Origin of the sequence: Bifidobacterium merycicum DSM 6492 (genome assembly GCF_900129045.1) — a bacterium.
Lineage (GTDB): Bacteria > Actinomycetota > Actinomycetes > Actinomycetales > Bifidobacteriaceae > Bifidobacterium > Bifidobacterium merycicum.
The window spans coordinates 1-175476 of record NZ_FQTX01000005.1; the positions used below are offsets into that span (position 1 = coordinate 1).

The window sequence follows — 175476 nt, forward strand, 5'->3', positions numbered from 1 at the left end:
ACACGCCGAAAGCGCGCGGGCCGTGGACGGACTGGCAATCATTTGACTATAAAGAAGTAGTACAAAACACGCTCTTGAGTTCTCAAACCACCACCGCACCGACCCGGAACCATCCACCCTCAAGGAGGGGAACCGTGCCGCGCCGAGCAGCAAGAGAAAAACCTACACCAAAACCCGAACCCACGCAAACCCACCCCCACACGAACACCCCAAAACCCCTGCAAACAAACACATCCACCGGCGTGTCGAAAACAAGCCCGAAACCCCGGGAACCGGGACGAAACACACGGACAGCACCACGAACAAACGGAAAACAAACCCGAAAAACACGGCGTGTCACACGGCCACCTTTCGTAATCGCACACATCACACACATCAATGAGGCGTAGGGTGAGAGCCATGACGAAGAAAATCGCAGTATTAACAGGCGCTGGCATCTCCACCTCAGCCGGCATTCCGGATTTCCGCGGCCCGGACGGCGTCTGGACCAAACACCCCGAACAAATGAACGTCTATGACATCGACGCCTTCATGGCCAATGAGGAAGATCGCGAATATTCCTGGCGTTGGCAGAAAGAGTCGCCGGTATGGAACGCGCAACCCGGCACGGCCCATAAGGCGCTGGTCAAGCTCGAACAGGCAGGCATGCTGACATTGCTGGCCACGCAGAACTTCGACGCACTGCATGAGAAAGCCGGCAACAGCCCCAGCATCATCGTGAATCTGCACGGCACCATCGGCACCTCGCATTGCATGAAATGCCATCAGAAATACGACACGAGCGACATCATGGACCGGCTGGACGAGGAACCGGATCCGCATTGCCACCGCAAACTGCCGTACAGCGGCGATATGCCATGCAACGGTCTGATCAAAACCGACGTGGTGTATTTCGGTGAAGCGCTGCCGGATGGCGCGATGGAGAAGTCGTACCGTCTGGCCACGCAGGCGGACGAACTGTGGGTCATCGGGTCGACGCTGGAAGTGATGCCGGCGGCGAGCATCGTGCCGGTCGCGGCACAAGCCGGCGTGCCGATCACCATCATGAATATGGGACGCACACAATACGACCGTCTGGCAACAAGGCTGATCCACGACGACATCGCCGTCGCATTGCCCGAGCTGGTGGACGAGACCATCGCCGCGAACGCCTGAACCGTCGTCTCGGGGATACGACACAACGCATAACCTATGGCAAGGGCCACGATTCGCGAATACGAATCGTGGCCCTTGTTGATGCTTCGGAAATCGGCAATCAGTAAATGCGCTTGGGCTGGAAACCTTCAGCCTTCAGCGCGGCAAGAATGCGCTCGATATGATCTGGACCATTGGTCTCCACGGTCACGCCAAGCGACACCGCGTTGGTGTAGTGGCCGGAAGCCTTGAACTGGTCGTGATCCAGCGCGATGACATTGGCGCGTTCGCGTGCGAGCAGCGAAGCGACCTTCACCAGCTGGCCCGGAGTATCCGGCAGTTCGACCTCGAAATTCATGATGCGACCGCGGGCGATCATACCCTTCTGGATCACGGCACCGATGGTGACGGTGTCGATATTGCCGCCGGACATGATCGGAACCACCACATGCGGGCCGGGCGCGGAAGCGAACTTGTGGGAGCGCAGATTGAGATGCTCCAAAGCGGCCAGGGATACGGCGCCCGCGGCTTCGACCACGAGCTTGTGCTTTTCGAGCATCAGCAGGATCATCTCGTTGATGTCGCGTTCGCTGACGGTCACCAGATCGTCGAGGAATTCGTTGAGCAGGGCGAAGGTGAGATCGCCGGGATGCTTGACGGCGACGCCTTCGGCCGACGTGACCACCTGATCGGCGGGAACGACATGGCCGGCCGCGAACGAGTTCTTGAATGCGGGGGAGCCCTCCGGAATGGCGCCGATCACGCGCACTTCCGGCTTGAAGGTCTTGATGGCCAGAGCGACGCCGGCGCCAAGGCCACCGCCACCCAGCGGAACGACGACATCGGTGACGTTGGGGACATCCTCAAGGATTTCCAGACCGATGGTTCCCTGACCGCACAGCACCTCGTAATCGTCGAACGGCGGAACGTAGATCATGCCGTCTCTTTCGGCGAGTTCGGCCGCGTGTGCCGCGGATTCATCGAACACGTCGCCATACAGCACGACGTCGGCACCGTACGCCTTGGTGGCATCCACCTTCAGCGGGGGAGTGATGGTCGGCATGCAAATCGTGGCCTTCGCACCGCGTTCACGGGCCGCGTACGCCACGCCCTGCGCGTGATTGCCCGCAGATGCGGTGACGATGCCGTGGGAAAGCTCCTCTTCGCTCAGAGAGGCGATCTTGTTGTATGCGCCACGAATCTTGAACGAGCCGGTAACCTGCAGGTTCTCAGGCTTCAGAAGAATCTCATGCCCCGTCATTTCACTCAGTACGGGGGAGGGGATGATTGTGGTATGGCGTGCGGTGCCTTCCAAACGCTTCGCTGCGAGTTTCAGCTCGGCTGCATGGTCACGCTGCAGCGCTTTCAGTACGTCCTTTTGTTCCATAACCGGCATTGTAGGAGTCGCTCCTGTCATTGGGCAAACCGCTTCTCACCCGACGAAGGAAACGAAACGCCCGGAACGAGGGGGATACGATGGGACGTATTCCCTCATTCCGGGCGCATACAGGCTGGTACAGCCATTCCCGCAGGCAATCCTCAGGGAGAGCTCCTGCGGGCCCGTCACAACGACGTCACAGCTCGACGACGACGCCTTCCCACGCACTCAGCTCGCCGTTCGCCAGAGAGACGACCGCATGGCTCGCGCCACGGGTGGAAATGACGATCTGAGGCTCGGAGACGCCAGAAGCCACCAATGCGGCACTTTCGGCAGGCACAGCCACACGATCGCCCGACAGGTTGACCATGGTGAGCAACGTGGTGCCGTTCAGTTCACGAGTGAACGCGTACACATGCTCATCGCCGGCATCCACCGGCTTCCACGTACCCGCCGCAACAACAGGATTGTTGTGACGCAACGCGATCAGACGCTGATAGAAAGCGAACACGGACTCCGGATCGTCGACCTGACGGGCGGCGTTCACCTCGGTATGATTCGGATTCACGCTGACCCACGGCTCGGTGGGGGCATCCTCGGCGGTGAAACCGGCGAACGTAGAATCATCCCACTGCATGGGGGTTCGCGCGTTGTCACGGCCGATAAGCGCAAGAGCGTCCATCATGGATTCGGGGGACTGGACCTTGGCTTCCTCGACGCGCTGACGGTACGCATTCAGCGCCTCCAGGTCACGATACTGATCCAGCTTGGTGAAATGGGCGTTGGTCATGCCCAGTTCCTCACCCTGATACACGTACGGCGTGCCGCGATGCATGTGCAGCAGCAAGGCGAACGCCTTCGCCGAGGCTGCGCGGGATTCTTCCGTGGAGTCGTCGCCCCAACGGGACACGACACGAGGCTGATCATGGTTGCAGAAGAAGAGGCTGGCCCAGCCCACATTGGCCACGGCCTCCTGCTGTTCGGCCAGTTCACGGCGCAGGTTCGTCACCTTGAACGGCACGGTGTCCCACTTCGAACCGGACTGGTCGATGCCGACATGGTTGAACTGGAACATCATGTCCAGCTCGCCATTGGCCGGATCGGTGATGTGCTCGTTGCGTTCGGGCGTGACGCCGGGCGCCTCGCCCACATTCATGAAGCCTTCGCGGCCTTCGAAAACCTCACGACGCATTTCCGCAAGGAACTCGTCGACGCGCGGGCCGTCGGAACAGAAGGGGAACGGGCTCGAATAGCCTTCCGGACCGACCGGATCATCGGCGATCAGGCTGCCGTCCTCGCCGGGCAGCTTGCCATTGGCGTCCACGACCTTGGAGATCTGGGTGATCACATCCATGCGGAAACCGTCGATACCGCGATCCATCCACCAGTTCATCATCTTGTACACGGCCTTGCGCACCTCGGGATTCTCCCAGTTGAGGTCAGGCTGCTTCTTGGAATACTGGTGGAAGAAGTATTCGCCGCGCTTCGGATCGTATTCCCAAGCAGAGCCACCGAAATAGGAACCCCACTGGTTCGGTTCCGCACCCGGCGTGCCCGGCTCGTGGCCCGGCTTGGCGGGACGCCACCAATACCAGTCCGCATGCGGATCATCCTTGTCGCGGGACGCCTGGAACCAGGCATGCTCGTCGGAAGTGTGGTTGACGACCAGATCCATCACGACCTTGAGGCCACGCTTATGCGCTTCGGCAAGCAGCTCATCCATATCCTCAAGCGTGCCGAACAGCGGATCGATGCTCTGATAATCGGAAATATCATAACCGTTATCGTCCTGCGGGGACTTGTACACGGGGGACAGCCACAGCACGTCCACGCCAAGATCGGCAAGATAGTCAAGTCTGCTGGTGATACCCTTCAAATCGCCGATGCCGTCGCCATTGGTGTCCTGGAACGAACGCGGATAAATCTGATAGACCACGGCGTTCGACCACCACGGGTTGGGAGTGGCACCGTTGGTACGCACAGTATCCGGCAATTGCGGACAATTGAACGATGTCATCGTTAAGCTCCTTTGCTTGTCATTTTCATGTCTGTTGTTACCGTTCCCATCGTAGACAGGACCCCCACCATTAACCGTGTGACGTGGCCATCTCAGCGGCGAAAACGGTCGGCGGAATCCGACAAGTGGATTCCGCCGACCGAGGGTTGGGGGTGGGGTGCGAAACGGTTGATTCGCTCGGCTACCGCCTCGCTCAGGCGGAGCCTATGAACAGTCCACTGGACTGTTCACTTAACGGCTCCGCGCATGACCCCTCCGACGACCCATTTTTGGGCGAAGACGTAGACGATGAGGACCGGAGCCATGGCCATCAGGTAGGAGGCGAAGGCCATCGGATAGTTCGAGGTGAACTGGCTCTGGAACACGTACTGCGCCAACGGAATGGTCTGATTGCTCTGATCGGTCAGGGTGATCAACGGCAGCAGGAAGTCATTCCACGCCCACAGCGCGGTCAGGATGGCAATCGTGGCGTTGATGGGTCCCATCAGCGGGAAGATCACCGTCCAGAAGATGCGCCAGGTCGAAGCGCCATCAATACGTGCGGCCTCTTCCAGCGACACCGGTATCGAACGGATGAAACCGATGGCGATGAACAGGTTGGAACCGATGCCGAGAATCGTGTACAGGATGATCAGACCAAGCTGGTTGTCGAGATGCAGCGATCCCATCTCCTTGGCGATCGGCAGCATGATCACGGTGAACGGCACGAACATCATGGCGAGGAAGAAGTAATACAGGAAGCGGAAGAACCGCTTATCCATATTCCTTGCGACGGCGTAGGCCACGAAGGTGTTCGTCAGCAGGGTGAGCACCACGGCGCACACGGTGATGATGGCGGAGTTGAGCGCGGCCTTCGGATAGTTGACCTTGTTCCACGCATCGACGAAATTATGCCATTCCCACGTGGTGGGCAGGGTGAAGGTGCCCGCCTCGCCGGGGGTTTTCAGCGCGGTGACGACGGTGAAATACAACGGCACCAGCACGGTGAGGCTGAGCACCGCCACGGCCGCGGTAAGCCACCAGTTGATGTTGCGATCCTTGCGGTACTTGGTGGTGTTCGTGGAACCCTTGGTTGCAATCGAAGCATTTGCGGAAGTCATGATAATCGCCTCTTCCTTTCAGACCTTTTCCTTGCCGCTGAAGAACTTCAGCTGCACGAACGCAAGAACCGCCAGCACGATGAAGAACGTGACCGCATTCGCCATCTGGTAGGAGTACTCGCCGTTGCCCAGACCGTTCTGGAAAATCAGGTAGGACACGGTTTCGGTCTTGGAATCCGGGCCACCCTTGGTCAATGCCATGACCTGATCGAACGCACCGAGGGAGTTCTTCAGGCTGAGCACCATGTTGATCGTCACGAAGGGTCCGATCAGCGGGAAGGTGATCTGCCAGAAGTTCTGCCAGGGGCTCACGCCGTCGATGGCCGCGGCCTCGTAGATCTCGTTATCGATGGTCTGCAGGCCGGCCAGATACAGCAGCGTGGAGTACGCCACGCCCTGCCAGATGGACAGGAACACAATCGGGAACCAGGCGAGATTCGGATCGGAGATCATCGACGTGGACAGCCAGTCGATATGCAACGCCTGACCGAGCGCGGGCAACGGCGTCATGAAGATGTACTTGAACACATAGCCGATGACCAGCACGGACAGGGTGTACGGGATGAAGAAGATCGCGCGGAACCCGTTCTTGAAGGCGATCTTGGAGTTCAGCAGCACCGCGAGGAACATGCCGATGAGGTTCGTGCCGAGCGTGATCAGGATCGCGATGAAGATGGTGAACACGTAGGCATGCCCCACGCGTGCATCCTGGAACATGGCGATGTAGTTCTTGAAGCCGATGAACTTGAAATCACCATAGCCTTGGGAATTGGTGAACGAGTATGCGGCACCCTGAAGGAACGGCCAGTACAGGAACGCCGCCACCAGAATCGCCGCGGGAACCGTCATCCAATAGAAGGCCGGATCCACCTTGCGCTTTGAGAACTTGGACACTTTCTTCGGCTTCGCTGCCGATGTCGCTTTGCCAGTCATATCATTCCCTCCCCTCATCTGAAGTTCCTGGCTTCGATCTTGTCGTATTCGCTCTGCATGCTGTTCAGGAACTTGGTCTTATTGCCCGTCTGGATCAGCGTCTGCAGGAATCCGGCGATGTTGATGCTGGCCGGAACGTAATGGTCGCAGAAATCGGTGAGCTTGCCCGCCTTGTAGAACGACAGCACGCCGTTGAGCGCCTCGTCGCCGACATACGTGTTCTTATACGGGGAGAATGCTGACTGCTGCTTGGAGTAATCCTTGACGTTCTCATCGCTCATCAGGAAGTCGACGAATTCACGCGCTTCCTTCTCGTGCTTGGTGTGCGCACCCATGGTCAGCATCACGTCATCGCCAGCGGTGAGCTGCTGCTCCTTGGCGTTGTTCGTGGCCGGCATTTGCGCGAACCGCAGGTTGGCGTTCTTGTTGATGAGACGAATCTGCGGGATGGCGTAGGTGCCCAGCGGCAGAATGGCGGCCTTGCCCGCGGCGATGTCCTGGGTCGCCTGCTGATAGGTGACCGCGGGATTTTTCTGCGTGTAGTTCTGGTAGATTTCGACCAACTTGTCGCTGACCGGATCCCACAGGTCGCTGAACGTCTTCGTGCCATCCTTGAGATACGAGTATTCGCTTTCAGGAACCAGCGTGGAGTTCAGCGACGACAGCGGCGCCTGGATAGTCCACGGGTCGCCGGTGCTGGCCTCGATCGGCACGACGCCCTTGGCCTTGAACCGCTTGAGCAGCGAGATGAACTCATCCCAGGTCTTCGGCGGATTGTTCGGATCTTCACCGGCCGCCTTCCACACGTCGGCGTTGATGATGTAACCGCTCGCGTTGCCCGCGTAGGGAATCGTGTACAGCCGCTTCTTCGACTGATCGGTGGTCTGCACCAGGCTCTTGGCGATCTTCACCATGCCCGGATTAAGCTCATCCACGATCTTGTCGTCGGTGAAGTCATGGAATACGCCCGCTTCGGCCAGCATGCCGAAATTAATGTCACCGTTGATCGTGATGATGTCAGGTTCACGGCTTTTCACCAGACGGGTCCGCAGATCGGTGGTCGCATCGGATGAATTGTTGACATTGATCTTGATGTTGGGATGTGTTTTCTCGAATTCACGGGCCTTTGCCGTGAACCAATCAGCGGCTTCGGCTTTGTACTGGAAGAAATCCAACGTCACCGTGCCCGCATTGGATGTGCCGCAACCGGCCATCCCCAATCCCATCGCCGTCACGCAGACGGCCGTCGCCGTGCGACGAATCACACGACGCCAATTTCCATGGTTTATACGAGATTTCACTCTCATAATCAACCCTTTCCCTTCCTTGGGTACGGCCTCTCTGCCGCAACCGATGGTTTCAGATTAACCGAGTTCATTTTTTATTCCCAGTCTTTGTTTGTCGGCTCGTGTCGCAACAAAATAACGACGTTTTTCTTATTCCGAGAAAGAAAATGGTGCCCGCCGACGCGCACACCGTCGACGGGCACCCGCAGGCCAGCGGGTCGAAAACCTACAAAACCGACTACCGCTTGACCATGGACCGTTCGATTTCCTCCAAGGACTTGCCCTTGGTCTCCGGCACGAAATATGCCACGAACGGGATGGACAGGACCGCGAACACCGCGAACACCGCGAACGGACCGCCTACGTTGTTATGGAACATCGACAGCAGCGCCAGGAAGAACTGGGAAACGATGAAGTTGCCCAGCCAGTTGGCCGCGGAACCGAAGGACGTGCCGATGCCGCGCACGGACAGCGGGAAGATCTCGCCGATCATGACCCAGGCGATCGGTCTCCAGGATGTGGCGAAACCGAGGATATAGACGCCGATCAGCACCATGGTGGGCACGGCGAGCTTCGAGACATCGCCCATGTAGTTCAGCGCGGTCATCGCGGCCAACGATACGGCCATCACCACCGAGCCGAACGTCAGAAGCTTCTTGCGCGGGAACTTGTCCATGATGAGCGTGGCGACGATGGTCGCGCCGAAATTCACGACGCCGATGCCCACGGACACCCAGATGGCATTGCTTTCGGGGAAGTGGAAGCCCTTGATGAACACCTGCGGCAGGAAGTAGATCACCGAATTGATACCAACCAGCTGCTGAAAAAGCATCAGACCGACCGCGGCGATCAGCGCCGGACGCGCGATGCGGAACAATTCGCCCACACCACCCTTGGAACCATGCGAAGCGACTTCCTTGATCTCGTCGAGCTCGAGCTTCACCTGCGCCTGATCGACATCCTTGCGGATCAGCGTGAGCACCTTAAGCGCGTTGCGATCATCACCCTTGCTGATCAGGTAACGCGGGGATTCGGGAAGCAACAGACCGCCGATCAACAGCAGCGCCGAAGGAATCAGCGCCGAGCCGAGCATCCATCGCCAATCGCGGATGCCGGCGATGTTATGACCGAGGAAACCGAGGTTGGACGCGTAGGCCAGCAGGATACCGAAGGTGATCATGAGCTGGAACAATGTGGACAGTGATCCTCGACGTTCCTTCGGCGCGAGTTCCGCAAGATACGCCGGGGTCAGCGCGGACGCGGCACCGACCGCCAGGCCGAGGATGATGCGGGCGATAACCATCATCGTGAAGCCCGTGGCGGCCGCGCACAGGCCGGATCCCAGCAGGAACAGGATCGCGGAGACGATGAGCAGCTTCTTACGTCCAAACCGGTCGGAAAGCGAACCGATCGACAACGCGCCGATGCAGGAGCCGCTGAGCACCGATGATGTGATGAAGCCCGTTTGGGCGACGTTCAGCCGGAATTCCTCCTCGACCAGCGGGAGACACATCGGAGATGATGCCGGTGTCGAAACCGAACAGCATACCTCCCAATGCGCCGAACACGAAAACGAAGGCGTTGTTCAACGGGGAACGTGCGGGGTGCCCCCACCGACGTCATTCCCGCCGACATCACGCGATGGCCGTCGCGCCGCCGTAGTGGCCCTTGCCGATGAAGAGCCGCTTTTCGTAGCCATATCCAATCCTTTCTCTCATGGCGTCTTTGCCGAAATATGAAAAAGACCCGGGCCGGCGCGACAAACGACGACCCAGATCTTGCCTATAGAGTTGCAACCCTGTTGTGTTCAACATTATACAAGGTTTGCCTAAAAAACGATTCTCGAACGCAACGGGGGATGGTACGGGGGTGCGCGATGCGAGGACCCGTCAGAGCGCGACGCCAGTAGGGTTCCGACGATGCGGCGCGGCCAAACGGGAGCCTCCGAAACCCGGTTTCGAGCATGCCGGCGCATCCCGTCAACTCTGATTGTCAACTCTGATGCCAATAATTAGTTACCCGAGGATAGAAATAGGAAAGAGTAGTCTATGGCGACACATCCCATCCCTCAATGGTTCGAGGGATCCGAATACACGCATCAGGTGGCGGCCTGCATCACGAAGTACGGGCCGATATCACGCATCGCGATATCGCAGGCCCTCGGCCTGTCCCAAGGCGCGGTATCGCGCATCACCAGCGACCTCATCCATGCAGGTGTGATCATCGAAGCGGATCCGAACGACGCAACACCCAAACGCCTTGGAACTAAACGCCTCGGAACACCCGCCGGCAAAACCGCCACGGAACGACGTGGCAGACCACAGACCGGACTCAAACTGAACGCCAGAGCGAAAACCTTCATAGGCATCAAAATCAACAGCACCTTGGCCACTGCCGTCGTCACCGACGCGGAAAACCACATCGTCACCGGATGCCACGAGCAACCGATCGAAGACACCTCGCCGGAATCGGTGGTCAGCGTACTCACCGAACTGATCCGAGACTGTTCGCTCGAAGCCGTGACGAACGGACTGCCCAACCCATGCGCCGTCGGCATTTCCATCGGCGGGCACGTGGAACACGACACCACGGTCACGTTCGCGCCGTTCCTCATGTGGGAGAACGACGTGGACCTCTCGCATATGGTCGAAATCGCCACCGGACTGCCCACCGGCATCTACAACGACATCGATTCGCTACTGGTGGATGCGTGCTGGTTCGGCCCCGGCGTGGGTCTGGACAGCTTCGCCGCACTGACCATAGGCGCAGGCGTGGGTTATTCGCTGGCGACGCACGGCAGGCTCGTCGAATGCGCGGATAAAAGCTATGGTCTGGTGGGACACATCCCACTGGATCCGAACGGGCCCGTCTGCGCATCCGGTCACCGGGGATGCTCGCAATGCCTGACCAACGACTCCATCGCGGACGAATACTCCCAGATGATCGGTCGTGCGGTCTCGTTCGACGATTTCGAACGGGACGCATACGACGGCGTACCGCAGGCGACGAAACTCGTGGATCGCACCTGCTTCAGGTTGGGGACGCTCATCGCGGTCATCTCCAACATCGCGATGCCCGCGAAGATCATGATCGCGGGGGAGTCGGCGTTCATCGCGCAACGTGGCATCAGCGCACTACGCGACGGCATCAAGATGTACCGGCACAACCAGGCCTCGCCGGTGCGATTCGAGATCCTCGACCACGATTGGTCGCTGTGGGCGAAAGCGGCGGCGGCACGTGCGATCGTGAACCATATCGGATAACGATTCGAGGCATTGCAACAACTGCAACAACGAAGCGGGCGTGCGCACGATGGATGTGCACACGCCCGCTATTCACCGATGCCGGTCAGTCCCGCATCAGGCACCACCGGCCGAACGATGCGGACCACGTGACGCGAGTCAGATCGCGACCACCTTGAACAGGACGGCCTGAGCCGGATGCAATGCCGGCGGGCGGATGCCGTACGTGGCAAGCGCACGACCGGTCATCTTCACGCCTTCGGCGGTCCACCAACCCAACGGGCTCTGACCGTTGCCGATATCCTGGCCAGCCAGGTCGAGGCTCACATCAAGCGGCGACACCTCATACACCTTGTCCGGATCAAGGCCGGGCAGACGTACCGGGGACACGGGATAGGTCTGCGAGGTGGTCAGCTGAGTGAAACGGTAGATGGCGGCGGCCTTGTCGGGCATGACGCAACCGTCCACACGTACCGAGGGATCCGCGGCGTCGGAATGCACCACCGTGTCGACGGCGAACCATTCGCGATGCTTCTTGAACTCGGTCACCCACTCGTGCAGCTTGTCGATATCCTCCTGCGGCTGCTTCAGCAGATTCCATTCGATGCCCATATGGCCGAAGAACGTCATGGCCATGCGCATCTCCTGCGAAGTGGCGCGATGGGTGGAATGCGCCGGGCTGTCGCCGACATGCTCGCCCATCATCTCGGGCGGGACCAGCAGCGACGTGTACCGCTGGATGTCGGCACGTTCGACCGGATCGACGCAATCGGACACCCACACGCGATCGGCAAGCTCAAGAATGCCTACGTCGATACGGCCGCCGCCGGAGGAGCAGCTTTCGATTTCCAGACCGGGATGCGCGGCCTTGAGATCATGGAAGATCCGGTACACGGCAAGGGTCTGCGCGTGCGCCGCGGGACGACCGGTAAGAGGGGAGACCTCTTCGGTGACGAGCTTGTTGTGATCCCACTTGATGTAGTCGATGCCGAGATCGCCGACAAGCTTGTCCATGGCGCCGTAGACGTATTCGAAGGCATCCGGATTGGCCAGGTCCACGACCTGCTGGGTGCGTCCCTGCATCGGCAAGCGGTTCGCGGTGGGCTTCATGACCCAATCGGGATGCTTGCGGAACATGTCGGAATCAGGATTGACCATTTCAGGTTCGAACCACAGACCGAATTCCATACCCTTGCCGTGCACGTACTCGGCAAGCGCCTTGAGCGACTTCGGGCCGTCGGGCCACACTTCCTGGGAGACCTCCCAATCGCCCAGACCGGAGGTGTCGTCGCGGCGGGAACCGAACCAGCCGTCATCCACCACGAAACGCTCCACACCGCTTTCCGCGGCCTTGTCCGCAAGCGCGGTGAGGGTGTCGTAGTCATGGTTGAAGTAGACGGCCTCCCACGTGTTCAGGATCACCGGACGCGGCTTCGCGGCGATGTTATGCTCCGCACGCCAATCGCGATGCGCGTTGCGGATATAGGCGTGGAATCGGGATGCGACCTCGTTGAGGCCTTCGCCATAGGAGCCATACAGCCACGGGGTGGTGTAGCCTTCGCCCTTGCCGAGGCAGATTTCGCCGCCGAACAGCACTTCGCCGCCGCCGAGCACGCCTGCGGTGTAGGGCAGTCGTTCCGCGGAGAGCACGCTGTTGCCGCTCCAGCCGACATGTGCGGAGTAGACATCGCCACGGGTGAAACCGAATCCGGTCTCGCCGACGGACAGCAGCAGTGTGGCGTCGAAGTCCGGGCGGCCGGCCATGGCGACCTTCTCGAACCTGCCGACGGTGAGCGGCTGACGCTGCGGGGAACGTTCATGCAGATGATGGCCGGTGGTGGTGAGGATTTCCGTGGCATCGGCGGGGATGGTGTAGGCGAGTTCCACCTTGCCTACCTCAAGCCGCCCCTCGGCGAGGTTGACGACCTTGGCGCGCTGTCTGATCAGACCGCTGACATCCAGCTCGCAGGTCCAGACGATGCCGACGCCCTGTTCGGCGTCCTCGGCCGTGACCACGACGGTGGGCGTCGTCTTGGTGCCGTTGACGGACCACTGAGGATAGCCGTCCTTCACGCCCATCTCGTAGGCGTTGCCGGCCTGTACGTCCTCGACTTTGATATCGCTGACCACGAACTTGCAGAACAACGTTCTGCCGTCGCGGCGCACGTCGAAGCGCTCGGCACCCAGCCAGGATTCCGACTGGGTCGGCAGCACGCTCGGATACGGGGTGTAGTCGAGGGCGCCGGACACGCGCTGCGGGCGCTGGGCGTCATACATGCCCAGCACGGTTTCGGGTGCGCTGAGCGGACGACCCCAATGGACGAAGCGCGGCAGATCATTCGCCGGGAAGACGAGCGCGAACGCCACATCAGCGCCCGGCTGTTCGGCGTATACGCCGGTGAGTGCGGTGCCATCGGCGGCATTACCTTGGAATTTGCGAATGTGCGACATTGCATCACCCTTCTTTTGGAACGACGGGATTTCGTGTCACCAATCCTACGCCGGAATGCTTTCCTTGCCATCTTTCCGCGTGTTTCTTGTTTTGGGAAAGTAATTCACTTGCCGTCTTTGCCGTTTATTTGACGAGTAACCAGATTCCGCGCGCGCAAAACGTAGGAATCGTTGGAATTCCAACGATTTTTTATTTGACGGTTATTTGACGCGTATTTGACGCGTATTTGACGATTCAGCTCGTTCCGCGCGTACACTGGAGGCATTATCATCGATGAATCCATCACAGCGGAAGGATCGCCATGCCCGAAGACCTGCTTCAACTGGTGAACCAGCTCGTCGCTCGCGCCACGGAATCACAAACCGTGGAGTTCAAGGAATCGAATGATGACGCTTTCATGATCGGCAAGGACATCTCCGCGTTGTCCAACGCCGCCGCCATGGAAGGTCAGGATTATGCATACATGTTGTGGGGCGTGGATGATGCCACGCATGACATCATCGGCACGACGTTCAATCCATTGGCCGCCAAGCATAAGGGCCAGGAGTTGGAACTATGGCTGAGGCTCAAACTTTCCCAAAACGCGGAATTCCGTTTCATCCCCATCGATATGCACGGCAAGCACGTGGTTATCCTGCGCATCTGGCCCGCATCCGGCTATCCCGTATCCTTCGACGGTGACGAATACATCCGTTCCGGCACATCGACGCAACGGCTGGAGAAGAATTCCCAACGCGAACGCCGGCTGTGGGAAGTAACCAAATCCGAATCCTTCGAGGAACAGATCGCCATGCAGTGGCTCACCATCGACGAAACGCTGTCCCTGCTCGATTGGCCAGCCTATTTCGCCCAGACCGGCACACCTCAGCCATCCGACCCGAACGCCATCGTGCATTATCTCGAGCTGGAAGGCCTCGTCAAGACATTGGACAGCGGCCAGTATGCCATCACCAATCTGGGAGCCCTACTGTTCGCTAGGAACATGCAGCAGTTCCCCACCATCCAACGCAAGGCGCTACGTGTCATCAAATACGAGGGGACGCGCAAATCCTCACCGTCCCGCACGCAGACATACCAGCGCGGCTATGCCGACATGGATGCCATCGTCGATTTTCTGCAGCCTTGGCTGCCGGAAACCGAAACCATCGGACGTGCACTGCGCGTCACACATCTGGCATACCCGCAGATAGCGGTACGCGAACTGCTGGCGAATATGCTCATCCACCAGGATTTGACCGCACGTGGCAGCGGACCACTCATCGAGGTCTTCGACAACCGCATCGAATTCTCCAACCCCGGAAATTCACTGATTCGCCTCGAACGACTCGTGAACGATCCACCCGAAGCCAGGAATCCCAAACTGGCCGACGTTTCTCGCAGACTGCATATGTGCGAGGAAGCGGGATCGGGCTGGGATAAAATCATCGACGCCTGCGAATCCGCGCATCTGCCATCACCTGTTATTCAGGAATCCAAGGCAACGGAAAGCCCCAGCATGATGGTCAGGCTTTCCCAATACTGCCCTTACGCCGAGCTCAGCCCCAGCGAACGGAAGGATGCGTGCTACTGGCATGCCTGCATCCAGTTCGCGGACGGTATGAATCTCACCAATGCCTCGCTGCGCGAACGCTTCGGTCTGAGTGAGTCGTATTCCTCGCAGATCTCCCGCTTGATCCGCGACTGCGTTGCCGCCAACCTCATCAAGGCCGTGGATCCGGATGCGCCACGCAAGAAAATGGCGTACATTCCCGCCTGGGTGTAATCCGATCCCTTGTTACCTTCCCTTATCTACCGGCCGCGCGTATACGCCGTTTATTTGACGAGTAACCCGATTCCGCGCGCGCAAAACGTAGGAATCGTTGGAATTCCAACGATTTTTTATTTGACGGTTCAGCAATGCGGCACGACGACCGCATTGCGCAGCGAGGCGGATGTAGCATAAGCGACAAAGACGGGACGCATCGCGACAAAGCGTTCGCGCACATCCCAGGAAGAAGGATCGAGAGACATCAATGACCGATCGTGACCAAAGAGCGATTCATGGCAGCGCACGCAAACAACTGACGATCATGGTGATCGTCGGACTGGTATCCGGACTGTTCTCCGGCATGTTCGGCATCGGCGGCGGCACCGTCATCGTCCCCGCACTGGTGTGGATCGGCCTGTCGCAGCGGCAGGCCGCGGCGACGTCCATTTGCGCGATCATCATCACGTCGGTTTCGGGGGTGATCTCCTACGCGCAGGGAGGCGACGTCGATTGGGCGGCGGCGCTGCTCATGGCGATCGGCATGATGTGCGGATCGCAGATCGGCAGCTGGCTGCTGTCCCGGCTTTCCGAACTGTTCCTGCGCTGGTTCTATGCGGTGTTCCTGATATTCGTGATCGCTTCGCAGATATGGTTCACACCATCACGTGATTCGACGATCCACCTGACTGCGATCACCGGATGCGCGATCGTGCTGGCCGGCGTCTTCATCGGCACATTGGCCGGATTGCTCGGCATCGGCGGCGGCTCCATCGCGGTCCCCGCGCTGTCACTGATCTTCGGCGCATCCGACCTCATCGCCCGAGGCACGTCGCTGCTCGCTATGTTCCCCAGTTCGATCACCGCCACGGTGGCGAATCGGAAACGCCATCTGGTCATCGTCAAGGACGGCCTGATCATCGGTATCGTCTCCGCGATATCCGCGCCATTGGGCACCCTGATCGCCAGTACGATCAGCCCGCGCATGGGAACGAACCTGTTCATCGTCTATCTGACGGTCATCGGCATCCGGTGCCTCTGGACCGCGCTGAATATCACGCCTGCCGCCGCCGAGCTGGTTGCACGCATCAACCGCATCACACATACGGTGCGCGGCAACCACGGCAAGTGATCCGATAAGGCAACCGGTCGAAAGCCGATCACACAACAGGCAGATCACACAACAGACAGAGCCGGAGCCTATCGCCTCTTCGAGAAGAACTCGTGCAGCACCTCGGCGCATTGCTCCTCGAGTACGCCGCCATACACCTCCGGCATATGGCCGATATGTGGGTCGCGGGGAATGTCCCACACCGAACCACATGCGCCGAGCTTGGCATCCCAAGCTCCGAACACGATACGTCCGATATGCGTCTGTATGCAGGCTCCGGCGCACATCGGACACGGTTCCAGCGTGACCACCAGCGTGCAGTCGGCGAGATTCCAGCCATGGGCCGCGGCCTCACGCATGGCGGCGATCTCCGCATGGGCCAACGGATCGCCATCGACCTCGCGCGTATTCCATCCTTCGCCTGCGATATGGCCACGGGAATCAAGCACCACGGCCCCCACCGGCACATCCCCATGCCCCGCCGCATACAAGGCCAATTCCAATGCGCGGCGCATCGCCTCATCATCGTTCATGCCTGACAGTCTACCCGGGCTCAGCGCCCGGCGCCCCTCTTCCATACCGCCCATCGCGAAGACGGAACGGCGCTAGAGCGCAGAGCGTGTAACGTTTTTCTTACGCCCCTTCGGTACTGTTGAAAACGTCCCTCCAAGGTAAGGAAACTTGTGGCCGTCATCGAACTTATTCTCTGTATCATCGCCATCGTCGTGGCATCGTCGTTCCTCAGCCGGTTCATACCCAAAGTCTCCACGCCGCTCGTGCAGATCGCGCTGGGCGCTCTCGCCAGCCAGTTGCCGTTCTTCCAGGATGTGCAGCTGAACCCGGAACTGTTCATGGTGCTGTTCATCGCACCGCTGCTGTATCTCGAAGCCCATGACATCGACAAATCGGAACTGTTGAGAACAGTGAAGCTCAGCTTGTCGCTCGCAATCGGACTGGCCATTGCCACCATGGCTGCGGTCGGTTTCGCATTGCATTCCATCTGGCCCGCCATGCCGTTGGCCGCAGGTCTGGCCTTGGGCGCGGCACTTGGCCCGACCGATGCCGTCGCGGTGACGTCCTTGGGCAAGGAAGCCTCGCTGACCACCCGCCAACGCAGCGTGCTCAAAGGCGAGTCACTGTTCAATGACGCTTCCGGCATCGTCGGCTTCCAGTTCGCCATCTCCGCCGCGATAACCGGCCAGTTCGCCGTAGGCGAGGCCACAGGTAGGTTCATCGTCTCGTTCATCGGCGGCGCGGCATTCGGTTTCATCGTCGGACTGATTATCAACTGGGTGTTCGAAACCGTCCGTTCGCTGGGTTGGGAGACCACCACCACGCGCATCCTGATGGAGCTTTTCCTCCCTGTTCTGCTGTACATCGGCGCCGAGGAATGCCATGTGTCCGGCATTCTTTCCGTAGTCGCCGCCGGTCTGCTAGTCAGGTTCGACCGTACCGGCATCGGCCCGAACGTGGCGCGCACGAACATCGTTTCATCCAGCGTGTGGGGCGTGCTGTCGTTCACGCTGAACGGCGCGGTGTTCATTCTGCTGGGCATGTTGCTGCCTCGGGCGATGACGGCCAGCTGGTCGGATCCGAGCGTCAGCAACAAGTTGCTGTTGAGCGTGATTCTGCTGGTGACCGTGGTGGTCATCGCGCTGCGATTCCTGTGGGTGGCGTTCATGCTGCGCATCGCACGCGACACGAAGACCGGCAAGCGACGCAAGATGTCGCCAGACCGTTGGCGTTCCGCCGCGGTGATGACGTTCGGCGGCCCCAAGGGAACCATCACCCTGTCGCTGATGTTCACCATCCCCTACACCATCGCCGCCGGCGCCGAATTCCCCATGCGTGACGAACTGATCTTCATCGCGTCCGGCGTGATCGTCATGACCCTTCTGCTGGCCAATTTCGCGCTGCCGCTGCTGGCTCCGAACCGTGCCGAGAACACGTCGTCCGAAATGTGCGAAGTCACCATCGAAGTGCTGAGACGCACGGTGGAGGAACTCACCACGCGCATCACCCCGGAGAACCGACGCGCAGTGCTCATGGTCATCGACTCGTACACGAAGCGCATCAGCCGTTTGAAGCAGCTCGCCGGCATCGTCGATCTTCGCGGCTACGAACAGCTTAAACTCCAGGCCCTGTATTGGGAGAAGGAGTTCGTGCGCAACAGGCAGGCCGAAGTCAAAGCCCATCCGAATCCCAATAAGGCTGTGCAGGAACTGAATCTTGAAGCGTGCGAACGCATGCTCGACCAGATCATGAATTCGCTGCGTCACGCCGAAGCCGATCCGGAATCAGGCCATACCGTATCGCAGATCCGCGGACGCATCCGCCGCTTCCAACATCAGACGGGTAACGTTCTCAAGCGCGTGGATAACCGCATTCGCCGAACCACGCCGTTGGTGAGCGAGGATCAGATCTTCGCGCACATGCAGGTACTGCAGATCGAGGCGATCGATCATGTCATCGACCGGCTCAGCGAGGAGATGGGCAAGAATACGTATGACACGGAATTCTGTTCCGCGCTGATCCTTGACTACCGACGCGCCGAGGCTTCGCTGAAGTCGCGCCCGAATATGGAAGGCAGTACGGCGGCGGCCAGTCAGGCGGCCGATCTCAAGCGCGACAGCTATGGCATCGAGCTCGGCGTCGTGCAGGACATGCTTGAGGCCGGCGACATCACCAGAACGCAGGCCAGGACGCTGCGCCGCAATATCTACGTGATGCAGGTGGACGCGGATTCCGGCATCTGATCGACCGGCCGCATAACAAGGAAACCCCGGTGGGGAGGAGCCCACCGGGGTAACAGAGAAAGGAGAGAAGAAGAAGATTCAATTGTCCGGAACCTGAGTTGCCGGGTCGATTGCTGTCGACATCTTTCAGATAACACCCTGTTCCTGTGCTTATCTCTATGGTTTTCTGATAGATTCCTGAAAGTCGTGGCGGATTGGGGTGGATTGAGGTGGATTGAGGCCTATAGGGCGCAGGCACTAGACTGACGGTCAGTATCGTTTCCATTTGCGAGGAGCTCTCATGCTGTTGTCCGACCACGACATTCTGGCCGCACAGGCCGAAGGACATATTTCATTGGATCCGTGGACGCCGGAAATGGTGCAGCCGGCATCGATCGACGTCAGGCTCGACCGTTTCTTCCGGCTGTTCAACAATCACGCCTACACTTACGTCGACCCCGCCGAGAATCAGGGCGAACTCACCGAGCAGTTCGAGGTCAAGGCCGATGAACCGTGGATTCTGCATCCCGGCGAATTCGCGCTCGGTTCCACTTGGGAATACGTGAAGCTTGACGCCAGCATCGCGGCGCGCTTGGAAGGCAAGAGCTCGCTGGGCAGACTCGGCATTCTTACGCATTCCACCGCCGGATTCATCGATCCCGGCTTCGAAGGGCATATCACGCTGGAACTGTCGAATGTCTCCACACTGCCGGTGAAGCTGTGGCCCGGCATGAAAATCGGCCAGATGTGCTTCTTCCAGCTGAGTTCACCCGCCGAACACCCGTATGGTTCCGCCGGGACGGGCTCGCATTATCAGGGCCAGCGCGGGCCGACCCCGAGCCGTTCCTACGAGAATTTCTATCGCGCGCAGATCACCGACTGATCGCAGGCGACGTCCACCATCCACGTTTGGCGGCCTTCAACGGCCGCCTTCGCATATTAAGGAGCATTCATCATGACAGATCCGAACGGCGAATTCCGGTTCGACTTCCAGAACGGCCAGCATCCTGAACGTCCCGCGGATCGTTCCGCCGGCAATCAAGCCGGGCAGCCGGCACAACCGGCACAACCGGCATCGCCCGTACAGCCGACGCAACCTTCTGCATTCGGGGCGACGCAGGCGTTCCCCGCAGCAGGTCAGGACTATGATGCGCTGGGTGCCACCCAGGCGATGCCGCCCGTATGGGAGGGGATGCCGACGGAAGCCATGCCGCAACAGGCAATGCCCGCACCGGCCATGCCCACTCAGGCCATGCCTGCGCCAACCATGCCCACCAAAGCGATGCCGATGCAATCCATGCCGCAGCAGCCTGTATCGCAACAGCCCACTGAAGTGTTCGGCACGACGCCGATGCCCCGATCGGCCGCTTCCTCGCAGCAGCCGCGCATGGCCCAATCCACCGAAGCATTCCAGCCCTTGCAGCCCGCACAGCCCACCATGGCCATGCAGCCCGGCGATCAGGCCACACAGGCATTCGATTTCCAATCGCTTCAGGCCACGCAGGCATTCACCCCCGCGGATTTCCAGCAGCCCCGAGTCGCAGGTCAAACCGCTCAGGCAGCGCAGGCAGCCCAGCCGCGCACCATCAGCACACCCGCGCGGCCCACGATCCTGCCGCCCACCATTCCGCCGGACGATGAGGACGGGAACGGCGATGATGAGGACAACGGCAAGGATTCCGGTGGGAAAAAGCCCATCAACGGCAAGATTGTGGGCATCGTCGTCGCCGTCATCGTGGTGATCGCCCTGATTGTGGGCGGCGTGATGTTCTTCCGGTCGAACAGCGGAAAAATCGCCTACGCGTCGTGCACCAAGGCGCAGTCCTCTTATAATGACGCGATCAAGGATCTCAATGCGGAAGCCACCCAGGCGAAGCAGAACGCCCCGACCGCCGACGCCGTGGACAACCAAAGCACGCTCGACAATCTGAACAAGGCCATTGCGAACGCACAATCCATCAACACGACCGCCACCTGTTCGGCGGATATGAAAACGAACGAGCTGAAGACGAACACCACCTCGTTCAAGGACGCCGCGAAAGAGGCGAAGGACGCGAAGAAATCCATCGAACAGGCGCTGGATGCCGCGACCAACAGCAAGGATTCCAAGAACACCAACGCGTTGAAGGCCGATTTGAACGCCAACATCAGCACCGCGCAGACCACGCTGAACGATTCCGCCGGCAAGGTCGCGGACGAGAGCACGCGCACGGCGCTGCAGGATGCGATCAGCAACGCGAACAACGTCGCCGGGCAATCCTCGCCGTCGCAATCCGACGTGAGCAACGCGAACAACGTCGCCGGGCAATCCTCGCCGTCGCAATCCGACGTGAGCAACGCGAAGTCCCGGCTGCAGAAGGCGGTCTCCGACGTCAACGCATCAATCAGCGCCAAGCAGCAGGCCGATGCGGAGGCGCAACGCAAACAGCAGGAGCAGCAGGAAGCCGAGAAGCGCGCGCAGGAGAGCCAGAACCAGAACCAAGGCAACAGCAGTCAGGGGGATTCCGGCCAGACCGGCCAGTGCGACGGCACGGACGCCTCCTGCCAGACCTCCGATAACGGGAACTGATCGCAGCCCGCATCATTCCACATCGCAACTCCGATTGCATCATGAAGACGACGCCCTTCGCGGGCGCCGTCTTTTTCATACCGTGCGCACCCGAATACGTTTGGCCCCGTATCCAGGCCAGCCCCAAGCCGAGGGAAAAGAACCCGCGATGCCAGCTATGACGCGGGGTGCTGGGACAATGGGACGCATGGCACTTAAGAAAGGACCGACCAAGGGGTCGGGTGGAAAGCATAGAAACGCACTTCGTGGCAAGGGGCCGACCCCCAAAGCCGAAGATCGCGTGTATCACAAGGCATACGCGGCCAAGAAGGCCGCCGACCGTCGCAAGATGTCCGATCCGCGTTTGGCGGCTCGTCGTCACGCCGACAAGTTCTCGACGAATAACACCACCGATCTGGTGTTCGGACGCAATGCCGTCCTCGAAGCGCTTCGCGTGGGCGTGCCGTCGAGCACGCTGTACGTGATGTCTCGCATCGAGCATGACGACCGTACGCGTGAGATCGTCAAGATCGCCGGTACGCACAGCCTGCGCATGATGGAAGCGGATCGTCTGGAGATGGATCGCATCGCTAGGTCCGGCAACCATCAGGGTGTGATCCTCAAGGTCGAACCGTACCAGTATTCCTCGCTGGCCGAGCTTGCCGACCGCGCGGACAAGAAGGCCCGCGCCATGGAAGCGGCGAACTCCGCAGCCGCACGCATCAGCGCTCGTCCGTTGTTCATCGCGCTGGACGGCGTGACCGATCCGCAGAACCTCGGCGCGGTGATTCGTTCCGCGGCGGCGTTCGGCGCCAACGGCGTGATCCTGCCGGAACGTCGTTCCGCTTCGGTGACGGCGGCGGCATGGAAGGTTTCCGCGGGAGCGGCGGCACACCTGCCCGTCTGCCGTGTCGTGAACCTCACCAAGGCCATCGAAGCGCTGAAGGCGCGCGGCTACTACGCGGTCGGTCTTGATGGCGGCGGCGACAAGCTGGTCGGCGAAACCGGTTTCGAAACCGATCCGCTGGTCGTGGTGCTCGGTTCGGAAGGCAAGGGTCTGAGCCGTCTGGTGCGCGAGGCGTGCGACGCCATCGCCGGTATTCCGATCTCCAGCCAGGTGGAATCCCTGAACGCATCCGTCGCGGCGGGCATCAGCCTGTACGCGGTGGCACGCGAACGGCGCAGGGCTGCGGAAGCCTGATTCTCAGGACCACAACCAAGCAACCCGGCAAACCGGTAGTATCCCGACGATCCGGGACATGATTCGAGGCACCGCCCCACGGCATACGTTCCGTGGGGCGGTGCTTTACATATTCTCCCAATAACAGGCAGGGAATTCTCAGGGAACCACATCGTTAGGCACAGAAACGGCTGGTTATATAAGAATTACCGAAGCGATTCGGATGGAGCTCCAACAAGCTCCAGATAATTGAAACCTCTTCTTCTTTCTCTCTCCTTTCTCTTTCCCCGGTGCCAATCACACCGGGGTTTTCTTTTGTGCAGCCGTTCCTCGCTTTGAACACATGCAGGAGTGACCGCAAACAGCCAAGGCACACATCGGATAAACGACGAAGGCCCTGCCCGGTATCAGTGCCGGACAGGACCTTGCTGTCTTGCGGTTTTACAGCCTTGCGGTGGTTTGGCGGATTTCACACGTTTCACACGACGGCGAAACCCGCATAGACGCGACGGATGACGGGAGCGCCGTCAGTGCGCCCACACCGCGGCATCGGGATCGTAATCGGGATCGTACCCGTCGTCATCGCCGTCACCGTAGGTGCTTTCATCATCGATGACGCCCGAATCGGCTTCCTCAAGCAGCGCGTTGATGGCCTTGTCGTCGAGCTTGTAGTTCGGCAGCACATTGTCGATATAGCTCTTCACGGCTTCGGCCATCGGCACGTCATGCCCGGCCTTCTCCGCGAGGAACCAACGGTGGGTCAGGATCTCGTGGAAGAACTGGGCGGGCTGAATCTGCGAACGATATTCGCGCGGAATCATGCGGACCGTCGGCTCGAACACCTCGCGCATCCAATCGGTCGCCACGATTTCGAGATCCTCGCCTTCACGCCACGTGGAGGCACGGTAGGCGTCAAGATCGTTGAGCAGTCGTCGGGCCTGATTCTCCTGCACGTCGAGGCCGGTAAGCCGCAGAAGCTTGCGGGAAGCGTAGCCGGCGTCCACCACACGCGGACGGACGAGCACGCGCTTGCCATCCTCCGTGGTCTTCATTTCCAGCTCGTCGACGTCAAAACCGAGCTCGTTCAGCTTGTTGACGCGCTTCTCGATCTTCCACATCTCGTCCGGCTTGAACTTGTCGGTGTCGGTGAGTGCGCTCCACAGCGAATGATAACGATCCACCAGACGGTTGCCGATTTCGATCTCGTCCACGTCACCGGGCAGCAGCTTGCCGTAGCTCAGATCCATCAGTTCGCCGATGATGTTGGTACGGGCCAGATCGATATCGTATTCGCGCTGGCCTTCGGTCAGATTGATCTGCAGATCACCGGTTTCGGCATCCACCAGGAACGCGGTGAACGCATCGGCATCACGCAGGAACAGCACGTTGGACAGCGACACATCGCCCCAGTAGAAACCAGCCAGATGCAGGCGCACCATCAGCACGGCCAAGGCGTCGATGAGACGTTCGGCGGTATCGGGGCGCAGATTGCGGGCGAACAGCGCACGGTACGGCAGGGAGAACTTCAGATGCTTGGTGACCAGAATGGCCTCCAGTGGTTCGCCATTGCGGTCATGCCGGCCGGTGACCACGGCGATCGGCGTGACGGCGGGCAGTTCCAGCTTCTGCAGACGGCGAAGGTTCTCGTATTCGCGTTCGGCCATCTGCTTGGTGATTTCCTTCATGGCGTAGACTTCGTCGCCTACGTGCACGAAACGCACAACGTGCCTCGAAATGCCTCGCGGGAGATTGGCGAGCAGATCCTGAGGCCAGGAGGCCAGAGGCTCGTGCCACGGCAGGGTGAACATCTTCGGGTTGGAACTCGCCGCGGTGATCTTCAGCGCCTGCGGTTCCGCCGCGTTATCCGGTTCGCTTTCCGCGTTCACGGATGTTGCCATGGCGACACGGGGGTCCAGTTGGGACACATCAATTGGATTAGGGGTCATGAGTAACGATTTTACGCATGCCACCTCCCCAGGGAATATGAATGAACTATGTGATGGCTCAACGGCTTGGCACGGGGGCATGGGGATAAAAAGAAGCCCCGCATCGTAGCGGGGCTTCTTCAACGAGACGGTTAGAGAGGAAGAGAAAACGCCTCGTTTAATGGTTGGCCGGTTCCGCGCGGAACCGGTCAAGTCTATTGCGACCGGCCTTGCGGCCCGTCACTCGACTCAGTTCAGACGCAGCTCGGTCGACGGAGCGAACAGGTGCATCTTGGCCGGATCGATCTTGATCTTGACGGTGTCGCCGACCTTCGGCAGCGCACGCGGGTTCACACGAACCGTGGTGAGCTTGTTCTGGTCGGACATGACCTGGGTGGCCTCGGCGGCGGAGCCGTCGGTGATGATGTTGCCGTAGATGTAGCCGTCGGAACCGAGATCCTCGATGTTGACGACCTTCAGGGAGAAGGCGTTCGGATCATCGGAGGTAGCCAGGGAGGCGTCTTCCGGACGGAAGCCGACGACGATCTGGCCCTTGTCTTCGGCGGTCAGCTTGTTGACGGCCTCGGCCGGCAGATCCACGGTGTCCTCGCCGATCTTCGCCTTGCCGTTCACCACCGGGTGGGTGTTGATGTTCATCGACGGGGAGCCGATGAAGCCGGCGACGAAGACGTTGGCCGGGTGATCGTACAGCTCGGTCGGAGCGCCGACCTGCTGCAGGACGCCGAGCTTGATGACGGCGATACGATCGCCCATCGTCAGAGCCTCGGTCTGATCGTGGGTCACGTACAGGGTGGTGACACCCAGCTGACGCTGCAGAGCGGCAATCTGGGTACGAGTCTGCACACGGAGCTTGGCGTCGAGGTTCGACAGCGGCTCATCCATCAGGAAGACCTTCGGCTTACGAACGATTGCACGACCCATGGCGACGCGCTGACGCTGACCACCGGACAGTGCCTTCGGCTTGCGGTCGAGGTACTCGGTGAGGTCGAGGATCTTGGCGGCTTCCTCGACGCGCTTGCGGATCTCATCCTTCGGGGTGCCGGCGATCTTCAGGGCGAAGCCCATGTTGTCGGCGACGGTCATGTGCGGGTACAGCGCGTAGTTCTGGAACACCATTGCGATGTCGCGGTCCTTCGGCTGCATGGTGGTGACATCCTTATCACCAATGCGGATGCTGCCCTTGTTCACTTCTTCGAGGCCGGCGAGCATGCGCAGGGTGGTGGACTTGCCGCAGCCGGACGGGCCGACGAGCACAAGGAACTCACCATCCTTGATATCAAGATTCAGATTATCCACAGAGGGCTTGTCGTTGCCCGGGTAGATACGAGTGACGTGGTCGAATACGACTTCTGCCATGAGTTCAATCCTTTCAGAGGCAGGTACGTGCCTCACGATCCGTTGTAAAGGGATTTTCGGCGCTTCGATCTGTGAATCACCTGTCGCCCGCATCGCTGCGAACATTCAGGCAAACCGCAAACTTCTGCGTTTACTTGTTTGTTTTGGGTTCAACGAGCTTCTCCTCGTTGAGCCTTCTGCCCACTATACACGCCAATTCGGATTCGTCAATCGGCATGTTCCGCCGCCCGCACGCTTTTGTGACGCAAATCACATCCGCGAAATCGCCTGTTTTCCGCCGTCTTTGCCGGCCGGAACGTGTGGCGAAGCACCCGGGATCAGATCCCATGGCATGCGGCGCGTCACGGCTCCGAACACGAACAGGATCACAGCCGCCCACATGCAATACGACCGCAGCGCCGTCGCTTCGACGCCGAATTCCACAACGTCCACCAGGAACAGCAGGCCGAGCACCAGGGAGCGGATCGCATAGAACGCCGCGCGCGCCGCACCATGCCGGGTTTTGGTTTCGATGGTCATATGTGTGAACATGCCGGCGAGCGTCTGGCCGTGATGGGTCAGCGGAATCAGCAGTTCGAAAATCAGGAATGCCGCCGCCGCGCTGATCGGGGCGATCATGTCCAGCCAGCCGATGCCGACCGTGATCAAGCCGAACAGGCGGAACGTGCCATCATTCAGCGGGGCGGCGATCGCGTGGAATCCGAAGACGATGGCGAGGGTGAGCGGGAAGTAGACGAGCGCCACGAAGATCATGTCGATGATAAACGTCACGGTGCGATGGATCACGCCGGGCCTCGTATTGACGGCATCCGGATTCGGCATCACCGATTGCGGGACCAGCAATCCGAACAGTTTGGCCACGCCGATGCCGGCCACCGCGCCCAACGTGTTGGTCAGCAGATCATCCACGTCGAACTGGCGGTAGGCGCATGGGTACAGTCCCCAGAATCCGGTGAGCTGCGATGTCTCGATGCATAGCGAGACAAAGAACCCGACCGGCACGACGATCCACCAACGCCAGCGCAGCCAACGCGTCAACATGAATCCCAGCGGCACGAAGAACACGATGTTGAAAACCAATTGCAAAGCGCCGGACAGACCGCCGTAGCGCAAGTCGCTGACGAAGCGCCAGACGTCGAGCTGTGGCGCATAGTCGCCGACATGCGCGGCGCAGAAGGCCTGCGGATCGTCGGGCATGGGGTAGAGGGTGAATGCGATCAGACCGAGCACATACAGCACCGAAAGGTACGCGGCGGCGACGGCCATGAACCGCAGCCGATGGTACCGGTGGTACAGCCCCGCGAGAATGGGCAGGGTGAACAGCGCGGAAGCGAATGGCCACACCAGCACCGCGATGATGAACGACGTCGAGAAATACCCCAGATAGCTCAGCATGGCTCACCACTGTACCGGACGGGATATGCCACGAACTATGCCCCGAACGAAAAACGGGCGGTGGGAAACCCACCGTCCGTTTGCTTTCTTCTCGATATGCGTCGAATCGTTTGCGAATCAGTCGTCGCCGAGCGTGATGTGCACGCCGCCGACCAGCGAGCTCACGACGTTGTAGATCAAAGCCACAACGGATGCGAGCAGGGTGAACAGCACAATCTCGATGATGGAGAAAATCGTAACCGCAGATAGCACCGAGCTCAGCGAGAACACGTCGGTCAAGTTCAGTCCGCCTGCATCAAGACCGGTGGATGCGACGATCTGCGTCAGCTGGTCGAATACACCGACGACGTTGAGCAGCATCCACACCAAGGCGGCGGCGATGATCTGGATAATGCCTCCCGCGAACGACATAAGGAAGGATACCTTGGCAACGCTCCACGCGCTCAGTCTGGTGAGCGACAGGTTCATGCGGCGAGCACGCGGGGTGCTGCGCTTGCCCTTGTTCACGGGAGCCGGACGTACCGGAACACCCGTAGGCGTGGACGAGGAGGAGAAGGCACGTGGCTTCTCATGCATCGGAGCCTGACTGGACACGGAACGCGCCTCGCGCGGAGCGTCGACCGTTTCCTTGGGCTCATGTCCGATCGCCTCGGTCGCGTTGATTTCCGCAGGCACGCCAGCAGTTTCGATGGTCGCGTTCTCTTCAGGCTTGTCGCTCATGTTGCTCCTTCATGATTCGCTATCTCTAGCCGAGACTAGCAATCTTCGCAGACGATTATTCGCCGTCCACCTCGGTATTCACATTCTGTTCGTCAGCGGGCTGTTCGGCAGACTGTTCGACCGGCTGCTGCTCGGTGTTTCCGGACTCCGCGTTCACTCCAAGATCGTCGTCCTCATCCTCGTCGCGTTCGGCGTTCAAGGCGATGGAGATGATCTCGTCGTTCTTGTCCGGCTTGGCCAGGGTGACACCCTGCGTGTTACGGCCGGTGCGCTTGACCTCGGCCACGTCGGAACGGATCACCTTGCCGGACTTCATGATGGCCATCACCTGATCGTCTTCGGAAACAATCAGCGCGCCGACCAGAGAACCACGGCCTTCGGCCAGCTGCAGCGCCTTGACGCCGTAGCCGTTGCGGCCCTGCAGACGGTATTCGCTCACCGCGGAGCGCTTGGCGAAGCCCTCGTTGGTGACCACGAGCAGATCCTTGTCGGTATCACCCCACACCACATCCATGGCCAGCAGTTCGTCGCCGTCACGGAACTTCATGCCCTGCACGCCGGCGGTCTGACGTCCCATCGGACGCAGCTGCTCGTCGTCCGCGGTGAACTTGAGGCTCATGCCGTTTCTGGACACCAGCATAATGTCGTCATCAGCGTTGCACAGTGCGGCGCCGATAAGCTCGTCGGCGTTCTCGCCGTTCTCGTCGACCATCAGACGGACCGCGATCAGGCCGCCCTGACGTGGGGAATCGTATTCCGCCAACGCGGTCTTCTTGACCTTGCCGGAACGGGTGGCGAGCACCAAATACTTGGCGACCTCGTAGTTCGGGATCGACAGCACGGTCTGGATGGACTCATCCGGGGCGAACTGCAGCAGATTCGCCACATGCTGGCCCTTGGAATCTCTCGAACCTTCCGGCAACTCGTACGCCTTCAAGCGGTAGACGCGGCCCTTGTTCGTGAAGAACAGCAGCCAATTGTGCGTGCTGGTGAGGAAGAAGTGGTCGACCACATCGTCCTCGCGCAGCTTCGCACCCTTGATGCCCTTGCCGCCGCGATGCTGGGCGCGGTATTCGTCGGCCTTGGTGCGCTTGATGAAACCGGAATGGGTGACGGTGACCACCACGTTCTCTTCGGGGATGAGATCCTCGACGTTCATTTCACCGCTGAACGGCAGGATCTTGGTGCGACGTTCATCGCCGTACTTGGCGACGATCTCGTCGAGTTCCTCGCCGACGATGGTGCGCTGGCGTTCCGGCCTGGCGAGAATGTCGTTGTAGTCGGCGATCCTGCGCATCAGCTCGTTGTGCTCGTCGACGATCTTCTGCGCTTCCATGTTGGCCAGACGCACCAGCTGCATGGACAGGATAGCGTCAGCCTGCACCTGGTCGATGTCGAGGAATTCCATGAGCTTCGGACGTGCGTCCTCACGCCCTTGGCTGCTGCGGATCAGCTTGATGACCTCTTCGATGGCGTCGAGCGCCTTGAGCAGACCCTGCAGGATGTGGTCGCGTTCCTCGGCCTCACGCTTGAGGTAGGCGGTACGGCGGGCGACGACTTCGATCTGGTGGTTGATCCAATGGCGGATGAACGCGTCCAGGCTCAGCGTGCGCGGCACGCCGTCGACCAGCGCCAGCATGTTGGCGCCGAACGTCTGCTGCAGCTGGGAATGCTTGTACAGGTTGTTGAGCACGACCTTCGGGACCGCGTCGCGCTTGAGCACGAGCACCAGTCGCTGGCCAGTACGGCCGGAGGTCTCATCGCGCATATCGGCGATGCCCTGGATTTTGCCGTCACGCACGGCCTCGCGGATGGAGGCGACGAGTCGATCGGGGTTGACCTGGTACGGCAGCTCGGTGACGACCAGGCACATGCGGCCCTTGATCTCCTCGGTGTTGACGACGGCACGCATGGTGATCAGGCCACGGCCGGTACGGTAGGCCTGTTCGATGCCCTTGTGGCCGAGGATGGTGGCGCCGGTCGGGAAATCCGGTCCCTTGATGATGCGGATCAGGTTGCCAAGCAGTTCCTCACGGCTCACGTCGGGGTGTTCCAGCGCCCAATGCACGCCTTCGGCCACTTCGCGCATGTTGTGCGGCGGAATGTTGGTGGCCATGCCGACGGCGATGCCGGAGGAGCCGTTGCACAGCAGGTTCGGGAAGCGGGCCGGCAGCACGGTCGGTTCCTGGGTTTTGCCGTCGTAGTTCGGCAGGAAGTCGACGGTGTCCTTGTCGATGTCGCGCACCATTTCCATGGCGAGCGGCGCCATACGGCATTCGGTGTAACGCATTGCGGCGGCGGGATCGTCGCCGGGGGAGCCGAAGTTGCCCTGACCGTCGACGAGCATGTAGCGCATCGACCAGGACTGGGCCATACGCACCAAGGTGTCGTAGATGGCGGAATCGCCGTGCGGATGGTACTTACCCATGACCTCGCCGACCACGCGGGCGCACTTGGAGTAGCCGCGATCGGGGCGATAGCCGCCGTCGTACATGGCGTATACCACGCGGCGATGCACCGGCTTCATGCCGTCGCGCACGTCGGGCAACGCACGGTCGACGATCACGCTCATGGCGTATGCGAGGTAGGACTCGCGCATTTCCGTCTGCAGATCGCGCACACGGATGCGTTCGCCGACCATCAGGCCGTAATCGGTGTTGTCCGCTTCCTGCGGGCTCAACGGTTCCATCGAGCCGTCAGGCACGAACTGACCATCTTCATTGTTGTTTTCGTCTGCCACTTTTCCTCCGTAGCTACGCTCCCGCGATGGGGAGCCGCCGACCGTGGGGCCGGCTGGGGGAGGGGCTTTCGGCACCCTCTCCCATTACGTTCCTTCACCTCGTGCGGTTTTCCGGTTCGCGCACCGGAACAGCGCGGGAATCTGCCTTATGCCGTCACGCGTCGATCCAGCTGACGTTGCGCGCGTTGCGCTGGATGAACAGTCGACGCGGTTCGACCTCATCGCCCATCAGCATGGAGAAGGTCTCGTCGGCGGCTTCCGCGTCCTCGATCTGCACCTGCTTGAGGATGCGGTGATCGGGATCCATGGTGGTTTCCCACAGCTCCTGGTAGCTCATCTCGCCCAGACCCTTGTAACGCTGGATGCCTTCGCCCTTCGGCAGCTGGCGTCCCTTCGCCTTGCCTTCGGCGAGCACGCGGTCGCGTTCGGCATCGGTGTAGACGAAATCGTGCGCGCCCTTGGTCCACTTGAGTCGGTACAGCGGCGGCATGGCCACGTACACGTACCCGGCGGTGATCATCGGACGCATGTAGCGGAAGAACAGCGTCAGGTTCAGGGTCGCGATGTGCGCGCCGTCGACATCGGCATCGGCCATGATGATGACCTTGTGGTAACGCACCTTGCTCAGGTCGAAGTCCTCGCCGTAGCCGCCGCCGACCGCGGTGATCAGCGATTCGATGGTTTCGGACTTCATCATACGGTCAAGGCTTGCGCGCTCGGTGTTCAGGATCTTGCCTCGCAGCGGCAGGATCGCCTGGGTGATCGGGTTGCGGCCCTGGATGGCGGAACCACCTGCGGAATCACCCTCCACGATGAACAGCTCGCATTCCTCCGGATTGTTGGACTGGCAGTCCTTGAGCTTGTCGGGCATGCCGGCGGATTCGAAGATCGACTTGCGGCGGGTGTTCTCACGGGCCTTCTTGGCGGCCAGACGTGCGCGGGAGGCTTCGATGGCCTTCTGGATGACGTTCTTCGCCTCGCTGGGATGTGCGTCGAACCAATCGCCGAGCTTGTCGGTCATCACGCGCTGCACGAAGGTCTTGGCTTCGGAATTGCCGAGCTTGGTCTTCGTCTGGCCTTCGAACTGCGGGTTGGTGAGCTTGACGGACACCACTGCGGTCAGGCCTTCACGCACGTCGTCGCCGGACAGGTTCTCGTCCTTGTCCTTGAGGATGTTCTTCTCGCGGGCGTAACGGTTCACGAGCGAGGTCAGCGCGGCGCGGAAGCCCTCCTCGTGGGTGCCGCCTTCGGTGGTCGAGATGGTGTTCGCGAAGGTGTGCACGGATTCGGAGTATGCGGTGGTCCACTGCATGGCGATTTCGGCGGAGATGCCGAGCTTCAGGTCCTCCGCGTCGAAGTTGATGACCTCGTTCTCGACGGGTACGGCCTTGCGGGACTTCACCAAGTAGTCCACGTAATCCTTGATGCCGTTGGCGTACTGGTAGGTCGCGCTCTGGTGCAGTTCCTCGGTGACGTTGTCGCCGTCGCCCGCGACCTCGTCACCGGCCTCGTCCACCTGACGCAGGTCGGTGAGGCTGAGCTTCAGGCCCTTATTGAGGAACGCCATCTGCTGGAAGCGGCTCCGCAGTGTTTCGAAGTCGTAGGACGTGGTTTCGAAGATGGCGGGATCGGCCCAGAACGTGACGGAAGTGCCGGTGGACTCGCCTTCGGCCATCGGCTCGCCCTTCGCGAGCGGCGCGGTGGGGTGCTGATCCTTGTAGGTCTGGGTCCAATGGAAGCCCTGACGGCGCACTTCGACGTCCACTCTGGTGGACAGCGCATTCACCACGGAGATGCCCACGCCGTGCAGACCGCCGGAGACGGCGTAGCCGCCGCCACCGAACTTGCCGCCGGCGTGCAGCTTGGTCATTACGGTTTCCACGCCGGAGATGCCTTCGCCGGGCACGATGTCGACCGGGATGCCACGGCCGTCGTCGACGACGCGGATGCCGTTGTCGGGCAGAATCGTGACTTCGATATGGCTGGCGTAGCCGGCCAGCGCCTCGTCCACGGAATTATCGACGATCTCGTACACCAGATGATGCAGGCCTCGGGGACCGGTGGAGCCGATATACATGCCCGGACGGATACGCACCGCTTCAAGTCCTTCGAGGACCTTCAGGTCGGAGGCGTCGTAATGCTCGGGGGTCATCGACTCGTCGAGCTCGCCTTCCTGCAATTCGGCATTATTGATATGTTCATCTGCGGCCTTGAGCTGTTCTTCTTTGCTCGTGGCCGTCTCCAGCGAATCCGCCAAGGAGCTTCCTTCCTGCGTCACTGGCTCGCGAAAGGGTTATTTCGCGGTCCATTGCCTCAAAAAACGCCTTCTAAGGCCCCCTGAGGCGTCTTGACTATACTGCAGGTGATTCTACTCATGCACCACGACTACAGCTATATATGCCCATTAGTGGCGTTTGCCCCATTTTCTGCTGTATCCGACGGATGGGCCGATGACTTTGATGTCGGCGACGTCCAATCCTTCCAGTTTCTTCGCGATTGTGGCGGAAAGCTGGGGGATGAGGAAGGTAAGCTGGGTCGCCCACACCTGCGATTCGGCGCGGATGACGAGCACGCCGTCACGGAAGCTCACCACGCGCGAATGCTGCGCGATGCCAGGCCCGACCACCTGATCCCAATGGTTATTCAGTTGCGAGATCTTCATATGAGGCATCCAATTGCCGTTTTTTGCGATGGCCGCCGCGACGCCGTCCAGTTTGGCGGGGTCGCGCCCCGGTTTGCCGAAACTCTCCCAGGCGAGTTCTGCCCTCGCCGCGCGTATTTTTCGGGAATCCTCGCGCCGCGCGTACCGTTCGAACACCTGGGCCGGCAGGGTGCGCTGGTCGAGGTGCAACGTCACCGCCACTGGAGGCTTCATGATCGGCCTTCGTTCTCGCTCGGCGGAATCGAGGCGACGGAATCGGACAATTCAGAAGAGTCGGAGGATTCAGAAGAACCGGATGCACCAGCCAGAACCGCGATCATATCCGCGAACGGATCGGCATGCGCCTTCAACGCCGCGACATCGATGATGTTCGCGCGGGCGTCCTGGGGGATGTCGCCTTCCGCGGCGGCGGTGATGATCACCTGATCCTGATTCCTGGCGAAATCGAGGATCTGTGCCCTGCGGGACTCATCCAACTGTGCGAACACATCATCGAGGATCACGATGGGCTTCACACCGCGCGAACGCGCGATCACCTCGAACAGCGCCATTTTCAACGCCAACGCCATGGTCCACATCTCGCCGTTCGACGCGAATTCCTTGGCGGGCACGCCGTCGAGCAGTATCGCGAAATCGTCGCGTTGCGGGCCGATGAGGTTCACGCCGCGAGCCACCTCACCCTGGTATAGACGCTGGAAATGCTCGGAAATGGCGAGTTCCGGGGAATCTGATGTAAACACCTCATCCAATGAAGGACGGTAGGAGATCGCCGCCTTGCCCTGACCGGACGCCAGACGATCGTAAATCGTGGAGAAGGGGTCGGCGAGGGACCGCATCAGCTCATCGCGCATGCGGGTCAATGCCACGCCAGCTTCGATGAACTGGCCGGTCCACACCTCCAAGCCGCTGAGTGCCGCGTCCACGGAACCCTCATGTTGGTCGAGCTGTTTGAGCAGCGCCGCACGCTGGCGTGCGATCTGGGTGAACCGTTGCAGGCATTCGGCATACCGGGGAATCAACTGGCTGCCGCTGCGGTCGATGAAACCACGCCTTGCAGCTGGTTCGGCGTTCACCAGACGCTGATCGTCCGGCGTGAACGACACCGACGGCACCAATCCGACGATGTCGCGCAGATATTGGGAGGTTCCGGAGTTGATGCGAGCCCGGTTCGCGCCTCGGGCCGCAATCGTCACCTCATAGGTGGTGGGATCGGCGTCAGCCTCGCCGGGGGAGACGTTGGCTCGGATCGTTGCCTTGCCTTCGCCGCGTTCCACCAGCGGCAACGAGGACGACACCCTGTGGCTGCCGCCGGTGGAAAGCACTTCGATCGCTTCGACCAGATTGGTTTTGCCCAATCCGTTCGGACCGTGCAGCACGTTTACACCGGGGATGAAATCGACCACGACCTGGCTCCACGAGCGGAAGTGATCGAGTGCGAGACGCGAAATGTACATGGCTGCCGGATTCCGAGGGGATGTTCTGGTTCGGGTATTTTCGGTTATCAGGTTTAGTTGTTGAAACGCATCGGGACGAGCAGGTAGCGGTAGTCCATCGATTCGTCGGAATCCGCTTCCTGCTGGCCGTTGAATTCCACGGGCTTGACCGCGGTGGTGAGCTTCATGCGAACGTACGGTTCGCTGATGGCGCTCAGGCCTTCAATGAGGTAGGAGGGGTTGAACGCGACGGTGATGTCATCGCCATCCATGTCGATGTCGATGATTTCCTTCGCTTGGGCTTCGTCCACGGCGCCGGCGCTCAAGGTGAGCTCGTTGCCGGAGAAGACCATGCGGATCGGGGCGTTACGTTCCGCGACCAGGGCGACGCGCTTGATGGCGCCGATCAGGGACTGCTTGTCGATGACGGCCTGAATCGGGTATTCGTCGGCGAATAGGCGATCGACCGCCGGGAATTCACCGTCGATCAGCTGCGAGGTGGAGGCGCGGCCGGCATTCTCGAAACCGAGCAGGGAAGGGCTTTCCGTATCGAAATCGAGCGTAAGGTTCTGACGCTCGTCGAGGGAGCGGGAGATGTCACGCAGCAGGGAGCCGCGTACCAGCGTGGTGGTGTTCACCGCGGGATCCTGCGGGCTCCAGGAGAAGGTGGCGCGGGCCAGACGGAAGCGATCGGTGGAGGTCAGCACGACCTTGTCGCCTTCGAATTGCATACGCACGCCGGTGAGCACCGGGCGGTTCTCTTCGCGGGAGACGGCGACGCAGGCCTGGGAAACCGCCTGAACGAAAGTCGGGGCATCGACTTGGCCGAGCTGCTGCGGCATCTGCGGGAGATCCGGGTATTCGGCGTTCGGCATGAGCTGCATGGTGAAGGTTGACTTGCCGGAGGTGATCGTCAGCGTGGTGTCGTTCGCGACGAGGTAGGTGCGTTCGGCGGGAAGCGATTTGGTGATATCGGCGAGCAGCTTGCCGAGCACCAGGATGGTGCCGGGTTCGTCCACACCGGCCTCGATGTGGTGGCGAGCCGAGATTTCGTAATTGAACGCGGAAAGCTGCAGCATGCCATCTGCCGCTTCGAGCCTGATACCCGCGAGAATCGGGTTCGACGGACGGCTGTCGATGACCCTGGTAGTCCAAGCCACGGCATCGGCGAGGGCGGCGGAATCGATTTCAACCTTCATAAAGCCTGCTTTCCTTCGGAAGAACCCGCTATGTGCGGGTGTTTCTTGAGCTAGGCATCATTCTAGCGACTTGACGCTTGGTTCCGTTCGGGGCCAACCGGCTGCGTTATTACTACGACGGTTATAACAGGTACAAACGTAAGTAATACTCGTAATAAGGCTTGTGGATAATGTGGATAACTGGCGAAAACCGTTCTCGCATCCACAATTGTGGATAACTTGAACGATGTGGATAACTCGAAGATTCATGTGGATAAACAGGCGAATTATCCACAGCGGTTTCGGCGCCTCTGAGTTATCCACATTCGATGCCTCGTTATCCACGAGTTATCCACAGCGAAAATGCCAGTAGTCCACGAGTTATCCGCAGGGTTTACCCACATTTGTGTATAAGCATGTGGATAACTTTTTTTAAAATTTCCGGCTTCGCCGGAGTGTTGCGGCTGGGAGAATCGCGCTCAGAGACCAAAATCGACGGTTTCGGCAAGCGTCCGCGAAAACATGCAAAAACCGTCTCTCAGAACGATCCTAAGAGACGGCCGGGTGAATATGGAAAATCAGTTGGAACCCTGCTTCAACCGTACGGTGAGTTCCATCACGTAGTTGTAGATATCCTGACGCTGCTGCATCTCGTTGGTGATGCGGTCGCAGGCATGCATGACCGTGGTGTGGTCCTTGCCGCCGAACACCTTGCCGATATCCACAAGGCTCATACTCGTCATCTCACGGGTGAGATACATGGCGATCTGCCGGGCGAGGGCGATGTTCTTCATACGGGAACGCCCCACGATATCGTCGAAGGTGAGATGGAAGTACTTCGCCGCCTGGCTGATGATGTCGGTGGGTTTGATCTCCACATCCGTGGTGAAGAAATCCTGCAGGGTCTGTTCGGCCATGGCTCTGGTGACGGGCTGATTGCTGAGGGACGCGACTGCGGTCACTCTCGTCAACGCGCCTTCCAGCTCGCGGATGTTCTCGGTGAACCGTTCGGCGATCAGGTCGAGCACATCGTTCGGGATGTTGCTGTGGTTCATCGTCGCCATCATGCGCAGAATGGCGATACGGGTCTCAAGGTCCGGCGGCTTGACATCCACGGTCAGACCGGAATCGAAACGCGAAATCAGACGGGCCTCGAAGCCCTTCAGATTCTTCGGCGCCACATCGGATGCGATCACGATGCGCTTGTTCGCCTGATGAAGCGCGTTGAACGTATGGAAGAACTGTTCGAGGGTCGCTTCCTTACCGCCCAGGAACTGGATATCGTCGATAAGCAGCACGTCCACGCTGCGGTATCGACGATTGAACTCGGCGATACGCCCCTGGCTTTGCGACGGAATCTGCAACGCCTCGATGAATTCGTTCAGGAACTCCTCGCTGTTGACGTACCGCACCTTAAGCGTCGGATCCTTGACCAGCGCGTAGTTGCCGATGGCGTTGAGCAGATGCGTTTTGCCCAGGCCGGATCCGCCGTAAATACACAACGGGTTGAAGTCCTTGCCGGAACCTTCGGCCACGGCAAGCGCCACGGTACGGGCGAAACGGTTGGAATCACCGGGAACGAAGGTGTCGAACGTCGCGTTCTTGTTGAGATGGGTCTCCGGATCGCGCTGAACCTTGTTGCGATCGACCACATACTGGCCTTCGACCTCGGAATTGACCTGCGGCTGCAATGCCGAAGGAACCGTCGGAACCGGGCCGGCCGAACCGAACGGCTCCTTGCCGAGATCCTCAAGGGACGGCGTGCCGCCGGATAATGGCAGTTCGGGCTGCTCCTCCACGGCGACGGGCCGTGCTTCCGGCTTCGCTTTGGGCTTGGGCTGAGGCTTGGGTTCCGGCTTCGCCTTGGCTGCGGAACGTTGCGGCACGATTTTGAACGCCGGGAACATATCCTGGCCGGTGACCATATTCAGCGCTTCGAGCAACGGCTGCATAAGCTCGTTCTCAAGGGCCTGACGTGTGCCGGCATTGTCGACGCACAATACGATGGTCGTCCCGTATACGGCTTCGGGGGTCACACCCTCCAACCAGCCTTTGTCACGGGGGGAGAGGGATTTCTTATGCTTCAGCAGTGTCAGGGCATCAGACCAGATTTGCTCGGCCTGCACCGCAGGGTTATCGGCGCTTGTGGTCATGACACTCCTTCCTCTTCCGCCATGTAGGGACACTCAGCTACCTATTTTTACTCGTACCGCATGAGTTATCCACCGCCTAGCGTGTTGCAATTACTGAATTGTGAATAACATAAATGTAATTTGTGGATAACTTTCGGCCCTTTTCCCTTGCAGTTGCAACGGTTTACGGCATGCGTGCGGGGGTGCTCGACGGCATGTCGACGGGATTTCCGCGCGTGCGGATATGACCGCTGAGTTGACGTTAGGGCAGGGGTGAGAGTAGTTTTATAGAGCTTGACTCACGTGAGAGCCGCGCGCAAGCGTGGCCGAAGAAACCTAGGAGCTAATTATGAAGAGGACCTTCCAGCCCAACAACCGTCGTCGTCACATGAAGCACGGCTTCCGTCTGCGCATGCGCACCCGTTCCGGCCGCGCCGTGATCAACCGTCGTCGCGCCAAGGGCCGCAAGAACCTGTCTGCCTGATTTGTCGCTGACGGCATCGTTACCGTGGAACGGTTGAAGAGCCACAGTGATTTCGTCGCCGTGCTGAAACGCCGCCGCAAGGTCTCGCGCCATGATTTCATCGTGCATTACGCTATGCGCGATGATGCCAAGGCGCATGGTGTTGTGACGCCGGGTGCGCGACGGATGGGGCTTGCCGTATCCAAAGCGGTCGGCAATGCCGTCACGCGTAATTCAGTTAAGCGTCGTTTTCGCGTTTTGGCTTCGCGATACGAGCATGCTTTGCCTGAGGGCATAGATGTGGTATTGCGTGCGAAGCCATCCGCAGCCAATGCCTCCTTCCAGTCATTGGAAGAACAGATGGCCACCGGATTCGAGATGGTGGCGTCGAAACTCGCCCGGGATTGACGATGAGCGTTGCCGGCGATGCGATTGTACGCATGATTCGTTGGTATCAGCGTCATTTTTCGGCGAAGCGCGCCGTTCCATGCTGTAAGTTCTATCCGAGTTGCTCCAACTATGCGATTCAGGCCGTACGGCGATTCGGTGCGTGCCGTGGGGGATTGTTGGCTGTTCTGCGTCTTTTGCGATGCCGACCGTGGAGTTATGGCGGCATCGATGATGTCCCGCAACGTTTTTCCGTTTTCTATCGTTTTCGGTGGTCAAAAGCCCACGAAGAACCTCGACTGACGCCGTTGTCGGCTGACGAGTAAGGATTCGAACGATGATTTATAATCAAGACCAGTTTTTACTGGACAGCGGCTTCTGGGGGTGGCTGTATAAGCTGCTGACCCCGGTCGAATGGCTGATGACCCAGATCATGGCCATTTTCCACAAGCTGCTGGTTTTGGTGGGCATGCACCCTGTTGGTATCTCATGGGTTTTGTCCATTATTTTCCTGGTGCTGGTGGTTCACGCCATTATCTTCCCGATGTACTACAAGCAGATGAAGTCGATGCGCAAACTTCAGGCATTGGCTCCGAAGATGCAGCGCATCAACAACAAGTACAAGGGCAAGAACGACCCGGCCAGCAAGGAAGCCATGAGCCGTGAGATGCAGAAGCTGTATCAGGATAATAAGGTGAATCCCGCCGGTTCCTGCCTGCCTATGCTGATTCAGGGCCCGGTGTTCATGTGCATGTTCTACACGCTGTCGGCCATTCCCTATATCGCACGTGGCAAGCGTGCCACTTTGGGTGCGTTCGACCAGGCCACGGCCGCCGAATTTACCAAGACCAAGGTCTTCGAGCTTGTCGGCGTCTCCGATACCTTCGGTACCGCGGATAACAGCGGCAAGATCGTCATCGGCGTCTTCGTGCTGCTGATGTGCGCCTGCCTGTTCTTCATGCAGCGTTTCCAGATGAAGCGCAACATGAACCACGACGCCGTCAACCAGCAGACCATGACCATGCAGAAGGTCATGATGTGGGGCTTCCCCGTCATGTACATCTTCTCCGGCATCGCCATGCCGTTCGCCGTGCTGGTGTACTGGCTGACCAACAACGTGTGCAACCTGCTGCGTACCTTGTGGCAGATCCGCAACTTCCCGACTCCGGGTTCCCCGGCCGCGAAGGAGAAGGAGGTGCGTGACCACAAACGCGAGAACGCGCGACGTGAACGTGCCGGCGAGCCTTCCCTTGAAGAGGAGGAGCTGCAGCGAGCCAAGGAGGAAGAGGAACGAAAGCTCACGCAAGGCTTCCAACGAGAGCAACCACAGCGCAAACGTAAAAAGAAGAAGTGATGATAAGGTCTGATGTTTCACATGAAACATCAGACCTTATTCTCACTCAGGGCTGTCGTTGAGCAATTCCGGCAGCTGGTTTAGACTGATATCTATACGCGCCGAAAAGGAGTATATATGGCACAGGATGACGAGAAGACCGTGGATCAGCTCAACGAGGAAGCTGACATCGCCGCCGATTATCTTGAAGAGCTTCTGGATATCGCCGACTACGAGGGCGATATCGAAATGGGTATCCGCAACGGCCGCCCGACGGTTCAGATCGTCGCCGATGACGATACCGACATCAAGCATCTCATCGGACGCAACGGCGAAGTGGTCGACGCCCTGCAGCAGCTGGCCAGGCTTGCGGTCCAGCAGAAGACCGGCGAGCGTTCCCGTCTCATCGTCGATGTCGACGGCTTCCTGAAGCGCAAGCGCCAGCGTCTGCACGATATCGCATTGGATGCGGTCGATGAGGTCAGGGAGACCGGCGAGCCGGTCGACCTGAAGCCGATGAATTCGTTCGAACGTAAGGTGGTTCACGATGTCGTCCGTGAGGAGGGACTGAAGTCCCGCTCCCACGGCGAGGAACCGAACCGCCATGTGACCATTTATCTCAAGGCCGCAGCGAACGAGGATGAAGAGTAAGTTTCACGTGGAACAGGGAGTCCATAGCGATATGGGCTCCCTGTTTTGTATGAGTAGGAAAGAGTGACAGAGCCGATGGCCGACGAACTGAACGGTTCCCCGATCCTCGCTGAGGTGTTGGGGGACGCATTACCCAAGCTGGAGATCTTCCATACGAAGTTGGAGCAGGAAGGCGAACCGCGTGGCCTGATCGGCCCGAGGGACGTTGATATCATCTGGGAACGCCATATCCTCAATTCCGCAGCCATCGTGCCGTTCATCCGTGAGGTGACGGACGGCAAGCAGTTCAAGACCGTTGCCGACGTCGGCAGCGGCGGCGGATTCCCCGGCATCGTCGCGGCGGCATGTTTGCCGGATCATGAGTTCACGCTGATCGAGCCGATGGAGCGCCGTGTCGAGTGGCTGGGCGAGTGCGTCGAGGAAATGGGTTTGGAAAACGTGACGATTATGCGTGCGCGTTCCGAAGAGGTGATTACGGCGTTGCGTCAGGATCGTAGCATGCATCCGTATGCTGCGGTCACGTGCAGGGCCGTGGCGCCGATGACGAAGCTTGCCGGATGGACGTTGCCGCTATTGAAGCCGCAGGGCCGTCTGGTGGCGTTGAAGGGGCGTTCCGCGCAGGCTGAGATCGACAAGGCCTCCAAGATGATCGCCAAGTTCAAGGGTGTGCGTCCGCGCGTTGTCGAGGCACCGGTCGGGCCGGGGCTGGAATCCACCCATGTGGTGCTGGTGGATAAGAAGTAGACCGACTTGCGTTCTTTTCTTGGCTAGGTGAACGGCGTTCCCGCGCATGTGTGCGGGAACGCCGTTTTTGTTTTGCTCGTTGGAGGTGCGGGCGGGCTGGGGGTTGGCAGGGGCGTTTGGGCTGGTGCTGATGCTTAGGGCGGATCGGCGCGGATTGGTGTGGGGCAGCATGGATCAGCGTGATGCTTGTCGCGGGATGAGTGAACTGTGCTGTGGATTCCTATGAAGTGATGAATGAAAGATTGTGGGGGTGCTTGAGGGAGAGCTTCGGATCGGGAGTGTGATGGTGGGTTGCTCGAAGGTGAGGGCGCATGCATGCACACGAATCGGGGGAGTGGAGGGAACCGTGAAACAGGGGATCGGGCATCGATATGGAGAGCGTTGATCCTACGGCGTGATCGGGATGTGGACGGATGGGTTGGTTGTGTTTCAGGTATCCACATATATGGGGGATTGACGAGTCATGACATGCACATGTAGTGCCCAACCGCATCATGCGTTTAGGAACCGATGAAAACGAGTTATCCACATTTTGGAGTACCCCCAAAAAGTTATCCACAGGTTTTTCCTAGGGTGTTGATAAACGCGAGAGGGCTTGATTTCCAAGGGTTTTACGCCCATACACCGGCAGGTTATCCACAGCAACCGCCTGATTTATCCACACTTATCCACAATTTGCCTCTTTTATCCACATTTCTTAATTCTGTGCACGCGATTAGGTCGAATAGAACGAGCCGTGATCCCTTTGCATGACTCAAAGGAACCACGGCTCAAGCTATGGATAGCGCTAACAGCCTAATCAATCCGTCAGATTCGCAAGATACGCCTGCGCATCGAGTGCGGCACGGCAACCCATGCCGGCAGCTGAAATTGCCTGGCGATACACACTGTCAACGCAATCGCCTGCGGCGAATACGCCGGGGACATTCGTTCGGGTGCTTGCCCCATCGACCGTGATGTACCCGGCCTCATCACGTGACACCAGCCCGTCGACGAATGCTGTGGCCGGCGTATGCCCGATGGCCACGAACACACCGTTCGCCTCGACCTGGCGAACCGCACCGGTATTCACGTCGCGCACGGACAGGGACTGCACGCCCTGATCGTCGCCGTGGATCTCGTCCACCACGGCGTTCGTCAGGAAGTTGATCTTCTCGTTGCCTTTCGCACGATCGACCATGATCTTGGATGCACGGAACTCATCGCGGCGGTGGATAATCGTGACCGAGGAACCGAAACGAGATAGGAATCCGGCCTCCTCGAAGGCGCTGTCCCCGCCGCCGACCACCACAATCGGCTTACCGCGGAAGAAGAAGCCGTCGCATGTCGCACAATACGACACACCACGGCCGGAGAACTCCGCTTCGCCAGGGATGCCGAGCTTTCTGTAGCTTGACCCGGTGGCGATGATGACCGTCTTTGCTTCAAACGTTTGACCCTGATTCGTGGTGACGGTGAAAAGTGAATCCTGCTGTTCCACAGTGGCAACGTCATCCTGCAGGAATTCCGCACCGAAACGTTCCGCCTGACGTTTCATGTTGTCCATGAGGTCGGGGCCGAGAACGCCGTCCGGGAAGCCGGGGAAGTTCTCCACCTCGGTGGTGTTGATGAGCTGGCCGCCTGGAGTCAGTGCTCCTGCGATGACCAAGGGGGAGTGTCCGGCGCGGCCGAGATAGATGGCCGCGGTGTACCCGGCGGGACCGGATCCGATGATGATTGCGTCTCGTAATTGTGCCATGGTTCAACGATACGGGGATTGCCGCGTAAGCCATGCCGTATCGGCTCTGAGCGAAGCGTTTTCGTTATAGGAAGTTGCGATAAAGCGTCTTTACTTGCATTGATAGGGGGTTGCGCAGGGCCTCTTGTTTCATGTGAAACATGCAGATTGTGGAGCGGGGGGAGTATGTTTCATGTGAAACAATGTTGTGAAATAGGGGGTTGCGCAGGGCCAGGCGAGCCTATAACCGGACTACTGATTTTGGCGGTAATCCACAATTGTGCGGATAACTTATCCACAGTTATCCACATTCTTGAAATCGTGTGGAAAGCGCGAAAAAACAAGGGCTAATCACGGATCGTCATTTTGGGTTATCCACAAAAATCCACGAGTTTTCCACAGTTTCCCACATTGTTATCCACAGAACGGGAAAACAGTGGTTTCTGTCCATACAAACGGCAAAACTAGATACAGATTCAAGCATCAAGGAGTTAGTTTTTCATGGCAGATCAGGATATGCCGATTGAATCCGCCGAAGATACCATCAAGCGTATCTTCTCGACAGGCGATTCGACAGTAGGTGCGGAAATCACGCATGAATTCAATCGCTATTCCCGGTTGCAGGAAGTGACATTCCCCAAGCCCGCCCGTACGCGCCTCATCGCCGTGGCCAACCAGAAGGGAGGGGTCGGCAAGACTACTTCCACGGTCAATATCGCCGCGGCCCTCGCTAAGAACGGTGCTCGGGTATTGGTTATCGACATGGATCCTCAGGGAAACTGTTCGACGGCCCTTGGCGTCCGTCACGAATCCGGCGAACCGTCCGTATACGACGTCCTCGAAGGACGTATGTCCATCGCTGAAGTGAAGCGCCCGTGCCCCGATTTCGAGACCCTCGACGTCGTCCCCGCTTCCATCGACCTGAGCGGCGCCGAACTTGAGGTCGCGCAGTTCGAGAACCGCAACAACCTGCTGAACGAAGCCGTGCAGCAGTTCCTGCGGGGAAGCAACGAGCACTTCGACTACGTGTTCATCGACTGCCCGCCGAGCCTCGGCCTGTTGGTCATCAACGCCATGTGCGCCGCACGCGAGATGCTCATCCCGATTCAGGCTGAGTATTACGCGCTTGAAGGTCTCGGCCAGCTCATCAACACTATCGGCCTCGTCCAGGAGCATTTCAACCCGATCCTCACGGTGTCGACCATGATGGTGACCATGTTCGACAAGCGCACCCTGCTGAGCCGCGAGGTGTACAACGAGGTCAAGAGCCACTACCCGTCGATTGTGCTGGATACCACTATTCCGAGGACGGTGAAGATTTCCGAAGCTCCGAGCTTCAACAAGAGCGTCATCTCCTACGATCCGCGAGGCATGGGTGCCATCGCGTATTGCGAAGCCGCGTTGGAGATCGCGCGTCGTTCCCCTGTTGTGTTGGACGCCATCGCGTCGAGAATGAAGGAGGCCTGATATGGCATCGAAATCCCGTCTCGGGAAGGGCCTCGGCGCGTTGTTCCCCGCGCTTCCAGGTGAAGACCACGAACAACATACCGATTCTCATGAAACCAAAGAGAAGAAGTCCGTTGTTGAGACGAATGTAAAGGTAAAGACCGCTGGTAACACGGCGTCCGTTGCTGTCACGTCTGCAGCGAAGCCTGCTGCCGAGCCGAAGGCAAGGCGTGAAGAGGCGGCCTCGGTGAAACTGGCTGCCGGCGCGACCGCCGAAGCCAAGCCGTCCTCGCAGCAGAAAGGCAAGGGGGCCGCGCATGCCGGCATCTCGAAGACGCGCATCGCCATGCCCGGCATCGACGACATCGCACACCCCAGCGATATGTTCTTCGACGACACCGTTTCCCTGCAACCCAAGCGTGCTGTTTCACGTGAAACACAGCAGGAACAGCAGAAGAATGACAAGGAAGCCAAGGAGAAGACCAACCAGTCTAGGTTGAAGCCGGTGGAAGGTGGCTATCTTGCCGATCTTAACCTTGATGAGATCGGCCCGAACGCGCATCAGCCGCGTACCATCTTCGACGAGAACGATCTGAACGAACTCGCCCTGTCCATCAAGGAAGTCGGCATCCTGCAGCCCATCGTGGTGCGCAAGCGCCCTGCCGAACAGATCGAGGCGGCGCGTAAGGCCCAGGCCGGCACCAAGCCGACGAACCGTTTCGACGGCCGCATGGACAGCCCGTACGAGCTCATCATGGGCGAACGCCGTTGGCGCGCCTCGCAGCTTGCCGGACTGACCACCATCTCCGCCATCGTCAAGACGACCGCCGACGATGACATGCTGCGTGACGCCCTGCTGGAGAACCTCCACCGCGTCGCCCTGAACCCGCTGGAAGAGGCCGCCGCCTACCAGCAGATGGTCGACGAATTCGGCCTGACCCAGGCGCAGCTGTCCAAGTCGGTGTCGAAGTCCCGTCCGCAGATCGCGAACACGCTTCGCCTGCTGAACCTGCCGACTTCGGTGCAGAAGAAGGTCGCCGCGGGTATCCTTTCGGCCGGTCACGCGCGTGCGCTGCTCGGCCTGAGCGATGAGGATGAGATGGATAAGCTCGCGAACCGCATCATCTCCGAAGGGCTTTCGGTGCGCAGCACCGAGGAGATTGTCGCGATGGCGAACCTCAATTCCACGAAGCCAAAGAAGACGCGAGCACGCAGGGGAGACCCGTGGGCGAATTCCCCCATCCGTTCCAACCTCGAGCACCGCTTCGACACCAAGGTTGCCATCAAGGGCACACCCAAGCATGGCCATATCGAGATCGTGTTCTCCTCGCCGGAGGACATGGATCGCATCCTCAACCTGCTGATGCCCGGTCAGGGGCAGCAGGGCGAGCAGACCCCGCAAGGCGGCCAGAATAAGCCGGCCAAGCAGGATGAGCAGGAGAAGAAGGCCGACGATAAGGCGTGACGGCCGCTGATCCGCAAGAGAATCCTTGCGGGCCGCGCTGACGGCGCTGAGACGCCGTTCTTGCGACGTCAGGCCGATTTGAGGGGCATGGCCCGGTATTGTTCCGGGCCACGCCCCTCGCGCCGTATAAGGGGCGGAAGATGCCCTCAGTCATCCTCCACGTCGGCAGGCAGCACCATCCCGTGCGGGCCATGCGTCAACGTGCCGTCATCCAGCAGTTGCCGTATCGCGGCGCGGATGACGGCGCCGCTCGTATCAGGCAGCGACCCATACCCAGCAACCGCATCCAAACCACAATCCGTCACCGCGGCGCTGTGCGACCCGTGCAGCGCGTTGACGATCCTGGCCGCGCTGTACCCGGTGCTTTGCGCATCATGGATATTGCGGATGAACGCCAGCGCCGCGTCGACGGTGGCCTTGTCGGCGGTATCGGAGATGTCTGCGGTATCGGAGATGTTGGCGGTATTCCAATCATCCGCATACCCATAGGTGGATACCGCACCAAACGACGAAATACCTTTACTTTTCCTATAGGCACGCTTCGCGCCTGCCCCACGATGCAGTGAGGAACGCCCGGTGCAGGAATCACACGTCCCGCAACGCTTCTCCAACGGCTCCTCACCGAAATAACGAAGCATATACGCCCTCAGACAGCCCGAAGTCGTGCAATACCCCTCCATGGCACTGCACCGCTCCAACGCGGCTTTACGGGCCTTTTCGCGGTCTTGTTGAGCATCCAGCGCAGACCCGGCGGACTCCTCTATGCATTGCCTGCGAAACTCGAACTCATGCCGTCCCCACAGCAGAAGGCAGCTGGCCGGTTTGCCGTCGCGTCCGGCACGCCCAGCCTCCTGGTAGTACTCCTCAAGACTGCTCGGCAGCCCATCGTTGATCACCCAACGCACGTCCGGCTTATCCACGCCCATGCCGAAGGCCGTGGTCGCCACGATTACGTCAAGCGAGCCGTCGAGAAACGCGTTCTGCACGTCGATTTTGAGCCGTTCATCCATCCTGGCGTGGAAATGTTCCGCATTGATGCCCGCGGTTTTCAGCACTTCGGCCAATTCCTCGGTGCGGGCGCGGGACGTGCAGTAGACGATACCGCTTTCACCGCGATGCGAGAGGGCATAGGTGGTGATGATATCGTCGCGCTCGGTTTTGGAATGAACCTCCCTGCGCCCGAAATACAGGTTCGGACGGTCGAAACTCGTCATGACCCGAAGCGGGTCATGCAACCGCAGATTACGCACGATGCCGTCGCGTACGTCGGGCGTGGCCGATGCGGTGAACGCGGCGACGACCGGGCGTTCGGGAAGTCGATCCACGAACGAGGCGATGCCGAGATAATCCGGGCGGAAATCCTGCCCCCACTGGAATACGCAATGCGCCTCATCCACAGCCAGCAGACGGATCCTGACCGATTGCGCGAAGCGGAGAAAACCCTGCGTGGACAGGCGTTCCGGAGCGACATACAGCAGGCGGATACGCCCTTCACGCGCCGCCGTGTAGATTTCTCGACGCCCATCCTCCGTGGTTTCCGAGTAGATGAACGCGGCGGGAATACCATGCCCGGTCAAATGGGCCACCTGATCGCGCATCAACGCACGCAACGGCGTGATGACCAGCACCAGCGCGGGAACGCCGTTCCTGCCCGGTGCACAGGCCGGAATCTGATAGCACAGCGATTTGCCCGCACCCGTCGGCATCACGGCAAGCACATCACGATGCCCCAGAATCGCCGTGATGACATCCAACTGCCTGCCACGGAACGAATCGTACCCATAACGCTGCTTCAACGTGCGTAACGCCCATGCGGTGATGTCTGCCATACGCATGTGTCTACCGCAGACGGTGGTCAGCGTACCGCCGTTCCTCGGATCGAACAACGGTGTTGGAAATACGAGAAGCGCGGGATCGGTGTTCCGAATCCCGCGCTTCCTTAACTTCTTACAGGCTTACCTGTCGACCTCACTTGAAGAACAGGTCGGTGACGTCGATGTAATCGTATTCGGCTTCACCCGAGGCCTTATTCGACGACTGCGACGACGAATCACCGTTTCCGGAGTTCCCGTTCTCGTCACCGAACGGCACGTTGTCGATATTGCTGTCCGACCATTCGTTCGACGTGTCCGGATTATTCGATTTGCTATTGAGATGCACGGCGCCCAACGCGATGCCGAGCGCGACCAGCACGACCACCGCCGCGGCCACGACCACCACGGTGGCGGTCGTGTACTTGCCGAACAGACGGGTATCGGCGAGATCGTCGTTCGCTTCCTCCACATCCTCATTCGTCTGGCCCTGAGGGGCGAAGCTCGGCGGCTGCTGCATGGGCATGCCCGACGCGGGCCGCGCGGGGATGGACGCAGGATACGAGGCTGGGGCAGGTGCGGCGGCGGGCGTGAACGCCGGAGCCGCGGCGGCCTGCGCGGGCCGGTCGATATCGTTGCGCACGTCGTTGACGCGAATCGTCTGTGTCGGATAGTTGGCATCGTCGAGCACCGGGATCTGGGTTGTCATATCGAAGCCGTTGGTGCCGACGGAAGTCATGGAATCAGAGGAGAACGCGAACCCTTCGAACAGGTCGGCATCGCTATATTCCTTGGCGTCCCGCTTGATGGAACGGTTCAGACGGTTCTTGATCGCCTCTTCGCTTTCCTGCCCCTTGTGCAGGACTGTGGAAAGCGTCTTCTCGGTGGAATTGGCGAGCTTGGAAAGATTCGCCTCGCCCTTCCTCAGCAGCTCCTGCTCACTGGACGTGGAACTCGCCACGCGAGGCTGAGGCATATGCTCGATGGTTAGCTCGCGAAGCTTCTCCGTGGTGATGACGGAGGAAGGAATTTCAACCAGTTCCTGATCGTCGATGGGGCACAGCTCGGCGGTGACGATGGAACCCTCACCGGCGGTGCTCGGCAGGACAATATCCTGCGTGGGCAGCTTCTCCAACGGTGTCCAGTCGCCAAGCAACGCGGTCAGCTCGCTCAACGACACCATCGGCACCGTGCGATGCGAACCGTCATCGATCGCAAGGCCACGAATGATGATCATGCGGAATTCGCTGGGGACGCTATCGTCCAGCTTCCTCAGGTCGTAAACCATGTCCTTGGAGGACGGTGTCTTGGTGATCAGGGCGTACAGAAGAGCCGCCAGCTGACGGATGACCAGCTGATCGCCTTGCATGCCGGTCCGGGCCTGGGTGGGCTCCTCAAGCATGGATGCGATGGCCGTATCGGCGATTTCCAGTCCGTTGGTGGAAATGCGCAGCGTGGATGTGGTGAGTCGGGGATTCGTCAGTCGGCTGGCAAGGTTCGCCGCGCTGCCGATGATGGAACGGATCGCCTCGGTGCCCAACACGTTTTTCGACTGGCCTTGCAGATAATCGGTGAGCGACAGGCCTGATTCGATATCGGTGATCAGTACGGCGGCTTCGCCGGCCCTGCGGAACTGCACGACGGGGGTGAACCCCTTCACGCGTCCCAACGTGGATGCGGCGACGGCCACGTTGCCCAAATGCTGGGCCGCGGTGAGGATGAACACCTGGCAGTCGCGTGCCAGGACGCGGTCGTTGGCTTTCCAAGCCTGAACGCCTGGTTCGTCGCGCAACAATGCAATCAGCGTATAGCGATTGAACAGGGTGTCTCCCAGCTGAGGCTTGGTCATGTTCTCGACTCCGATTTGCGCAGATGATTGCAACGCCGAATGCGTTGACGCTGGTGTCATTCTAGCTGTGGGACTGGTCGAAACCGCAGCGGTCTCAACAGCGGTTTGTGATGTTTTCGTAGGAGAAAGCGCGGACTGGTTTCCGCCGTCGCCGGCGGATGCGGTGATGGGCGGTTCCGCAGGCGCTTCGGCAGGTGCCGCGCCCGCAGTGTTCTCCGCTTCGCCACTCGGCAGGGAGTCCCCCTCCATACCCTTGTTAAGGGCATCCTGGGATTCGTCCGCTGCCGGGGCCTTGTGCGTGAGCCGGTTCTTCACATTGTTGACGATGACGACGAATTCCTGGCAGCGCATCGCGATCAGCATACCGGCATACGTCACCGCCATCAGCACGGCCATGATTGCGCAGAACGCGACCGCCTGGAACCAGTTCATGCCGACGTTGTAGTTGGTCAGGCTGGCGTGCAGCAAGGACAGGATCGGCACCGTGAACAGCAGTCCGACGAAGATGGCGACGAGTGCCGCGGCAAAGGCCTTGCCATAGGTGACGGCGATGCGATGACCATCCAGATTCCCCTCGAACCGGTGCCGCAGCATGATCACCAGCATGGGGAAACTGAAGGCATAGCCCACGGTGACGGCGAGACCGACGCATGTGGTCCAATACTGCGGGGGGAGCACATGCATGCAGGTGATGGAGAAGGCGACCTGGATCGCGTTCATGACGACTTGGAACAGGAACGGCCTCATGCCGTCCTCGAACGCGTAGAACGTGCGTTGTATCAGCAGATACGCGCTGACCAGAGGCAATCCGATGGCGAGCATTATCATGGGGCCTGCGATAAGCCGAGCCTCATGCAGGCCCACGCTCGGCAGCAGCGCGATGATGATCGTCGTGGGCATGACCACATACACCGCGGTGAAGAACATCATCAGGATGCCGATATTGCGCAGCGTCTCGCTTAGGGCATTGCGTGCCTTGCCGAGATCGTCGGCGGCCACGGCCCGCGAGATCTTCGGGAAAATCGCGGTGGAGATGGATACCGCGATGAGCGAATACGGCAGGATATACAGCGTGAAGGCGTTCTGATACGAGCCGTTGCCCGCGATGCCATACAGGTCGTTGCCGGCGAACGGGGCGCCGTTGGTGATGCGCGTGTTGATGATATTGGCCAATTCCTGCACGCCTGTGACGCCAAGACTCCACGCGGCCACAGGTCCCATGGACCTCAGTCCGATGCCGCGCAGACCCCACTGCGGCTTGTATTTGAAGCCCATGCGGATCAGCGGGATGAACAGCACCAACGCTTGGAAGGCCACGCCCAGCGTCCATGTGCCCGCGGAAAGCATGACCTTGTCGGTGGTCCAGAACTCCATCGGTTCATGGCTGGCACGGCCGAACAGCACAAGGAACGTGACGAAACCCGTGCAGCTGATGAGATTCGCGCCGACCGAACTCCACGCGTAGGCGCCGAAATTATCCTTGGCCGCAAGCAGCTGGCCCAGCACGGTATACAGGCCGTAGAAGAAGATCTGCGGCATGCACCACAGGGTGAAGGAATTCACCAGTGCACGCTGCGCGGGACCCCAACTGGAATCCAGGTACAGCATGGTGAGCAGCGGCGTGGCCGCCATCATCAGCAGCGTCATGGCCAGCAGCAGCGTGATGGACACCGTGATGAGCTTGTTGAGTCGTTCCTGCGCGTCCTTCGCCTTCAAGGTGCGGACGATCTGCGGCACCAGCACGGCGTTGAAGATGCCGCCGGAGATGACGGTGAACAGCACCTGCGGGATCATCGCGCCGGTCTGGTAGGCGTTCGCCGCGACGCCGGTGGTGCCCAGGCAGGCGGCGAGCAGAATGGTGCGGACTTGGCCCGTGACGCGCGAGACCAGCGTCCCGGAAGCCATGATGAGTGAATTACGGCCTACATTCGAACTCATTCGTCAGGATCCTTCTTCCGGTGGAACTGCCGCCAGAGGCCCAGAAGTCCAAGGGCCACCGCCGCGCCGATGATGATGAAGCCAGTCATGTCGCTGATTTTCAGAATGCAGGAGATCGCCGTCTGCTGAGGCTGCCCGAAGGCGATGCCGGATCGATCCTCCAAGGTGATGGTCGCGGTCGCCGAACTTGACGTCGCGGCACGCAGCCGGAAGGTCGCCTGTGCCTCGGAATGGGCCGGAACCGTGATCGAGGTGCGTCTTGACGTGGCGATTTCGGACGAATCGGTGATCGAGGAGATGTTCACCTTGACGGAGAACGGCGTGCCGTTGCTCACGGTCACCGGCATGGTGGCCGTTTCCGACACCATGGTGATGGTTTCGGACGGGGCGAGGGAAATGCTGTTGAGCAGATTGTTCGAAAGCTGTTGCGAGGCGGAAACCATGGCGGCGGATGATGCTGTGTCGGAACCGTCCGAAGAGAAGGCGTGCAACGCCATGGTGCTTTGCGCGGTGAGGATGCGGTCGATCCACGCCTGCCGTGCTTCGTCGGAACCGCCGGTCATGATGCCGTCACGGAACCGTACGATGGCGGACCTGCTCGCCGTAAGCGTGGTGATGGTGGCGTCCAAAGCCGCGGTTTTGCTCTTGCTGATGCCACTTTCGGTCGGCGCATGGCTGGTTGTCTCATCGTCCGAGGTTTGCGGAGTCGCTTTGGCCAGCGTCGCCAGATCGGTGGTTTCCAGCCAGTTGGAGGATTCGACCGCACTCATGAAGGAATCCAAGGTGGAGGCGCTGGCGTTGAACCCGAAATTGACGAGCAGATTGCGTTCCGTATACGGCTGTTCCATCTGGTAGAACGCGCTTTGCGCGACGAATCGGGCCAGTCGGCCGGCCTCGCTGGATTCGGCGCGCGCCTTGCGGCTGGTCGCGGTTCCCTGGGCGAGCTTGCTCAACTCACGCTGTTCCACCAGAACGGTGACATCCCCCGCATCGGTGGAAACCACACTGGTTCCGGTGCGTACGGTATCGCTGTCATCGGATTCGAAATCCGCGGTGGAGATGACCGTGATATACCCCTGGCTGCGCGCCTCGGTGAGAGCCTGCGCCGTCCAGTGCCCTTTGCCCTGCCATGCGATGGTGGAAGCCTTGGCCTTGCTGTTTCCGATGGCGTTGCGGTATCGCGCTACCGCGGCATCGGTGTTCCACATGCCGCTTCCCACGCCGGCGTTCTCATAGCTCTGCGCGTCGTTGCGTGCCGCATAGGAGGTGATGTCGAAGGCCGCGGGCTGCATGAGCGCGGACACCCTTGGGGGCATGCTCAGCGCGTCGAGATACGTGGGATCGGCGACGGTCTGCAAAGCGGAATGCTTGGTCAGCACGTCGTTGAGGGAACGGTCGAAGCGTGTGTGGCCCGCCGACAACATCACCGCTTCGGAACCGTCCTTGCCGCCGGTTTTGGCCGTATTTGCGCCGCCTGCGGTGCCCTTGATGGTATCGGATGTCGTTTCGACGCGCTCTTTCACCATGGAGGTCAACGTGTCGTTCGACGTCTGCCAATGACCGGACGCCAGCGGTGCCACCATCGTGATGCGCATGGCCGGTGTCTGGATGGTGTTGAGGCCGGCCGCGGAACGCGTCAGGAAGCTGTGCAGGACCACATCCTCGTCATCATGCGAGTAGTCGGCGAGAAGCGGCTTGGGACCCCATGCGATGATGCTTTTGAGCGCATCGTTGTCGGCTTTTGCGTCGATGCCGACTGTCGTGCTCTGCCCCGGTGAGAGTGGTTGGACCTGCACGGTGCCGATTTCGTTCGGTGTGGGGATCATGTTTTGCGCCTGTGCCCACTCCTGCATATCGGTGCGTGACGTGAACGTATAGCCCGAATTGACGGTCAACGACAACCGGCCGGCGTTCCATTGCCGGTCACTGGTATTCGTGATCGTGGCCTTGAGATGATATCCGGACGTATCCGTGACGACCGCCGTCGCCTCGGATAAGGAGAGCACCTGCCCGTGCTTGTCGTTCTCGGATGTCGTGGTCTGCGATCCCGCCGCGACGGCCTGCGGCTGCACGCAGGCCAAACCGCAGGTGACGAACAGAATCGCGCTGAGTATACCGATGATGCTGCGTCGCAGCACACTGGGGGCGCTTTGCCTCACGCTTCCGCCTGCCTATTCATTTTTTTGGCATAAAGCCACACGATTTTACGTTCATTAGGATAGCTGAGCACATCGTCCAGATCCTTGAAATCCACCCAGATGGCATCCTCCGCCTCATGATCCGGATCGCCTTCCACGGTGAGAGTGCCGCCTACTTGACGCAATGCGAAATGATGCACCAGCTTGTGTACACGCTGTGAGGTTCCGGTGAACCAATAGTCGATGGTGGCGATGGAATCGACCACCTCGCCCAGAATGCCGGTTTCTTCGTGCACTTCACGCACGGCGGTCTGCTGAGGGGTTTCACCCTTCTCGATATGCCCCTTCGGCAGGCACCATTCCAGATGGCCGCTGCGCGAATGTCTGGCGATGATCGCCACACGTCCCTTGGCGTCGAACACCAAACCGCCAGCCGAGTATTCGCGTACGACCGGAAGCTCCTGGGCGTCGAGGGACGCGAAGGTCGTCGGGCCGTCCGTGGTGCGTTTCTGCGGCATGTTGGCCGGCGTGGGGCCCGACTGCGTGTGTGTCGAGCTGACGGTCGAGATCGAAGTGAACGCGAGCCTGGTGTCCGTTTCGTCGATCGGCGCGGACTCGGAGGTCCACAGTGGACGCTCCTCGTCGGGATAGTTTTGGGCATGGTTGACCGCGGCATCGTCGGCATGCTGAAGCATGCGCGCTAGGTCCGCGGGAGTAATCATGTTTCCTACCTTACTCAAACCCGTGTGGATATAGGGTAACGGTTATGCTTGTTGGCAGTAAAAAAAGACAAGATGGGAAAGGTTCCACGTGAATTTCGAAGTATGGCCGGAGGCCTTGGAACTAGGCAGGATGTTCGCCGCGGAAGGCTATGAACTGGCCTTGGTGGGTGGCCCGGTACGCGACCTGCTGCTGCATCGGCGCAGCCATGATCTTGATTTCTGCACGTCGGCGCGCCCCGAACAATTCGAGCCGATCCTGCGCAGGTTCGGGCATGACGGTTTCTGGGATATGGGCCGCAAATTCGGCACGCTGGGTGCGATGCGCCGGCGCCCCGACGGCACCGAAGTGCAGGTGGAGGTCACCACATACCGCACGGACGCATACAATCCGGATTCACGCAAACCAGAAGTGGCGTACGGCGACACGCTGGAAGGCGACTTGTCACGCCGTGACTTCACGGTGAACGCCATGGCGTTGCGCGTACCCGACCTGGAATTCGTGGACCCGTTCGGCGGTGCCAACGATTTGGCCAAGGGAATACTGCGCACGCCGGTCGACCCGCGCCAATCCTTCGACGACGATCCGCTGCGCATGATGCGTGCGGTGCGGTTCGTGGCCCAGCTGGGCTTCACCATCGAAGCCGAAACCGCCGAAGCGATGTACGACATGACCGATCGCATCCGTATCGTCTCCGCCGAACGCGTGCGCGACGAACTGACCAAGATGCTGCTGTCCGACCGTCCGCGTGCCGGTATCGAAGCGCTGGTGGAATCCGGCCTGGCCGACATCGTGTTCCCTGAGATTCCCGCACTGGAACTGCAGATCGACGAACATCACCGCCACAAGGACGTGTTCGAACACACCATGATCGTGCTCGACCGTGCGGTCGCGTTGGAAACCGACGACGACGGTCCCGTGCCGCGCCCGGACCTGACGCTGCGCCTCGCCGCGCTGATGCACGACATCGGCAAACCGAAGACCAGAAGGTTCGAGGCGGGCGGCAAGGTCAGCTTCCACCATCATGATGTGGTGGGCGCGAAACTGACCCGCAAACGCCTGCGCGCGCTCCACTTCGACCATCACATGGTCGAGGACGTCAGCGAACTGGTGAACCTGCACCTGCGTTTCCACGGCTACGTGGACGAGCCGTGGACGGATTCTGCCGTGCGCCGTTACGTGAAGGACGCCGGGCACCTGTATGAACGTCTGAACCGCCTGACCCGCGCCGACGCGACCACGCAGAACCGTCGCAAGGCGATGGTGTTCTCCAGTGCGATGGACGAGATGGAGGATCGCGTGCGCGAGCTGAAGAAGAAGGAGGACTTCGACGCGATCCGCCCGGACATCAACGGCAACGAGATCATGGACCTGCTGGGGCTTGAACCCGGTCCGATGATCGGCAAGGCGTACAGGCACATGCTCGACTACCGTCTTGATAACGGCCCGGTGGACCATGATGTCGCGGTGGCCGAGCTGCGGCGCTGGTACGCCGAACAGCAGGAGGCGTGATTTACCGCGACCGCGGCCGGCAGACGATGTAAGCCGAAAGACGGTGAGTACGACGAAGCCCCTTCCCGTTCATGCGGGAAGGGGCTTTCCATATGTGCCTGTGATGCCCGATCAGTTGACCGCGGTATGCTCGGACGCCTTCGGCAGACCGAGCTTGTTCATCTCGTCAACCGTCTTGCAGCCTTCGAAATCCTTGATCTTGTCGCCCTGCTTCTTGACGTCGCGCTCCTTGTTCAGATCGTTGAACGTGGCGCCGAGCACCACATCGACCAGACGATCCTGACGGTCGTCCATCACCATGACGGCATCCTTGAAATACGCGTTCAACGTATAGGCCGGGTTGATGGCGTTCACGCCGAAGTAGATGGTGGTGCGATTGACCTTCGAGCTGGGGTAGTTGTCGATCGTCACCACATTGAACTGACGGTCCTGCAACGCCTCGCCGACGGCCTTGGCCAAGCCGGCGAACTCGGTGCCGTTGCGCACGCGCACGGGCACGGTGTTGTTGTCGGCCCACTTCATGGCGCTGCCGTCCGCGTTCTTCGCGGCGCAGGGAACCGCCTGGCCGTAATTCGGCTGGGCGACGGTCTTCGTATTGCTTTCGAAGGTGATCACCTTGAAGGAAACCAGGCAGGATACGACCAAAGCGATTACGAGAATCACTGCTGTGATGGTGAACACCGTCGTCTGACGGCGACGAATATACGCTTTGCGGGCTGCACGTTCGTCATACGGCTCAGTCATTGCGTTGTCCCTTCGCTTCGGAATGCTGTTTCACTGTATCTCGTTACCGTGACGCTCACGGATGGTACCGCGGGTGCGTTCGCGGCGATGATGCGGTCGACACTGGCATTGCGTTTCCAAGTCTCGATCACCGCCTGTCGGATGGCGGGCGTGGGTGTGAAGGCGATGACCGACGGACCCGATCCGGACACGAACGCATGGGATGCGCCGGCCGCCAAGGCGTCGTCGATGGCTTTGCCGCTGCGCGGGTGCAGGCTGATGGCGGCGTTCTGCAAGTGATTCGCATCACCCGGCTTGGCTCCGATCTGATCGAAGGCCGCATAGACTTCGGGGGTGCTCAGCTGCGACTGGTAGGCGCCCACCAACAGCGGGCCGGCGAAACCACGGTTGCACAGATCCTCCGCCTCGTCGGAATCGGGGGAGTAGATGCTGATGCGTTCCCCGTACCCGGTGCCGTGCGCGTAGCCGCCGGCGACGCAGAACGGCATGTCGGCGCCCAGCGTGGAGGCGACCTGCTGCAGTTTCTCCACAGGCCAGTGAAGATCCCATAATTCGTTCAGGCCGAGAATCGTTGCGGCCGCGTCGACGGAACCGCCGGCAAGACCGCCGCCCACGGGAATACGCTTCGTGATGGAGATGCCGACGTTCGGCTCACGCCCGGCCGCCTCGGCCATGGCGAACAAGGCGAGCACCGCGTGATTGCGGCGCATATCCGCCTGCGATGAGGCCAGATCGCCCAGATGCGTGCCATCGAGCTCCAAGGAGAATCCCGCGTCCGCCGCCTTCTCCGTGACGGTGACGGTATCCGTCAGGCTGACGGCGCAATAAATGGTGTCGAGCTCATGCCGCCCGCCCCATTCGCTGCGGGATTCGCCCACTTCAAGCGTGAGATTCGTTTTCGCGGGGCATTCGACGACGACGCTGCGTGGGGTTTCACTCATGCGAGGTCCTCCGTGCCCGTGCCTTCCGCGGTTCCGGTGCTGGATTCCATGGCCTTGGCCAAGGCCATGAACTCGTCGATAGTGAGCGTCTCGCCGCGGCGGGTCGGATCGATGCCTGCGGCCTTGAAGGCTTCGGCGGGCACGATCTTCTTCAGGGCCGCGTGCAAGGTCTTGCGACGCTGGCCGAAAGCCGCGTCGATCAGCGCGAACGTGTGCTCACGCAGCTCCTGCGGGCGGGGCGTATCGAAACGACGGAAATGCACGAGCGCGGAATCCACGTTCGGCGCAGGCCAGAACACGTTGCGTCCGATCGTGCCCACACGCTTGGCTTCGCCATACCAGGCGAGCTTCACGCTCGGGGTGCCGTAGATCTTGTTGCCGGGGGTTGCGGCCAGACGGTCGGCGACCTCCTTCTGCACCATGACGAGGAAGGAATCGAGATTATCGAAGCGTTCCAGCAGCGTCAGCAGGATCGGTGTGGCCACGTTGTACGGCAGATTCGCCACCAGGGTGAACGGTTTGCCGTCCGCGAACTCCGGCAGCGTTTCCGGGCCCACGGTGAGCGCGTCACGGTTGACGACGGTCAGACGGCCGGAAGCATCCGGCATGAATTCGCCCACGGTCTGCGGAAGACGTTCGGCCAGCGGAGGGTCGATCTCCACGGCGGTCATGGTGGCGCCGGTCTCCAGGATCGCCAATGTCAGCGATCCGAGCCCTGGACCAACCTCCAGCACATGCGTATCGGGCTGAACATGCGCTTCACGCACGATACGCCGGACGGTGCCGGGGTCGATGACGAAGTTCTGCCCGAACTTCTTGGTCGGGCTTACGCCGGCCTCGTCGGCGATGCGTCGGATGTCGGCGGCGCCGAGAAGATGCGCGGTCGGTTCGGTGTCGGGAATATCGGTCATCGTAAAGCCTTCGATCAGTACCAGTTATGCTGCATCCACCATTGTTTGGCCTGGCTCGGACTGCCATAGCGTCCAGCAATATAGGACAAGCCCCAGTCAATCTGAACCGCGGCATCGTCCCTGTATCCGGCGCCCATCTTATCCGGCGGCAGGGCCTGCGGGATGCCGTACGCGCCGGAATACGCGTTCTCCGCGTTCCATAGCCAGCTCGACTCATGGTTCCAGATCCACACGAGGGCGTCCCAATCCGCGCCGGTCCAGCCTCGCTGGGCGGCCGCGGCGGCGGCATACGCCTGCGCCTGGGCTACGCTGGGGTGCCATAGGCGGCCGCTGGTGGACGAACCGCTGCCCTGGTTATTGTTCGTGCTCTGGTTCGGCTTCTGGGTCGTGTTCTGGCTGTTGTTCTGATTGTTGTTCTGGTTCTGGTTGGTGTTCTGACTCGGTTTTTGGGTCGTCTGCCCGCTGTTTTGGTTTTGGTTCTGGTTGTTCTGATTCTGGTTCGTGTTCTGGTTCTGGTTGTTCTGGCTCGTGCTCTGGCTGTTGTTGGTATCGCCCTTCGACGTCGAATCGGACTTGGCATCCGACTTGTTCTTGTCGGCATCGGCATCGCTCTTGGCATCATCCTTCTTCGAGGAATCCGAATCGCTGTTCGTCGTATCGGAGTCCTTGCCGGAAGCCTTATCGGAACCATCGCCGGAACCCTTGTCGTCGTCATCGGTCGCAGCCTTCGCCGGTCCGACCGCCACGACCTGATTCACCGACGCCTTGGTGGTGGTCTCGCTCTCCAACGTCTCGCTGCTGGAAACGCCGTCGACATAGGTCACGTTGTATGTCTGCTGGATTTCGCCGTTCTCACCCTGCTGGCGGATCACCGTCTCGCCGGGCTGCAGCGAGGAATCCACGATGGTCTGCGTCTCGAACGGGACGACCTTGGTGCGCGTCTCCTGCCCATGCGTCACGCGCTGCACGCGCAGCACGGTCTGCGAACCGCTCTCCGTGACGCTCACCTTATCTTCCTTGCCCACGGTGATGCCCTTGGAATCCAGGATCGAAGCGGCGGGAAGCTTGCCGTTCGGCGCCTGCGAGCTCTTGCCGTCGGCCACCACGGTGACCGGTCCCTTACGGTTGATCACCATGCCGCCGGTGAGCTGCTTGTAGACGTTATCGATGTTGACGGTGATGCTGGACGCCTTGCTCTCGTTCGCCTTGAAGAAGCCGATCAGTTGATCGGCGCTGTCCGCCACGGTCCAGAACGGAATCTCCTCGCCGTCGACGTTCACCGTGGTCTGATAGGCGCTGCGCACAGTGACGACCGCATGATCGGCCAGCGTGCCGCCGGACGTGGATTGCACCAGATCATGCGATTTGACGCTGATGCCTTGCTCCTCCAGCAGACGGTCGACGGTCATGGCATAAGTGGCCACCATGGTGGTTTTGCCGTTGACGTTCAGCGCGACGGCCTTGCGCGTGGTCAGTGCGAACGTCGCCACCGCCATCGCGGCGACCGTGATCGCGCAGACGGCGACACGAACGCGACGCATTTTCATGAACCGTTGCGGTGTCCATCTCCGTGCCATATACAACCTCTTTCCTGACCCGCCGTCACTGGCGTTCGGGCATACCGCGCCCAATCTTAATGGCAGGAAGTGATGTCTCCCTCGGGAAACGACGAGTGTGAGCCATTTCACCACAAAAAAGAAACCCCGCCTGAATGAGGCGGGGTGAAAGAAGAAAGAGGGGGCGGGAGAGAAGGGGAATGTTCCCGCCCCCTCTTAGGGGCAGAACAGATTAGGGGGATGCTCTGCCCCATATTTGGAAGGGCCGAATTAGGGGGTGAGGCCCTTCACTCTTACTCGAGCGACGTATATGTCCCCCCTATTATACCCCGTGAGGGGGAGAGCCTCTTGTCGGGATCGAACCGACGACCTGCCGCTTACAAGGCGGCCGCTCTGGCCATCTGAGCTAAAGAGGCGGTGTGCGTTTCAGCACACAGACATTGAGAAGCATATCAGTTCCACCGGATGGAAACGCTTACTTATCTGCTGAAGGGGTAATCGGCTTGCCGTTTTCGCCGATCGACGGCATCGTGCCTTCGACGCCGACCTTGTCCTCAGCGATGCCCAAGGCCGCCAGAAGACTGGTCTTGGTGTCGGAATACACGGACTGGGATTGGTTCATATCCCAGAACTTTCCGTTGATCGTGACGGTGGGCGTGGTCATCTGCCCCTTGAGATCGCCGGACGTGTTCCACAGCTCGCTGCGCTTCGGCGTGTACGTGTCGATGGCGTCCAGCCAAGCAGTGTACTTGTCGGTGACCGCCGCGTCGGCGACCGTCTTCGACACGCCGGCCTTGGTGGCCTGCTGCTTCATCTGGTCGTCGGAGGTGGTGACGCCGGAGTTCTCGGCGGGCTGGAAGTCATCGGCGTACATGTTCGAGATGAAGCCGAGGATGTGGTTCGGATCGTCGTCATGCTCGGTGATGTACAGCAGCATGTTCGCGGCCCTGGTGGAGTAGTTGTCCTTGCTCCAACGGTCGCCGAACGACATGGGGTGCAGCTCGAGGTTCACCTGACCGGCATCGAGCATCTTCTCCAAGGTCGGATCGACCAGACGGTTGAAATTGCCGCAACCGGAGCACATGAAGTCCATGTAGACGGCCACGGTGGGTGCCCCCGCGACCTTCTTGCCCACGCCGTCCTTCGAAAGCAGGATGCCGCCCTTGCTGTTCGCGGTGGAAGGCTTGTTCTTGACACTTTGCAGCTGATCGTAGGCCTGCTGGACGGTCAGATTGCTGGCGTTGCTGCTTTCCGAGGACTTGCTCTTCCACGGTTGCCAGATGGCGAGGACGATCACCGCGACAAGTGCGACGATGACCGCCAGGACACACGCGCCGATGATGGTCTGCTGGCGGCGTTCCTTGGCCGCCTGTTCTGCGGCGGCCTTGGCTGTGGCTTCGTTGGCTGCGCGGCGTTCGGCACGGGATTGACGGTGGTTGCCCATATTGGACATGCGTGCTCCTTTGTCTTATGTTCGCTCCGTGCCCAGTGTAGTCCACGGAACCATGAAAACGATATCGTGATTGGGGAACAGACTAAATCGACTGCCTTTCGGGGGATGAGGTGGTACGGGATGAGCGACGGGGCGTACTGCGTCTGCCGATCATGCCGGCTCCCAGGCGAAGCATCGGCGCGTTCGGCCAGAACGAGGTGCCCACCCACGTTGCCGCCGCGGTGCATGCCACCGCCAATCCGGTGGACGAGAGGGGAACACCGCAATCCGTCAGATAGGGAAGCATATACGGCCACATGTCGCCGATGGGGACCATCTGCCAAGGGAGATTCAACGCCAACGCGGCAATGACGGTCAGCAAGGCGTAGACGAGCGTGTACAGCGCGGTGCGGAGCACGCCATGGAACGCGCCCTGCACCAGATGCCAAGGCAACGACAGCACGCCGATCGCGGTGTCGGAACCCTTGCGTCTCCCGCCGCGTTTGCCTTCACGTTCCAGCTGCGCCTCGGTGCTGAAACCGATCGTGAACAGCAGCCAGAACAGCAGCAGGGCCGCGAACGGGGCGATCAGCGGGTTGAACAGTGCCGTGACGGCCGGAATGACGGCGCTGACCGCCAGCGGCAGCGTGCTGTGCGACAGGTACCTGTCGCGTTTGATATCCGCCGGATTGACCTCCTGCTGCAACGGTTGCGCCAGCAGTTGCTCTTGAGCCTGCTCCTGGACCTGCGGCATGGGAGGGATGGGTTCAGGGGATATCGCCATAGGTGCCATGGGCTGTGCCGAAGGCATTGACGGCATGGAAGGCAAAGGCGGCAGCGGCGGCACCGACTGCATGACCTGTGTGGGCGCGGGCATCCGCTGCTGCCCGTACGCGCCGGGCATGACCGTCGTGGCCGAAGTGGGCCAGGTGGCCGAGGCGGCCGGCATAACCGAGGTTTTCGCCTCGAATGCCGGTTCGGCGGGCATGACCCGCGTGCGCGTGAAGGATTGCGTGGCCTGTTCCGGCCCCAACGAATCGCTGGGAAGCGCCACCGTGCACTGCTCGGGAGACAACGCCATCGTGGCGGCGACGAATCCGGGATCGTTGCCAGCATCCGTTCCCACGCCATCCCAATCCGCACGCAGATTGCCCGGCTGATTGCGTTGCGCCAAACGGTTCAGCGCGGCGGAACGACGCGGCATGGCATTCGATTCGGCCGCTGGGGGTGAAGGCATCCTCATGCCTTCCGGAAGTGGTACGTCAAAAGGGCGCACCACCTCCGAGGCGTCCGCGCCGTTGGTGGAATCGAACAGACCGCTGGATTCCGGGGTCTTCCAAGCGAAAGGATTCAACGCATCCAACGCGACGGCATGCAGCAACTGTTCGGGCGTGCAACGCCGTGAAGGATCGGGGTGCAGAGCGCTACGGAACGCGGCGAGCGTATTGGCGGGCAATCCCGCGAGATTCGCATTGCCCGAAGCCGCGCGCTCCAGCACGGCCATCATCGGTTTCGTGCCGAACACCGGCGAACCGGTGGCGGCGAACGCCAACACGGAGGCGGTGGACCACCAGTCGGTCGCCTCATTGGAATCCGCGCCATCGATGATCTCCGGCGCGATGAAACCCGGCGTACCCATGACCAGGCCCGTACGGGTCACATGGCTTTCGTTCTCACCCATGGCGATGCCGAAATCGACCAGCACCGGCCCGGTCGCGGAAATCATCACATTGGTCGGCTTGATATCACGGTGGATGATGCCCGCCTGATGCACGGCACGTACCGCTTCGATGAGCTTACGGGCGAGGCGTTCGAGATCATTGCCCACATACGGGCCGTTCGCGGCGACATCATCCTTGAGGTTTTTGCCTTCGATCAGCTCCGTGACGATGAACGCCACCGCATCGTCCAACTCCATGTCGACGATGCCGCAGACGCCCGGATTATGGATGCGCCGCAACGCCAACGCCTCACGACGCAGGCGCTCGCGGGCGGGAACGTTCTCCTTGAGGTTCGGATCGTTGTGCGCGTTCTCCTCGTCGGACAGTGAATCCCGCAGTATCTTCATCGCATATGTGTGACCGCCATCATCATGTACACGCCACACCGATCCCATGGCTCCCGACCCGAGACGGGAGATCAGGGTGTAGCCGCCCACGGCATCGCCGGGTTCGAGATTCAACGCGCTTATTTCGCTCATGCCTCCCAGTCTATGCGGTGGGCGGCCCGGCAAGCGTGAAGGTAATCCGCAGGAACGGAAAAGAAAACGGGAACGACGTCGGGAGTGACTCGAAGAGGAATGCCTGCCACTCGGCGTACTTCCCCGCGCATGGTTTCTTATATTTATCTTGCATAATTCTTACATGTTAGAATTCTTTTCTAACATGTAAGAATTATGCAAGGTTAGTGAAAGGCGAGGGCAGTGCTTCCAACTAAGGAAACTTTGAAGGTCGAGTTCAAAAGTGAACGTACGCGTCCGCAGTCCGATGATGAAATCGTGGATAATATCGTTGCCCTTGCTAATACGCAAGGCGGCGAACTGTATCTCGGTGTGGAGGACGATGGCACTCCCACGGGTGTTTCCAAGAAACACTGCAACATCAATGGGCTTGCAGCTTTCGTGTTCAACAAAACCGTTCCGCAGCAGACTGTTCGTGTGGAATTGCTACATGAGAATGGCCACCCGGTAGTGGTAATCGAGGTGGATAATAGTCAACAAATCGTGTCGACCAGCGGCGGCAAGACGTTGCAACGACGATTGAAAGCTGACGGTACACCTGAGGTGGTCCCATTATTCGTTGCTCAGTTTATCAGTCGTCTGTCGCAGCAGCGCAATTATGACTACAGTGAACAGCCGGCTCCCGGAGGAGAGATTTCGAATCTGGATACCGAATGCCGTGACCGACTACGTAGCCATATCCGGGAAACCAATGTGCAGGATCCTTTGCTGGCACTCGACGACATGGAATTTGACCGAGCCCTCGGCTTGATAACTGAACGGGAAGGCAAGGAAGTTCCCACGATTGCCGGCCTATTGACTATTGGCAGTGTGGAATCCATTAAGCGTTGTGTACCTACTGCTTCGGCAGTGTTCCAAGTCATGGATGGTTCGACGCCGAAGATGAACATTGGACCGTTCTTTTTGCCGCTGGTTGATATGTTCGACAGAATCAGTAATCTGATGCAGCCATGGAATCCCGAACATGAAATTATGAGCGGGCTAGTGCATGTAAACATACCGGATTTCGATCATCAGGCTTTTCGCGAGGCCATGGTGAACGCCTTCTGTCATCGTGATTATGCCCAGATTGGTAGCGTGCGATTCATGGTGGATGGCGATGGGCTAACCATCTCCAATCCGGGTGGATTCATCGAAGGTGTGAGTGAGGATAATCTGTTGACGGCATCGCCGAGGTCGCGTAATCCCCGTCTGTCCGAAATTATGAGAACGGCTGGTTTTGCTGAGAGAACAGGGCGCGGCGTGGATAAAATCTATATCGGCTCACTTGCCAGTGGAGGGACGATGCCTGATTATTCGAGATCCACCGCCAGCGAAGTCAATCTATTTATCCGTCGCGCTGTTCCTGACGAAGCGTTCATACTGATGGTGACCAATGAGGAAAGGCGGCGCGGCAGCGAGCTTTCGGTGTGGGCGCTTATTGTATTGTCTTTGTTGAAGGAATATCGGCGTCTTACTGTGTCGCAGTTGTGCGAGTTTTCCCGGTTGGAGAGGCGCCGGGTAGTAGGTGCTGTGGAAAGTTTGGTGGAATCTGGCGTGGTCGAGGTGTTCGGTAGTGGACAGTCTCGGTCGTACATCCTGAGCTCTGAGGTGTATAAGGATGCGAATGCTTTGCCTGCGTATGTGAGACAGAACAATATCTCGGCTACCCGGCGCATGGGCTTGGTGATTGAATTGGCGGAGAAGAATGGTGGCTCAGTGACGTCCTCGGAGGTTATGGAATTGCTAGGAGTGAGCTATATCAGCGCTTACCGACTGCTTAAGAAAATGACAGGTGAAGGTAAACTTCGCCATGAGGGCGTCGGTCCCTCGTCACGATATGTCATATCGTGACGTCCATCATGAATGGCTGAATGAAGGTTGTTTTTCGCTACTTCTCGATAATAAATTGATTGGCTAAAACGATGGGGTGTCTCGAAACACGCAATGCGTTTCGAGACACCCCATCGATCTATATCAGTGATGTCAGTCGATCACAGCACGCCCTGGGCGACCATGGCGTTGGCGACCTTGACGAAGCCGGCGGCGTTGGCGCCGAGCATCAGATCGCCCTCGTGGCCGTATTCCTTGGCGGCGGCCAGGGAGTTGGCGACGATGTTCTCCATGATGGACTTGAGCTTGTTGTCGACCTCCTCGAAGGTCCAGCTCAGACGGTAGCTGTTCTGGCTCATCTCCAGACCGGACACGGCCACGCCACCGGCGTTGGCGGCCTTTGCCGGGCCGTACAGCAGACCGTTCTCCTGGTAGACGGTGATGGCTTCCGGAGTGGACGGCATGTTCGCGCCTTCGCACACGACCTTGCAGCCGTTGGCCACCAGGGCCTTGGCGGATTCGCCGTCGATTTCGTTCTGCGTGGCGCACGGCAGCGCGATGTCGCACGGCACGGTCCACACGCCCTTGCAGCCCTCGTGGTATTCGGCGCCCGGCACGCGCTCCGCGTATTCCTTGATGCGGCCGCGATGGCCCAGCTTGATGTCCTTGACGATGTCGAGCTTGATGCCGTCCGGATCGTAGACGTAGCCGTTGGAATCGGATGCGGTGACGACCTTCGCGCCCAGGGCCTGAGCCTTTTCGGTGGCGAAGATGGCCACGTTGCCGGAACCGGAGATGACCACGGTCTTACCTTCGAAGGAATCGTTCTTCAGGACGCGCAGCGCCTCCTGGGTGTAGTAGCACAGGCCGTAGCCGGTGGCCTCGGTGCGGGCCAGGGAGCCGCCGAATTCGAGGCCCTTGCCGGTCAGCACGCCGGAGTACTCGTCGCGGATGCGCTTGTACTGGCCGAACAGGTAGCCGATCTCACGGGCGCCGACATTGATATCACCGGCGGGAACGTCGGTGAACTGGCCGATGTGACGGCACAGCTCGGTCATGAAGGCCTGACAGAAGCGCATGACTTCGGCGTCGGACTTGCCCTTCGGGTCGAAGTCGGAGCCACCCTTGCCGCCGCCCATCGGCAGCGTGGTCAGGGAGTTCTTGAGGATCTGCTCGAAGCCGAGGAACTTGATGACGCCCTCGTTCACGGTCGGGTGGAAGCGCAGACCGCCCTTGTACGGTCCGATGGCGGAATTGAACTGGATGCGGTAGCCGCGGTTCACCTGGACCTTGCCCTCGTCATCGGTCCATGCGACACGGAACTTCACCACACGCTCCGGCTCGACGATACGCTCCAGCACGCCTGCCTTCTCATATTCCGGGTGCTTCTCAACCACGGGCTGGAGGCTTTCGAAGACTTCGGAGACAGCCTGCAGGAACTCGGGCTGGTCGCCGTCGCGCTTCTCCACCTGGGCATACACGCGCTTGACGTATTCGTTGGTAAGCATAATGAAACTCCTCTTTGGGTTGGTCTGGGTAGACGGTTTGATTGTAAACGGGTGCGCTATGCGCCCACAAGACCCTGACCAAATGCTGGCGGGGTGTGCCGGGGCGTGCTCGGGTATTCGTGACGAGGACCGGAATATTGCCTGGAACAAGAGAAAACCCGGCGGGGGAAACCGCCGGGTCAAGAGAGAAGAGAGAAGAAAGGATTCAGTTATGAGGTTCGAAGGAACCTCGTCTGCGTTGTTGTGTTCCGCTGACGTTTTCTATATAACCGCGCCTTCCTTGGGGGAAGAATACGTGTTCCTGTCAATTGCCTGAGAGAAATGTGATGGGGGTGTGAGGGGAGAGGGCATATGGGGTAGCGGCAATGAAAGGCCGGGTCGCCTTCGACAAACATCGATGACAACCCGGCCTTGCGCCAAACGGATATCGCTCAGACGATTCAGTTGGCGAGCTTCGCCTTCTCCGCGGCGAGACGCTCGGCCTCGGCCTCCTTGCGGGCGGCGAGATCGGCCGAGAAGCGATCAAGCTCCTCCTGCACGGCCTCGACCGGGATCTTGGCGAAAATGGGGGTCGGCTTGGCGACCGGCGCACCGACTTCGATCGGCTCGCTCTCCCACGGATGCACGTTCACGCCCAGCTTGTAATCGCCGGTGATGATCGGGTACTTGAAGCCAGGTTTGTCGAGATCCTCGACCTCCTCGATGTGCGGCAGCGGCGAGAACGTGCCCTTGCCGCCCAAGGCCTCCCACACCTTCTGCGAAGCGTGCGGCAGGAACGGCGCGAGCAGGTGGTTCGCGTCGGACACGGCCTGCGCAGCCACATGCAGCACGGTGCCGAGACGAGCCGGATTATCCTTGATCTTCCACGGCTCGGTGGCGGAGATGTACTTGTTGATGTCGCCGACGACGCGCATCGCTTCCAGCAGCGCGGCCTTCTGATGATGGCTTTCGATGAAGTTGCCGGCGGTGGCGAAAGCCTCGCGGGTCTCGTCGAGCAGCGCACGGTCCTCGTCGGTCATCTCGTTCTCGTCGATCGCCGGAATCTCGCCGAAGTTCTTGGCGATGAGGTTGGCGACACGGTTCACCAGATTGCCCCAGGAGGAGGCCAGCTCCTCGTTGTTGTGGCGCACGAACTCCGACCACGTGAAGTTGGAGTCGGAGCTTTCCGGGCCTGCGATGGAAATGTAGTAGCGCACGGCGTCAACGGGGTAGCGCGACAGGATGTCCTTCACGTAGATGACGATGCCGCGGGAGGAGGAGAACTTCTTGCCTTCCATGGTCATGAACTCGGACGCCACGACCTGTTCCGGCATGTTCAGCGGACCGAGTTCACCGGTTTCGCCGCCCTTGGAACCCTGACCGTTGTAGGCCAGCATTTCGGAAGGCCAGATCTGGGAGTGGAAGGTGATGTTGTCCTTGCCCATGAAGTAGTAGCCGGGGGTGCTCGGATCGTTCCACCAGGCACGCCATGCCTCCGGATCGCCCTTGCGGCGAGCCCATTCGATGGACGCGGACAGGTAGCCGATCACGGCGTCGAACCACACGTACAGTTTCTTGTTCGGATTGTCGATCCAATCCTTCACCGGCACGGGGATGCCCCAGTCGATGTCGCGGGTGATGGCACGCGGCTTGACTTCTTTGAACAGGCCGATGGAGAAGTTGATGACGTTGGTACGCCAATCCTTGCGGGTCTTCAGCCAAGCCAGATTGGCTTCGGCGAGCGCCGGCAGGTCGAGGAAGAAGTGTTCGGTCTCTTCGAAGCGCGGCACTTCGCCGTTGATCTTGGACACCGGGTTGATCAGCTCATCCGGGTCGAGCTCGTTGCCGCAATCATCGCACTGGTCGCCGCGAGCGCCGTCCGCGCCGCAGATTGGGCAGGTGCCTTCGATGTAACGGTCCGGCAGGGTACGACCGGTGGAGGGGGAGATGGCGACCTTCTGCGTGCCCTTATAGATGTAGCCGTTCTTCAGGCACTGCTTGAACAGTTCCTGCACGACCTTCTCGTGGTTGCCGGTGGTGGTGCGCGTGAACAGGTCGTAGCTCAGACCCAGATCGCACAGATCGTTGGCGATCACGCGGTTGTACCGGTTGGCGAGCTCCTGAGCGCTCACGCCCTCCTTGTCCGCCTCGACCAGGATCGGGGTGCCGTGCTCGTCGGTGCCCGACACCATCAGCACGTCATTGCCTTTCATGCGTTCGTATCGTGCGTACACGTCGGACGGAACGCCGAAACCGGCGACGTGACCGATGTGACGCGGGCCGTTCGCGTACGGCCATGCAACATTCACCAAAATATGACTCATAACGCCCGATTATCCGGCGCGGCGGGGACACTCGGGGGCGAATGTGGACAACCGAAAAATATCCACACGCGTATGCACATCCCGCCGCTTCCGGTGGGCCGTACTATCCACATATCCACAGGGTGGCGTCTCATGGTTGCGGCAGGTTCGACGCGTCCCCTACGGTCAAGCCCATGAACAGTCACATCAAGATACGGGGAAAGAACGGATCACGGTCGAGACCGGTCGTGCCGCCATTGCTGCATTCGCACGATCTTCCCGGTCCGATGAGTCTGAGTCGGCTGTCGATTGCCGGCACGGTGCGCTCATTGGACGGGTACAGCGGGTATTGGGCTGATCATGGCGATACACTGTATGGCCGCGCCCTTATCGTGCACAGGATGATTCCATCGGCCACGGCCGCGTGCATGCGCACCGCGCTGTGGGTGTGGATGGGAGGCGCGTTCCCGGAAACCGTCGACGTATTGTCCGGATCGCATTACCGCACGTTGCGGCACGGTCGTCCGATTCGCGTGTTTGCGCGCAAAGTGGGGCATGAGCAGTTGATGAAGGTGGGGGAGCTTGATATCACCAGTCCGCAGCGAACGGTCTGCGACATCGCATCGACGGCCAGAGGCATGTCGGGGGCGGCGGTGTTCGCCGATCGGATAGCCGACCTCATGCACATGTACCGGTTCACGCCCGACGAGTGCGAGGCCATCCTCGCCATGAACCCCTGCACGGTGTCGGCGCCGCACGCCCGCGCGTTCCTCAACACCGTGCGCCTGTACTACGAGGAACGCAAGCATGCCAAAGCGGACGCGGCTGGCACGGTGGGCACGGTCGGGCACGTGGGCCGGGAGATGGCGAAACGGGATGACCTCGGGGGAGAGACGCCAATGGAGGCGGCGACAACGGAAACAGCAGAAACAACGGCAGCGATGAAGGGAAGCGAGCGGGGGAGCGTCACAGGGGATGGCGATAGGGAACCTGAGAAACTTGAGGAACCTACGGAATCCGGGAGACCTGGGGAATCCGCGACCACAAGGGAAACGTCATAATGCGGGAGAAACGAAGACTGCGATTCCTGCGTCAGGCCGACCGACTGGAACGATTACGCGGCGACGATGCCGGCAATGCGCGAACGCAGCGGGCATCGCAAGCGCGGTCATGCAACGCCTTGGAACCACCTCCTCCGCCCTTGGCATTGACACCGGCGCTCGCGGCCGATCCGCAAACGGATGTCGACATACTGTGGCGTATCGCTCGTGAGGAACCGGAATTGCGCCGATGGTTGGTGGCGAATCCGAACGCGGATGCGGAACTGTTGGAATACGTGTCGCAGGCTGGTGGCCCCGGCGTGCGCAGGGCCCTGAACGTACTGCTTGACTCGTTGGATGATCCGGCGGGCGCATAGCCGTGGGGATCATCCAACGAGTCGTGGCATCACTCGCCTTTGGCGGCCAATACGGCCGCATACACCTGCTTGCGGTTCGGCAGGGAGCCGTTCGGCAGCGGGTGTTCCGCGACCACGCGCGTAATGGCCTCCTTGATGCGCAGGCCCTCATCCTTCGCCTTGGCGGCGGCGAGTTCGGCCAGTTCCTCGATGCTGAGCACGTTCGGGGTGTTCTCGTTGACCTCCTCATCGGACGCGCCTTCGATGACGAGCACCATTTCGCCGCGCGGCGGATCGTTCCTTACGCTGTTGTGGATCTCGCCGATCGTGCCACGGCGGATCTGCTCGTAATCCTTGGTGAGCTCACGGCACAACGCCATACGACGGTCGGGGCCGAAGGATTCCAGCAGGTCGTCCATGGAATCGGCGATACGGTGCAGCGTCTCGTAGAACACGATGGTGCGGCGTTCCGAACGCAGCATGCGCAGATGCTGCATGCGTTCGGAATGCTTGCGCGGTAGGAATCCCTCGTAGCAGAACCGGTCGGTAGGCAGGCCGGACAAGGCGAGCGCGTCGAGCACGGCGCTCGGGCCGGGGGCGCAGGTGACGGGCAGGCCGCGTTCGATGGCCCGGCGCACGATGGCCAGACCGGGGTCGTTGATGGTCGGCATGCCAGCATCCGATACGACCAGCACGGTCGCGCCGGTCTCCACATTGTCAAGCAGACCGTCGGCCTTATCGCGTTCGTTATGGTCGTGATAGGCGACCACGCGGCCGTTCACGTGCACGCCGAGACGGTTCGCCAGATCGTACAGGCGGCGGGTGTCCTCGGCGGCGACGATGTCGGCGTGCTCCATGAGCGCGATCAGCCTGGCGGAAGCATCGGAGGTGTTGCCGATCGGCGTCGCGGCCAGCACCACCGTGCCCTGCGGGATATCCGCACCCGCCACCAGTCCGCCGAATCCGGCGGAACCGTCATCATTCCGACCATCGTTCCGACCGTCGTTCCGACCGTCGAATCCGTTCGTTTCCACGTCGTGTTCCATGCCTTCGTTCTCGCCGTTCCCCGGCAGTGCGCTCATGCTCTCCATACCGCCCAGTATTCCCCACTGTGTGCCCAACGAGTACCCAACATATGCCCAACGCGACGATCCGTCAGTCCTCCGCGCCCCAAACAAAGGAAGGCCGTTTACGCTTGTCTTTTGCTTAACGGGCGTCAAGTTTTTGTAGGCGCGTCGCGTTGTTCTCCTGAATGTCAGTCGTCGTGTGGTCGCCATCATCAGGCCTCACAGCCTGATTTATAATCTTTGGAAACCAGAAGACAAATAAAAAAAGCCTTCCGGAGGTGGAATTCCGGAAGGCTTTCGTGGAGCTGATGGTAATCGAAACCACGACCTCTTCGATGCGAACGAAGCGCTCTACCAACTGAGCTACAGCCCCTTGGAGTGTTGTTCTGCTTCGCAGGACAACTCAACTCACTGTAGTACAGCCCCTGCCTAAATGCAAAACGGCGTTGCGCCATACGCGCGGTGAAACCTGTGTGAACGGCAGGGAAACCGGGGAGGGAAGGACGGCAATTGCCCCTACCGCAGCACGACATGACGGTTGAGTTCGCGGCGCAATCGCCGCCAATCCGGCAGATACGCGTCCATACGCCGCCGGAAGCCCTCGCCGTGCCCATGCTCCCACAGATGCGTGAGCTCATGCACCAACACGTACTCCAGGAACTTCGGATCCATGAGTCCCAATTGCAGATTCAATCGGATCCGCCCGGTGCGCGGCGTGCAGGACCCCCAACGTGAGGTCATGGTGCGCAACGTGATATGAGTGGGGGACTTGCCCACAATCGGCTCCCAACGTGCGAGCAGGGCGGGGAGCGCGGCGTTGATCGCGGCCTCGGCCCTTTGGCGCAGAGCATCGTTCCAAGCGGGGATTGCGGGGATTGCGGGTGCTGATGGGGCGTCTGATGCGCCCGGTAATCCGTCCGGCAGTTCGCCTATACCGTTCATGTCGCCCGTACCACCCGCATCGAATCGCCCGCCATCACCCAGCGCTTGCGCCTCCTCACGCGCTCGCCGACGCATGGCGGTCCGGTTTCCGTCAATCCAACCGCGACGGCTCCGCACGAACGCGACGATGGTGGCGTCCGGCGTGCGCTTGGGCGCGGAAACCACCACATCACCCGTAGGGGGTTTGATGCGCAGATACATGTTCTTGATGGGTTTGCGCGTCACGCGCACATCCAGGCCGTCGATCATCACGGCAACATTGTGAGGCATGCCGCCAACATCGGCGGGTTCGTCCCCGCGCCCGTACATAGTCCGCTGGCCGCGGGCGGCTGATCGGCCTTGACAAGCCGAAAAGATAGACTGGCGGCATGTCACTTGGTTTGAATATCCTGCTGATTCTCATTTTCCTGCTGCTGGGTTCGGTGTTCGCCGGCACCGAACTCGCGCTGGTGAGCCTGCGCGGCTCCCAAATCGACCAGATGGAACTCCAGGATGCCCGTGGTGCGCGAGTGGCGAAAATCGCCCGCGACCCCAACACCTTCCTGTCCAGCGTGCAGATCGGCGTCACCCTGTCCGGCTTCCTGTCCGCATCGTTCGGCGAATCCTCCATCGCACCGTTCGTGGTGCCCGTTGTGGAAGGCTGGGGCGTGCCGCATCATGTCGCCGCGCCGTTGACCACCATCGGCCTGACGCTCATCATCTCCTACTGCTCGATCGTGATCTCCGAGCTGGTGCCGAAACGTATCGCCATGCAACGCAACGAGGCCATCGCCCGCGCGGTCGTGCCGGCCATCGACGTGTTCTCCAAGGTATGCCGTCCTCTGATCTGGCTGATCGGTAAGAACACCAACGGTTTGGTGCGTCTGCTCGGCTTCGACCCGAACGAGACCGAAACCGAGGTTTCCGACGACGAGCTGCGCGTGCTGGTCAACTCCAACACCAACCTGAGCAAGGACGAGCGCACGATCCTCGACGACGTGTTCGACGCTTCCGAGACGATCGTGGCCGAAGTAATGCGCCCGCGTGCCGACGTCGTGTTCATCGACGGTTCGATGTCGCTGGACGAGGCCGCCGCTTTCGTGCGCGACCAGCCGTATTCCCGCTACCCGGTCACGGGCAAGGATTTCGACGACGTGCTCGGATTCGTGCACGTGCGCGACCTGCTGGACGTGCGCGACCCGGAGGCTCGGGTCGTCGCCGACGTGGTGCGTGAGGGCATTTTGCTGCCGGGCACGTCCAAACTGCTGCCGAGCTTGGAGCTGTTGCGCAAGCGTGGTATCCACTTGGCCGTGGTCATCGACGAATACGGTGGCACGGACGGTATCGTCACGTTGGAGGATATGACCGAGGAGCTGGTCGGCGATATCCGCGACGAATACGATCTGCCGACCGAGAAGGGCGGCGAACGCGCCCAGCGCAGCGTGTTCGTGAACGGTGTGGCGGCCATCGAAGGCGGCACCACGCTGGAGGATTTCGAGGATCTTACCGGCATCGAACTGGAGGATGGACCGTACGAGACCGTGGCGGGCTATTTCCTCGCGCATACGGGCAAGATGGGTGCTGTGGGCGACGTGCTGCATTCCGATGAGGGGTGCGATATGAAGGTCACTCAGGTGGATGGTCGCCGTATCGCCATGATCGAGGTGCGTAAGGCCGAGGACAGCGAGCATGCGGGGGATTCCGGTTCCGGTGAAGACAAGGATGCCGGGAAGAGCGAGAAATCCGGGAAATCCGGGAAAACCGAAGAGTGATGTTCGGCTGATCGGTTCGCCTGGGCTGTGAATTAGCTGGCCTGGGCGAACCGGTTCGGCACGACCGACGCTGTTCCGATAGGGGAGTTGATATGAGAAAACCCCGGAACCATGCAGTTCCGGGGTTTTGTTTGTGGAGCATGCCGGGTTCGAACCGGCGACCCTCTGCTTGCAAAGCAGATGCGCTACCAGCTGCGCCAATGCCCCAAGTGAAAAAAAGAGCGACCGTACAGTCGCTTCATTTTCCGTGGGCCCGGAAGGACTTGAACCTTCGACCTCATCCTTATCAGGGATGCGCTCTAACCACCTGAGCTACGGGCCCGATCCATGCACTTTAAAAGCGCACAAGCAGTTAAGATACCAGAGTGGTCCGTATAGTGCAAAACTCGGGCGTGTCGCGCGTATGTCGTGAGCGTGCAGCGTGTGGCGAAAGGCGCCTGAGGGGCGGTAAAAATCGGTAAAACCGCGAGCTCGGCGGTCCGCCACGCATAAAGTGGTGGTATCGATTCGACGGTGGGAAGCGCTGTAGGCGGCATGTTGTGAAACATGGCGTGAAACGTCGTATATGCCACGGAACGGCAACGTCCGCAGAACTTGTTGTGGCGATGGCGGCCCCACTGTTACAGACGAAGCTGCAAGCGAAGTCACAAGGCGAAGTCACAGACAAACGAAAGGCGAGACATGGGCGTCCCACAAGTTCCACAGGAAATCCTCGACGTAATGCACCATCCTGGCGTGTACTACTGCGATATGCCCGGCATGGGCGAAGCGCAAACCGCGCAACTGGAGAACCTCTACGATTTCAACGCCACCAGACCCAGCGAAGGTGCCCGCCGACGCGAACTCATGGAACGCTTCTTCGCCGAAGCGGGGGAGGGGCTCTACATCGAGCCACCGCTGCATGCCAACTGGGGTTGCAGCACGCATTGGGGTGCGCGCTGTTATGCGAACTTCAACCTCACGCTGGTCGACGACGGCGAGATCTTCATCGGCGACCACACCATGATCGGCCCGAACGTCACCCTGGTCACCACCGGGCATCCCATCCGCCCGGACCTGCGCGAACGAATCGGCCAATACTCCGAACCCATCCACATCGGTCGGAACGTGTGGATCGGCGCGGGCGTGACCGTATTGCCCGGCGTGACCATCGGCGATAACTCGGTGATCGGCGCGAACAGTCTGGTCACCAAGGACATTCCCGCGGACAGTGTCGCCTACGGCAGCCCGTGCAAGGTGGTGCGTCCGATCGGCCCGCACGACTACGAGTACTACTGGTGTGATCGCCGCTACAGCGAAAGCGAAGGCGAAAACGGAAACGGGAACGGGAACACCGGCGAATCCGCGGAATAAGCAACGACTGGAAGCACATGCGCTGGCGCCGGCGGAACAATTATCACCCGCCTGCGCCAGCGCGCCGTAAGTCTCAGAAGCTCAATACCTCGACCTTGCCGGAATCCAGCTGGTAGCGTGCGCCGACCAGCATGAGACGATCCTCGGCCAGCGCCCGGCGAATCACGTCGGAACGGTCGACCAGTTCCTCGATGGTGCGCGCGATATGCACGCGTTCGAAATCCTCATTGGATTCAAGTTCCGACTCATGCGCCTGCCAGATGGAGAAGCCGACGGTACGCAGCATGATGGATTCGGCTTCGATAATGCGCTCATCAAGATCGACGATGCTTTCCGCCGCCGTCAGCGGGTCTTCGGCGTCCGCGGTCAGTTGGTGCAGCAGCCCCTCATATTCCTTGATGCCCTGCTTGATCGCGCCGCAATTCTGATGGCCGAGCACCACCAGCAGCCGTACGCCCAACGAATCCACCGCATACTCCAGCGAAGCAAGCACGGCATCATCGACGATATGCCCGGCGGTGCGCACGGTGAACAGTTCACCCAAACCCGAGTCGAAGATGATATCGGGGCTCACGCGCGAATCCGAGCAGCTCAGCACCGCCGCGTCCGGCTCATGCGTGTCGATCAAGGCTTCGCGAGCTTCGGCGCTACGATTCGGATGCACCGGCTTGCCTTCCGTGAATCTGCGATTCCCCGCCAGCAGACGGTTCCAAACGCCGCTCGCCGTACCTTCGACCTCGTTCTGGTCCACAAACATCTCATCTGCCATTGATTTCCGCCCCTCCATTGCTCAGGCTACGGATATCTTACGGTCAGGGCTGCCCGTGGATGCGTCTCAGAAACTTAGCGAACTGTGATGGCAGAAATGAGATTGTTCTTCATCCAATCGTCAATGATGAATATCGCGCCGTCTGAACTTTCGCCGCCGGCATCAGTGTTGTTTCGCGCTGTTATGAAATCAACCGTACCGCCGGATTGGAGATCCGTAAGATCTGTGTATTCCTCGTCGCTTTTTAGTTCGATACCGCCCATCGCTGCGAGTGCTGGGTATCGGTGTGCCCATACTTCGACATGGTGATCCGAGCTGATGGGTACGTATCCCATGATTGAGGTTGCGACATCGCCACCACTGTAAGTCAGCGTCCCTGATTCGACGCTTATAGTGCATACAGGATTTTCCGTATCCGGGTATGTCTTCGATAATATCGTTACCGTATCGCCATCGACTTGTGCGATAACACGATCACGCCAGTATTTCGGCAGATCGAATTCATACGATTGTGCGGTGACATGATATTGTGCAATGTCTTCAGAAGCCTGCTGTTTTTTGGTGTTTTTGCTTTCGTCTTTGGCATTTCCATCGTTTTTCGCTTTGTTGGAGTTGTCCTGCTGCTTCGTATGAGTTGATGCACTACCGGACTTCTGGGCTGATGCATGATGTTCCCGTTGTGTTGACGCGGACTGCTCTCCGTGCCCACCCCACATACCGGTTGCATAGGAGACCCCCGCGCCGATTGCGGTGGCCACTACGAGCAGGCCAGCCGCAATGGCGACGACATGTTTTCCGGAGATTCCGTTGGTTGCATTGTCTATTCCTTTTTGTGTTGAGGGTAGCGAGGTCGGAGGGATTAGAGGAGTTGGTATTGCTGTTGGATCCGATACGGCCAGATCAACCGGAATTGTTGTTTCTGCTGGTTGTGATTGCGATGGCAGCGGCGTTCCGCAGGAAAAACAGAATTTAGAATCTTCGGTATTCGATGTGCCGCAATTAGTGCAGTTCTTCATGTAGCGTCCCCTCTCATGTACCGCTTATGATAGAGGATTTTTCGGATGAGTGGTACCAGAAAATGGCTTATATGAGGGGTGGAAGGTCGTCGGACAATTACCGGTAGGTGTCGCGAAGCTGCAGGATGTGTTGCTCGATTTGGTGGATCACCGCGATGAACGTGGCGTCGTCGCAGCCTGTGGGATCAGGCAAACCCCAATCAGCGTCGAACGGTCTGCCTATGTACGGGCAGCGCACGCCGCAGCCCATCGATATGGCGATGTCCGGGGCGGGGATCGCGTCAATCGTCTTGCTGTACTGCGTGCGTTCCATGTCGATGCCGTACAGTTCCTTCATCAGTCGGACGGCGTCCTGATTGATGCGCGGCTTCGTTTCGGTTCCCGCCGAATAGCAGTCGAGCACATCGCCCGCAAGCAGTTTTCCGAGCACTTCGGCGATCTGGCTGCGGCAGGAATTATGCACGCAGATGAACGCGACCTTCGCCTTACTCATGATTTGCCCCCGGCCTCTGACCTTTTCCTGGACTTCCGATGCCTACCTTAACGGGAGCCGATGCCGGACGATGCCGGTTCCTGAATCGGCGAAGAGACACGACGTCTACCAGCCTTCCTCCATTGCGATTTGCTTTCGATTTGGAATTCCTCTGCCAGATACGGGGAAACTTCTAAAAGGCTGCTATGCCGAGGAAAAATCCTGTAATACCGGTGGCCATCAATACGATGATGGTGATGATTCCGGCGAAGATACGTACAGGAAGGGTTTCTTTTCCATGGTTTGATGGGCTGTCCGCAACTAATCTCATTACTCCAGTCGCAACCCAGCAAACTGCGCCCAGGACTAGTGTCAGGAATTCTCGACACCATTCCGTTTCAAGTGCGGGAATGCCGACGATTGATGACGGGTCGCTTGCCAGTCTTGGTGGAATAGCGCATAGGATACGCTCCAATATCAGGTAAGGGGTATCAAAATGGATCAGAGTCAAAGCGAATGGGAGCTGTAGCACCAGTCCTATCCACCACAGCGTGCGTCGGATGGTCGCGAGTCTGTTGCCCGGCCTAGTGTCCGGCTTGCCGCCTTCGCCCTCCGTCCCGGTACCGTCTGTGGGCGTGTGGTCCCCCTCGTGCGCGTCCGTGTCCCTTTCTGTGTCCCTTTCCGCGTCCATATGTCCCCCTCCGATCATCCGAGTCTGTCGCTCGGCCCCGCACGCCCTTTCCGCGCGCTGTCGCCGGCCAGTCTAGGGACGTGCGACGCGAACGGGGAGGCCCGCGCCGTCAATCGGCACGGAACCTCCCCGTTCGTCAAGCGGTCGGACAGCCGCGGATCAGCCCGTGTTCTGCAGGCCGGCGGCGACGCCCGAAACGGTGCACAGGATGAGGTACGTGTACCCCTCCCTCTTGCCGTGGCTGAGCTCTTCCTTGTCCACCTTCTTGCGCAGCGACTTGAGCGCCAGCACTTGGGTGAGGGACAGCACGTCCACGTACGGGGAACGGATGCGCACGGCGCGGCCAAGCACGTGACGGTGCTGCAGCGGCCATTTGTCGCCAACGATGGCAAGCACCCACTTGCGGGTCAGCTTCATCTCGGACAGCACCTTCTCCGGCAGATCCTCGCGGTCGTCAAGGGCGAGGTACATGCGGGCGATGCGCTCATCAGTCTTGGCAATCGACATTTCGATGTTGTCAATGAACGTCGAGAACAGCGGCCACTCCTCGTAAGCCTTGCGCAGCGTGTCCAGATCACCGAACTTCTCGCAGGCGGTGCCCAGGCCGTACCATGCGGCCAGGTTGATGCGGGCCTGTGCCCAGGAGAAGATCCACGGGATGGTACGCAGATCGTCGAGGGACTTGGCGCCGAGGCCACGCTTCGCCGGGCGGGAGCCGATCGGCAGCAGGCCGATCTCGGTCAGCGGCGTCACGGTGGAGAACCACGGGGCGAAACCGTCGGTGTTCAGCAGGTCGAGGAAGCGCTCATGGGCGGCTTCGTCAAGCTTGCTGGCCATATCGGCGTACTTCTCGGTCATCTCGGTGTTGCGCTTCTCCACGCTCGGAGCGGACTGCAGCAGCGTTGCGGCCGCAACGGACTCGACGTGGCGGATGGCCAGGATCGGGTTGCCGTAGCGGGCGAAAATGACCTCGCCCTGCTCGGTGAGCTTGAAACGGCACTTCACGGAGCCGACCGGCTGGGCGAGCACCGCGCGGTTGGCAGGGCCGCCGCCACGACCGACGGCGCCGCCGCGGCCATGGAACAGGGTCAGGTCGATGTCGTGCGATTCCGCCCACTTCGCGATGCGCTCCTGCGCGGAGTGCAGGGCGAGCGTGGCGGAGGTCGGGCCGGCGTCCTTCGAGGAATCGGAGTAGCCGAGCATGACTTCCAGCTTGCCGCCGGTTGCCTTCAGACGAGCCTGCACTTCAGGAATCTTGATCATTTCCTCAAGCACGTTCACCGAGTTCTGCAGATCCTCCAGCTGTTCGAACAGCGGGATCACGTCGATGGTCGGCACATCCTCGGGATGCGCGAAGGCCAGACGGTTCAGCTCGTACACGTCCTTGATGTTCTGGGCGCTCTTGGTGAAGGAGATGATGTAGCGGCGGGCGGCCTTCTGGCCGTTGCGCTTCTGGATGGCACCGAGGGCGCGGAACGTGTCGAGCACCTCGTGGGTCATCGGCTGCAGTTCGCCGCGCTCACCATGCAGACCGTGCTCGCGGATATCCTCCAGCGCACGGGAGTGCACGACGGAATGCTGACGGAACTCCATCTCGACCATGTGGAAGCCGAAGGTTTCGGCCTGCCAGATCAGATCCTGCAGCGGGCCGTAAGCGGAACGCTTCGCACCTGCCGCGGCGAGGGAACGCTGCACGACCTTCAGGTCGGCGATGAAATCATCGCAGGAGTGGTACATCAGGTCGGCGTCGCGCTCGATGGTGTAGTGCAGACGATCGGCCATGACCAGCATGACCGCGCGGTGCAGTTCCTTGGTGGAGATCAGAGCGGCCTTGTCGGTGAGACGCTCGCTCATTTCCTTCTGATGGTTCCACAGGTTCTTCAGCTCGGTGCTGGCCGGGGTGGTGCCCGCCTCCATCGTGAGGTTCCTGCCCACGGTGCGGGTCTCCTGCTCAAGCGCGGCGACCACGTGGTCGCTGAACTTGCGGGCGACCTGACGGCTCACCTTGGCGGTGACGTTCGGGTTGCCGTCGCGGTCGGAGCCGATCCAGCTGCCGGGATGGAAGAATGCCGGGCACACCGGTTCCGTCAGGCCGGCCTTGTCGCCGAGCAGCCAGTCGTCGAAACGACGGTACACCTGCGGAATCGTGTGGAACAGCGTGGAATCGAAGATGTCGAGAATGGTGTCCGCTTCCTCAACCGGGGTCGGCTTCTTCAGCGCGATCGGGGAGGTACGGAACAGGGCGTCGATCTCGTTGTACAGGCGACGGCTGTTTTCCTTCTTATCGGAACCGCCGAGCTGGTTGTGGACTTCAAGCAGCTCGGAGATCCTGCGGATCTTGCCTTCCACGGCCTTACGGCGGGCTTCGGTCGGATGCGCGGTGAACACGGGGTGGAATTCCAGCCTGTCCAGCAGCTCCTTGGCCTTCGCCGGACCCATCTCGTTGATGAGCTTGTGGTAGGCGACGGTGAGTTCGTTGACAGGGTCGACGGCATTGCTGTCGTCCACTTCGGACTCACGCTCACGCAGCACGGAAACGCGGTAGTTCTCCTCGGAAAGATTGGCGAGGTGGAAGTAGGTGGCGAATGCGCGGGCGAGCAGCTGTGCGTCGTGCAGGTTCATCTCGTCGATGACCTTCACGGCTTCGGCCAGACCGTCCTCGTCCGTGTTTGTGTTGCCGCCGAAATGCTCGTCGCTTGCTTCGACCGCATATTTGCGCACGGTGTCGAAGGTGGCGAGCAGCTTGGGATCGTACTCATTGAGTACATCACGAAGGATCTTCAGACTCAGATCCATATCGTATTTCAGATTCTCAGGAAGATCGTGCTCTTCCGGAGCCTTGCGGCCGGTACCGGTTTCCACGATGGAAGCATCGGCGGGCACGATTTGCTGTTCATCTTTTGCCAAAACAAACCTCCTTAGTCGAACATCGGGTTGCCCGGTCTATCTGGTCGTCCGTGGCTCCTCCACGGTTGTTGAGGCCAAATCGTTGCGAGCCCACAGCCCTACGCTCAACGTGGTTATTGCGAGGCATAGTCTACTTCGTCAAAACCACCATTTGTGTTACGGCGTCCATTTTCGGCACATATTCGCGGACATGACGGTTCGGGGAGAGGAGTAGAAAAGGAGACGTGAGCGAACAGAAAGAAGAATCGGAGCGCGGCATCAAGCCCAAAGGGGCCCAAGCCGTCAGCAAATACCACACCCACTCCATTCCTCTGGACATGGAGGACATCGAACGCGACTGGGATAAGCCCGTCTCGGAAGCGGGCATCGCCGCGAAAACCAGTGTGATCGTGCGTGTCGGCATGCTTGATCTCGCCGCCGGAACGGGAAGTTTCCGCGTCCGTGAGATGATGCACCGCATCGCCTACCCGCTGGGCGTCCACGTTCGCGCCGACGTGAATCTGACCGACATCGAAGCCTCCTGCACCGACGGCAAGGATCGCATCACCGAAGTGGTCGACCTGCCGACCACCGGCGTGAACACCGAACGCATCTGGCTGCTGGAGCATTTCGCCGACTGGTTCAACGTGAACCTCGGCACGGGATCCATGTACCACCGCCAGGCGGACGTATCCGAAGGGCTGATGCAGCATCTCGACAAGAAGGACGCCTCGCAGGTTTCCGCCGACCTGTCCAAGCAGCTGCGCGAACAGAAGAAGGCCGAGCGGCATGCACAGGACGATCCCGTGCTCGACGTGCTGGAAGCGGTGAGCGCCCAGGCCGAAGAGGGTGAAACCGTGGCCCGGCCGCTGCACATGCGCGACATCGAGGAGGCGCAGATCCGCGTCGACGAAGCCTCCGCCGAATCCGCCGCTTCCGATACCGCGTCCCAATCCGGCGGCAGTGCCAGCGAGCGCCGTGACGAACGCCGTGAACAGGTGCGCAGCCGTATCAAGGAACGTGCGCACAAGCCGCCGAAGGAGTATGCGGAGCATTTCGCGGCCCCCGGCAGGAACGCCAACGGCCAGGGCGGCATCACCGTGCGCCAGGCGCATGAACGCCTCGACATGATCGAACATCGCAAACCGTTGTATTCCCCGGCGTTCGCCGGACTCGCCTCGGCCTGCGCCTGCGCATCCTTCGTGTTCCTGCTCGGCGGCGGCCCCTTCGACATGATCGGTGCGTTCGTCGGCGCGGGTCTCGGCCATTGGCTGCGTCGCCGTCTCTTCGCCCATCATCTCAACCAGTTCTTCGTGACCTTCGTGTGCGTGGCCGTCGCCGCGCTCGCCTGCACCGGCACGTTGCGACTCATCGGCCTGTTCAACCCCGTCGCCTTGCAGCATGACACCGCGTACATCGGTGCCATGCTGTTCGTGATCCCCGGCTTCCCGCTTATCACGGGCGGCTTGGATATGGCGAAAATCGACTTCCCTTCGGGCGTGCAACGCATCACGTATGTGCTGTGCATCATCCTCATGGCCACGCTCGCAGGCTGGATGGTCGCCTCCATCGTCCATCTGAACCCGCAGGGCTTCGAACCCCTCGGGCTCAACCCCGTGGTGAACTGCCTGCTGCGCATGCTTTTCGCATTCATCGGGGTCTGGGGCTTCTCCGTCATGTTCAACTCCCCGCAGCGCATGTGCCTCGTCGCCGCCACCATCGGCCTCATCACCGACACCCTGCGTCTGGAGATCGTCGACGCGGGCGTTCCCGCCGAAGCCGGTGCTTTCATCGGTGCCCTGCTCGCCGGCCTGCTCGCCTCCGCATGGCGTTCCGCCGTCCGTCGCGGCTGGCTCGCCCCGCATCTCGGCTACCCGCGCATCTGTCTGACCGTCCCCTCGATCGTCATCATGGTTCCCGGTCTGTATATGTATCAGGCCATGTTCCATCTTGGCCAGTTTGACACGTTGAACGCCCTCGATTGGGCCTTCCGCGCCTTCATGGTGATTCTCTGCCTGCCCATCGGCCTTGCCATGGCGCGCGTGATCACCGATAAGTCGTGGCGTTACGACATTTAGTCAACGACCCAGCGTGACCGATTGAAAACCCGGCAATGGCTTTGCGTTGCCGGGTTTTCGTATGGCGGCGGCACGTTGCCCGTGAGGTTCCGGCGGGGCGATGAAGTCCGCCATACGGTCCCCGGTATGAGACGGTTCAGCTTGGAGCAATACCGAGCGGTTACATTGGGTCGAGCGACCGTATTCGCATTGAGAGATTTCTATCGAGAGGGAAGTGAGACGTGGTTTCCAAGGATTTCTGGGTGTTGGCTGCCATGGTCATCTATTTCGCGGCCATGCTGACCATCGGATTCGTATACTCCAAGCGTTCGAATTCATCCACCAGACAATATTTCGCAGGCGGACGCGGCGTCGGCCCCTGGCTGACGGCATTGAGCGCCGAAGCCTCCGACATGAGCGGGTGGCTGCTCATGGGCCTGCCCGGCGTTGCCTACTTCACCGGCGCCGCCGACCCGATGTGGACCGCCATCGGCCTGGCCCTCGGCACCTACCTGAATTGGAAACTCGTCGCACGCCGCCTGCGCCGCTACTCCGTGGTCGCCGGTGACGCCATCACCATCCCCGACTTCTTCTCCAAGCGCTTCCACGACAAGAAGAACATCGTCTCGACCATCGCCGCGCTGATCATCCTCGTGTTCTTCTGCGTATACGTCGGCAGCTGCTTCGTCACCGTCGGCAAACTCTTCTCCACCCTGTTCGGCTGGGACTACCACCTGACCATGGTGATCGGCGCGGCCATCGTGTTCGCCTACACCATCATCGGCGGCTACCTGTCCGTCGTCGTCACCGACTTCATCCAAGGCATGCTCATGTTCTTCGCGCTCGCCGTGGTCTTCATCGGCTCCGTCGCAGCGGCCGGCGGCGTGGACAACACCGTGGCGTTCCTCAAGGCGATTCCGGGCTTCCTCGACAGCACCCACGTGGCCACCCCAGTGCTCAACGACGCCGGCGAGCAGATTATCAAGGCCGGGCAGGCTATGTTCGGCGCCCCCGCCGATTACGGCATCATCACCATCATCTCCATGCTCGCCTGGGGCCTGGGCTACTTCGGCATGCCGCAGGTGCTCGTGCGCTTCCTGTCCATCCGCAGCTCCGAGGAAATTCGCAAGTCGCGTATTATCGCCACCACCTGGTGCGTGATTTCCCTCGCGTGCGGCGTGTGCATCGGCCTGGTCGGCCGTGCCATGATGCCGACGCAGTTCGCCACGCAGGCCGCCGCGGAGAACATCTTCATCGTCGTATCGCAGGCGTTGCTGCCGAGCTTCATGTGCGGCATCGTCGTATCCGGCATTTTCGCCGCGTCGATGAGCTCCTCGTCCTCGTACATGATCATCGGCGCCTCGGCCATGGCGGAGAACATCTTCCACGGCCTGCTCCACCGCAAGGCCAGCGAGCGCCAGGTGATGATGGTCGCGCGCATCACGCTGCTCGTCATGTTCATTTTCGGCATCGTCGTCGCCTTCGACCAGAATTCCTCGATTTTCCAGGTCGTCTCGTATGCGTGGGCCGGTTTGGGCGCATCCTTCGGCCCGCTGATACTCACCTCGCTGTATTGGCGGCGCACCAATAAGTATGGTGCCATCGCGGGCATGCTGTCCGGCACCGCGACCGTGCTCATCTGGCATAATTTCGTCAAGCCGCTCGGCGGCTTGTTCGCCATCTACGAGCTGCTGCCCGCGTTCATCGTGTCGCTGCTGTTCATTGCGGTGGTGTCGCTGCTCACCCCGGCGCCCTCCGATGAGGTGTTGCACGAGTTCGACCATTATCTTGATGATCCGAACGATCAGAAGGTCGATGACGATCTGGTCGCCGCGGAGATCGCGGCGGGCGAGCGTCGCGCCAAGATCTGACCCGTTCCGGGGTCCCGGAACGGTCTGGTGGCCGCCCAGCGGGCGGCCGCCAGACTTTCGCGGGCGCGAATCCGCCCCCCCCTGCCGATGGCCATCTCGCCTATAGATGGCAGATTCGGCTCCTCCGCGTGTGCCAAGTGGCTTATATATGGCACTAAAACACGTAATCCCCGAGTATGAACGCTGGAATTCCAACATTCATACCCGGGGATTTCCCATATGGGTGCCATATATAAGCCACTTGGCGAATTCCGGATGCCGCTTTCTGCCATATATAAGCGAGATAGCGGCTATTCCGTGCCTCAGACGGCGCTACGGCCTCCCGTGCGGAGTCGTGCAGCGGCTCGGATGCTCGGTGTTCGCCCAGTGTTCGCCCAGCGCGCGCTCCAGTGGCGCTCATTCCGCTTTTTCAGCGGGTCGGATCACGCGGCCTGCCCAGTGCGCTTCAGTAGCGCATGCCCATGGCGTCGCGCACCTGCTGCAGCGTCTCGTCGGCGATCGCGTTGGCCTTCTTGTTGCCTTCGGCGAGCACGTCACGCACATAGTCCATGTCCTTGGCCAGCTCGGCGCGACGTTCGCGCATCGGGGCCAGGAAGTTGTTCACGGATTCCACCACGTACATCTTCAGTGCGCCTGCGCCGGAGTCGCCGATCTCCTCGGCGATTTCCTTCGGGTCGCGGCCGGTTGTCAGGCCAGCGGTGGTCAGCAGCGCGGAGACTTCCGGGCGGTTGATCGGGTCGAAGGTGATCTTGCGTTCGGAGTCGGTGCGGCTCTTCTTGATGAGCTTGGCGGTTTCCTCGGCGGTGGCGCTCAGCATGATGGAGTTGCCGCGGGACTTGCTCATCTTCTGGCCGTCGAGGCCCGGGATCTCCGGTGCGTCGGACAGGATGGCGTCCGGCTCCGGGAAGACCGGGTTCTTCTTGGCGTAGCGTTCGTTGAAGCGGCGTGCGATGGTGCGGGTCAGTTCGATGTGCGGCAGCTGGTCCTTGCCCACCGGCACGATGTTGCCCTTGCAGAACAGGATGTCGCAGGCCTGATGGACCGGGTAGGTGAGCAGCAGGCCGGTCAGCGCGTGGCCGGAGGCTTCCATCTCGGCCTTCACGGTCGGATTGCGGTGCAGCTCGGATTCGGTGACGAGCGACAGGAACGGCAGCATGAGCTGGTTCTCCGCCGGAACCGCGGAATGCGTGTAGATCATGGTCTTTTCCGGGTCGATGCCGGCGGCCATGTAGTCGAGGATCAGGTTGAGCACATTGTCCTGGATATGCTCGGTGGTGTCGCGATCGGTGATCACCTGGTAGTCGGCGATGATGATGTTGGTGTGCACGCCCTTGTTCTGCATTTCCACGCGGCTGCGCAGGGTGCCGAAATAGTGGCCCATGTGCAGGCGGCCGGTGGGGCGGTCGCCGGTGAGCATGGTGAACTTGCCCGGATTCTTCTCGATCTCGGCGAGCGTCGCGTCCGAACGCTTCTTCGCCGCCAGGAAGCTGGCGCTCATTTCATTGCCGACAGCGGTGATCTGGTTGCTCTGAGCTTCGTCCGTCATGCCTACGCCCCTTTGTGAATGTAAGGTAATGCTTGCGCGAAAATATCGCTTTTATCGTAAAAGTGCGAGAAGACAAGCCACAGGGCGTCAACAAGTGGTACTCTTCTATGTGATGAATTGATAGCAAGCAACATTACCAGGGGGTCAGATGGGCCGCGGACGTCAGAAAGCAAAACAACAGAAAATTGCCCGTAAGCTGAAGTACCTGACCACCGACACCGATTACGATGAGCTTGCCAAGGAGCTCGGTGCTCAGGAACCCGGTGAGGGTTCCTTCGACCCATTCGCCGACATCGAGGCCAAGTATTCTCACGATACGGACAGCGAGGATGAGACCGCCGACGGTGGTCACGATGCATCCTCCGATACCGTGGACGACCTGGATGAGTACGCGAAGTGGGCCGCCGAAGCCGCGGCGAAGGCCACCAGCGGCGAGTTTCCGGCAGCGAAGGCAGCATCGAAGCCACGCAAGCCCATCCCGATGCCGATGCCCAGTGCGCTGAAGCTGAAGAAGCAGGACTGACTGCGATTGACAACCTTGTTAAGGGCCGTTTCCGATGGCATCATCGGAAACGGCCCTTTTGTTTTGTTTCATGCGATTGAGCGTCCAATCCGCCGCCGTTCAAGGAAGATTCAGCGCCATATGGCTTTTTATGATGCGCCCTAACCAGCTTGAATAGGAACGCCGATTGCAGGGAAATGGATGCCGCTTTATCGTGAAGACGAACCCAAAATGGTCTAGGGGAGGCGATTATGGAAATCGTTAAGGGGGATACCAATATTTCTTCTTTTACAATCACAATCATCATCAAGTCGTGATTGATCGTTGATTGCATTGGCGTATTAGGGAATGTGTTGCGAGGAGAATTCGACATGGCATCGCAAGATGGGGATCCGTAGGCCGCGCCATCGGAAGATGGGCATGGGGACGCGCAGGCCGCGCCGTCGCTATGGAAGGACACGGATTACGGATGGTGGCTGGCGGCGGATACCTCCACATCGGTGTCGACCGACATTGTCTCATTCGTGATTCCGCTGATTATTCTGTCGATCAGCGGCTCGGCGGCATTGGCATCATCGATGGATGCGCTGCAGGCCGCGGTATTGTGCGTACTCGGCTTGATTGGCGGTGTCATTCAGGACCGGTATGACCGTAAGAAGCTCATGTTGTTGGAAGGCGGCGCGTTGGTCGTGCTGTACCTGTTGTCCGCTGTTGTGCTGATCGCATCGGATGTATTGCATAACAAGGCATTAGTGTGGCTGTTGGTGCCCATTCTGATGCTTGCCGCAGTACGTGACGGGCTGCTGGGCAACACCTCCAATGTCATGCTGCGTGGCATTGTTCCCGACGGTCAGCTGCCGAAGGCCATGTCGCTCAACGATGGTCGCGATGCGGTCGTCGGTATGATAAGCGGACCGATCGGTGGAACGCTGATGTACATCGGCCGCGCCGTGCCGTTCCTCACCGGAGCATGTTGCGGTCTGATCGCCCTGCTGGCCACCAGCCGCATCACCCGCTATTGGCATCGTGGCGCGGAAAGCCGGTGCGCAAGCACGGATACGCAGGCCGGCGAGGGTGATACCAAGAGCACCGACGAAGGCGAGAAAGGCCACAACGAACAACCCAAGTGGCGTGAGGCATTCGCCGGATTGCGCTGGCTGTTCGCTGGCGCGTTCCAGCGCAGGCTGATCATCGCCTCCATGATCGTTACCGGCGGCAGCAACGCATTCCTCGCCATCACGATGTTGGAAGTCTCCGAAGGAGGCCATCAAGCGGTGTCCGCAGGCTTCGTCAACGCGTCGGTGGCGTGCGGCATGCTGCTTGGTGCAGTGGTCGCGTCTGCGGTCGTGCAGCGCATGCGTATACGCTAGCGCCTTTCGGCGTGTCGGCAATCGCCTTGTCGGTTTTCAGTACAACGGCAGTAGATCGCTCAGGTCGTCGCGCTCGCCGACGGCGGTGATGTGCCCGGCTTCCTTCTCCTCGGCCCAGCTGGTGATGCCGGAGGCGAGGCGCAGCCAGACGTCCGGGTCGAGTTCGATGACGTCCGGGGGAGTGAGGTTGTGCGGGTCGGATGCGGGGCCGTCCAATATCTTGACGGCGCCCCATGGTGCCACGCGCACCTCGACGCCGGGGCCGGGTGCCTTCTGCTCCAGCAGGTGGAGCGAGAAGCGGACGGCCATGGCCTTGACGGGTCGGGGGAGCGCCGGGTCGGCGGTGCGTGGGTCGTGTTCCATGCGTGCGGCTTCCTTCCACTGCTCGAATGCTGAGCGGCCGCGCGTCAGATCTTTGTCCAAAATCACTGGCATGGCATCCATTGTGCCCCATCCCCGTCCTTGCGCGGTCGGACGGGGTCGTTTCCCGGCTTCCCGAGCGGTCGTGCTTATCGGTCTCATTGCATTGATTTGCCTAGTTATGTGCTCACGTTGTCATATTTGTTCGCGTTCACGTGGCGTAAAGTGAGGGGGTGTGGTATGGTGTCTATGACAACGTATGCATGACGTTGAAGGACGACGATTGTCCCCGCGGACAAACGAGCGTCCAAGCGAGTCAAGTAGTTGGCTCACGTTATGCCGTGCACATATGATTGTTCCGTACAACCTATTGATAGAGAAAGTCAGAGCAAATGGCCGAGATCACTGCACCGAAATCTCCCGTCACGGCTGAACAGTTCGCTGATGAGATTCGCGAGCAACTCAAGTACACCCAAGGCGTCACTGTAGAGCAGGCCAAGCCTGCGGACGTGTATGTCGCCGCCGCCACCGCCGTGCGTCGCCATCTCGTGGATTCCTGGACGAAGACCCAGGCCGACATGGTCAACGGCAACACCAAGGCCGTCGGCTACCTCTCCGCCGAATTCCTCATGGGCAAGCAGCTGGAGAACGCGCTGCTCAACGCCGGTCTCACCGAGCAGTTCAACGCGGCAGTGAAGAACCTCGGCTTCGATGCCCAGGAAGTCATCGACGCCGAATACGAGCCGGGCCTCGGCAACGGTGGTCTGGGTCGTCTGGCCGCCTGCTTCATCGACTCCCTCGCCTCCCTTGGCGTGCCGGCCTTCGGCTACGGCATCCAGTACAAGTACGGCATCTTCAAGCAGGCCTTCGACGAGAACGGCAAGCAGATCGAAACCCCGGATTACTGGCTGGCCAACGAAGAGCCGTGGGGTCACATCGACTACAACCGCGACCAGAAGGTCTCCTTCGGCGGCGAAGTCGTCGAAGAGAACGGCAAGAAGGTCTGGAAGCCGGCTTGGTCCGTGCGCGCCGTCCCGGTCGACTACATGGTCCCGGGCTACGCCTCCGGCCGTGTGAACACCCTGCGTCTGTGGACCGCCAAGAGCTACGACGAGTTCGACCTGCTCACCTTCAACAAGTCCGAGTACCTCGACGCCGTCAAGCCGCAGGTCGAAGCCGAGAACATCTCCAAGATCCTGTACCCGGAAGACTCCACCCCGCAGGGCAAGGCTCTGCGTCTTGAGCAGCAGTACTTCTTCGTGTCCGCCTCCATCCACGACGCCATCCGCGTCTTCTACCCGGGCCAGGACAAGCCGGATCTGACCACCTTCCCGAACAAGATCAACTTCCAGCTGAACGACACCCACCCGGTCATTGGCATCCCGGAGCTCATGCGCGTCCTCATGGACGAATACGACTACGACTGGGACACCGCTTGGGATATCACCCGTCACACCTTCAACTACACCTGCCACACCCTGCTTCCGGAAGCTCTGGAAGTCTGGCCGTCCAAGCTCATCGGCGAACTGCTGCCGCGTCACCTCGAAATCATCGAGAAGATCCAGGACCAGTTCGCGGCCGAGCTCAAGGCCAAGGGCGTTGCCGACGACACCGCCAAGGACATGGCCATCTACACCGGTGACGCCGTGCGCATGGCCTACCTGGCCACCTACGGCGGCTCCCACGTCAACGGCGTGGCCGAGCTGCACTCCCAGCTGCTCAAGGACGTCACCCTGAAGAACTTCTCCGACGTGTACCCGGACAAGTTCACCAACGTGACCAACGGCGTGACCCCGCGTCGCTTCATCAAGCTCGCCAACCCGCGCCTGTCCGACCTCATCACCGAAGGCCTCGGCACCGACAAGTGGCTGTCCGACCTCGAACTGCTGCAGGGCCTCGTCCCGCTGGCCGAAGACGACGAGTTCGTCAAGAAGTTCGCCGCCGTCAAGCAGGCCAACAAGGTCGACTTCTCCAACTTCGCCAAGCGCAAGTACGGCTTCGACATCGACCCGAACACCATGATCAACACCATGGTCAAGCGTCTGCACGAGTACAAGCGTCAGGCCCTGAAGATCCTGTCCGTCATCGCCGACTACGCCGACATCAAGTCCGGCAAGGTCTCCGCCGACGACATCATGCCGCGCACCATCGTGTTCGGCGCCAAGGCCGCCCCGGGCTACTACCTGGCCAAGCAGACCATCCAGCTCATCAACAACGTCGCCCGCGTCATCAACAACGACCCGGACGTCAAGGGCAAGCTGAACGTCTACTTCCCGTGGAACTACAACATCGAACTGGCCCAGAACCTCATCCCGGCCACCGACCTCGACGAGCAGATCTCCCAGGCCGGCAAGGAAGCCTCCGGCACCGGCAACATGAAGTTCGCCCTCAACGGCGCCCTGACCGTCGGCACCCTGGACGGCGCCAACGTCGAGATCCGTGAGCGCGTCGGCGCCGAGAACTTCTTCCTGTTCGGCATGACCGAGCCGGAAGTCTCCGCCCTGTACGCCAAGGGTTACGACACCAAGGGCCTGTCCCGCGAATACTACGAGAAGGACCCGCAGCTCAAGGCCGCCATCGACATGGTTGCCGACGGCACCTTCTCCGACGGCGACAAGGACACCTACAAGGACCTCGTCACCGACTGGCTGAACAAGGATTACTTCATGACGCTCGCCGACTTCCGTGCGTACATGGACATCCAGGCCCAGATCGAGGAAACCTACCGCGATCCGATGAAGTGGAGCCGCATGGCCGTCCTCAACGTCGCGAACTCCGGTTACTTCAGCTCCGATCGTTCGATCGAGGATTATTTGGAGCGCATCTGGAAGACCGGTCCGCTCAAGTAATGACGGAGTGTCCGCGGCGTTGCTGAAAGCTCGACGTACCTTCGTGCGCCTTCGCTTTCCGCGCCTTGCGGACACACGCGTCATTACTTGAGCGCCGGGTGGGATTTCGCCCGGCCGGCTAGACGTGGAGAGGGAGACAACCTTAGGGTTGTCTCCCTCTTTTCGTTGTTTCTGGGGAATTTTCCGGGCGCGGGGCTTGGATTTCCGGGGCTTTCGGCAACGGAAAAGGGGCGGCCATATGGCCGCCCCCGGATTCGCAGTGACTTATGCCTTCAGTGTATCAGTTTCCGCACGTCCACCCGCCGTCGAATCGTGATCGGCGGACCGTGCCGAGCGCATAACAAAGTCGCGCACCGGCATGATGCGCGACTGACGGTCTACCGTGACGATGAATCAGGCGGCTTCCGCTGCGGTTACGGCCTCGCTGGCCTCATCCGCCTCAGCCTCGTCGTCCGCGGCCTTATCGAGTCCGAGGTCCACGGGGGAGGAGCTGTTCTCCCAAGGTTCCTCCCACGGATCATAATCGGGATTCTGCTGCTTGTAGACATACAGACCCACAACGGCGGCGAGCAGTGCGCCGAACAGAATCGCAAAGAACTTCCAACCGTTCGAAGAATTCTTCTCCATGACGGCTCCTTTCCGAGGTTTCTCGTTGGCCTGCCCATTCAAACCAACTCTACTCACTATGATAAGCCGAATTTTGTGACGATTGGGTGGAACGCGCCGGAACCTGCGCCAACCGCGTCAACCGTGTCATTCCCACGAGTCCCCCGAGCCGTATGCCGATCAAGCGCCTCATCCGCATATCCCTCCATGCTTGGGCAAAGCGGCGGATACCATAAGGGCATGTATTTCAAGATTCCCAACAAACGCGAGATCCGGTACGCCTGGAACGCCGGCGGCCCGGTGATCACCACTTCGATCATCATCGCATGCGTGGCCGTATGGCTGGTGGAGATCGTCACATGCGCCTTCATGCCCACGGTGTTCTCCGCGATCGTGAACTGGGGCATGGCCGTTCCCGTGGTCATGGTGCAGCGCCCGTGGACGTGGCTGACCTCCATGTTCCTGCACGCGCCCAACGTGCTGCACATCCTGTTCAACATGCTGACCTTGTGGTCGGTCGGACCGATGCTCGAACGCATGCTGGGGCATTGGCGCTTCCTCGCCCTGTACCTGATTTCCGGCCTTGGCGGGGCCGCTGGGCTGATGGTATGGGCCAGGTTGGCCTCCGACTGGTCTCTGGCCGCCTACGGTGCTTCCGGAGCCTTGTTCGGTCTGTTCGCGGCCGTACTGGTGGTGTTCCGCCGTGTGGGGGAGGATATCCGTTCGATGCTGGTGTGGATGACGGTGAACTTCGCCATGCCGTTCGTGATAAGCGGTATCGCCTGGCAGGCGCATGTGGGCGGCTTCATCGCGGGCGGCGTGCTGGCGATGCTGTTGACGAGCGGTATTCCCACGTTGCGGGGTCGTTCGTTGACGCAACGCATGGCCATCTACGGCGGCGCGATCGTAGTCGTACTGGTCGCCGTCATCCTGCTGTGCGCACCGCACTTCTGAGCATGGGCGCTGAGCGTAGAAGCTGGATATAGATGCGACTGACCGTTTGGGGCGCTCCGACCGAGTGTAGGTCGGGGCGCCCCGTCGTATCGCCGGTAGGGCGATGTGCGCTTGTCCGTCGTGCGCTTATCCACCGTACGCTTAGCTACCGTATGGTTATCCACCGGGATATATCCACATCCCGCTTATCCGCCGGACGGCAAGTTATCCACAGGCCTTTTGTGCGGCGTACGATGCCGAAGTGCCGGATTGGGACGGTGGATAACCGCAATAAACCCCGGAAAAGCAAGGAAACGACATCTACGTAATCACACGCGTGTAGTTTTCCACCGAGTGTGGAAAAGAGTGTGGATAACCTGTGGGTAAGTGGGTTTTCAGTGTGGGTAACTACGTCGAAATGGTGGATAAGCGGTGGGTAAACGGTGGATAACCTGTGGATAACTCGGTGTGAAAATACGCAAAAGGCCTGAAACTCAACGCTTCAGGCCTTTGTGGATAATGTGGATAACGTGGAGTGGAAATCACCGCCACCACATGGTCATCAGGAATCCGATCAGAATGATGACGAAACCGACCACCAGATTCCACACGCCGATCGCGGGAATCGGGAACTTGCCGGTCAGGTAGTAGGCGACGACCCAGATCAGGCCGATCAGCATCAATGCGCAGAACAGGGGGACGAACCAGCGCGGATTCGACTTGGTGCCCTTGATGGACTCCTCCACGCGCTTCGTGCTCTCCGCCTGACGCGCCATCATGCGCTGCATCTGCGGGGTCATCATGCTCTTGTCGGCAGTGGCGTTCAGCACAGCCTCGACCTGATCCATGTCAACACCGTAGTTGTCGTCGGATGCTCTGTCTTCGTCGGCGGCGTCGTCGATGAGAGCGGTCTGATCGGTCTCGGATTGCAGGTCCTTCTGCTCCTCCGCACCGTTTGCTTTCAGTTCTTCGTCAGCCATCAGTATTGTCTCCATTCAAGTAGGCTAGAAGTTATCATAGTGGTTACACTCGAAAGCAGCGAATAAGGCTTGCCTTATATCTCAAAAGGTGTATGCGGGGAATCCGGTTGACGTCGAAAGGTCGATGAATGAGCAGGCACAGCACGAAGCACGGCGTTCGGCGCTCCATGGTGGGCAGTGTCGCGGTGCTCGTCGTCGTGGCCCTCACCGGGTATCTGTTCGTCACCAACCTGCGCGTGAACCGCACCTCCACCGTCTCCTCCGACACCGCCGGACTGGTCGAACAGCGCGTCAATCAGGTCAACACCCTGCAGAAGGAAGTGAACTCGCTCAGCAACGACGTGAACACCATGACCAAACTGTCGACCGACGACAACCAGCCCAGCAATAAGGACGACGGCGGCGACGCCAGCACCGTGATGCCGGCGGTGGAAGGACCCGGCGTGAGCGTCACGCTGAACGATTCGCCGATGTGGAAGCAGGCGGTGGATTCCTCCGGCTCATCGGTCGACATCGACAAATACGTGATCCACCAGCAGGACATCGAAGCGGTGATCAACGCCCTTTGGGAAGGCGACGCCGAATACATGCAGGTGATGGACCAGCGCGTGCTGTTTAATTCGGCGGTGATGTGCTCGGGCAATGTCATCTCGTTGCACGGCAAGAAATACTCGCCCCCGTTCACCATCTCCGCCATCGGCGACCCGGATGACCTCATCCAGGCATTGGACGCGTCACCCACCATCGCGATTTACAAGCAGTACGTCAGCGCCTTCGGCCTGGGCTGGAAAGTGGAACGGAAGAAAGACCTGCATTTCGACCAATGCGCGAAACTGCTGCAGCCATTGAAATACGCGAAGGTCACCGGCAGCGGGCAGGAATCCGACTCGGAATCGGCAGGGGCCGATTCAACCAAGGGAGATACCGAGCAGTGAAGCATGGAGCTCAAACACAGCAGCGCACCAGCCCGATGCGTCAACTCATGGGCATCGTGGCGGAAATCCTGATCACCCTCGCGGTGGTGTGCGCCCTGTACATCGCATGGCAGATGTGGTGGACGGGCGTGCAAGCCGAACGCATACAGGCACAGACCCGCGATCAGGTGAGCTGGTCCGATCCGGCGGCCAACGGCAGCACGACAATCGCGCAGGCGCAGCAGGGTGACGCCCCGGTACAACCCGAAAGCGCCAATTACGGTGATCTCGTCGCGCAGATCTACATCCCGCGATTCGGCCAGAACTGGGAACGCAATATCGTAGAAGGCACCGACGCCGCACAACTGGCCCGGCACGGACTCGGCCACTACACGGACACGCAGATGCCCGGGCAGGTAGGCAACTTCGCCGTGGCAGGGCACCGCAACGGCTACGGCCAGCCGCTGGGAGACGTGGACAAGCTCCAGACCGGCGACCCGATCATCGTGCGCTCGCAGGACTACTGGTACGTATACACCTACACCAAACACAAAATCGTGTCGCCCAAAGACACCGAAGTCATCGCCGCGAACCCCGAACACCTGGGAGCCGCCGCAACAACACGCATGATCACCCTGACCACATGCGAACCGAAATACAGTACGCCGACCAGCCGATGGATCGTATGGGGCGAACTGAAATACTGGGCGAAGGTCGCCGACGGCATGCCACAGGAACTCGCCACCACCGGCAACGACGGCAACGTGAAATTCGCCGCCAAATCAACCGCATACCTCTCCCCGGTGGCAAGGCTCGGCTCCCTCGCGCCATACGTGCGCGGCGCGCTCCTCGCCTGGCTCATCTTCTTCATCGCGGCCGCAGTGGCCTGGCGATGGCCCGCGCTGCATGCCATCAGGCAAGGCGAACGACCGAAGCCGGACGCAAGCCTCTACGGCACGCTGATGCGCCTCCAGCCGGGCGTACTGCCGATCAGGCTCCTGCTGACGGCCCTGCTGCTGTTCGCCGCCGCAGCGGCATTGTTCGAATGGGGATTCCCCTGGGCCGCGTCCCACATCCCCATCATGCAGCAGATGAGCAACTACGTCGCCCTGAACTAGCGAACCGACCCAACCCCGCGCCACCGGCCCGGCAAACCACAGCCGGCGGCCAACACAGTTTTCCAAAGGAGACACCATGACCGATTCCGCACACATCCTTGTCATCGACAACTACGATTCCTTCGTCTACACCATCGTCGGCTACTTGGAAACGCTCGGCGCCACCGTGGACGTGGTACGCAACGACGCCATCGATCCAAGCGACCCGACCGTCACCGACGGCTACGACGGCGTGCTCATCAGCCCCGGACCGGGAGCCCCCGCCGAATCGGGCGCCAGCGAAGACATGATCCGCCTATGCGCCGAACAGAACAAGCCGATGTTCGGCGTCTGCCTCGGACTGCAAGCGCTCGCCGAAGTGTACGGATGCACCGTCGACCATGCGCCGACCATCATGCACGGCAAAACCAGCCCCGTGGAACACGTGGACGATGAGATCTTCGCAGGCGTCGCGAACCCGATGACCGCCACCCGCTACCATTCGCTGGCCGTGGAACCGGATTCCGTGCCGGACACGTTGGAAGTGACCGCCTGGACGCAAGGCGACCACATCGTGCAGGGCATCCGCGTGAAAGGCAAGCCGATGTACGCCGTGCAGTTCCACCCCGAATCGGTGATGACCGAAGGCGGGTACCGTCTGCTGGCGAACTGGCTGGCCGTATGCGGGCAGACCACCGCCGTGGCCAACGCGGCCGGACTCAAACCGCGCGTCAACAAGTAGCCGACAGCCTACTAGCCGATAGCCTGCTAGCCGACAGCCTGCCAAGCAGATCCGTGGCATACGGATCCCCAAGCGGGCCCGCGCGCTTTTGCAACGTGCCGTAAAGGCACCGTACGCGGCCGTTGACGGCATAGACATGGAAAAACCGGTTGCCGCCCGTTCTTTCGCGAAAGAACGGGCGGCAACCGGTTTTGGGAATGCCGGGATAATCCGGGCTTGAGCGGTCCGCGTGAACCGCCCGGCATCAGTGATTATCGGACGAACCGTTACCGCTGCTGCTCGTGGCGCCGCCGCTGCCGCCGCTGCCGCCGCTGCCGCCGGAAGAGGCGGAATCCTGCGTGGTCAGCGTGATGATCGCGCCCTTATCGGCATTACCGCCGGCGGGATTCTGGCTGATCACCTTATCGTTCTCGCCCGTGGAACCCTGCTGCTTCACCGTGAAGCCCAACGATTCCAGCACCTGCTTGGCGCTCGCGAACGACTGCCCGGTCACATCGGGCACCGTGACCTGTGGCGTGGGCTCCTTGCCCTTGGACACCGTGATGGTGATCGTGGAACGCTGCGCCACGGACGTGCCGGAAGCGGGGTTCGTGCTGACAACCATGCCCTCGGCCACCGAATCCGAATACGTTTCCTCGGTGACGATGCTGAACTGCAGATCCTGCAGGGACTTGATGACGGCATCCTTGGTCTGGCCGGCCAGACCGTCCGGCACCTTGGTCATGCCGGAGGAGACGAACATCAGAATCGACGTGCCCTTGGGCTGCGAGGTACCGGCGGCCGGGTCGGTACGGGTGACCCTATCCTTGTCGACCGTGGCGCTGTCCTCCGAATTCACGCTCGTCTGCACCTTGAAACCGGCGGCTTCGAGCTTGGTCCTCGCCTCGCTCTGCGACATGCCCTTCACGTCGGGGATCTGCGCGTTCTGCGGTCCGGCGGAGAACCACACCTTGACCACGGAACCCTTCTTGGCCTTCACGCCGCCGGCCGGATCCTGCTTGGTGAACGTGCCCGCGGGTTCGGTCGAATCGTTGTCCGTCATGGCCTTGAACTCGAATCCGGCCGCTTCGATGGCGGCTTCCGCGCGATCCTTGGTCATGGACGAGGTGATGGTCGGTACGGTGACCATCTGCTCCGTCTTCGACTTGCTTGGATTCAGCAGGAACCACGCGCCGGCAATCACGCACAGCAGCACGATCACGCCGATCACCGAGCCGATGATGATCTGCTTCCTGCGCTTGGCTTTGGCGGCCTGCGCACGCTGCGCCGCACGGGTCTGCGACAGCACGTTCGAAGCGGGGACCTGATGGAACTGGCCGGTCACCGGATTGAACGCCTGCGTCGTCTGACCCGTCTCGTTCGGGCCCATGGCGGCGGTGGCGGCATCCTGCTCGGCCTGCTTGCGCGCCTTCATATTGGTCAGATCGGTGAGTGGGTTGAACGCGGCCGCAACCGGTTCGCCGCCGTTCATAAAGGTGAGGATATCCTGCTTGAACTCGGTGGCCGTGGCATAGCGGTTCTGACGATCCTTGGCCATGGCCTTGGCGCAGATGGAATCCCACATCTTCGGCAGACCGGGCACCACGGCGCTCGGCGGCGTCGCCACCTCGGACACATGCTGGTAGGCGATGGCGACCGCGGAATCACCGGTGAACGGCGGCTTGCCGGTCAGCATCTCATACAACACGCAACCCGCGGAATACAGGTCGGAACGCATGTCCACGGTCTCGCCGCGGGCCTGCTCGGGGGAGAGGTACTGCGCGGTTCCCACCACGCCCTGCGACTGGGTCATGGTGGCGACGGAATCATCCAACGCGCGGGCGATGCCGAAATCCATCACCTTCACGGCACCCTGATCGGAGATCATGATGTTCGCGGGCTTGATATCGCGGTGGATCACACCCATGCGGTGCGAATACTCCAACGCGCTCAGCATGCCCAGCATCACCTGCGCGGCGTCGCGCTGCGACAGCGGGCCGTTCACATGGATGATGTCACGCAGGGTCTGACCCTTCACATACTCCATCACCAAGTACGGCAGCCGTTCGGACTGGCCGTTCTCGTCGGTGACTATCTCCTCGCCGGAATCGTAGATGTTCACGATATTCGCGTTGTTCATCTGGGCGACGGAATGCGCTTCACGGCGGAAGCGCGTCAGGAAGATCTCATCGTTCGCCAGATCGGCGCGCATAATCTTAATGGCGATCGTGCGGCCGAGACGGGTGTCAAGGCCGACATGCACTTCGGCCATGCCTCCGCGTCCGATGAGTTGACCGATCTGGTAGCGGCCGTTGGACAAAGAAGAGGGCATGTTGCTCATTGCTGCTCCTTCCAATGATTATGCGTAAAAGAGACGGGAGGTGTGAACGACAGGTGCGGTGTGCTGGAGATTCTGCGCGGCATGCGTCCGGAGACGATGGTCGCCTCGTTGAGTTCGGTCTGCTGGTCGAGCAGACGGCGTTCGATGCGTGCCAGCGTGCGCGAAACCACCAGCGCGTCGGCGGGACGATCACGCGGATCCTTGGCGAGCATCGACATGATGAACTCCCGCAACTGGAAGTCGACGGAGTCGGGCAACGGCGGCACGGTGTCGTTGACGTGCGCGGCGGCGATGTCGACCGGCGTGGCACCCGTGAACGGCCTGTGCCCGGCGACACCCTCATAGGCGACCACGCCCAGCGAGTAGATGTCGGATCGCGGCGTGGCCTGCTCGCCCTGCGCCTGTTCCGGCGAAATGTACTGGGCGGTGCCCACCACCATGCCGTCCTGGGTGATCTGCTCCTGATTGGTGGAGTAGCTCACGCCGAAATCCGTGATCTTGACGTCGCCGTTATCCGAAACCATGATGTTCGCCGGCTTCACGTCACGGTGCACGACGCCATGGCTGTGCGCCACGAACAGGCCGCGTGCCGTCTGGATGAGGATCGGCAGCAGCTGCAACGGATCCATACCGCCCGGATACTCGTGGTACAGATCAGCCAGCGACTTCGACGGCACATATTCCATAATGAGGAAGCCGATGCCGTCATGCTCGTAGTATTCGAACAGCGCGGCGATATTCGGATGCGCAAGATTCGCGGAATTATGCGCTTCCGCACGCAGACGGCGCAGTTTGGCCTCGCCGCTGGTCAGATCGGAACGCAACGCCTTGATGGCCACGGGCCGGTTCAGCTGGATATCCCAGCCTTTCCACACTTCACCCATACCGCCTTGCGCGAGTCTGGAATCGAGGCGGTATCGGCCGTGAATGAGTCGTCCCTCAACGAGTTTCATTGCTGCATCGCCTCCTGGATCATGGAACGGAACACCGGGCCTGCGGCTTCGACACCGTACCCGGTCGTGTTGTGCACCACCACTGCGACCGCGATCTTCGGATCGTCCGCGGGCGCGAAGCCCATCACCCAACCGTCGATGGAACTGTTGCCGACGCCGATCTGCGCGGTACCGGTTTTCGCGGCCACGCTGATGCCATCGGGGGCCAACGACGGTGAATCCTTCGTGACCACCGACTTCATCATGGTGGTGAGCTTGCTTGCGGTGCTGGAACTGAATGCGGTGCTCATCACGGAGGATTTCGTCTCGCTGAGCATGGAAAGGTCGCTGGCGCGCACGCGATCCACCAGCGTCGGATGCATGAGCTTGCCGCCATTGGCGATGGCGGCGGCGATCATCGCGTTCTGCAACGGCGTTTCGGTGACGTCACCCTGGCCGATGGAAGCCAACGCGAGCTTGTCTTCGGTCATGGAGGACGGGAACACCGAGGCCGTGGCCTTCATCGGGGTGCCGGTGGAGCTGGTGCCGTCGACGACGATCGAACTGCCGAATCCGAGCTTGGTGGCCTGCTTGGCGATCGCATCCTGGCCGAGGGTCACGCCCAGCTGCGCGAACGCCGTATTGGAGGAATACGCGAGGGCATCCTCAAGCGTGATCTTGCCGTTGGTGCCATTGGCCTGCCATTCGACGTTGGTCAGCTGCGTGACGGTGCCGGGCAGCGTATAGCTGGCGCCTGCGGGAATCTCGGTGGACGTGTCGTATTTGCCGCTTTCCAGCGCCGCCGCGGCCACCACGGTTTTGAACGTCGATCCAGGGGGGAACAGCTGACTGGTTACGTTGTTCACCATCGGGCTGGACGCGGATTGGGTGAGCCGGGCATAGTTCTCGTTCAACGTCTTGCCGTTATGCGAAGTCAGTTCGTTCGGATCGTAGCTCGGAGTGGACACCATGGCCAGGATGCGGCCGGTTTTCACTTCGATGGCCACGGCCGCTCCGGACTGCGAGCCCAAAGCCTGATAGGCGACGTTCTGCAGCTTCGAATTGATCGAGGTCTCGATGGTCGCGCCCTTGGTGTCCGAACCGGTGAGCACCGACTTGATGCGCTGCCAGAACAGCGAATCGGATTCGCCGGACAGCAGCGAGTTGCGCGACGCTTCGATGCCGCGGTCGGCACGCTGGCTGATGGAGAAATAGCCGGTCACCGGCGCGTACAGCATGCCGTTGGGGTAGGAGCGTTGGAATTTGAACGCGTCGTTCGTCGCATCGGATTTAGCCATGATTGTGCCGTCGGAGGCGAGAATGAACCCGCGCTGCGTGCCGTACTCGTGGTACAGCGCGCGCGTGTTGCGCGGATCGGAATTCAGCTCGTTGGCGCGGATCGCGGTGATAATCGACGAGGAAAGCCCCAGGATGGTGAACAATACGATTACCGCGACGAACAATTGGCGCAGCATCTTGTTCATGATTGAGCACCTCCCCTTGCCCTGCGTGCGCTTCTCGAAGCCTGCTCGGCCTCGCGTTCCTTCAGCTCGCGGTCGCGCAGCGCGGCCAGCGCCTCATGCTGGAACGTTTCGGACAGTGTTTCCGGGGCCGGCTTGTTCGCGGCGTTCGAAATGATGATGAGCAGCGTCGCCAGCAGATAGTTGGCGACCATCGACGAGCCGCCGGCCGCCATATACGGCAGGGTCAGGCCGGTCAACGGGATTACCAGCGTGATGCCGCCGACCACGGTGAACACCTGGAACGCCATGGTGAACACCAGTCCGGCCGACAGCAGTTTGCCGAACCCGTCCTTGACCTTCATCGCGGTGATGAAACCGGAGGCGATGATGATGATGTACAGCAGCAGGATGCCGAAGCAGCCGACCAGCCCGAACTCCTCGCCGAGCGAGGCGTAGATGTAATCGGAATTGGCGAACGGCGTGAGATACGGGTGCCCCTGCCCGAGCCCGGTGCCGAACAGGCCGCCGGACGCCAAGCCGAACAGGCCGGTGACGATCTGGTAGGAACCGCCCACGGCACGGTTGTACAACGTGTCGCTGAACGGGTGGAGCCACGCTTCGATACGTGCGCCGACATGGCTGAAGATCGACGATGCGGCCACCGCGCCGACGGCGAAGGCGATGCCGCCGATCACAATCCAGCTCGCGCGCCCGGTGGCCACGTACAGCATGGAGACGAACATGGCGAAGAACATGAGCGAGGTACCCAGATCATGCTGCAGCACGAGCACGCCCATCGACGCGATCCATACGATGATGATCGGGCCGAGATCGCGGATGCGCGGCAGTTGCAGGCCCAGAACCTTCCTGCCTCCGACCGCGAGCTGGTCGCGATGGTCGAACAGGTACGCCGCGAAGAAGAACGCGAGGAAGAGTTTGGCGAATTCGCCCGGCTGCAGCGAGCCGAGACCGGGGATGCGGATCCAGATGCGTGCGCCGTTGATGTTCTGGCCGATCACGGGCAGCATGGGGGAGAGCAGCAGCGCCAAGCCCACCACCATACTGACGTAGGAGAAACGGCGCAGGATGCGGTAGTCGTGCATCGCGACCACGAGGATTGAACACAGCACGATCGCGATGCAGATGAAGGTCAGCTGACGTATGGCGACTTCGGTGTTGTGTGCGTAGTCGATGCGTGCGATCATCACCGTGCCCAGGCCGGTCAACAGCAGCACGCATGGCTGGATCACCTGACTGGCGTACGGCAGGAAATGCAGTACCAGCGTCCAGTAGATGAGTGACAGCGCGACGACCAGACCGAGCATGACCGCGTAATCCGTGGGGATCGTGCCGGTGGTGCGGGCGAACAGTTGGAAGAACGCGGCGCCGCAGATGAGGAAGGAGAGCAGCAGCAGCGAAAGCTGACGAAGACGAAGCGCTATCATGACTGGTCCTCGCTCTTCCCGGAATCGTTGGAACTACTGGTCTTCGTGTCCTTCGAATCCTTGGTCGTGCTCTTCGAGTCCGACGTGCTCTTCGTACCCGTCGTGCTCTTCGAGGAGGACGAGGAATCCTTGGTCGAACCGGTGGTGTCGGAATCCTTGGATTTCTGCAGCTTGCGGTTCTCGTTCTGCAGGTACTTGACGTGCGCCCGCGCCTCTTCGATATTGTCGCGGGTGATGCCCTCGCCGAGCTCGTCACGCCAGGTCTGCGGCAGATCGCTGGTGTTCAACGAGGTGCGTTCCACCTCATGCGACAGCTTGATACCGAAGATGTTCGTGGGAACGCCTTGGAAAATCGCGACCTTGCCGTCGGCATCGCCCACATAGTAGCGGGTCTGGCTCCAACGGTAGGTGGCGTAGCCGGCGCCGCCGCCGACGAGCAGCAATGCGAGCACTGCGATGAGCACGATGATGCGTACGTTGCGCTTGTGCTTGTGCGCGGTCTTGCGGTCCTTCTCCTGCTTGACCTCGATGGCCTTGGCCACCTGCGGGTCGTTGGGATCGGACGACAACGCGCCATCCGCCTTCTGCACGATGGGAATCTCACCCGTATCGGGCGTCGACAGCGTGCTCTCCTCCTCGCGTGCCGCGGAAGGATGGGCGAGCTTCGGCTTGTCCTCCTCATCGTCCTTGCGGGGATTGGCGGATTGCATGAGCGCCGCCGCACGCTGGGCGGGCGAACCTTCGTCGCGCAATGCCGGTGCGGCCGCCACGGATTCGTTGACGATATCGGCGATGGGTTCGAGGCTGGAGCTTGCCGCGCCGCCCACGAGCGGCGTCTGATGCGGCAGGTCGAAGGCGTGCACGTCGAGCGCCAACGTGGCGTCCGCGATCACCGCCGTGACGTTGTCGGTGCTTCCCGCACGCAACGCCATGCTCACCAGATGCTGCGCGCAGTCGGTGAGATTCGACATGGACATCATGGTTTCGGCGATGGTGGAATTCTCCAGCACGCCGCACAAGCCGTCCGAGCAGAGCAGCCAACGGTCCGCGGGATGCGCCTTGAGCACCGCGATGTCGGGATGCGGGTCGATGTCGAAATCGCCGAGCACGCGCATCACCACGTTGCGCTGCGGATGGTTCTTCGCCTCCTGCTCGGTGATACGGCCCGTATTGATCAGATGCTGGACGTAACTGTGGTCCTGGGAGACCTGGCAGAGCGCCCCGTCGCGCAGCAGATACGCGCGGGAGTCGCCGATATGCGCCAGAACCCAGTAGTCGTCCACCAGCGCGACGGCGGTCACCGTCGTGCCCATGCCGGAAAGCTTGCGCTCATGCCGCGCCTTGCCGACGATGGCGTCATGCGCGGCCATCACGGATGTCTCCATCATCGTCGCGATCGTCGAAACGTCTTTCTCATGATCGTCGCGTTCGATGTGCGCAAGCGAGCGGATGGCGATCGTGGATGCCGTATCGCCGCCGGCGTGGCCGCCCATGCCGTCGCAGATGGCCACGAGATGTTCGCCCGCGAATGAGGAATCCTGATTGTTCGCACGCACCGTTCCCACGTCGGACACGGTGGTGGAGTACAGGAACAGCTGGTTATGGGATGGCTGAGGCACTTGGGCCGTTTGCGTCTGGGCTGTTTGAGCGGCCTGTGCCGCCTGCTGCAATGGCAGGGTCTGCTGAGGATCGTCGATCATGCGCATCACCTCAGTTCAAACGTGGTGGCGCCGATGCGCACGGGCATGCGCGCCGGAAGGATCGTCGGCACGACGAGACGCTGGTCGTTGACGATGGTGCCGTTGGTGGACCCCAGATCCTCGATGGCCCACTGGCCGGACGCGGGGTCACGGTAGACACGGGCATGATGCGAGGAGACGAACTCGTCATCCAGCACCACGGTGTTCGATGCGGAACGACCCATGGTGATTTCACCGCCGCTTAAGGGGATGGAGGATCCGGCCAGCGGTCCGTCGATGATCACCAGCAGGGTCGGCCCGGCGTTCTGTGCGGGCGCATTGGCGGTGGGAGCGTTGGATTGCCGCGGCTCCGCCACGGTATTGGGCATGGGTGCGGATGTCGCCTGATGCGCACGGCGCTTCCTGCGTCGGCGCGAGCGGGAGGGGCGCGGGCTGAACGATTCGATGTCCTTGCGCAGGGATCGCACGGCGAGCCATGCGAACACCCATAACAGGATCAGGAAACCGTATTTCAGCAGCGCAAACGTAAGTTCAGTCATACTAGGGCCTTGACGCCGACGGCATCACTCCTGTTCCTGGGACGAAGCCCAGTAAAGGATGCGGGTACGGCCGATGGTGATGGTATTGCCATCCAGCAGCGTGGCGGCGGGAACCTGATGACCTTCGACGTACGTACCGTTGGTGGAGCCCAGATCGCGGGCGATGACACCGTTGGGCGTGATATCGATTTCCAGATGCTTGCGGGAGATGCCCGGATCGTCGATGACGATGTCGCAGCCGGAGCCGCGACCCAGAACCGTCTTCTCCTTGGTGAGCAGGTACTGGCTGCCGTTGATCTCCAGCAGCGGGCAATCCTGGCTCTGTTCGTCAGTGGTGACGGGAACGGCGTTGCCCTGCACGGATGCTGCGGTGAGCTTGAAACTTCCCTTGGCGAGATCGAGATCCTCCTCGAAAATCACCACAACAGGACCCACGAATGCATAATGCTGGCTGCGCGCATAATTGGTGAGGTTATCGGCAAGCTCATCTGCGAGCGTTTCGCTGCCCCACTGTTCGATATGGTCGAAGTCGGGTGTACTCAGCTTAAAGCGATACTCATTCGGGGCGACTGTACGGTCGCGGCCCACGGGCATGGCCTCGTTGTCAATCTCACGTTCCAGTGCGCTGGATAGGTCCACAGGTTGCAGGTCTTTGGAGCCGAACTTCGAGAACACTCCATTCACTGCGCCTTCCACGCTTTTCTCAAAACGGTCGAGAACGCTCATAGTCATCCCTTTCTATATCTTTCACCAGTGTACGCAATGGGCGCAACAGGTGCTAATCAATACGTTGAGGAATTGTGATTTTTTGCCGATGATTCGGTGGATTCCATGCTTGAAACGTTGCAGGCAGTCCGGGGATCGGGGAAGAACAGGCAGTCGTGGCCGACCTGGCGAAAAGAGCGGAAAATAGCCGTTTCTCTTCGGGAAATGCGGGTGTTTCGCACGATAGGAGAGACCTGATAGGTAAGGTGGGGGTTATGAATGAGCAAGCGATTGACGAATACCCCCGTTTGAAGGCCCGCACCCTGCGTTTCACCTGCGGCGCCCCGCGTTCCGCGCAGGCGATAGGCGACGGTACGCGCGCCCTGTTCCTCCGTTCGGATGGGCCGGAAGACACCGTAACCAGCCTATGGATGAGCTGGTTTGACGATGCGGGTCAGCATCACGAGACGCTGATCGCCGACCCGCGTGTGCTGCTGGGCTCCAACGCAGACAGCGAGAACGTGCCAGCTGAGGAACGCGCCCGCAGGGAGCGTGCGCGTGAAGGCGGCTCCGGCATCGTCAGCTATTCGGTGGACGAGACGGGTTCACGCGTGGTGTTCACACTGAACGGCCGCCTGTTCCTGGCTGAACTGGGCAATGTATGTAGCGCGGATAGCGCAGACAATGCGGGCGACGGCAAAGCCTCGGTGCGCGAACTGTGTGCCGGGCGTCTGAGCGTCGAAGCCGGCACCGCACCCGTGCTCAACCCACGCATCAGCCCAGACGGCGAGCACGTGCTCTACACCACCGGCGAACGACTGCAACTGGTAAGCATCCGCGAATGGAAGGATGCCGACAACGGCGAAGCCGACGGCAACGTCACCCTGCTGACCGCCAGCGTCGAAGCGGACGATGACGATGACAACGACGATACCGTATTGTCTGATTCGGCCGAATCGGACAACCAGGGTGCGCAAACCGGCACGCACGAAGTCGCCAACACCTGGAAAGTCGGACTCGCCGAATTCGTAGCCGGAGAGGAAATGGACCGATACGACGGCTTCTGGTGGGGGCCGGATTCGCGCCAGATCATCGTCGAATCCTTCGACACCGCGCCCGAACCGATGTGGTACATCAGCGACCCCGCCAACCCAGGCAATCCAGCATCCGGACGCCGCTACCCGCGCGCACTGACCGCCAACGCCGACGTACACCTCGACCTGCTGCGGCTCGACTTCGACGATCAGGGCCGTCACTCCATCGTTGCATTCCACGAAATCGAATGGGACCGCGAAGCCTACGAGTACGTGGCGCGCGTGGTATGGCAGAAGAACCGCTGCCCGCTGCTGCTCGTGCAAAACAGGCGCCAGAACCACGATCAGGTACTTGCCGTAGACGACAACGGCGCAACCTACCTGCTGGAAGAACATGCGAACGGCCAGTGGATCGACATCGTCGACGGACTGCCCGCACTCACCGACGACGGGCGACTCGTATGCGCGCTGAACGACATGGAAGCGAACACGAATCGACTGACCGTGGACGGCAAAGCCTTCACCCCGGTCGGATGGAACGTGCGCAGCGTGCTGGACGTGACCGATGGCGACGTGCTGTGCGTGGTGCAGCGTGATCCGGAGCTCGCGCCCGACGTGCCGGAAGCATGGCAGGAGACCGCGGAACTGCATGACGCCCGATGCCATGATGTGGTCAGCATCGACTACAACGGCAACGTGCAACCCCTGGTGGGCGAACCCGGCGTATGGACCGCGTCACGCGGCATGCGCGGCGAAGTGGTCAGCGGCGGCATGATGGGCACGAATGCGACCAGCATGATCCACGTGGCGCACCTGCCCGCAGCCCAAATGTCCGATTCTGGAGAATCGGATACCCAGACATCCCCCCAAGACTCCCAGATGTCCGATTCTCCCGAAAAGGACATCCCTACGCCATCCAATGTTGCTCAGATGACCGATTCGGCCGAATCGGACACTCGGGATGTGGCGGCAGTGATCACCAGCAACGCCGCCGACCCAGGGTTCCTCCCCAACACCAGCTTCGCCACCCTGCCCGGCGAGCATCATCTGCTTGCCGCCATCACCATGCCAAGCGAAGCCAGCCCCTACGCGCATGCAGCCACCCTGCCCGTTCTGGTCAAACCGTATGGCGGCCCCGGCTTCCAGCAGGTCGTGTTCCGTTCATCCTTCTACTGGGACGCGCAATGGTGGGCCGATCAAGGCTATATCGTATTGACTGCGGACGGTCGCGGCACCACCGGTCGAGGCCCCAAGTGGGATCGTGAGATGTTTGAGGATATGAAGGGCGTCTCGCTCGCCGACCAGATCGAAGCGGTGAAGGCGCTGCCGCAGCTGGATTGGGAGAACGGCCCCAAGCCCGACCTTGACAAGGTGGCGATTATCGGCTGGAGCTTCGGCGGATTCCTCTCCGCGCTCGCGGTCCTCGACGCGCCCAACGTGTTCCATGCCGCCTGCGCCGGCGCCCCGCCCACCGACTGGACTCTGTACGATACCCACTACACGGAACGCTACCTGGGGCTCGATCCGGCCGTCTACGAACGCAACTCCATCATCGCCGACGCGCTGCGCCTCACCCGCCCGCTCATGCTTATCCACGGTTTTGCGGACGACAACGTCACCATCGCACACAGCCTGCGGTTGAGTCAGGCGCTGATGGCGGCCGGTCGCGAGCACACGTTCCTGCCGCTCACCGGCATCACGCATATGACCAACGACGAAACCGTGGCGGAGAACCTGCTGTTGCTGCAACGCGATTTTCTACGCAAGGCGCTCGCTGACTGATTCGACGAATGGCTGCGGGCTGGCTGTGGGCTGGTTTATGAATCGGACTGGTGAACCGGATTGCAGGCCGGCCTGCTGGCTGAGTGTGAGTCGGCCGGCGACTGATGGGAGACGATTATGGAAGTGACCCTGCTCAAGGAGAACGATTACGCCGAAACCATGGCGAATACCGTCAAGCCGGCGCTTAAGGCATGTCTGACCGAAGGGCGTTTCGACCCCTCGCCCGCTGAACGCGGCGTGGGGATCAGGCCGTTGGGTGGGACCTTACACTATCTCGCCTATGATGCCGCAAAGTTCGACGCGGAAAACAATCAGGGCGCTTCCGCCGGATTCCGCGGTTGCATCGTGTTGAGCCACGGGTTCACCGAGTTCGCCGAAAAATACGATGAAATGGTCTGGTATTTCCTGCTTGCCGGGTATTCAGTGTGTGCGATCGATCATCGTGGGCATGGCGCCTCCGCGCGCGACACGGATGACCGGTGCAACGTGTGGATCGACGATTGGCGCAGGTATGCGGCCGATCTTGCGGGATTCGCCGAAACCGTGGGGCAGGAATACGCGAACGGCCAGCCGTTGTACCTGTACTGCCATTCGATGGGCGGCGGCATCAGCGCTGCGGTGCTCGAACAGCATCCCGCTTTGTTCGACAAGGCGGTGCTTTCTTCGCCGATGATCGCCCCGCAGACCGGCATGCCGCTGTGGCTGGCCCGGCCGCTGGTCGGTGCGCTATGCGGCTTGGGGTTGGGGCGCAGGCCTGTATTCGGCAAGAAGGATTTTGATCCGTCCGCGCCTCTTGACCTTGATGAAAACCCGGGTGCCAGCGAGCCGCGTGAACGCTATTTCCACCGGTTGCGGTGCAACAATGTGGCGTACCAGACCTATAAGCCCGCATTCCAGTGGGTGCGTCAGGCGTTGAAGCTCAGTCGTGCCATACTTGCGCCAAATGCGTGCGGCAGTATCGAAACGCCGATCCTGCTGTTTCAATCCGGGCGTGACGTGTGGGTGCTCAACGAGCCGCAGGACAGGTTCGTCGAGCGTGTGCGCGCGGGTGGAAGCCCGATCGAAAAAGTCCGGTACGACGATTCGCTTCATGAGATCTTCTCCATGCCGAACGCGATACTCGGACCTTACGTTGAGCGGATTCTTGATTTTTTCGATACTCCGGCACCAAGCCTGTAGCAGGGATTGGGGCAGTCTCGGCGGGCCAGCAAGATGGGCGCCACCTACAGCAAACTCAAGGCGGCACTTGATGTGGCGTTCAATGGTGAACTGTTCCTCGACAACGGCGAGAATCGCAGTCTGCTGCTGAAGATCAACACCGCTACCGGCGAAGTCAAGATCGTGGCCATGCCGGTGCAGAAATCCTTGGGCGACGACGTCAATGTGAACGGGTATCGTGCGGCCATCGAATTCCACGACAAGCTGTATTTCTCCGCGGCCGCCACCGGCAAACCGTACCTGTTGGAGGTCGATCCGGCAACCGACGCGACCAAGATCGTCTACCAGTCCTCGCCACTGTCTCCGGCAGCCCAGAAGAAGGGCTACTCGGTCGGCATTCGCGGTCTTGCGGTGTTGGGCAACCAGCTTGTCGCCAGCATGATCGGCGATGACGGGGCTTACATCGTAGCCTCCTCGGATCCTTGCCCAAGGCAAGGATTCGTTCAAGGTGATCGCCACGCAGAAGGATCTGCTCGACTATCCGGCATGCAGCTACGCCGATAGCGTCTTCGGCGGTGCGATCTGGGACATGACCGCATTCAATGGGAAACTGTACATTTCCGTTGTCACCGGCCGCGCGGGCACCAAGCAGTCGTTCGCGCTGTTCCGCGGCGAGCAGGCCAACGACGGCAGCTGGAAGTACACGCCGCTGGTAGGCAGCCCGAAGGACGGCGCCCGCTACGACTATGGTTTTGGTGCCACCCGTTCCGGTGCGGCCAATCTGGTGGTGTATAAGAACCATCTGTATATCGGAGGTTATAACGATCCGATGGTGGTTTTGCCGGATGCGCTCAACGGCAAGTTCGAAAACCTGTACAACGACATGGCCAACCCGGTCAACCTGTGGCGTATGGATGCGGACGAGAACTTCGAACTCGTGGCAGGCGAAGATAACAATAAGTACTTCGGCAATCCGATCGGCACCATCGACGGTGAGTCCATGCGGGCCGGTCTTGCCCCGGAAAGCGATACGAGCCGTCACCTCAACCAGTACGTATGGCGTATGCAGTCGTATGACGGCAAGATGTATGCCGGCACCTTCGACATCAGCGACCTGTCCTACCCGGTGACCCAATTCGCCAACGGCGACATCCTCCACCGCACTCCGGAGCAGTGGAAGAAGCAGATCGAATACATCAAGAAGTTCCTTGAGGAGATCAAGGGCGACGGTTCCTCATCCGCGAACGCCTCTGCGGATGCCAAGGCCGGCATTGCCCGCAAAGCGCCGAATCCGACGCCTCCAATGGCGAGATCGCCAAGCTGGAGCGGATGGAATCCCTGAGGGGCTCCATGCAGGAGGATCTGAACGCCAAGCAGACCGACGCGAATGCCGATGGCATCGCCACGCTCTCCGCAGACAGCTATACGCTCGAAGACCGCATCCGATTCCAGACCATGCTTGAGGAACTGTTCAAGATCTACGAGTCCATCAAGCCCATGCTGCCGGATTCCGTCACCAGCGAGCTTGACAAATGGCTCAACCAGGAGAACGTCGACAACTTCGGCTACTTCGTGAACGTGTGCAAATACCTGCGTTCCGCAACGTCCGACAAGCGCGGCTGCGACCTGGTCGTCACCGCTGACGGCGTGAACTTCCAGACCATCACCCGCAACGGTTTCGGCGATAACAACAACCATGGTCTGCGCGTCTTTGCCGTGACCAATTCCGGGTTGAGCGTCGGCACCGCCAATCCGTACCACGGCACGCAGATCTGGAATCTGAACGACGGTACGACGGTGACTAGCGCCACGCTGAGCGCCGGCAATGCGTTCACCTACGATAAGTACGATGCTGCGGCCAAGCGGCAGAATAGCGCCGGTCTGAACGTCGGCATCAACTTCAACGGCAACACCGTAAGCGATGTGCAATATGACTACGCGTCGCTCACCGCAGGCAAGGATTACGTTGTGAACGCGGATGGATCCGGCATCAGCCTGACCAGCACGTTCCTCAATGCGCAGAAGACCGGAAGCGCAGGCTCTGTGACCGTCTTCTTCAACCGTGGTGCACGCGTGAAGTTCACGGTGACGATTACAGACGGCACGCCATCCACGCCACAGCCGTCGCCGAGCCCGGCAGCGCCAAGCAAGCCGGCGGCCGACAAGGCAGACAAGACCAGCGCCGGCAAGACCGACGGCACTACTGCCAACACCGGTTCCGCCGTATTCGGTGTGGCGTTTGCCGCTGCAGTACTGGTACTTGCGGCTGGCGTAATGCTGAAGCTGCGTCGCCGTGACTGACGCAGCGTTTTAGCGCCGAAAGGTTTGCGAGCGCGTGTTTCGGGCGCACGTCGGGAGGATTTCCGGCGTGCGCCTTTTCCATGGTCGTGGTGCTTGTAGCCGTGGTGCTTGTAGCCGTGGTGCTTGTGATGATGACCCGATCATGCCGCTTGCGATGTTTCACACAATGTTTCACGTGGTGCTGGGTTGGGACGGTCAACGGCAGACCATACGTCATAACCGCACAATGCCAGCCCTGCGAGCACAGTTCTGTATCAGTGCCATACTTGGCACTGTGAACAGGAGCAAGAAGACAGGAACATCACGCATCATCTCGTTCAGCAGCGACGCCAAATCCATATTGGTCGGCATGGCTCTGGTGCTGATCGGCGGGGCAATGTGGGGGTGCAACGCCACAGTATCGAAACTGCTGATGAGCAATTACAGCGTGGACCCGCTGTGGCTGGCCTGCATACGTGAATTCTTCGCCGGACTCCTCTTTCTTATCGCAGGCGGCATCATGAGTCCAAACAAACTCGTCGGCGCAGCCAAAGACGTGCCATCCTACCCTAAATACCTTGCGCTCGCACTATGCTGCGTGCTCGTCGGGCAAGTCTCATATTTGCAATCCATCAACTGGACCAACTCCGGCACCGCGACCATTCTGCAAAGCCTGAACTTGCTGGTGGTACTTGCTTGGGTGTGCATCATGAGCCATCGCATGCCCCGCAAACGCGAGACAATCGGCGTGGCGCTCGCTTTCATCGGCACCGTACTCATCGCCACCGGCGGCAACCTATCCACCCTGGCATTGCCGCCGCAAGGCCTGACATGGGGATTGGCCAATGCCATCGCCACATCGGCACTATCGATCATGCCCACCGCAATGATCGCCAAATGGGGCAATTTCGTGACCAACGGCATCATGTTCCTGATCTCCGGACTGGTGCTATGCCCCTTCGTGCAACCATGGGCGCACCTGCCGAAATTCGACGTGGCAAGCGTTTCGATGCTGCTGTTCACCGTGGTTCTGGGAACGTTCGGCGCATACGCGCTGTTTATGGCGGGCGTGATGCGCATCGGCTCGATTCGCGCGACCATGCTCGGCACCATCGAACCGGTGCTGGCGACAGTGACCGCAGTGCTGTTCACCGGTGTGGTGTTCGGCACTGCCGACCTGGTGGGCTTTGCGCTGATCATCATTATGGTCTTCCTCGTGCGCTGAGGCACACTCCGCGCCAACACGCACCTTGGGTGTCCGATTCTGGTGAATATGCCACTTGTGGTGTGTGCGTGTGCCCTCAGAGTGCCCGTTTCTCCCGAATCGGACACACATGTACGCCTCGCGCGACCGGTGCCGTCCGCATGTTCACTCTGGGTAAAACTGTGGAATGACAGTCGCCCGAATCAGTTGGGTGAAGTGGAAGGTCAAGATCAGGAGCCCGTGAGAGGTTCCGGATACGGCAACGAACCCGGCCACCGGCGTATTTGAGAATGCGCCGCGACGATACCACAGACCGGCTGCCCAACCGCATCGACTCCAATCCAAAGGAGTACCGATTATGGCAATGTTTCCGGCTTTGATGAATGACACGATGTTTTCCGACCTGTTCGACGACCCGTTCTTCGAGGGTTGGCGCAACATGGAGAACGTCGGCACTCGCGAATCGAACATGTCGATGGGCATGATGAGCACCGACGTGCGTGAATCCGACAAGGGCTACATGGTCGACATCGACATGCCTGGCTTCAAGAAGGAAGATATTTCCCTGGAGCTGCAGAACGGTTACCTGACCGTTTCCGCTCATCGCGACAGCTCGCATGATGACAAGGCCGAGGATGGCAAGTGGCTGCGTCGTGAACGTTACGTCGGCTCCTGCTCGCGTAGCTTCTATGTTGGCGAGGATATGAAGGACTCCGACATCCACGCCAGCTACAAGGACGGTACGCTGTGCCTTGAACTGCCGAAGCCGCAGGCGCAGCAGCAGGTTGAGACGAAGCATCGCATTGCCATCGAAGGCTGACGTCGGAGGCTGACTGGCGTATAGTCCACATCCGTATTCCAGCGGTAGCACAAGCGGGGACCCCTACTGTAGGGGTCCCCGCTTGCGTATGTATGCACCGCGCGTTCGCATATCGCATGTCGTATGAGCGCACCTGTCCGGACAAAGGCGTCCGGATGTCCCTTTCTCCCGAATCGGACATACGCGGTAAGAATTACGCACCATGGATGTCCTTTTCTGGTGAATCGGACGTTTGTGGTGCGGGATAGCGATAGGTGGTTGGCGAAGTCTGGGTTTCGTTGGGCTCAGAGGACGGTCCGGGGTTGTGATGAGGTCTGATGCTGTGCACTGAAAATGTAGGAATACGAAAAAACCGGAACCCGAAGGCTCCGGTTTTCTTTTTCGTGCGAGCGGGGGGAGTTGAACCCCCACGAGCATACACTCACTGCCACCTGAAGACAGCGCGTCTACCATTCCGCCACGCTCGCAGACAATCGACTAATTTACACCTATCATTCCGATACTGCAATTACGGCGTGTCGCAATGGTTACGGTGTCTGATTCACCCGAATCGGACAGTCTGAGGCATTCGGATGATGCGTGCGTGACCGATTCTCCCGAATCGGACACTCGGGCGAGTGGAAGATGTGCTGCTAGTGACCGATTCTGGAGAATCGGACAAATAGACATGCGAATACGCGGCTGCGAATAGGCGTGAATCAAGGCAGCATCAAATCGGTGCCGCCGAGAAAACGGTAGCCGACGTCAGCCAACAATCGGGTTTTCGCAAAATGTAAGCCCAGGAGCGCGGCTTGCACCCCGTCGATGCCGTAAATGACATGCTCCCAGACGGTCTGCCCAGAGGCGTCTTCCAGACGAACGTTCACACTCCAAGCGTCTTCGTCGATTTGCGGTTCGGAAACCGACAACACCCGATCTCCGCCTTCGTGTTGGAATTGTCGCTGCATGCTCGTCTTATCAAATGCGCGTATCTTCGATTGCGGGTTGTTCGCTCTTCGGTCTTTGCCTCAGCCCTTGGAACCGTTCTCGTAGAACTTCGCGAGCGTCTCGTCGCGGAATTCCTCGAAGTAGCCGCCGTCGATCGAGGCGCGGATGTCGTCGAGCAGCTTCACGAAGAACCGCTCGTTGTGGATCGTGGCCAGCGTGAATCCGTTGAATTCGCGGGCGCGCAGCAGATGCGTCACGTGCGCTCGCGTGTAATGCGTGCACGTGTAGCAGTCGCAGCCTTCCTCAAGCGGACCGAAGTCGAACTTGAACTGCGCACGCTTGATGTTGTAGCGCCCGTGACGTGTGAAGATCGCGCCGTTACGCCCGCAGCGTGCCGGGGCCACGCAGTCGAAGGTGTCGCCGCCGTTCTCCACGCAGGCGAAGATGTCGTCCACCGCTGCGATGCCGAGTACGTGACGCGGCCGGTTTTCCGGCATTTCGTCGCAGATCCACGCGCAGGTGTCGCCGATGATGCGTTTTTCGATCGCGCCGCCGATGCCCACGCCGTCGAAGTCCAGCGAGGCGATCTGTGCGGCCGCATGCCGGCGCAGATCCTCGTAGTTCGCGCCCTGCACCACGCCGTAGAGCGCCTGGTATGGCTTGCCGAGGCGTTCTTCGGTGAGCCGCTTGTGCTCGGCCACGCAGCGCTGGGCCCAACGGTAGGTGCGTTCCACGGACTGTTCCTGGTAACCGCGCGTGTTCATCAGCGTGGTGAGTTCGTCGAAGGCGAACATGATGTCCGCGCCGAGCTTGTGTTGGATGCCCATGGAGATTTCGGCGGAGAAACGATGCTGGTCACCGTTGAGCGGCGATTTGAACGTCACGCCTTCCTCATCCACCCAAGCCATGCGCTCCTTGCCTTTGGCGATCACATCATCCGACTTCATGCCGGAAATATCCATGGCAAGCGTCTTCTTGAAGCCCACGCCCAACGACATCACCTGGAAGCCGCCCGAATCGGTGAACGTCGGGCCATCCCAGTTCATGAATTTCGCCAGTCCGCCGGCTGCGTCAAGCACATCCTCCCCCGGGCGTTCGAACAGGTGGAACGCGTTGGCGAGCAGGCATTGCGCTCCCAGATCGCGCATTTGTTCGGGCAGGACGGCTTTCATGGAGGCCTGGGTGCCGACCGGCACGAAGGCGGGTGTGCGGATGTCGCCGTGCGGGGTGTGGATGATGCCGGTGCGCCCGTAACGTGCACCGTCGCGTCCTTTGCCGTCTGCCGCGTTGGGCAGGCGGGTGATGGTTTCGAAGGAGAATGCGCTGCGGTCGCCGGGCTTGCCGGGTTCCGCGCCCAAAGGATGTTCCACGAGATCAGTCATGCGTTTCACTTTAGGCGAATGGGCGAAACATTGGTGCGCTCGCGGGGTCGAGGACTTGTCGGTCGAGCTGTGGAACGGCGTGTGATGGGCTGATTTCCAAGGTTTTCGGGATGCGGTTGCGCGTTTGGAGGATACCGTTGCGATGGTCATAGGATACCGGCCGAGTTTTCGAACGTGGTTTACAACAAACGTTCAGGAAACATCCAGAACAGGTATCTTTACTCTTAGGTAGCAAACGCGTTGGCGATGAAGCTGCTGAAGGTCAGCAGCGGCCAATCGCATCGTCAACCTTCTAAGGAGCGAACATGGCTGAAGAGCAGAACTCCCCGAACATGCAGGATGATCCTCAGGCCACGCAGCACATCGAACCTGCGGAGCCAACGCACGACGACGTATCCGCCGCACGTACCGAACCCATCGCGCCGGTGAGAGAGCCGGAAGGCGATATCGCACAGACGAAGACTTTCGAATCCGCGACCGAACCGGTTGCCGAGCCCGCCGCCGAATCCGCAGCCCCTGGCGCCGCACCGGCGCAGGGAACGTCCGAGCAGCCTGCAGCCCCGGCATACGGCCAGTACCGCCCGGCTCCGGAATATGGTGCCTATGGTCCCGTCCCGGCTCAGCCGGCTCAGCCGAACCAACCTCAAAACGCGCCGACCCAGCCGATCCAGCAGGGTCAGCCCATGCAGCAGAACCCGAACAACGGCAATCCTTTCGGTATGCCGAACCCGTTCGCCGCGCGTTCCAGCCAGCAGCAGGGCAATCAGGGCCAGCCCAACCATCAGATACCGAACGGCCAGCCCACACAGCGCTTCGGCATCTTCGGCAGCCCGATTCCCCCGCAGAACGGCCAGAACCAGAACGGCCAGCCGAACATGCCCGACCAGCCCGGCCAGCAGCCCAACGGCAAGAAGAACAACTCCACCACGACCACCGTACTCACCGCGGTCATCGCGGCGGCCCTGTCCGCAGCCTTGTGCCTCGGCCTCGGCTATGCGGCGATCACCAGCGGCGCGGTGAAAGTGCCGACAACCAGCTCCATGGCGAACATCAACTCCAGCGAATCCGGCTCTGGCTCCGCCACCGCGAAGACCGGTGAAGCGCCCGACTGGCAGGCCGTCGCCAAGGAAGTCTCCGGTTCCGTGGTGGCCATCCAAGCCACGCTGAGCAACGGTGTGGCCAAGGGTTCCGGCGCGATCCTTGACACTGCGGGCAACATCGTCACCAACAACCACGTGATCTCCGGCGCGCAGAAGATCCTCGTCACGCTGAGCAACGGCCAGATGTACTCCGCCAACGTCGTGGGCACCGACACCACCACCGATCTGGCGGTCATCAAGCTGGAGAACCCGCCGAGCGACCTGAAGGCCGTGAAATTCGCCAACTCCGACAAGCTCGCCGTGGGTGAGAACGTGATGGCCGTCGGCAACCCGTTGGGCTACGACGACACGGCCACCACCGGCATCGTTTCCGCGCTGAACCGCCCGGTCACCGTGATGGACGACGATAACAACAACATTGTCACCAATGCCGTGCAGATCGACGCGGCCGTCAACCCCGGCAACTCCGGCGGTCCGACCTTCAACGCGGCCGGCGAGGTGATCGGCATCAACTCCTCCATCGCGACCGCAGGCTCCTCCGACTCGTCCGGCTCCGGCTCCATCGGCATTGGCTTCGCCATCCCCTCAAACCTGGTGAAGCGCGTGGCGGACGAGATCGTCAAGGACGGTTCCGTCAAGCATGTGGCGCTCGGCGTCACCGTGAAAACCGATACAGTCGAAGCGGATGGCGTGACCCGCGCCGGCGCCCGCATCACCTCCAGCGCCACCGGCAACGCCGTGGTCAAGGGCGGTCCCGCCGATAAGGCCGGCCTCAAGTCCGGCGACACCATTGTGGCCTTCGATGGTCATGCGGTGAACAGCACGGCATCCCTGCTTGGCTTCGTCCGTGCCACCGCACTCGGCGACAAGGCGACGCTCACCATCGTGCGCGACGGCAAGACCATGGACGTTGACGTCACGCTTGACCAGCAGGAAGACAAGGTCAACGGTTTCAACCGCACCGAATCCAACAGCCAGAGGAACCAGGGCCAGAACAATCAGAACAATCAGGACGATCAGAACCAGTACCAGGACGGCGACGGTTCCGACGGCTCGGACGGTTCCAACGGTTCCAACGGATTCCCGTTCAACCTGTGGTGAACACGCTAGCCTGACAGGCCCGTGAAGACTCGGCCCGTCAAGCCTGCGAAAAGCTTGCAAGAGAGCCGGAAAAGAGCCTGAAGCATCCATCGCACGCGCCCCGCACGACTTCCTCGGAAGTTGCGCGGGGCGCGTCGCGTTGGTACTCTGAGACGAACACAACCGAAAAATAATTGAAGAACAACTGAAGAACAACTGAATATGGCAATCTTTACGCCGTGTATCGGGAGCGCGGGCCTCAGGCCGGCAATGCAGCCGATGGGTTAACAAGGCGTGACGCAAATAATCCGCGTTCGCGTACTGATCCCATGCTTCCCGCATATCGATTATCGACCATAGTCGCCGCGAACAGCAGAACCGATGCAGCGTAAGGAGCAATGATGAAACATATATCGTCATTCTTTACCAAACTCTTCCAGGCATGCAGACTCGTGCCGATGCTTCCCATCACCGTGATCGCGGCGGTCCCCATGGCATTGCTGTGGAATACGCACCCGTGGAAGCATTTCTTCTGGAGTGTGAACCCCTCGCTCGGCCAGTGGATCGTGATCGCGCTGGTCGTATACACCGTATTCGATTCGCTCAAAGGTATGGTCGACGACATCCGCAAAGGCTACGTCGGCGTCGACGTGCTGGTGATCGTCGCGATTCTGTCGACCATCGCGGTGCGCGAATATCTCGCCGGTTGGGCGATCGTGTTGATGGTGTATTCGGGTGAAGCGATCGAGGAATACGCGCAGGACAAGGCGAAAGGCAGCCTGACCGCGCTTATGGAAGCCGCGCCGGTCATCGCCCACGTGGTCAACCTTCCCGGCGTCGGCTCGAACGCCGAACACGTCGGCGGGCGGGCGAAACAAGGCGACTCGGCCGGCGAATTCCGCCCGGTGCCCGCATCCGACATCCAGAACATCCAATCGTCCGGATCCCATTTCGAAACCGTACCGGTCGAAAACGTGCGTATGGGCGACGTGCTCGTCGTACTGCCGGGCGAAACCGTGCCGGTGGACGGCGAACTGTTGTCCGACTCCGCCACCCTCGACCTGAGCAACATCAACGGCGAACCGGTGCCGCGCGAAGCCTTCGCCGGTGCCCGCGTGCTATCCGGCGCCATCAACGGCTCGTCCACGCTCACCATGCGCGCCACCCAGCTGGCACGCGACTCGCAGTACCAGCGCATCCTGGAGCTCGTCTCCTCCGCGCAGAACTCGCGTGCCACAGTCGTGCGCGTCGCCGACCTGCTGGCCGTGCCATTCACCGTGGTCGCGTTCCTCATCGCCGGATTCGCATGGATCTGTTCCGGCGTGCCGATGCGTTTCGCCCAGGTGCTCGTCATCGCCACCCCCTGCCCGCTGCTCATCGCCGCACCCGTCGCCTACATCGCCGGCACCGGCCGACTCGCCAAATCCGGCATCCTCATCAAAGCGCAGGAAGTGCTGGAAACGCTGGGCCGCGTGAACCACATCTTCTTCGACAAAACCGGTACGCTCACCGTCAAGAAGCCGCAGGTCGTGCGCGTGGACATGCGCGGCGGCGTGCAAGCCGACGGCGTGACCGGTGATTCCGACCTCGACGAGGACGTGATCCTACTGTCCGCAGGCGTGCTCGAAACGTATTCCGTACACATCCTCGCCCAAGGCATCGTGCAAGCCGGCAAAGGCGCGATCAAGCGCCTGTCCGAACGCTACGCCGACAATGGACAGCACCTGCACGGTTCCGATTGGGACGGCCGCGACATCGAACACCCGGTCGTCAAGGGCGTCCGTGAGGATTCCGGCAAGGGGCTGAGCGGCATGGTCAACGGTCGTATGATCCGTGTGGGACGCTACGCGTATGTCACCGACGGCGAGCATGGTGTGCCAAACAACCCGGCCGACGTGTTCACTACGCCGCTGGCCGCCGACGAAATGGCCACGTTCGTGTCCGTCAACGGCAAACTGACCGCACGCATCGTGATGAAGGACATTCCTCGTGAGAACGCGAAGGAATCACTCGACCGCCTGCGTGCCCTCGGCGTCAAGCGCCTGTCCATGCTGACAGGCGACAAGGCCGCGTCCGCCAACATCATCGCCAAGGAAGTCGGCATCGACGACGTGCGTGCCGAACTGTTCCCCGAAGACAAACTCGCCGCCGTCAGGAACGCCTCCGCCGAGGAAGCGCCCGCACAGCCGTGGTGGGATCGCGTGATTCAGCGGCTGACCGGCGAATCCATCACCCGCTCCATCACCATGATGGTGGGCGACGGCGTGAACGACGCCCCTGTGCTCGCCTCCGCCGACATCGGCATGGCAATCACCGACGGCACGTCCACGGCCGCATCCGAATCGGCGCAGGTGGTCATCATGAACGATGACATTGCCTGCGTGCCGCGTGCGATCGCGATTTCCCGCCGAACCAAGCGCATCATGCTGCAGTCCGTGATCGGCGGCTTGTCGCTGTCGATCATCGCAATGCTGTGCGCCGCGTTCAACCTGATTCCGGTGGTGGCCGGCGCGTTCCTGCAGGAAGCCATCGACGTGGTTTCCATCCTGTGGTCGCTGACCGCGTTGATCGATAAGGATTGATTGCGGGGTTGCGGGAACTAGCGCCTTTGCGGCACAGGTGCCTGATATGAATGCGCGGGGGCGCGGCCGTTGGCAATGAACGGTCGCGCCCCCGCGCGTTTGCCAGGACTGTGCTTGTCGGATCGTGTCGGATCGTCACAAAGCGGACGCCGGCGAAATCTCGCCAGCGATGGACCTGATCATCCAATCCGCGAAATCACGGCCCTCCACGCCCTGCGACAACAGGAACATGATCTTCGCGTACGTGGCCTCCAACGTCATATCGCCCGAACCGGTTGCGCCCGCACGCGCAACCGCATCACCCGTCTCATAATGCCCCAACAGCACCTCAGCCTGCTGGCATTGCGAGGCGATGACCACCGGCACGCCGTCACGCAGCGTATCGGCGATCACATCCGTCAAACCCGGCTCATTGCTCGGCACATTACCCACGCCATATGCGCGCAACAGCACTGCCTCCGGACGGGGAGACAGCATCGCCTCAAGACGCGCGGCGGTAATGCCGGGAGCCATGTCGATCACAGCCACGTCATGCCGCTGATACGGCTTCGGATCATGCCAGCCCTCGCCGCTCGCATCCGGCACATACCAATGCCACGGCGTTCCGGTGCGAGCCAGCGGGCCGGTCGCCGGCGCGGAGAACCCCTCGAACGCCCACGACGACGACTTGCTCACACGATTGCCGGCAAACAGGTGGTGGCCGAAAAACAGACCGACGCCATGCATGCGCTCGCTCATCGTCGCGTTCAACGCGCCGGTCACATTGGCCGTCGCATCCGATTCGATTTTGCCCAACGGGTGCTGGGAGCCCGTGAAAATGACCGGCTTGCCGAAATCGGTGAGCGCATACGACAGCGCGGCGCTCGAATAGCTCATCGTATCGGTGCCATGCAGAACCACGAACGCGTCCGCGTCGTCGCGGTGCGCGTTGAGATCGTCGATCATGGTCTGCCAGTTGTCGGGTGTGGCGTTCGAGGAGTCGATCAGCGGATCGAGCTCGGTGAACGTGAACAGGCTGCTATCCATATGCGCGTCCTCCAACAGACGGAACAGCCAGCCCTTGGTGTCGGCGCCCGGCACCAGGCCGTTCGGCGAATCAATCATGCCGATGGTGCCGCCGGTGTACGTGATGTGAATGCGCAAAGGTCTACCTCCTTGAAATCTTGGGATTCTTATGACTCCGCGGTTGTTGGGCTGTGGGGTTGTGTTTGTGTTTGTGTGGGGTTTGCTGGTTTGTGCGGGGTTTGCTGGTTTCGGTTTCCGGTGCCCACTGTACCGCCGATGTGGATGTTCTTTTTTGCGTTGCCGTCTCCCTGCTCCTGTTCCTGGCTGCTCGGCTCCTGCATCGTAGCCATTTGGAGCTGACTTCTCCATCTGTCTACGCTCGGAACGTCTTAGTGTGGTTGTTTGGGGATGGTTTCTCCGTTTGTCTACGTTCAGGGCGTTTCAGTGTAGGCAGGTGCGGGGTGCGTCGCCGTTTGGCTACGCTGAGCGCTCGTCAGCGTAGCCAAACGTGGAATCCTTCTCCAAATCGCTACATTGAGTGGCCTATGGGATGAGGCCTAGGGTCGAGGAGAGAGAGGAATCGGGCAGAAGCACGAAGGAGTGTCCGATTCTGGTGAATCGGACACTCTGAGTGGTCAAGTTGGGGTGTGAGTGACCGATTCTGGAGAATCGGACAACCGTGCGTGGTCGAACCGGAGCCAGAATGTCCTTTTCTGGAGAATCGGACAATCAGGACAGCCAGACCGAACCGCGCGTGTCCGATTCTGGAGAATTGGACATCTTGGGTGATGGGACAGAGCCCTGAGTGTCCTTTTCTGGTGAATCGGACACTCACAGTGGTGGGGCTGGATCGAGAGTGGCCGATTCGGGTGAATCGGACAACCGGGTTGGCTGGAGTGGGTTTGGAGTGTCCTTTTCTGGTGAATCGGACACTCAGGGTGGTGGGGCGGGGCTGAGAGTGACCGATTCGGGAGAATCGGACACTCTGAGGACATGTCGACCTAGCCTAAGCCGCCCCGAACTGTATCAGTCCTGCTTGCCGGGAACCTCCGTGGTTTCCAGCACGTCGGGCACGTCGTTGCCGTTATCGTCCAGCATCTCCTCCATCAGATTGCCGTTGATACGACCGCGCACGCAGAACCAACCGATCACCATGGCCACCACGACCACCGCGAACATGCCCAGCGTCCAACGTCCGGCCGCGCTGGTGAGATTCGACAGCACGACCACGGCGAAGAACAGCAGGGAAATGTAGTTCGTGTACGGTGCTCCCGGCATACGGTACGCCGGACGGGTTTCCTCACCGGCCTTGACTTTCTTGAGGAACGCCAGATGCGTCACCAGAATGGCCGCCCACGTTCCGGCGATGCCGATGCCAGCCAAGTTCATGACGATTTCGAACGCGTCGGCAGGCAGCACGGCGTTCAGCGCCACGCCGATCAGACCGAGCGAGGACGTGATGATGATGCCGCCGTACGGCACGTGATGCTTGTTCATGCGCGCGGCGAACTTCGGCGCGGAACCGGCCACGGCGAGCGAGCGCAGCGTGCGTCCGGTCGAATACAGTCCAGCGTTCAGGGACGACAGCGCGGCGGTTAGCACGACAACCTGGATCACGTCACCGGCGTGCGGGATGCCGATGCCGGAGAAGAAGGTGACGAACGGGGATTCGTTGGCGGAGTAGGCGGTGTACGGCAGCACGAGCGCCATAAGCACCACGGAACCAACGTAGAAGACGAAGATGCGGATGATCATCGAATTGATGGCCTTGGGCAGCACTTTGACGGCATCCTTGGCTTCGCCAGCCGCGACGCCGACCATTTCGGTACCGCCGAACGCGAACACCACGCCGAGGGTCAGTGCGAATACGGTAGGCAGGCCCTTCGGGAACAGTCCGCCATGTTCGGTGATGTTGGCGATGCCGGCGTGGGAGGAGCCGACCGGGGCGCCGGTTACGATGGCCCAGATGGCGATCACCATGAATGCGATGATCGTGGCGACCTTGATGGCCGCGAACCAGAATTCGGCTTCACCGAACATTTTCACGCTCATCATGTTGAGCGCGAACACGACTGCCAGCGCACATAGCGCGAGCAGCCACTGCGGTACGTTTTGGAATGCCTTCCAATAGTGGAAATACACGGCGACGGCGGTGATGTCGGCCATTACGGTGACGGACCAGTCCAGGAAGAACAGCCAGCCGGTGATGTATGCGCCCCTTTCGCCCAGGAACTCGCGTGCGTAGGAGACGAACGCGCCAGAGGAGGGACGGCGGATGGCCAGTTCGCCCAAGGCACGGACCATCAGGAATGCGAAGATACCACACACTGCGTAGGCGAGGGCCAGGCCGGCGCCGCCCAGCGATAGTCATCCGCCTGCGCCTAGGAACAGTCCCGTGCCGATTGATCCGCCGATAGCGATCATCTGAATGTGACGCGGCTTCAGATCCTTGGCGTACCCGGAGTCGCTTTTATCGTGTTTGGCCGCGTTATGCGGTGTTGTTTCGCTCACTGTTGGATGCTCTCTTTTCTCTGTTGTGATTGTTTCGCGTCCATTCCGCGCTGTTGTGCGTGTTGCTCGCATGGTTTTGCGCCCGCGGATTTGCGGATCTGCGGGTTTGCGATGCGGGAGGGGCGTCAAACGTTTGCATCATGGATATGACAGGCACATTATAGGGACGGCGTGTAACCGGGCCGGTTTTGCGCCTTTGGGGTGAAGGGCTGGGACGGGGATGGGAGCGGGTTGGCCGAATTAGGACGTAGGGCTGCACCGTGAATGTCCTTTTCTGGAGAATCGGACACTCTGGCGGGGGAGAGTGGGCTGTGGATGTCCGATTCGGGTGAATCGGACACTCTGGCTGGTTCGGCTGACCGTGGATGTCCTTTTCTGGAGAATCGGACACTCTGGCGAGGAAGAGTGGGCTGCGGATGTCCGATTCTGGTGAATCGGACATTTGAGCTGGCGGCGCAACATATGTGGCGTTCGCTTGACAGTTGGGGGCTGGTCGTGCTTACTGATTACCTGTTACCTGAGTATGTGCTGGGCGTATCGGTATGCGTCGGGGTATGTCGGGCGATTGAAAGTCGGAGAAGGTTCGTCGTGGCAGCGAGGAGCTGATGGAGGAGCTGATATGGGAGCAGGCAAATCGGGCGACGGTATGGCAGCGGCGGTGACTGGATGGTTCGGTTTGTCGAGGAGACTGGGACGGTTGGCGCAATCGGAATGGCTGGAATGGTCAAGACGTGCGCAACGGTCGGATCATCACAATCGGACCGACCATCCCAACCAGCCCGACCATCCCAACCAGCTGGGCCGTATGACCGGCGCAAAGGAATCCGCACTATCCGTGAGCTTCGCGGTCGCGGACGGAACCGAATCCGCCAAGACCGCAACGGTTTCCGCAGCCAATCCGACGCAAAACGGATTATCCAGCATCATCGGCACCACCTTGGCGCACGCGTTCCACCACCACTGGCGCATCATCATATTCACCCTGTATCTCGCGATCACAGCGCTTCTGATGGTCTTCCACGAACCATGGTTCGACGAAGCGCAATCATGGCTCATCGCCCGCGACGCCTCATTCCATGACATTCTGCTCGTCCGCCCGCATTACGAAGGCCATCCGCCGCTGTGGTGGCTTATGCTGTCGATCCCCGCGAAACTGGGCGTGCCATACGAGATCGGATTGAAAAGCGTACAACTTGTCTGCGCCGCGATCATGGCGTGGCTGCTGGTATTCCGCTCCCCGTTCCCGCCGCTGGCCGTGGGCCTCCTGCCGTTCACGTATTTCATGTGCTTCCAGTACGGCGTCACGTCGCGCCCATACGCGCTGATGTGCGCGGCCATATTCCTGACCGCCGATTGTTGGAAAGCCGTGACGAGAAGCCGTGGCGTCTGACATTGAGTCTGATTCTGCTCTGCTGCACCAGCAGTTACGGTATCGCCTTGGCGTGCGCGATGGCATTGGTGTGGGTCGTGCGCGTATTGCGCGAATCGCGGTCCATCCGTTCGTCCATCCGTTCCGTGATCGCCCGTCCCGAACGGTTCGTCGCATGGCTGATGCTGCTGGTCGTAGGCCTCACGCTGACCGTATGCATTCTGCCGTATCCCGACACGTTCGGCATGACGCCGGGCTCCGGCGGCAGTTCGGCCATCATGCAGTTCCTGATGTTCTGGCTGATCATGCCGTCCGAAGCGTTGTTCACCTCGTTCGCCGGCGATGTTTCGCTGCACGGTCTACGCATGGATGTTGTCCCGATTGTGTTGTGCGTCGTGCTGTCCGCGATGGTCTGGTATGCGCTTGGCCGTTTGGCTCGTCGCCGCGGCGATCTTGACATGCTGCTGCTGCCGTACGTGTTGTTCGCCCTGTGCGCGACGAAATATTTCAGTCTGCATCATCTCGGCATCGTGTTCGCGCTGTTCGTCGCCGACCTGTGGATGCTGATCCGTGATCGGCCGATCGATGCGGACGATGTGCCGGAATGGTTGCGCGGATTCGTGCGCATGCGCGTTGGGCGCATTGCGGTGAGGCGGGCCGGGAAGCCCGGTCAGCCCGGTCAGCCTGTCCATTCCGCTCAGCCCGTCTGTTCCACTCAGAGTGTCCGATTCTCCCGAATTGGACACTCCAGCCAACCTGCGACCGCACAACCCGCATCCGCTTCTTCGCATTCCCGCAGCGCGATCATATGCAACTGCGTGATCGTCCTTCTGCTGCTGCCGAGCCTGTGGTGGAATATCGCGGCCGGCGTGTGCGACCTGCGGTACGACTATTCGGGGTCGCGTGCCGTGGCGTCGTTCGCTGAACGCAACGATTTCAGACATAACCGTTGGGTATCGGTCTGGCGTTATTATCCCGAAACCACATGGCCGGACGGCAGTCATACGCCTCGCCAGGAGGATACGCACCGGTACGCTTGGGCGGCGATTGCCGCGGACCCGTATCTTGGACGCGGAGTGTGGAGCACGGCGGAACACGGGTCGGCGCGAGGTCCGGAGCGCGGGCTGTTGGATTGCACGTATCGCGGTCGATCCTATGAGCCGAATCAAGTGCCGACGCCCGCGCAGATGAACCGGGAGATCGCGGCGTGCGCGGCCAAGGGCGAGCCGGCGTTCGTAATCGGAGACGCCGATTTTCCGGAGTATTACTTCGGTCGGCTCGGATACCGGATGCGCGATTATCGCAAGGTCACGATTGCGACGAAGCACATGTCGTGGAAGAACTGGGTCACGACCGCCGATATCACGGTGTATGTGCGTACCGACGTGTTGCGCACGCTGCGGCGGTAGGCGGGTGTTGGTTGGATGCGTGCGGCGTAGACCTCTGGAGAAGCTGTCCCCATCTGTCTGTGTTGAGTGGCTCTCAGCGCGGTGGTTTGGGGATGGCTTCTCCGTTTGGCTACGCTGAGCGGTTCTGAGCGTAGCCATTTGGCGAAGTTGTCTCCATTTGTCTACGTTGGCGGGCCGTAGGCGTAGCTGTTTGGGGATGGCTTCTCCGTTTGATTACGCTGAGCGGTTCTGAGCGTAGCTATTTGGTGAAGCTGTCGCCGTTTGATTACGCTGAGCGGTTCTCAGTGTGGTGGTTTGGGGATGCCATCTCCGTTTGGCTACGCTGAGCGGTTCTCGGCGTAGACATTCGGCGAAGTTGTCTCCATCTTTCTATGCGGAGATGGACGGAGGCGGATGAAGAAGGGCGGAGGCAAAAGGAAGACAGCTGAGGAACCGAAGACAGGGAGAAAGGGCAGTCAAGGAGCCGAAGACAGGGAGATAAGGAAGATAGGGCAGTCAAGGTACCGAAGACAGAAGAAGGGGAGCCGGATGCAGGGAGATAGGGCAGCCGGGGAGCCAAAGACAAAAGAAAAACAACCAAGGAGCCAGAGACAGGGAGATAGCCCAAATAGATCAGCCAAGAAAACGCCCGCCACCCAGTCATTCCAAGCCGAATTGCCTCTTTTGCGTTTCGACGGCTTGCGTTAGGCTAGAGCGCGTGACTGAGACTACTGAACTTCGAATTGCTGTTATCGGCGCCGGCCCCGCAGGCGTCTATTCCTCCGATATTTTCCTTCGTCAGCTGAAGAAGCTGGGCGAGGAACTCGGCTTGGGCACCAAGGCCCGCATCGACCTGTTCGAAAAGCTGCCGGTTCCGTTCGGCCTGGTGCGCTACGGCGTGGCCCCCGATCATCCGTCCATCAAATTCATCGCCGACGCACTTGAAAAGACGCTCGACAACCCCGACATCCACCTGTACTGCGACGTGGAATTCGGCAAGGACGTCACCCTGGACGAACTGCTCGCCCGCTACGACGCCGTGCTGTTCGCCACCGGCGCGGTCGAAGACAAGCCGCTCGGCCTGCCGGGCGCCGATCTCGACGGCGTGTACGGTGCCGCCAAGTTCGTCGAATGGTATGACGGTTACCCCACCGGCGCTCGCGAATGGCCGTTGGATGCCGAGAACGTGGCCGTGATCGGCGGCGGCAACGTGGCCATGGACGTGGCCCGCGAACTTATGCGCAACGCCGATGACCTCAAAGCCAAAACCGACATCCCCGACAACGTGTACGAAGGCATCAAGGCCAACAAGGCCAAGACGCTGCACCTGTTCATCCGCCGCGGCGTGGCCCAAGCCAAGTTCAGCGTGCAGGAGCTTCGCGAAATGGAGAAGCTGCCGGGCGTGCAGCTCATCATCAACGAGGACGATTTCGATCTGGACGATGAAACCATCGAAGTCGCCGGCCAGAACAAGCTGACCCGTCAGATGGTCGAGGAACTGTTCGCGATCCGCGAGATGGCCGAAGACATGGAAGACGACGGCGACGTCGACTTCGAAGGCAATCCCGCCGACCGCAAGTACTACGTGCACTTCAACTCCGCGCCGACCGAAGTGCTGGGCGAGGACGGCAAAGTCAAGGCGATCCGCGTCGAAAAAACCGAAACCAGCGCCGACGGCAAGATGACCCGCACCGGCGAATTCGTCGACTATCCGGTCGAAGCCGTATACCACGCCATCGGCTACAAGCCGGCCACCGCACCCGGCATCGCCTACGACGAGAAGCACGCCCACCTCGCCAACGCGAACGAGGATGGTCGCATCACCACCGAAGCGGACGGCGGTGAAGTGCGTGAGCGCCTGTACGCCACCGGTTGGGCCAAGCGTGGTCCGGTCGGCCTCATCGGTTCCACCAAGTCCGATGCGCTCGCCATCGTGACCAACATGTTGGAGGATCTCGCCGAGGCCGCCGAAGGCGGTCGCGTGGCTGAGGATCGTGATCCCGAATCCATCGATCGACTGCTGGCCGAGCGTGGCGTCAAGCCGATCGATTTCGCCGGTTGGAAGAAGGTCGACGCGTACGAGCGTGCCGAGGGTGCGAAGGAAGGCCGCGAGCACAAGAAGGTCATCGAGCCTGATCAGATGCGTGAACTTGCACACGCCTGATTGCCGGTGATCGCTGTGTGACGGCTGGTCGCGTGATCTGATTCGAGGGAGACGAGCGGAAGTTCGTCTCCCTCTTTCGTTCGCGCTTGTTAGCGCGTCCCATGCGTCTCACTCCGCAGGTCTCATTCGTTCCGCAAGCCTCGCCCCGTTCCGTTCCGCAAGCCTCGTCCGTTCCGCCCATTTCCCGGATACATCCAGTAATCATTCAGGGTGGCATTTTAGGCTGAAGCCATGAATGCCAAAATGCGTGTACACGGCCATTGCAACGGCCTGAAAACAACGCTGCTCTTCGCGTTGATGTGGGCGATCATCATGCTCATCTGGCTGTGCACCGGTGCCAGCCGCAACAGCCTCGGTATCTACATCATCATCGGATTGGCGACCACATTCGGATCGTACTGGTTCTCCGACAAGCTCGCCATCGCATCCATGGGCGCTCAGGAAGTCAGCGAACAGGAAGCGCCGCAAATCTATCAGATCGTCCGCGAGCTCTCCGCCAAAGCCGGCAAACCGATGCCCCGCATCTACATCGCGCCCACCGAAAGCCCCAACGCCTTCGCCACCGGACGCAACGAACGTCACGCGGCGGTCTGCTGCACGCAAGGCATCCTGCGCATCCTCAACGGACGCGAACTGCGCGGCGTGCTCGGCCACGAACTCATGCATGTTTACAATCACGACATCCTCACCTCCGCCATCGCCTCGGCCATGGCATCCGTGATCTCATATCTGGGATACTCGCTCATGTACTTCGGCGGCGGCGACCGCGACCGCGAAGGATCCTCCGGACTGGTCGGCGTGGTCGGCGTGATCCTCACTTCTATTCTCGCGCCCATCGGTGCGTCGCTGGTACAACTGGCCATTTCGCGTACGCGCGAATACGATGCGGACGAGGATGGCAGCAGACTCACCGGGGACCCCGAAGCGCTCGCCTCCGCGCTGAACAAGATTTCCATGGGTGTGGAGTCCAGGCCGATGCAGGCCACGGCGGGCAATCAGTCGGTGGCGGCCATGATGATCGCCAATCCGTTCAAATCCGGCGGTTTCTCCCGTCTGTTCTCCACGCATCCGCCGACCGCCGACCGTATCGCACGGCTGATGCAGATGTCGCAGGAGATGCGCGGCGCCCAAATCGGCGGCGACGGGATGCGACCGGCGCAGGTTCCGGCGTACTACTGATCGCTTGATTGGTGATTGGTGGCTGGTCGTTGGTTATTGATTGTTGACGGGCGTAGCGGTTGGTGCCAGCGGATACGCTAGTTGACGACGCACGAAGGCTCCAGCTGCTTCAGACTGGTTCGGACATGGTGATTCATCTTTTGGGCGATGAGTCGCGTGGTATCCGTTTTGATGCTAAACTGACCGCTTGTGCGCCAAAAGCGCCACCTTGCGGATGTAGTTCATCGGTAGAACGACAGCTTCCCAAGCTGTAGAGGCGGGTTCGACTCCCGTCATCCGCTCCGACAAGCTCCGAACCCTACGGTTCGGAGCCTTTCTTATGCTCCCTCGCGCTTTCCGTATCCGCAGCCTTCCGGACTCTTCCCTTCCGCTGCGTAACACAACGGATGTCCGATTCTCCCGAATCGGTCACGCGGGGTGCGGCGAGGCATACCAGAGTGTCCGATTCTCCAGAAAAGGACATGCGAAGTGGGGGCGTGGGGGTGAGGGTGTCCGATTCTCCAGAATCGGGCACTCAGGGGCGATGTGGATATGCCTGTGGATGACACGCCGAGCTGTGGATAACTGCCTATCTTCTGTCCACAACCCCCGTTTCAGCTGGCGCATCGGATGGAACGTCCCGTATCTTGTGCGCATGACTACGCAAACGAATACGAAAACAAGCACGCAAGCAAGCGCACCAACAGCCGCATTCGCGTATGCGCGAACGGAGGCCCAACGGAGGTTGGACGCGATGTTCAGGGAATGCCGTAAACGGCGTCAACTCGCGCATCCCACGGATCCGAAGGATCGGCGTGCGCTTCAACGTCGTGTGCGCAAAGGCACTGTTATCATGCCGCACAAGGGTCTGTACTTGGACGCGGAAAAATGGGCGGCATTGTCATACTCCGAACGCATTATCTGGATGTTGCGTTCCGTCTGTCAGCTGTACCCTGGCGCGGTGCTGTGCGGCCCGTCGGCCGCCGCCGCATACGGTTTGACCAGCGTGTGGAAAATCCAGAAATACGTCCATATCGCGGTCGTGAATCGCTCCAAGGCGGGGCGTCACGGTTTCATCATCGCACGCTACTACAAGAATCCGCCCGCAACATGCAAGATCGATGGCATGCTCGTCACCGACCTGTTCCAAACCCTGATGGACTGCGCGAGAACACTGGATTTCATCAACGCATTCGAAATCTGCTCGACGGGATTGCGAAGGTTCAAATCCACGGTCAAGACCTTAATGGATTACGTTGGTGGCACGACGCGTCTGTGGGGCATTATCCGCGCGAGATTTCTTGCGGAACGTGTGGAACCGTTATGCGAGAACGGGGGAGAAGCGGTGGCGTTGGCGACGATTCTGGAATTGGGGTACGCGCGTCCGCGAGCGCAGGTCGTGTTCATAAGCCCGTTGGATGGGGGTGAGATTCGCGGCGATTTCTGCTGGAAGCGCGCTGACGGAACGCTGATTGTGGGCGAATTGGATGGGCGGTGGAAATACGAGAATCCCGCCATGATGCACGGCGGTGACGCGTGCGATGTGATTTTGAATGAGAAGGATCGTGAAAGCGAACTGAACATGCTGCGTATCAGCGTCGTGCGTTTCCAGATGAAGCATGTGTGGGCGAAGGAGCCGTTGAAGGAGCGTCTGGAAGTGGCGCAGGTGCCGCATGATCCCGAAGCGTGGCGCTCGCCGTTCAAGGGTTTCCGTTGCGTGGCCTACTGATTCGTCTGGCTGACTGTCTGGCATCGATGCTGCGGGCGCGGATGCCGGTAGCATCGACCCTGTGAACCAGGAAGAGAAAACACCGTCAAGCCCATGCAATCCGTCTAACGGTAGGGTGAAACAAGGCAACATTATAGGTCTGTGCGCAATCCTGCTATGGGGATTCATGGCTGGACTGGTGCGTATCGTAGCCAACGATTTCGGGGCCACGCTCGGCTCCGCCCTGATATACACCGTTGGTGGCGCGATGCTGCTCATCGTGCGCAAACCTGCGCCGATCCGCAGGTATCCGCGTCGATACCTGCTGGTTGGCGGACTGATGTTCGTGTTCTACGAAGCTTCCATCTCCCTGGCCATCGGACTGGCATTCACATCCGCGCAATCCATCGAAGTGAGCCTCATCAACTACCTGTGGCCTTCATTGCTGGTACTTATGACCGCCGCGTTCTCGCGCAGAAAAGGCGCGGTTTGGCGGGCGCTGCCGGGTGTCATCATCGTGACGATCGGTATCGCCCTGGCGGTTGGCGGTGACAGGTTGGATATCAACGGCGCTCTGGCGAACATTGCGAACCCGCTGCCGTATCTACTGGCGTTGCTCGGTGCGTTCGTCTGGTCGCTGTACGCCACGGTGGCACCGGCGATGTCGGGCGGATACGATGGGACGGCGATCTTCATCTGTTTTGTGGCGGTCACGCTGTGGATCATCCACTTTGCTTCCGTTCAGGGGGTGCCTGACCGAATGCCGTCGTTCTGGGGATTCGTGGCGGTGGTCGCCTGCGCGATTTCGATTGCGGGAGGATACGCGTGCTGGGGTTACGGCATGCTGCATGGCGACATGGAAGTGTTGTCGCTCGGATCCTACGCGACGCCCGTACTGTCGACCGCATCCAGCATGGTGCTGCTGGGCGTGGCGCTCGGAGCGTCGTTCTGGATTGGCGTGGCGCTTGTGGTGGGCGGCACGCTTGTCAACGTGTGGCTCGGCAAACCTGCCCCCAGAGTGTCCGATTCTGGTGAATCGGACGTCTGAGGTGTAATGCGCCCATCTTGGTTGCCCGTTTCTCCCGAATCGGAATTCCGGACCGTGTGCCGCCCACCCAGTGTGTCCGTTTCTGGTGAATCGGACGCTCATGGGTGTGGGGTGAGCATGAGTGTCATTTTCTCCCGAATCAACCCATACCAGCCGAAACCGATCCGAATTGGCTCAAACCGGTCCGTCCCAACCCGTCTCATCACATCACCTTGGTGGACTCCAGATTGCGGCTCACCCAGGTGTTCAACCGGATCACCGGCTTGCGCAGCACGAGCCCCAACAGCAGCGAGGGGATCAGGAACAAGGCGAGATACACCATGTCGAGCAGATACTCATTGCCGTAGGATCCGGCCATCGCGGCGTGCATGGCGTCGATGGCGTGCGGGAACGGCAGGAACGGGTAGAGCAGCTGGAAGAACTTCGGCAGCGTCTCAATCGGGAACGTACCGCCCGAACCGGCGACCTGCATCACCAGCAGCACCACGGCCACGGCCTTGCCGATATCGCCGAACGACACGGTCAGCGTGTACACGATATTCGAGAACACGAGCGCGGCAAGCCATCCCACGGCGAGGAACTGCAACGCATGATTCGCCTGCACACCGAGGAAATACATGTCGCCCAGGCAGACCAGCGTGCCCTGTAGCAATGCCAGCAGCGCGAAGATCGCATACCGTCCGAAATACTCGTGGTCGAGTCGCAGCCCCCAACGCGAGGCGTTGCCCGGCCTGGACGGTCCGGCGATGCGCGGCAACGCGTCGCCCAAACCCAGCACGTGCGCCTTCTCGCGGTCCGAAATCGTCACCTTCAGCATGGCGCACAGGATGATCGCGCCCACCCAGATCGACAGGATCGTATAGAACGGCGCCATGGCCGAACCGTAGTTCGCAATCGGATACACTGCTACGCGATGCAGGGCGACGGGCGCGGAGATCAGTGTGGACAGCGTGGACGCGTTGGCGGTGGTCAACGCACGCAGTTCGTCCGATTCACCAGAATCGGACACGCTGTCTGAGTCGCCCGCATCCAGCTTCGTGATGAGCTCCTTCACCGTGGCGGCCGACGAATCAAGCTTCTTCGCGATTGCGCCGAGCGTGGACTGGATGGATGCCACGTTCGACCCCACGCCGCTCGTCACGTCGTCCAGATCATCGGCGGTGCCGTTCAGTTGCGTGATCATGCCGTCGGTTTGGGAGATGAGCGTGCTGACCGTGGATGCCAACGCGTCGATTTTCGGCTTGACGTTCGTGGTGTAATCGTCGCGCACGTCGGTGATCGACTGTTTCGCCGAGGCGATCCGCCCCAGGATCTCCTTGCGGGAGTGTTCCGCGGCCGCGGCGTTCTGCGTGACCTGCGTGGAGGCGTCCTTCAGTTCCTGCGCGAGCTTCTGCGTATCGCCTTTGGCGGCCTCCAGCAGCGCGATCTCCCGGTCGATGGCATCCAATAGTGCCTGTTTCGCCGCGTCGCCGTCCGGCAGCTGCTCCACCGAGGCGCGCATATGCTTGAGGCTCGTGATGTACGTGTCATACAGGGATTCCCCGCTGGAAATCTGCTCGCTCAGCTCCTTCAGCTGGTTCGCGGCCGTGGTCGAATCCGTTCCGAGCGCGTCGAACGCCTTGTTCACCTTGGCTGCCACTTGGTCGAACGCGTCTGATACCTGATTGAGCGCCGTGTTCACCGAGGAGGTGACGCTCGCGCCCGCCGAAGTGATCGACGTGGCACCCGATTTGCCTTGTTTCAACGCGTTTCTGGCCTGCCTGCCCGCCTTGGTCGCCGAGGAGAGCAGTCTGCCTGTGGAATCCACGATGTCGTTCGCCGAGCCGAGCAGCTGCGAATATGAGGTCACCTGCTGTGAGGCGCCGGTCAGCGTATCCGCCACGGTGGTGAGATTGTCGTCGAGATTGCGCATGTATTCGGCCATTTGCGGGCTTTGCGAATAGCGCAGGATGTTCGAGGCCAGGTCAAGACCGACTTGAGCGATTGTTTTGGCGAAGGTCTTGTCGATGGTGTTGACCACGGTCGTCGCGCCCTGATCGGTGATATGCGGGGCGATCGGGTTGATTTTCTCGTTCAGATAATACTTGAGCTGTGCGTGTTTGATGTCGGGGGAGAACAGGGTCATCATGTCGGCGCTGAAGCTTTTCGGGATTACGATCGCCGCATAGTATTCGCCTGATTCCACGCCGTCGATGGCCTTATCACTGTTCACGAACTGCCAGTCCAGCTGATCGTTGGCGCGTAGCGTGCTGATGATGGTTTCGCCCACGTTGATGCGCACCGGCACGAGATCTGACTTGTATCCCTTGTCGTTATTGGCCACGGCGACCTTCAACGCCTTGGTGTTGCCGTAAGGGTCCCAGCTGGCCGCGATGTTGAACCAGGCGTACAGCGCCGGCACCACGACCAAACCCATCGAGACGATCACGGCGATCACATTGCGGGTGGCATGGCACATGTCCCGTTTGAAGATGCCCCAGATCAGTTTCACCGTTCGTCACCTTCCTTATGCGCATTCTCGTGTTGGGCCTTGAGCCGCGTCTCGTGCTGGCCCTCGGGTCGGGTCTCGGCTCGGTCCTCAGCTCGGGTCCCGTGCTGCCCCTCACGCAGGTCTTCAGTCGGCTCATCGTCCGCGATCGGGCTTTCACCCTCGAGCGAACCACCGTGCGCAGGCGGATCCTCATGCAACCGCGCACGCACGGCACGTATCGGCTTGTAATGCATGCCCGGCCGGAACAGCAGGTTCTCGTGCAGGATGGCGCTGCGGAATTCCTCCGCGCTCATCGCATCCTCACCCAGATAATTCGCATACCGTTCACGCATGTACTCCACCACGATGAGATACGTGTCGATGACGATGATCGAAATGATCCATCCGAGCAGCATGGCGAGTTTCATCCGTGTGATGAACAGCAGCAGGAGGAACGCGAACGGCAACACCGCCAGCGCGAGGAACCCCCACCGCACCAAGCGCGGATACAGGCGGCAGAACCGGATCGCCCGCCGATGGGTGAGTTCGGGGAACTCCTCGGCGATCTGCTGCGCGGCTTCGGTGAACCGCAACGGTTCCACCGTGCCCTTGTTATGCTCGGTGATCATCAGATCGGTGTCCGCCAAACGGTTGTCGAACAGACGGTTGAGATTCAACGCCAGCCTGCGCACCACTAGACCGATGAACAGCGCCGCCGGCAGGTACCAGAACAGCGAAAGCATGTCGGTCCAATAATGGTTGGCGTACATGCCGCCGATCGGCCCGCGCATCGCGTTGATGCCGTAGGCGAACGGCAGGAACGGTTTCAGACGGCGGAAGAATTCCGGCATCATTTCGATGGGGTAGAGGCCGGCCGCGCCCGGAATCTGCACGATCACCAGAATCACGGCGACGGCTTTGCCGATATGCCGGAACACCACGGCGAGCGCGTAAATGATGTTCACGTACACGAAGGAGGCGAAAACGCCGGCGAGGATGAACAGGAACGGGTGTTCGCATTGGATGCCCAGCGCGAGATCGCCGACCGTGGCGATGATCGCCTGCAGGAATCCGACCGTGACGAACAACAGCCAACGCCCCATATAGCCTTGGCGAGGCGTGTACATGCGTATCTTCTCATCGCGGTCCACTTCGAGCTTGTAGATCGCGACGAGCACGAATCCGCCGACCCACAGCGCAAGATTCGTGTAGAACGGCGTGACCGCAGAACCGTAGTTCTTGACCGGGTAGAGGACCTGTTCGTCCAAATGCACCGGTTCGCCCACGAACGCGCCGACCTCGCTTGCGTCGAGTCCGAGCGCTTGGGAAAGCTGCTGGAACATCGCCGAACTGCTCAACGCCGCCACATCGGTGCGCGTGGCGCTGAGCTGTTTGGCGAGATTGGCCAGCTGCGTTTGCGTGCCGGCGATGGTGGTGTTCGTCTGATTCACGGTGCGCGACAGCTGGTCGAGCAGCCCGTCGCCTTGTTCCAGCGTGCCTTGCAGCGTGGTGAGCGTGCCGGACAATGATCCGTTGGCCAAGCCGAGCGTATCGAGTCCGGTGTTGAGATTCGGCATGATGCTGCCGGTGATGGTCGTGCGCGCGGCGCTCATCGAGGCCGTACCGTTCTTCGCCAGAGCGGCGACATCGCTGTTGAAACCGTTCGCGGTGTTCTTCCCCGCGCTGATCGCGGCCTTGGTGTCCTGATCGAACGTGTCGATGCGCTGCTGCTGGAACGCCAGCTGTTTGCGGGCTTCGGCGATCTGTGCGGAAAGATCCTTGTACGTTTGGCTGTTCGGATCCAGCTGGCTGGCTTTCAACGCTTTCTCCACGCCGTCGAGCACGTCGCCGGTGGTGGTGTTGATGCCGTGCATGGTGCTGGATACCTGATTGAGCGCGTCCTGCGTGGTGTTCAGGCCATTGAGCACGTCGCCGGTGGCGTTGCCCACGGTGACCTGCAGGCCGGACAGTTGGGAGCCGCCGTTATCGAGCGCTCCGATCAGCGTGTTCGAGAAGCGTTGGGTTTGCGAGCGCGTCTCGCCCAACAGGTCGGATGTCTTGCCGACGGTGGCGAGCGCGTCGGTGATTTCCGAGGCGAGTGTGGCGTTGGATTGTTTGGCCGAATCGATGGTGGTGAGGGACTTGTCGAGTGTGGAGCGTGTGTTGTGCAGCTGTTGTTGGACGGTTTCGAGCTGGTTGATGGTGTCGGTCAGATCGTTGACGACGTTGCTTTGCACGGTTTTCACGCTGCTGGTGGTGTCGCCCGCCGCCTCCTTCACCTCCTTGGCTACGGCGTCGGCCACGCTGGAGACGAAAGTGGTGTTGATCTGCTCGTCGATCGTGGTTGCACCCGTATCGGTGATCTTCGGCGCGATGGCGTTTTTCTTCTCGTTGAGGTAATACGTGATCGACGGTCGGGCGCCTTTACCGGTGACGGTGTCGATCAGGCTGGAGCTGAAGTTTTTCGGCAGTACGATCGCCGCATAGTATTTGCCGGATTCCACGCCTTCGATGGCTTGCTGCTTGGAAACGAACCGCCAGCCGAGCTGATGGTTCTTCTTCAGCTGGTTGACGGTCTGCTGGCCTGCGTCGAGATGGCCGACCAGCGTGGAGGTCGTGCCCTTGTCCTCGTTCGCCACGGCGACCTGGATGTTGCCCGTGTTCGCGTACGGGTCCCAGTTGGCGAGGATATTGCACCATGCGTACAGCGATGGGATGATGGCCACGCCCAGCGTGACGACGAGCGCCACGGGGTTTTTGAGAATGCGTTTCACGTCTCGAAGGAAGATGGCGAAAACCTGGTGCATCAAGCCTCCTTACGGGTGTCGGGCGCAACGTCTGCGTGCGGCGCACCCGCGCGGGCTTGCCCGGTTGGGCTCTTCGTCGCGCGATCCGGTGGATATTCTATGACTTCCGGTGAGATGGGCGCAATGCTTTTTACCCCCGTTTAATGACCGGCCCCGTACGCGTCGGGATACGAGACGGAAACGGTCGGGATATGGTCCGGATGGGGCCGGTCGGGAAGAACGTCGGGAAGAACGATTGTCTGATGCGCGGCAGGGTCTCGGCGGATCCCTGACGCTTCTGCCGTTAGCGGTATCTATAATGAGCGGGATACGTGAGTCCCAAGGTTCTACGGCAAGAGGGGGGAGTGTCCATTGGCTTCACATGCTGCACGTGCGCGATTCCGTTCAGCGCACACCACGCGCAATATCGCTCTCATCGTTCTGGGCGTCATCATCGTTTTGGTCGGTGTCCTGATCGTCGGCGGCCTGACGTTCTACAAGCAGGCGCAGACCGTGAAAAACCATGAGACTCAGGCGATCTCCGCGATTTCCGCCATATCCGATTCCAATGTGCTCAACGGTGACGGCATATCATCCGAAGCCGTCGCGCAAGCCCAGAGCCACACGGCCGAAGCGAAACGCATCGCCGGCAACCCGCTGTGGAAGGTGGCTGGCGTGATGCCCGTGGTGGGCAATGACGTGAAGACGGTGCGGGGCATGACCGAGGTTCTTGATGATCTCACGCAGCAGACGCTTCCCGCGATTTCCTCCATCGCGCAGAAATTCGATGCCGCACAGCTGGACGACGGCAACGGGAATCTCAATCTGAAACCGATCGGTGACATCCAAACGGATTTCGCCACCGTAAGCGCCCAGTTGAAACAGCAGCAGAACAGGTACGACAGTCTGCCGGAACCCAATATCGGCATGGTTCGCAAGGCGTATCAGCAAGGCAAGGAACGCTTGGGTTCCATTGTGGATAGTGTGGGGCATCTCAACAGTGCCATGCAGATGATGCCCGCGATCCTCGGGCAAAATGGTGCCAGAACCTATCTGATCGCGGTGCAAACCACATCCGAGCAGCGTTCCGGCGGCGGTCTGGTCGGGTCCCTCGGCACATTGCATGCTGATCAGGGAACCATCAGCGTCGGCGACTTCCATGCGGATACGGAGTTCCTGAACGGCGGTAACGGCAACAGTGAGGAACTGTCGGTATTCAACGGTCCGTTGCCGTTCTCGCTCGATGTTCGCGACACTTTCGCCATTCCCGACCTTTCGCGCAATGCGGAAATGCTGACGGCGACCTGGCAGCGTTCACCCTATGCGAGCGAAGTCGACGGTTTCATCGCGATCGACCCCGTATTCATCCAGAAAATGGTCGAGATCAGCGGCAACGTCACACTGCAGGACGGCACGGTGCTCACCGGCAAGAACACCGCGGAATATCTACTGAACACCATCTACAAAGACATTCCCGTAGCCCAGCAGGACGCCTATTTCGAATACATCGCACAAACGGTGATGAACCAGGCGTTCAGCAGGTTGAACGCCGCGAAGATGATGACCATGGCTCGCAGCATCGGAGGCATGATCGAGCAGCGTCACTTCTACGCGTACACCACGCACGCTGAGGAGACGAAATATTTCCAGGATGCCGGTATCTCCAGCAGGGAGGACACCCCGCAGATTGGCATCTACCTGAACGAGCAGAACCCGTCGAAGATGGGATGGTACATCAAGCGCAAAGCCGAAGTAAGCAAAACCGGAATCAACAAGGACGGGTCGAAGACCTATCACGTGCGGTACACGCTGACCAACACCCTGACCGCTGCGGAGAAGGCCTCAGTCAACAATTACATTCTCGGCGGCGTGCAGAAAGGCGTGGAAAACAAGCCGGTGGCCGCAAGCGGAACATCGGTCCAACGCATGCTCTTCTACGCTCCGGCAGGAGGCTCGATCGGCAAGATCTCCTCGACCGGCGATGTACGCGACCAGCGTGAAGCCACCATGGACGGCAAACAGTTCACGACCAACGTCGCATACCTCGCGCCCGGCAAGAGCGTGATCTTCGAATTCGACGTGACCACCTCACCCAAGGCCACCGCCGAACTGACCATCGACCAGACGCCGAGCGGCGAGGAACGCAGCGACGTCGACTACCGGTACTAGATCGCGGCCGTGGAATGACATGATAAAGCATCGCCGCAAGCATGACGAACCTCACGCCCGGTGGCCGTATGGCGCGGCTACCGGGCGTTCGGCGTCGGCGAATGTTGTCACATGACAAGTGGGATAGGGTGGGGCGATAATGAAACCATGACTATCGCAACACCGGAACGCTATGCGCAGATGCTGGACGCCGCCCGTCACGGCGGTTACGCCTATCCCGCAATCAATGTGACCAGCACGCAGACCCTGAACGCCGCACTGCAGGGTTTCGCCGAAGCGGAATCTGATGGCATCATCCAAGTTTCCGTAGGCGGCGCCGCCTACCTGTCCGGCCAACGCGTGAACGATCGCGTCACCGGTTCGCTTGCCTTCGCGGCCTTCGCCCACGAAGTCGCGGCGAAATACCCCAACATCACCATCGCCCTGCACACCGACCATTGCGCCAAACAATACCTGGACGAATGGGTGCGCCCCCTGCTCGACCATGAAGCCGAACAAGTGAAGCACGGCCAGGAACCGACATTCCAATCGCACATGTGGGACGGGTCAACCGTGCCATTGAATGAAAACCTCGACATCGCTGAAGAGCTGCTCGACAAATCACAAGCCGCACACACCGTGCTGGAAATCGAAATCGGCGCGGTCGGCGGCGAAGAAGACGGGCACAGCGCCGAAATCAACGACAAGCTCTACTCCACCCCGGCACAGGGCATCGCCGTCGCGCAACGACTCGGCCTCGGCGAATGCGGACGCTACATGGCCGCCTTCACCTTCGGCAACGTGCACGGCGCCTACAAGCCGGGCGTGGTGAAACTACGCCCCGAACTGCTCGACGAAATCCAAACCACGGTCGCGCTCGCGGTCCAAGCCGGTGAAATGCCTGATTCCGCGCACTCCTTGGATGTCGCGCCCGGAAAGCCGTTCGCCTTGGTGTTCCACGGTGGCTCTGGTTCCGCGCCGGAGGAGATCGCGCAGGCCGTCAGCTACGGCGTGGTGAAGATGAACATCGACACCGATACGCAGTACGCGTTCAGTCGCGCGGTGGCCGGGCACATGTTCTCCAACTACGATTCGGTGCTCAAGATCGACGGCGAAGTGGGCAACAAGAAACTGTACGATCCGCGCTCCTGGGGTCGTGAAGCCGAATCCGCGATGGCCGCGCGCGTGGTCGAAGCGTGCAAGCAGCTCGGCAGCGCCGGGCATGCGCTGAAGTAGTCCGACAGGAAACCCGACCTCCGGGCCGATTCCGGACGGCCTTGATCCCGTGGACGTCCGCCAGACCCGGTAGAGGGCGAAGAGTAACCTTTGTAAGGCTTAAGCGCAAGGCTTAAGGCAGAATCGCGTACGCACGGAGGTGCAACAACATGCCTGGAATTGTTTTGATCGGTGCCCAGTGGGGAGACGAGGGCAAAGGCAAGGCAACTGATCTGATCGGCACGAAGGTCGACTACGTCGCCCGTTTCAACGGCGGCAACAACGCGGGCCATACCGTGGTGGTCGGCGACGAATCGTATGCGCTGCACCTGCTGCCCTCCGGCATCATCAGCCCGAACGTGACCCCCGTGATCGGCAACGGCGTCGTCGTCGATCCCGAAGTGCTGTTCGAGGAGATCGACGGTCTTGAAAGCCGTGGCGTGGACTGCTCCCGACTGTTGGTGAGCGAAGCCGCGCACGTGATCGCGCCGTACCATCGCACGCTCGACAAGGTGACCGAACGCTTCCTCGGCAAGCATAAGATCGGCACCACCGGCCGCGGCATCGGTCCGGCCTACGCGGACAAGATCAACCGTGTCGGCATCCGCGTGCACGACCTGTTCAACGCCGAACACCTGCACGACAAGGTCGAGGCGAGCCTGCATCAGAAGAACCTCATGCTGGTCAAGCTGTACAACCGTCGCGCCGTCGACGTGGACCAGATCACCGACGAACTGCTCGCACTGGGCGAGCGTCTGAAGCCCTACGTGGCCAACACCTCCCTGGTGTTGAACAAGGCACTCGACGAAGGCAAGAACGTGCTGTTCGAAGGTGGTCAGGCCACCATGCTCGACGTGGACCACGGCACCTACCCGTTCGTGACCTCCTCCAACCCGACCGCCGGCGGCGCCTGCACCGGCACCGGCGTCGGCCCGACCCGCATCAACCGTGTGATCGGCGTTTCCAAGGCGTACGTCACCCGCGTGGGCGAAGGCCCGTTCCCGACCGAACTGTTCGACGAATCCGGCGAATGGCTGCGCGCGCAGGGCCACGAGTATGGTGTGACCACCGGCCGTCCGCGCCGCTGCGGTTGGGCGGATGCCGTGGTGAACCGTTACGCCGCACGCGTCAACGGACTGACCGACATCGTGCTCACCAAGCTCGACGTGCTCACCGGCCTGAAGGAAATCCCGATCTGCGTGGCATACGACGTCGACGGCGAACGCCACGACGAAATGCCGACCGACCAGGCCGCGTTCAGTGCCGCCAAGCCGATCTACGAGACCATGCCGGGTTGGACCGAGGACATTTCCAGCTGCCACAGCTTCGACGAGCTGCCGGCCACCTGCCAGGCGTATGTGAAGCGCTTGGAGGAGCTGAGCGGCTGCCGCATCTCCGCGATCGGCACCGGCCCGCAGCGCGATCACATCATCCAGATCAACTCGCTGATCGACTGAGCTTCACGCTTCCGACGATCCGACGATTCGACGATCTGACGACATGCGTACATCCGATTGGTGCCGGCAGGCTTCGAGCCTCGCCGGCACCTTTTGATATGTGCCCGGGTACGGAAGTTGCCGCACACCCCGTTGCGCGCCTCATTCCGTACCCACGGATGTCCGTTTCTCCCGAATCGGTCATTCACGGTGGGATTGGGCGTCCACGGATGTCCGTTTCTCCCGAATCGGTCATTCGAGATCGGCTATGCATCCCACGGTTGTCCGATTCTCCAGAATCAGACATGCGCTGTGGGATTGGGCGTCCGCGGATGTCCTTTTCACCCGAATCGGACACATACGATGTAGACGAGTGCCCATGAGTGTCCGTTTCTCCCGAATCGGACGTTCAGAGGGAGACTGGGTGTTTGCGGATGTCCGATTCTCCGGATTCGGTCACGTGTGGCTGACCTGACTGTCTGCGTGTGTCCTTTTCTCCCGAATCGGTCACGCGTGGCTGACTAGGGTATGCAGGTGTGTCCTTTTCTCCCGAATCGGACGTTCGGGATTGAATGGGTGTCCCGTGGATGTCCGATTCTCCCGAATCGGTCACGCGGAGAGGGCTGAGGCGATAGTGAGTGTCCTTTTCTCCCGAATCGGACACGTGAGAGTGGAGGAAGGTGACAGGGTATGAAGGATAGGGCCAGCAAAACCAGCGGAACGAACGGAACCAGCAAAACCAGCGGAACGAACGGAACCAGCGAATCTCACACCGCCAAAACCGGCGCGAGCGGCATGGATATCGTGCGGAATATCGAGCGGCTGATCCCGCTGTTCAATCGCATGAAATGGAAAATGGCGGCGGTAGGCATCGGCGTCGGCCTGGTGTCGGGCCTGCTGGTGGTCCTATACCGTCTCGGCATCGAACGCTGCACGGAATTCGCGCGTTGGATGTATGGGCGCATCCGGCTGAACCCGTGGCTTATCGCGCCGTGGACGTTCGCCGCGCTCGCAATCGGACTCCTGATTTTTTGGATGATCCGCAAGGAGCCGATGGCGTCGGGCAGCGGTATTCCGCAAACCGAAGGCGTGGCGCTGAACGGGTTGCGTATGCGTTGGCAGACGATTCTGCCGGCCCGTTTCGTCGGCGGTCTGCTGTGCGCGATGTTCGGCCTGTCGCTGGGACGCGAGGGGCCGTCGATCCAGATCGGCGCGTCGGGTGCGCAGTTCCTGTCGCATCGGTTGCGTGGCAAGCGCCGTGAGGATGTGCAGGAGCATTATGTGGTGACCGCCGGTGCGGCGGCCGGCCTGTCCGCGGCGTTCAGCGCCCCATTGTCCGGCATGATGTTCGCATTGGAAGGCGTCCACCGCAATTTCTCTCCCGTCATTCTGATGGGTGCCACCGCGGCCTCGCTCACCGCCGATTTCGTGTCGAAATACTGTTTCGGCTTGCGTCCGGTGCTTGATTTCGGCGCAATCGCGCAGTTGCCGCTCGGCGAATACGTGTGGCTGATTCCGCTGGGATTGCTCGCCGGCCTGGTCGGCTCGCTGATGAACCGTTCGCTGCTCGGCTTCCAAACGTTGTATGGCAAACTGCCGGCGTGGAGTCGTCCGCTGATTGCGCTGGCGATCGCGCTGCCGGTCGGCATTTGGCTTCCGGACGCGCTCGGCGGCGGTTCGAATCTCATCAATATGGCTGAACATGCGAGCCGGGGACTGGGCGTGCTGTGCATCCTGTTCGTGGTGAAGATCCTGTTCACGAGCACGAGTTTCGGTGCTGGTTCGCCTGGTGGCATCTTCATGCCGATTCTTGCGGTCGGATCGCTTGGCGGCGGTATCTGCGGTGTGGTTGCGGAACAGTGGTTCGGTCTGGATCACGATTCCGTGGCGGTGTTCGCGGTGTGCATGATGACCGGCGTGCTGGCCGCTTCGGTGAAAACGCCGATCACGTCGATCCTGCTTGCGGTCGAAATGTCCGGCACGTTGACGCACATGTTGCCGGTCGCGGCGGTCGTGTTCGTCGCCATGCTGGTTTCCGATGTGCTGCACACCAGGCCGATTTACGATGCGCTGCTGGAACGGTATATGCGTGGGCAGAAGCTGGATACGAAACTGCCGAATGCGATTGGTAACGGTGTAATGGAGATGCCGTTGGAAATGGGTTCGGCTGCGGACGGCAAGCGTATTTGCGACGTCGAATGGCCGGCCGGTTGCATGGTGATCGGTCTTCGCCGTGGGGATCGTGAGATCGTGCCGCGCAGGGATATGATGCTGCGCGGCGGAGACTACCTGTTCGTGTTGTTCAGCGGTGAGGAGGAGCGGGCTGTGCGGCAGGGCATGCATCGGTTGTGCGATATGGAGCCGTAGGGTTCGTCGTGGTGTAGCGGCGCGCGGTTGTGCGCGGTTGTGCGCGGTGCGGTTGATCGGCAGTGTGAGCGATGCCGATGACTTCCGTGACGAACCGTGTACACTCGGAACGGAACAAAGGCGAATACATGGGTTGCGCGGGTTGACGCGTGACCGCATGAACGGCGTGGTTCGATGCATTCGACCGGGTCCGGGGCACGTTTTGCGCTGTCCCGTTTCGTTGGATTCGCCATGGAGAAGAAGAGACGGAAAGCAAACAGTCAGATGGAACCGCAATCGAGTAACGGGCGTGACGGCGTGGATGACGTCGCTGCCCGACAAAACGTGCAGCATCACGCTATGCCGGCTGTACCGGATCTGGATGTGCCCAGCTTGGACGTGCCTAATCTAGGCGAGATCACATCGACGTTCGAACCGATAACCGACGTCGTGCCACCGTCCGCCTCTACCGCCTCGGCCGCTTCGACCGCCCCACGAGTGTCCGATTCTCCCGAATCGGACGTTCCTAGCGCCGCTGATGCGGCACGAGTGTCCTTTTCTGGTGAATCGGACACTCACGGGGCTGTGCCGGGTGCACGAGTGTCCTTTTCTCCCGAATCGGACACTCAGAGGAGCCGGAAGCCGGGCTACCCGCGCGGGCTGGGCGCATCCCAATCCGAGTCCCTGCCGAAGGCGAAGCCGGCTCTGTTCACTGCCGAGCCGAAGGAGCCGGGGCTGTCCACGCAGGAGATGAGCGAGGTGCATGCCAGTGCCTACGCTCGCTCGATTCCGCATCCCACGGGTGCGGCGGCGGCTGAACGTCCGCCTCAGATTCCGCTCGCTCCCGTGAAGCGTGTGCGAGCGCAGTTCAATCCTCTTGCGGATGGTCTGCTGTATCTTGTGGTGTTCGTCGGCGGTTTTCTTGGCACGGCGATGCGGTATGGCCTGTCGCTGGCGTTCCCCGCGTCGGAGGATGCGGGCGGCTTTCTTGGTGCGTTCCGTTGGCCTACGCTCGGCGCGAACATGCTGGCGTGTTTCCTGCTTGCCGTCGTAACCGTGTGTGTCTCCCAGGCATCATGGCTGACGCGGCGTGTGAAGCAGCTTGTTTCGAATGGTGCCGGATTGGGTTTGTGTGGCGGCTGCTCCACGCTCTCCACGTTGGGTATTGAGGAGTTGACGTCGTTCCATGACGGTGAGATTGGCGGCGCGTTGACGTATGTGTTGGCGACGTTCGTCTGTGGCGTTCTGTGTTCGATGATTGGCGTCAAAGTGGGTTTGCTGTTGACGGCTCGTCGTAAGTCGCAGGTGTTGCGTGAGGCGGTGCGGAATGCGGCGCTCAGCAAGGATGGCTCGGTTCCGGTGGTTGAGGGTGTGACGCGTGGCCTGAATGGCGGCTCGGATGCGTCCGGGGCGCTGATTGCCGTGGATGTGCCGATTGTGGTTGACAAGCCGGTGGCTGTGCCGAGTGCCGATGGCGATGCGCGTGATGTTCGTGAAAACGCCGTTGTGTCCGACGATATGGAGTCTGCTACTGGGATTCCGGCGTTCGAGCCGGCGCCTATTACGGATGAGATTCCCCTGGTGGGCGATCTGATGACCGGCGAGGTGAGGGTGGCGCCTGAGTCGGAGCGGGATGCCAATGTCGGTTCCGTTTCCACGGGTGAGTTCCCCTTGGTGCCGTCTGCGGGTGATGACGTGGTATTGAACGCCATATCCGGCACTACGGCAGGCACCATGTCAGACGCCACGTCAGACGCGGCACCTGACGCAACGGTCGCTGAGCAGCCGGGGGAGGGGATTGAACGATGATGCTGACGTCATTCCTGATGGTTTGCGTGTTCGGCGGTTTGGGCGCGGTGACTCGTTTCATCGTGAACATTTCCGTGCGCCGGTGGTGGACCAACCGTCTGTTCCCGCTCGCCACGTTCATGGTCAACTGTCTTGCCGCGTTCTGTGCAGGCATCGCGGCGGCCGGGTATGCGAACGGCGAAGTGGATTACGATACGCGCACGCTGTTCGTGGCCGGTTTCCTCGGCGGGTTCTCCACGTTTTCCACGATGATCAACGAGATGATGGCTTTGCTGCGCGGCAAGCAGTTCGGTATGGCCGGATTGTATTGTCTGCTGTCGATGGTGGTTCCCGTGCTGTGCATGGTTGCGGGCTGGGGGGTTGCCAGTCTCGCGCACTAGGCGAGCGCTGGATGTCGCCGTCCGGCAGATCGCCGTCCGTTAGGCCATCGTTCAACAGTTCACTGTTCGTCAGGCCACCGTTCGAACCATTCGAGCAGTCGGTCGACGTTCCTGTCGCTCCAATCCGTCATGCGCGGCCCGCTGAGCCCGCGGTTGTACGGCTGGTCGAAAACCACCACGTGCTGGCCGACCTTGCGCAGCACGTTGACGTTGGATGGCGAATCGTCGATGTGTACGGTCGCCTGGATGCTGTCTTTGAGCCCGGCGAAGCACAGTGACATGTAGGGGATGCCGTTGTCGTCAAGCCATTTCGCGGTGTCGGAGACAACGATGCGATGCTGGCCGGAAACGAACAGTCGGTGTGTGACGATGCGGATGTACACGTGCTCGTCGGCCAGTCGCCGTAAGGCGTGCGCGACTCCCGGAATCGGCTGCATGGTCGCGTACAGGTGTTCCTCTTCGGCGGCTTTGTGCGCGGCGATGTAGTCGGCGGTGTTGGCGAACGGCCAGCCGTCGTTGTCGGTCAGCGCGTAACTCGTGTTCGCTGGGATGGTGTGCGGGTCCATCTGCCCGTGGCGGACCAGATAGTCGCGCATCGCACCGGTGTAGTCGGCGCATACACCGTCCAGATCCAGATTGAGCACCCGATAGCCGATCGCGCCGACCTGCTGGTTTGCGTATCGTTCCGGAATCGTGGGATTCGCGCTCATATCCACCCCTCCATCATTATGTTTCACGGCATGTTTCACGGTTTTATGGTCCTTCGTGACGTAGGCGTCACGGTCGCGTATCACGGCCATGCTCGTATTAACCGGACAACCGCTCGTCGTGCAAACACGCCTGCGTACATGCCTACGTGCCAAGGGTATTCGCAGGCGGGCGGAAAACCAAGCCGACGTGAACACTGTGCACAGTACCTCTGCCGTCCGCCCTCGTGCCCTGCGCGCGAACGTCTCGACGCATGCCGATTACTGCGCATCCGTTCCCGTGATGCCGAATGTCGGAACCACCTGTTCCACGATGCGGTCGCACTGGTCGCGGTGCGGAGCCGGGTAGTCGAAGCGCAGCGTGCGAAGCGTGTCGGCGGAATACAGTTCGCGAATGTAGGTGATGGTGCCGTTCTCCTCCCAAGTGGCGGTGAATTCGGTGCCGAGCTTCTGCTGGTAGGAGACCGGATGTCCGGCGGTCACGGAGTCGAACGCGCTGTCCAACGTCTCGTTCAACGCGTTCGATGTGCCGGATACGGTGATGATCATGCCCAGACCGTCATTGGTGAACTGGCATCCGTCGCCATTATTCGACTCCTGCTGCCAGGTGAAACCATCCGGCACAGTGACCGTGTAACCGAATCGCGCGTTGAGATACGGGCCGCCCTGTGCCTGTTTCGCTTCGGTCTGTTTGTCGGCTTGTTTGTCGGACTGTTCAGTGGACTGCTTATCGGTTTTCTTGCCGGTGTTTCCGGATGTCGATTGCGTGGACTTCCCGCTCTGCTTGGTGCCATCGGCCTTTGTTGTGCCGGTGGACTTCCCGCTCGACGCGGAAGCGCTGCTCGTAGAGTCAGACGTCGTGCTGTTCCGCCCGGACGAAAGCATACGCGTCACGCTCACGCCGATTAGGATTGCGATGACACAGACCGCCGCCGCGACCGCGATAACCCTGTTCGTATGACGGCGGGACGCGGTTGAGGAGGGCTTGCTTTTGCCTGTCTTCCCCTTGCCTGTTTTGCTTTTGGCGGAGGTGGGTTTGCTGGGTAAGGTTCGTGGCGCCGGTTGCGGTGCCGGTGGTTGCGAGCCGTTCGTGCCGCCGGCAGGCTGGTCCGTCTGGCCGGCATCATTCTGGCCGGCATCGCCCCACCAGGCATCATCCGTATAGGCGGGAACATTGATGTAGGAACCGTTCGCGTTGCCGGATGCGGTTGCGGTACTGTTCACCGCATCATCCGTATGCTTGGAGGGCGGTATGTTCCCGGAAACGGGTCTGCCGTTCGGGCCGCGGACGATAACGCTGGCGGTGATGTCGGCGTCATCCGTGTTCGCGTTCGAGGCGGCGTTGGTGCCGCGTGAAACCGCGTTGTTCGTTTCGGTGACGTGTGTTTGGGGACCGCTCTGTTCGGGAGCGTAGGAGGCGGGCGCGTGCGGATCGTATTCGCTACCGTACTGATCGTAGGTGTCGTATCCGCCGTATTCGCTGAGCATGTCGACGCCGTCGCTTTCCGGAACCGGCGCCGACGCGAGTCCGCCCGGCTGCGATGCCGGTGAATCCGTATTGGCCGTGCCCATATACAGCTGACCTTGGGGGATTCGTATCGTCGCTTCAATGTCGACGGGCTCGCCGCAATTGGGGCAGAATCTGGTGTCAGGAGACAACGGTTGGCCACATTGGTCGCAGTATTCTTTCGGCATCGGCTTCCCCTTTCACGCGATCGCCCGGCGGGAGCGAGGCGAGCTCTCTCATGGCTAGGAACGTTCCGCTATTCAGCTTAGCGAAAACCACGCCATCTCGCCTTGCGAGACCGGGAATACGGCCTCTCTTCAGATGCGGAAGGCTTCCGGTGGCGCGCATTCCCAGACTTCGGACGCATCGCCAGCAGCGACGTCGTAGATCATCATGCTGCCGTCGCCCAACGGGCGGTACAGGCTGTCGACGCTGAACGTATCCAGATACCAGTTGCCGTGCGTATCCTGCATGGCTTTGGATACGGGCGAGTGCCCCACAATCTGAATGACATCCGCCAAAGGATCGTTGGCCAGTTCACGCTTGTCGGCCCAGACCGGTGATGGCGGCATCTGTGGATCCAAGCCGCCGCGCCCCGTGCCGACCATGCATCCGAACGGTCCTGGATGTCGTTCGAAGAACCTCTGCAGATTTTCCGCCAAGTCACCGGACGGCTTTTCGCCCAGTTCCTCCATGCGGCCAATCCACCAGTCATGCCATTGCTGGGTGACGCCAGCGTGCGTGGCGAGCACCTGCTCGCCTTTGCCGTTGCGGAATCCATAACAGATGCGTGCGTCCAAATCATGCAGAAGCGGATGAACATCCTTCCAGGATGCCGGGCTGAACCCGGGGCAGGTGCGGCGAAAGAGACGGAATTCGTTGCTTTCCCTGTCCGTCCAGTAGGTCAAATCATGGTTGCCGAGCAGGATGATGACGTTCAGCCCCTTGTCGCGACGGGCTTTGACCCAATGATGAAACAGCTGGAACGCCTTGATCTGATCCTTGGCGGATATCCTCCATTCGTCAAGCAGGTCGCCCAGAATCACGATCGTGTCGATGGCGTATTTGTCGACTATGACATCGATCCACGGGCAGATCATGGTCGTTTTTATCGTGAATGTCGCCGCAGAATAGGATTCGTTGCGGCGTCGTGATCTGGCTCATCCTAGTCCCCTTCGATGGAATCGTCGTGCGTCCGATTGTACTCATTGTAGGCTCGGCTGGACGGCGACGCCATTGGGCTTCGGGGAGCGGGTGGAGTGGCATCGGACGTCGCGCGTTACGATTGGGGCATGCGATACTTCACTTCCGACACTCATTTCGGGCATCCATTGGTCAGCGTGCTGCGAGGGTATCTGAACAACGGCCGGCTTCGTGCCGAATACGCGCAGATTCGCGCGGAACAGGGCGATGAGAAGGCCCATGAGTGGATCAAATCGTATGTGAAGGAGAACCAGACTTCGTTCAAGGCCATCAGCGACGTGGAAGCGCACGAGAATGCCGCCATTGAGGGGATCAATGCCACTGTCGGCCGGGATGACGAACTGTGGTTGCTGGGCGATATTTCGTTCCGTTGCACCGTCGCGCACACGCTCGACTGTCTACGTCGCATCAACTGCAGGCATTTGCACATGATCATCGGCAACCATGACCGCAATTTCCGTCTGCGTTTCAACGATGCCTTGTACGAGGACGTGTTCGAGACCATCGACGACTACCGCGAGATCGGCATGGAACTGCCCGTACTGGGCGATGCCGATGGCAGTGCGGCTGTGCAGAACACCGTGCAGAACACCGTGCAGAACGTGGGGTTGAGTCATTTCCCGCGTCTTGCGGCGATGATCGACGGGCATGGCGTTTGGCCGGATGATCTGGCCAAGTTCGCCGACGATGCGCCCACCACGGAGAGTTGGCTGATTTACGGGCACACGCATCAGCCCACGCCGGACGGTACCGATTCGCTGTGCGTCAATATCGGTATGGATGCGTGGGATATGAAGCCCGTGAGTGAAACGCAGATCGTCGAATGGCTTACCGCGGCGAATCGCAAAGCCGCACAGACGAACTAGCTTGGACTTTTAGCCGATTGCAGGCTAACCCGGCTGTTTTGGCTACGCTTCCGATGGTCATGTCTATATCTTTCGCCATTGGTTCTCTTTGCCGGTGGATGAGTTTTGTGCCACGTACTGTTACCGCGCTGATTGCCTGATAGTCCGGTGCTGGTCGTCGCCGGAATTGTTCAAACGGACCATGTGGTTGCTGTTGTGTGTGGGGGTGCCTTAGTGTGAAAAAAGGGTTTCCGGAAAACCGGAAACCCTGATGGCGGAGAATACGAGATTCGAACTCGTGAGGCTGTTACACCAACACGCTTTCCAAGCGTGCGCCATAGACCACTAGGCGAATTCTCCATGCACTTCCTGCCGAAGCATGAAACGCAACTTGAATAGAATACCGCACATTCCGCGTGCATGCACGTTCGGCGTGTCTCGTTGCGGTGCAAGGCAGTTATCAACTGCACGTCGCCCCGTCTGTCATCCCTCCATCCCGCATACGGGCGCCCCACCCGTGAGGCCTCTGTGCACAACCATGCAAAGCGCAGGCCCCTGCCTAGAGGTAGTGGGACAATGTGCCCTATGACGAATGGGAACGTTTTGAAGAGGAATGCGGCTGAATCCGGCCGACATGCGAAGCCGGCGACGATCGACAAGCTCGCCATGGTCATCACCACCTACAAGCGCCAGAATCTTCTGGCCACACTGTTCGACTCGATTCTTGCGCTCGAACAGGCCCCGTGGCGCATCATCGTGGTCGACAACGAGCATTCCGACGAAACCAAGGGCATGGTCGAGGAATTCGAAGCGAAAGTCACGGGCCGTTGGGGCAAGACCATCGTCGACGGCAACGGTGGGCAGTCCCGTGTGGTGTACGCGCCGCAAACCGAGAATCTCGGCGGTGCCGGCGGCTTCTCCGCAGGCGTGAAGAAGGCGTACGAGCTTGGCGCCGAATGGTTCTGGGTGATGGATGATGATGTGGCGGTGCTGCCGGACGCCATCGCCAAGCTGGCACCGTGGACGAAGCGCCACGAGGTCATCCAGGGCAGCCGTTTCGATTACGACGGCGGTCCGTTCTACTGGCAGTACGATTTCCGGATCGGCCTAGGTATTCCGAACCCTATCGCGCCCGCCGCGTTCGGCCCGGCCGGCTACCGCGTCATGAACACGCTGTGCTTCGAAGGCGGCCTGTTCAGCCGTCGCGTCGTCAAGGAGATCGGCCTGCCCGATCCGCGCTTCTTCATCTACTGGGATGACACCATCTACGGCTACCGTGCCAGCAAGGTCACGCAGCCCATTGTCGTTCCCGACGTCGTTCTGCGCCGTACGCGCGAAATTGGCAATTGGGATATCGCTGGCGTGCGTCAGCTGAACTCCACGTCCGACATGAACCGCTACCACATCATGCGCAATCGCGGCTACATGGCCCGCTATTTCATGGTGTACGGCGACTACCGTCCGTTCCTGTTCGCGCTCGGCACCGCCGCAACCGCGGCCAAGGAGATCATCAGACTGGTCGCCGTCGACCGCGAACACCTGCGTACCGGCCTTGTGCAGATCGCCAAGGGTTGGTGGGACTCGCGCAAGCTGTTGCACGACACCGACTGGCGTCCGATGCCGGCGCCGCTGGACGACTGAACAGCCAAACATCCGAGAACGTGCACGGGCCCTGCGAAGGAAACAGCAGGGACCGGCGAACGTTCCGGGACGGAACCGGTCGATTCGACCGGATACGGCTGTACGACAAGACCGATCCGACCGCCATGCCCGCGCTCACCGTCGAGCGTATGGCATTGGCTGAGACGACGGGATCATGCCGTGCAGGCGAACACGTCATACACGTCAACATCAAGAACATCAAACCCAACATCACACGCGATAGAAGATAGGTTTCGACAATCCATGTGCGCAATGCCGAATGCCAACGATCAACAGCGCGGCCGTCAGGATGACGACAGCCGTTTCATGCCGCCGTCCATGCGGTCCGGGGCGAATGGCGAGGACGGGAACGCCAATCGGAATCCCGGCCGGAACGCCGAAGGGGAGACCGGCCGAGCCGCCGGCCGAACCGTCAATCAAGCCGCCGGCCGAGCCTCAGACCGAACCGTTGGCCAAACGCCCGGCCGAACTTCCGGCACCATCGCGGACCGTGATCTTGAGGATACGTTCGTGGATCTCGGCTCGGTACTGGGAGCCGTAGCGGATACGGAACCCGACGCGGAACCGGGCGCGAAACCCGGCATGGGGTTTGGCTTGAAACCGGGCACAGGGTTTGGCACGAAACCAGACATGAACGCGGGCGCGCATACGGGCGCGCGCACGGACACCGACGAACCGCAGCCCGAAGAACTTGATTTCAAAGCACTCGGCACCGCGGACCATCAGACGCCAGCCCCCAAACGCCCGGGCCGACTGGCCGTCCCCGCATGCATGGTGCTGGGCGTGCTCGCCGCGCTCGCCATCGTGATCGCATGGTTCCCCAAAGGCTACGCCGCATGGAACTACCCGCTGCACGAGATCGATGCGCCGGCGCACTACTATTTCATCCGCAAAATCCTCGACGAAGGCATCAGCGCGGCAACCCACTTGTGGCCGAACGACGCGTTCTACCCGCCCATGTTCCATCTGCTCGCAGCGGGGCTGATCAAACTCGCCGCACTGTTCGGCGTGACCGTCAACGTGTACACCGCGCTGAACGTGGTGTGGATCGCGGGCGCGGGCCTGATCTGGCCTGCCGGCATGCAGCTGCTCGCCTCCTACTGGACCTGCCGTTCGCGCCGTCGCGCGGCGCGTGCCGACCTGCCCGGCAACGACTCCGACGGCCTGGGGGAACGGGACATGAACGCCCTGCGCTGCGTGATATTCCCCTGCATCATGGCGTTCGTGGTACCGCTGCTGGCCATCGCATCCTCCTGCTACCCCTTCCAAAGCCTCGCCACGGGTCCGCTGCTCGCATACGGTTTGGCGACGGCCATCCTCCCATTCTGGATCTACGCGACCCTGCGCTTCTTCGACGCCATCGCCAACCGGCATACCGCGCCGAAACGCGGCTGGTGGCTCAGTCCCATCCTCGGCTGGCTGCTCCTCACCACGCTCGCGGGCGTACTGTGCCTCGTCGCACACCCGCGCATCGCGTTCACCTGGCTGCTGTTCGTCGCCCCGTTCCTACTGCTCCGACTGCCATGGAAGCTGATTCTCGGAGCATTCCTCGCCGTACTGGCGGCCGGGGTTGCGTTCTTCTTCTACATGACCTCGCACTACCAGTCCACCCGCTACTTCAACCCAGCCGACTGGTTCCACACCTACACGCCGAGCCGTAGCGTGCAGGATGCCCTGCGCATATTCGTCACCGACCAGCTGCCGGGGGCGACGGGCATATTCGCGGGCATCGTGGTGGTCGTCGCGTTCGTGATCACACTGCTCGTCGCCATTTCGCCTCGCATGATGCGGGCGAAACCCTCCACGGGCAAGCATCTGAAGACCACCCCCCACGTGCCCAGCGGGCAGCTGCGTAAGGACGCGGTTTCCGTGGCGATGATGGTCCTGCTGTTCGGCTTGGTGCTCGTCTGCTCAGCATCGCTCACCGGCTGGTTCCCGAACATCATGGCGGCGGTGTGGTATCGCACCGAAGTCCGCCCGCTCACCATGATTCCGCTGGCGCTCATCACCCTGATCGTGTTCGCCGCCAGCGCCGTATGCGAACTGTCCACGCGCCGCGCGGACACGGTCGTCGCGTTGATCCTGGTGGTCGCGCTCGCCGTGGTGCCGCAGTTCACGAACGTCACGTGCAGCCAGGTCGCCGACGCGGTGTACGCCAACATGGAACTCACCGACGATCAGCCGGACGAGCAGCTCACGCAATCCAAATACGAGGTATTGCAGGATGTCGCGCGGGTCGTGGGCGACAAGTCGGTGGTGATTTCGGACCCGCTGAACGGTTCCATGTACGGCAAGGCCATGTTCAACACGACCATGCTGTTCCCGATCTACAATCCGGCCGCGGAGAAGAACGGTGCGATCTTCGGCGAAGTGGAACGCGCCTTCGACTCGGGCAACGCCAAGACGCTGCTCAACACGGTGTGCCCGATCGGCGCGGATACGCCCGAATACTTCCTGACGATGGGCGATCAGGCGCCGAGCCTGCAAATGTTCACGTTCAAGGAACAGTACGACCCGTTCCACAAGCGGAACCTGATCTCCAGGTATGTGAAGAACGGCACGCTGAAGAAGGTGCGCGACTATTCCGGCAAGGGCGGTTACGCCAAGGGATGGGCGTTGTACCGGTTCGGTTGCGGGGACTGAGCGTGAGCCGGGCGGAGTGACGAGCGTGGGCCGGGCGGAAGATTAGCTGATCGAGTTTGACTGGGCTTGACTGGGTCTGATTGTCTGGACGGTTACGCGGTGTGGCTGCGTAAGTGATCACGCTGGCTGTTGATCTGCCTATCCGTCTCGCATCGCCTTACGCCGCGGCCTGTCGCTACACTGATAACCATGCACACGTTCCGCAAGTCCCGTAAGCCGCGCAAGCTCCACAAGGTGTTTCACGAGATGTTTCACATCGCTGGTGGTCGCGCGTCGGACGGTCATTCCGGTCATCCCGGTGCTCCCAGCCGTTTCAGCCGCACCCGTACTCGTGCCCATGGCCACATCCGCACTTCTGCCCGGACACGTACTCGTGCCCGCAGCCGGTACGTCACCCGCGCCGTCGCCGCCATCGCCAGCATCGCCACAATCATGGGCCTCGCCGCATGCGGGCAATCATCCGACACCCGCACGCACATCTCCGTATGGAGCTGGGAACCAAGCATGGAAACGGTCGTGCAACGATTCGAATCCGAAAACCCGGACATCGCCGTCGACCTGACCAGCATCTCCGGGTACGACAACCTGAACACCGCCATCCAGGACGGCTACAACATGCCGGACGTGGCACAGATCGAATACTACGCGCTGCGCCAGTACGCGGTATCCAGCCAGCTGCTCGACCTGACGGGTCGGGTCGGAAGCAACTTCGGCAGCTTCTACTCGCCGGGCACGTGGGCATCCGTGCACCTGGCCGACAAAATCTACGGCCTGCCCATGGATTCCGGCCCAATGGCCTTCTTCTACAACAAAACCGTGTTCGACGACGCGGGCGTGGATGCCACCAAAATCAAAACGTGGGACGACTACTACGAGGCCGCCAAGAAACTCAAAGCCACCGGCGCGTACATCACCGCCGATTCGGGCGATGCGAGCTTCTACGACGCCATGATCTGGCTCGCGGGCGGCAAACCCTTCACCACCAGCGAAGACGGCAAGAACGTAACCGTCAACCTCACCGGAGACAAAGGCGTAAGGAAATTCACCGCATTCTGGCAGAAAATGATCAACGAAGGCCTCATCGACACCAGAAGCGCCACATGGTCGGACGGTTGGAAGCGCGGGCTCGGTAGGGGCACGATCGCATCCGTGTTCTCCGGAGCGTGGATGACCTCGCTGCTGCAATCCGACGTTCCCGGCAGCGCAGGCCTGTGGCGTGTCACGCAAATGCCGACCGTGGACGGCAAGCGTGTCACCTCGGAAAACGGCGGTTCCGCGCTGTGCGTACTGCAATCCACCCGTAAACCGGACGCCGCATACCGTTTCGTCGAATTCGCGGCACATAACGCCGAAGGAATCAGTGCCCGTGTGGACGGCGGCGCATTCCCCGCCGACCTGCCCACGCTGACCAGTTCCAGTTTCCTCTCACGCACCACCATCAAGGATTCGCGCGGCCTCGATATCCCCTACTTCGGCGGGCAACAGTTCAACCGGGAACTCTCCGAGGCGGCGAAAAACGTATCAACCGGCTACCAGTACCTACCGTTCGAAGTGTATGCGCGCAGCGACTTCAGCGCGACCGTGGGCACGGCCTACCGTTGGGCGAACTCGTGGCAGTCCTACCTGAAGCGTCAGGAGGCCGTGAAGGAAGGGTTGCTGGACGATAACGGCAAGCCCTTGGAACCGTTCGACAAGCCGACCGACAAGGTGACGCTGAAGCAGGGCATCGCCCTGTGGGAGAAGGACATCAAGGAATACGGCACGAACCAGGGCTTCACCGTGCGGTGAGCTGCGTTACTGTGCAGCTATTGCTGGGGAGCCCGAGGGCGGGCCTTCCCCAGAATCGGACAAAAATGGGTTGAATTTGTCTGATTTCGGGTGTTCTGCGTTGCCGTGTGTTGCGCTTACCGCACGTTCCGCTTGTAGATCAGGGCCATGCCTTTGAAGATCAGATCCGGATCGTACACGTCGATCTCATCCGTATCATCCTTGAAAATACGTCCCAAACCGCCGGTCGTGACCACTTTGAACGGCTCTCCGATCTCCTCGCGGAACTGCCGGATCGTGCGCTCGATACCGCCGAGGAACGTGTAATACAAGCCGGCCTGCATGGCGGTGCGCGTGTTCGTGGCGAGAATCGACTTCGGGCGCACGATCTCCACTTCGGGCAGCTGCGCGGTCTGCCCCCACAGGGCTTCGGCGCCGGTGCGGATGCCGGTCGTGATATACCCCGCGCGGATCGTGCCCTTGGCATCGACGTAATTGAACGTGGTCGCCGTACCGAAATCGGCCACCAGCACCGGGCCGCCATACGTGTAGTACGCGCCGACGCAATCGGTCAGGCAGTCGGCACCCATGGTCCTGGGATCATCCATATGGATGTTGATGCCGGTTTTGATGCCCGGTCCCACAACCATCGGCTCGAAACTGAGGAATTTGATGATCGAGGCGCGGAAGGAATGCATGACCTTCGGCACCACCGAACACACGATCACATCCTCCACGTCATGCCGCGTGTACCCGCTGATCTGCAGGAACTGCGAGATCATCACCGTATATTCGTCCGACGTGTGCAGGGCTTTCGTGGTGATGCGGTAGGAGCCGACGATGCGCTCGCCTTCCAGAAAGCCGATGACGATGTTGGTGTTTCCGATATCTACTGCCATCAGCATGATGCTCGATGCTCCCTCGGTGGTTGGTGGTGTTGCGGTTGTTGGTGTTGCTGTGGTTATTGTGGTTTGGCTGCGGTTGCTGCGGTTGCTGCGGCTGGCCGGCAAAACCGCGGCGATGCCTGCGTTGCCGGACGGTCGATGTTGTTGGCGCGTGGGCATGCGCTGCCGCCACCACTATAAGCCGCGATGACCGCGATCCGCGCGGGACATGCGCGAATCACGGTTCGGGGAATCACGGTTCGGGTCACGCCTTGCGCATCTCGGCGAGACGCAGCAGCAACCGGTGCGCCAAGTCGGTTTTGCCCATTTTCCGCCATTTTTCGATGTTCGGTGCGCTCGCGTTCGGTGCGTCTGCCATAGCGTCTGCCGTTGCGTCTGCGTTATCGTCGCCGTCGTTCGCGCCCGGCGTGAGCACGGTTACGACGTTCGTATCCGTGCCGAACCCGGCGCCGGCGTCGCGCAGGTTGTTCGCCACCAGCATGTCGCAATTCTTGCTTGCCAGCTTCTTCGCCGCGTTCTCGATGAGATTCTGCGTCTCCATGGCGAACCCGCACAGCACCTGCGAGCCGTCGTTGCGTTTGCGAGCGCCGACCCATGCGAGGATGTCCGGGTTGGAGACAAGTTCGATCCGGATGCTGGTGCGCCCGGCTTTCTTGATTTTCTCGTCGGCGATCTTGTTGACGCGGAAGTCGGCCACGGCTGCGGTCATGACGATGATGTCCGCCGACTGGTAGTTGCGCTGCACGGCTTCGAACATCTGTTGCGCGGTGGTGACGTGTATGGTTTCGATGCTCGGCTCGTCGGGTTCGGGCAGGTTGACCGGTCCGCTGACCAGTGTGACGGTCGCGCCGAGTGCTGCGGCCTCATGGGCGAAGCCGTAGCCCATTTTGCCGGTGGAATGGTTGGTGAGGAAGCGTACCGGATCCAATGGTTCCTGTGTCGGCCCGGCGGTGATGAGCACGTGCAGGCCGTGGAGCGGCAGGGGAATGGGCGTTGTGGCGCTGGTGCTTGCGGGGACGTTGGAACCTGTAGAGGTACTGGCAGTTGCTTCGGCTTCGGCGTTCTCGTTCGCTGTGGAGTGGGATGCGTCCATCAGCTGCGCCACGATTCGTTCGATGGCGGCCGGTTCCTCCATGCGTCCCTTGCCGGTGTCGCCGCAGGCGAGCTCGCCCGAACCGGGTTCCACGATCGTCCAGCCGAGTTCACGGCAGGTGTTGAGGTTACGCTGCGTGACGGGGTTGTCGAACATGTGCACGTTCATCGCCGGGCAGAGCACTTTGATATCGCCATAGTAGGCGAGGATCGTGGAGGTGAGGGTGTCGTCGGCCATTCCCGCGGCGATGCGGGCGATGATGTCGGCGCTCGCTGGTGCGATGACCAGCGCGTCCGCCCATGCCGCGTCGGCGATGTGGTTGATGGATGCCGGATTGGCGGGGTTGCTGACGACATCGCCTTGGATGGCCGAGGCCGTGACCTGCGGGAACATGGCGGTCCGGGTCGGCGTGTGCGTGAGCGACGTGAAGGTGAGCGGTGTGACGAACTGTTCGGCCGCCATGGTTTCGATCACGCGCACCTCATGGCCGGCTTTGGTCCAGTCGGATGCCAGATGGCATGCCTTGAACGCTGCGATCGATCCAGTGACTCCCAGAAGAATATGCGACATGCCCGTCAGTATACAAACCGTCACGCACGAATGCCGCAGTACCCGTGCTCTGCCGGTCTGAACCCGCTATGCCGTTCTGTACCTGCCGTGCTGGTTACTCGCCGTGCTGGCTGTACCGTTGCGCTGGTTGTGTCTGCTGTGCCGGTTGCATCAGCTATGCCGGTCTGAACCCGCTATGCCTGGCCGTCCTGGCCTACCGGGCGGTCGCCCTCATCGCGGTTCCCTATCGCGGCTCCTATCATCGTTTCCCATCACAATCCCCGGCATGGTTCCCTACCGTGACATGCGCCCCTCATAGTAGAGGGTTTCGCGCAGATTGCCCGAAATCACGCCGGCGAAATGCCGTTCATGCTTGTCGACCGCCTGCGAGCCCAAGTCGCTGGCGTTCTGATACGCGGCCTGATGGTATTTCAGCCAATGACTGAGCTCCTGGCTTTCCAAAGCGTTCGTGACCGGCGAGGCGGCATACGGGTTCGATGGTGGGATGATGACGCCATCCTCCACGACCTGCGGCGGGGTCGGTGTGACCGTGCCGCGAATGGTCAGCCAATGCTCCGTTTCCGGATTCTGTGCACCGTCCAACGCGGCCACCAGCTCATCCTCGATCTCGATACTGGTCACCCAGGTTTTCTCCGGAATCGGATGATTCGCCACCGGCGATCCGGCCGTCACCACATGGCAGATGTTGTACGCGTCGGATTGGTCGGCGGCGATCTGCGCGGCCACGATACCGCCCTGCGAATGGCCGATCAACGCCACCGGCTCATCGGAACGGATACCAGCCTTGCGCATCGCCTCAACCACCATGCGTGCGCTATCCGCCCGCTTGCGCTGCTCAGCATCATCGCTCATCAACTCGACGTTCTGCTCCCAACCGAACGGCGAATCGGCATGACCATCCGTACCTGGAATCGTAACCAGCCAGGCGTTCGTACCATCCTCACGCTCATACCGCTGCACGGCGATCGTGGCATAGCGTAATCCGGAACCCAGCTTGTATTTCTCCTCGCCAAGCCTGCGCAGATTCTCCAACGATTCAGCCACCGACGTGCTTGGGCCTACCATATCCACGGTCGAACGCACGCGTCGGACCGTCAACGTATTGCCCTGCGCGAGGTCCTTCACCGGCCCGGAATACTTGCTGATCGAACCCGCTGCCTGATTCACCTCATCCTTGCTGAAAATCCCTTTGATATACGTCGTGCCGGAAATCAGCGCCCCGATGCCCGAAAGATACGCCTCCTGCAGCGGTGCCGTCATCTGCGAGGCCGCGGCCGGTTTCGGCTTGCCTTCGGCGATCCAACTCGCACCCAACCCGCCGAGAATCAGCCCGAGCATGCCGAGCGAAGTATAACCGGGCGCGGATTTCGTGACGGCCTGCCCCACCTCGTTGAACGCTTCGCGAGCCTTCCACTCGGCCTCACTGTACAAACTGTGGGCGCGGACCAGCAGTTCGGCCATACGGCGTAATTGGAAACCGTCCGCATCGCAGTTCCTCGCGTTCTCGCCACACAACGCGATAAGCCGCTCATAGGGGAGCGAACCATGCATGACGGTCATCTGACCTGCCGTCGCAGCCGCGCCACCCGTGCCAGCCGAACCGGCCGTGCCACCAGCTCTCGTGCCATAGGGGGCGGCAATGCAACCGGTGATGGCGTTGGAAGCGGGGAACGATGTCGTCACGGTTCCCGAACCGGCTCCCAGCCCGGCTCCCGCTCCTGCCCCCGAGCCGGACAACACCGGGCACAACGGCACGCTGGCCCGGTCTCGTGCCAGATCCATCGCCGCCTGCCGCCACGCAATACCATGCGCGATCAGCCGCCCACCGGCATCATCCAACGCCGTGGCCACCCGGCGGTAATCCTCCAACGTGGCGGGCGCCAACTGATGCCCGCCATACACATACGACGTAACCTGCCAACCCATCATGTGTCTCCCTGCGTCCATGGAATGCGCGAAACCTGCGCCACCTGCGCGGTCGACCGGGCCTCACCGTCATGCGCATCCAACGAATTACGCACGGTGGCGAGACGATCCCGGTAATGGTCGGCCGCCCTGCCGCTCCAATCAATGCCATGCGCCGAAGCCACAGCCTCCCGAATCGTGGCATGCACGGAAGCGCTGTTGGCGGCGAGCGCGGCGATGCGCTCGCGACCGTTCGCCGTGACGGTGAGGCATGGGCAGCCGGTGCCTGCGGATGCCGCTTGTGCGGCGGCGAACAGTGGTTGCGTGCCGTTTCCTGAAAGTGATGTGATACTCATGGCCCCATTGAACAGGGGCCGTGCCGGCTTCGTCCAGCCGAACAGGGGTATGTGGTCGGGACCTTCGGCGTTCATCACGGTTTGGTCACAAATGTTGATTCCGAGGGAAGCCTTCCTGACTTTCGGCCGCGCCATCCTCAAAATCGGACGGAATCGGCCCATTCTTGTCCGGAAACGGGGAGAACCACCCCGCGCACCCCACCACGCGCGAGTCACGTCACCACGGTTTGGACGTTTGCGGCTTCCTGCTGCCCTTATCGGTCTGCGTATTGGTCGAAGGATTCGTGTCGGTGGACGGCTGGTTCGCCTTCAGCAGATCCTCCACCTGCTTCTTCTGCTCGTCCGTCAACCCGCCATCGTTCTTCCGGCTATCCTTCGAATCGGTGACGGCACCCTCCAATTCGCCGGAAGTGCCGTTGGAATTCGTATCGTTGTTCTCGCCGCGCTGCTTGGCCAATTCCTGTTCGATGCGTTTCGTCAGTTCGGCGGAAACCCGCGTATTCGATCCGATGGCCTGCCGCAGTTGCGGAAGCAGCACGGCGTCAAGTCGCGCAGCGTCCTCGAATTGCGCATCGGTCTGCTGCTGGCTCGCTTTCAACGCGTCCAGATCGGCGTCGTTTTTCACGGCCAGTTTCAGATTCGCGTTCAGCGAGGATGTCGCCTGATTGAACCGGGCGGAGGACGCCACGTTCAAACCGGCCAGTACGGCGAATGCCAGCGCCGCGACGGCGATCACGACCATGGCGACGCGCACGGCGAGCGATGCGCGGGCGCGTACCGCTGGAACCGCACGTGCCGCTGATTCCCTGCGTTCGTTGCTCATAGCAGCCTCCTCGACATCGCGATATACGCGCCCATCTCCCAAGCGAGCAGCACGGCGGCAGCCGCGGCCAGCGGCCATACCACCGGGTTCACTCGGGTGCGTTGCTTCGCGGTCACGCCCACGCTCCACTTCTTCGACGCTGCGGCGGAACGCCCGTTCATCATCGTGGTCTTCGCGGACAATTCGACCACACTGCCGCCCATCTCGTCGGCCAGATTCTTCAACGTGGTCTCATCCATCTTCGAAACGCCCGGCTGACCGGTATCGGGGTCGGTGACCCACTGCTGGCTCGCGTTCCCGTTGTTCCCGTTGTCTCCGTTGTTCCCGGACGAACCGGAATCGCCAGAAGCGCCCGACGACGAACCCGACGACGAATCGCCTGACGAATCAGACGACACCCCGTCCTCGATCAGCGGGATTTTGCCGCCTTCGGTGGAACCCACGCCCACCACGAACGCGTCGTTCAGGTAATGGCGCAATGTTGAGAACGTGCGCCGCGGTTGCACCGACGTCTGCTCGCCGTCCGTGATGAGATACAGCACGATCGCATCGTTGGGATGCGCGGAGCGGATCTCCTTCAACGTGGTGATGAGCTGGTCGAGCGGCGCGTCCAGCGAGGAGCCGGAGGATACGCTCGTCGCTTCGGGCGCGAGCGTCGCAGCCCAATTGCGGATCGCCGCCGCATCAGGCGTCAACGGCACGTCCAGTGTGCCCGACGCGCCGAAACGCACCGCGGCGAAACTCGAATCCGCATACGTCCTCGTCAAATCATCCACGGCTTTCTTGGCCGCCTGCAAGCGCGTCATCGCCTCATTCGAGCCGTATGCCGCATCCTTGACCGCCATCGAACCGGTCACGTCCACGGCCATCACCACGTCGGTGTTGTTCACCGCGCGGCTCGTGGTCGAAACCGTCATGCTCGGGCCGAGAGCCATCGCGCCCACCGTCAGGCAGATCAGCATGCGGCGCACGCAGGTAGGCATCGTCTCGTCGCCCGCATCGCCGAACGTGTGCCGCACGACCTCCACAATCGCGAGCGCCAGCATGACCAGCGCGATCAGGCCGCCGACGCCCCATCCGAGTAGGGGTGAGAAGGTGAACATGTTCATCGCTTCAACCTCCAGACGATCAGCAGCCATGCGGTTACGATCACGGCCAATGCGAGCACCCACCATGCGGGGTCATCCACCATGGAGGCTTTGGAAGCGGTTTCGCTTTCCTTGGTGCGTCGCGTGTTGATGTCTCGTACGAGTTCGTTCACGCTGGTACCGCCCGACTGAGTGAGGAAGGTGCCATGATGCGCTTCGATGAGTTCGCGCATATTCGTTGTGGTGTCGTCCTTTTCGCTTTCCACGGGCCCGGAGAACAGGCCGTCCACGGTGATGTGCGCTTGGCTGGTCAGGTCGAGCGCCTGTTTGAGCGTGTAGACGGGCTTGCCGGAAACGACGTTGTCGGTGGCGAGCACGATGGATGCGGCGCGGGTGCGTTCGGTGCTTCCCGTGGTGTTCGCGGAACCGTAGGTGAATCCGGGCAGCATCGCCGCGCAGGAGATCACGCCGTCGCCGATCAGCGAGGTGGTGTCCTTGCGGTTCTGCGTGCCTTCCAGCCAGTCGGAGATGCGCTGGTAGTCCTCTTCGCTCATCTTGTCGATGTCATCCTGTGATTGCACGCCGCTCAACGCTTTGCTGGCCAGATCGAGCTGGTGGCTGACGAGTTCGTAATCGTCGGTGAGGGGGAACACGGTTCGTGACGTGGAGTTGAAGATGCTCATGCCGATGCGTTCGCCTTGGAAGTGGGAGACGAGATCGCGGTAAGTGTTGATGACTTCGCGGTCGTAGGGCAGGGTCGAGCCGGACACGTCGAGGCAGAGCACGATGTCGCGTTTGCCGGCGCGTTCCTCACCTTGGTCGACGCTCATCGGGCGGGCGATGAGCGCGAAGGTGAGCAGGAGCGCCACGGCCATCAGCGCGGCGGCCGTGCGGCTCAGGATACGCCATTGGCGCAGCAGTTTGGCGGCGCGTTCGGTGCGCAGGTCGTCGCTCAGCGAAAACACCTGCATGGTGTTGTCGGTGTCGTGTTTGCAGGCGAACGCTATGGTCAGCACGATGATCGCCGACGCGACCATCACGCCGACCAGCGCGGCCCAAGGGGTTTGCCAGGAGAGCTGCATCAGCGTCCCCACCTTTCCACCAGGGTAGAGGCCCATCCGGCGGCGTCGTCGACGCTCACCTCACGGGCGTGCGTGTCCACTGCGGCGTCGGCGAATTCCGGCGGGTACAGTGCGGCGATGGTCATGCGCAGGGTGTCCAATCCGGTTCGGGTCGCGGGATTGCGCGGTTCGCGGCGGATGTCGGCGAGCGTGTGCGCACGCAGGTCGCGGCCCGTGTGCGCGGAGGCGATGCCACGGCAGATCGCAGCCAATTCGATGAACGCGGTTTCACGGTCGATGGTTCCGGCATGATAGCGTGCCAGCACGTCGTCGATGCGCACATGCCATTGGGTTTTGGCCGTGTCGCTCAAGTGCGCGCCGCGCGGTTGCGGTTTGTCATGGCTGCGACGCGGGCGTGACAGGATCACCGCTCCCGCGATGAGCGCCATGGCGAGCAGTACGCCGAGCACGCCGGCGATGATAAGCGGCGTGGCGAGGTCGATGGATTCGGCCGGGCGCAGGTCGTCGGTGTTCACCGCCAGATTCATGGCGCTCGCGGCCAAGCGTGCAGCCGGATTCATGGTGTTTACGGCGTTTATGGCCAGATTCACGCTCATTGCACACCTCCCGCCACAGGAGCCACCAGATTGCGTGTATCCCGCGCCAACGCACGCGACACCAGTCGTATGAAATCGTCGAACATGGCGGCGCTGGACCCGGCGTGGATCATATGCCCGCCCATATGCGACAGCTCACGCTCCAACGCGGCAGCCATATACTCACGATGCGTGGCCACCTCGGCTGCGGCACGCCTGTCATGCAGGAACGCCGGCAGCCTGCGCTGCGTGCGCGCGTCGGCAACCTGCCGGTCCTTGCCCACTGCGAACGGATTCGCCGTGGCCACGTCGATCAACGTCAACGGATGCGTGCGCGTGATGCGATGGATCTCCTTGAGATGATCCTTGGTCAACGCATGCTCGTCGGTCGCCAACACGATCAGCGCATTGCGATCCTTGATACGCCGCGCATACGTGAGCAGCGCGTCGATATTGCGCGTATGCTCCCACTTGCGTTTCAACGCGTTATCCAACGTGCGTTCGAACTGGCAGAAATCGCCGTTGAACGGCACGCGCGTGATGCTCGCCGCATCGCCGAACACCAACGAAATCTCGTCGGAACGGCGCAACGACAACGCCGCGAACATGCGCAACGCGTTCGCCGCGACCTGATACGCCAATTCGCCCGACTCGCACGACGCCGTCATCTCACGGCCCACGTCAAGCAGCAGCCACACACGCGACGTCACCAGGCGTTCACGCCGAACCACCATCGGGCGGCCCTGGCGGGCGCTGGTCTTCCACTCGATCAAGCGAGCCTCGTCGCCGGACTCGTACGCGCGAACATCCATCAACTCATCCGAACCACCGGAACGATGGGATGAATGCTCACCTTCGATAACACCCAACGCCTTGGCCACGGTCGGCAGACCCAAACGGTTGCCCATGGCCTCGATCTTGGCACGGATCGGGTCGGCAGGTGCGGCGGCTGCGGGCGCGGATGCGGCTGATGCGGGCATTGCGGTCGAGCCGAGCTCGTCCTGATCGGTAAACATCGAATCGAACACGTCGATCACGGAACAGGAACCGCCTGCACGATACGGTCGACCACCTGATCGGCCGTCACGCCATCAGCCAACGCCTCGAACGTCAACACCAGACGATGACGCAGCACGTCGGCGACCACGGACTTCACATCCTCCGGAATCACATAGGCGCGGCCCTTAAGCAGCGCGTTCGCCTGACCGATGCGCACCAGCGCGATCGACGCACGCGGCGACGCGCCCAAACGCACCAGCGTGCCCAAACCCTGCACCGGGTGCGTGCCGGCACCACGCGACGTCGCGGCGATATCGACCGCATACTGCATGATCGCGTCGGACACGTACACGCGCTTGGCGGCCGCACGCAGGAACTCCACGTCACGAATGGACAGACGATCACCCTGCAACTGCAGCGGGTCAAGCATGTCGGAACCACGACGGGTAAGCAGGGCCAGCATGCGTTGCTCCTCATCGGCCGTCGGATAGTTCATGATCGCCTTCATCATGAAACGATCCATCTGAGCCTCCGGCAGCGCGAACGTGCCCTCCTCCTCGATGGGGTTCTGCGTGGCGATCACCATGAACGGCTGCGGCAGGGCGATGCGCTCGCCGCCGATGGTGCTGGCACCTTCCGCCATGGCTTCAAGCATGGCCGACTGGGTTTTGGCGTTGGAACGGTTGATCTCGTCCAGCAGCACGAAGTTGGCGTGGATCGGGCCGACCTGCGTAGCGAACTTTTGCGTGGCGAAGTTGAAGACCTGCGTGCCGACGATGTCGGACGGCATGAGATCGGGCGTGCACTGGATGCGCTTGAATGTGCCGGACACCGAGGTGGCGAGGGTCTGCGCCGCGGTGGTTTTCGCCAGGCCGGGCACGGATTCGATGAGGATATGACCGCCGGCCACCAGCGTAAGAATAAGGGATTCACGCAGATGCTCCTGACCGATCAGGGTCTGCGAGAAGCGTGTGCGGATGCGATCCGCCAGAGTCTTCGCCCGTGCGACGTCGTCTGCGGCCAATGTGTGTGCTGCGGCAGACGCGGGCCTCGAAGCGGGCTGGGCGGGTATCTGTGGATTCGGAGGGAAAATAGCCATGCGCCCCATGGTAGCCAAGCGCGGTGACGCTGGGGACGGTGAGGCGGTGGCGATTGCATGGGGATGTTGTGACGGTGGTGTGACGGTGCGGTGGGTGATGGCTACGGCGGTGGACGATGGCGACGGCGGGTGATGACGGGCAAGCGTCTCGCCATCACCGTTCGGTCAATGGAACAACCGCAGACCGATCCCGGTCAGTCACGCAGCATGCCGCCCAGCCCGTCACGCAACCGTCAGGGCAGCTGCCAGTCGATCGGCTCGGCACCCATGCGCATCAACACCTCGTTCGCCCGCGAGAACGGCTTCGAACCGAAGAACCCGCGCGAAGCGGAAAGCGGCGAAGGATGCGGGGATTTGATGATGAACGCGTTCGTCAGCAACGGTTCCAGGCTTTGCGCATTGCGCCCCCACAGAATCGCGACCAGCGGCTTGGGCCTCCCATCCGCATCCGTGCGGGCGTTCAACGCGCGGATCGCGGCCTCGGTCACCGCTTCCCAGCCCTTGCCCTGATGGCTGTTCGGTCTGCCCACGCCCACGGTCAGACATCTGTTCAACAGCAGCACGCCACGCTCGGTCCACGGCGTCAAATCACCGTTGCTCGGCATCGGCACATGCAGGTCGTCGGTCAGCTCCTTATAAATATTGACCAGACTGCGCGGCAGCGGATTCACGTCGGGAGCCACGCAGAAACTCAATCCCACCGGGTGACCGGGAGTGGGGTAGGGGTCCTGACCCACGATTAGCACGCGGATCGAATCGAACGGAATGGTGAAGGCGCGCAGAATATTACGGCTCGCCGGCAGCCACGGTCGCCCGGCCCGGGTCTCCTCACGCAGGAACTGCCCCATGCGGTGCACCTGCGGTTCCACGTCCGCCAGGGCATCGGCCCATCCGGCTTCCACTAATTCGCGCAACGGTTTGATTTCGGTCATGCTGTTCACTGTACCTGCGGGCATCTGCATGGTGTGCTGGCATGGTGCCTGTATGGTGCCTGCATGCGGTTCGGCGGTGTTCCCAAACGAGCTTCCGGGTTCTGCTTCGGATCTGTTTCGGGTCCGCTTCGGGACTGTGCCTGATTTCGTGCACATACGGTGCACGGTGCCGGGCGGTATAGATACGTGGGTGGCGGTGCCGTTACACTCGGTTCTAGTTGTGAATGGAAGGAAAGACGTTATGACGAGTACCGATGGAAACGGCGTTGAATCCTATGCGGCGGACGAGTTCGACAACCCGCCGAAGGGTCCTGCCGGCGTACATCGCGGCAGGCGTTCGGCTGTGGCCCGTTACGCGCCGTTCGTGATCGTCGTGGTGGTCGCCGCGCTGTGCGGGTTCTTGGTGTGGGGTGTGCTTTCCGGCGAATTCAGTAAGGTGCAGTGGCCATGGTCGCCCGCGACATCGCAGACCTCCAACAAGACTTCGACCACCACCGCCAAGAAGAAGGCGGCGGAGAAGAAGGCCGTTGAAAAGAAGGCCGACGAGGAAAAAGCGGCCCAGGAGAAGCAGCAGGAACAGCAAGAGCAGCAGGAGCAGGCCGCCCAAGTGAACCGTTCCCTGTCCGTGCGCGTGGTCAACGGCACCGGCATCAGCGGATACGCCGCCACCAAGCAGGGCGTGCTGAATCAGGCCGGGTATGCGAACGTCGCAGCCGCGAACCCGAGCGGCACGCTGCCCGCATCGACGGTCGTCTGGTATCAGAACGATGCCGATCAGGCCACCGCTCAGGATGTGGCGAACACGCTGGGCATCTCCGACGTCCAGCAGACCTCCGGCCTTGGCGCGGCGATCGTGGTCGTGTTGCTGAACTGAGTCTGAGCCGTCTTTGGGGTGGTGCCAGGTGACGAAACCGTCCGCAAATGGCTACGCTTACGGCCTCTCAGCGTAGACAAGCCGCGAGAGTGTCGCCAAATGGCCACGCTCAGAACCTCTCAGCGTAGGCAAATGGAGAAGACATCGCTGAATCGCTGCGCTCGGCCGCCCCGATTTTTTCAACCCCTGTCTTTTCCTGTCTTCCCCTTGCCGTCCCTCACCTTCCCTTCGGCGCAGCCAGCCGGAGGAACCGTCGTCACATGGCTACGCTCAGAATCCCTCAGCGTAGGCAAGCGGCGAAGGCATCGCTGAGTTACTACGCTTACGGCTCCTCAGCGTAGGCAAACGGAGAAGGTGTCCCCACATGGCTACGCTCAGCCATCCTCAGCGTAGGTAAGCTGCGAAAGCATCACCAGATCACTACGCTGAGAGGCCTTGCAGCCACTGTGCCAAGCGCCCCCTCGGCGTAGGCAAATGGAAGCGGCCAGTCGCAAACCCACGCTCAACCGTCGTCTCGCCTAGAGCGCAATCGCGGTTTCGTGTTGGCACTCTCGCCCCTTGAGTGCTAATCTCACAGTTAGCACTCAAGGCGCGAGAGTGATAACAGGCAGCTGACGGCCGGCATCATGATTCGTACCAAGCAGTGGAAAACTGGAATATTCAGCCATTTGGAGGACAAACACACCATGGCAAAGATCATTGCGTATGACGAGGAAGCTCGCCAGGGAATGCTGCAGGGCCTTGACAAGCTCGCTAACACCGTCAAGGTGACGCTGGGCCCGAAGGGTCGTAACGTCGTGCTCGACAAGACCTATGGCGCTCCGACCATCACCAACGATGGTGTTTCCATCGCCAAGGAAATCGATCTGGATGACCCGTACGAGCGCATCGGCGCCGAACTGGTCAAGGAAGTCGCCAAGAAGACCGACGACGTCGCAGGCGACGGCACCACCACCGCAACCGTTCTGGCCCAGTCCCTCGTGCACGAAGGCCTGAAGAACGTGGTCGCCGGCTCCAACCCGATCGCTCTGCGTCGCGGTATCGAGAAGGCCACCGAAGTCATCGTCAAGGAACTCGTCGCCGCCGCCAAGGACGTCGAGACCAAGGATCAGATCGCTGCCACTGCTACGATCTCCGCCGCCGATCCTGAGGTTGGTGAGAAGATCGCCGAAGCCCTGGACAAGGTCGGCCAGGATGGCGTCGTGACCGTCGAAGACAACAACCGCTTCGGCCTGGATCTGGACTTCACCGAAGGCATGCGTTTCGACAAGGGCTACATCGCCCCGTACTTCGTCACCAACGCCGAAGATCAGACCGCAGTGCTTGAAGATCCGTACATCCTGCTGACCTCCAGCAAGCTGTCCTCCCAGCAGGACGTCGTCCACATCGCCGAAATGGTGATGAAGACCGGCAAGCCGCTGCTGATCATCGCCGAGGACGTCGACGGCGAAGCGCTGCCGACCCTGATTCTGAACAACATCCGTGGCACCTTCAAGTCCTGCGCCGTCAAGGCTCCGGGCTTCGGCGACCGCCGTAAGGCCATGCTGCAGGATATGGCCATCCTGACCGGCGCTCAGGTCGTGTCCGAAGAGCTGGGCCTGAAGCTCGACTCCATCGACATGTCCGTGCTCGGTTCCGCCAAGAAGGTCATCGTTTCCAAGGACGAGACCACCATCGTGTCTGGCGCCGGCTCCTCCGAGGATGTCGCCGCCCGAGTGGCTCAGATTCGCGCCGAAATCGAGAACACCGATTCCGATTACGATCGCGAGAAGCTGCAGGAACGCCTGGCCAAGCTGGCCGGTGGCGTTGCCGTGATCAAGGTTGGCGCTGCCACCGAGGTCGAGGCCAAGGAACGCAAGCACCGCATCGAGGATGCTGTGCGTAACGCTAAGGCCGCTATCGAAGAAGGCCTGCTGCCCGGTGGCGGCGTGGCTCTGGTTCAGGCTGCCGCCAAGGCTGAGAAGGATGAGGCTGTGACCTCCCTGACCGGCGAAGAGGCAACTGGTGCTGCCATCGTGTTCCGCGCCATCCAGGCTCCGATCAAGCAGATCGCCGAGAACTCCGGTGTGTCCGGTGACGTCGTGTTCAGCAAGGTCCGTGAGCTGCCTGACGGCCAGGGCTTCAACGCTGCGACCGATCAGTACGAAGACCTGCTGGCCGCTGGTGTGACCGACCCGGTCAAGGTGACCCGTTCCGCTCTGCAGAACGCCGCCTCCATCGCCGGCCTGTTCCTCACCACTGAAGCCGTTGTGGCCAACAAGCCGGAACCGCCGGCAGCTGCTCCGGCTCAGGGCGCTGACATGGGCTACTGATCCCAGCGCTGCTGAATTTGGCTTGAGCTGAGTTGGCTTGAGTTGGCTTGAGCTGAGCTGGCTTGAGCTGAGCTGGCTTGAGCTGAGCTGATGCGGCGGCTGTAGAGCAGCCCGCTGTTGCGACTCGATTTGGCTCGATTGAGGGCCTCTCCTGTGTGTTATTGCACAGGAGAGGCCCTTTTGTTGTTTGTTGTGGGGTTTGCTGGGTTTGTTACCCTCTGGGCGTGCCCGTTTTGGGAAGGCTCCGCCGTTTGGCTGCGGTGGGGGTGGCTGAGTGTAGGGATTTGGGGGAGTCGTTTCCATCTGTCTGCGCTGGGGGTGGTGAGTGTAGCTGTTTGGGGATGGTTTCGCCGTTTGGCTGCGGTGAGGGGTTCTGAGTGTAGTCATTTGGCGATGGTGCCCGCATATGGCTACGGTGGGGGCGGCTGAGCGTAGCTGTTTGGGGAAGGCTTCGCTGTTTGGCTACGCTGAGGGAATGCGAGGGCGGTAGGAGGGGAGACGGGACGGGAGAAAAAGGGAGAAGGGGAGGAAACGGGAGGAGAGAGGTGGGGATGGAAAAGGACTGGAACGGTTAAGCGTGGGCGATCTGGGGATACCGTTTTCATTTGGCTACGCGAGGGTTGTGGGGTTATGTGGGTTTGTGGGTTGTGGGCCTGGGCTGCGCTGCTCTGGCCTGTCTCTATCCGCGCCGGACAGTTGCCGGCGTAGCGATCTGGATGCGTCTTCTCCGGTTGGCTACGCTGAGGGCGGCTGAGCGTAGCTGTTTGGGGAAGGTTTCGCTGTTTGGCTGCGGTGAGGGGCTCTGAGCGTAGCTATTCGGGGAACCATCTCCATCTGTCTGCGCTGGGGGGTGAGTGTAGGCAGTTGGGGATGGTTTCTCCGGTTGGATGCGCTGGGCATGGGTGAGCGTGGCCGTTTGGGGAGGACTCCCGCATATGGCTGCG

The 175476-nt window shown here is 60.7% G+C and carries 128 protein-coding genes, 7 tRNA genes and 2 pseudogenes; 60 read left to right on the forward strand and 77 right to left on the reverse strand.

Annotated elements, in window-relative coordinates:
- Nucleotides 1–399 precede the first annotated feature (399 nt).
- Nucleotides 400–1155, forward strand: a complete 756-nt coding sequence (locus tag BUB29_RS07460; RefSeq protein WP_033522365.1) for a Sir2 family NAD-dependent protein deacetylase — start codon at nucleotides 400–402, stop codon at nucleotides 1153–1155.
- Between the two features lie 100 nt (nucleotides 1156–1255).
- On the opposite strand, the gene ilvA is transcribed toward BUB29_RS07460, so the two are convergent.
- The 6 genes and pseudogenes from ilvA to BUB29_RS07490 all read right to left on the reverse strand — a co-directional run.
- Nucleotides 1256–2521: a threonine ammonia-lyase gene (gene ilvA / locus BUB29_RS07465; protein ID WP_033522367.1), complete on the reverse strand. Its 1266-nt coding sequence runs from the start codon at nucleotides 2519–2521 to the stop codon at nucleotides 1256–1258.
- A 187-nt stretch (nucleotides 2522–2708) separates the two neighbouring features.
- Nucleotides 2709–4529, reverse strand: coding sequence for an alpha-glucosidase (locus BUB29_RS07470; protein WP_033522370.1), 1821 nt, complete (start codon nucleotides 4527–4529; stop codon nucleotides 2709–2711).
- 227 nt (nucleotides 4530–4756) lie between these two features.
- Nucleotides 4757–5629: a carbohydrate ABC transporter permease gene (locus BUB29_RS07475; RefSeq protein WP_033522372.1), complete on the reverse strand. Its 873-nt coding sequence runs from the start codon at nucleotides 5627–5629 to the stop codon at nucleotides 4757–4759.
- A gap of 18 nt (nucleotides 5630–5647) precedes the next feature.
- Entirely contained in the window at nucleotides 5648–6562 is a 915-nt protein-coding gene (locus BUB29_RS07480) for a carbohydrate ABC transporter permease (protein ID WP_033522374.1), read from the reverse strand.
- Nucleotides 6563–6576: 14 nt separating this feature from the next.
- Nucleotides 6577–7869, reverse strand: coding sequence for an ABC transporter substrate-binding protein (locus BUB29_RS07485; RefSeq protein WP_033522376.1), 1293 nt, complete (start codon nucleotides 7867–7869; stop codon nucleotides 6577–6579).
- 217 nt (nucleotides 7870–8086) lie between these two features.
- A pseudogene (locus BUB29_RS07490) lies at nucleotides 8087–9458 on the reverse strand (sugar porter family MFS transporter); the annotation flags it as partial.
- 438 nt (nucleotides 9459–9896) lie between these two features.
- Here BUB29_RS07490 and BUB29_RS07495 point away from each other — a divergent pair.
- Nucleotides 9897–11111, forward strand: coding sequence for an ROK family transcriptional regulator (locus BUB29_RS07495; protein WP_033522380.1), 1215 nt, complete (start codon nucleotides 9897–9899; stop codon nucleotides 11109–11111).
- Nucleotides 11112–11249: 138 nt separating this feature from the next.
- Here BUB29_RS07495 and BUB29_RS07500 read toward each other — a convergent pair whose 3' ends face one another.
- Nucleotides 11250–13541: an alpha-galactosidase gene (locus BUB29_RS07500; RefSeq protein ID WP_033522382.1), complete on the reverse strand. Its 2292-nt coding sequence runs from the start codon at nucleotides 13539–13541 to the stop codon at nucleotides 11250–11252.
- A 302-nt stretch (nucleotides 13542–13843) separates the two neighbouring features.
- Here BUB29_RS07500 and BUB29_RS07505 point away from each other — a divergent pair, with 302 nt between their 5' ends.
- Together BUB29_RS07505 and BUB29_RS07510 are read left to right on the forward strand one after the other, a co-directional pair.
- Nucleotides 13844–15304: an ATP-binding protein gene (locus BUB29_RS07505; protein ID WP_033522384.1), complete on the forward strand. Its 1461-nt coding sequence runs from the start codon at nucleotides 13844–13846 to the stop codon at nucleotides 15302–15304.
- A gap of 250 nt (nucleotides 15305–15554) precedes the next feature.
- Nucleotides 15555–16418 carry a sulfite exporter TauE/SafE family protein gene (locus BUB29_RS07510; protein WP_033522386.1) on the forward strand — a complete coding sequence of 288 codons (864 nt, stop codon included), beginning with the start codon at nucleotides 15555–15557 and terminating at the stop codon, nucleotides 16416–16418.
- A 68-nt stretch (nucleotides 16419–16486) separates the two neighbouring features.
- Here BUB29_RS07510 and BUB29_RS07515 read toward each other — a convergent pair whose 3' ends face one another.
- Nucleotides 16487–16930: a nucleoside deaminase gene (locus BUB29_RS07515; protein ID WP_033522388.1), complete on the reverse strand. Its 444-nt coding sequence runs from the start codon at nucleotides 16928–16930 to the stop codon at nucleotides 16487–16489.
- 150 nt (nucleotides 16931–17080) lie between these two features.
- Here BUB29_RS07515 and BUB29_RS07520 point away from each other — a divergent pair, with 150 nt between their 5' ends.
- The 4 genes from BUB29_RS07520 (at nucleotide 17081) to rlmB (ending at nucleotide 22881) form a co-directional block, all read left to right on the forward strand.
- Nucleotides 17081–19153 (forward strand): cation:proton antiporter, encoded by a 2073-nt coding sequence (locus BUB29_RS07520; protein WP_033522390.1) that lies wholly within the window; start codon nucleotides 17081–17083, stop codon nucleotides 19151–19153.
- A 280-nt stretch (nucleotides 19154–19433) separates the two neighbouring features.
- Nucleotides 19434–20015, forward strand: coding sequence for a dCTP deaminase (dcd, locus tag BUB29_RS07525; protein WP_033522392.1), 582 nt, complete (start codon nucleotides 19434–19436; stop codon nucleotides 20013–20015).
- A gap of 72 nt (nucleotides 20016–20087) precedes the next feature.
- Nucleotides 20088–21701: a hypothetical protein gene (locus BUB29_RS07530; RefSeq protein WP_051915206.1), complete on the forward strand. Its 1614-nt coding sequence runs from the start codon at nucleotides 20088–20090 to the stop codon at nucleotides 21699–21701.
- 187 nt (nucleotides 21702–21888) lie between these two features.
- Complete coding sequence (rlmB, locus tag BUB29_RS07535) at nucleotides 21889–22881, forward strand: 23S rRNA (guanosine(2251)-2'-O)-methyltransferase RlmB (protein WP_033522394.1); 993 nt, start codon at nucleotides 21889–21891, stop codon at nucleotides 22879–22881.
- A gap of 506 nt (nucleotides 22882–23387) precedes the next feature.
- Here rlmB and BUB29_RS07540 read toward each other — a convergent pair.
- From BUB29_RS07540 to dnaA, 10 genes are all read right to left on the reverse strand, one after another.
- Entirely contained in the window at nucleotides 23388–24806 is a 1419-nt protein-coding gene (locus tag BUB29_RS07540; protein WP_033522396.1) for a DUF4032 domain-containing protein, read from the reverse strand.
- 228 nt (nucleotides 24807–25034) lie between these two features.
- Complete coding sequence (locus BUB29_RS07545; RefSeq protein ID WP_033522398.1) at nucleotides 25035–26162, reverse strand: ABC transporter ATP-binding protein; 1128 nt, start codon at nucleotides 26160–26162, stop codon at nucleotides 25035–25037.
- A 249-nt stretch (nucleotides 26163–26411) separates the two neighbouring features.
- Nucleotides 26412–27557, reverse strand: a complete 1146-nt coding sequence (locus BUB29_RS07550; protein WP_073117618.1) for a VanZ family protein — start codon at nucleotides 27555–27557, stop codon at nucleotides 26412–26414.
- 117 nt (nucleotides 27558–27674) lie between these two features.
- Nucleotides 27675–28277, reverse strand: a complete 603-nt coding sequence (locus BUB29_RS07555) for a DUF3566 domain-containing protein (protein ID WP_033522400.1) — start codon at nucleotides 28275–28277, stop codon at nucleotides 27675–27677.
- Between the two features lie 55 nt (nucleotides 28278–28332).
- Nucleotides 28333–31017, reverse strand: coding sequence for a DNA gyrase subunit A (gene gyrA / locus BUB29_RS07560; RefSeq protein ID WP_033522402.1), 2685 nt, complete (start codon nucleotides 31015–31017; stop codon nucleotides 28333–28335).
- 154 nt (nucleotides 31018–31171) lie between these two features.
- Complete coding sequence (gyrB, locus tag BUB29_RS07565) at nucleotides 31172–33262, reverse strand: DNA topoisomerase (ATP-hydrolyzing) subunit B (protein ID WP_107315045.1); 2091 nt, start codon at nucleotides 33260–33262, stop codon at nucleotides 31172–31174.
- Nucleotides 33263–33421: 159 nt separating this feature from the next.
- Nucleotides 33422–33892: a DciA family protein gene (locus tag BUB29_RS07570; RefSeq protein ID WP_033522406.1), complete on the reverse strand. Its 471-nt coding sequence runs from the start codon at nucleotides 33890–33892 to the stop codon at nucleotides 33422–33424.
- Nucleotides 33889–35133, reverse strand: coding sequence for a DNA replication/repair protein RecF (gene recF, locus BUB29_RS07575; RefSeq protein ID WP_051915210.1), 1245 nt, complete (start codon nucleotides 35131–35133; stop codon nucleotides 33889–33891). The genes BUB29_RS07570 and recF overlap by 4 nt, the downstream gene beginning before the upstream one ends.
- Before the next feature lie 53 nt (nucleotides 35134–35186).
- Nucleotides 35187–36311 (reverse strand): DNA polymerase III subunit beta, encoded by a 1125-nt coding sequence (gene dnaN, locus BUB29_RS07580; RefSeq protein ID WP_033522408.1) that lies wholly within the window; start codon nucleotides 36309–36311, stop codon nucleotides 35187–35189.
- A 557-nt stretch (nucleotides 36312–36868) separates the two neighbouring features.
- The gene (dnaA, locus tag BUB29_RS07585) at nucleotides 36869–38443 is read right to left on the reverse strand and encodes a chromosomal replication initiator protein DnaA (protein ID WP_033522410.1); all 1575 of its coding nucleotides are present in this window, start codon (nucleotides 38441–38443) and stop codon (nucleotides 36869–36871) included.
- 328 nt (nucleotides 38444–38771) lie between these two features.
- Between dnaA and rpmH the strand changes: the two genes are divergently transcribed.
- The 6 genes from rpmH (at nucleotide 38772) to rsmG (ending at nucleotide 42000) form a co-directional block, all read left to right on the forward strand.
- Nucleotides 38772–38906, forward strand: coding sequence for a 50S ribosomal protein L34 (gene rpmH, locus BUB29_RS07590; protein ID WP_003825298.1), 135 nt, complete (start codon nucleotides 38772–38774; stop codon nucleotides 38904–38906).
- A 24-nt stretch (nucleotides 38907–38930) separates the two neighbouring features.
- Nucleotides 38931–39293: a ribonuclease P protein component gene (gene rnpA, locus BUB29_RS07595; RefSeq protein ID WP_033522413.1), complete on the forward strand. Its 363-nt coding sequence runs from the start codon at nucleotides 38931–38933 to the stop codon at nucleotides 39291–39293.
- Nucleotides 39294–39295: 2 nt separating this feature from the next.
- On the forward strand, nucleotides 39296–39598 hold the full coding sequence (gene yidD / locus BUB29_RS07600) for a membrane protein insertion efficiency factor YidD (RefSeq protein ID WP_073117619.1): 303 nt from the start codon (nucleotides 39296–39298) through the stop codon (nucleotides 39596–39598).
- Between the two features lie 11 nt (nucleotides 39599–39609).
- Nucleotides 39610–40626, forward strand: coding sequence for a membrane protein insertase YidC (gene yidC / locus BUB29_RS07605; protein WP_033522415.1), 1017 nt, complete (start codon nucleotides 39610–39612; stop codon nucleotides 40624–40626).
- A 117-nt stretch (nucleotides 40627–40743) separates the two neighbouring features.
- The gene (locus BUB29_RS07610; protein WP_033522417.1) at nucleotides 40744–41256 is read left to right on the forward strand and encodes a Jag family protein; all 513 of its coding nucleotides are present in this window, start codon (nucleotides 40744–40746) and stop codon (nucleotides 41254–41256) included.
- A gap of 75 nt (nucleotides 41257–41331) precedes the next feature.
- A complete protein-coding gene (rsmG, locus tag BUB29_RS07615; RefSeq protein ID WP_033522419.1) occupies nucleotides 41332–42000 on the forward strand; it encodes a 16S rRNA (guanine(527)-N(7))-methyltransferase RsmG in 669 nt (222 codons plus the stop codon).
- 799 nt (nucleotides 42001–42799) lie between these two features.
- Here the strand turns inward: rsmG and trxB are convergent.
- Nucleotides 42800–43738 carry a thioredoxin-disulfide reductase gene (gene trxB / locus BUB29_RS07620; RefSeq protein WP_033522422.1) on the reverse strand — a complete coding sequence of 313 codons (939 nt, stop codon included), beginning with the start codon at nucleotides 43736–43738 and terminating at the stop codon, nucleotides 42800–42802.
- A gap of 480 nt (nucleotides 43739–44218) precedes the next feature.
- On the opposite strand from trxB, the gene BUB29_RS07625 reads away from it, so the two are divergent.
- Together BUB29_RS07625 and BUB29_RS07630 are read left to right on the forward strand one after the other, a co-directional pair.
- Complete coding sequence (locus BUB29_RS07625) at nucleotides 44219–45184, forward strand: ParA family protein (protein ID WP_033522424.1); 966 nt, start codon at nucleotides 44219–44221, stop codon at nucleotides 45182–45184.
- A 472-nt stretch (nucleotides 45185–45656) separates the two neighbouring features.
- Nucleotides 45657–46541: pseudogene (locus BUB29_RS07630) on the forward strand (ParB/RepB/Spo0J family partition protein); the annotation flags it as partial.
- Nucleotides 46542–46774: 233 nt separating this feature from the next.
- Here BUB29_RS07630 and BUB29_RS07635 read toward each other — a convergent pair.
- From BUB29_RS07635 to BUB29_RS07650, 4 genes are all read right to left on the reverse strand, one after another.
- Nucleotides 46775–48457, reverse strand: coding sequence for a RecQ family ATP-dependent DNA helicase (locus BUB29_RS07635; protein ID WP_159046674.1), 1683 nt, complete (start codon nucleotides 48455–48457; stop codon nucleotides 46775–46777).
- A gap of 139 nt (nucleotides 48458–48596) precedes the next feature.
- Nucleotides 48597–52226 (reverse strand): murein biosynthesis integral membrane protein MurJ, encoded by a 3630-nt coding sequence (locus tag BUB29_RS07640; RefSeq protein ID WP_051915214.1) that lies wholly within the window; start codon nucleotides 52224–52226, stop codon nucleotides 48597–48599.
- Nucleotides 52223–54385, reverse strand: coding sequence for a DUF6049 family protein (locus tag BUB29_RS07645; RefSeq protein ID WP_143155182.1), 2163 nt, complete (start codon nucleotides 54383–54385; stop codon nucleotides 52223–52225). Before BUB29_RS07645 ends, BUB29_RS07640 begins: the two co-directional genes overlap by 4 nt.
- Complete coding sequence (locus tag BUB29_RS07650) at nucleotides 54382–55086, reverse strand: NUDIX hydrolase (protein WP_033522427.1); 705 nt, start codon at nucleotides 55084–55086, stop codon at nucleotides 54382–54384. The genes BUB29_RS07645 and BUB29_RS07650 overlap by 4 nt, the downstream gene beginning before the upstream one ends.
- A gap of 88 nt (nucleotides 55087–55174) precedes the next feature.
- On the opposite strand from BUB29_RS07650, the gene BUB29_RS07655 reads away from it, so the two are divergent.
- Nucleotides 55175–56596 carry a CCA tRNA nucleotidyltransferase gene (locus BUB29_RS07655; RefSeq protein WP_033522429.1) on the forward strand — a complete coding sequence of 474 codons (1422 nt, stop codon included), beginning with the start codon at nucleotides 55175–55177 and terminating at the stop codon, nucleotides 56594–56596.
- A gap of 111 nt (nucleotides 56597–56707) precedes the next feature.
- Here BUB29_RS07655 and BUB29_RS07660 read toward each other — a convergent pair whose 3' ends face one another.
- The 7 genes from BUB29_RS07660 to BUB29_RS07690 form a co-directional block, all read right to left on the reverse strand.
- A complete protein-coding gene (locus tag BUB29_RS07660) occupies nucleotides 56708–57340 on the reverse strand; it encodes a LytR C-terminal domain-containing protein (RefSeq protein WP_033522431.1) in 633 nt (210 codons plus the stop codon).
- Nucleotides 57337–58281 carry a 4-(cytidine 5'-diphospho)-2-C-methyl-D-erythritol kinase gene (locus BUB29_RS07665; protein ID WP_051915219.1) on the reverse strand — a complete coding sequence of 315 codons (945 nt, stop codon included), beginning with the start codon at nucleotides 58279–58281 and terminating at the stop codon, nucleotides 57337–57339. Before BUB29_RS07665 ends, BUB29_RS07660 begins: the two co-directional genes overlap by 4 nt.
- Nucleotides 58278–59183 carry a 16S rRNA (adenine(1518)-N(6)/adenine(1519)-N(6))-dimethyltransferase RsmA gene (rsmA, locus tag BUB29_RS07670; RefSeq protein ID WP_143155189.1) on the reverse strand — a complete coding sequence of 302 codons (906 nt, stop codon included), beginning with the start codon at nucleotides 59181–59183 and terminating at the stop codon, nucleotides 58278–58280. The genes BUB29_RS07665 and rsmA overlap by 4 nt, the downstream gene beginning before the upstream one ends.
- A gap of 23 nt (nucleotides 59184–59206) precedes the next feature.
- Complete coding sequence (locus BUB29_RS07675; protein ID WP_033522433.1) at nucleotides 59207–60769, reverse strand: aggregation-promoting factor C-terminal-like domain-containing protein; 1563 nt, start codon at nucleotides 60767–60769, stop codon at nucleotides 59207–59209.
- Nucleotides 60770–61090: 321 nt separating this feature from the next.
- Nucleotides 61091–61164 (reverse strand) — tRNA-Thr (locus tag BUB29_RS07680).
- Between the two features lie 59 nt (nucleotides 61165–61223).
- Complete coding sequence (locus BUB29_RS07685) at nucleotides 61224–62201, reverse strand: DsbA family protein (protein WP_033522434.1); 978 nt, start codon at nucleotides 62199–62201, stop codon at nucleotides 61224–61226.
- Nucleotides 62202–62283: 82 nt separating this feature from the next.
- Entirely contained in the window at nucleotides 62284–64380 is a 2097-nt protein-coding gene (locus BUB29_RS07690) for a serine/threonine-protein kinase (RefSeq protein WP_051915223.1), read from the reverse strand.
- A gap of 222 nt (nucleotides 64381–64602) precedes the next feature.
- Here BUB29_RS07690 and BUB29_RS07695 point away from each other — a divergent pair, with 222 nt between their 5' ends.
- Entirely contained in the window at nucleotides 64603–66252 is a 1650-nt protein-coding gene (locus tag BUB29_RS07695) for an RNA-binding domain-containing protein (RefSeq protein ID WP_033522435.1), read from the forward strand.
- A 140-nt stretch (nucleotides 66253–66392) separates the two neighbouring features.
- On the opposite strand, the gene gdhA is transcribed toward BUB29_RS07695, so the two are convergent.
- Together gdhA and metG are read right to left on the reverse strand one after the other, a co-directional pair.
- Nucleotides 66393–67739 carry an NADP-specific glutamate dehydrogenase gene (gene gdhA / locus BUB29_RS07700; protein WP_003825256.1) on the reverse strand — a complete coding sequence of 449 codons (1347 nt, stop codon included), beginning with the start codon at nucleotides 67737–67739 and terminating at the stop codon, nucleotides 66393–66395.
- A gap of 440 nt (nucleotides 67740–68179) precedes the next feature.
- Complete coding sequence (gene metG / locus BUB29_RS07710) at nucleotides 68180–70042, reverse strand: methionine--tRNA ligase (RefSeq protein ID WP_033522439.1); 1863 nt, start codon at nucleotides 70040–70042, stop codon at nucleotides 68180–68182.
- A gap of 266 nt (nucleotides 70043–70308) precedes the next feature.
- Here metG and BUB29_RS07715 point away from each other — a divergent pair, with 266 nt between their 5' ends.
- Together BUB29_RS07715 and BUB29_RS09565 are read left to right on the forward strand one after the other, a co-directional pair.
- The gene (locus BUB29_RS07715; protein WP_051915225.1) at nucleotides 70309–71082 is read left to right on the forward strand and encodes a hypothetical protein; all 774 of its coding nucleotides are present in this window, start codon (nucleotides 70309–70311) and stop codon (nucleotides 71080–71082) included.
- A complete protein-coding gene (locus BUB29_RS09565; protein WP_107315037.1) occupies nucleotides 71082–71438 on the forward strand; it encodes a variant leucine-rich repeat-containing protein in 357 nt (118 codons plus the stop codon). The genes BUB29_RS07715 and BUB29_RS09565 overlap by 1 nt, the downstream gene beginning before the upstream one ends.
- A gap of 29 nt (nucleotides 71439–71467) precedes the next feature.
- Here the strand turns inward: BUB29_RS09565 and rsmI are convergent, their stop codons facing one another.
- The 3 genes from rsmI to BUB29_RS07735 form a co-directional block, all read right to left on the reverse strand.
- Nucleotides 71468–72463: a 16S rRNA (cytidine(1402)-2'-O)-methyltransferase gene (rsmI, locus tag BUB29_RS07725; RefSeq protein WP_033522750.1), complete on the reverse strand. Its 996-nt coding sequence runs from the start codon at nucleotides 72461–72463 to the stop codon at nucleotides 71468–71470.
- A gap of 321 nt (nucleotides 72464–72784) precedes the next feature.
- Nucleotides 72785–72857: transfer RNA gene (locus BUB29_RS07730), tRNA-Ala, on the reverse strand.
- Between the two features lie 143 nt (nucleotides 72858–73000).
- Nucleotides 73001–73696, reverse strand: a complete 696-nt coding sequence (locus BUB29_RS07735) for a M48 family metallopeptidase (RefSeq protein WP_081888464.1) — start codon at nucleotides 73694–73696, stop codon at nucleotides 73001–73003.
- A gap of 98 nt (nucleotides 73697–73794) precedes the next feature.
- Between BUB29_RS07735 and BUB29_RS07740 the strand changes: the two genes are divergently transcribed.
- A complete protein-coding gene (locus tag BUB29_RS07740; RefSeq protein WP_051915226.1) occupies nucleotides 73795–75177 on the forward strand; it encodes a hemolysin family protein in 1383 nt (460 codons plus the stop codon).
- A 134-nt stretch (nucleotides 75178–75311) separates the two neighbouring features.
- On the opposite strand, the gene BUB29_RS07745 is transcribed toward BUB29_RS07740, so the two are convergent.
- A tRNA-Ala gene (locus BUB29_RS07745) sits at nucleotides 75312–75384 on the reverse strand.
- Between the two features lie 41 nt (nucleotides 75385–75425).
- Nucleotides 75426–75499: transfer RNA gene (locus BUB29_RS07750), tRNA-Ile, on the reverse strand.
- 359 nt (nucleotides 75500–75858) lie between these two features.
- Here BUB29_RS07750 and BUB29_RS07755 point away from each other — a divergent pair.
- Nucleotides 75859–76530 (forward strand): sugar O-acetyltransferase, encoded by a 672-nt coding sequence (locus BUB29_RS07755; RefSeq protein ID WP_033522441.1) that lies wholly within the window; start codon nucleotides 75859–75861, stop codon nucleotides 76528–76530.
- Between the two features lie 73 nt (nucleotides 76531–76603).
- On the opposite strand, the gene BUB29_RS07760 is transcribed toward BUB29_RS07755, so the two are convergent.
- The 5 genes from BUB29_RS07760 to BUB29_RS07780 all read right to left on the reverse strand — a co-directional run bounded on the left by BUB29_RS07760 (nucleotide 76604) and on the right by BUB29_RS07780 (nucleotide 82385).
- Entirely contained in the window at nucleotides 76604–77299 is a 696-nt protein-coding gene (locus tag BUB29_RS07760) for a carbonic anhydrase (RefSeq protein WP_033522443.1), read from the reverse strand.
- Between the two features lie 74 nt (nucleotides 77300–77373).
- Nucleotides 77374–78315 (reverse strand): zinc ribbon domain-containing protein, encoded by a 942-nt coding sequence (locus BUB29_RS07765; RefSeq protein WP_073117621.1) that lies wholly within the window; start codon nucleotides 78313–78315, stop codon nucleotides 77374–77376.
- A 97-nt stretch (nucleotides 78316–78412) separates the two neighbouring features.
- Nucleotides 78413–78808, reverse strand: coding sequence for an arsenate reductase ArsC (locus BUB29_RS07770; protein WP_033522447.1), 396 nt, complete (start codon nucleotides 78806–78808; stop codon nucleotides 78413–78415).
- A gap of 172 nt (nucleotides 78809–78980) precedes the next feature.
- Nucleotides 78981–79298: a hypothetical protein gene (locus BUB29_RS09850; RefSeq protein ID WP_156098215.1), complete on the reverse strand. Its 318-nt coding sequence runs from the start codon at nucleotides 79296–79298 to the stop codon at nucleotides 78981–78983.
- Between the two features lie 339 nt (nucleotides 79299–79637).
- Entirely contained in the window at nucleotides 79638–82385 is a 2748-nt protein-coding gene (locus BUB29_RS07780; protein WP_033522452.1) for a phosphoenolpyruvate carboxylase, read from the reverse strand.
- 317 nt (nucleotides 82386–82702) lie between these two features.
- On the opposite strand from BUB29_RS07780, the gene BUB29_RS07785 reads away from it, so the two are divergent.
- Both BUB29_RS07785 and BUB29_RS07790 read left to right on the forward strand, forming a co-directional pair.
- Complete coding sequence (locus BUB29_RS07785) at nucleotides 82703–84442, forward strand: threonine/serine exporter family protein (protein WP_234356128.1); 1740 nt, start codon at nucleotides 82703–82705, stop codon at nucleotides 84440–84442.
- A 254-nt stretch (nucleotides 84443–84696) separates the two neighbouring features.
- Nucleotides 84697–86292 carry a sodium/proline symporter gene (locus BUB29_RS07790; protein WP_173552532.1) on the forward strand — a complete coding sequence of 532 codons (1596 nt, stop codon included), beginning with the start codon at nucleotides 84697–84699 and terminating at the stop codon, nucleotides 86290–86292.
- Nucleotides 86293–86737: 445 nt separating this feature from the next.
- Here the strand turns inward: BUB29_RS07790 and trpS are convergent, their stop codons facing one another.
- Nucleotides 86738–87838 (reverse strand): tryptophan--tRNA ligase, encoded by a 1101-nt coding sequence (trpS, locus tag BUB29_RS07795; protein ID WP_033522456.1) that lies wholly within the window; start codon nucleotides 87836–87838, stop codon nucleotides 86738–86740.
- Nucleotides 87839–87986: 148 nt separating this feature from the next.
- Between trpS and BUB29_RS07800 the strand changes: the two genes are divergently transcribed.
- Complete coding sequence (locus tag BUB29_RS07800) at nucleotides 87987–88361, forward strand: DUF3073 domain-containing protein (RefSeq protein WP_033522458.1); 375 nt, start codon at nucleotides 87987–87989, stop codon at nucleotides 88359–88361.
- A 40-nt stretch (nucleotides 88362–88401) separates the two neighbouring features.
- Here BUB29_RS07800 and BUB29_RS09740 read toward each other — a convergent pair whose 3' ends face one another.
- Entirely contained in the window at nucleotides 88402–88674 is a 273-nt protein-coding gene (locus BUB29_RS09740) for a hypothetical protein (protein ID WP_143155184.1), read from the reverse strand.
- Nucleotides 88675–88840: 166 nt separating this feature from the next.
- Between BUB29_RS09740 and BUB29_RS07805 the strand changes: the two genes are divergently transcribed.
- The gene (locus BUB29_RS07805; protein WP_051915230.1) at nucleotides 88841–89710 is read left to right on the forward strand and encodes an MFS transporter; all 870 of its coding nucleotides are present in this window, start codon (nucleotides 88841–88843) and stop codon (nucleotides 89708–89710) included.
- Between the two features lie 36 nt (nucleotides 89711–89746).
- Here the strand turns inward: BUB29_RS07805 and BUB29_RS07810 are convergent, their stop codons facing one another.
- Nucleotides 89747–90145, reverse strand: coding sequence for a sterol carrier family protein (locus BUB29_RS07810; protein WP_033522755.1), 399 nt, complete (start codon nucleotides 90143–90145; stop codon nucleotides 89747–89749).
- Between the two features lie 317 nt (nucleotides 90146–90462).
- Here BUB29_RS07810 and BUB29_RS07815 point away from each other — a divergent pair, with 317 nt between their 5' ends.
- The gene (locus BUB29_RS07815; RefSeq protein WP_033522460.1) at nucleotides 90463–92919 is read left to right on the forward strand and encodes a glycogen/starch/alpha-glucan phosphorylase; all 2457 of its coding nucleotides are present in this window, start codon (nucleotides 90463–90465) and stop codon (nucleotides 92917–92919) included.
- A gap of 393 nt (nucleotides 92920–93312) precedes the next feature.
- Here BUB29_RS07815 and BUB29_RS07820 read toward each other — a convergent pair whose 3' ends face one another.
- Nucleotides 93313–93546, reverse strand: coding sequence for a hypothetical protein (locus tag BUB29_RS07820; protein ID WP_033522462.1), 234 nt, complete (start codon nucleotides 93544–93546; stop codon nucleotides 93313–93315).
- 186 nt (nucleotides 93547–93732) lie between these two features.
- On the opposite strand from BUB29_RS07820, the gene BUB29_RS07825 reads away from it, so the two are divergent.
- Nucleotides 93733–94479, forward strand: a complete 747-nt coding sequence (locus tag BUB29_RS07825; RefSeq protein WP_234945713.1) for a rhomboid family intramembrane serine protease — start codon at nucleotides 93733–93735, stop codon at nucleotides 94477–94479.
- A 521-nt stretch (nucleotides 94480–95000) separates the two neighbouring features.
- On the opposite strand, the gene crgA is transcribed toward BUB29_RS07825, so the two are convergent.
- A complete protein-coding gene (gene crgA / locus BUB29_RS07830) occupies nucleotides 95001–95438 on the reverse strand; it encodes a cell division protein CrgA (protein ID WP_033522464.1) in 438 nt (145 codons plus the stop codon).
- Between the two features lie 128 nt (nucleotides 95439–95566).
- On the opposite strand from crgA, the gene BUB29_RS07835 reads away from it, so the two are divergent.
- The 3 genes from BUB29_RS07835 to BUB29_RS07845 all read left to right on the forward strand — a co-directional run bounded on the left by BUB29_RS07835 (nucleotide 95567) and on the right by BUB29_RS07845 (nucleotide 98191).
- Entirely contained in the window at nucleotides 95567–96373 is an 807-nt protein-coding gene (locus tag BUB29_RS07835) for a DUF881 domain-containing protein (RefSeq protein WP_033522466.1), read from the forward strand.
- A gap of 35 nt (nucleotides 96374–96408) precedes the next feature.
- The gene (locus tag BUB29_RS07840) at nucleotides 96409–97470 is read left to right on the forward strand and encodes a class E sortase (RefSeq protein ID WP_051915232.1); all 1062 of its coding nucleotides are present in this window, start codon (nucleotides 96409–96411) and stop codon (nucleotides 97468–97470) included.
- A 76-nt stretch (nucleotides 97471–97546) separates the two neighbouring features.
- The gene (locus tag BUB29_RS07845) at nucleotides 97547–98191 is read left to right on the forward strand and encodes an anthranilate synthase component II (RefSeq protein WP_033522470.1); all 645 of its coding nucleotides are present in this window, start codon (nucleotides 97547–97549) and stop codon (nucleotides 98189–98191) included.
- 244 nt (nucleotides 98192–98435) lie between these two features.
- Here the strand turns inward: BUB29_RS07845 and pknB are convergent, their stop codons facing one another.
- The 7 genes from pknB to BUB29_RS07880 all read right to left on the reverse strand — a co-directional run bounded on the left by pknB (nucleotide 98436) and on the right by BUB29_RS07880 (nucleotide 107316).
- On the reverse strand, nucleotides 98436–100511 hold the full coding sequence (gene pknB, locus BUB29_RS07850; RefSeq protein WP_073117622.1) for a Stk1 family PASTA domain-containing Ser/Thr kinase: 2076 nt from the start codon (nucleotides 100509–100511) through the stop codon (nucleotides 98436–98438).
- Nucleotides 100508–101464, reverse strand: a complete 957-nt coding sequence (locus BUB29_RS07855; RefSeq protein WP_033522472.1) for a serine/threonine-protein kinase — start codon at nucleotides 101462–101464, stop codon at nucleotides 100508–100510. The genes pknB and BUB29_RS07855 overlap by 4 nt, the downstream gene beginning before the upstream one ends.
- Complete coding sequence (locus BUB29_RS07860) at nucleotides 101461–102927, reverse strand: peptidoglycan D,D-transpeptidase FtsI family protein (RefSeq protein WP_033522474.1); 1467 nt, start codon at nucleotides 102925–102927, stop codon at nucleotides 101461–101463. Before BUB29_RS07860 ends, BUB29_RS07855 begins: the two co-directional genes overlap by 4 nt.
- The gene (locus tag BUB29_RS07865) at nucleotides 102924–104351 is read right to left on the reverse strand and encodes an FtsW/RodA/SpoVE family cell cycle protein (RefSeq protein ID WP_033522476.1); all 1428 of its coding nucleotides are present in this window, start codon (nucleotides 104349–104351) and stop codon (nucleotides 102924–102926) included. The genes BUB29_RS07860 and BUB29_RS07865 overlap by 4 nt, the downstream gene beginning before the upstream one ends.
- Nucleotides 104348–105970, reverse strand: a complete 1623-nt coding sequence (locus BUB29_RS07870; RefSeq protein ID WP_033522758.1) for a PP2C family protein-serine/threonine phosphatase — start codon at nucleotides 105968–105970, stop codon at nucleotides 104348–104350. The genes BUB29_RS07865 and BUB29_RS07870 overlap by 4 nt, the downstream gene beginning before the upstream one ends.
- A gap of 86 nt (nucleotides 105971–106056) precedes the next feature.
- Nucleotides 106057–106590, reverse strand: a complete 534-nt coding sequence (locus BUB29_RS07875; RefSeq protein WP_033522479.1) for an FHA domain-containing protein FhaB/FipA — start codon at nucleotides 106588–106590, stop codon at nucleotides 106057–106059.
- Nucleotides 106591–106614: 24 nt separating this feature from the next.
- Nucleotides 106615–107316, reverse strand: coding sequence for an FhaA domain-containing protein (locus BUB29_RS07880; protein WP_033522481.1), 702 nt, complete (start codon nucleotides 107314–107316; stop codon nucleotides 106615–106617).
- A gap of 254 nt (nucleotides 107317–107570) precedes the next feature.
- Here BUB29_RS07880 and BUB29_RS07885 point away from each other — a divergent pair, with 254 nt between their 5' ends.
- The 7 genes from BUB29_RS07885 (at nucleotide 107571) to BUB29_RS07915 (ending at nucleotide 115573) form a co-directional block, all read left to right on the forward strand.
- Nucleotides 107571–110111, forward strand: a complete 2541-nt coding sequence (locus BUB29_RS07885) for a S9 family peptidase (protein ID WP_033522483.1) — start codon at nucleotides 107571–107573, stop codon at nucleotides 110109–110111.
- Between the two features lie 117 nt (nucleotides 110112–110228).
- Entirely contained in the window at nucleotides 110229–111290 is a 1062-nt protein-coding gene (locus BUB29_RS07890) for an alpha/beta fold hydrolase (RefSeq protein WP_033522485.1), read from the forward strand.
- Nucleotides 111291–111323: 33 nt separating this feature from the next.
- Nucleotides 111324–111833, forward strand: coding sequence for a hypothetical protein (locus tag BUB29_RS10145; protein ID WP_051915234.1), 510 nt, complete (start codon nucleotides 111324–111326; stop codon nucleotides 111831–111833).
- Complete coding sequence (locus tag BUB29_RS10150) at nucleotides 111778–112611, forward strand: hypothetical protein (protein WP_051915236.1); 834 nt, start codon at nucleotides 111778–111780, stop codon at nucleotides 112609–112611. The genes BUB29_RS10145 and BUB29_RS10150 overlap by 56 nt, the downstream gene beginning before the upstream one ends.
- On the forward strand, nucleotides 112599–113570 hold the full coding sequence (locus BUB29_RS10155) for a X2-like carbohydrate binding domain-containing protein (protein WP_234945714.1): 972 nt from the start codon (nucleotides 112599–112601) through the stop codon (nucleotides 113568–113570). The genes BUB29_RS10150 and BUB29_RS10155 overlap by 13 nt, the downstream gene beginning before the upstream one ends.
- Before the next feature lie 349 nt (nucleotides 113571–113919).
- Complete coding sequence (locus BUB29_RS07910; protein WP_051915288.1) at nucleotides 113920–114774, forward strand: DMT family transporter; 855 nt, start codon at nucleotides 113920–113922, stop codon at nucleotides 114772–114774.
- A 337-nt stretch (nucleotides 114775–115111) separates the two neighbouring features.
- Nucleotides 115112–115573, forward strand: coding sequence for an Hsp20/alpha crystallin family protein (locus BUB29_RS07915; RefSeq protein ID WP_033522487.1), 462 nt, complete (start codon nucleotides 115112–115114; stop codon nucleotides 115571–115573).
- 384 nt (nucleotides 115574–115957) lie between these two features.
- Here the strand turns inward: BUB29_RS07915 and BUB29_RS07920 are convergent.
- The 3 genes from BUB29_RS07920 to tgt all read right to left on the reverse strand — a co-directional run bounded on the left by BUB29_RS07920 (nucleotide 115958) and on the right by tgt (nucleotide 117882).
- A tRNA-Leu gene (locus BUB29_RS07920) sits at nucleotides 115958–116040 on the reverse strand.
- A 231-nt stretch (nucleotides 116041–116271) separates the two neighbouring features.
- Entirely contained in the window at nucleotides 116272–116520 is a 249-nt protein-coding gene (locus tag BUB29_RS07925; protein ID WP_033522489.1) for a hypothetical protein, read from the reverse strand.
- A gap of 60 nt (nucleotides 116521–116580) precedes the next feature.
- Nucleotides 116581–117882, reverse strand: a complete 1302-nt coding sequence (gene tgt, locus BUB29_RS07930; RefSeq protein ID WP_033522491.1) for a tRNA guanosine(34) transglycosylase Tgt — start codon at nucleotides 117880–117882, stop codon at nucleotides 116581–116583.
- A gap of 305 nt (nucleotides 117883–118187) precedes the next feature.
- Here tgt and BUB29_RS07935 point away from each other — a divergent pair, with 305 nt between their 5' ends.
- Both BUB29_RS07935 and BUB29_RS07940 read left to right on the forward strand, forming a co-directional pair.
- Complete coding sequence (locus BUB29_RS07935; RefSeq protein ID WP_033522493.1) at nucleotides 118188–120083, forward strand: S1C family serine protease; 1896 nt, start codon at nucleotides 118188–118190, stop codon at nucleotides 120081–120083.
- Nucleotides 120084–120463: 380 nt separating this feature from the next.
- On the forward strand, nucleotides 120464–122644 hold the full coding sequence (locus tag BUB29_RS07940; protein WP_033522760.1) for a heavy metal translocating P-type ATPase: 2181 nt from the start codon (nucleotides 120464–120466) through the stop codon (nucleotides 122642–122644).
- Nucleotides 122645–122779: 135 nt separating this feature from the next.
- Here the strand turns inward: BUB29_RS07940 and BUB29_RS07945 are convergent, their stop codons facing one another.
- The 3 genes from BUB29_RS07945 to BUB29_RS10390 form a co-directional block, all read right to left on the reverse strand.
- Nucleotides 122780–123787, reverse strand: coding sequence for an asparaginase (locus BUB29_RS07945; RefSeq protein ID WP_033522495.1), 1008 nt, complete (start codon nucleotides 123785–123787; stop codon nucleotides 122780–122782).
- Between the two features lie 888 nt (nucleotides 123788–124675).
- Nucleotides 124676–126010, reverse strand: a complete 1335-nt coding sequence (locus tag BUB29_RS07950) for an amino acid permease (protein WP_455593614.1) — start codon at nucleotides 126008–126010, stop codon at nucleotides 124676–124678.
- Between the two features lie 6 nt (nucleotides 126011–126016).
- On the reverse strand, nucleotides 126017–126160 hold the full coding sequence (locus tag BUB29_RS10390) for a hypothetical protein (RefSeq protein WP_234356125.1): 144 nt from the start codon (nucleotides 126158–126160) through the stop codon (nucleotides 126017–126019).
- 619 nt (nucleotides 126161–126779) lie between these two features.
- On the opposite strand from BUB29_RS10390, the gene BUB29_RS10165 reads away from it, so the two are divergent.
- The 7 genes from BUB29_RS10165 (at nucleotide 126780) to yddG (ending at nucleotide 134995) form a co-directional block, all read left to right on the forward strand.
- A complete protein-coding gene (locus tag BUB29_RS10165; protein WP_234945716.1) occupies nucleotides 126780–127550 on the forward strand; it encodes a hypothetical protein in 771 nt (256 codons plus the stop codon).
- Nucleotides 127514–128938, forward strand: coding sequence for an ABC transporter permease (locus BUB29_RS10170; protein WP_234356127.1), 1425 nt, complete (start codon nucleotides 127514–127516; stop codon nucleotides 128936–128938). The genes BUB29_RS10165 and BUB29_RS10170 overlap by 37 nt, the downstream gene beginning before the upstream one ends.
- A gap of 697 nt (nucleotides 128939–129635) precedes the next feature.
- Nucleotides 129636–131081, forward strand: coding sequence for an FAD-dependent oxidoreductase (locus tag BUB29_RS07970; protein ID WP_033522498.1), 1446 nt, complete (start codon nucleotides 129636–129638; stop codon nucleotides 131079–131081).
- Nucleotides 131082–131312: 231 nt separating this feature from the next.
- Entirely contained in the window at nucleotides 131313–132260 is a 948-nt protein-coding gene (htpX, locus tag BUB29_RS07975; protein ID WP_033522500.1) for a zinc metalloprotease HtpX, read from the forward strand.
- 210 nt (nucleotides 132261–132470) lie between these two features.
- Nucleotides 132471–132541: transfer RNA gene (locus BUB29_RS07980), tRNA-Gly, on the forward strand.
- A 551-nt stretch (nucleotides 132542–133092) separates the two neighbouring features.
- Nucleotides 133093–133968, forward strand: a complete 876-nt coding sequence (locus BUB29_RS07985) for a hypothetical protein (RefSeq protein ID WP_234356141.1) — start codon at nucleotides 133093–133095, stop codon at nucleotides 133966–133968.
- Nucleotides 133969–134029: 61 nt separating this feature from the next.
- Complete coding sequence (yddG, locus tag BUB29_RS07990) at nucleotides 134030–134995, forward strand: aromatic amino acid DMT transporter YddG (RefSeq protein WP_051915243.1); 966 nt, start codon at nucleotides 134030–134032, stop codon at nucleotides 134993–134995.
- Nucleotides 134996–135197: 202 nt separating this feature from the next.
- Here the strand turns inward: yddG and BUB29_RS07995 are convergent, their stop codons facing one another.
- A complete protein-coding gene (locus BUB29_RS07995) occupies nucleotides 135198–137486 on the reverse strand; it encodes a YhgE/Pip domain-containing protein (protein WP_033522507.1) in 2289 nt (762 codons plus the stop codon).
- Nucleotides 137483–140272, reverse strand: coding sequence for a YhgE/Pip domain-containing protein (locus tag BUB29_RS08000; RefSeq protein WP_234945717.1), 2790 nt, complete (start codon nucleotides 140270–140272; stop codon nucleotides 137483–137485). Before BUB29_RS08000 ends, BUB29_RS07995 begins: the two co-directional genes overlap by 4 nt.
- Nucleotides 140273–140623: 351 nt before the next feature.
- Here BUB29_RS08000 and BUB29_RS08005 point away from each other — a divergent pair, with 351 nt between their 5' ends.
- From BUB29_RS08005 to BUB29_RS08030, 6 genes are all read left to right on the forward strand, one after another.
- A complete protein-coding gene (locus tag BUB29_RS08005) occupies nucleotides 140624–142420 on the forward strand; it encodes a DUF4012 domain-containing protein (RefSeq protein WP_234945718.1) in 1797 nt (598 codons plus the stop codon).
- A 147-nt stretch (nucleotides 142421–142567) separates the two neighbouring features.
- A complete protein-coding gene (fbaA, locus tag BUB29_RS08010; protein WP_033522509.1) occupies nucleotides 142568–143635 on the forward strand; it encodes a class II fructose-bisphosphate aldolase in 1068 nt (355 codons plus the stop codon).
- Nucleotides 143636–143784: 149 nt separating this feature from the next.
- Entirely contained in the window at nucleotides 143785–145071 is a 1287-nt protein-coding gene (locus BUB29_RS08015) for an adenylosuccinate synthase (RefSeq protein WP_033522511.1), read from the forward strand.
- 774 nt (nucleotides 145072–145845) lie between these two features.
- Nucleotides 145846–147417, forward strand: a complete 1572-nt coding sequence (locus BUB29_RS08020) for a ClC family H(+)/Cl(-) exchange transporter (RefSeq protein WP_033522763.1) — start codon at nucleotides 145846–145848, stop codon at nucleotides 147415–147417.
- A gap of 564 nt (nucleotides 147418–147981) precedes the next feature.
- Entirely contained in the window at nucleotides 147982–149205 is a 1224-nt protein-coding gene (locus BUB29_RS08025; protein WP_159046718.1) for a fluoride efflux transporter FluC, read from the forward strand.
- The gene (locus tag BUB29_RS08030) at nucleotides 149202–149585 is read left to right on the forward strand and encodes a fluoride efflux transporter FluC (protein WP_234356145.1); all 384 of its coding nucleotides are present in this window, start codon (nucleotides 149202–149204) and stop codon (nucleotides 149583–149585) included. The genes BUB29_RS08025 and BUB29_RS08030 overlap by 4 nt, the downstream gene beginning before the upstream one ends.
- Nucleotides 149586–149644: 59 nt before the next feature.
- Here BUB29_RS08030 and BUB29_RS08035 read toward each other — a convergent pair whose 3' ends face one another.
- The 3 genes from BUB29_RS08035 to BUB29_RS08045 form a co-directional block, all read right to left on the reverse strand.
- Nucleotides 149645–150295 carry a 5' nucleotidase, NT5C type gene (locus BUB29_RS08035; protein WP_033522765.1) on the reverse strand — a complete coding sequence of 217 codons (651 nt, stop codon included), beginning with the start codon at nucleotides 150293–150295 and terminating at the stop codon, nucleotides 149645–149647.
- 258 nt (nucleotides 150296–150553) lie between these two features.
- Nucleotides 150554–151987, reverse strand: coding sequence for a zinc ribbon domain-containing protein (locus BUB29_RS08040; protein ID WP_073117623.1), 1434 nt, complete (start codon nucleotides 151985–151987; stop codon nucleotides 150554–150556).
- Nucleotides 151988–152116: 129 nt separating this feature from the next.
- On the reverse strand, nucleotides 152117–152899 hold the full coding sequence (locus BUB29_RS08045) for a metallophosphoesterase (RefSeq protein ID WP_033522517.1): 783 nt from the start codon (nucleotides 152897–152899) through the stop codon (nucleotides 152117–152119).
- 159 nt (nucleotides 152900–153058) lie between these two features.
- On the opposite strand from BUB29_RS08045, the gene BUB29_RS08050 reads away from it, so the two are divergent.
- A complete protein-coding gene (locus BUB29_RS08050; protein WP_234945719.1) occupies nucleotides 153059–153868 on the forward strand; it encodes a metallophosphoesterase family protein in 810 nt (269 codons plus the stop codon).
- Between the two features lie 251 nt (nucleotides 153869–154119).
- Here BUB29_RS08050 and BUB29_RS08055 read toward each other — a convergent pair.
- A tRNA-Ser gene (locus tag BUB29_RS08055) sits at nucleotides 154120–154207 on the reverse strand.
- Nucleotides 154208–154513: 306 nt separating this feature from the next.
- Here BUB29_RS08055 and BUB29_RS08060 point away from each other — a divergent pair.
- The 3 genes from BUB29_RS08060 to BUB29_RS08070 all read left to right on the forward strand — a co-directional run bounded on the left by BUB29_RS08060 (nucleotide 154514) and on the right by BUB29_RS08070 (nucleotide 159940).
- Nucleotides 154514–155488 carry a glycosyltransferase family 2 protein gene (locus BUB29_RS08060; protein ID WP_051915292.1) on the forward strand — a complete coding sequence of 325 codons (975 nt, stop codon included), beginning with the start codon at nucleotides 154514–154516 and terminating at the stop codon, nucleotides 155486–155488.
- Nucleotides 155489–155761: 273 nt separating this feature from the next.
- Nucleotides 155762–158152: a DUF6541 family protein gene (locus tag BUB29_RS08065; RefSeq protein ID WP_267895175.1), complete on the forward strand. Its 2391-nt coding sequence runs from the start codon at nucleotides 155762–155764 to the stop codon at nucleotides 158150–158152.
- A gap of 432 nt (nucleotides 158153–158584) precedes the next feature.
- Entirely contained in the window at nucleotides 158585–159940 is a 1356-nt protein-coding gene (locus BUB29_RS08070; protein WP_033522769.1) for an ABC transporter substrate-binding protein, read from the forward strand.
- 116 nt (nucleotides 159941–160056) lie between these two features.
- Here BUB29_RS08070 and BUB29_RS08075 read toward each other — a convergent pair whose 3' ends face one another.
- The gene (locus tag BUB29_RS08075) at nucleotides 160057–160824 is read right to left on the reverse strand and encodes a type III pantothenate kinase (RefSeq protein WP_033522518.1); all 768 of its coding nucleotides are present in this window, start codon (nucleotides 160822–160824) and stop codon (nucleotides 160057–160059) included.
- Between BUB29_RS08075 and BUB29_RS09750 the strand changes: the two genes are divergently transcribed.
- On the forward strand, nucleotides 160823–161014 hold the full coding sequence (locus tag BUB29_RS09750; protein WP_143155186.1) for a hypothetical protein: 192 nt from the start codon (nucleotides 160823–160825) through the stop codon (nucleotides 161012–161014). The two genes, BUB29_RS08075 and BUB29_RS09750, sit on opposite strands and share 2 nt — an antisense overlap.
- Before the next feature lie 54 nt (nucleotides 161015–161068).
- On the opposite strand, the gene BUB29_RS08080 is transcribed toward BUB29_RS09750, so the two are convergent.
- From BUB29_RS08080 to BUB29_RS08125, 10 genes are all read right to left on the reverse strand, one after another.
- Nucleotides 161069–162487 carry a bifunctional phosphopantothenoylcysteine decarboxylase/phosphopantothenate synthase gene (locus tag BUB29_RS08080; protein ID WP_033522519.1) on the reverse strand — a complete coding sequence of 473 codons (1419 nt, stop codon included), beginning with the start codon at nucleotides 162485–162487 and terminating at the stop codon, nucleotides 161069–161071.
- A 273-nt stretch (nucleotides 162488–162760) separates the two neighbouring features.
- On the reverse strand, nucleotides 162761–164416 hold the full coding sequence (locus BUB29_RS08085; RefSeq protein ID WP_033522520.1) for a PGAP1-like alpha/beta domain-containing protein: 1656 nt from the start codon (nucleotides 164414–164416) through the stop codon (nucleotides 162761–162763).
- A complete protein-coding gene (locus BUB29_RS08090; protein WP_143155187.1) occupies nucleotides 164413–164748 on the reverse strand; it encodes a hypothetical protein in 336 nt (111 codons plus the stop codon). The genes BUB29_RS08085 and BUB29_RS08090 overlap by 4 nt, the downstream gene beginning before the upstream one ends.
- Before the next feature lie 217 nt (nucleotides 164749–164965).
- Nucleotides 164966–165571 carry a DUF6466 family protein gene (locus tag BUB29_RS08095; RefSeq protein ID WP_033522525.1) on the reverse strand — a complete coding sequence of 202 codons (606 nt, stop codon included), beginning with the start codon at nucleotides 165569–165571 and terminating at the stop codon, nucleotides 164966–164968.
- Entirely contained in the window at nucleotides 165568–166680 is a 1113-nt protein-coding gene (locus tag BUB29_RS08100) for a vWA domain-containing protein (RefSeq protein ID WP_033522527.1), read from the reverse strand. The genes BUB29_RS08095 and BUB29_RS08100 overlap by 4 nt, the downstream gene beginning before the upstream one ends.
- Nucleotides 166677–167741 (reverse strand): VWA domain-containing protein, encoded by a 1065-nt coding sequence (locus tag BUB29_RS08105; RefSeq protein ID WP_033522529.1) that lies wholly within the window; start codon nucleotides 167739–167741, stop codon nucleotides 166677–166679. The genes BUB29_RS08100 and BUB29_RS08105 overlap by 4 nt, the downstream gene beginning before the upstream one ends.
- Nucleotides 167741–168337 (reverse strand): EGFR-like transmembrane domain-containing protein, encoded by a 597-nt coding sequence (locus BUB29_RS08110; protein WP_051915247.1) that lies wholly within the window; start codon nucleotides 168335–168337, stop codon nucleotides 167741–167743. The genes BUB29_RS08105 and BUB29_RS08110 overlap by 1 nt, the downstream gene beginning before the upstream one ends.
- Entirely contained in the window at nucleotides 168334–169296 is a 963-nt protein-coding gene (locus BUB29_RS08115; protein ID WP_051915293.1) for a DUF58 domain-containing protein, read from the reverse strand. Before BUB29_RS08115 ends, BUB29_RS08110 begins: the two co-directional genes overlap by 4 nt.
- Before the next feature lie 53 nt (nucleotides 169297–169349).
- Nucleotides 169350–170414 carry an AAA family ATPase gene (locus tag BUB29_RS08120; RefSeq protein WP_033522531.1) on the reverse strand — a complete coding sequence of 355 codons (1065 nt, stop codon included), beginning with the start codon at nucleotides 170412–170414 and terminating at the stop codon, nucleotides 169350–169352.
- A gap of 233 nt (nucleotides 170415–170647) precedes the next feature.
- Nucleotides 170648–171346: a uracil-DNA glycosylase gene (locus BUB29_RS08125; RefSeq protein WP_033522772.1), complete on the reverse strand. Its 699-nt coding sequence runs from the start codon at nucleotides 171344–171346 to the stop codon at nucleotides 170648–170650.
- 241 nt (nucleotides 171347–171587) lie between these two features.
- Between BUB29_RS08125 and BUB29_RS08130 the strand changes: the two genes are divergently transcribed.
- Nucleotides 171588–172220: a LytR C-terminal domain-containing protein gene (locus BUB29_RS08130; protein ID WP_033522533.1), complete on the forward strand. Its 633-nt coding sequence runs from the start codon at nucleotides 171588–171590 to the stop codon at nucleotides 172218–172220.
- A 686-nt stretch (nucleotides 172221–172906) separates the two neighbouring features.
- A complete protein-coding gene (groL, locus tag BUB29_RS08135) occupies nucleotides 172907–174532 on the forward strand; it encodes a chaperonin GroEL (protein ID WP_033522773.1) in 1626 nt (541 codons plus the stop codon).
- Nucleotides 174533–175476 lie beyond the last annotated feature (944 nt).

What these genes read in the sequence shown, in the direction of transcription:
- BUB29_RS07460 (WP_033522365.1), top strand. Translation starts at nt 400, where the DNA reads ATGACGAAGAAAATCGCAGTATTAACAGGCGCTGGCATCTCCACCTCA.
- ilvA (WP_033522367.1), bottom strand. Translation starts at nt 2,521, where the DNA reads ATGGAACAAAAGGACGTACTGAAAGCGCTGCAGCGTGACCATGCAGCC.
- BUB29_RS07470 (WP_033522370.1), bottom strand. Translation starts at nt 4,529, where the DNA reads ATGACATCGTTCAATTGTCCGCAATTGCCGGATACTGTGCGTACCAAC.
- BUB29_RS07475 (WP_033522372.1), bottom strand. Translation starts at nt 5,629, where the DNA reads ATGACTTCCGCAAATGCTTCGATTGCAACCAAGGGTTCCACGAACACC.
- BUB29_RS07480 (WP_033522374.1), bottom strand. Translation starts at nt 6,562, where the DNA reads ATGACTGGCAAAGCGACATCGGCAGCGAAGCCGAAGAAAGTGTCCAAG.
- BUB29_RS07485 (WP_033522376.1), bottom strand. Translation starts at nt 7,869, where the DNA reads ATGAGAGTGAAATCTCGTATAAACCATGGAAATTGGCGTCGTGTGATT.
- BUB29_RS07495 (WP_033522380.1), top strand. Translation starts at nt 9,897, where the DNA reads ATGGCGACACATCCCATCCCTCAATGGTTCGAGGGATCCGAATACACG.
- BUB29_RS07500 (WP_033522382.1), bottom strand. Translation starts at nt 13,541, where the DNA reads ATGTCGCACATTCGCAAATTCCAAGGTAATGCCGCCGATGGCACCGCA.
- BUB29_RS07505 (WP_033522384.1), top strand. Translation starts at nt 13,844, where the DNA reads ATGCCCGAAGACCTGCTTCAACTGGTGAACCAGCTCGTCGCTCGCGCC.
- BUB29_RS07510 (WP_033522386.1), top strand. Translation starts at nt 15,555, where the DNA reads ATGACCGATCGTGACCAAAGAGCGATTCATGGCAGCGCACGCAAACAA.
- BUB29_RS07515 (WP_033522388.1), bottom strand. Translation starts at nt 16,930, where the DNA reads ATGAACGATGATGAGGCGATGCGCCGCGCATTGGAATTGGCCTTGTAT.
- dcd (WP_033522392.1), top strand. Translation starts at nt 19,434, where the DNA reads ATGCTGTTGTCCGACCACGACATTCTGGCCGCACAGGCCGAAGGACAT.
- BUB29_RS07530 (WP_051915206.1), top strand. Translation starts at nt 20,088, where the DNA reads ATGACAGATCCGAACGGCGAATTCCGGTTCGACTTCCAGAACGGCCAG.
- rlmB (WP_033522394.1), top strand. Translation starts at nt 21,889, where the DNA reads ATGGCACTTAAGAAAGGACCGACCAAGGGGTCGGGTGGAAAGCATAGA.
- BUB29_RS07540 (WP_033522396.1), bottom strand. Translation starts at nt 24,806, where the DNA reads ATGACCCCTAATCCAATTGATGTGTCCCAACTGGACCCCCGTGTCGCC.
- BUB29_RS07545 (WP_033522398.1), bottom strand. Translation starts at nt 26,162, where the DNA reads ATGGCAGAAGTCGTATTCGACCACGTCACTCGTATCTACCCGGGCAAC.
- BUB29_RS07550 (WP_073117618.1), bottom strand. Translation starts at nt 27,557, where the DNA reads ATGCTGAGCTATCTGGGGTATTTCTCGACGTCGTTCATCATCGCGGTG.
- BUB29_RS07555 (WP_033522400.1), bottom strand. Translation starts at nt 28,277, where the DNA reads ATGAGCGACAAGCCTGAAGAGAACGCGACCATCGAAACTGCTGGCGTG.
- BUB29_RS07570 (WP_033522406.1), bottom strand. Translation starts at nt 33,892, where the DNA reads ATGAAGCCTCCAGTGGCGGTGACGTTGCACCTCGACCAGCGCACCCTG.
- recF (WP_051915210.1), bottom strand. Translation starts at nt 35,133, where the DNA reads ATGTACATTTCGCGTCTCGCACTCGATCACTTCCGCTCGTGGAGCCAG.
- dnaN (WP_033522408.1), bottom strand. Translation starts at nt 36,311, where the DNA reads ATGAAGGTTGAAATCGATTCCGCCGCCCTCGCCGATGCCGTGGCTTGG.
- dnaA (WP_033522410.1), bottom strand. Translation starts at nt 38,443, where the DNA reads ATGACCACAAGCGCCGATAACCCTGCGGTGCAGGCCGAGCAAATCTGG.
- rpmH (WP_003825298.1), top strand. Translation starts at nt 38,772, where the DNA reads ATGAAGAGGACCTTCCAGCCCAACAACCGTCGTCGTCACATGAAGCAC.
- yidD (WP_073117619.1), top strand. Translation starts at nt 39,296, where the DNA reads ATGAGCGTTGCCGGCGATGCGATTGTACGCATGATTCGTTGGTATCAG.
- yidC (WP_033522415.1), top strand. Translation starts at nt 39,610, where the DNA reads ATGATTTATAATCAAGACCAGTTTTTACTGGACAGCGGCTTCTGGGGG.
- BUB29_RS07610 (WP_033522417.1), top strand. Translation starts at nt 40,744, where the DNA reads ATGGCACAGGATGACGAGAAGACCGTGGATCAGCTCAACGAGGAAGCT.
- rsmG (WP_033522419.1), top strand. Translation starts at nt 41,332, where the DNA reads ATGGCCGACGAACTGAACGGTTCCCCGATCCTCGCTGAGGTGTTGGGG.
- trxB (WP_033522422.1), bottom strand. Translation starts at nt 43,738, where the DNA reads ATGGCACAATTACGAGACGCAATCATCATCGGATCCGGTCCCGCCGGG.
- BUB29_RS07625 (WP_033522424.1), top strand. Translation starts at nt 44,219, where the DNA reads ATGGCAGATCAGGATATGCCGATTGAATCCGCCGAAGATACCATCAAG.
- BUB29_RS07635 (WP_159046674.1), bottom strand. Translation starts at nt 48,457, where the DNA reads ATGGCAGACATCACCGCATGGGCGTTACGCACGTTGAAGCAGCGTTAT.
- BUB29_RS07640 (WP_051915214.1), bottom strand. Translation starts at nt 52,226, where the DNA reads ATGAGTTCGAATGTAGGCCGTAATTCACTCATCATGGCTTCCGGGACG.
- BUB29_RS07650 (WP_033522427.1), bottom strand. Translation starts at nt 55,086, where the DNA reads ATGATTACTCCCGCGGACCTAGCGCGCATGCTTCAGCATGCCGACGAT.
- BUB29_RS07660 (WP_033522431.1), bottom strand. Translation starts at nt 57,340, where the DNA reads ATGACTGAGCCGTATGACGAACGTGCAGCCCGCAAAGCGTATATTCGT.
- BUB29_RS07665 (WP_051915219.1), bottom strand. Translation starts at nt 58,281, where the DNA reads ATGAGTGAAACCCCACGCAGCGTCGTCGTCGAATGCCCCGCGAAAACG.
- BUB29_RS07675 (WP_033522433.1), bottom strand. Translation starts at nt 60,769, where the DNA reads ATGGCACGGAGATGGACACCGCAACGGTTCATGAAAATGCGTCGCGTT.
- BUB29_RS07685 (WP_033522434.1), bottom strand. Translation starts at nt 62,201, where the DNA reads ATGTCCAATATGGGCAACCACCGTCAATCCCGTGCCGAACGCCGCGCA.
- BUB29_RS07690 (WP_051915223.1), bottom strand. Translation starts at nt 64,380, where the DNA reads ATGAGCGAAATAAGCGCGTTGAATCTCGAACCCGGCGATGCCGTGGGC.
- gdhA (WP_003825256.1), bottom strand. Translation starts at nt 67,739, where the DNA reads ATGCTTACCAACGAATACGTCAAGCGCGTGTATGCCCAGGTGGAGAAG.
- metG (WP_033522439.1), bottom strand. Translation starts at nt 70,042, where the DNA reads ATGAGTCATATTTTGGTGAATGTTGCATGGCCGTACGCGAACGGCCCG.
- BUB29_RS07715 (WP_051915225.1), top strand. Translation starts at nt 70,309, where the DNA reads ATGAGTCTGAGTCGGCTGTCGATTGCCGGCACGGTGCGCTCATTGGAC.
- BUB29_RS09565 (WP_107315037.1), top strand. Translation starts at nt 71,082, where the DNA reads ATGCGGGAGAAACGAAGACTGCGATTCCTGCGTCAGGCCGACCGACTG.
- rsmI (WP_033522750.1), bottom strand. Translation starts at nt 72,463, where the DNA reads ATGGAACACGACGTGGAAACGAACGGATTCGACGGTCGGAACGACGGT.
- BUB29_RS07735 (WP_081888464.1), bottom strand. Translation starts at nt 73,696, where the DNA reads ATGCCTCACAATGTTGCCGTGATGATCGACGGCCTGGATGTGCGCGTG.
- BUB29_RS07740 (WP_051915226.1), top strand. Translation starts at nt 73,795, where the DNA reads ATGTCACTTGGTTTGAATATCCTGCTGATTCTCATTTTCCTGCTGCTG.
- BUB29_RS07755 (WP_033522441.1), top strand. Translation starts at nt 75,859, where the DNA reads ATGGGCGTCCCACAAGTTCCACAGGAAATCCTCGACGTAATGCACCAT.
- BUB29_RS07760 (WP_033522443.1), bottom strand. Translation starts at nt 77,299, where the DNA reads ATGGCAGATGAGATGTTTGTGGACCAGAACGAGGTCGAAGGTACGGCG.
- BUB29_RS07765 (WP_073117621.1), bottom strand. Translation starts at nt 78,315, where the DNA reads ATGAAGAACTGCACTAATTGCGGCACATCGAATACCGAAGATTCTAAA.
- BUB29_RS07770 (WP_033522447.1), bottom strand. Translation starts at nt 78,808, where the DNA reads ATGAGTAAGGCGAAGGTCGCGTTCATCTGCGTGCATAATTCCTGCCGC.
- BUB29_RS07785 (WP_234356128.1), top strand. Translation starts at nt 82,703, where the DNA reads ATGGAGGACATCGAACGCGACTGGGATAAGCCCGTCTCGGAAGCGGGC.
- BUB29_RS07790 (WP_173552532.1), top strand. Translation starts at nt 84,697, where the DNA reads ATGGTCATCTATTTCGCGGCCATGCTGACCATCGGATTCGTATACTCC.
- trpS (WP_033522456.1), bottom strand. Translation starts at nt 87,838, where the DNA reads ATGACGGACGAAGCTCAGAGCAACCAGATCACCGCTGTCGGCAATGAA.
- BUB29_RS07800 (WP_033522458.1), top strand. Translation starts at nt 87,987, where the DNA reads ATGGGCCGCGGACGTCAGAAAGCAAAACAACAGAAAATTGCCCGTAAG.
- BUB29_RS09740 (WP_143155184.1), bottom strand. Translation starts at nt 88,674, where the DNA reads ATGCAATCAACGATCAATCACGACTTGATGATGATTGTGATTGTAAAA.
- BUB29_RS07810 (WP_033522755.1), bottom strand. Translation starts at nt 90,145, where the DNA reads ATGCCAGTGATTTTGGACAAAGATCTGACGCGCGGCCGCTCAGCATTC.
- BUB29_RS07815 (WP_033522460.1), top strand. Translation starts at nt 90,463, where the DNA reads ATGGCCGAGATCACTGCACCGAAATCTCCCGTCACGGCTGAACAGTTC.
- BUB29_RS07820 (WP_033522462.1), bottom strand. Translation starts at nt 93,546, where the DNA reads ATGGAGAAGAATTCTTCGAACGGTTGGAAGTTCTTTGCGATTCTGTTC.
- BUB29_RS07825 (WP_234945713.1), top strand. Translation starts at nt 93,733, where the DNA reads ATGCTTGGGCAAAGCGGCGGATACCATAAGGGCATGTATTTCAAGATT.
- crgA (WP_033522464.1), bottom strand. Translation starts at nt 95,438, where the DNA reads ATGGCTGACGAAGAACTGAAAGCAAACGGTGCGGAGGAGCAGAAGGAC.
- BUB29_RS07835 (WP_033522466.1), top strand. Translation starts at nt 95,567, where the DNA reads ATGAGCAGGCACAGCACGAAGCACGGCGTTCGGCGCTCCATGGTGGGC.
- BUB29_RS07840 (WP_051915232.1), top strand. Translation starts at nt 96,409, where the DNA reads ATGCGTCAACTCATGGGCATCGTGGCGGAAATCCTGATCACCCTCGCG.
- BUB29_RS07845 (WP_033522470.1), top strand. Translation starts at nt 97,547, where the DNA reads ATGACCGATTCCGCACACATCCTTGTCATCGACAACTACGATTCCTTC.
- pknB (WP_073117622.1), bottom strand. Translation starts at nt 100,511, where the DNA reads ATGAGCAACATGCCCTCTTCTTTGTCCAACGGCCGCTACCAGATCGGT.
- BUB29_RS07855 (WP_033522472.1), bottom strand. Translation starts at nt 101,464, where the DNA reads ATGAAACTCGTTGAGGGACGACTCATTCACGGCCGATACCGCCTCGAT.
- BUB29_RS07860 (WP_033522474.1), bottom strand. Translation starts at nt 102,927, where the DNA reads ATGAACAAGATGCTGCGCCAATTGTTCGTCGCGGTAATCGTATTGTTC.
- BUB29_RS07865 (WP_033522476.1), bottom strand. Translation starts at nt 104,351, where the DNA reads ATGATAGCGCTTCGTCTTCGTCAGCTTTCGCTGCTGCTGCTCTCCTTC.
- BUB29_RS07875 (WP_033522479.1), bottom strand. Translation starts at nt 106,590, where the DNA reads ATGACTGAACTTACGTTTGCGCTGCTGAAATACGGTTTCCTGATCCTG.
- BUB29_RS07880 (WP_033522481.1), bottom strand. Translation starts at nt 107,316, where the DNA reads ATGAGCGTTCTCGACCGTTTTGAGAAAAGCGTGGAAGGCGCAGTGAAT.
- BUB29_RS07885 (WP_033522483.1), top strand. Translation starts at nt 107,571, where the DNA reads ATGAATGAGCAAGCGATTGACGAATACCCCCGTTTGAAGGCCCGCACC.
- BUB29_RS07890 (WP_033522485.1), top strand. Translation starts at nt 110,229, where the DNA reads ATGGAAGTGACCCTGCTCAAGGAGAACGATTACGCCGAAACCATGGCG.
- BUB29_RS10145 (WP_051915234.1), top strand. Translation starts at nt 111,324, where the DNA reads ATGGGCGCCACCTACAGCAAACTCAAGGCGGCACTTGATGTGGCGTTC.
- BUB29_RS10155 (WP_234945714.1), top strand. Translation starts at nt 112,599, where the DNA reads ATGGAATCCCTGAGGGGCTCCATGCAGGAGGATCTGAACGCCAAGCAG.
- BUB29_RS07910 (WP_051915288.1), top strand. Translation starts at nt 113,920, where the DNA reads ATGGCTCTGGTGCTGATCGGCGGGGCAATGTGGGGGTGCAACGCCACA.
- BUB29_RS07915 (WP_033522487.1), top strand. Translation starts at nt 115,112, where the DNA reads ATGGCAATGTTTCCGGCTTTGATGAATGACACGATGTTTTCCGACCTG.
- BUB29_RS07925 (WP_033522489.1), bottom strand. Translation starts at nt 116,520, where the DNA reads ATGCAGCGACAATTCCAACACGAAGGCGGAGATCGGGTGTTGTCGGTT.
- tgt (WP_033522491.1), bottom strand. Translation starts at nt 117,882, where the DNA reads ATGACTGATCTCGTGGAACATCCTTTGGGCGCGGAACCCGGCAAGCCC.
- BUB29_RS07935 (WP_033522493.1), top strand. Translation starts at nt 118,188, where the DNA reads ATGGCTGAAGAGCAGAACTCCCCGAACATGCAGGATGATCCTCAGGCC.
- BUB29_RS07940 (WP_033522760.1), top strand. Translation starts at nt 120,464, where the DNA reads ATGAAACATATATCGTCATTCTTTACCAAACTCTTCCAGGCATGCAGA.
- BUB29_RS10165 (WP_234945716.1), top strand. Translation starts at nt 126,780, where the DNA reads ATGGGAGCAGGCAAATCGGGCGACGGTATGGCAGCGGCGGTGACTGGA.
- htpX (WP_033522500.1), top strand. Translation starts at nt 131,313, where the DNA reads ATGAATGCCAAAATGCGTGTACACGGCCATTGCAACGGCCTGAAAACA.
- BUB29_RS07985 (WP_234356141.1), top strand. Translation starts at nt 133,093, where the DNA reads ATGCCGCACAAGGGTCTGTACTTGGACGCGGAAAAATGGGCGGCATTG.
- BUB29_RS08000 (WP_234945717.1), bottom strand. Translation starts at nt 140,272, where the DNA reads ATGCACCAGGTTTTCGCCATCTTCCTTCGAGACGTGAAACGCATTCTC.
- fbaA (WP_033522509.1), top strand. Translation starts at nt 142,568, where the DNA reads ATGACTATCGCAACACCGGAACGCTATGCGCAGATGCTGGACGCCGCC.
- BUB29_RS08015 (WP_033522511.1), top strand. Translation starts at nt 143,785, where the DNA reads ATGCCTGGAATTGTTTTGATCGGTGCCCAGTGGGGAGACGAGGGCAAA.
- BUB29_RS08020 (WP_033522763.1), top strand. Translation starts at nt 145,846, where the DNA reads ATGGATATCGTGCGGAATATCGAGCGGCTGATCCCGCTGTTCAATCGC.
- BUB29_RS08030 (WP_234356145.1), top strand. Translation starts at nt 149,202, where the DNA reads ATGATGCTGACGTCATTCCTGATGGTTTGCGTGTTCGGCGGTTTGGGC.
- BUB29_RS08035 (WP_033522765.1), bottom strand. Translation starts at nt 150,295, where the DNA reads ATGAGCGCGAATCCCACGATTCCGGAACGATACGCAAACCAGCAGGTC.
- BUB29_RS08040 (WP_073117623.1), bottom strand. Translation starts at nt 151,987, where the DNA reads ATGCCGAAAGAATACTGCGACCAATGTGGCCAACCGTTGTCTCCTGAC.
- BUB29_RS08045 (WP_033522517.1), bottom strand. Translation starts at nt 152,899, where the DNA reads ATGATCTGCCCGTGGATCGATGTCATAGTCGACAAATACGCCATCGAC.
- BUB29_RS08060 (WP_051915292.1), top strand. Translation starts at nt 154,514, where the DNA reads ATGGTCATCACCACCTACAAGCGCCAGAATCTTCTGGCCACACTGTTC.
- BUB29_RS08065 (WP_267895175.1), top strand. Translation starts at nt 155,762, where the DNA reads ATGCCGAATGCCAACGATCAACAGCGCGGCCGTCAGGATGACGACAGC.
- BUB29_RS08070 (WP_033522769.1), top strand. Translation starts at nt 158,585, where the DNA reads ATGGGCCTCGCCGCATGCGGGCAATCATCCGACACCCGCACGCACATC.
- BUB29_RS09750 (WP_143155186.1), top strand. Translation starts at nt 160,823, where the DNA reads ATGATGCTCGATGCTCCCTCGGTGGTTGGTGGTGTTGCGGTTGTTGGT.
- BUB29_RS08075 (WP_033522518.1), bottom strand. Translation starts at nt 160,824, where the DNA reads ATGCTGATGGCAGTAGATATCGGAAACACCAACATCGTCATCGGCTTT.
- BUB29_RS08080 (WP_033522519.1), bottom strand. Translation starts at nt 162,487, where the DNA reads ATGTCGCATATTCTTCTGGGAGTCACTGGATCGATCGCAGCGTTCAAG.
- BUB29_RS08085 (WP_033522520.1), bottom strand. Translation starts at nt 164,416, where the DNA reads ATGATGGGTTGGCAGGTTACGTCGTATGTGTATGGCGGGCATCAGTTG.
- BUB29_RS08090 (WP_143155187.1), bottom strand. Translation starts at nt 164,748, where the DNA reads ATGAGTATCACATCACTTTCAGGAAACGGCACGCAACCACTGTTCGCC.
- BUB29_RS08095 (WP_033522525.1), bottom strand. Translation starts at nt 165,571, where the DNA reads ATGAGCAACGAACGCAGGGAATCAGCGGCACGTGCGGTTCCAGCGGTA.
- BUB29_RS08100 (WP_033522527.1), bottom strand. Translation starts at nt 166,680, where the DNA reads ATGAACATGTTCACCTTCTCACCCCTACTCGGATGGGGCGTCGGCGGC.
- BUB29_RS08105 (WP_033522529.1), bottom strand. Translation starts at nt 167,741, where the DNA reads ATGCAGCTCTCCTGGCAAACCCCTTGGGCCGCGCTGGTCGGCGTGATG.
- BUB29_RS08110 (WP_051915247.1), bottom strand. Translation starts at nt 168,337, where the DNA reads ATGAGCGTGAATCTGGCCATAAACGCCGTAAACACCATGAATCCGGCT.
- BUB29_RS08115 (WP_051915293.1), bottom strand. Translation starts at nt 169,296, where the DNA reads ATGCCCGCATCAGCCGCATCCGCGCCCGCAGCCGCCGCACCTGCCGAC.
- BUB29_RS08120 (WP_033522531.1), bottom strand. Translation starts at nt 170,414, where the DNA reads ATGGCTATTTTCCCTCCGAATCCACAGATACCCGCCCAGCCCGCTTCG.
- BUB29_RS08125 (WP_033522772.1), bottom strand. Translation starts at nt 171,346, where the DNA reads ATGACCGAAATCAAACCGTTGCGCGAATTAGTGGAAGCCGGATGGGCC.
- BUB29_RS08130 (WP_033522533.1), top strand. Translation starts at nt 171,588, where the DNA reads ATGACGAGTACCGATGGAAACGGCGTTGAATCCTATGCGGCGGACGAG.
- groL (WP_033522773.1), top strand. Translation starts at nt 172,907, where the DNA reads ATGGCAAAGATCATTGCGTATGACGAGGAAGCTCGCCAGGGAATGCTG.